This is a genomic window from Streptomyces roseolilacinus (assembly GCF_014649335.1).
GTDB classification, from domain to species: Bacteria; Actinomycetota; Actinomycetes; order Streptomycetales; family Streptomycetaceae; genus Streptomyces; species Streptomyces roseolilacinus.
Genome location: NZ_BMSV01000011.1, coordinates 1 through 226,600 on the forward strand (window position 1 = coordinate 1; position 226,600 = coordinate 226,600).

Sequence of the window (226,600 nt, forward strand, 5' to 3'; positions counted from 1 at the left end):
TTCCGTTTCCGGTGCGGATTTCGTTTCCGGTGGCCGTTGGAGGGCCTTTCGCCTTTCGGCTTCCACTACTTTAGCGGGTTCCCCGCGGTGCTCATAATCGAGCCCCTCGAAATGAATCCCGGACACGCCGAAACCCACCCCGCCAGGGGGAAGATCGCTAGATGGTGGTTTGGCCGCCCCCGGAGGCGCTGGTACAGCGTGCCCCGGCTCTTACGGCTCGGTCGACATTAGGCGGTTCGGCCTCGAGAGTCAAGCCCTCCTCCGGCGTGGTGTGTGGGCCCGGTACGGGCTCACCGTCGGGTCCCCCTCGATCCAGAAGCGCCACGGGTGCACCGCTCCCTCCCCGCCCACACCGGTGCGGGGGCCGTTCCGCACCTGACCGGCGGCGACCGGGGTCCCGGCCAGTACCGACAGGGGGGAGTCGCCGTCCGCGCAGGCGTCCGTGCCGTCCAGGGTGCGGTCGACGTCCAGGGCCGTGGCGAGACGGGCCGGGCCCTTGGCCAGTTCCTTGTCGTGCCGGGCCGAAAGGCGACGACGGCGGGCCAGCTCGTGGCCGGCGCGGATCTCGCCCGCGCGCAGCAGGACCCCGCCGGCGGTGCCCACCGGGCCACACACGAGGTTCAGGCAGTGCCACATGCCGTAGGTGAAGTACACGTACGCGTGACCGGGCGGGCCGAACATCACGGCGTTCCTCGCCGTGCGGCCGCGGTAGGCGTGCGAGCCGGGGTCGACTTCCCCGGCGTACGCCTCCACTTCCGTGAGGCGCAGTTCGATGGGTCCGTCGTCCGTCATCCGTACCAGGGTGCGGCCCAGCAGGTCCGGGGCGACCTCCAGTACGGGGCGGTCGAAGAAGTCCCGGGGCAGCGGCGTACGGTCGGGGCTCTCGATCATGTTGAACGAGCGTACTGGGACGGCGCCCGGAACCGGCTACGGTCTTCCGCGCGTACGCGTATGTGAGCTGTGGACCGAGAAGGAGTGGACATGGGCTTCAAGAAGCTGCTCGCGAGCCTGGGTGCGGGCGGGGCCAACGTCGAGACCGTGCTGACCGAGTCGAACGTGGTGCCCGGCGGTGTCGTCCAGGGCGAGGTGCGGATCGAGGGCGGCTCGGTGCCGCAGGAAATCCAGGGCCTGTCGCTCGGGCTGCAGGCGCGGGTCGAGGTCGAGGGCGGCGACCAGGAGACGAAGCAGGACGTCGAGTTCGGCAGGACGCAGATCGGTGGTTCCTTCACCGTCCAGGCCGGGGCCGTGCACGTCGTGCCCTTCGGGCTGGAGATCCCCTGGGAGACGCCCGTCACCTGCATCGCCGGGCAGCAGCTGCGCGGCATGGACATCGGGGTGACGACGGAGCTGGCGATCGCGCGGGCCGTGGACTCCGGCGACCTGGACCCGATCAACGTGCACCCGCTGCCGGCACAGCAGGCGATCCTGGACGCGTTCGTCCGGCTGGGCTTCCGGTTCAAGAACGCCGACATGGAGCGGGGGCACATCCGGGGGACGCGGCAGCGGCTGCCGTTCTACCAGGAGATCGAGTTCCTGCCGCCGCAGCAGTACCGGGGGCTGAACCAGGTCGAGCTGTCGTTCGTCGCCGACGACCGGGAGATGGACGTCGTGCTGGAGATGGACAAGAGGGGCGGGCTGTTCAGCGAGGGCAGCGACTCGTACCGCTGCTTCGTGGTCGGGCTGGACGACTACCGGAACACCGACTGGGCGGCGTACCTCAACCAGTGGCTCGCCGACGTCGGTGGGCGCCGGAACTGGCTCTAGGCTCGAGGATCGAGGATCCAGAGCGATCGGAGGTTCTGACGTGACCGAGGCGAAGAGGGCGCCGCTCCCCCACGACTTCCACCCGCCGGTGCCGTCGTTCACCGTGGTGAGCGACGACGTCGCGCCCGGGGGCGTGCTGGCGGACGCGCAGGTGTACGCGAAGGGGAACACGTCGCCGCAGCTGCGGTGGGAGGGCTTCCCGGCGGAGACGAAGAGCTTCGCCGTGACGTGCTTCGACCCGGACGCGCCGACGGGCAGCGGCTTTTGGCACTGGGTGCTGTTCGACGTCCCGGCGTCCGTGACGGAGCTGCCGGCGGGCGCGGGCGGCGGGGGGTTCGAGGGCCTGCCCGAGGGCGCGGTGCACGTCCGCAACGACTACGGGTCGAAGGACTTCGGTGGTGCCGCGCCGCCGCCCGGGGACGGTCCGCACCGGTACGTGTTCACCGTGTACGCCGTGGACACCGAGCGGTTGGGCCCGGACTCCGACGCGTCGCCGGCGGTCGTCGGCTTCAACCTGCGGTTCCACACGCTGGCGCGTGCGCAGCTGATCGGGGAGTACGAGACACCCGCGGAGAGCTGAACGTTCGCCTTCCGTTCACCCGCCCTCGGCCTGGAGAAGGCCGGGGGCGGGCATTTTCCGTCTGCGGATATTGCGTTGTCCCGTTCGGTGCCGCCCCGCCAGAGTTGGTCCAGGCGCGTCAGGGGACGGCCGGCACACGGAGGTGGGCGGAATGCGGGACACGCTGGTTCTCAACGCGAGCTTCGAGCCGTTGTCGACGGTGTCGCTGCACCGGGCGGTGGTGCTGGTGCTGCAGGACAAGGCCGTCGTCGAGCAGGCCCATCCGGGACTTCGGCTGCGGGCGGCCGAGGTGGAGCTGCCCGTGCCGCGGGTGATCAGGCTGTGCCGGTACGTACGGGTGCCGTTCCGAAGACACGCGCCGTGGTCGCGGCGCGGTGTGCTGGTGCGAGACCAGCACCGGTGCGCGTACTGCGGGCGGCGCGCGACCACGGTCGACCACGTCGTGCCGCGGTCGCAGGGGGGCGCGGACAGCTGGCTGAACACGGTCGCCTCCTGCGCGGAGGACAACCACCGCAAGGCGGACCGTACGCCGCAGGAGGCGGGGATGCCGCTGCTGCACCAGCCGTTCGTCCCGAGCCCCGCGGACGCGATGCTGCTGGCGCTGCGGGCCGGTGGGCGGTCGGAGCTGCCGGAGTGGCTGACGGCGCAGCGGCCGGAGGCGGCCGCCGCCTGAGCGTGGTCCGTCGGTGGAGCCCGTCCCCGTGTGTCGCCGGGGGCGGGCTCCTCGTCATCGGGTGACGAGTTGGAGGATCGCGGCGCTGCCGATGACGACGATCAGGGTGCGGAGGACCTTCGGGGGGAGCCGCCGGCCGACGCGGGCGCCGATCTGGCCGCCGATGGTGGAGCCGACGGCGATGAGGGCGACGGCGGTCCAGTCGAAGTGGGCGGCGAAGACGAAGAACAGCGCGGCGATGGTGTTGACGACGGCCGCGAGGATGTTCTTCGCGGCGTTGAGGCGCTGGAGGGTGTCGTCGAGCAGCATGCCCATGAGGGAGAGGTAGACGATGCCCTGGGCCGCGGTGAAGTACCCGCCGTAGACGCTGGCCAGGAGGAGGCCGGCGAACAGGAGGGGGCCGCCGTGGCGGGTGGTGTCGGTGCGGCCGTCGCGTTCGCGGCGGGCCTGGACGGCGCGGGTGATGCGGGGCTGGAGGACGACGAGGACCAGGGCCAGGGCGACGAGGACGGGGACGATCGTCTCGAAGGCCGTGGAGGGGAGGACGGTGAGGAGGACGGCGCCGCCGAGTCCGCCGAGGGCGGCGGCGACGGCGAGGCGCAGGATGCGGTCGCGCTGGCCGGTGAGTTCGGCGCGGTAGCCGATGGCCCCGCTGATGGAACCGGGGATCAGCCCGAGGGCGTTGGAGACCGTGGCGGTGACCGGGGGCAGGCCGGTGGCCAGGAGAACGGGGAACGTGATGAGCGTCCCCGATCCCACGATCGTGTTGATGGTGCCCGCGCCGACGCCGGCCGCGAGGACGGCGAGCATCTCCCAGATCGTCACTGCGCCCCCGTACGGAATCGGTGGTGGATGAACCGATCATGCACGAGGGCGCCGGAGTGAGTCGACCGGGGTCCGGTCCGTGGTCAGTCGACGGGGGGTTCCTCCCGGCGCCGCTCCTTCGCGGAGGTGTCGAAGCCGGGGGCGCCGCCGCCGAGGTTGCCGAAGGCGCCGGAGAGGCCCTTGAGGGCGTCGCCGATCTCGCTGGGCACGATCCAGAGCTTGTTGGCGTCGCCTTCGGCGATCTTCGGGAGCATCTGGAGGTACTGGTAGGAGAGCAGCTTCTGGTCGGGGTCGCCGGCGTGGATGGCCTCGAAGACCGTGCGGACCGCCTGGGCCTCGCCCTCGGCGCGCAGGGCGGCGGCCTTGGCCTCGCCCTCGGCGCGCAGGATCGCGGACTGCTTCTCGCCCTCGGCGGTGAGGATCTGGGACTGGCGGATGCCCTCGGCGGTGAGGATCGCGGCGCGCTTGTCGCGGTCGGCGCGCATCTGCTTCTCCATCGAGTCCTGGATGGAGGTGGGCGGCTCGATGGCCTTCAGCTCGACGCGGTTGACGCGGATGCCCCACTTGCCGGTGGCCTCGTCGAGGACGCCGCGGAGGGCGGCGTTGATCTCCTCGCGGGAGGTGAGGGTGCGCTCCAGGTCCATGCCGCCGATGATGTTGCGCAGGGTGGTGACGGTGAGCTGCTCGATCGCCTGGATGTAGCTGGCGACCTCGTAGGTCGCGGCGCGGGCGTCGGTCACCTGGTAGTAGATGACCGTGTCGATGTTGACGACCAGGTTGTCCTGGGTGATGACGGGTTGGGGCGGGAAGGGGACGACCTGCTCGCGCAGGTCGATGCGGTTGCGGATCGTGTCGATGAACGGGACGACGATGTTGAGGCCCGCGTTGAGGGTGCGGGTGTAGCGGCCGAAGCGTTCCACGATGGCGGCGCTGGCTTGTGGGATGACCTGGATCGTCTTGATCAGGGCGATGAAGACAAGCACCACCAGAATGACCAGAACGATGATGACTGATGGCATCGTGCTCCCCGTGCCCTTCGCTGCCGGTTGATGTCGGTGATCGATTTTCCCAGACGGCGGGCGGTCATGTGGGTGGTTCGGCCCGTTCCCCCGGCGATCGGCCTTCCCCTGACGGTATATGACGCGATGTCATAGGACGACGGCGGTCGCTCCGTCGATGTCGACCACGTCGACCTGCTGCCCCGGTTCGAAGGCCTGGCCGGGGTCGTAGGAGCGGGCGGACCAGACCTCGCCGGCGAGTTTGACGCGTCCGCCGGAGGCGTCGACCCGTTCCAGGACGACGGCTTGACGGCCCTTCAGGGCGTCGACGCCGGTCGCGTGGGCCGGTTGCCCTTCGCGGTGCCGGGCCGCGATGGGCCGTACGACGGCGAGGAGCGCGACGGAGACGGCGACGAAGACGATGACCTGGGCCACCACTCCGAAGCCGAGTCCCGCGGTGAGGGCGCCCGCGACCGCCCCGACGGAGAACATGCCGAATTCGGGCATCGCGGTGATGACGAGCGGGATGCCCAGCCCCACCGCCGCGATCAGCCACCAGACCCATGCGTCGATGTCCACGTCGTCATGGTAGGTGCGCGGGGCCGCCGGGGACAGGGCACCGAGGGGGCCCGGCGGGTGCGGGGGCCCTTCGGCTCCCGCGGCGTCCGGTGCTCCGGTGCCCCTGGGGGGTGGACGGCGGGTCAGCCGAGCGGGAGGCCCTGGGCGGTGTAGCGGTCGCCGACGCGCTCGACGACGAGGGGCAGGCCGAAGCAGTGGCTGAGGTTGCGGGAGGTGAGCTCGGTCTCGACGGGACCGGCGGCGAGCACCTTGCCCTGACGGATCATCAGGACGTGGGTGAAGCCCGGCGGGATCTCCTCGACGTGGTGCGTGACCATGATCATGGAGGGGGCGTACGGGTCGCGGGCGAGGCGGCCGAGGCGGCGGACGAGGTCCTCGCGGCCGCCGAGGTCGAGGCCGGCGGCGGGCTCGTCGAGGAGGAGCAGCTCGGGGTCGGTCATCAGGGCGCGGGCGATGAGGGTCCGCTTGCGCTCGCCCTCGGAGAGGGTGCCGAACCTGCGGTCGAGGAAGTCGGACATGCCGAGGCGGTCGAGGAAGGCGCGGGCCCGGTCCTCGTCGACGGCCTCGTAGTCCTCCCGCCAGGTGGCGGTCATGCCGTACGCCGCGGTGAGGACGGTCTGCAGGACGGTCTGCCGCTTGGGGAGCTTCTCGGCCATGGCGATGCCGGCCATGCTGACGCGGGGACGCAGGTCGAAGACGTCGACCTTGCCGAGCTCGTCGTCGAGGATGCGGACGGTGCCCCGGGTCGGGAAGAGGTAGGTGGAGGCGACGTTCAGGAGGGTGGTCTTGCCGGCGCCGTTGGGGCCGAGGATGGCCCAGCGCTCCCCCTCCTTGACCGACCAGGAGACCTCGTCCACCAGAGCGCGTCCGTCGCGGACCACGGATACGTCCACCAGCTCCAGTACATCGCCCATGAGCGCGTTGTCTCCCCTTGCGGTCGTTGCTTCGTCGTCGGTCCTCGCGCGGACCGCCGCGGGAGCGGCGGGCGCAGGTTCCCAGGGAAAACCTACGCCACCTGTGGTGGGACCCGTACCCGTGGGGCCGGAACCTAGGCTGGGGCCATGCTTTCGGAACCACGTTCAGGACGGTTGGCCGCATGGGGGAACGCCCTGCTGGCCGGGTTGGTGTCGCCGGACGAGGCGGTGGGCGCGATCGTCGGGGACGACGCGCCGCACCGCGTGGAGGGCCTGCCGGGTGAGCGGGGGCCCGTCGGGCTGACCCTGGGGCTGGGGCGGCTGCGGTCGCTGGGGGTCACCGGGTGGCGGGTGGCGCTGCCCGCGCCGGGGCACCCGCTGGGGTTGAGCGGACCGCCGGAGTTCAACGCGCGGGCGCTCGACGCGGAGGAGGCGGCGGTGGGGTACGGGGCCGGGTTCGGGCTCGTACCGGAGGTGACCGAGGCGGGGCCGGCCGGGGACCTGCACGTGGAGGTCGTGTGGCACTGCCTGCCGGTGCGGGAGGCGCCGCCGGCGGACGTGCCGTCGCTGGGTGAGGCGGAGCGGGAGCTGGCGGAGGCGCTGCGGGAGGCGACGGTGGCGCTGACGCGGCTGAACGTGGCGGCGTCGGGCCCTGCGGCGGAGGCGGCGCTGGACGCGTACCGGGCGCGGGCGCACGCCGGGGGCGAGCTGCTGGCCCCGGGGTACCCGCCGCGGGCGGCGCGGGTGCTGGAGCTGGCGCGGCGGGTGGCGCTGCTGGTCTCGCTGGCGTACGGGAACGGGCACGGCGGCGCGGTGAGCGCGTCGGAGATGGCGGCGCGGACGGAGGCGCTGCGGCCGGTGGAGCGCGTGGCGCGGCGGGCGCAGGTGGCGGCGTTCAACGCGTACGTGGAGGAGCGGGAGCGCGGTCGGCCCTGAGCCGCCCGTCCCCCGGGCGGCCCGGAGTGGCTCCGGTCGCCGCCCGGGGGACGCGGGCCGTCCGGGCCGGGTGGGGCGGGTGGACCCGGGTGGGCGGGCCCGGGTGGGACCGTGGGCCGTCCGGGTGGGGCGGGTGGGGCGGGTGGACCCGGGTGGGCGGGCCCGGGTGGGACCGTGGGCCGTCCGGGTGGGGCGGGTGGGGCCGGTCAGGTGGTGAGGCCGTGGCGCACCGCCCACAGGGCGGCCTGGGTGCGGTCGGCGAGGTCCAGCTTCATCAGGATGTTGGAGACGTGCGTCTTGACGGTCTTCTCGGAGAGGACGAGGGCGCGGGCGATCTCCCGGTTGGAGCGGCCGTCGGCGATCAGGCCGAGGACCTCGCGCTCCCGCTCGGTGAGGGTGCCGCTGCGGCCGCCGGAGCCGCCGTTCGTCTCCTCCTGGCTGAGCAGCGCCCCGGCCACCTCGGGCTGGAGCAGGACGTGCCCCGCGTGGACGGAGCGGATGGCGCCGGCCAGGGCGTCCGGGTCGACGTCCTTGTAGACGTATCCGGCGGCGCCCGCGCGCAGGGCGGGGACGACCGTGCGCTGCTCGGTGAAGCTGGTGACGATCAGCACCTTCGCCGGGTTGCCCAGCTCGCGGAGCCTGCGGAGGGCCTCGATGCCGTCCGTCCCGGGCATCTTCACGTCCATGAGGACGACGTCGGGGCGCAGCTCCTCCGTGCGGGCGACGCCCTCGGCGCCGTCCGCGGCCTCGCCGACGACCTCGATGTCGTCCTGGACCTCCAGGAACGTGCGCAGCCCGCGGCGGACGACCTGGTGGTCGTCGACGAGGAGGACGCGGATGGCGCGCCCCTCCCCCGCCCGCGCGGTGCCGTCGTTCTCCTTGTCAGCCACCGGGGACCTCCATCTCGATCGTGGTGCCCTCGCCGGGCGCCGAGTGCACGGTGAGTCTGCCGCCGACGCCGCCCGCCCGGTCCCGCATGGACACGAGGCCCAGGTGGCGGCCGGCGCGGCGGACCGCCCGCGGGTCGAAGCCCTTGCCGTCGTCGGTGACGGTGAGGCGGGCGCCCTGGCCGTGCCGGGCGAGCCGGACGGCGACCTCGCCGGCCCCGGAGTGGCGCAGCGCGTTGTGCAGGGCCTCCTGGGCGACGCGGAGCAGCGCCTCCTCCTGGGCGGCGGGCAGGGCCCGTATGCCGCCGCCGTCGAAGGTGACGCGGGCCGTGTGCGCCCGGTCGAGGACCTGGACGTGCGTACGCAGGGTGTGGACCAGGCCGTCCTCGTCGAGGGCGGCGGGGCGCAGCTCGACGACGGCGGCGCGCAGTTCGTCGGCGGCCTCGGCGGCGAGGGCGGTGACCTGCTGGAGCTCGCCCTTGGCGCGGGCGGGGTCCCGGTCGACGAGGGCGGCGGCGGCCTGGGCGGTGAGCCGCAGGGAGAACAGCTTCTGGCTGACCGCGTCGTGCAGCTCGTGGGCGAGGCGGGAGCGCTCCTCGGCGATGGTCAGCTCGCGGCTGCGCTCGTAGAGGCGGGCGTTGGTGAGGGCGATGGCGGCGTGCTGGGCGAGGATGCCGAGCAGCTCCTCGTCCTCGGCGGTGAAGCCGCAGCCGCCGTCGGGCGAGGGGCAGCGCTTGTTCGCGAGGAACAGCGCGGCGATCGTCTCCTCGCCGTCGCGGACGGGCAGGCCGAGGAAGTCCGACATGTCGGGGTGGGTGGTGGGCCAGCCCTCGAAGCGGGGGTCCTCGCGGACGTCCGCGAGGCGCTCGGGCTGCTCGCTGTGGAGCATCGCGGCGAGGATGCCGTGCTGCCGGGGCAGGGGGCCGATGGCCTTCCACTGCTCGTCGCTGACGCCGTCGACCACGAACTGGGCGAAGCCGCCGTGGTCGTCCGGGACGCCGAGCGCGGCGTACTCGGCGTCGAGCAGGTCGCGGGCGGAGGCCACGATCGTCTTGAGGACGTCGCGGACCTCCAGCTGCCTGCTCATCTCCAGCAGGGCGGTGCTCACCGCGGCGAGGCCGGAGCGTGGTCGGTCGGTCATGCGTTCACCGTACCCACGGGGGGTGACGGTCCGTATCCGCCTGTGGACGGCGATGTCTGGGTCCCAGGCCCTAGGTCCTCGCACGGATGCCGTGGAAGGGTCCGGAAAGCACCACACGCAAAGCATTGCTGCCGCAACAATCGGTGAGCTCGACGGGGGCCCGGTGTGAGGCCGCGCATAGGACCCAGGTCACGTACGAGCCTCCGTAGTGGAACCGTAATGGGACATATCAGTGCTGGTCGGGCGAGCGTCAGGGCCGAGTGGGGGCCGCGCGCCGCACCTCCTGATCCACTACCCGGGGTCGTACGTCACACCTTTGCCTCGGGTTTTTGCGGCCGCTAAGAATTGCTCCCGTCGCCCGCCAAGCCAGGCGCAACGCCGCCCGGCGTGCGACTCCCGCGATTCGAAGAGGTACGACTGTATGTCCCCGTCCAGCACCCCTGGTCTCAGCCGTCTCAAGAAGAACCACAAGCTCTCCCTCGCCGGCGTGGCAGCCGTCGGCGTCGCCGCCCTCTCCTTCTCCCTGGTCCCGGGCCCCGCCTCGGCCAAGGCGGAGGTCGCGGAGGTGGCCGCCGCTCCGGCCGCCGCCTGGAGCGGTTACCAGAGCGCGGAACTGCAGGCCGGCATCGCCGGACAGAAGTCGGCGTTCGAGGTGAAGGCCGCCGCCGAGACGAAGGCGAAGGCCGCGGCCGCCGCCAAGGTCAAGGCCGCCGCCAAGGCGAAGGCCGCGGCCGCCGCGAAGGCGGAGGCCGCAGCGGCCGCCGAGGCGAAGGCCCAGGTCGCCGCCAAGGAGCGCCTCGTCGTCAAGACCGTCGCGAGCCGTGCCGCCGCGCGCACGCCGGTGTACGCGAACAACCTCGACGGATGGATCCGCGAGGCGCTCGACATCATGAAGAAGCACGACATCCCGGGCACCTACGAGGGCATCCACCGCAACATCATGCGGGAGTCCAGCGGCAACCCGAACGCGATCAACGACTGGGACATCAACGCCCGCAACGGCGTCCCGTCCATCGGCCTGCTCCAGGTCATCAAGCCGACGTTCGACGCGTACCACATCCCCGGCACGAAGAAGAGCCAGTGGGACCCGGTCGCCAACATCGTCGCCGCGTGCAACTACGCGGCCGACCGGTACGGCTCCATGGACAACGTCGACAGCGCGTACTGACCCGCGACGACGTGGAAAGGGCGGCACCCCGGTGGGGTGCCGCCCTTCACGCGTGCGCGCCGCCGGTCACTTGCGCATGACCTCCGGCTCGTGGCGGCGCAGCAGGCGCGCCACGAGGAAGCCGAGGACGACGGCCATGGCGAGCAGCACCGACACGTTCATGCTCCACTGGCCCACGCCGTGCTCCCACAGCGGGTCCAGGTCGGTGGGGTTCTTGTGGTCCCACGGCGGCATGAGGTGCGCCAGGTCGAGGGTGGCGCCCGCGCCGGCGATGGCCCAGCGGGACGGCATGAGCCAGGCGAACTGCTCCAGGCCCGGCGAGCCGTACACCTTGAACAGGATGCCGGTGAAGACGACCTGGACGATCGCGAACATGACCAGCAGCGGCATGGTCTTCTCGGCGGTCTTCACCAGGGCCGAGATGACCAGGCCGACCATCATCGAGGTCAGGCCGAGCGCGATGACGACGACGCACAGCTCGACGGCGGGCGGCATGATCAGGCCCTCGACGGGCAGCTCGCGCGGGATGAAGCCGATGGCGCAGATGATGACGCCCTGGAAGGCCGTGATGAGGCCGAGGACGATCACCTTGGACATCAGGTACGCCGAGCGGGACAGGCCGGTGGCGCGTTCCCGTTCGTAGATCACCCGCTCCTTGATGAGCTCCCGCACGGAGTTGGCGGCGCCCGAGAAGCACATGCCGACCGCGAGGATGAGCATGATCGTGCCGGCGTCGCCGTTGAACCGGGACGGCGGCGTCGGCGGGGCCAGGCCGAAGTCGGCCGGGATGACGACGGAGACCGCGCCGAGGACCGCCGGGAGGATGACCATCAGGGCGAGGAAGCCCCGGTCGGAGGCGATCACGGAGACGTACCGGCGGATCAGGGTCCACAGCTGGGCGCCCCAGCTCTGCGGCTTGGGCGGCTTGGCGGCGGACTGCGCCGGCATCTGGACCGGCTGGGCGGCGACGGCGTCGATGTCCGCCGCGTACAGCTGGTAGTGCTGCGAGCCCTTCCAGCGGCCGGCCCAGTCGTAGTCGCGGTAGTTCTCGAAGGCGGAGAAGACGTCCGCCCACGTCTCGTACCCGAAGAAGTTCAGCGCCTCCTCCGGCGGGCCGAAGTAGGCCACCGAACCGCCGGGCGCCATCACCAGCAGCTTGTCGCAGAGCGCCAGCTCGGCGACGGAGTGGGTGACGACGAGGACCGTGCGGCCGTCGTCGGCGAGGCCGCGCAGCAGCTGCATGACGTCGCGGTCCATGCCCGGGTCGAGGCCGGAGGTCGGCTCGTCCAGGAAGATCAGGGACGGCTTGGTCAGCAGCTCCAGGGCGACGGAGACGCGCTTGCGCTGGCCACCGGAGAGGGAGGTGACCTTCTTCTCCTTGTGGATGTCGAGCTTCAGCTCGCGCAGCACCTCGTCGATGCGGGCCTCGCGCTCGGCCGTGGCGGTGTCGCCGGGGAAGCGGAGCTTCGCCGCGTACCGCAGCGCCTTCTGGACGGTCAGCTCCTTGTGGAGGATGTCGTCCTGCGGGACCAGGCCGATGCGCTGGCGCAGCTCGGCGAACTGCTTGTAGAGGCTGCGGTTGTCGTAGAGGACGTCGCCCTGGTCGGCCGGGCGGTACCCGGTGAGCGCCTTGAGGAGCGTCGACTTCCCGGAGCCGGACGGGCCGATGACGCCGATCAACGACTTCTCCGGGACGCCGAAGGAGACGTCCTTCAGGATCTGCTTGCCGCCGTCGACGGTGACCGTGAGGTGGCGGGCCGAGAAGGAGACCTCGCCGGTGTCGACGAACTCCTCCAGCCGGTCGCCGACGATCCGGAACGTCGAGTGGCCGACGCCGACGATGTCGTTCGGGCCGATGAGGACGGTGCCCGACTTGGCGATCGGCTGGCCGTTGACGTACGTGCCGTTGTGCGCGCCCAGGTCGCGCAGTTCGAAGCGGCCGTCCGGGTGCGCGGTGAACTCGGCGTGGTGGCGCGAGACCTGGAGGTCGGAGACGACCAGGTCGTTCTCGAGCGCGCGGCCGATGCGCATGACGCGGCCCAGGGCCAGCTGGTGGAAGGTGGTGGGGCTGCGGTCCCCCCCGTACGCGGGGGACGCGGGCGCCTGGTGGGCCGCCGCGCCGCCCTGCTGGTGCGGGATCTGCTGGTGCGGGATCTGCTGCTGCCAGCCGGGCTGCTCCTGGTGGTGCTGCGGCTGGTGGTGCTGCTGCTGCGGCTGGTGGTACTGGTGCTGCTGTTGCGGGGCTTGTGCCGCGTGGGCCTGCTGGCCCGGCCAGGGCTGCTGTGCCTGCGGCGCCTGGGCGTGGTACGCGGCGTCGGCCGCGGGTGCGGCGTGGGCCGCGGGTGCGGCGTGGGCGGCGGGCGCGGCGTGGGCGGCGGGCGCGGCGGCACCGGTGAAGTCCAGCCGCGGGCCGTCGGTGGCGTTGCCCAGGTGCACGACGGCACCCGGTCCGATTTCCATCTGGTGGATCCGCTGGCCCTGCACATAGGTGCCGTTGGTGGAGCCGTGGTCCTCGATGACCCAACTCCGGCCCCCCCAGCTCACCGTGGCGTGCCGCCACGAGACCCTGGCGTCGTCGATCACCACGTCGCCCTGCGGGTCGCGCCCGAGGGTGTACGACCTGGACGGATCGAGGGTCCAGGTCCTTTCGTTCAGTTCCAGTACGAGTTCCGGCACTCCATGCCCCACGTAGTTGTCCCCCGAGGTACCCCCGTCGCTGGGAGTCTAGGGATGGCGAACATCGAGGAGGAACTATTTCAGGCCCGGTCCCCGATCCGAAAGTCGGGCGGTGTGAAGACCCCGGGCGCCCCGGGGGAACGGCGGCCGGCCCGGTCGGCGAATGGGACGCCCGGGCCCCTACCCGGGCATCCCGCCGCCCCGAAGGGACGGCGGCCGGCGCGGCGGTAAGCCCCGGCACGGCCCGGCGTTCCTGACACGCGCGCGGGCCCCGCCGTGCCGCCGCCGAGGGGCGCCGGGCGGGGAACCCGAACGGCCCCCCGCCGCGTCCGGGTGGGAGAGGGGCGGGTTCCGCGCCGCCCCGGCCCCGCGCTCCGGGCGGGGTGTCCGCTGGACGGGACGGGGGCGGTGGGCATCCGACGGGCCGGATACGGTGGAGGGACCATGAGCGCATCACAGACCTCAGACGTTCCCACCCTTCTCGTGAAGATCTTCGGGAAGGACCGTCCCGGGATCACCGCCGGGCTGTTCGACACCCTTGCCGCGTTCTCCGTCGACGTCGTCGACATCGAGCAGGTCGTCACCCGCGGCCGTATCGTCCTGTGCGCGCTCGTCACCGAGCCGACCGCCGGGACGGAGGGGGAACTGCGGGCCACCGTCCACAGCTGGGCCGAGTCGCTGAAGCTCCAGGCGGAGATCATCTCCGGTACCGGCGACAACCGGCCCCGCGGGCACGGGCGTTCCCACGTGACCGTCCTCGGCAACCCGCTGACCGCGGAGAACTCGGCGGCCATAGCGGCCACGATCACCCGCACCGGCGGCAACATCGACCGCATCTTCCGGCTGGCCAAGTACCCGGTGACCGCCGTGGAGTTCGCCGTCTCCGGCGTGGAGACCGAGCCGCTGCGCACCGCGCTCGCCACCGAGGGGCACGAGCTGGGCGTGGACGTGGCCGTCGTGTCGGCCGGGCTGCACCGGCGGGCGCAGCGGCTGGTGGTGATGGACGTCGACTCGACGCTGATCCAGGACGAGGTCATCGAGCTGTTCGCCGCCCACGCGGGGTGCGAGGGGGCGGTCGCGGAGATCACCGCCGCTGCGATGCGCGGTGAGCTGGACTTCGAGCAGTCGCTGCACGCGCGCGTGGCGCTGCTGGAGGGCCTGGACGAGTCGGTCGTGGACAAGGTGCGGTCCGAGGTGCGGCTGACGCCCGGCGCCCGCACCCTGATCCGTACGCTGAAACGACTCGGCTACCAGGTCGGCGTCGTGTCCGGCGGGTTCACCCAGGTCACGGACGACCTGAAGACGCGGCTCGGCCTGGACTTCGCGTCCGCCAACACGCTGGAGATCGTCGACGGCAGGCTGACCGGCCGGGTGACCGGCGAGATCGTGGACCGGGCCGGGAAGGCGCGGCTGCTGCGCCGGTTCGCGGAGGAGGCGGGCGTGCCGCTCGCCCAGACCGTGGCGGTCGGCGACGGCGCGAACGACCTGGACATGCTGAACGCGGCCGGTCTCGGCGTGGCCTTCAACGCCAAGCCGGTGGTCCGCAGGGCCGCCGACACCGCGGTCAACGTGCCGTTCCTGGACACCGTGCTGTACCTGCTGGGCATCACCCGCGAAGAGGTGGAGACGGCGGACGCCGGGCCCGCGTGACGCGCGGCCCCGCGGGGACGACGGCGGCCCGGACACCGCGTGGGTGTCCGGGCCGCCGTCCTTCCGCCGTGCGGGCGCGCGTCACGCGTGGGGCGCCCAGAAGTCGACGAGCCTGCCGACGCCGTGCTCCACGGACTTCCACGCGCCGTCGAAGGTGAGGACGGCGAGGGCGGAGGTCGGGAACCCGCTGCGGTTCATCCTGGTCAGGATGTCGCCGTCGGCCTCGCCCGCGAGGGCGTCGGCGAGGGCGTGGACACCGGGGTTGTGCCCGACGAGGAGGAGGTCCCTCACCTCCTCGGGGGTCTCGTTGAGCACCGCGATCAGTTCGCCGAGGGACGCTTCGTAGATGCGCTCGTCGTAGAGGGTCCTGGGCCGCTGGGGCAGCTCGGAGACCACCAGCTTCCACGTCTCGCGGGTCCGCACGGCGGTCGAGCACAGGGTCAGGTCGGGGGTGATGCCGACGCCGGCGAGCCGGCGCCCGGCGAGGGGCGCCTCCTGGCGGCCGCGGTCGGCGAGCGGACGCTCGTGGTCGGAGTCCTGGGACCACTCGGCCTTCGCGTGCCGCAGTAGCACGATCCTGCGAGGTGTATCGACGCTCATGTCCCCAGCTTCGCACGAAACGGACCCTGTGGCGCAGGGCGTTGACGCGTTGGACCTGCACGGGTGAGCGGGGGTCCCTAGGGCGTGAGGGTGTGCCGGAGCTGGTCGACGATCCGGCCCACGGCGGGCTCGGCGCCCGCCCCTGGGGCCTGCCCCGGCGCCGTCAGGAGCAGGAACAGGGCGGTGAAGGCGGCGACGGGCGGGGCGACGGCCCACCAGGGCAGCCGGGCGCGCACCCCGCCGGTGCCCGCGGCCGCACCGCCGCCGGTGGCGTGGGTCCGGGTGGGTGTACGGGCCGGCATGGCCGCCTCCCTCGTCGTCGCGGGTCCGTGGTGGGCCCCACGCTACGAAGTGGTGGCGGCGCGCCCCTCCGGTGATCCACCCACGCGACCCCGACAGCCGCCCCTAGGGAGTGTCTTCGAAGTGGCGTCGTTCGCCCGTAGGGCGGGGCGGGCGGCGTCTGGTGCGTGCGATCGCAAGGCGGAGGAGGGAGCCACTGCGGAGCATTGGCGACCGACGACAACGCGGCTGGGGGTCCCCCCTGCTCGAGCGCAGCCGAGAGCTCGGGGGAGGGCGTGCCAGGCGTCGGCAGGCAGACGGGACTTTGAAGACACGACCTAGGGGACGGGGCGGCCCCGGGTCCGGACGGGTCAGGCCGGGGCCGGGAGGGAGGCGCGGGCGGTCAGGGGGAGGCGATCGAGGCGAGGATTCCGATCACCACGCCGATCGCGAGCATGGCGCCGAAGACGGCGAGCAGCTTCTTCTGGCCGTTCTGGGGGTTCGGGTCGAGCACAGGCATGGGGCCAGTCTCGCATCTCAGGCCTCGTCCTCGATCGTCCGGTCCCGTCCGGCCAGCACCCCGGCCGCCATCTGGGGGACGATCAGGGCCGCCATCAGGGCGAGGGGTGCGGTCCAGCCGCCGCTGTGCTGGTACAGGGCGCCGACGAGGATCGGCCCGGGGACCGAGAGGAGGTAGCCGGCGCACTGGGCGAAGGCGGAGAGCCGCACGACACCGGTGCCCGTCCGGGCCCGCATGCCGATCATGGTGAGGGCGAGCGGGAAGGCGCAGTTGGAGATGCCGAGCAGGACCGCCCAGAGCCAGGCGCCGGCGGCCGGCGCGGTGAGCAGCCCGGCGTACCCGGCGAGCCCGGACAGGCCGAGGGCGACCACGATCGGGCCCTGCTGCCGCATCCGGCCGGCGACGCGCGGGATGACGAAGGCGAGGGGGACGCCCATGACCATGGTGACGGCCAGCAGGACGCCCGCGGTCCCGGCGGGGACGCCCGCGTCGCGGAAGATCTGCGGGAGCCAGCCCATGGTGATGTACGCGCCGGTGGCCTGGAGGCCGAAGAAGCAGGCGAGCGCCCAGGCCGTACGGCTCCGGGCCACGCGCGGCCCGGCCGGCGGGGCGGCGTCCGCGGCGGGGGCGGGGCTCGCGGCGGGGGCGGCGGCCGCGGACGCGCGGCGGTCCCGTACCACCGGGATCCAGGGCAGGACCGCGAGGACGGCCAGGGCCGCCCACACGCCCAGGCCGGCGCGCCAGCCGCCGCCCAGGGCGGCGGTGAGCGGGACGGTGACGGCCGCCGCGAGGGAGGTGCCCAGGGCCAGGGCCATCGAGTACAGGCCGGTCATCGTGCCGACGCGGTCGGGGAAGTAGCGCTTGACGATGACGGGCATCAGCACGTTGCTGAGGGCGATGCCCATCAGGGCGAGGGCGCTCGCGGCGAGGAAGCCCGGCGTGCCGCCCGCGAAGGGGCGGACGGCCACGCCGACGGCGATCGCCACCATGCCCGCGCAGACCACCGCGGCCCCGCCGAAGCGGCGGGCGAGGCGCGGCGCGGCGACGCCGAAGACGGCGAAGCACAGCGGCGGCACCGAGGTGAGGAGGCCCGCGACGCCGCCGCTCATGTGGAGGCCGGTGCGGACCTCCTCCAGGAGCGCGCCGAGGCTGGTGATGGCCGGGCGGAGGTTGAGCGCGGCGAGGACGAGACCGACGACGAGGAGGCGGGTGAGCCAGGTGCCGGAGGACGCCGCCGCGGCGGCCGGCGCGGTCCGGGGCGGCGGGTCCGCCGGGCGGGGGGCGGTGCGTACGGGACTGCGCGTCGGGGTCTGCGGCTCGTCGGACATACGCCCATCATAGAATCATGGGATGATTGGTTGTCCAATCGTGAACGAACTTCCGTCGAACCAGTCCCGAACCCGAGACGAGGAAGAACCATGGCGCTCAGCTCGCCCCGCCGGTCCGCGCTCTCCGACCAGGTGATCGCGCAGCTGCGCAACCAGATCACCTCCGGTGAGTGGCCGGTCGGCTCGCGCATCCCCACCGAGCCGGAGCTGGTGGAGCAGCTGGGCGTCGCCCGCAACACCGTCCGCGAGGCGGTGCGGGCGCTCGCGCACAACGGCCTGCTGGACATCCGCCAGGGCTCCGGCACGTACGTCGTCGCGACGAGCGAGCTGGCCGGGGTGATGCACCGCCGCTTCGCTGACGCCGACCCCCGGCACGTCGCCGAGCTGCGCTCCACGCTGGAGTCGTCGGCGGCGCGGCTGGCCGCCGGGCGCCGCACCGAGCGGGACCTGCGGCAGCTGGAGGTGCTGCTCGCGCGGCGCGAGGAGGCGTGGGGGACGGGCGACGCCGACCTGTTCGTGGCGGCGGACGCGACGTTCCACCTCGCGGTGGTCGCGGCCTCGCACAACGACGTGCTGACCGAGCTGTACGCCGACCTCGGGCACCTGATGCGCGCCTGGCTCCGCGACGACGTGGGCCAGGAGCTGCGCCCGGAGCACCACATGGACCACGGGCGGCTGGTGGAGGCGATCCGCGCGGGCGACGCCGAGACGGCGGCGCGGGAGGCGGCGGGCTATCCGTTCATGTGCCTCAGGAGCCCGGGCCCGGAAGGGGATCGTGGCTGATCCAGGCGGCCCGGACCTCCTTCCAGCACCGCGCGGTCAGCTCGACGTAGGCGGTGGCCGGCACCTCGGCCGGCGCGCTGTCGGCGTCGACGTCCCACCAGCGGGCGCACTCGACGTGCAGCCGCACGCGATCGGTGCGGGGATAGGGGTTGTGGCAGTACGCGGTGACGCGGGAGCCCTCGACCTCGGTCCGGCACGACGCGCCCGCGCGCTCCCGCGGGCCGTCCGCCGCGGCGGGGCCCGCCGGCACGGCGAAGCCCGCGAGCAGGACGGGGGCGAGGACCGAGACGGCGGTCCGCGCCGCCGTCCGGTGGTGTCGGATCACCACGGCTACACCTCCTCCCCGGGCGCCGGGAGGCGGCGGCCACCCGGCTCGACCAGTCTGCCGCAGACACGGCGAGGCCGCGCGCCGATCGGGTGACGGTCGCGCGGCCTCGACGGCGGGACGCCGGGTCGGACGGGGTGGGTACGGGGAGTCAGGCACCCATGATGTGGACGCCGCCGTCGACGTGGACGATCTCGCCGGTGGTCTTCGGGAAGAAGTCCGACAGCAGGGCGACGACGCCGCGGCCGGCCGGCTCCGGGTCCGACATGTCCCAGGCGAGCGGGGAGCGCTCGTCCCAGACCTTGGCCAGCTCGCCGAAGCCCGGGATGGACTTGGCGGCCATCGAGCCGATCGGGCCGGCGGAGATCAGGTTGCAGCGGACGTTCTGCTTGCCGAGGTCGCGCGCCAGGTAGCGGCTGGTGGCCTCCAGGGCGGCCTTGGCGGGGCCCATCCAGTCGTACTGCGGCCAGGCGAACTGCGCGTCGAAGGTCAGGCCGACCACCGACCCGCCGTCCTCCATCAGGGGCAGGCAGGCCATGGTCAGCGACTTCAGCGAGAACGCCGAGACGTGCATCGCCGTGGATACCGACTCGAACGGCGTGTTGAGGAAGTTGCCGCCGAGCGCGTCCTGCGGGGCGAAACCGATGGAGTGCACGACGCCGTCGAGGCCGCCGAGCTCCTCGCGGACGACGCCCTCGACCCGGGCCAGGTGCTCGTCGTTGGTGACGTCGAGCTCGATGACCTTGGCCGGCTTCGGGAGCTTCTTGGCGATGCGCTCGGTCAGGGTGGGCCGCGGGAACGCGGTCAGGATGACCTCGGCGCCCTGCTCCTGGGCCACCTTCGCGGTGTGGAACGCGATGGAGGACTCCATCAGCACACCGGTGATGAGGACGCGCTTGCCGTCGAGAATTCCGCTCATGTGACTCAGTGACCCATGCCCAATCCGCCGTCAACCGGGATGACGGCTCCAGTGATGTACGAGGCGTCGTCCGACGCCAGGAAGCGCACCGCGGCCGCGATCTCCTCCGGCTGCGCGTAGCGGCCCAGCGGCACCTGCGAGACGATGCCGGCGCGCTGCTCGTCGGTGAGCACCTTGGTCATGTCGGTGTCGACGAAACCGGGTGCGACGACGTTGAAGGTGATGTTGCGGGAGCCGAGCTCCCGGGCGAGCGAGCGGGCGAAGCCGACGAGGCCGGCCTTCGAGGCGGCGTAGTTCGCCTGGCCCGCCGAGCCGAGCAGGCCGACGACGGACGAGATGAGGACGACGCGGCCCTTCTTGGCCCGCAGCATGCCCCGGTTGGCCCGCTTGACGACGCGGAACGTGCCGGTCAGGTTGGTGTCCAGGACGGAGGTGAAGTCCTCCTCGGACATCCGCATGAGCAGCTGGTCCCTGGTGACGCCGGCGTTGGCGACCAGGACCTCCACCGGGCCGTGCCTCTCCTCGATCTCCTTGTAGGCGGTCTCCACCTGCTCGGAGTCGGTGATGTCGCACCGGACGGCCAGGCAGCCGAGCTCGACCAGCTCGGCGGGCGGCTCGCCGGACCGGTACGTGAAAGCGACCTTGTCGCCGGCGTCGGCGAAAGCGCGGGCGATGGCGAGGCCGATGCCCCGGTTGCCTCCGGTGACGAGAACCGAGCGGCTCATCGGATCACCCTTTCGATAGCGGTTCTTTCCCCGCCCGAACGCCCGGATGACAGGGGCGGTGACGGGCGGCTCACCCGAAAACCTATCGGTCCGCGTCCGCGGCGGGACATCGGGGCACCGACAGTGGCTCTCGGGGCCGCCTGTCGGGTTCCTACAGTCCGGCCCCCGGGTCAGTCCGACATGCCGGGCGCGTCGGCCGGCAGTCCCTCGGCGCGGGCGGTCTCCGGCATCCTGCGGTCGTAGGTCACCAGGGCGGTCAGGTCGTCCCGCGGGGAGAGCGCGCCGGCCACGTGAATCGCGTCCAACGTCCTCAGGCGCCCGACCAGGAGGGCCGCCGCGTCGCGCACCTCCCGGGTGAGGAGGATCTCGGTGATCCGGGCGTCCAGGTCCTCCATGGCTTTCGGGAAGTGCCCCACGAGGTCCAGGGTTCGTACGGTCTCCACGAAGCCGAGCGTGCCGGTGGCGAGCGGCTCCGTGGCCCGTTCCTGGAGGAAGGCGTCCAGCGCGCCAGTGACTGCGCCGCGTCATCCACGTGACCAGCGCGGACGTGTCCATGTAGATCAACGGTCGTCCTCTTCGCGCTCGGCCAGCAGGAGCGCCACGGGGTCGACGTCTTCCGGCACCTCGTAGTGCGGCATGCTGTGGCGGTCGGCGGCGGTGACCGGCTTCAGCTTGATCTTCCCCTGCGCCACCAGGTGCGCGTACCGCTCCATGGGGCTGCCGGCCGGTGACAGTATCGCGATGACGTTGCCGTGCCGGGTGACCTGGATGGCCTCGCCCTTCTCGACGCGGGCGAAGACCGCGCTGGGGTCGTACGAGAACTCGCGGACGGAAATGGTGCTCATACCGCGCTCCCCTCACAGCAGGAAGATTGTGCGTAGACAATCCTGATAGCACCTACACCTGGCCGCCATGGGCGTTTCCACCCACCCCCGTGCCGCGCGCGGTGTCGACCGACTCGGCGAGGGCGCCGATGCCGGAGGCGGGGACCATGGCCTGGCGGAGCACACCGTCCCGTGGCGTCGGCAGGTGGTGCACCAGGTCCGGCTTGAGCGCGTGCCGGCCGACGGTGTCGAGGAAGAAGCTCCGGTGCCGGTGGCGGAGAAGCGCCGGGCGAACACACTTACGGTCACGGCCTCCCGGGCCCGGGGCGTCGGCGTGCGCCCACGCTCCGGCGCCCCTTCCGGCCCCCGACAGGGACGACACCCGTACAAGCACGGCTGTACCGGTGCACACTCTGGACCGGGTGGGTAACTCCCCGTGACCATGGGCGGGTCGGGCGGGGTTGAGCACGGCGTGAAAGCGCGGACACGGGAGGCACGCGGCGATGAGGGCGGACCACGGCGGAGGCGGCAACGGCGGCGCGAACGGCACGGGGGCGGAACTCTCCGACGGCCTGAAGACCTTCGGCGCAGTCCTCAAGGCCCTGCGCGAGGAGTCCGGCCTGACGCAGGAGGAGTTCGCGTTGCGGGTGCGGTACTCGGCCGCGTACGTCGCCAAGATCGAGCAGGGGAAGCGGTTCCCCCCGGCGGACCTGCCCGCGCGGGCGGAGGGCGTCCTGGGCCCGGCCGCGGTCAAGGTCCTCACGGCTGCGGCGAAGAGCCTGACGCGGAGGGCCGGGCTGGCGTCGTGGTTCCGTCAGTGGGCGGGGATCGAGGAGGAGGCGATCTCCCTGTACGCGTACGAGTGCCGGGCGGTCCCGGGGTTGTTGCAGCCGGAGGGTTACGCGCGGGCGGTGTTCGAGCGCAATCTGCCGCCACTCTCACAGGAGCAGATCGAGCGGCAGGTATGCGCGAGGCTGGAGCGGCAGGAGCTTCTGGCCTCGCGGCCGAACACGGCCTTCAGCTTCGTCATCGAGCAAGGCATCCTGGAGCGGTGCGTCGGGGGAGCCGGCGTCGCCAACGAAGTCATCGACCACCTTCTCCTCGTGGGACAGCGGCACAACGTGGAGATCCAGGTCATGCCGCTCCGGCAAGAAGAACACTGTGGCGTCGAGGGACAGATGTACCTGGCCGAGACGCCGACTCACCAGTGGATCGGCTACACCGAGGGGCAGCGATCAAGCAACCTGATCACCGCCCCGAACGACCTGAGTGTCCTCCTCCAGCGCTATGGGAAACTGCGTGCCCAGGCCCTGGACTGCCGGGCTACCGTGAGCCTGCTGGAACAGATGCGAGGAGCACTATGAGCACCACTGATCAGCTGCGCTGGTTCAAGAGCAGCTACAGCGGGGGCGAGGGTGACAACTGCGTCGAGGTCGCCGTGCGCCCCGAGGCGGTCCACATCCGCGACTCCAAGGACAAGCGCGTCCGCCCGCTCGTCGTCACGCCGGCTGCCTGGGCGGCGTTCGCCGCCCTCGCTGCCGGGGCGTCCCTGGACGGCTGAGTCGCGTCGCACGTGACGCCGGTGGGCGGGTACGGGAGCTGTTCCCGTACCCGCCCACCGGTCTGCGCCCGCCCGTCCCCCTCCTGCTCGTCCTCGCCGAACAGGCCGAGCACGTCGAGCCGCGCGTCGTCCCCGGCGGCCCCGGTGGGTGTGCGGCCCGTCAAGGGCGGGGAAGCGCGGGCGCCGAGCGGCATCGATCAGCTCCTGGCGCTCGTCGGGGCGGTTCCACGGGAGCCCCGCGGGCCGGACGTGGTTCACTGCCCGGGACGGTCGTCACCGACAAGCGGCAGAAGGGATTTCCACCTGTGGCCCATGACATCGATGAGGCGTTCCTCGCCCTGCCCCTGCGGGCGCTCGCGGACGCGGCGCTCGCGCGGGCCAGGGCGCTCGGCGCCGAGCACGCCGACTTCCGGTTCGAGCGGGTGCGCAGCGCCTCCTGGCGGCTGCGGGACGCGAAGCCGGCCGGGTCGTCGGACACGACGGACCTCGGGTACGCGGTGCGGGTGGTGCACGGCGGGGCGTGGGGCTTCGCCTCGGGCGTCGACCTCTCCATGGACGCCGCCGCGAAGGTCGCCTCCCAGGCGGTGGCCATGGCGAAGCTGTCGGCGCGGGTGATCGCGGCCGCCGGGAGCGAGGAGAGGGTGGAACTCGCGGACGAGCCGGTGCACGCGGAGCGGACGTGGGTCTCGTCGTACGAGGTCGACCCGTTCTCCGTGCCGGACGCCGACAAGGCCGCGCTGCTCGCGGAGTGGAGCGCGCGGCTGCTGCGCGCGAAGGGCGTGGCGCACGCGGACGCGTCGCTGCTGACCGTCCACGAGAACAAGTTCTACGCCGACACGGCGGGGACGGTCACCACGCAGCAGCGGGTGCGACTGCACCCGCAGCTGACGGCGGTCGCGGTGGACGCGACGAGCGGCGAGTTCGACTCGATGCGGACGCTGGCGCCCCCGGCCGGGCGCGGCTGGGAGTACCTGACGGGCACCGGCTGGGACTGGGACGCGGAGCTGGAGGAGATCCCGGCGCTGCTGGCCGAGAAGATGCGGGCGCCGAGCGTGGAGGCGGGGACGTACGACCTGGTCGTCGACCCGTCGAACCTGTGGCTGACGATCCACGAGTCGGTCGGGCACGCCACCGAGCTGGACCGGGCGCTGGGGTACGAGGCGGCGTACGCGGGCACCTCGTTCGCGACCTTCGACCAGTTGGGCACGCTGCGGTACGGCTCGCCGGTGATGAACGTGACGGGCGACCGCACGGCCGAGCACGGGCTGGCGACGATCGGGTACGACGACGAGGGCGTCGAGGCGCAGTCGTGGGACCTGGTCAGGGACGGGGTGCTGGTCGGCTACCAGCTGGACCGGCGGATCGCGCGGCTGACGGGCCTGGGCCGGTCCAACGGGTGCGCGTTCGCGGACTCGCCGTCGCACGTGCCGGTGCAGCGGATGGCGAACGTGTCGCTGCTGCCGGAGCCGGGCGGGCTGTCGACGGAGGACCTGATCGGCGGCGTCGAGCGGGGCGTCTACGTGGTCGGCGACCGATCGTGGTCGATCGACATGCAGCGGTACAACTTCCAGTTCACGGGCCAGCGGTTCTTCCGCATCGAGAACGGCCGGCTGGCCGGCCAGCTGCGGGACGTGGCGTACCAGGCGACGACGACGGACTTCTGGGGGTCGCTGGAGAAGGTCGGCGGGCCGCAGACGTACGTCCTGGGCGGCGCCTTCAACTGCGGCAAGGCCCAGCCGGGCCAGATCGCGGCGGTCTCGCACGGCTGCCCGTCCGCCCTGTTCCGGGGCGTGAACATCCTCAACACGGCGCAGGAGGCGGGTCGATGAACGGGCGGAACACCATCTGCCGGGGGTCCGGGGGTCGCCCCCCGGGCCAGCACAGTCTCGACACGGCGCAGGAGGCGGGCCGATGAGTCGCGTGAGCAAGCCGTACGAGATCGTCGAGCGGGCGCTGGAGCTGTCCCGTGCCGACGGGTGCGTCGTCCTCGCCGACGAGCACTCCTCCGCGAACCTGCGCTGGGCCGGGAACGCCCTGACCACCAACGGCGTCACCCGGGGCCGCACGCTCACGGTCGTCGCGACGGTCGACGGGGCGCAGGGCACGGCGTCGGGCGTGGTGTCCCGGTCGGCGGTGACCGCCGACGAGCTGGAGCCGCTGGTGCGGGCGGCGGAGGCGGCGGCGCGCGCGGCGGGCCCCGCCGAGGACGCGCAGCCGCTGGTCGCCGGGGCCCCGGAGTCGCCGGACTTCCGGGACGTGCCGGCCGAGACGTCGTCGGCGGTGTTCGGGGACTTCGCGCCGGCGCTGGGCGAGGCCTTCGGCCGGGCCCGGGCCGGGGGGCGCGAGCTGTACGGGTTCGCCAGCCACGAGCTGACCTCCACGTACCTGGGCACGTCGACGGGGCTGCGGCTGCGGCACGACCAGCCGAACGGGACGCTGGAGCTGAACGCGAAGTCGCCGGACCGGTCGCGTTCGGCGTGGGCCGGACGGGCCACGCGGGACTTCGCGGACGTGGACCCGCTGGCGATGGACGAGGACCTGGCACGGCGGCTGGACTGGGCGCGGCGCCGGGTGGAGCTGCCGGCGGGGCGGTACGAGACGCTGCTGCCGCCGACCGCGGTGGCGGACCTGCTGATCTACCAGCAGTGGTCGGCGGCGGCCCGGGACGCGGCGGAGGGCCGGACGGTGTTCTCCCGGCCGGGCGGCGGCACCCGGGTCGGGGAGCGGCTGGCGACGCTGCCGCTGACGCTGCGCAGCGACCCGGCGGAGCCGGGCCTGGAGTCGGCGCCGTTCGTGATCGCGCACGCGTCGGGCGACGACGCGTCGGTGTTCGACAACGGGCTGCCGCTGGAGCCGGTCGACTGGATCCGGGAGGGCCGGCTGGAGCGGCTGGTCACGACCCGGCACAGCGCGGCGCTGACCGGATCGCCGGTGGCGCCGGGGGCGGGCAACCTGGTCCTGGAGGGCGGGGGCGGCCGGTCGCTGGAGGAGATGGTGGCCGCGACCGGGCGGGGGCTGCTGCTGACCTGCCTGTGGTACATCCGCGAGGTCGACCCGGCGACGCTGCTGCTGACCGGTCTGACCAGGGACGGCGTGTACCTGGTCGAGGACGGGGAGGTGGTCGCCGAGGTGAACAACTTCCGGTTCAACGAGTCGCCGGTGGACCTGCTCGGGCGGGCGGCCGAGGCGGGGCGGACGGAGCGGACGCTGCCGCGGGAGTGGGGCGACTGGTTCACCCGGGCCGCGATGCCGCCGCTGCGGGTGCCGGACTTCCACATGAGTTCGGTCAGCCAGGGCGTGTGACCCCCATAGACTGGCGGGGCTGACACACACGTATCGAGGAGGCCAGGGAACCGTGACGGACATCGTCGACGAGCTCAAGTGGCGCGGGCTGTTCGCCCAGTCCACCGATGAGGCGGCACTGCGCAAGGCTCTCGCGGACGGTCCGGTCACGTTCTATTGCGGCTTCGACCCGACCGCCCCCAGCCTGCACGTGGGACACCTGGTGCAGGTGCTCACCATGCGCCGGCTCCAGCTGGCGGGCCACCGCCCGCTGGCGCTGGTGGGCGGGGCGACGGGGCAGATCGGCGACCCCAAGCCGACCGCCGAGCGCACGCTGAACTCCCCGGAGACGGTCGCGGCGTGGGTGGAGCGGGTGCGCTCGCAGATCGAGCCGTTCCTGGTCTTCGAGGGCGACAACGCGGCCGCGATGGTCAACAACCTCGACTGGACGGGCGGGATGTCCGCCATCGAGTTCCTGCGGGACATCGGCAAGCACTTCCGGGTCAACAAGATGCTGACCAAGGACTCGGTGGCCCGGCGCCTGGAGTCCGAGCAGGGCATCAGCTACACCGAGTTCTCGTACCAGCTGCTCCAGGGCATGGACTTCCTGGAGCTGTACCGGCGGTACGGCTGCGTCCTCCAGCAGGGCGGCAGCGACCAGTGGGGCAACCTCACGGCCGGGCTCGACCTGATCCACCGCCTGGAGCCGGACGCGCAGGCCCACGCGCTGGCGACGCCGCTGATGACGAAGGCGGACGGCACCAAGTTCGGCAAGACCGAGGGCGGCGCCGTCTGGCTGGACCCGGAGATGACCACGCCGTACGCGTTCTACCAGTTCTGGCTGAACGTGGACGACCGGGACATCTCGCGGTACATGCGGATCCTCAGCTTCAGGAGCCGCGCGGAGCTGGAGGAGCTGGAGAAGGTCACCGAGGAGCGTCCGCAGGCCCGTACGGCGCAGCGCGCGCTGGCCGAGGAGCTGACGACGCTGGTGCACGGCGCGGAGCAGTGCGCCGCCGTGATCGCCGCGTCGAAGGCGCTGTTCGGCCAGGGCGAGCTGGCGGAGCTGGACGAGGCGACGCTGGCGGCGGCCCTGTCGGAGCTGCCGAGGGCCGAGGTCGCGGAGCCGGGCCTGGTGGTGGACCTGCTCGCCGAGGTCGGGCTCGCGCCGAGCAAGTCGGCGGCGCGGCGCACGGTGAAGGAGGGCGGCGCCTACGTGAACAACGTGAAGGTGACCGCCGAGGACGCCGCGGTGTCCGCCGGTGACCTGCTGCACGGGCGCTGGCTCGTGCTGCGCCGGGGCAAGAAGAACCTGGCGGCGGTCGAGGTCAAGGCCGGCTGAGCCGGCCGGGAGCCGCGCCGGACGGGCGGCCCGGGAGCCTTCGGGTTCCCGGGCCGCCCCCGTTCGTTTCGGTGCCCGTCGGGCCGCCCCGGCCCCGGGGGCGGGCGCCCCGGCCGATCAGGCGCGCTGGCGACTGCCGCGCATGGCCATGTACAGCATGTCGCCGAGTCCGACGACGACCACCGCGGCGACGACCTGGAGGGCGTGCCGCCCCCAGTCGATGCCGGGGGTCGCCTCGATCCCGAACGCTCGGGCCAGGGCGTTGCCGGCGATGCCGCCGATGATGCCGAAGATGGTGATCAGCCAGAGTGGGCTGTGCTGTTTGCCCGGAATGATGGCCTTGGCCAGCAGGCCCAGCACGAATCCCACGATAATCGCCCACAACCAGCCCATGGCTGCCTCCTCGGAACGGATCGACGTGAGCAGTCCCTGACAGTTTCGGCCCACAGCGCGTACGGCGCATGTCGGAGACGCCCATACGACATCGGTATGACGAGTACGGACGGGGCCGGGGGCCGCGGCGGCAGGCGGCGGGCGTACCGTGGAAGGAGGTCCGGTCCAGGGAGCGACCGGCGCGCAGGGTCGGTGGTGGAACGCGATGCGGAAGCACGGCGGCGCCCAGGTCTTCACGATCACGGGTGCCCGGCAGGGACTGGCGGACGACGTCCGCGGCCGGCAGCGGCGGTACGTGATCTCGATGTCGGTCCGCACGCTGTCGGTGATCGCGGCGGCGTCGCTGTGGAACGTCGAGCGGCACGTGGCGATCGTGGCTCTGGTGCTCGGCGCCGTCCTGCCGTACGTCTCGGTGGTCATCGCGAACGCCGGGCGCGAGACGGCACCGAAGCTGCCGTCCACGTTCGTGTCGGCGCCCCCGGTGGCGCGCCCGGTGCTGGAGGCGGCGGAGCCCCGGACGGAACCGCAGGCGGAGGACGCCGCGGAAGCCGCGGAGGGGCGGCGGGGCGGCGGGGCGGGGCCCGGGCGGGGGTGAGCCGGCCCGGGGCCGCGGCGGCGCGGCACGGTGCGGGCGGCTCGCAAAGCTCAAGAAAAGCTCAGATCAATAGTGAAGTTCCGGTGCACCTCATTGGGTTGTGCGTGACATACTGCGTAGGCGCTCCGCATCCCCCGTCGGAGCGACGGACCGACGCCGGGCAGCTCCCCCCGTGGCTGCCCGGCGTCGCCTTTGTCCGTACGCGGTTGTTGGGACGTGTGCTGTGAGCGACGAGAACCACCCGATCTGTTCCGCCAAGGGCTGCCGGACCGCCGCCGTGTGGGTGCTGGCGTGGAACAACCCGAAGCTGCACACCCCCGAGCGCCGCAAGACGTGGCTGGCGTGCGAGGAGCACCGGGAGCACCTGTCGCAGTTCCTCGGGGTGCGCGGCTTCCTGAAGGACGTGGTGGCGCTGGCCGAGTGGGAGGCCCCGTCGGGGCCGGGGTCAGCCGCCGATCGCTGACATCGGGCGGTCGGGCTGGAGGAACTCCGGGTCGTCCAGGCCGGAACCGGCCTTCTTGCCCCACATCGCCTGCCGCCAGAGGCGGGCGATCTCGCCGTCCGGCGCCCCGGAGCGCAGCGCGGCGCGCAGGTCGGTCTCCTCGCGGGCGAAGAGGCAGGTGCGGACCTGGCCGTCGGCGGTGAGCCGGGTGCGGTCGCAGGCGCGGCAGAACGGGCGGGTGACGGAGGCGATCACGCCGACGCGGTGCGGTCCGCCGTCGACGACCCACCGCTCGGCCGGTGCGGAGCCGCGCTCCCCGTCCGCTTCCGGGGTGAGCGTGAAGCGGGTCCGCAGGGAGGCGAGGATGTCCCCGGCGGTGATCATGCCGTCGCGCTTCCAGCCGTGCTGGGCGTCGAGGGGCATCTGCTCGATGAAGCGCAGCTCGTAGTCGTGGGCGACGGCCCAGGCGAGCAGGTCGGGGGCCTCGTCGTCGTTGAGCCCCGGCATGAGCACCGTGTTGACCTTGACGGGGGTGAGGCCGGCGTCGCGGGCGGCGGCCAGGCCGTCCAAGACGTCGTGGTGGCGGTCGCGGCGGGTGAGGGCCTTGAAGACGTCGGGGCGCAGCGTGTCCAGGGAGACGTTGACGCGGTCGAGGCCGACGGCCTTGAGGGCGGCGGCGGTGCGCTTGAGGCCGATGCCGTTGGTGGTCAGCGACATCCTGGGGCGGGGCTCCAGGGCGGCGCACCGCTCGACGATGGAGACCAGGCCGGGGCGCAGCAGGGGCTCGCCGCCGGTGAAGCGGACCTCGGTGACGCCGAGTTCGGTGACGGCCACGCGGATGAGGCGGACGATCTCGTCGTCCGTGAGGAGGTCCGGCTTGGCCAGCCACTGCAGGCCCTCCTCGGGCATGCAGTACGTGCAGCGCAGGTTGCACCGGTCCGTGAGCGAGACCCGAAGGTCGGTGGCCACGCGGCCGTAGGTGTCGATGAGCACGGTGGACGCCCTCCCGGTTCGACCTGCTGTTCGTATGCGGTCTCCCTCCGAGCCTACGCGACCCCGCGCCCCGCCTCGTGGGACGTTTGCCCCAGGAAGTGGCGGGGCCGTGTCGTAGGGTCCTACGACACGGCCGCCGGCGGTGACTCCGGGTGCGCGGGTCAGTGCGCTCCGACACCGGTGAGGGACTTGACCTCCAGCTCGGCGTACTTGCCTCGGTCGGGCTGCTCCTTCGACAGGAGGGAGCCGAGCCAGCCGAGCAGGAAGCCCAGCGGGATGGAGACGAGGCCGGGGTTCTCCAGCGGGAACCAGGCGAAGTCGACGTCCGGGAACATCGAGCTGGCCTTGCCGGAGACGACCGGGGAGAACAGCACGAGGACGACGGAGGTGGCCAGGCCGCCGTAGATCGACCACAGGGCGCCCTGGGTGGTGAAGCGCTTCCAGAACAGGCTGTAGAGGATCGTCGGCAGGTTGGCCGAGGCGGCGACCGCGAACGCGAGGGCGACGAGACCGGCGACGTTGAGGTCGCGGGCGAGCGCGCCGAGCGCGATGGAGACGATGCCGATGAGGACGGTCGCCCAGCGGGCGGCGCGGACCTCCTCCTGCTCGGTCGCCTGGCCCCTGCGGATGACGTTGGCGTAGATGTCGTGCGCGAACGACGAGGACGAGGCGAGGGTGAGCCCGGCGACGACGGCGAGGATCGTCGCGAAGGCGACCGCCGAGATCACGGCGAGCAGGATCGCGCCGCCCGGGGAGTCCGCCCCGCCGATGTGCAGCGCGAGCAGCGGGGCGGCGGTGTTGCCGGCCTTGTTCGACGCGGTGATCTCGGCCGGGCCGACGATGGCGGCGGCGCCGAAGCCGAGCGCGATCGTCATCAGGTAGAAGGCGCCGATGATGCCGATGGCCCAGTTGACGGACTTCCGGGCGGCCTTGGCGGTGGGCACGGTGTAGAAGCGGATGAGGATGTGCGGCAGACCGGCGGTGCCGAGGACCAGGGCGATGCCGAGCGAGACGAAGTCCAGCTTCGAGGTGGCGGTGGCGCCGTACTTGAGGCCGGGCTCCAGGAAGGCGGCGCCCTTGCCGCTGTTCTCGGCGGCCCTGCCGAGCAGTTCGGAGACGTTGAAGCCGTACTTCAGCAGCACCAGGAAGGTGATGAGCAGGGTGCCCGCGATGAGCAGGACGGCCTTGACCATCTGCACCCAGGTGGTGCCCTTCATCCCGCCGATGGTCACGTAGACGATCATCAGCACGCCGACCAGCGCCACGATGGCGATCTTCCCGGTGTCGCTGGTGATGCCCAGCAGCAGCGAGACGAGGACGCCCGCGCCGGCCATCTGCGCCAGCAGGTAGAAGATCGACACGACGATGGTGGAGGTGCCGGCCGCGGTGCGGACGGGCCGCTGGCGCATCCGGTACGCGAGGACGTCGCCCATCGTGAAGCGGCCGGAGTTGCGCAGCGGCTCGGCGACGAGCAGCAGGGCGACCAGCCAGGCGACGAGGAAGCCGATGGAGTAGAGGAAGCCGTCGTAGCCGAAGAGGGCGATGGCGCCGGCGATGCCGAGGAACGACGCGGCGGACATGTAGTCGCCGGAGATCGCGAGGCCGTTCTGGAAGCCGGTGAACTGCCGGCCGCCGGCGTAGAAGTCGGCGGCGCTCTTGGTCTGCCGGCCGGCCCAGACGGTGATGAAGAGGGTGGCGACGACGAAGCAGCCGAAGAGGGTGATGATCAGCGGCCGGTGTTCGCTCGCGGCTCCGGCGGCGGCCAGGGTGAGGGTGCTCATGCGTCGGCCTCCGGGCGCGGTTCGTTCTCCATGCGGGTCTTGATGGCCTCGGCCCTGGGGTCGAGCTTCTCGGCGGCGTGCCGCGCGTAGAACCAGGCGATGAGGAACGTCGTCACGAACTGGGCGACGCCCAGCACGAGCGCCACGTTGATGTTCCCGACCACCCGGGTGCCCATCAGGCCGCCCGCGTAGTTGGAGAGCAGGACGTAGAGCAGGTACCAGGCGATGAAGGCGACGGTGAGCGGGAAGGCGAAGGAGCGGTGCGCCCGGCGCAGTTCGCCGAACTCCTCGCTCTGCTGGGTCCGGACGAACGCCTCCGTCGGGAGCTGGACGGGAACGGTGTCCGCGCCCCCTCGGGGCGGCGGTGCTTCGGTGGCCACGGGAACTCCTCGCTGCGCGGGTGCTGGGACAGGGGCGGGGCGCACCTCACGGGTGCCGGGGAGCCGTAGGGGCTCCCTCCCCTGACAACGTCACGGAGTGCGACACGACGCGGTTCACCACACGTCTACTTTCCGCCTGTTTTCTTGGCCGAACTCATTGCTGGCCGGGGATGATCAGCGATAGCTTCACTCGTCATGTACCCGCCCAACCTTTATGTGGGCGGACGTCACGGATGATGTGGAGAACCCATGGCTCATCTGGGAACCAGGCGCGGGCGCGTACTCGCTCTGCCCGTCGGTCTGGCGCTCACGGCCTCGCTCGGCTTCCTGCCGGTCGGCGCCGCCTCGGCCGCACCCGCCGAGGACGTTCCGGCCGCCGTCGCCTCGGACGGCCCGAACCTCTCGTACGTGGTGAACACCGAGGGCGGTCGCCACACCGCCAAGGTGCGCAAGGCGATAGCCGCGGCCGGCGGCACGGTGGTGGCCTCGTACGACGCGATAGGCGTCATCGTGGTCCACTCCAAGAACCCGGCGTTCGCGGAGACGATCCGCGCCGTCAAGGGCGTGCAGTCGGCGGGCTCGACGCGCACCGCGCCGCTGGCGCCGGTGGCCACCACGGAGGTCGACGAGGCCTCCCAGCCGCTCACCGCCGCCGAGGCCCGCGCCGCCGCCGAGGCGGCGGAGGACGGCCAGGACCCGCTGGAGCCGATGCAGTGGAGCCTGCCCGCCATCAAGGCGGACAAGGCGCACGACATCACCCTCGGCAGCAGCAAGGTCACCGTCGCGGTGATCGACACGGGTGTCGACGACACCCACCCGGACCTGGCGCCCAACTTCGACCGCGCCGCGTCCGCGAACTGCGTGACCGGCAAGGCCGACACCACCGAGGGCTCCTGGCGTCCCGCGCAGGGCGAGAGCGACCACGGCACGCACGTCGCCGGGACGATCGCCGCCGCGAAGAACGGCGTCGGCGTCACCGGTGTCGCGCCGGGCGTGAAGGTCTCCGGCATCAAGGTGTCGAACCCCGACGGGTTCTTCTACACCGAGGCCGTCGTCTGCGGCTTCATGTGGGCGGCCGACCACGGCGTCGAGGTGACCAACAACAGCTACTACGTCGACCCGTGGCTGTACAACTGCAAGAACGACCCGGACCAGGGCGCCCTCGTCGAGGCGCTGCAGCGCGCCACGCGGTACGCGGAGCGCAAGGGCACGGTCAACGTCGCCGCGGCCGGCAACTCGGCCCACGACCTGGCGGCCGACGAGATCACGGACACCACCAGCCCGAACGACACCACGCCGGTCGACCGCGTCGTCGACCCGAGCGAGTGCCCCGACATCCCGACGATGCTGCCCGGCGTCGTCACCGTCTCGTCGACCGGCGCGAAGGACCTGAAGGCGTCGTACTCGAACTACGGCCTGGGTGTCGTGGACATCGCCGCCCCGGGCGGTGACCGGACCGAGTACCAGACGCCGGAGGCTCCCGCCGTCAACGGCCGGATCCTGTCGACCACGGTCAACGGCGGCTACAACTACAAGGCCGGCACCTCCATGGCGTCCCCGCACGCGGCGGGCGTCGTGGCGCTGATCAAGTCGAAGCACCCCCACGCCACCCCGGCGATGGTGAAGGCGCTGCTGTTCGCGCAGGCCGACGACAGGGCCTGCACGAACCCGTACGACATCAACGGCGACGGCGCCGTCGACGCGGTGTGTGAGGGCGGGAAGCGCCACAACGGCTTCTACGGCACCGGACTGGTCGACGCGCTGGACGCGGTGCGCTGGTGACGCACGTCTGATCGGGGAGGGGGAGCCCGGGCGCGCGAGCCGCGCCCGGGCTCTTTCATGTCCGGAACCTTTCCCTCTTCGGCACTCAGTGCCATGATCGAGGGGTGAACAGGGCGACTTTCCAGGCATGGGCGGCACTCGGTGCCGATCAGGGGCTGCTGGAGCGGGTGTCGTACACCCGTGTGCCGGGCGTGCTGCCCGCGCGGCTGCCGGTGCCGGAGGCGGCGCGCGCCGCGGTCTCGGTGTGCGCGCTGGCCGCCGCGGAGCTCGCGGCCGCCCGCTCGGGAGGGCCGGTGCCGCGGGTGCGGGTGGATGACGGCGCGGTGGCGACGGCCTTCCACAGCGAACGGTTCACACGGCTGGACGGGCGGGCCGGGGACGGGTTCGCGCCGCTGTCCCGGTTCTGGCGCACCGCCGACGGGTGGGTGCGCACCCATGCCAACTACCCGCACCACCGGGACCGGTTGTGGGCCGCGCTGGGGCTGCCGGCCGGCGCGCGCGTCGAGGCGGTGGCGGAGGCGCTGGCGGGGCGGCGCGCGGCGGAGGTGGAGGACGCCGTGTACGAAGCCGGCGGCCTGGCCGTCGCCGTGCGGGACGCCGCCACGTGGGCCGCCGGGGAGCAGGGCGCCCTGGTGGCGCGGCGGCCCCTGGTGGCGCTGGAGCGGCAGGCCGGGGCGCCCGCCCCGGTACGGCGGCCGGCCGGCGCGGCGTCGCCGTGCGCCGGGACGCGGGTGCTGGACCTGACGCGGGTGCTGGCCGGGCCGGTGGCGACGCGGACGCTGGCGCTGCTGGGCGCGGACGTCCTGCGGGTGGACGCGCCGGGGCTGCCGGAGAGCCCGGGGACGCACCAGGACACGGGCCTGGGCAAGCGGTCGACGCTCCTGGACCTGGGGCGGGGCGCGGACCGGCGGGTCCTCGACGAACTGCTGGCGGCGGCCGACGTGGTGGTGACCGGCTACCGGCCGGGCGCGCTGGACCGGTTCGGGCTCGCCCCCGAGGCGCTGGCCGAGCGCCGCCCCGGCCTGGTGGTCGCGCGGCTGTCGGCGTGGGGCGCGTACGGGCCCTGGGGCGGGCGGCGCGGATTCGACAGCCTGGTCCAGGCGGCGACGGGCATCGCCCTGCTGGAGGGCGACGGGGAGGCGCCCGGGGCGCTGCCGGCGCAGGCCCTCGACCACGGCACGGGCTACCTGGTGGCCGCCGCGGTGCTCCGGGCCCTGACGGAGCGCCGGCGCCAGGGCGGGACCTGGCGGGTGGAGGCGTCGCTGGCGCAGACGGCGCACTGGCTGCTGCACGGCACGGACCACGAGCCCCCGGCCGGGGAGCCGGCCGGCCCCCCGTACGAGGCGGGGCCCTGGCTGCGGGAGCGGGACACCGCCCTGGGCCGGCTGCGCCACGCCCTCTCCCCCGTCAGCTACGAGGGCGGGCCCGCGGACTGGGCGCGGCCACCGGGCCGGTGGGGAGCGGACGCCCCGCGCTGGACGGCGTGAGCACCCCGGTGACCAGGAGGTACTGGGCCGCGCCGTACGTGAGCATGATCCAGAAGTCGGGTACGGGCGGCTGCGGCCACCCGGCGACGCCGGCCGCGATGAGCGTGTCGGACAGCAGGAACAGCGCGCCGCCCGCCCCCGCGACCGGGCCGAGGCCGCTCGCGCGGTACGCCGTCACGGCCAGCAGCAGCGCGTACCCGGTGACCGGGATCCGCAGGTCGGCGGGGAGGTCGGGCCACAGCAGGGCGACGACGGCGACCAGGGCCGCGGCGTAGCAGGCGCCGAGCACCGGCGACGTGCGGACGCGGCCGAACAGCAGCAGGTAGCAGACGTGCCCGGCGGCGAAGGAGCCCATGCCGACGAGGAACGCCCAGTCGGCGCCGGACAGCAGGAACACGTCGCCGCCCCAGCCGAGGAGGAGGGCGGCGACCAGGGCGCGCGGCGCGCCGCGCACGGCCGCGTACGCCGCGAGGAGCGGCATCAGCAGCGGCTTGGCCACCAGGTGCCCCGTGCCGGAGCCGGCGAGCAGGGCGAGGAGGTCGGCGGCGAGGGCCGCGGCGAACGCCGCCCCCAGGAGCCCGGCCAGGCGCTCGCGGCTCACGCGACGCGCTCCCGCGAGGCGGCGGGGCCGGCGGGCGGCGGCGGGGGCGCGGGCGCGGGCTGCCAGCCGGGACCCCGCAGGACCCGGCCCGCGCGCTCCCGCCAGGACCGGGCGCGGCGCAGGTCGCGGGCGATGGCGGCGTACTCGTGGGTGGCGACGCGCAGCGGGTTGTACGTGTCGATGTTCTTGGTCAGGCCGTAGACGGGCCGCTCGGCCTCTGCCGTGAAGGAGCCGAAGATCCGGTCCCAGAGGATGAGGATGCCGCCGAAGTTCCGGTCGAGGTAGCCGCCCTGGGAGGCGTGGTGCACCCGGTGGTGGGAGGGGGTGTTGAAGACGTACTCGACGGGCCGGGGCAGCTTGCCGATCCGCTCGGTGTGCACCCAGAACTGGTACACGAGGTTGGCGGAGTAGCAGAAGAAGACCGCGGCGGGGGGCACCCCGCAGGCGACCATCGGCAGGAAGAACGGCCAGACGGTGAGCGAGGTCCACGGCTGGCGCAGCGCGGTCGTGAGGTTGAACTTGCGGCTGGAGTGGTGCACGACGTGGCAGGCCCACAGGATGCGGACGACGTGGTGGCCGCGGTGGGACCAGTAGTAGAGGAAGTCCTGCGCGAGCAGCATCAGCGGGATCGTCCACCAGACCACCGGGACGCGGGCCGGGGTGAGCTCGTGGACGGCGGTGAACAGCGCCAGGGCCGGGATCTTCCACAGCAGGTCGAAGACGATGCTGCCGAGGCCCATGCCGATGCTGGTGGCGGAGTCCTTGACCTCGTACCCGGCGGCGCCCTCCTCGGGGTGGAGCCGGCAGCTGACCATCTCCAGGACGGTGAGCAGCACGAAGGCGGGTATCGACCACAGCACGGCGTCGGGCAGGTTCGGCGACATGCGAGCACGGTAGGGCCGGGTGTCGGGCCGGGGCTAGAGGTTGTTACCGACAAGTATGCGAGACGGTCCGTCAACGACCTTCGGCGAAACCCGCCAAGGCCGCGACCGCGCGCTCCCCCGCCGGACGGCGTCGCACGTACTAGACCCCGAACGCCCCCAGCAGCGACCCCGCCGCGTACGTCACGGCCATGGCCACCGCTCCCCCGCCCACCACGCGCACCACCGCCGGGCGGGCGGGCGCCGAGCCGAGGCGGGCGCTCCACCAGCCGGTCAGCGTGAGCGCGGCGAGGACCGACACGACCGTGACCCACAGCCGGGCCGGCGCAGGCGGGCACACGATGGCGAGCAGCGGCAGCAGCGCGCCGGCCGTGAAGGCGAGGAAGCTCGCGGCGGCGGCGTGCCACGGGTTGGTCAGCTCGTCCGGGTCGATCCCCAGCTCCACCCGCGCGTGGGCCCGCAGCGCGTCGCGCTCCGTCAACTGCTCGGCGGCCTCGCGCGCGACGTCCCAGGTCAGCCCGCGCTCGGCGAGCAGGCCGGTCAACTCGTCCAGTTCGGCCTCCGGCCGCTCCCGCAGCTCCCGCCGCTCCGCCGCCAGGGCCGCCTTCTCGGAGTCGCGCTGCGTGGACACCGACACGTACTCGCCGACCGCCATCGACATGGACCCGGCGAGCAGCCCGGCCAGTCCGGCGGTCAGGAGGGCGGAGCGCTCGGTGGTGGCGCCCGCGACGCCCACGACGAGCCCGGCGGTGGACACGATCCCGTCGTTCGCGCCGAGCACGGCGGCGCGCAGCCAGTTCAGCCGCGTCCCCAGCCCCTCCGGGTGCGTCTCCCCCGGCGTCGGTTCCGTCACGCCGCCGAGCGTCTCACCCGCGCGCGGGTCCGCCGGGAAACGGCACGCCGACCGGCGCGCGGCGCGCCCCCGCCCGCGTCCCCCGCGGCGCCGTGCGCGGGGCGGACCGCGCGGGGCGGACGGCACCGCGGTGCCCGCCGCGCGGGCCGCCGCCGGACGACGGGGATCGCTCGCACGGATGGCCGGACTCCCGCCCCCGAGGACGCTCCGGGCGCCGCGCACCGGCTGCCGCCGGGACCCGGGGACGGCCGCGACCGGCGCGGAGGGCCGCCGGGGGACCGGTCGGGCCGCTCGGCCGGCGCGCCGGCGCGGGGGCCCGGTGGTGTGCCCGGAGCCGGAGGTGTCGGTGGCGGGCTCTATTCTCGGTAACCATGCTCGACGACCGTACGACAGCAGCAGCGTGGCCGCCCGCCTACCCGCAGGGGTACGCGGTCGTCGACGTGGAGACCACCGGCCTCTCCGCGCACGACCGGATAGTGTCCGCCGCCGTCTACCGGCTCGACGCGCGCGGCGAGGTGGAGGACCACTGGTACACGCTGGTCAACCCGGAGCGCGACCCCGGGCCGGTGTGGATCCACGGGCTGACGAGCGACGTCCTGGAGGGCGCGCCGCTCTTCCCCGACGTCGCCGCCGAGTTCTCGGAGCGGCTCGACGGCCGCGTCCTGGTCGCGCACAACGCGTACTTCGACTGGACGATGATCGCCCGCGAGTACGCCCGCGCCGAGCGCACCGCGCCGGTGCGGCAGCGGCTGTGCACCATGGCGCTGGCGAAGGAGCTGGCGCTGCCGCTGCCCAACATGAAGCTGGAGTCGCTCGCCGCGCACTTCGGCGTCCGGCAGGAGCGGGCCCACCACGCGCTGGACGACGCGCGGGTGCTGGCGGAGGCGTTCCGGCCGAGCCTGCACACGGCGGCTGAGCGCGGCGTGCGGCTGCCGCTGCTGGAGTGCCTGCCGCTCGTGGAGTGGTCGGCGCCGCCCACCGCGGGGACGCCCCGGGTCGGCCGCCAGGCCGCGTACCGGTCCGGCGGCTGGCGCCCGTCCCGCAGGCGGCCGGCGTGCCCGTACCCCAACCCCGGGCGGTACGAGGCGGACAAGCCGCTCAAGCAGGGCATGCGGGTGGCGTTCTCGGGCGACACGTCCGTCGAGCGCGAGCTGCTGGAGGACCGGGCCGTCGAGGCGGGGCTGCACATCGCGGGCAGCGTCTCGCGGCTGACCAGCCTGCTGGTCACCAACGACCCGGACGCGGGCACGTCGAAGGTCGTCAAGGCGAAGTCGTTCGGCACGCCCATCGTCGACGAGGCTGCCTTCACCCATCTGCTGCGGGACGTCGCCCCGGCCGACGGCTGAGCCGCCGGGACCGTCCGGTCGAACGGGTGACGGGCGGGCGCGCCGTCCCCGTTCGGGCCGCCGCGCCCCGCACCCTGTGGCGCATGGCACGTTGTGAGGTCTGCGGAAACGAGTACGGCATGTCCTTCGAGGTGCACGCGCAGGGCGCCGTGCACGTCTTCGACTGCTTCGCCTGCGCCATCCACCGCATGGCGCCCATCTGCGAGCACTGCCGCGTCCAGATCATCGGACAGGGCGTCGACGTGGACGGCCGCTGGTTCTGCGGCGCGCACTGCGCCCGCGCGGAGGGCGCGGCGGGGATCGTCGACAAGGTGTGACCCGGGGACGGGAAGCGGGGGCGGCGGAGGTACGGTCGTGGGGTGTACCGCTTCCTGTTGTCCCGGCAGTGGGTGATCCTCACCCTCATCGCCCTCGTCCTGATCCCGGTGATGGTCGAGCTGGGCTTCTGGCAGTTCCACCGGCACGAGCGCCGGGTGTCCCAGAACGCCCTGATCGCGGACAACCTGCGGGCGGAGCCGGTCCCCGTGACCGAGCTCACGTCACCCGGGCACACCGTCCCGCGCGCCGACTACTGGCGCCGCGCGACCGCCACCGGCACCTTCGACACGGCCCACGAGGTCGTCGTCCGCCGCCGCACCAACGCCGACGACCGGGTCGGCATGCACGTCCTGACCCCGCTCGTCCTCGACGGCGGACGGGTCGTCCTCGTCAACCGCGGCTGGGTTCCCGCCGGCCCGGACCAGAAGGCGTACCCGGACGTGCCGCCCGCCCCGAAGGGCAGGGTCACGGTGGTCGGCCGGCTCATGGCCGACCAGACGACCGGCAGCAGCGGCATCAAGGACCTCCGGGGCCTGCCGCCGCGCCAGGTCATGCTCATCAACAGCGGGCAGCAGGCCGAGCGGCTGGGCCGCCCGGTCCTCGGCGGCTACCTGGAGCTGACGGAGCCCGCGCCGGCCGGGGGCTCCCCCGAGCCGATCCCGGACCCGGACCACGAGTCGATCGGCGCCCACATGGCGTACGCCGTGCAGTGGTGGCTGTTCGCGGCGGGCGTCCCCGTGGGGTGGGTCGTCCTGGTCCGCCGGGAGCGCCACGACCGGGCGGCCGCATCCGCCGCCCAGGCGGCGGACGGCCCCTCGGACGGCGGCCCCGGGGAGGCCGGCTCCGCCGAGGACGCGTCGGCCGCGCGGGCGCCCGCGGGCGCCTGAGCCCGCGCTCGTGTGACACGGCCCACACCGCGCGGTACGCCCCCGCAGGTCACGCGCCCCGCGGGGCGGTCCGACTGATTGGCCGTTCTCCCCGGTGGGAACACGCCAGGACGTGACCCAACACATCGAGGACTATGCCCTCATCGGCGATCTGCAGACCGCCGCTCTGGTGGGCAGGGACGGTTCGATCGACTGGCTCTGCCTGCCCCGCTTCGACTCCGGTGCCTGCTTCGCCGCGCTCCTGGGCGACGAGGACAACGGCCACTGGCGGATCGCGCCCGCCGGGGCGCGCACCTGCGCCCGGCGGGGCTACGTCGGTGACTCCCTGGTCCTGGAATCGGTGTGGGAGATCCGCACCGGCACCGTGCGGGTCCTCGACTTCATGCCGCACCGCGACCGCGCGCCCGACGTGATGAGGATCGTGGAGGGCGTGGCCGGCCGGGTCGAGATGTCCTCCGTGCTGCGCCTGCGCTTCGACTACGGGTCGATCGTGCCGTGGATGCGGCGCTCCGACGGCCACCGGGTCGCCGTCGCCGGCCCGGACTCCGTGTGGCTGCGCAGCGAGCCGGAGGTGAAGACGTGGGGGCAGCAGTACAGCACCTGCTCGTCGTTCGTGGTCGGCCCCGGCGAGAAGGTCGCCTTCTGCCTCACCTGGCACCCCTCCCACGAGCCGCGTCCGCCGCTCGTCGACCCGTACATGGCGCTGGAGCACACCCTGGAGGACTGGAAGTCCTGGTCGGCGCAGTGCACGTACGAGGGCCCGTACCGCGAGGCGGTGATGCGCTCGCTGATCACGCTGAAGGCGCTCACCTACGCGCCCACCGGCGGGATCGTCGCCGCCGCGACCACGTCCCTGCCGGAGGAGCTGGGCGGCGTGCGGAACTGGGACTACCGCTACTGCTGGCTGCGCGACGCGACGCTGACCCTGCGGGCGCTGCTGTCGGCCGGGTACCTGGAGGAGGCCGCCGCCTGGCGGGACTGGCTGCTGCGGGCCGTCGCGGGCGACCCGGCGGACCTCCAGATCATGTACGGCCTGGCGGGTGAGCGGCGGCTGCCGGAGTCCGAGGTGCCGTGGCTGCGCGGCTACGGCGGGGCGCGCCCGGTCCGGATCGGCAACGCCGCCGTGAAGCAGCTCCAGCTGGACGTGTACGGCGAGGTGATGGACTCGCTGGCCCTGGCGCGCGAGGTGGGGATGCCGCCGCAGCGGCAGGCCTGGGCGCTGCAGCTGAGCCTCCTGGGGTTCCTGGAGTCGACGTGGCGCCAGCCGGACGAGGGGCTGTGGGAGGTGCGCGGGCCGCGCCGGCACTTCGTCCACTCGAAGGTCATGGCGTGGGTGGCGGCCGACCGGGCGGTGCGCACGCTGGAGTCGGACCCGTCCCTGCCGGGGGACGTGGCCCGGTGGCGGGCGATGCGCGAGGAGGTGCACCGGGAGGTGTGCGAGCGGGGCTACGACCCGGTGCGCAACACCTTCACCCAGTCGTACGGGTCCGCGGAGCTGGACGCGGCGACGCTGATGATCCCCCGGGTCGGCTTCCTCCCGCCCGACGACCCCCGGGTGGTCGGCACGGTGGAGGCGGTGCGGGCGGAGCTGGGGCACCACGGTTTCGTCCGCCGGTACGGCACCGACGGGATCGCGGTGGACGGGCTGCCCGGCGGGGAGGGGACGTTCCTCGCCTGCTCGTTCTGGCTGGCGGACGCGCTGCGCATGATGGGCCGCACGGAGGAGGCGCGGGAGCTGTTCGAGCGGCTCCTGGAACTGCGCAACGACGTGGGGCTGCTGGCCGAGGAGTACGACCCGGTGGCCCGGCGGCAGCTGGGCAACTTCCCGCAGGCGTTCAGCCACGTCGGACTGGTGGCGACGGCCCTCGCGCTGACACCGGACGACCCGGCAGGATAGGCGTATGGATCTCGGACTGAAGGACCGTGTGTACGTCGTGACGGGCGCGTCCCGTGGTCTCGGGCACGCGACGGCGAAGGCCCTGGTGGCGGAGGGCGCGAAGGTCGTCCTGTCGGCGCGCGACGCGAAGGCCGTCGAGGACGCCGCCACCGAACTCGGCCCCGACACGGTCGGGGTGCCCGCGGACAACGCCGACCCGGACACGCCCGACCGGCTGATCGCCGCCGCCCGGTCGTACTTCGGCGGGTTCGACGGCGTGCTGGTCAGCGTCGGCGGGCCGGCGCCCGGCTGGGCCGCCGACAACACCGACGAGGACTGGCGGGCCGCGTTCGACTCGGTGTTCATGGGCGCCGTGCGCATGGCCCGCGCCGCGGCGGCCGCGCTGAACGAGGGCGGGGTCGTCGGTTTCGTGCTGTCCGCCTCGGTGCACGAGCCGATCCCCGGCCTGACCATCTCCAACGGCCTGCGCCCCGGCCTGGCGGGGTTCGCCAAGTCCCTCGCGGACGAGCTGGGACCGCGCGGCATCCGCGTCGTGGGCCTGCTGCCGTCCCGCATCGACACGGACCGGGTGCGGCAGCTGGACGCCCTGACCGGTGACGCCGCGGCCGCGCGGGCGGCCAACGAGGCCCGCATCCCGCTGCGCCGCTACGGCACGCCGGAGGAGTTCGGCACGACGGCGGCGTTCCTGCTCTCCCCCGCCGCCTCGTACCTGACGGGGGTGATGCTCCCGGTCGACGGGGGCGCCCGCCACGGCTTCTGACCCGCCACCGCCCCGGGCCGGGTCCCGGTCCGGGGCGGTGCGCAGGCTCAGTCGGAGAGGCCCGCGAGGTCGCGCAGGCGGCGGGCCTGGGCGGCGCGCTCGGCGGCGCGCTGCTCCTCGTACGTCCGCCCGGTCGCGCCGCGCAGCAGCGCCTTGGTCTCGACGACGGCGTCGCGCGGCGCGGCGAGCAGGGCGGCGGCCAGGTCCCGTACGGCCGCGTCCAGCTCCTCGGCGGGCACCACGAGGTTGGCCAGGCCGATGCGCTCGGCCTCGGCGGCGTGGACGAACCGGCCCGTGGCGCAGATCTCCAGCGCGCGGGCGTAGCCGACCGCGGCGACGAGGGGCTGCGTCCCGGTCAGGTCGGGCACCAGGCCGAGGCTGGTCTCGCGCATCGCGAACTGCACGTCCTGCGCGACGACCCGCAGGTCGCAGGCGAGGGCGAGCTGGAAACCGGCACCGATCGCGTGGCCCTGGACGGCCGCGATCGACACGACGTCGTTGCGGCGCCACCAGGTGAACGCCTCCTGGTACTCGGCGATGGTCGCGTCCAGCTCCTCGTCGGAGCCGCGCGCCAGGTCGAGGAACGACGGCTCCCCGTCGAACCCCTCGGGCGTGAACGCCTGCCGGTCGAGGCCGGCGGAGAACGACTTGCCCTCCGCGCGCAGCACCACGACCCGCACGTCGCCGGGGAGCGCCCGCCCGGCCTCGGTGAGGGCCCGCCACAGGGCGGGCGACTGGGCGTTGCGCTTCGCCGGGTTGGTGAGGGCCACCGTGGCGACGTCGCCCTCGACGGTGAGGCGTACGCCGTCCTTGTCGAGCACGACGGGGGCAGGGTCGAGCGAGGTCATGGGGTGCCTCCGGATCCGGTGCAGCGGTCGGTCGGCACAGCTGGTGCAGCTGCGCCGACCGACAAATTACTGCACGGTAACCACCCGGTCGACCGCCGGACCGCGGCGAACCACGGCCGGCGGCGGCCGGACGGCATGCCGGAACCGCCGGGGCGCCTCACGACCCGCGCACGGCGATCAGGCCGGCGTGGCCTTCTTGCCCCGCGTCGCTCCACCGCGTCCACGCAGCACGACTCCGGACTCGGTGAGCATCCTGTGGACGAATCCGTAGGACCGGCCGGTCTCCTCGGCCAGGGCCCGGATGCTCACGCCGGCGTCGTACTTCTTCTTCAGGTCTGCCGCGAGCTTCTCGCGCGCGGCGCCGGTCACCCGGCTGCCCTTCTTCAGAGTCTCGGCCACCCGTGCCTCCTCATGGGAAGTGCGCTCTGGACTTCTCATGATCACCCCTCCGGGGCCACATGGCCAGCCATTCGACAAGGTCGGTGGACGCGGGTTTCGCCGTCCGGCGGTCGCGGCGCGCGCCGGGATCCCGGCCGCAGCGCGCATTCTGCGGCGAAGTACCAGGTCAGCGGGGCGCCGTAAAGAAACGCGCGGCGCGGCTCCGGCGCCGGAAAATCTGCCGGATGCCACGCCGCGGTATGAGATCCCCTCACTCAGATGAAGGAGCGCGACTAGGCTGAATGATCCATACGGAGATGATCAGGCGAGGGAGACCAGGTCCGCGTAGTCCGCTCCCCAGAGGTCCTCGACCCCGTCGGGGAGGAGGATGATCCGCTCCGGCTGGAGGGCGTCGACGGCGCCCTCGTCGTGCGTGACCAGGACGACCGCGCCCTTGTAGGTGCGCAGCGCGCCGAGGATCTCCTCGCGGCTGGCCGGGTCGAGGTTGTTCGTCGGCTCGTCGAGGAGCAGCACGTTCGCCGAGGAGACGACGAGGGTGGCCAGGGCGAGACGGGTCTTCTCGCCGCCGGAGAGGACGCCGGCCGGCTTGTCGACGTCGTCGCCGGAGAACAGGAACGAGCCGAGGACCTTGCGGACCTCGACCAGGTCCAGGTCGGGCGCGGCCGAGCGCATGTTCTCCAGGACCGTGCGCTCCGGGTCGAGCGTCTCGTGCTCCTGCGCGTAGTAGCCGAGCTTCAGGCCGTGGCCCGGCGTGACCTGGCCCGTGTCGGGCTTCTCCACTCCGGCGAGCAGGCGCAGCAGGGTCGTCTTGCCGGCGCCGTTGAGGCCGAGGATGACGACGCGGGAGCCCTTGTCGATGGCCAGGTCGACGTCGGTGAAGATCTCCAGCGAGCCGTACGACTTGGACAGCCCCTCCGCCGTGAGCGGGGTCTTGCCGCAGGGCGCGGGCTCGGGGAAGCGCAGCTTGGCGACCTTGTCGGACTGGCGCAGCTCCTCCAGGCCGGACAGCAGCTTCTCGGCGCGGCGGGCCATGTTCTGCGCGGCGACCGTCTTGGTGGCCTTGGCGCGCATCTTGTCGGCCTGGGCGTTGAGCGCGGCGGCCTTCTTCTCGGCGTTCTGCCGCTCGCGGCGGCGGCGCTTCTCGTCGTCCTCGCGCTGGCGCTGGTAGAGCTTCCAGCCCATGTTGTAGACGTCGATCACGGACCGGTTGGCGTCCAGGTAGAAGACCTTGTTGACGACGGTCTCGACGAGGTCGACGTCGTGGGAGATGACGACGAAGCCGCCGCGGTACGTCTTGAGGTAGTCGCGCAGCCAGGCGATCGAGTCGGCGTCGAGGTGGTTGGTCGGCTCGTCCAGGAGCAGCGTGTCGGCGTCCGAGAAGAGGATCCGCGCCAGCTCGATGCGGCGGCGCTGACCGCCGGAGAGGGTGTGCAGCGGCTGGCCCAGCACCCGGTCGGGCAGGCCGAGGGCGGCGGCGATGGTGGACGCCTCGGCCTCGGCGGCGTACCCGCCCTTGGTCAGGAACTCGGTCTCCTGGCGCTCGTACTGCTTGAGGGCCTTCTCGCGGGTGGCGCCCTGGCCGCCCGCGATGCGCTCCTCGTTCAGGCGCATCTTGCGGATCAGCACGTCGAGGCCGCGGGCGGAGAGGATCCGGTCGCGGGCCAGCACGTCGAGGTCGCCGGTGCGCGGGTCCTGCGGGAGGTAGCCGACCTGGCCGGAGCGGGCGATGGTGCCGGCGGCGGGGACGCCCTCCCCGGCGAGGCACTTGGTGAGGGTGGTCTTGCCGGCGCCGTTGCGGCCGACGAGGCCGATGCGGTCGCCCTTGGCGATGCGGAAGGAAGCGGACTCGATGAGGACGCGTGCGCCGGCGCGCAGCTCAAGGCCGGTGGCGGTGATCACGGACAGACTCCAGGGCGGGGGGACGGGTGGACGGCGGCTGCGGTGACGTCGACACCGTCTAATGCACAGGGAGAATGGCCATACGGGCCAGTCTAACGGGCGCGTGCAACTGCTTTTCCGGGATGCGGCGGCCCGCCCCCGGGGCGTCCCGGGGGCGGGGCGGCCCCTTCCGGGCGTGGGGGCGGGGCGGGCGCCGGCACGCGGGGCGGCTCCGGACCGGGTGCCGGGCGGGCCGTCCGGCGGCGGGCGCCGGAGCGGCGCCGAGGCCCCGGGCCCCGCGCCCTCGGGCCGGTGCGCCCGGAGCGCGAGGCCCGGAGCGCAGGGCCGGGGCGCGGGAGCCGCGGCGCGGGGGCCGGGGCGTGCCGCGGGCGGGTGTGGGTCAGGCGCCGCCCGCGTGGACCTGGAACGCGGCGCGGCGGACCGCCTTGGCGAGGGCCGGGTCCGGGTGCGCCGCGGCCAGCGCGACCAGCACCTGCACCGTGCGGGGGTGGCCGACCGCGCGGACCTCGTCGAGCAGCGCGGGGACGGTGCCCTGCACGGCGGACTCCAGGTGCCGCACGAGGAGGTCGCTCTCGCCGTGGTCGACGACGGCCGCGGCGGTGTCCACCCAGAGCCAGGTGGCCTCCTGGCGGGTGAGGACGTCCGGCGCCTCGTCGGGGTCGGCGCCCTCGTGCTCGGCGAGCCAGAGCAGGGCGTACGGACGGAGTGACGGTTCGCCCGCGGCGGCGCGCACCTCGGCCTCGGCGGCGGCGCCCACCACGCGGAGGGCCTCGAAGGCCAGCCCGCGCAGGAGGGCGTCGTCGCCGCGGGCGACGGCGAGCAGCTCGGCGACGGCCTTGCCGGTGGGCCGGGCGGCGAGCCAGGCGCGGTACTCGGCGCGGGCCGGGCCGGGGGTGAGCCGGACGCAGCCGCGCAGCATGTCCTCCGCGGACTGCTCGATGTGCCCCGCGGGGCTCTGGGCGGCGACGCAGATCTGCTCCAGCTTGACCCACACCGCCCAGTTGCCGAGCGGGGTGAGCGTCGCCTGGCCGTCGCCGAGGGTCAGGGCGCCGACGGAGGCGAGCCCCTCCAGCGCCCAGTCGAGCAGGCGGGGCAGGGTCTCCGGGTCGGGGGCCGCCCGCGTGCCCTCCCGCCGCTCGCCCGGCGCCGGGGCGCCCGGCTCGGGCGGCGCTCCCGCGTCGGCGGCGTACGGCACCTCGCAGCGCTGCTCGCGCAGTTCGGCGACGCGCTGCTGGAGCAGGTCGAGCAGGGCGGGGACGGGGACGGGTCCGGCGGACAGCTGGAGGAGGGAGAGGACCTGCGGGACGGCCTCCACGACCTCGGCGACCGCGGCCGGTTCGGCGTCCTGCGGGGCCGGGTGGGCGAGCGACCAGGCGTCGAGGAGCGCGACCCAGCCGCGCAGCGCGGCGGAGTCGTCGCGGTCCCAGGCGCGCAGCCGCCAGCCGGGGCGGACGGCGTCGCCGTGGATCTCGACGAGCCCGGCGAGCCGGGCGCGGTCCCAGGCGGTACGGACCTGCTCCTGGGTCAGGCCGAGGGCGGCGGCGGCCCGTTCGCGGGCCGAACCGGGGGCGTGGGCGGTGACGAGGCCGCGGTCGACGGCGGCCCAGCGGGCGACGCGCACGGCGTCGGCCAGGACCTGCCGGGCCTGACGGGCCAGCTCCGCCCGGGGCGGCGTGCCCTCCGGCGGGCGCGGGGCCGGCCGTGTGCGCCGGTCGGCGACCGCCCGGCGGGCGGTCGCCGCCAGCGACCGGGGCCGGACGAGTCGGAGTCTGGAGTTGCGCGCCAGTTGCTCATCGGGCTTTCGAGAGGTCACGGGGGCAGTCTTCCCGCTGACGGCCCGAAAGCCCAAACGGAAGGGGACGGTCGACTCAGAGGAGCGGGGTGAGGAAGCGGCGCACGGCCTCCTCGTACCGTTCGGGGTCGGCGTTCCACATGGCGGCGTGCGGCGCGTGCCGGACGGCGCGGAGGGTGACCAGGTCGGGGCGCCGGTCGGCGAAGGCGCGGGTCGCCGCCCAGGGGGCGATGGCGTCGTCGGGGCCGTGGAGGACCAGGGCGGGCACCTTCAGGGCGCCGGGGTCGGCGGCCCGGACGGGGCCCCCGCCGCGCAGCCCGGTCCTGCCCTGCGCCGCCCGGACGGCGAGGGGCAGCAGGGCGGAGGGGACGCGGTGAGCGGCGGCCAGGGCGCGGAGGGTCGCCTCCCAGTCGAGGACCGGCGAGTCGAGGACGAGACCGACGATCCGGTCGCGCAGGCGGCTGCGGGCTGCGGTGCGCAGGGCCATGGCGGCGCCGGTCGACCAGCCGTGCAGGATCACGCCCTGGGCGCCCTGGCGGACGGCGTGGTGGACGGCCGCGTCCAGGTCGCGCCACTCGGAGTCCCCGAGGTGGCCGAGGCCGTCGGCGGGGCGGGGGGCGCCCGGGTCGCCGCGGTAGGCGAGGTCGAGCACCGGGAAGCGCAGCCTGCCGTGGAGCAGGCCCAGCAGGTTCAGCGGGTGCTCCCGGGTGGCGCCCAGGCCGTGCGCGGTGATCACCCACGTGGCGCGGGCGGCCGGGACGTACCAGGCGGGCAGGGGGCCGAGCTCGCCGGTGATCTCGACGTCCTCGTACGGGAGGCCGAGCGCGGAGGCGGGGGTGCCGGTGTGGAGCTGCGGGGTGAGGCGGACGCGGGTGCCGGCCTCCAGGGTGCCGCGGTCGACCCGTTCGAGGCGGCGCACGACGGTGTCGGGGGCGTGCGGCACCTCGTCGAGGACGGGGCCGACGACCGCGTGGACGCCGGGGCCCTCCAGGCCGTACGCGCCGGGGCGGAGGGAGGGCAGGGCGCGGGTGAGGGTGACCCGGCCGGGGCCGGTGGCGTGCACGGTGAGCCGGGGCTCGCCGGGCAGGGGCCGCCCCGGGCGCGGCCTGAGCGCCACGCCGCTGGCGTACCGGCCGGCCGCCACGGCGGCCGTCCCGGCACCGATCACTGTGGTGGCGGCCACCGCCGCGCCTGTAGCGGAACGCACCCGTCCAGTGTCCGCACGCCGGCCGGTCGGTGCCAGTGGACGGCGGCCGCCGGGTGACGGGGACGGGGGCCGTACGGGGACGGGTGACGCGGGGCCCGTACGAGGCGGGGCGGCGTGCGGGTCAGCCGGGGTGGCCGTAGCCGCGGAGCTTCTCGGCCGTCTCGGCCAGCTGGTCCGGGGTGAGGAGCGCCGGGGTGCGGGTGGGGTGGCTGTCGGCGGCGAGCCAGACCCGGCACATCCACTCCAGCTGGGCGGTGCGGTCGTACGCCTGGTCGAGCGTCGCGCCGTAGGCGATCGTGCCGTGGTTGCGCAGGAGGCAGGCGGTGCGTCCGGTCAGGGCGGTGAGCATGTGGTCGGCCAGCTCCCGCGTGCCGTACAGGGCGTAGGGGGCGACGCGCACGGGTCCGCCGAGGGCGGCGGCCATGTAGTGGACCGGCGGCAGCTCGTCGACGAGGGTCGACACGGCGGTGGCGTGCACGGCGTGGGTGTGGACGACCGCCCCGGCGTCGGTGGAGCGGTACACGGCGAGGTGCACCGGCAGTTCGCTGGTCGGCGGCAGCGTGCCGCGGACCGGCCGCCCGTCCAGGTCGACGGCGACGACGTCGTCCCCGGTCAGGCGGGAGTACGGCACGCCGCTCGGGGTGACGAGGACGAGGTCCCCGACGCGTACGGAGACGTTCCCCGAGGTGCCGACGACCAGCCCGTCGGCCACCGTCCTGCGCGCCGTGGCGACCAGGGCGTCCCACGCCTCCCCGACCGCCGTCCCGACCGCCCCGCCGGGTGCTCCCGCGTCCGTCCCGCCGTCCTGCGCCATGCGGTGATCCTGCCAGCGGACGGACCGGCCCGAAAGTGACGAGTGTCTCGGTCCGACCCGGTTTCGGATCCCGGGGGGCCGGGATTCCGGGGCCGGGGCACAAGCGGAATCCCCTCTCACAGGTCGGGACACCACGCCGCCCGGTCCAGTTCACCTTCCGTTCACCCAGGTTGCCTACGTTCGGCGAGCCACTGACGTCGAACGATTGCCTGGGTAAATGGAACACATCACGCTGCTGCTCGCCATTGTGGTCGTGACAGCTCTCGTGTTCGATTTCACAAACGGTTTCCACGACACCGCCAACGCGATGGCCACGACCATCTCGACCGGCGCGATGAAGCCCAAGGCGGCGGTGGCCATGTCGGCCGTGCTGAACCTGGTGGGCGCGTTCCTGTCCGTGGAGGTCGCCAAGACGATCTCCAAAGGGCTCGTCGACGAGACGGGCATCCAACCGGAGGTCATCCTCGCCGCCCTCGTCGGCGCGATCCTCTGGAACCTCCTGACCTGGCTGGTCGGCCTGCCCTCCAGCTCCTCCCACGCCCTCATGGGCGGCCTGATCGGCGCGACCGTCGCGTCCATCGGCGTCAGCGGCGTCAACGGCGGCGTCGTCCTCACCAAGGTCCTGATCCCGGCCGTCGCCGCCCCGGTGGTCGCCGGCGTGGCCGCGATGGTCGCCACCCGCCTCACGTACAAGGTCGGCGCGAACATCGACCAGAAGACCGGCCGCAAGGGCTACAAGGCCGGCCAGATCGCCTCCGCGGGCCTGGTCTCCCTCGCCCACGGCACCAACGACGCGCAGAAGACCATGGGCATCATCACCCTCGCCCTGGTCGCCGGCGGCGCCCTCGCCCCCGGCTCCAACCCGCCCGTGTGGGTCATCGTCTCCGCCGGCCTGGCCATCGCGCTCGGCACCTACCTGGGCGGCTGGCGCATCATCCGCACCATGGGCAAGGGCCTCACCGACCTCCAGCCGCAGCAGGGCTTCGCCGCCCAGACCGGCGCCGCGACCGTGATCCTGGCCTCCTCCCACCTGGGCTTCTCGCTCTCCACCACGCACGTCTGCTCCGGCGCCGTGATGGGCGCGGGCCTCGGCCGCAAGGGCGGCGTGGTCCGCTGGTCCACCGCCACCCGGATGTTCGTCGCCTGGGGCCTGACCCTGCCGGCCGCCGGCCTGGTCGCCGCGCTCGCCGAGCTCGTCGCCCGCCAGGGCGACTGGGGCGTCGCGGTCGTCGCCGCCTTCCTCGTCGGTTCCTCCGCCGCCATCTGGTTCGTCTCGCGCCGCCAGGTCGTCGACCACACCAACGTCAACGAGACCGGGGACGGCGCCGAGGCCGCCGGCGAGCCCGAGCCCGCCGGGGTCGTCACCACCGCCATCGCGGCCGTCACCCCGCCGCCCGCCGGCACCGTCCCCGCCGACCCCGCGGACGACGCCGCCCTCAAGACCACCATCCCGGCCCCGGCCGCCGCGTCCGGCGCGGCGCCCACGGCCACGGTGTAAGGAAAGACGCTATGGACATCGACTGGGCAGCCCTCGGCTCCGTCTTCGGCGTGGGCCTCGTCACCACCGTCGCACTCGTCGGCCTGTTCACCCTCGGCCTGGTGGGCCTCTCCCGGCAGGAGCGGGCCTCCGCCCAGGGCGGTTCCGCCGCCCTGGCCCGCACCGGCGCGTACGCCTGCTTCGCGCTGTGCGCCGCGGCCGTCGCGTACGGGATCTACCTGATCGTGGCCTGAGCAGGGCCGAAGCATCCGGCCGGGCCGGTCGTACCCCGCGGTACGGCCGGCCCGGCCGTCGTCGTACGGTCCTCCCGCGGCCGCCCTGTGGGGCGCGGCACACCGCTCCGCCGCAGGTCAAGGGTGAGTTGACGGGCCTTCGCGGGCCGTGGTGGACTGCCCAGGCCATCTACGGCGGCAGGAGAGGAAGCCCGGTGCGAATCCGGCGCGGTCCCGCCACTGTCACCGGGCTCCGCGCGACACGCCGTCGCGGGGCGCCCGGGAGCCAGGAACTCTCACCGCCGGTCACGTCGAGCCAGGGCGCGGACCCTGAGTGAGGACATTGCGCATGCCCGGCTGCGTTCCCCTCCCCCCGTCGAGAACCCCGAGCCCCGGCTCGCGGACCCGTGGCCGATCCGGCGCACCGGGCTGCTGAGCCGATGCGGGACGATCGAGTCTTCGCGTACGGCGCCACCGCCGGGCTCCTCGGCGACCTGATCTTCGCGGACCCCCGCCGCGGCCACCCCGTGGCCGCCTTCGGGCGGGCCGCGGGCGCCGTCGAACGCGCGCTGTGGCGCGACCACCGCGGCTGGGGCGCGCTCCACACCGCCGTGTGCGCCGGAGGCGCCGCCACGGCCGCCGCGCTCGCCGCACGGGCCGTCCGGGGTCGGGGCGCCGCGTCCGTCGCGCTGACCGCCGCCACGGTGTGGGCCGTCGTCGGCGGGACGTCCCTGGGCCGGGAGGCCCGGGCGATCGGCGGCGCGCTGGCCGCCGGCGACGTGGAGGCGGCCCGCGAGCGGCTGCCGCACCTGTGCGGGCGCGACCCGCAGGCCCTGGACGGGCCGGGCATCGCGCGGGCCGTGGTGGAGTCCGTCGCCGAGAACACCTCCGACGCGGTGGTCGGCGCCCTCGTGTGGGGCGCGCTCGGCGGCGTGCCGGGCCTGGTCGCCTTCCGGGCGGTCAACACGCTGGACGCGATGGTCGGCCACAGGTCCCCGCGCCACCTCCGGTTCGGCTGGGCCTCGGCGCGGCTCGACGACGTGGCCGGCGCCCCCGGGGCCCGGCTGACGGCCGCGCTCGCGGTCGTCGCGGGCGGTGACCCGCGGGGGGCCGTACGGGCCTGGCGGGCGGACGCGCGCAAGCACCCGTCGCCCAACGCGGGCCCCGTCGAGGCGGCGTTCGCGGGCGCCCTGGGCGTACGGCTCGGGGGCACCCTGTCGTACGGGGGGCGGGTCGAGCACCGGCCGGTCCTCAACGGCGGGGGGCGGGCCGTCGAGGTGGCGGACGTCGAACGGGCGGTGCGGCTGTCGCGCCGCGTCGGAGGACTGGCGCTGGCCGTCTGCGCGGGCGGGCGGCTGCTGTACGGGGCGTGGAAGCGGAGGGGCGCGTGAGCGGGGGACTGCTGGTCGCGGGGACGACGTCCGACGCGGGCAAGAGCGTGGTGACGGCCGGGATCTGCCGCTGGCTGGTCCGGCAGGGCGTGCGGGTCGCGCCGTTCAAGGGGCAGAACATGTCCCTCAACTCGTTCGTGACGCGCGAGGGCGCGGAGATCGGGCGGGCGCAGGCGATGCAGGCGCAGGCCGCCCGCGTCGAGCCGAGCGCGCTGATGAACCCGGTGCTGCTGAAGCCGGGCAGCGACCGGTCCAGCCAGGTCGTGCTGATGGGCAAGCCGGTCGGCGAGCTGAGCGCCCGCGGCTACCACGGGGGCCGGCAGCAGGCGCTGCTCGGCACGGTCGTGGAGTGCCTGGAGGAGCTGCGGGCCACGCACGACGCGGTGATCTGCGAGGGCGCCGGCAGCCCCGCCGAGATCAACCTGCGGCGCAACGACATCGTGAACATGGGCATCGCGCGGGCCGCGGGCTTCCCCGTCCTGGTGGTCGGCGACATCGACCGGGGCGGGGTGTTCGCCCAGTTCTTCGGCACGACGGCGCTGCTCTCGCCCGAGGACCAGGCGCTCGTCGCGGGGTACCTGGTGAACAAGTTCCGCGGCGACGTGACGCTGCTGGAGCCGGGCCTCGACATGCTGTACGACCTGACGGGCCGGCGGACGTTCGGCGTGCTGCCGTACGCGCACGGGCTCGGCATCGACGAGGAGGACGGGCTGCGCGTCTCGCTGCGCGGCGCCGTCCGCGAGTCGGTGGTGGCGCCGCCGGTCGGCGAGGACGTGCTGCGGGTCGCGGTGTGCGCCGTACCGCTGATGTCGAACTTCACGGACGTGGACGCGCTGGCCGCCGAACCGGGCGTCGTCGTCCGCTTCGTGGACCGGCCCGAGGAGCTGGCCGACGCGGACCTGGCGGTCGTGCCGGGCACCCGCGGCACGGTGCGGGCGCTGCAGTGGCTGCGGGAGCGGGGACTGGCCGACGCGCTGGTCCGGCGCGCCGCCGAGGGGCGGCCGGTGCTGGGCGTCTGCGGCGGCTTCCAGGCGCTCGGCGAGCACATCGAGGACGACGTGGAGTCGCGGGCCGGGGCCGTGGAGGCGCTCGGGCTGCTGCCGGTGCGGGTGCGGTTCGCCCCCGACAAGACCCTCGCGCGGCCGGTCGGCGAGGCGCTCGGCGAGCGGGTCGAGGGGTACGAGATCCACCACGGGGTCGCCGAGGTGCTGGGTGGCGAGCCCTTCCTCGACGGCTGCCGGGTGGGGGCCGTGTGGGGGACGCACTGGCACGGCTCGCTGGAGAGCGACGGTTTCCGGCGGGCGTTCCTGCGGGAGGTCGCCGCGGCGGCCGGGCGGCGCTTCGTCCCGGCGCCCGACACGTCGTTCGGCGTGCTGCGGGAGGAGCAGCTGGACCGGCTCGGGGACCTGATCGAGGAGCACGCGGACACGGACGCGCTGTGGAAGCTCATCGAGTCCGGCCCGCCGGGCGGGCTGCCGTTCGTCGCGCCGGGGGCGCCGTGAACGCCCCCTCGACCCCCGCGCGGGCGGGGAGCACGGGCACTTGCCCGTGCCGTGCCACGGCGGCACACCTGCGGTCCGGCCGGAAGCCACTCGAAGGAGCGATCAGCTGATGAGCACCCGCTACCCGTTCACCGCCGTGGTGGGGATGGACGACCTGCGCCTGGCGCTGCTCTTGAACGCCGTCAGTCCGGCGGTCGGCGGCGTCCTGGTGCGCGGCGAGAAGGGCACGGCGAAGAGCACCGCCGTGCGCGCGCTCGCCGAGCTGCTGCCGGAGGTGCCGGTCGTGCCGGGCTGCCGGTTCAGCTGCGACCCCGCCGCGCCCGACCCGGACTGCCCGGACGGACCGCACGAGGCCGGTGCCGGGGTGCCGCGGCCCGCGCGGATGGTGGAACTGCCCGTCGGCGCCTCGGAGGACCGGCTCGTCGGGTCGCTGGACATCGAACGGGCCCTCGCCGAGGGGGTGAAGGCGTTCGAGCCGGGGCTGCTCGCGCAGGCGCACCGGGGCATCCTCTACGTCGACGAGGTCAACCTGCTCGGCGACTTCCTCGTCGACCACCTGCTGGACGCCGCCGCTATGGGCGCCTCCCACGTCGAGCGCGAGGGCGTCTCGGTGCGGCACGCCGCCCGGTTCCTGCTCGTCGGGACGATGAACCCCGAGGAGGGCGAGCTGCGGCCGCAGTTGCTGGACCGCTTCGGGCTGACCGTGGAGGTCGCCGCGTCCCGGGACCCGGAGCAGCGGGTGGAGGTGGTGCGCCGGCGCCTCGCGTACGACGACGACCCGGCCGGCTTCGCGGCGCGCTGGGCCGGCGAGGAGGCCGCGCTGCGGGAGCGGATCGCGGCCGCGCGGGCGCTGCTGCCGCAGGTGCGGCTCGGGGACGACGCGCTGCGGCAGATCGCGGCGACGTGCGCGGCGTTCGAGGTGGACGGCATGCGCGCGGACATCGTGATGGCGCGGACCGCGACGGCGCTCGCCGCCTGGGCGGGGCGCACCGGGGTGACGGTCGACGACGTGCGGCAGGCCGCGCTGCTGGCGCTGCCGCACCGGCGGCGGCGGTCGCCCTTCGACGCGCCGGGCCTCGACGAGGACAAACTGGACGAGACGCTGGAGGAGTTCGGCGGGGACGACGGGCCGGACCCGGACCCGCAGGGCCCCGACGGTGACGGCGGTGACGGCGACGACGGCGGCCCGGACGGGGACGGCGGCGGTCCCGGTGGCGGCGGGGGCGTTCCGCCGCAGGCGCAGGAGCCCGGCCCACGGGCGGGCGCGCCGGAGCCGTCCGGGGAGCGGCCGGAGGCGGCCCCCTCCCCCGGCGCCGGCCCGGCCCCGGCCCGCGAGCAGTCGCCGGTCGCCGCGGCCGAGCCGTTCCGCACGAAGGTGCTGACCGTCCCCGGGGTCGGCGACGGCGCCGCCGGGCGCCGCTCCCGGGCGCGTACCGAGCACGGCCGCACCACCGGGGCGCGCCGCCCGCACGGCGCCCTGACGAAGCTGCACCTGACGGCCACCGTGCAGGCGGCCGCCCCGCACCAGCGGGCGCGCGGCCGGTCGGGCCCCGGGTTCGTCGTCCGCCCCGACGACCTGCGCCAGGCGGTGCGGGAGGGGCGCGAGGGGAACCTGGTGCTGTTCGTGGTGGACGCCTCGGGGTCGATGGCGGCCCGGCAGCGCATGGGCGCGGTGAAGGGCGCCGTGCTGTCGCTGCTCCTCGACGCGTACCAGCGGCGGGACAAGGTGGGCCTGGTGACCTTCCGGGGGCGGGACGCGGAGCTGGTGCTGCCGCCCACCTCGTCGGTGGACGCGGCGGCCACGCGGCTGGAGCGGCTGCCGACCGGGGGCCGCACGCCGCTGGCGGCGGGCCTGGTGAAGGCGCACGACGTGCTGCGGGTGGAGCGGCTGCGGGACCCGGCGCGGCGTCCGCTGCTCGTCGTGGTGACGGACGGCCGGGCGACCGGGGGCCCGCAGCCGCTGCGGCTGGTCGCGCGGGCGGCGGGGCTGCACGCGGCGGAGGGGACGGCGTCGGTCGTCGTGGACTGCGAGACCGGGCCCGTGCGGCTCGGTCTGGCCGCGGGGCTCGCACGGGATCTGGGCGGTACGGCCGTGACGCTGGACGAGTTGCGCGCGGACGCGATCGCCGGGCTGGTCAAGGATGTTCGTACTACGAGGAGGGCAGCATAGTGCCGCAGGGACAGCCGACCGTCGTTCCGGACGACGGTCTCACCACCCGCCAGCGCCGCAACCGCCCGCTGGTGATGGTCCACACGGGTGTGGGCAAGGGCAAGTCGACCGCCGCGTTCGGGATGGCGCTGCGCGCCTGGAACCAGGGCTGGCCGATCGGGGTGTTCCAGTTCGTCAAGTCGGCGAAGTGGAAGGTCGGTGAGGAGAACGCGCTCAAGGCGCTCGGCGCGACCGGCGAGGGCGGCACGGTCGCCTGGCACAAGATGGGCGAGGGCTGGTCGTGGATCCAGCGCGACCCGAAGGACGGCGAGCAGTCCAACGAGGACAAGGCGCGGGAGGGCTGGGAGCAGGTCAAGCGCGACCTGGCCGCGGAGACGTACCGGTTCTACGTGCTGGACGAGTTCGCCTACCCGCTGCACTGGGGGTGGGTGGACACCGCCGAGGTGATCGAGGTGCTGCGCAACCGGCCCGGCACGCAGCACGTGGTGGTCACCGGCCGGAACGCGCCGCAGGAACTGCTGGACTTCGCCGACCTGGTGACCGACATGTCCAAGGTGAAGCACCCGATGGACGCCGGTCAGAAGGGCCAGCGGGGCATCGAGTGGTAGCACGTCTCGTCATCGCCGCGCCGTCCTCCGGCGCGGGCAAGACCACGGTCGCGACGGGGCTGATGGCCGCGTTCGCCGGCCGTGGTCTGGCGGTGTCGCCGCACAAGGTGGGCCCCGACTACATCGATCCGGGCTACCACGCGCTGGCAACGGGCCGCCCCGGGCGGAACCTCGACGCGTTCATGTGCGGTACGAACCTGGTGGCGCCGCTGTTCGCGCACGGCGCGCGCGGCTGCGACCTGGCCGTCGTCGAGGGCGTGATGGGGTTGTACGACGGCGCCGCCGACCAGGGCGAGCTGGCGTCGACGGCGCAGGTGGCGAAGCTGCTGCGGGCGCCGGTGGTGCTGGTCGTGGACGCCTCGTCGCAGTCGCGGTCGGTGGCGGCGCTGGTGCACGGGTTCGCGTCGTGGGACCCGCAGGTGCGGATCGGCGGGGTGATCCTCAACAAGGTCGCCACCGACCGGCACGAGCACCTGCTGCGGGAGGCGCTGGGCGAGTCCGGCGTGCCCGTGCTGGGCGTGCTGCGGCGGGCGCCGGCCGTCTCGACGCCGTCGCGGCACCTGGGCCTGGTGCCGGTCGCGGAGCGGCGGGCCCAGGCCGTGGACGCCGTGCGGGCGCAGGCGGAGCAGGTGCGGCAGGGCTGCGACCTGGACGCGCTGCTGGCGCTGGCCCGTTCGGCGCCGCCGCTGCACGCGGAGCCCTGGTCGGCCGAGGCCGCCCTGCTGCGCGCGGGCGCCGCGGAGCCGGCGGCCGGGGCGCGGCCGGTGGTGGCGGTGGCCGGCGGGGCGGCGTTCACGTTCTCGTACGCGGAGCACGCCGAGTTGCTGGCGGCGGCGGGTGCCGAGGTGGTGGCGTTCGATCCGCTGCGCGACGAGAAGCTGCCGGAGGGGACGCGCGGCCTGGTGGTCGGCGGCGGTTTCCCGGAGGTGTACGCGCCGGAGCTGTCCGCGAACGCGTCCCTGCGGGACGCGGTGTCCGCGCTGGCGCGGTCGGGTGCCCCGGTCGCGGCGGAGTGCGCGGGCCTGCTGTACCTGGCGCGTTCGCTGGACGGGCGGCCGATGTGCGGGGTGCTGGACGCGGACGCGCGGATGTCGGAGCGGCTGACGCTGGGGTACCGGGACGCGGTCGCGGTGAGCGACAGCCCGGTGGCGGCGGCCGGGACGCGGCTGCGGGGCCACGAGTTCCACCGCACGGTGATCGAGCCGGGCGCCGGGGCGAACCCGGCGTGGGGGCTGCGGCAGCCGGAGCGGCGCGTGGAGGGCTTCGTCCGGGGCGGGGTGCACGCGAGTTACGTGCACACGCACTGGGCGGCCGTGCCGCAGACGGCGCGGCGGTTCGTCGGGCACTGCCGGCCGTGAGCCTGGTGGTGGGCGTGGGCGCCCGGCGCGGGGTGAGCGCGCGGGAGGTGTGCGACCTGGTCGCCGCGGTCCTGCGGGAGGCGGGCCGGGGGCCACGGGAGGTGGTGGCGCTGGCGACGGTGGCGGCGAAGGCCGGTGAGCCGGGCCTGGTGGAGGCCGCATCCCTGCTCGGCGTACCGCTGCGCGCCCACCCGGCCGACGTGCTGGCCCGCGTCGCGGTGCCCCGTCCCTCGGGGGCAGCGCTGGCGGCGGTGGGCACGCCCTCGGTGGCGGAGGCCGCGGCCCTGGTGGAGGCGGCGCGGTACGGGGGGTGCGGTCCGGCGGGGAGCGGGCTGCTCGTGCCGAAGCGGAAGTCCCCCTGCGGGGCGGCGCGTGTGACCTGCGCGGTGGCGGTGGCGTACGGGGCCGGGCGGTTGCCCGCCGGGGGGCGGGGGTACACCCGTGGGGACGCGGTGTTCGAGTTACGGACGCGGCGTTGAACCGCTGATCCCCGCGCCGGATCCCCCGTCCGGCACCGAGAGCCACCCGGTGGGCCGCCGATGCCGTCGGCCCGCCACCACCCCCCACTGTCCCCCACCCCGGCTGGCGGCCATGTATACCCACACAGACAGCGACAGACCGTTCCCCGGCCCCCGCGACGCGGACGCGTACGACCTGCGGCACCACGGCGACGTGGAGGTCCGGGACGAGAAGCTGACCGACCTCGCGGTCAACGTCCGCACGAACACCCCGCCCGCGTGGCTGCGGGAGCGGCTCATGGAGTCCCTCTCGGGGCTGGCCGCCTACCCCGACGGGCGGGCGGCACGCGCGGCGGTCGCCGAGCGGCACGGGCTGCCCGCGCGGCGGGTGCTGCTGACGGCGGGCGCGGCGGAGGCGTTCGTGCTGCTGGCACGGGCGTTGCCGGTGCGGCGGCCGGTGGTGGTGCACCCCCAGTTCACGGAGCCGGAGGCGGCGCTGCGGGACGCGGGGCACCAGGTGCGCCGGGTGGTGCTGCGCGAGGAGGACGGCTTCCGGCTGGACCCGGCGCGGGTGCCCGAGGACGCGGACCTGGTGGTGGTCGGCAACCCGACGAACCCCACGTCGGTCCTGCACCCCGGGGCGACGCTCACGGCGCTGGCGCGGCCGGGGCGGACCCTGGTCGTGGACGAGGCGTTCATGGACGCCGTGCCGGGCGAGCGGGAGGCGCTGGCCGGGCGGGCGGACGTGCCGGGGCTGGTGGTGCTGCGGAGCCTGACGAAGACGTGGGGGCTCGCGGGGCTGCGGATCGGGTACGTGCTGGCGGCGCCGGACACCGTGGCGGCGCTGGAGCGCGTGCAGCCGCTGTGGCCGGTGTCGACGCCGGCGCTGGTGGCGGCCGAGGCGTGCATGTCGCGGGAGGCGCTGGAGGAGGCGGAGGAGGCGGCGCGGCGGGTGGCCGTCGAGCGGGCCCATCTGCTGGCCGGGCTGGCGGAGTTCGACGAGGTACGGGCCGTGGAGGCCGCGGAGGGGCCGTTCGTCCTGATCCGGGTGGAGGGGGCGGACGTGGTCCGGGAGCGGCTGCGGGCGCTGGGGTTCGCGGCGCGGCGCGGTGACACCTTCCCGGGGCTGGGGCCGCAGTGGCTGCGGCTGGCGGTGCGGGACCGGGTGACGACGAATCGATTCCTCCAGGCCCTGGACCAGGCCCTGGTCATGGCCGGCTGCAGCCGGTCGTGACCGGGGGCCGGGGCCCCTCCCGCGGTGGGAGGGGCCCCGGCCCGGCGGGGCGTCAGGAACGGGCGCGGCGGGTGAGCCTCACGGTCGCCGCCCCCGCCGCCAGGAGGAGCACCGCGGCGCCGGCGACGTAGGGCGTGCGGGAGTCGCCGCCCGTCTCGGCCAGGTCGCCGCCGGACGCCCGGGGCGGCGCCGCCGCGCCGGCCGGGGACGGGTCGGGGGCCGGGGACGCCGGGGTCGGGGCGGGGGACGACGAGGCGGCTTCCGGTGCCGTGCAGCCGGCCTCGGCGAGGGTCACCGTGCCCTCGACCTTCGCGACGTTCAGGTTCAGCGGGTTCACGGCGACCCTCAGCCGGAGGGCCGTGGCCGCCGCCGTCGTGGACGTGGTCGTGCGGTGGGACAGGTCCAGGGTGACCTCGCCGACGTTCGGGACGCGGACCGTGCTGCGTTCGCCGGGCGTCACCGTGACCCGCTTGCCGAGGACGGTCACCGCGCCGAGCAGGTTCGCCTCGGCGGTGGGCCGGGCGCCCGTCTCGCAGACCGCGCGGGCGGTGACCTGTTCGAGTTCGACGAGCGACAGCAGGGGCATGCCGGGGAGGTGGACGCGGGCCCGGACGAGGTTCGCGGAGCCCTCCGCGCGCCGCCCGTCCGCGGTGGCCCCGGCCGACGCCGCGTCGGCGTGCAGCAGGCGTACGGGCCTGCCCCGGTCGACGCCGTCCAGGCGGACGGTGAGCGCGGTCCGGTCGGCCGAGGCCGGGGCCCGCACCTCGTTGAGGACGGCGTTCACGGGGACGCGGACGCCGCCGTCGAGGAGCGAGACGTCCAGGCCGGTCCGCAGGACCACGGCGTGGGCGGCCGGGGCCTGGGGGGCGGCGGGCTCGGCGCTCGCCGCCGGTGCCGTGGCGGCGGCCAGGGCGGCCGTCGCCGCGGCGGTCGCGGCCACGGCGGTCGCGCGGGCGCGGAAGGTGGTGCTGTTCACGGTGGTGGGACCCCCACGGGAAGACAGGGGTCGCCGAACACCCGCCCGTAGGGACAGGCGTGCGGTGGCGACCCGGGACACCGGAATCCTGGCGCACGGAGGGTGAACACGCCTGCACCCGAAGTGAGTTCACCCCAAAGGGGAGTTTTGGGTCACGCATTCGATTCGACCCCCGCCGGATTGCGCCTCCGGCGCCCGTAGCTTAAGTTAGGGCAGCCTTACCTAAAGAGATCAGGACAAGAGTGAGCATCGAGGTCTACCGGGACCCTTGGGGCATCCCGCATCTGCGCGCCGACGACCCGCGTGAACTCGCCTACGCGCAGGGCCGCACCACGGCCCGCGACCGGGCGTGGCAGCTGGAGGTCGAACGGCACCGCGCCCAGGGCACGACGGCCGCCTTCCTCGGCCCGGACTCCGTCGAGTGGGACGTCTTCGCCCGCCGCGTCCGGCTCGCCGACACCGCCCGGCGCTGCCTCGACCGGCTGGACGCCCCGACCCGCGCCTGGGTCACGGCGTACACGGACGGGGTGAACGCGGGCCTCGACGAAGGCGCCCGCCGCAGCCGCGAGTTCGCGGCCACCGGCCTCGAACCGGGCACCTGGGAGCCCTGGGTGCCGCTGGGCGTCTGGCTGTCGACGCACATCCTCTTCGCCGGCTTCCCGACCAAGCTGTGGCGCGAGCACGTCGCCCGCACCCTGGGCGACGAGGCGACCGAGCTGTTCGCGACGGACGGCCCCGGCACCTCCGGCAGCAACGGCTGGCTGGTCGACGCCGACCGGACCGCCACCGGCGCCGCCCTCCTGGCGGGCGACCCGCACCGGTTCATCGAGGCGCCCGGCGTCTACCAGCAGATCCGGCTCGCCTGCCCCGAGTACGACGTGGTCGGCCTCGCCGTGCCCGGCGTCCCCGGCCTCGCGCACTTCGGCCACACCGGCACGGCCGCCTGGGCCATCACCAACGCCATGGCCGACTACCAGGACCTCTACCGCGAGAAGCTGCGGCGCCGCGCCGACGGGACCCCGGAGGCGCTCGGGCCGGACGGCTGGCGGCCCGCCCGCGCCCACACCGAGACCGTCGAGGTGAAGGGCGCCGAACCGGTCACCGTCGAGGTCGTCGAGACCGACCGCGGCCCGGTCGTCGTCCCGGACGACGGCGAGGGCGGCGCGATCAGCCTGCGCCACCCGCCCCGCGTCACCGGCGAGCTGGGGTTCGCGGCGCTGCCCGCGCTGCTCGCCGCGCGGACGGCCGGCGACGTCGACCGGGCCTTCGACCGGTGGGTCGAGCCCGTGAACGTCGTGCAGGCCGCCGACACCGAGGGGGGCACGCTCCACCGGGTCGCCGGCCACGTCCCCCTGCGGCCCCGGGCCAACATGCTGCGGGTCGTACCGGCGTGGGAACCGGCGCACGAGTGGCGCGGGCACCACGAACCGCTGCCCCGCGCCCCCGTCGACGGCATCGCGGTCATGGCGAACGCGCGCGGGCTCGCGACGCCGCTGGGCGTCGAGTTCGCGCCGCCGCACCGGGCCGACCGCATCGCCCGCCTCCTGGAGGCGTCGAAGGAGTGGACGGCGTCCGGCATGGCCGCCGTCCACACCGACACCCGGCTCGCCTCGGCGCGCCCGCTGCTGGCCCTCGCCTCCCGCCTGGACGGGATCTCCCCGGCCGCGGCGGCGCTGCGCGACCGGCTGCTGTGCTGGAACCGGCGCATGGCCGCCGACAGCCTGGACGCCGCGCTGTACGCCGCCGTGCGCGGCGGTGTCGTGCGCCGGATCGCGGCGCACCCGGTGTTCGCGCCGCTGGCCGACCTCCCCGCCTACCCGGAGCTGTTCCGGCCGTGGCTGGCGCTCGTGCCGCGCGTCGCGTACGCGCTGGAGACGCTGCTGACCTCCGGACCCGTGCCCCCCGCCGACCGGGAGGCCGCCGTGCGGGACGCCCTGGAGGAGGTCGCCGCCGCGCCGCCGGACGAGCCGTGGGGCGCCACGCACCGGCTCGCGCCGTGGGCGGCGCTGCCGGACGGGGACGAGGCGCTGCGGCCGGCCCTGGACGGCGACCACGACTGCGTCCTGTCCACGTCGAGCGTGCCCGGCGTCACCGACCTCAGCGCGCGCGGCCCGGCCGCCCGCTACGTGTGGGACCTGGCCCGCCGCGAGGACAGCCGGTGGATCGTGCCGTTCGGCGCGTCGGGCGTGCCCGGCGACCCGCACGAGCGCGACCAGCTGCCGCTGTGGCTGCGCGGCGAGCTCGCCCCCGTGATCACCGACTGGAACCGGCTCAGCAAGGAGCACCCCGCATGACCACCAGCACCGACCCGCGCCCCGCCGTGTACGAGCACGTCGTCGAGGGCTTCGGCACGGTCCGCCTCGTCCCCGTCGACCCCGACCGGGACGCCCCGCTGCTGCACTCCTGGGTGAGCGAGGACCGCGCCCGGTTCTGGGGCATGCGGGACGCGGGCCCCGAGGAGGTGCGGGGGATCTACGCGCACCTGGACTCCCTCACCACCCACCACGCGTACCTGGCGTACCGCGACGGCGTGCCGGTCGCGCTGTTCCAGACGTACGACCCGGCGGCCGACCGCGTCTCCGAGTGTTACGAGGTGCGGCCCGGCGACATCGGCGTCCACCTGCTGCTCGCGCCCGCCGCCGCGCCCGAGCGCGGCTTCTCCGCGCACCTGCTGGAGGCGCTCGTCGCGTACTGCCTGAGCACCCACGAGCGGATCGTGGCGGAGCCGGACGCGGCGAACGGGAAGGCCGTGGCGCTGCTGGAGCGCAGCGGCTTCGAGCTCGGCCCCGAGGTGGTCCTCCCGGAGGTCGTGCTCCCGGAGGTCCACCTCGTGGAGAAGCGGGCGCGGCTGGCGTTCCTCGGCCGCTGAGCCGCCGCGGGCCCCCGCCGGGCGCGGCGGGCCCGCCGGGCCTCAGAGGACGACGCGGCCGTCGAGGACCACCCGCCGGGGCGCCGCCAGGACGCGGACGTCGGCGCGGGGGTCCTCGTCGTAGACGACCAGGTCCGCCGGGGCGCCCTCCTCCAGGGCGGGGCGCCCCAGCCAGGCACGGGCGCCCCAGGTCGTCGCGGACAGCGCGTCCCGTGCGGGGATGCCGGCCTTGACCAGCTCGGCCACCTCGGACGCCACCAGGCCGTGCGCGAGGGAGCCGCCCGCGTCGGTGCCGACGAAGACCGGGACGCCGGCGTCGTAGGCCGCGCGGACCGTGTCGTAGCGGCGCTCGTGCAGCCGGCGCATGTGGTCCGCCCAGCGCGGGAACTTCGCCTCCCCGCCGGCGGCGAGGTGCGGGAAGGTGGCGATGTTGACCAGCGTCGGCACGATCGCCACCCCGCGCTCCGCGAACAGCGGGATCGTGTCCTCGGTGAGGCCGGTGGCGTGCTCCACGCAGTCGATGCCCGCCTCGACCAGGTCGCGCAGGGAGTCCTCGGCGAAGCAGTGGGCGGTGACGCGGGCGCCGAGCCGATGGGCCTCCGCGATGGCCGCCTCCACCTCGGCGCGCGGCCAGCAGGCGGTGAGGTCGCCCGCGTCGCGGTCGATCCAGTCGCCGACGAGCTTCACCCAGCCGTCGCCGCGCCGGGCCTCGCGCGCCACGTACGCGACCAGGTCGGCGGGTTCGATCTCGTGGGCGTAGTTGCGGATGTAGCGGCGGGTGCGGGCGATGTGCCGGCCCGCACGGATGATCTTCGGCAGGTCCTCGCGGTCGTCGATCCACCGGGTGTCGGCGGCGGACCCGGCGTCGCGCAGCAGGAGCGCGCCCGCGTCCCGGTCGGTCAGGGCCTGCTTCTCGCTGGTCGCGGCGTCCACGGCGCCGTGCGCGTCGAGGCCGACGTGGCAGTGCGCGTCGACCAGGCCGGGCAGGGCCCAGCCGCTCACCGTGCGGACGTCGGCCGCGAGGGGTCCGGTGGGCCGGGTGTAGGTGACCCGGCCGCCCACCACCCACAGGTCGTCGCGCACGTCCTCCGGGCCGACGAGCACCCGCCCCTTCACATGCAGCACCACCGTGCGATCGCTCATGTCCCGCACTGTACGAGGGGCTGGGTACGCTCGACAGGGCGCCCCGCACCCCGGACCGAACAGACGGGCGCACGAGACGTGAAGAGAGCAGCCGACGTGACCCACTCCCATCCCTTCCTGGACCTGCCCCCGCTGACCGCGGACCGCTTCGCCGCCGTCGAGCGGCGCGTGGCCGCCCTCCTCGCCACCGAGCAGGACGTGGTGATCACCCAGGGCGAGGCGCTGCTGCCGCTGGAGGGGTGCGTCCGCAGCGGCGCGCGGCCCGGCTCCACCGCCCTGAACATCGTGACCGGCCCGTACGGGCAGACGTTCGGCGGCTGGCTGCGCGACTGCGGGGCGACGGTGGTCGACCTGGAGGTTCCGTTCCACACGGCGGTGACGGCCGAGGACGTGGAGCGGGCGCTGGCCGCCCACCCGGAGACCGACTTCGTGTCGCTGGTGCACGCGGAGGCCGCGACCGGCAACACCAACCCGGTCGCGGAGATCGGCGAGGTCGTCCGGGCGCACGGCGCGCTGTTCATGCTGGACGCGGTGGCGTCGGTGGGCGCGGAACCGCTGCTGCCCGACGCGTGGGGCGTGGACCTGTGCGTGATCGGCGCGCAGAAGGCGCTGGGCGGCCCGGCGGGCGTCTCGGCGGTGTCGGTGAGCGGCCGGGCGTGGGAGCGGTTCGCCGCCAACCCGCGGGCGCCGCGCCGCTCGTACCTGTCGCTCCTGGACTGGAAGGAGCGCTGGATCGACGGCGGGCGGCGGACGCTGCTGCACGCCCCGGCGCAGCTGGAGATGCTGGCGCTGGAGGCGTGCCTGGAGCGGGTCGACGCCCAGGGCGGCCTGCCGGTGCTGACGGCCCGCCACGCGGCGGCCGCGGCGGCGACCCGGGCCGGGGCGGTGGCGCTGGGCGGGGGCCTGGAGCCGTACGTGCACGAGGCGGCCCAGGCCGCGCCGGTGGCGACGACGCTGCGCGCCCCGGCCGGGGTGAACGCCACCGAGCTGGTGGCGAAGGCGCTGGCCGCGGACCCGTCGGCGCCGCTGGCGGCGGGCGGCGGGGCGCTGGCGGCCGAGATGGTCCGCGTGAACCACTACGGCCCCGCCGCCACCCCGGAGGCGGTACGGGCGTGCCTGACCGCCCTGGGCGCCGCCCTGGCCGACCTGGGCCGCCCGGCGGACCCGGAGGCCGCGCGGGCGGCCGTCGCGGCCTCCTGGCGCTAGACGGGCGGCGGCCGGGGCCCGCACGCGGGCCCCGGCTACCCGGAGGCGGCCCCCGCCGTGCGCGGGGCGGGCACGGGCGGCACGGCCCCGGGGTGCCCCGCCGGGCCGCGCGGGGGCTCGGCGGTGGCGGTGAGCGCCTCCAGCAGGGCCCGGACGGCCGGGGTGAGGCGGTCCGGGCGGACCGCCAGGGAGACGGGGACGCGGGGCGCCTTGAGCGGGCGCACGACCAGGCGGCGGTCGCGCGGGAGGGCGCCCGCCGGGTGGAACACCGTCCAGGACGGCTCGGCGGCCGCGGCCAGGGCGTCGAGGGTGGCTTGGAGGGTGGTGAAGGGCGGGCCGGGCGTCCAGTCGGGGACGGCGGACGTGACCAGGTCGTGGAGCGCCGGGTTCGTCTCGCGCGGGGCCAGCCGCAGCGGCAGCCGCGCCAGTTGGGCCGGGTGCGGCTCGTCCAGCGCGGCGAGCGGGTGCCCGGCCGGCAGGGCGGCCAGCAGCGGCTCGGTCCACACCGGGTACAGGGCGACGCCCTCGGCGCGGCACACCGTCCGGACGAGCGCCGCGTCGAACGTGCCGGAGCGGACGGCGGCGAGCCGCCCCTCCTGGGGGGCGCGCTCCAGCCGCACCCGCAGCCGGGGCCGCCGCTCGGCGAGGGCGCCCAGCGCGCGGTACACGCGGTCGGCGAAGGCCCGGCTGGTGCCGAGGCGGACCAGTCCCTCGGTGCCGCCGACGATGCCCGCGGCGGTCTCCCGCACCCGCTCGGCGGCGGCGAGCGCGGCCCGCGCCTCGGGCAGCAGGCGCTCGCCGGCGGCGGTGAGCCGTACGTGCCGGGGCGGCTTCCCCCGGTCGAACAGCCTCAGGCCCAACTCCCCCTCCAGGCGGTCGATCTGGCGGCCGACCGCCTCCTCGGCGGTCTCCAGCCGCTCGGCGGCCCGCCGGAGGCCGAGCTCCTCGGCCACGGCGACGAAGTACTCCAGCTGACGCAGTTCCACAGCCGCGCCCACCCGCCCCTCACTGTCCGCTGCCGACCCGTCCGATCCGGACAACGACCGGCCGGGTGCGGCTCTTCCCCAGGTGTACGGGCGATCCGCGGCGAAACGCGGGCACGACGCGCGCCGGAGGCGGGGAAACGGCCGCGCGGGTGAGCCCGCGAGGGCGTCCCCGTACGGCCGGCGGGCCGGCCGCCGAAACCGGCGGACCGCACCCCACACGAGGGCGGGACATGCTTTCCGGCACGAATACGAGGGTATTTCACGGGCGAATTCCCGTGCATTCGCGGAGCAGCTTCCCGGCTTCTCCTGCCCGGTTCCACGGATGCTAAACGCACGGATCCGAGAACGATTCCGCAACCGATCCGACACCGCGTCAAGCGGGTTGCGGTGATGTGACGCACTCAACATCACGCCCATTTTGACCGGATATGCCGAGCCAAAACGGCCGGAAACACGTCCCCTTCGTCCGCGTCCCGCGCACGCGTGATAACACACCGGCGCTTTGCCCCCAAGAGATCACCCCGATGAAATCCAGGAAATTGCTGGGTAAGTTCCCTTCGCATGACCGCCGCACAAGCAGACCTTGCACGTGCCCGATACGAATTCATCGAAAGCCCGCGGGTGGAGGACGGAGCCGCGATCTGGCGGATAGCCCGCGACTCCGAGGTGCTCGACCTGAACTCCTCCTACAGCTACCTCCTGTGGTGCCGCGACTTCGCCGCCACGTCCCTCGTCGCGCGCGGCGAGGACGGCGGGCCGGTCGCGTTCGTCACCGGCTACCTGCGCCCCGACCGCCCCGGGACCCTGGTCGTCTGGCAGGTCGCCGTCGACCGGGAGCACCGCGGCCGGGGCCTGGCCGCCACCCTGCTGGACGCGCTCACCGCGCGGCTCGCGGACCGCGGCGTCCACACGGTGGAGACGACCGTCACCCCGGACAACACCGCCTCCGACCGGCTGTTCACCTCGTTCGCCCGGCGCCGGGGCGCCTCCCTGGAGCGCGAGGTCCTCTTCGACGGCCGGCTGTTCCCCGAGGGCACCCACGAGCCCGAGATGCTGTACCGCATCCGGCCCGTCACCGGCGCCGGCCTGCCGGACTGACCCCGGCGCGGCCCGTGCCGCCCGCCCGCCGTCCCCCCTTCCCCCCCCCACCGCAGGAGCGATCAGCTGTGACCATCACCCCGCCCGCCGGGCCCTCCGCCTCCCCCACCTCCGCCGGCCCCGGTCGCGGCAGGAGCCGCGGCGGTGCCTCCGCCCTGAGCGTCTTCGAGGCCCTGGAATCGGAGGTGCGCAGCTACTGCCGCGGCTGGCCCACCGTGTTCGACCGCGCGCAGGGCGCCCGCCTCACCGACGAGGACGGCCGCACGTACCTGGACTTCTTCGCCGGCGCCGGCTCCCTCAACTACGGCCACAACAACCCCGTGCTGAAACGCGCCCTGCTCGACTACCTGGAGCGCGACGGCATCACCCACGGCCTCGACATGGCGACGACGGCCAAGCGCACCTTCCTGGAGGTGTTCCACGACCTCGTGCTGCGGCCGCGGGAGCTGCCGTACAAGGTGATGTTCCCGGGCCCGACCGGCACCAACGCCGTGGAGGCGGCGCTGAAGCTGGCCCGGAAGGTGAAGGGGCGCGAGTCGATCGTGTCGTTCACCAACGCCTTCCACGGCATGTCGCTGGGCTCCCTCGCCGTCACCGGCAACGCCTTCAAGCGGGCCGGCGCCGGGATCCCGCTGGTGCACGGCACGCCGATGCCGTTCGACAACTACCTCGACGGGCAGGTGCCGGACTTCCTGTGGTTCGAGCGGCTCCTGGAGGACAGCGGCTCCGGGCTCAACCAGCCGGCCGCCGTCATCGTCGAGACGGTGCAGGGCGAGGGCGGCGTCAACGTGGCCCGCCCCGAGTGGCTGCGGGCGCTCGCGGACCTGTGCCGCCGCCGCGACATGCTGCTGATCGTCGACGACATCCAGATGGGCTGCGGCCGCACCGGCGCCTTCTTCTCCTTCGAGGAGGCCGGCATCGTGCCGGACATCGTCACGGTCTCCAAGTCGATCAGCGGCTACGGGCTGCCGATGTCGCTGTGCCTGTTCAAGCCGGAGCTGGACGCGTGGGGGCCGGGCGAGCACAACGGCACGTTCCGCGGCAACAACCCGGCGTTCGTCACCGCGACGGCCGCCCTCGGCGCGTACTGGGCGGACAGCGCCCTGGAACGGCACACCCTCGCGCGGGGCGAGCAGGTCGAGCAGGCGCTGCTGACGATCTGCGACGAGAACTCCGCGGACGGCGCCCACTACCGCGGCCGGGGCCTGGTGTGGGGGCTGGAGTTCGCCGAGAAGGAGCGGGCCGCGCGGATCTGCCGGCGGGCGTTCGAGCTGGGGCTGCTGCTGGAGACGTCCGGCCCGCAGAGCGAGGTCGTGAAGCTCCTGCCGCCGCTGACCGTCACGTCCGGGGAGCTGGACGAGGGGCTGCGCACGCTGGCCCGCGCGGTCCGCGAGACCGCCACCGCCTGAGCGCCGGGACGGCGCCCGTACGCGCGGGGGCCCGAAGTCGCCGAAGTCATGAAACGAAAGGTGCAGTTGCCGTGATCGTCCGATCGTTGCAGGAGATCGAGAACACCGAGCGTCATGTGAGGTCCGCGTCCGGGACGTGGGAGAGCAAGCGGATCGTGCTCGCCCGCGAGAAGGTCGGCTTCTCGCTGCACGAGACGGTGCTGTACGCGGGCACGGAGACGTCCATGTGGTACGCGAACCACATCGAGGCCGTGCTGTGCGTCGAGGGCGAGGCGGAGCTGACCGACCACGAGACGGGCGAGGTGCACTGGATCCGGCCCGGCACCATGTACCTCCTCGACGGGCACGAGCGCCACACCCTGCGCCCCAAGACCGACTTCCGCTGCCTGTGCGTCTTCAACCCGCCCGTGACGGGCCGGGAGGACCACGACGAGAACGGTGTCTACCCGCTGCTGACGGAGGAGGGCTGACCGGTGGAGGACCTGTATCCCACGCGCGGCACGACCGAGGTCGTCACGCCCCGCCGCGACCCGGTCGTGTGGGGCCCCCTCGACGCGGAGCTGGAGGCGTTCGACCGGGACGGCTTCCTTCCGGTCGAGGACCTGCTGGCGGACGAGGAGGTCGCGGTCTACCGGGAGGAGCTGGACCGGCTGGTCGCCGACCCGGCCGTACGGGCCGACGAGCGGTCGATCGTCGAGCCGCGCTCGCAGGCGGTGCGGTCGGTGTTCGAGGTGCACCGGATCAGCGACGTGTTCGCGAGGCTGGTGCGGGACGAGCGGGTCGTCGGCACGGCGCGGCGGATCCTCGGCTCGGACGTGTACGTCCACCAGTCGCGGATCAACGTCAAGCCGGGGTTCGGGGCGTCCGGGTTCTACTGGCACTCGGACTTCGAGACCTGGCACGCGGAGGACGGACTGCCGCGGATGCGGACCGTGTCGGTGTCGATCGCGCTGACCCGCAACCACGACACCAACGGCGCCCTGATGATCATGCCGGGGTCGCACCGGACGTTCCTGGGGTGCGCGGGGGCCACGCCGAAGGACAACTACAGGAAGTCCCTGCGGATGCAGGACGCGGGCACCCCGTCGGACGAGGCGCTGACCCGGCTCGCGGACGCGCACGGCATCCGGCTGTTCACCGGGCGGGCCGGGTCGGCCACGTGGTTCGACTGCAACGCGATGCACGGCTCGGGCGACAACATCACGCCGTACCCGCGGAGCAACGTCTTCATCGTGTTCAACAGCGTGGAGAACACGGCGGTGGAGCCGTTCGCGGCACCGGTGCGCCGCCCCGAGTTCGTGGGGGCGCGGGACTTCACACCGGTGAGGTGAGCCGCCCCTGCCGGGGGTCCGGGTGCCCGCCGCCGTCGAACGGCGGGCACCCGGACCCCCGGCGGTGTCAGACGGCGCAGGCGCCGTCCGCGTCGCAGGCGGGCGCCGTGCCGGCGGCGGCCGCCGGCTGGAGGGCGCGGCCCTGCCACGCCTGCTGGAGCGCCTGGGTGAAGACCTCGGCGGGCTGGCCGCCGGAGACGCCGTACCGGCGGTCGAGGACGAAGAACGGCACGCCGGTCGCGCCGAGTTCGGCGGCCTCGCGCTCGTCGGCGCGCACGTCGTCCGCGTACGCGGTCGCGTCGGCGAGCACGGACCGCGCCTCGCTCTCGTCGAGCCCCGCCTCGACGGCGAGCCGGACGAGCACCTCGGAGTCGTACACGGACCGCTCCTCGGCGAAGTTGGCCCGGTAGGCCAGGTCGAGCAGGGCCTCCTGCCGGCCGCGGGCCTTGGCCAGGTGGAGGAGCCGGTGGAGGTCGAAGGTGCCGCCGTGCAGGCGCCCCTCCACCCGGTACGCCAGCCCCTGCCCGTGCGCGACGGAGGCGACGTGCTCCTCCATGGCCCGCGCCTCCTCGGGGGTGCGGCCGTACTTGGCGGCCAGCATGTCGACGACGGGCGCGACGTCCTCCCGGGCGCGGCCGGGGTCGAGTTCGAAGGACCGGTACACCACCTCGACCTGGTCCCGGTGCGCGAACGCCGCGAGCCCCTCCTCGAAGCGGGCCTTCCCTATGTAGCACCAGGGGCAGGCGATGTCGCTCCAGATCTCGACGCGCATGGTGGGTCTCTCCAGGTCTGACGGCACGGTCGGCGGATCGGTGCGGAGGGGGCCTCCGCGCCACCGCCCCCCAACGCCGCCGGGCCCCGGCGCATTCCCCGGGCCCGGCGGCGGGCGTCGGCCGCGGGTGTCAGGGGCGGGCGTGCTGGATCAGGTCCCAGCGGTTCCCGTACAGGTCGCGGAAGACGGCGACCGTGCCGTACGGCTCGCGGCGCGGGGCCTCCTCGAAGGTGACGCCGGCGGCGCGCATCCGGTCGTGGTCGCGGTCGAAGTCGTCGGTGTACAGGAACAGGCCGACCCGCCCGCCCGTCTGGTCCCCCACCCGCTCGCGCTCCCGGGGGGTGGCCGCCCTGGCGAGGAGCAGGGCGGTCTCGCGGGCGCCGGGCGGGGCGACGACCACCCAGCGCTTCCCGTCCCCCTGGGGGGTGTCCTCCCTCAGCTCGAAGCCGAGGGCGCGCGTGTAGTGGGCGATCGCTTCGTCGTAGTCGCGTACGACCACGGTGACCAGTCCGAGATGGGGCATGGACCGATCATGCCCGCTCCGGGCCGGGGGCGCGGCCCCCGGCCCGGAGGGGGTCAGGGCTCCAGGCGGCCGTCGACCCGCCGCGGCAGGCCCAGCGGGTTGTCGTCGCGGAGCTCCGGCGGGAGCAGGGAGTGCGGGGTCGACTGGTAGGCGACCGGGCGCAGCCAGCGCTCGACGGCGGTGCCGCCGACCGAGGTGGACATGGACGTGGTCGCCGGGTAGGGGCCGCCGTGCTGCTGGGCGTAGGCGACGGCGACGCCGGTGGGCCAGCCGTTGACGACGACGCGGCCCGCGAGCGGGGTGACCTCCGCGAGGAGCGCGGCGCCGGGGCCCTCGCCGGCCGCCTCCCGGGAGGAGACGTGCAGCGTCGCCGTGAGGTTGCCGGGCAGGCGGGACAGGACGCGGGTGACCTCGTCGTCCGTCTCGTACCTGGCGACGACGGTGACCGGGCCGAAGCACTCCTCCAGGAGCAGGTCGTGCGGCCCCTCCTCGGCCAGGCGGGCGGCCGGCACGGTCAGGAAGCCCGCCGCCACCTCGCGCTCGCCGGCCTCGCCGGGGGTGACCGGCGCCTCGACGTCCGGCAGGCCGGCCCGTTCGGTGACGCCCGCGACGAAGTTGTCGCGCATCCGTCCGTCGAGGAGGACGCCGCCGGGGACCTTCGCCACCGCGTCGGCCAGGGAGCCGACCAGCCGGTCGCCGGCCGCGCCCGCGGGGGTGAGCACCAGGCCGGGCTTCACGCAGAACTGGCCGGTGCCCAGGGTCATGGAGCCGGCCAGGCCCGTGCCGATCTCCTCGGCCCGCTCCGCCGCGGCGTCCGCGGTCACCACGACGGGGTTGAGGGAGCCCAGCTCGCCGTGGAACGGGATCGGCACCGGCCGGGCGGCGGCCGCGTCGAACAGCGCCCGCCCGCCCCGTACCGAACCGGTGAAGCCGGCCGCGGCGACCAGCGGGTGGCGGACCAGCTCGACGCCCGCGTCGAAGCCGTGGACCAGGCCGACGACCGTCTCGGGGACGCCGTGCTCGGCGGCGGCCTCGCGCAGCGCGGCGGCGGCCAGCTCGGAGGTGGCCGGGTGGTCGGGGTGGGCCTTGACGACGACGGGGCAGCCCGCGGCCAGGGCGCTGGCCGTGTCGCCGCCGGCCACCGAGAAGGCGAAGGGGAAGTTGGAGGCGGAGTACACGGCGACGACACCCAGCGGCACCTTGTAGCGGCGCAGGTCCGGGATCGGCGGCGTCGCCGAGTCGTCCGGGTGGTTGATGATCACGTCCAGGAACGCGCCCTCGTCCACGATGTCGGCGAAGGCGCGCAGCTGGTAGCAGCTGCGGGCGAGTTCGCCGGTGAGACGGGGCACGCCGAGGGCGGTCTCGGCGTCGGCGGCCTCGACGAGCCGGCTCCTCGCCGCTTCGAGCCGGTCGGCCGCGGTCCGCAGGAACGCGGAGCGCACGGCGCGGTCGGCCAGCGCGGCGCGGGCGTCGTGCGCGGCGCGTACCGCGCGGTCGACGTCCTGCGCCGTCGCTTCCGATGCGACCTGCTCCCGCTGCTTCCCGGTTCGGGGGTCGACACTCCAGACTTGTGCTGCAGACACCGCGGACGTCCTCTCCGACTGTGCGCGTTCCATCCGTTCGGTATTCTGAACGGCGTTCCTGATGATGAATATGCTGGAACTCTATTAACGGGCGTCTGAAGGGGTCAAGGGCGATGTCTGCTACCGAATCCGGCGGAGCACAGGTCAAGTCCGCGGTACGCACGGTGGAATTGCTCGAGTACTTCGCCGGAAGTCCCGGCATGCACTCGCTGGCGGCCGTCCAGGAAGCGGTCGGCTACCCCAAGTCGAGCCTGTACATGCTGCTGCGGACCCTCGTCGAGCTGGGCTGGGTGGAGACGGACGCGACCGGCACCCGGTACGGCATCGGCGTCCGCGCCCTGCTCGTGGGCACCTCGTACATCGACGGCGACGAGGTCGTCGCGGCCTCCCGCCCCACCCTCGACCGGCTCTCCGACGACACGACCGAGACCATCCACCTCGCCCGCCTCGACGGCACCAGCGTCGTCTACCTGGCGACCCGGCAGTCCCAGCACTACCTGCGCCCCTTCACCCGCGTCGGGCGGCGGCTGCCCGCCCACTCCACGTCCCTCGGCAAGGCGCTGCTCGCCACGTACGACGACGAGCAGGTGCGCAAGCTGCTGCCGGAGACCCTGCCGGCGCTCACCGAGCACACGATCACCGACCGCGAGAGACTCATCGAGGAGCTGCACGCCGTCCGCGAACAGGGGTACGCCGTGGACCGCGAGGAGAACACCCTCGGCCTGCGCTGCTTCGGCGTCGCCATCCCGTACCGCACCCCCGCGCGCGACGCGATCAGCTGCTCGGTGCCGGTCGCCCGGCTCACCCCCGCCCACGAGCAGACGATCAAGGACGCCCTGTTCGACGCCCGCGACCGGCTCACCCTCGCCACCCGCAGGCTCTGACGGCGGACGGGGGGCGGGGCCGGCCCTCCCGGCGTGAGCCGAACCGGCCGCCGGCCCACGCGGGCGGGCTCGGGCGGGCGCCGACCGGCACGGGCCGGGTACTCCCCCGGTGGACGCCGGGCACTCCCCCCGGTGGAGGCGGCGTCTCCGCCGCGCGGCGGAGGGGGATCGTCGGCGCGCACGAGGCGCCGGGGCCCTCCCCGGCGGGACCGTGGGGGCATGACGACGCCCCCGCTCGCCCTCCCCCGACCCGACCCCGGTGCCCACCCCGGCACCGGCCCCGACGCCGCCGCACGCGTGCTGCGCGCCGTCGCGGTCGTCGCCTGCGTGCCGTACCTGGCGCTGAAGACCGCCTGGCTGGCCGGCGGTCGCGTCGGCCTGCCCGAGGGCAGCGTGCTGCTGGAACACCCCCGGCTGGTGGCGGTCGCCAACGCCGGGACCCTCCTGATGGACCTGGCCGTGATCGCCCTGGCGCTGCTCCTCACCCAGCGGTGGGGCCTGCGCGTGCGCGCCTGGCTGCCGGCGTTCCCGCTGTGGGTGGCGACCGGTCTGCTCCTGCCCATCGTGGTCGGGTTCCCGGTGGACGCCCTCGCCGGGCTGCTGGAGGGCGGGGGGCACGCGGCCGCGGGCCCGGCGGAGCCGCTGCTCGACGCGTGGGTCTTCCCCCTCGTGTACGGCGGGTTCACCGTGCAGGGCCTCGCCCTGGGCGCGCTGTCCGTCCGGTACGCGCGCCACCGGTGGGGCCGGCTGTGGCGCGGCACGGTCCGGGACCTGCCGGCGCGCGTGTCCGGGCCCGGGACGCGGGCCGCCGCCGCGGTGGCGTCGCTGGCCCTGGTGCCCGTCGCCGCGGTCCACCTGGGGTGGGCGGCGGGGATGACGGAGGGGCTGTCCCCGTCCCGGATCGCCACCCGGACGGCGGGCTTCCACGCCCTGGAGGCGCTGCACGTGCTGTACGCGGCGGCCGCGGTGGCGGGGGTCGGGCTGCTGGTGTTCCGGCGCGGCCGGGGCCTGCCGCTGCGGTTCCCCCTGGCGCTCGGCTGGGCCGGGTCGGGGGCCGTGGGCTGCTGGGGCGGCTGGCGGTTCCTCACCGCCGTCGCCCCGGCCGCCGATCCGGCGGAGGAGCCCACGGCGCTGCTCACCCTCACCTACGCTGGCGAGATGATCACGGGGATGGTGCTGGCCGGCTGCCTGGCCGTGTTCCTGCGCGGGCGCGCCGGATGAGCGTGCGGGGCCGCCCGGCGGGCGGGCGGGTGCGGCGGACGGCGGCGGCGCTGCTGGGCGCGCGGGCGAGGCTGCGCTGGGCGCACCTCATCCTGGGCGGCGCGCTGCTCATGCCGTACTGGCTGCTGTCGACGGTCGTCCTGTCCGTGTTCTCGGACCGGGTGGGCGCGTTCTCCGGGTCGTTCCGGGCGCAGGCGGCGGCGTACCTGCTGGCGCTGCCGATGGCCGCGGTCACGGGGGCCGTGCCGCTCGCCCGGCCGATGTCGGTGGCGGTGGCGCGGGTGCTGTGCGGCGTCCCCGCGGAGCTGTTCGCGGACTCCCCGGCGCTGTCGCGGGCGGCGAAGGCCCGGACGGCCGCCTGGTTCACCCTGCACGTGGGGCTCGGCGGGCTGGTGAGCGGGGCGTCGCTGGCGCTGCCGCCGTTCGCGGCGGCGACGATGGCGCTGCCCTTCTCGCCGGGGCTGCGGGAGTCGCGGCTGGGCGACGCGTGGGGCGCGGACCACCGGTGGTGGGTGGTCCTGGGCGTCCCCGCCGGGCTGCTGATGCTGCTGGCGCTCGCCGCGGCCGCCGCCGCGGCGGGGGCGCTGCTGGCACGGCGGGCGCCGGTGCTGCTCGGGCCGACGCCCGCGGACCGGCTGGCGGCGGCCGAGCGGCGCGCCGCCGAACTCGCCGCGCGCAACCGGCTCGCCCGCGAACTGCACGACTCGGTGGGCCACGCGCTGAGCGCCGTCACCCTCCAGGCGGGGGCGGCGCGCCGGGTCGTCGACGCCCCGGAACCGGACCTGGTGTTCGTCCGGGAGGCGCTGGCCGCCATCGAGGGGACGGCGCGGCGCACGGTCGGCGAACTGGACTCCGTGCTGGGGCTGCTGCGGCAGGGCGAGGACGACGGGGAGCAGTCGGCCGGGCCGGGGCTGGAGGCGCTGGACGCGCTGCTCGCGCACAGCGGCCTGAAGGTGGCGTGCGCGCTGGAGGGGGACCCGGTGGCGTCCGTGCCGGGGCCGGTCTCCCGCGAGGCGTACCGGATCGTGCAGGAGGGGCTCAGCAACGTGCTGCGCCACGCGGGGGCCGTGCCGCTGTCGCTGCGGCTGCGCGCGGCGGACGGGGAACTGGAGGTCACGATGGAGAACCCGCTGACCGGCGGTGCGCCGGTGGTACGGCCCGGAGGCGGCCGGGGGCTGCGCGGGATCGCCGAGCGGGCGGCGCTGCTGGGCGGGCACGCGGCCGGCGGTCCCGCGCGGGACGGGGCGGTGTGGCGGCTGACCGCGCGCCTGCCGCTGGCGGGAGGCCGCCGGTGATCCGCGTCGTGCTCGCCGACGACGAGCGGATGGTCCGCACCGCCCTGCGGGTCATCCTGGCGGCCGAGCCGGACCTGGAGGTCGTCGGGGAGGCCGCGACCGGCGCGGAGGCGGTGTCGGTGGTGCGGGAGGCACGGCCCGACGTGGTGCTGATGGACGTTCGCATGCCGGAGGTCGACGGCATCCGCGCCACCGAGCAGCTGCTCGCGACGATGGCCGAGCCGCCGCGGATCGTGGTCGTCACCACCTTCGAGAACGACCAGTACGTGTACGACGCGCTGCGCGTCGGCGCAGCCGGGTTCCTGCTGAAGCGGGCGGGGGCGGAGGACCTGGTCGCGGCGGTGCGGCTGGTGGCGCGCAGCGACTCGCTGCTGTACCCGGCGGCGCTGCGCGGCCTCGCCGCCGCGCACGGGCGGCGGTGGGCCGCCGCGCCGGCCGCGCCCTGGGTGGCGCGGCTGACCGAGCGGGAGGCCGACGTGCTGCGGCTGGTCGCGGCGGGGCTGACGAACGCGGAGGTCGCCGCCCGGCTCGGGGTCGGCGCGGCGACGGTGAAGACCCACGTGGCGGCCGTCCTGGCGAAGACGGGCGCCCGGGACCGGACGCAGGCGGTGATCGCCGCCTACGAGTCGGGGTTCATCACCCCGGGGTGACCCGCGCGCCGCCCCGTGGGGGATCCGGGGCGGCGCGCGCCTCGACGGCGCCGGGGCCGGCGGGAGGACCGGCGCGGCGCGGGGTGGACGACGGCCGGGAGCCGTACGCCTGGTTCACCTCGTACGCGAAGGACGCCGGCAGCGGCGGGGAGGCGGCCGTCGCGGTGTTCGCGGAGGACTCGGACGCGGCGCGTGCGGAGGCCGGCGGCGGCCGTCGCGCGGCCGACGCGCGGCCGACGCGCGGCCGACGAGGGCGGCGGCGCCGGAGCGGGGGCCCGGCGGCGGGCGGCCGGCCGGGGCCTGCGAGCATCGACCCGCTGACCGCCGACCGTGCCTGGAGGACCCGTGCGCCGCCTGTCGTCCCGCCCCCGCTCCCTGTCCGGCTGGACCATGGCCGTCTTCGGCCTGCTGGCCGCGGCGCTCGGCGCGGTGGGCCTGGCCGCTCCGGACGCGCTGCTGGCGGTGATGGGCTTCGCGCCCGTGCCGGACGGGGCCCGGGTGGAGGGCGACCACACCCTGGTGTTCCTGACCGCGTCGTCGATGGCGGCGGTGAACATGGGCGTGTACTACGTGCTGGCGGCGCTCTCCGACTGGCGGGCGTTCTTCGGCTGGACGGTGCCGTTCCGGCTGCTGACCTGCGCGGTGTTCACCGCCGCCGTCCTCGGGGGGCGCGCCCCGGCCGGGTTCCTGGGCGTGGGCCTGTGGGAGGCGGCGGGCGCGGCGGCGACCTGGGCGGCGCTGCGCCACGAGCGCCGGACGGCCGCGCCGCCCGCGCCGGCGGGGTGAGCCGGCCGGGCGGCGCGGTACGCGGCGGGCCTACGGGAGGCGGTGCTCCGCGGCGCCCCGCGCGGCCCACGGACGCCAGTCGCCCAGGTACGCCTCGCGGGTGGCCGCCGCCGCCTCGGCCCTTGTCAGCTGGGGCCGTTCGGCGGGGTCGAGGATCCGCGCGCCGGGTCCGGAGTTGCGGTACTCGGCGAACCGCTGCGCCTGCCAGGGGTACTGCTCGCGCATGTTCGCGTACGGCGCGGCCGCGTCGATGCCCGGGCCCAGCAGGCTGTCGCGGACCACGAGCGACGGCCGGGCGGTCGGGTCGGAACTCGGCACCCACGGCCGGGCCAGCTTGTACGCGCCGTCCTCCGCGCCGCTGGTGATCCGGCACCCCACGGCGAGGTGGCCGTGCGGGTTGGCGACGGCCGTGGACGGCGCGAAAACCATGCCCTTCGGCGTGAAGTCGACGTCCCGGGCGAGGGTGTGGAACCGGCAGTGCTCGAACACGGCGGTGGCGCGCCCGAAGACGAAGTCGACGTCGCCCTCGGCGTAGCAGTGCGCGAAGTACTGCCGCGCGAACACCGGCAGGGCGGCCGTGTCGGCGTACAGGGTGTCCTGGTGGCCGAGGAACCGGCAGTGGAGGAAGGCCGACCGGTCGCCCGTCGCCTTGAGGGCGACGGCCTGGGTGGCGGTGATCCCCGGGTGGTCGGCGCGCAGGAAGTCGTTGGCGAAGGTGACGCGGTGCGCGGTGAACCCGTCCGCGAGGACGGTGGTGGTGGCGGAGCCGGAGGTGCCGTACGTGCCCGAGCCGTCGGGCTTCGGGGTGCCGGCGGCGTTGCCGTACACGATGACCGTGTCGCGGGGGTCGCCGCTCGCGCCGAGGAGGGTCAGGCCGGTGTGGCCGGCGGGGACGACGACGGTCTCGCGGTACGTGGCGGGGGCGAGGACCAGGGTGTGGCCGGGGCCGGCGGCGGTGACGGCCGCCTGGACGGTGGTGTGGTCGCCGCGGCCCGCGGGGTCGACGTACAGCGTGCGCGGGGTGAGGCGGCGGTGGGGCCCGCCGTAGCGGCCGAAGGGCGGGAGGGGCCCGGTGGCCAGGGCGTTCCCCGGGGCGGCGGCCCCGAGGAGGATCCCGAGGCCCAGGGCCCCGGTCCGCAGGAGGGTCCTGCGGCTGGGCGTCGACGGCATGCGTCTGCTCCTTGCGGTGAGGGCGGGTCGGCCGGGGCCGCGTCGCGGCCGGGGCGGCCGGAGCGCGGCGGGGCGGCGCGGGGGGCGGGGCGGCACAGGACGTGCGGCGGCACCGGGCGTGCGACGGGGCGGCATGGAGGTGCGGGAGTGCGGGGACGGGGCGGTGCGGGGAGGTGGGGGCGGGAGCGTCGACGTCCCGGTCGGGGACGCTGTGCGGGCGCTCCCGCCCTGCTCGGGGGCGGGGTCAGCGCAGGCGGCCCGCGCCGGCGCGGTGGGCGAGGAGCGCCGGCAGCACCCGCGGGTGGTCGACGCGGGTCCGCAGCGTGGGCGTCCAGCCCGCGCCGGACTGGAGGACCTCGCCGGGGACCTCCGCGTTGTGCACCGCCAGGAGGTCCACCGCGCGCCCGTTGACGTGGTTGCCGCCGACCGTGACCGGCGCCTCCTTCCACTTCTTCAGGATCTTCCCGGCTGGCACGCCCTCGGGCAGCCGGAAGGAGTTCTTCTCCGCCACCAGCTGCGACTCGGCGCCGATGCCGAAGCTGTACGCGTAGCCGTCCCCCGGCACCACGTAGTGGTTGTTGTAGGCGTCGACCTTGCCGAAGCGGACGCGCGGCGCGCGCTCGACGACGTTTTTGAAGACGTTGTGGTGGAGGGTGACGCGCAGCCTGCCGCGGTCGGTGGCGCCCGCGCTGTCGCTGTTGCCGATCATCAGGGTCTTGTCGTGGTCGGCGAAGACGTTCCAGGACGCCGTCACCAGGTCCGCGCCGCGCACGACGTCCAGCTCGCCGTCGTGCTGCTGGTACAGCTCGCCGAAGTGGCGGGGCAGGGAGCTGTCCGGGTGGCGGCCGTCGGTGAAGGTGTTGTGGTCGATCCACACGTGGGTGGAGCCGTGGACGACCATCGAGTCGTACTCGGAGTTCCAGGCGCCCGTCGCCCCGTCCGTGGGGTCCCACTGCGGGAAGCAGTCGAGGGGGCTCTCCAGGGTGAGGTTGCGGACGATGACGTTGTCGGCGTCCTTGATCTGGAGGCTGCCGCCGGTGATCCCGGCGCCGCGGCCGACGCCGACGATGGTCGTGTGGGAGGGGACGAACGCCTTGACGGCCCGGTCCTGGTTCCTGGCGGAGGCGGCGCGGAGGTCCTCCTGCGGACCGCTGACCTCCTTCTCGTAGCCCCAGACGGCCGGGTCGTAGTCGGCGAGGTACCGGTCGAAGTCGTAGCCGGGCGCCTCGAAGGTCTCGCAGCCGCCCTCGGTGGCGTCGAGCGTGCCGACCACGCGGATGATCTTCGGTGCGTCGCCGCCGGCGGCGAGCGCGTCCCGGAACCCGGCCCAGGTGGTGACGGTGTACACGTGGGCCGCGTCGGCGGCGGCGCCGCCGGTGGTGCCGCCGTCGGCGGAGGCCCAGCCGTCGCCGGCGGGCAGCGTGTGGCGGCCGAGGTCGCGGGGGCCGGTCCCGGCGGCGGCCGCGGGGGCCGTGAGGGACAGCACCAGCGCGGTGCAGCCGGCCAGCGACGCGGCCGTTCCCATGACCCGAGCATGACATCCGTGAGTGCGCATTGCGGCTCCTGAGGGGAGGGGAGGGAGGGGGTCAGGCGGTGGGCCAGGTGATCCGGCCGGCCGGGACCTCGTCGTCGAGGCGGCGCACGTCCCGGGGCCGGAGCACCCGCTCCGCGAGCAGGCCCCGGGCCACCGTGCGGGCGACCTCGATCGCCCCGAGGGGCCGGAAGTGGGTGTTGTCCCGGCGGCCGTCCGGGTAGTTGGGCGACTCCCCCGGCTCCAGCCAGTTGAAGTACGCCTTCGAGCCCTCGGGGCCCAGCCGCTGCCACGCGGCGAGCGACGCGGCCTGGACGTCGACGAGGGGCACGCCGTGCTCGGCGGCGAGGGCGCGCACGGCGGCCGGGTACTCCCCGTGGGAGGTGACGGCCCGGCCCGCCGCGTCGAACCTGCGCCGCTCCACCGAGGTGAGCAGCACCGGCCGGGCGCCGCGGCCGCGCGCCCCGGAGACGTACCGCAGGAGGTGCTCCCGGTAGGTGGTCCAGGGCTCGGTGTGACGGGCCGGGTCCTCGGACTTCTGGTCGTTGTGCCCGAACTGGACGAGGAGGAGGTCGCCCGGGCGGATCGCCGCCAGGATCGGGTCGAGCCGGCCCTCGTCGAGGAAGCTCTTGGAACTGCGGCCGTTGACCGCGTGGTTGGAGACGCCCAGGTGCGGGGTGAGGAAGAACGGCAGGGCCATGCCCCAGCCGGTCTCCGGCGCGGCGGGGGCGTACTTCTGCGCCGCCGTGGAGTCGCCCGCGATGTACAGGGTCCGGGGGGCGGTGGCCGCGCCCTGCCCGGTGGCGGCGGCGGCCGGGCGGGCCGCCGCGCCCGCCACGGGGAGGGCGGCCAGCGCCGCCACGGTCCGTCTGCGGCTCAGGGACACGTCGTCGTGCCTCGCTCTCGTGCCGGATGTCGCGCGGATGAGGGGGAGGTGCGGCCGGCGGCGGGGCGCGACCCGGACCGCCGCCGGCCGGTTCTGGGGGGGAACTAGCCCTTCTTGAGCTGCTCGTTCCACTCGGCCTGGGCCTCGTTGAGCTGCTTGGCGAGGGTGTCCAGGAACTCCTTGGGGGTCATCGCGCCGAGGAGCACCTTCTGGAAGTTCGGCTCGTTCTCCGACTTGCTGATCTTGTTCCAGTCGGGCAGGTAGTACGGCAGCTGGACGATCTTGGTGGAGCCGTCGGTGAGGGCCTGCGCGCCGAGCTTGGTGGCCTGGGCCTTGTCCAGCCACGCGTCGCCCGCGGCGTCCGTGTGGGACGGGATGGCGCCGGCCGACTCGTTCCACTTGCTGTTCGACTCGTGGGAGACGGCGAACTCGATGAACTTCCAGGCCGCGGCCTTGTTCTCGCTGGTGCGGAAGAGGCCGAGGCCGTCGACCGGGTTGGAGACCTGGACGCGGACGCCGCCCGGCCCGACCGGGTTCGGGATGCCCGCGAACTTGTCCGTGCCGAGGGCCTTCACGTGGTCCGTGTAGGAGCCCAGGTTGTGGTTCATCATGGCGATGGAGCCCGAGTCGAACTGGGCGTTCATCTTCTTGAAGTCGTTGTTGACGTCGGCCTCGGGCGTGGCCTTCTTGTACAGGCCGACGTACTTCCCCAGCGCCGCGACGTTCTTCGGGTCGTTGACGGTGGTCTTGTCACCCTTCCAGAACTCGGTGATGCCGGACTGGCCGTACATCGCGTCCAGGGCCTGGGCGATGGAGCCGGAGCCGCCGCGGATCGTGTAGCCGAACTTGTTGTTCTTGGCGTCGGTCAGCTTCGCGGCGGCCGTGTAGAAGGCGTCCCAGGTGGTGGGCGCCGGGAGGCCGGCCGCCTTGAACAGGTCGGTGCGGTAGTACACGACGCCGTTGCTGGCGGAGGTCGGCACCGAGTACATCTCGTCGCCGCGCCCGCCGGCCGACTTCACCGACTCGACCATGCCGGGGACGAGCTTGCCCTTGAGGGACGACGCCTCGATGCGCTCGCCGACCGGGTCCAGGGCGTTCTGGGCCACCATGTTGGCCAGGTAGGCCGCGCCCACGCCGCCGACGTCGGGCAGGCCGCCGCCCGCGATGGCCGTGTCGTACTTCGACTGGACGTCCTCGCTCGGGATCGGGACGTACTTGACCTTGATGTCGGGGTTCTTGGCCTCGAAGTCCTTGATGATCTCCTGCCAGACGGCGGTCCGCACACCGCCGTTGTTGTCCCAGAAGGTGATGGTGCCCTTGCCCGAGCCCTCGGTGCCGCTGCCGCCGGTGCCGTCGTCACCGCAGGCGGTGGCGGTGAGCGCGAGCGTGGCGGTCAGGGCGACGGCCGAGGCCGCGCGTCCTCTGAGGCTTCTCGAGATGGTCATGTCGGCTTCTCTCTTTCGGGTGCGGGTCGTGCGGGGGAGGGTGGGGTGCCCTTCGGTGCTGCGGGTGGTGCGGATGGTGCGGGGTCCTCCGGTGGTACGGGGTCGTGCGGGTGTCACGAGAGGTGCGGTGCCCGGTTTCCCGCCGGGGTGCCGGGGGCGTCCGGGGTGGAAGCTCCCCGCGGGGGTGTCGCCGACGATCCGGGACCGGGTGGTCAGGAAGCCGTACGGGTCGCCCTTCCAGGTGCTCGCCGCGGTGACGTGGCCGTCGTCGGTGGCGGGGCCGCGGCCGAGCGCCCCGACGAGGGAGTCCTCGACGACGGTGGCGGCCCGTCCGCGGAGGAAGTCGGCATCCCCCTCGAGGTACGAGTCGCGGATGCGGACCCGGCTGACGACGTCCGGCTCGGGGCCGTCGGTCATCAGGGTGTCCTGGTCGCCCTGGAAGGCCGTGTCCTCGAAGACGGTCCGGTCGCCGGTCGTCCTCACCGCCAGGGCCCGCTCCCCGTTCGGCCCCGCCGCCGCCTCGTCGAAGTCGTCGGCGAAGGCGAGGTCGCGGGCCGAGACGTCGGAGGAGGCGATCGGGACGGTGGCGCCGCCCGTGGACCCTCCGTACGCGGCCGGGGTGTCGTACACGATCACGGTGTCCGGCCGGTTCTGTCCAGTCCCCTGAAGCGAGATTTTCGGCTTGTCGGCGGAAATACGCGCTTTCTCACGGTACGTCCCGGGAGTGATGCGCAGCGTGACGCGGCCGCCGTTGCCGGCGGACGCGGCGGCCAGGGCCCTGCCGGGCGCGGCCCCCGACCGGGGCAAGCGCTTGCTGGGGAAGTGCGTCATTGCGGCTCCCGACGGCTCGTGGGGTGAGGGGATTGCGCGAGGTGGTGCGGCTTCGCGTCAGACGACCCGGAAGTCGGCGAACGTGGCGGTCCCGGCGCTCCCCCGCCCCGGGGGCGCGGCCGCGAACAGGCCGAGCAGCGCGCCGACCCAGCGCCACGGCGTGGCGGCGAAGACCGGCCCGGACGGCCGCGGGCCGTCCCCGGTGTCCGCCTGGAACCGGCAGCGCGCCCCGGCCGACACCTCGATCCGCAGCCGCGCGCGCCCCCGGGGCGCCGGCCGCGGCGGCGCGGCGTCCCGTTCGGCCTCCGCCACGGGCTCGGCGAACCGGTGCACCAGGCGGACGGCCCCGTCGTCGCCGCGCTCCAGGCCGATCCACGAGAACGCGTCGCCCAGGACGGCGAGCCCGGCCCGGGCACCGGGCTCGGCGCTCTCCAGGGCGAGGTCGACCTCGACGGTGAACTCCTCGGCGGGCAGCCGCTGGGTGAGGACGTGCGGCAGCAGCCGCAGGTCGTGCGCGTCGCCGGTGCGGACGCAGTTCATGCGCAGCCCGTCCCCGCCGTGCTCGACGGTCCAGCCGGGCCGGGGGTTGGCGGTCCACTGCCACTGCCGTCCGAACCGGCCGCCGGGGAACGCGTCGTCGGTGGCGGGCGCCTCGACGGGCTGCTCGGGGGCGGCCGGCTTGCGGTGCTCGGCGACCGGCTCGCCCCGGTCGCCCATGACCGGCCAGCCGTCGTCGTCCCACGTCATGGGCTGGAGGTGGACGACCCTGCCGTACGCGCCGCGCGCCTGGAAGTGCAGGAACCAGTCCTCGCCGGCCGGGGTGCGCACCCAGCCGCCCTGGTGGGGGCCGTTGACCTCGGTACGGCCCTGGGCGAGGACGATCCGCTCCTCGTACGGGCCGAGGAAGTCCCGCGACCGGAAGGCGCCCTGCCAGCCGGTCTCCACTCCCCCGGCGGGCGCGAGGATCCAGAACCAGCCGTCGTGCCGGTACAGCTTGGGCCCTTCGAGGGTGAACCAGCCGGGGATGCGGTCGCCGTCGACGATCGTGGTGCCCTCGTCGAGGAGGGTGCGGCCGTCGCGGCTCATCCGGTGGCCGGTGAGCCGGTTCTTCACCCCGGAGCGGGACTTGGCCCAGGCGTGCACGAGGTACGCCTCGCCGGTCTCCTCGTCCCACAGCGGGCAGGCGTCGATCAGCCCCTTGCCGGCCTTCAGCAGGTGCGGCGCGGTCCACGGGCCCCGGACGTGCTCGGCGCTGATCTGGTAGACGCCGTGGTCGGGGTCGCCCCAGAAGATCCAGAACCGACCGTCGGCGTGGCGCAGGCTGGGCGCCCACACCCCCTTGTCGTGGCGGGGCGCGGCGAAGTCGGCGGCGGGTTCGAGGCGTTCGAGGGCGTGGCCGACCAGGGACCAGTTGACCAGGTCGCGGGAGTGCAGCAGCGGCAGGCCGGGGGCGCGGCCGAAGCTGGACGCGGTGAGGTAGAAGTCCTCGCCGACGGCGACGACGTCGGGGTCGGACCAGTCGGCGGCGAGCACCGGGTTGCGGTAGGTGCCGTCACCGAGGTCGGCGCGGTGGACGGGTGTCATGACAGGGCCTTCCGTACCAGCGCGGCCGCCGCCGGACGGTCCAGGCGGCCGTCGGCGACGACGGTGACGAGGCGGCGGACGACGGTGCCGCCCGCCGGGACGGGCAGCCTCCGGTCCCAGGCGAGGGACGAGCCGACGCCGGGGTACTCCCCGGTGCGGACGAACCACGGGTCGCGGCGGGTGTCGTCGGTGGCTCCGGCGAAGACGAGCGTCCAGTCCGCCCCGCGCAGCGCCAGCCAGTCGGCGGTACGGCCGTGGACGGCCTCCTCGCCCTCGGCGGCGGCGGTGAACACGTCGGGGGCCGCGGCGCCGGCGGGCTCCTTGGGCGCGCGCCAGAAGAAGCCCCCGTAACCGGCGCCGGGGCGGCCGTTGGTGGCCGGGGAGCCGATGGACAGGACCTCGCCGCCGGGGTTGGTGAGCGAGAAGGTGAAGTCCAGCGCCCAGGCGTCGGCCGTGAGCCCGGTGGCGGCGACGGTCCGGCGCTCGCGCAGGAGGTCGGTGCCGCCGGAGGTCCAGACGAGGTCCTCCACGAAGCCGTCCGGGTCGCGCAGCTTCCAGTCGGCGTGGCGCTGCTCGCCGTGGTTGTCCAGCTCGGTGGGGCCCTGGTCGCGGACGAAGGTGCGGCCGCCCCAGAAGTTCCGCCCCGCCACGTCGGGGACGGCGACCGACACCCCGAGGTGGTGGAGGTGGTCGGCCGGCCGCTCCTCGGTGACCGGTGTGCCGTGGAGGGTGGTGACGGGGTGGAGGTAGGGGCGGGGGGAGAGCCGGGCCGGCAGGTCGCCCCGGTGGACGTAGTGGCCGACGGCCCGGCCCCGGCAGCGCAGGACCAGTGGGTGCGTCATGGGGCTTTCGCCTCCAGCTCGGAGAAGAGGGAGAGGGAGTCGGCGCTCGCGTGGACGAGGCTGTCGACGCCCTTCACGATCCGCCGCCGGGCCCCGTCGGCCGTCTCCTCCGCGTACCAGTCCGCGGCGGGCAGGACGCGCGGCTCGGGGGCGGTGCGGACGGCCTCGACGACGCGCATGAACGCGCCGGTCCGGTCGGGCGGGACGAGGAGTTCGGCGCCGTCGACGAGGTGGTGGACCAGGTTCTCCAGGAGGTCGGTCCGGCCGTGCACCGTCTCGACGGGGCCGTGCCCGGCGCGCTGCACCAGGACGCGGTCCTGCTTGTACCAGAAGGTGATGCGGCCGTGCCGGCCGTGGACGAGGACGTACGGTTCGCCGGGTTCCTCGGCGCAGAGGGTGACGGCGGTGGTGACGCGGGTGCCGCGCGCGGTGGTGACGCGCAGGCAGGAGGTGTCGTCGGCCTCGATGTCGTTGGCGCGGGCCAGTTCCAGCTCGATGTCGGCGACGTCCTCGGCGAACGGGCTGCCGTCGAGCGCCAGGGCGGTGGCGACGGCGTGGGCGAGCGGGTTGGTGAGCACCCCGTCGACCACGTCGGTGCCGTGCAGGCGGCGCTTGCCGGCCCAGGGGGAGCGCCGGAAGTACGCCTCGTCGCGGGCCCACGCCCCCGCGGCGCCGATGCCGGTGACCTCGCCGACGGCGCCCTCGGCGACGAGGCCGGCGATGGCGGTCAGGGCGTGCGAGCCGAGCGACTGGAAGCCGATCTGGCAGGCGGTGCCGGCCAGGCGCACCCCGTCGGCCATGCGCCGGAACTCCGCGAAGGACGGGGCGGGCGGCTTCTCCAGGAGGAGGTGGACGCCGCGCCGCGCCGCGGTGAGCGCGAGGTCGGTGTGGGTGTCGATGGGCGTGCAGACGACGGCGATCCGGGCGCCGGTCGCGTCGAGGAGGGCGCCGAAGTCGTCGGACTGCGCGGGGGCGTCGAACCCGTCGAGCTCCTGCGCGTCGAGCGGGCGCAGTTCGCACACCCCGGCGAGCCGTACGAGCCCGGCCCCGGCGAGGCGCCGGATGTTGTGCAGGTGCCAGCGGCCGTGGCCGCGGGCGCCGGCGAGGACGACGGGGAGGGGCAGCGGTCCGTGGTTCATCCGGTGTCAGCCCTTCACCGCGCCGGCGCTGAAGCCGGTGATGAGCCACTTCTGGATGAACGCGAAGACGATCACGACGGGCACGGCGGCGATGACGCCGCCCGCGGCGAGGGCGCCCAGGTCGACGCTGTCGGCGCCGATCAGGGTGTTGAGGCCGACGGGGATCGTCTGCTTGTCCTGCTCGCTGAGGAACATCAGGGCGAACAGGAAGTGGTTCCAGCTGTGCACGAAGGCGAAGGAGCCGACCGCGATGAGACCGGGGCGCAGCAGCGGCAGGACGACCGCGCGGAAGGCGCGGAAGCGGGTGCAGCCGTCGACCCAGGCGGCCTCCTCCAGGGAGACGGGGACGTTCTTGATGAAGCCGCTGATGAGGATGATCGACAGGGGCAGCTGGAAGACCGTCTCGGCGATGACGACGCTGCCCAGCGAGTTGATCATCTGGAGGTTGCGGAAGATCTCGAACAGCGGGACCAGCATGAGCGCGCCCGGGATGAACTGGGAGCACAGCAGCGCCAGCATGAAGCCGTTCTTGATGCGGAAGTCGAACCGGGCGAGCGCGTAGCCGCCGGCGAGGGCGACGACGGTGGTGGCGACCAGGGTGGCGACGCCGACGAGCATGCTGTTCTGGAAGAAGACCCCGAAGCTGCGCTCGTTCCAGACCTTCTCGAAGTGCTCGAAGGTGACGGGCCAGGGCACGAGCGAGGTGGAGCCCGCGGGCCGCACGGCGAACAGCAGCATCCAGTAGAACGGGACGAGCGTGAACAGCAGGTAGAGGGCGAGCGGCAGGTATATCTGCCAGCGCGGCACGTCGTCGAAGGCGCGTTCGCGCTTCCGGCGGCGGGGGGCGGCGGGAGGCGCCGGGGTGTCGTGGGCGGGCACGCGCGCACGGGTGCCCTTCTCCGCGAGTGCGGCGGTCATCAGCGGTCGCCTCCGAACTTGCTCAGGCGCAGATAGAGGATCGAGCAGAACAGGAGGATCACGAACGCGACGGTGGTCAGCGCCGAGGCGTAACCGAAGTCGTGGCCCTCGATGCCGGTGTTCGCGATCATGAGCGGCAGGGTGGTGGTGACCCCGGCCGGGCCGCCGCCGGTGAGGGTGTAGAGCAGGTCGACGTTGTTGAACTCCCACACGGCGCGCAGCAGCGTGGAGAGGATGATGGCGTCCTTGAGGTGCGGCAGCGTGATGTGGAAGAACTGCCGCAGCCGGCTCGCGCCGTCGACCGACGCCGCCTCGTAGAGGTCCTTGGGGATGGACTGGAGGTCGGCGAGGATGAGGATGGCGAAGAAGGGGACGCCGCGCCAGAGTTCGGCGAGGACGGCCGCCCAGAAGACGGTGCCGGTGTCGGACAGGACGGACGTGCCGTACGTGCCGATGCCGACGTCCGCGAGGTAGCGGCTCATGCCCGTGGACGGGTTGTAGAGCAGCATCCAGATGGTCGTGGTGAGCACGCCGGAGACGGCCCAGGGCGAGAAGACCAGGGCGCGGGCGATGCCGCGGCCGACGAAGGTCTGGTTGACCAGCAGGGCGAGGACGAGTCCGAGGGCGAGCTGGAGCGTGACCTCGACGACGACCCACTTGGCGCTGAAGCCGAGCGTGGACCAGAAGAGGGGGTCCTCGGTGAAGATGCGGGTGAAGTTCTCGAAGCCCGCGTAGCCGTTCTTCCACGGCTTGGTGACGTTGTAGTGCTGGAGGCTGTAGTAGAAGACGCTGAGCACGGGATAGGCGATGAAGCCGAGCATCAGCAGACCGGCGGGCGCGATCAGCAGGTACGGCAGGCGACGTGGCTCGGCTCCCGTGCGGCGCCGACCGGCCCTGGGTTGTTTCGCCACGGCTGCGGCTTGGGCCATGACATGTCTCCGTTCATCGTGCGGTGCAGTGCAGTGCAGTGCAGTGCGGTGCGGTGCGGGTCGTGCGTGAAGCGCTTTCCGGATCCCGTTCGAGATCCCGGACATGAAGACCGGTGGCGCCTCCCGACCGGGGCTCAGCCCGCGTACGGCTCCGGTACGGTCCCCGGCCTCGCCAGGAACTCGAAGTCGCAGCCGGTGTCGGCCTGGGTGATCTGCTCCTGGTACAGCGCGCCGTAGCCGCGCTCGTACGGGTGGGACGGCGGCGTCCACGCCGCCCGGCGCTCCGCCAGCTCCTCGTCGTCCACGTGGAGGTGGAGGGAGCGGGCGTCGACGTCGAGCGTGATGAGGTCGCCGGTCCGGACGAGGGCGAGCGGCCCGCCGACGTACGACTCGGGCGCGACGTGCAGCACGCACATGCCGTAGCTGGTGCCGCTCATCCGGGCGTCGGAGATCCGCACCATGTCCCGCACGCCCTGCTTCAGCAGGTAGTCGGGGATCGGCAGCATCCCGTACTCCGGCATGCCGGGTCCGCCCTTGGGGCCCGCGTTGCGCAGGACCAGGACGTGGTCGGGGGTGATGCCGAGGGCCGGGTCGTTGATGGTCCGCTGCATCGTGCGGTAGTCGTCGAAGACGACCGCGGGGCCGGTGTGCCGGCGCAGGTGCTGCTCGGCGGCGATGTGCTTGATGACGGCGCCGTCCGGGCAGAGGTTGCCGCGCAGGACGGCGAGCCCGCCCTCGTCGGCCAGCGGCTTCTCGCGGGGGCGGATGACCTCGGCGTTGTGGACCAGCGCCCCGGCGAGCTGCTCGCGCAGGGTGGCGTGGGCGACGGTCGGCCGGTCCAGGTGCAGCAGGTCCGTCAGCCGGGCGAGGAACCCGGGCAGCCCGCCGGCGAAGTGGAAGTCCTCCATGAGGTACTGCCCGCCGGGGCGCAGGTTCGCCAGGACCGGCACCGTGCGGGCGATCCGGTCGAAGTCGTCCAGGGTGAGCCGGATCCCGGAGCGGCCCGCCATGGCGATCAGGTGGATGACCGCGTTGGTGGAGCCGCCCAGGCCGAGGACGGTCGTGACGGCGTCCTCGTACGCCTCGCGGGTGAGGATCCGCGACAGCCGCAGGTCCTGCCGGACGAGTTCGACGATCCGCAGTCCGGCGGCCGCGGCCATCCGGTCGTGGCCGGAGTCGACGGCCGGGATGGAGGACGCGCCGGGCAGGGTGACGCCGAGCGCCTCGGCGGCGGCCGTCAGCGTGGACGCGGTGCCCATGGTCATGCAGTGGCCCGGCGACCGGGCGAGCCCGTTCTCCAGTTCGGTCATCTCGCAGTCGCCGATGAGCCCGGCCCGCTTGTCGTCCCAGTACTTCCACATGTCTGTGCCGGAGCCGAGGACCTCGTTGCGCCAGTGGCCCGGCAGCATGGGTCCGGCCGGGACGAACACGGTCGGCAGGTCCACCGAGGCGGCGCCCATGAGCAGCGCGGGCGTGGACTTGTCGCAGCCGCCCAGCAGCACGGCGCCGTCCACGGGGTAGGACCGCAGCAGCTCCTCCGTCTCCATCGCGAGCATGTTGCGGTAGAGCATCGGGGTGGGCTTCTGGAAGGTCTCCGACAGCGTGGAGACCGGGAACTCCAGCGGGAAGCCGCCGGCCTGCCACACCCCGCGCTTCACGGCCTGCGCGCGGTCGCGGAGGTGGACGTGGCAGGGGTTGATGTCGGACCAGGTGTTGAGGATCGCGACGACCGGCTTGCCCAGGTGCTCCTCGGGGAGGTAGCCGAGCTGCCGGGTGCGGGCGCGGTGGCTGAAGGAGCGCAGCCCGTCCGTGCCGTACCACTGGTGGCTGCGGAGGGTGCGGCCCCGCGCGGCGGCGGGGCCGCCGTCCTCGGGCGGGGTTCCGTCGGTGTTCATGCGTCCCATTCCTTGACGATCTCGGCGATCTCGGCGCGGCGCGGCTCGGGCAGCAGCCGGCTCGGCGGGCGCACGTCGCGGCGGCACAGGCCGAGGGCGGCCAGGGCCTCCTTGACGACGGTGACGTTGTTCGCCGCCTGGTCGGCCGCGCGCAGGTCCTCGAAGCGGCGGATGCGCTCCCACACCGCCAGGGCTGCCGGGTAGTCGCCGTCGCGCAGCGCCCGGAGCAGGGTGAGGGAGACCGCCGGCGAGACGTTGACCAGCCCGGAGGTGAAGCCGGTGGCGCCCATGGCCCAGTAGGAGGGGGCGTACAGCTCCGCGAGGCCGGCGATCCACACGAACCGGTCGAGGCCGGCGTCGCGGGCGACGGCGGCGAAGCGGGCCGCGTCGGGGACGGCGTACTTGACGCCGATGACGTTGGGGCACAGCTCGCCGAGGCGGGCGATGGCCGCGCCGTCCAGGAGCGGGTTGCGGACGTAGGGGACGACGCCGAGTTCGGGCACGGCGTCGGCGATCTCGCGGTGGTAGTCGATCCAGCCGTCGCGGGAGACGTACGGGTGGACCGGCTGGTGGACCATGACCATGCCGGCGCCGGCGTCGCGGGCGTGCCGGGCGGCGGCCGTGGCGGTCGGCACGTCGTGGCCGACGCCGACGAGGACGGCGGCGCGGTCGCCGGTCTCCGCCACGGTGAGCTCCGTGACCAGGCGGCGTTCGTCGGGCGTGAGCGTGTAGAACTCGCCGGTGTTGCCGTTGGGGGTCACGGCCCGTACGCCGCTGTCGAGCAGCCTGCGCAGCAGGGCGCGATACGTGTCCCGGTCGACGCCGCCGTCGGCGTCGAACGGGGTCACGGGGATCGCGACGACGTCTGCGAGCGCCGCCCTCAGCGATGAGTGGTCCATGCGTACCGGCCTTTCTCTGACTGTCACGGGTGCACGGGGGGCCGGGTTCACCGCGGTTCCCGGTGCGGGTCCCTCGCCTGGCGGCGCCCGGTCCGTGCCTGGGGGGTGGTCCTACGGGTGGTGCGGCGCCTCGGCGTCCGGGGCGTCGGGGAAGGCCCGCCGGACGAACCGGGCGATGTGCTCGCGCAGGGCGCCGGCGGCCCCCTCGGCGTCGCCGGCCCGGGCGAGGCGGAGGATCCCGCGGTGCTCGTCGGCCTCGCGCTGCCACGACGGGTCGGCGCTCCAGGCGACGGTGGACACGAGCGCGGCTTGGTCGCGGACCTCGTCGAGCATCCGCGCCAGCAGCGGGTTGCCGCAGGGCAGGTACAGCGCGCGGTGGAACTCGCGGTTGGCGAGCGAGCGTTCGGCCTGGTCGCTCGCGCCGTCCGCGCGCAGGAGGGCCTGTCCGGCGGCCTCCAGCGACGCGCGGCGGGTGATGGTGCGGCGCAGCGCCTCGGGCTCCAGCAGCAGCCGCACGTCGTAGACCTCGCGGGCCATGGCGGCGTCGACGGTGCGGACCGTGGCGCCCTTGTACTGGCTCATGACGACGAGTCCGGTGCCCGCGAGGGTCTTGAGCGCTTCCCGCACGGGCGTCTTCGACACCCCGAAGCGCGCCGCCAGTTCGGCCTCCACCAGGGCGCGGCCGGGCGGCAGCTGGCCGGTGAGGATGGCGTGCTTGATCTCCTCCAGCACGTACTGGGTGCGGGAGGGGACGGGACTGGGGGCGAAGGCCATACGGGGTCTCATATCTCGCGTATCGCGTCTCATATATGACGTACGAAGTACGACGGCGATGAACGTAAGGCGGGGTTCCCCGTTCGTCAACGCTTCTGACAAAACTCGTCGCAACGGTGGTCGGGCGCGGGCCGGGCACGTCCGGGCACGCCCGAGGGCCCCGGGTCGCGGGGACCCGGGGCGGGACGGAGGGGCCGACGGCCCGTCAGGACAGGGCGCGCAGCGCGGCGGTCACCGCCTCCAGGTCGGGGCCGGAGGCCAGGCCCGCGTGGTACAGGCGCAGTTCGGTGGCGCCGAGCGCGGCGGCGTGCGCGGCGTCCTCGACGAGCCGTCCGGGCGCGCCGCCCATGCCGGTGACGACGGTGAGGTTGGCCGCCAGGACGGTGTCCGCGCGCGCGTGCGGGGCGAACGGCGGCAGTACGGCTCCGGCGCCGCCGCCCGTGCAGGGCAGGACGACCCCGTCGGCGACGCCCAGGATGTGCGCGGGGTCCACGCCCGGGTTGGCGCCGGTGCGGTACGGGGCGGGGTCGGCGTGCAGCAGGACCCGGAAGCCCGGCGGCGCGGCCGCCCGGACCGCCGCCACCGCCTCCTCCTGGAGGGTGCGGGCGGCGCGGGTGCGCCAGGCGAGGGTGGCCGCGGCGAGGGGGGCGCCCAGCAGCCTCCCGACGGCGGGCCAGCCCGCCTCGTGCGCGTCGGCCCGGCCGGCCCAGACGGGTTCCAGCGCCCGGCGCACCGCGGCGGCGACCGCCTCGGGGTCGGCGCCCTCCCCGGCGTACCCCTGGCGGCAGGCGTCGCAGAAGCAGAGCGACATCAGGTACTGCGCGGCGTCCCCGAGGGCGACGCCGCCGATCTTGTCGTGGGCGTGCAGGTGGGCCATGCCGTACCAGCCGCACGACTCCAGTTCGGTGCCCCGGGCGCCGGGGCGCACGGCGGCCTCGGCGGCCAGGTCGACGAGGAGGGCGCGCACCTCGGGGCGGGCGATGCAGGGGGCCCACGGGTAGCGGTCGCCGTAGGCGTTGACGACGGACGTCCCGGGGTGCTCGGCGCCGAGGCGGGAGTCGTGGGCGAGGACCACCCAGCTGTGCACCTCCAGGCCGGCGGCCTCCAGCGCCCGGGCCGCCGTGCCGTACGCGTCGCCGGGGGCCCAGGCGCCGGCCTCGCGGGGGCGCAGGGCGCGCCCGGCCCAGCGGTCGGGGTCGGGCGGGTAGAGCACCGCGGCGTGCTCGGCGGTGACGAGGCGGTGGCGCGGGTGGCGGGGCGTCAGGGCGCGGGTGGAGTGGTACGCGGAGGCGAGGGTGACCTGCCGGACGCCGAGGGCGGCGACGCGCCCGGCGGCGTCGGGGTCGCCGTTGACGTCCCAGGGGTAGAGGAAGGCGGACGCTCTCACCGGCCGCCCTCCGGGCCGAGGAGGGCCAGGCCCCGGTCGATGAGGGCGGCCAGCTCCTCGACGTGGGCGGGGGCGGGCTCGGTGAGCGGCGGGCGGACCTCGCCGACATCCGCACCGCGGAGCCGCACACCGGCCTTGACCAGGGAGACCGCGTATCCGCGGCCCTTGGCGCGCAGGTCGGCGAAGGGCCGGTAGAAGCCGTCGACGAGCCGGTCGACGGCCGCGTGGTCGCCGGCGCCGAGGGCCCGGTGGAAGGCGAGGGCGATCTCCGGCGCGAAGCAGAAGACGGCCGACGAGTAGAGCGTGACGCCGATGCCGCGGTAGGCGGCGCCGGTGAGTTCGGCGGTGGGCAGGCCGTTGAAGTACAGCAGGTCCAGGCCCTCGGCGCGGACGGCGCTGACGATGCGCTGCATCAGGTCCAGGTCGCCCAGGCCGTCCTTGAGGCCGACGACCCGGTCGAGGCGGGCGAGGGCGACGGCCGTCGCGGGGGTGAAAACGGCGTTGTCGCGCTGGTAGACGACGAGGTCCAGGGAGGTGGCGGCGGCCAGCGCGGTGTAGTGGCGCAGGAGCCCGGCCTGGTCGGCGACGACGAGGTAGGGCGGCAGGGCGAGCAGCCCGTCGGCGCCGGCCTCCTCGGCGAGCCGCGCGTACCGGATGGCGAGCGCGGTGCCGTAGCCGGTGCCGGCGACGACGGGCACGCGCCCGGCGGCCTCCTCGACGGCCGCGGCGACGCACGCGCGGTACTCCTCGGGGGTGAGGGCGTGGAACTCGCCCGTGCCGCAGCACGCGAAGACGGCGGCGGCCCCCCGCTCCACACCGGCGCGCACGTGCGCGCGGAAGGCGCCGAGGTCGAGTGCGCCGTCCGGCCCGTAGGCGGTGACGGGGAAGAACAGCAGGCCGTCGAGTCGGTCGGCGAGCGGGGGTGGGGTCACGGGCGCTCCCTGGGCGAAACCGTCGGATGGTTCAGTTGGTACGCACTTCTGATCATCGTCCACATCTCTGAACTTCGGTCACGCTAGGACAGCCCGAAGGAGCGGGTCAAGGCACAAAACCGCAGAGAAAAGCGGCGCTTGACGGTACAGGGCACCCTCATTAGCGTGTCCACGCTTGTGAATGACATCCACGTATCCGCAAGGAGCTCCGCTGATGCCCGCTGCCCGCACCGTCCTGCTGACCGGCGCCGCCGGCGGCCTCGGCACCCTGATGCGCGGCCTGCTGCCCGACCACGGGTACGAGCTGCGCCTGCTCGACGTGGCCCCCGTCGAGGGCGCCCCCGACGCGATCACCGCCGACCTCGCCGACAGGGAGGCCCTGCGCGAGGCCGTCCGGGGCGTCGACGCGATCATCCACCTCGCGGGCATCTCCCTGGAAGCCCCCTTCGACAAGATCCTGCGCGCCAACGTCGAGGGCACGTACAACCTGTACGAGGCCGCGCGCGAGGAGGGCGTCCGCCGGATCGTCTTCGCCTCCAGCAACCACGCCGTCGGCTTCACCCCCCGGCCCCGTGCCGGCGACCCCCTCATCCCGGTCCACACCCCGCGCCGCCCCGACACCTTCTACGGCCTGTCGAAGTGCTTCGGCGAGGACCTGGCCCAGCTGTACTGGGACCTGCACGGCCTGGAGACCGTCTCCGTGCGGATCGGCTCCTGCTTCCCCGAGCCCACGTCCGTGCGGATGCTGTCGGTGTGGCTCAGCCCCGGCGACGCCGCCCGCCTCTTCCACGCGGCGCTCACCGCCGAGGAGGTCGGCCACACCGTGGTCTACGGCTCCTCCGCCAACACCCGGCTGTGGTGGGACCTGTCCTCGGCGCGCGCCCTGGGCTACGAACCGCGGGACGACTCGGAGCGGTACGCGGAGAAGCTCGTCGCGGAGCAGGGCGAACTGGACGACGCCAACCCGGACCACGCCCACCTGGGCGGCCACTTCTGCACCCGCCCGCCGCAGTGGCCGCACTGACCGGACACCGCCGGCCGGGGGCACCGCGCGCCCGGCACCGGGCGCGGGGGACGGACGAAAGGGCGCAGGCCCGGCCCGATCTCACGGGGGGCGACCCGGGCCGGGCCTGCGCGGGGACGCGCGCACCCACGGGGGACAGGTGCGTCCGCGTCACAAAGTGACACTAAAGGCCACCGAAACGATCAACGATCCGCCAAGCGCGGCACCCTGTCCGCCGAACGCGGCGCACCGTCGCACGGGGAAGCACGGCTCACGGCCGCTTCGCCGCGGGCGCCTGCAACGTCTGCGACGGCGCCTCGCCGAACCGCTCCCGGTACCGCGCCGCGAACCGCCCCAGGTGCGTGAAGCCCCAGCGCCAGGCCACCTCGCTGACCGTCAGCCCGGCGCCCGGCTCGGCCTCCCGCAGTTCGTCGCGGACCCGCGCCAGCCGCACGTCGCGGACGTACCCCATCGGCGTCGTCCCCACGTGGGCACGGAACGACTCCTGGAGCCGGCGGGTGCTCACCCGCGCGAGGGCGGCCAGCTCCGTCGCGGTGAACGGGTGCTCGGGCCGCTCCCGCACCGCGTCCATGACCCGCTTGACCGGCGCCGGGCGCAGGGTGCGGGCCGGCTCGGCCACCTCCGTGCGGTACGGGTGCGAGGCGGCCAGCAGCAGCCCCGTGAGCAGCGCGTCCTTCAGCGGCTCGACGACCAGCGGGTGCTGGGCGAGCCCGGCGGGATCGGCCGCCTCGCGCGCGAGGCGCCGCACCAGCGCCGCCCAGTCCCGGCCCGCCCCGCGCGTCAGGTCCAGCATCGGCGCCAGCACCAGCCCGCGCGGCGGGGTCCGGCCCAGCAGCTCCTCCAGCCTGTGCCGCAGCGCGGCCGTCTCCACCTTGACGGCGACCACCCGGCAGTCCCCCTCCCACCGGTCGACCACGACCGGCCCGGCCGGGTTCAGCACCGTGCCGCGCTCGGGCGTCCCGGTGAGGGTCCCCCCCGCCCCCTGCCGCAGCTCCAGTCGCCCGCTCAGTGGCATGTTCACGTGGTAGGCGCCCAGCTCCCCGAAGCGCAGCCGCACGTCGGCGCCGCACCGCATGTCCCCCACGACGAGCGGCCCCAGACGCACCGTCTCGAAGCGGGCGGCGAAACGGCGCCCCCGCTCCTCGACGACGTCCATGAAGGTGGCGTAGAAGCGCTCGCCGATCTCCCGGCGCGCCTCTTCCACGTCCCCCGTACGAAAAACGGTCGCTACAGTCACGTAGCGAGAGAATATGCCTCCCGCACGTGCGCTCCGCGCCCGCCGTCCCGTCACCGGGGTGGCGGGGGGTAAGGGAACGGCAAAGCGGACCCGATCGTTACGGCAGTCATGACAGCTATGACCCCCGGCTCGAACATCCCCCTGTCCGCCGCGCGCGTGGCGGTGGACGTCGCCGCCCCGGTGCGGCTCGACGTATCGGGCCTGCTGCTCACCGCCCACGGCAAGGTCCGCTCCGACGACGACTTCGTCTTCTACAACCAGCCGTCGGCCCCCGGCGTCACCTACCGGTCCGGCGGCGGCACGGCGCCCGACGCGATCACGGTCGACACGGCCGCGGTGCCCGCGGACGTCGAGCGGATCGTCGTCACGGCGAGCCCGGACGCCGCGGGCCGGACGTTCCAGGGCGTCGAGCCGACCGCGACGATCCGCGACGCCGCGACCGGCGCCGTCCTCGCGACCTTCACCCCGCCCGGACTCGGCGCGGAGACGGCGCTGGTCGTCGTCGAGGTGTACCGGCGCGGCGGCGCGTGGAAGGCCCGCGCGGTGGGGCAGGGGTACGCGAACGGGCTGGCGGGCATCGCCACCGACTTCGGCGTGACCGTCGAGGAGCCCCCCGCAGCGCCCCCGGCGGCCACACCCGCCCCGGCCGCGCCGCCGGCCGCCGCGACCGCGCCGCCCGCGCGGGCCCGGGCCGGCTCCGCGCCCGAGCCGGCCGCCGCTCCCCCGACGCCGGCGGCCGCTCCCCCGGCGGCCGGGAGGATCAACCTGGACAAGGGCCGGGTGAACCTCCAGAAGAACCAGACGGTGTCCCTGGTCAAGGGCGGCCGCCCGCTGCTGTCGCAGGTCAAGATGGGCCTCGGCTGGGAACCCGCGTTCCGCGGCAAGGACATCGACCTGGACGCGTCCGTCATCGCGTACGGCCCGCGGCGCGACCACCTGGACAGCTGCTACTTCGGCAAGCTGACCATCCTCGGCGGCGCGATCCGCCACTCCGGCGACAACCTGACGGGCGAGGGCGCCGGCGACGACGAGGTCATCACGGTCGACCTGGGCCGGCTGCCCGCCGAGGCGACGGGCCTGGTGTTCACGGTGAACTCGTTCTCCGGCCAGAAGTTCACCGAGGTCGCGAAGGCGTACTGCCGGCTGCTCGACGCGGCGACGGGCGAGGAGCTGGTCCGCTTCGACCTGACGGGCACCGAGCCGCAGACGGGCGTCCTGATGTGCAAGCTGATCCGGCAGTTCTCCGGCGAGTGGGAGATGACCGCGATGGGCACGTTCGTGAAGGCCCGCACGGTGCGCAACATGGTGCGCCCGGCGGCGGAGGCCCTCTGACGGACCGGGGCCCCGCCCGGGTCCTCCGGGCCGGGGCCCCGCCCGGGTCAGCGCCTCGGGGCGCGGTGCCAGGGGCCGGTGACGGCGAGCAGCAGACCGGGCTTCTGGATGTTGGCGTACAGCGTCCGCCCGTCCGGTGAGAAGACGACGCCGGCGAACTCGGAGTCGTTGAGGTCGTTGCGGGCGATCGGGTACGTGCGCCCGGAGTCCGTCGCGCCGAAGAGGTGCTGGACGCCCTCGCCGTCCTCCGCGATGACGAGTCCGCCGTACGGCGAGACGGTGATGTTGTCCGGCCCGTCGAGGGCGCCGTCCTCGTCCGGGGCGGCGTTGACGCCGAGCAGCACCTTCAGGGTGAGGGTGCGGCGCTTCGGGTCGTAGAACCAGACCTGCCCGTCGTGCGGGGCGCCGGGGCTCTCCTCACGGGCGTACGAGGAGACGACGTACGCGCCGCCGTCCGCCCACCACATGCCCTCCAGCTTCCGGCCGCGCGTGACGTCGCCGTCCCCGAACTGCTCGCGCACGGCGACCGTGCGGGCGTCCCGGTCGGGCACGTCCACCCAGTCGACGCCGTAGACGGTGCCGATGCGGGTGGCGCGGGACAGGTCGTCGACGAACCGGCCGCCCGCGTCGAAGCAGCGCGGCGCCTGGAGGACGCCGGCGTCGTCGGCGAGGGTGCGCAGCCTGCCGCGGCCGTGCCGGAAGCCCTCCGGCGGGACCCAGCGGTAGAGCAGCCCGTTGGGCGAGGAGTCGTCCTCCGTCAGGTAGGCGTGCCCGCGCCGCGGGTCGATGACCACCGCCTCGTGGTCGAACCGGCCGAACGCCTTGATCGGCTTCGGGTCGCGGTTGGCGCGGCGGTCGTAGGGGTCGACCTCGAAGACGTAGCCGTGGTCCTTGGTCATGCCGTTCTCGCCGGCGCGGTCGGAGTTCTCCTCGCAGGTGAGCCAGGTGCCCCAGGCGGTGGCGCCGCCCGCGCAGTTGGTGGAGGTGCCCGCGATGCCGACCCACTCGGCGGTGGTGCCGTCGCGGCGGGCCTCGACGACCGTGCAGCCGCCGGCCGCGGCGGGGTCGTAGACCAGGCCCTCGGCGAGCGGGACCGGGTGGGCCCAGCCGCCGCGCGGGCCCTTCAGCTCGTGGTTGTTGACCAGCAGGACCACCCCGCGCGGGCCGGGGAAGGCGGCCGTGCCGTCGTGCCGCTCGGGGGTGAACTCGCCGCTCTCCAGACGGGTGACACCGCTGCGGGTGAGGACCCGGTAGGTGAACCCGGCGGGCAGGGCGAGCAGTCCGGCCGGGTCGTCGAGCAGCGGGCCGTACCCGTGCCCGCCGCCCCGCTCCGGGGGTGCGGCGACGGCGCCGGGGGCGGTGGCGAGGGCACCGACGGTGCCGGTGAGGGCGAGGGCGGTGCCGGTGGCGGCGGCGAACTCTCTACGACTGAGCGGCATCTGGGCTCCTGGTCGGCCGGACGGTGACGCCCCACGCTCACCCCCGCAGCTGAACACGGGCTGAACCCCACGCGTCACGGCCGGGACGTCCGCGTGGCCGGGAACGGCCGAAAACCGCCCCCGCGCCGGCCGTACGGGGAGCCCCGGCGGCCCGCGGGCGTCAGGAACCCGCGCGGGACCTGGCCTTGAACGCCGCCTTCCGGGCGTCCTTCGCGATCCGCTTGTCGCGGTGCAGGCGCCCCATCGCCTCCAGCACCTCCGGCGTCGAGGGGTGCTCGACCCGCCACGCCTCGTCGAAGAACCCGCTGTGGCGGCCCGTCAGCCCCTCCACCAGGTCCTGGAGCTCCTCCAGGTCGCCGTCGGCGTCGAGCTGGGCGGCGATCGTGTCGACGGCCAGCCAGAAGATCATCTCCTCGGGCGGCGGCGGCACGTCCCCCGCGCCCCGCTCGGCGAGCCACACCCGGGCGAGCCCGCCCAGCTCCGGGTCGTCCAGGACCTCCCGCACGGCGGGCTCCGCCCCGGCGCCCACCAGGGCGAGCGCCTGCTGGCAGTGGAGCCGGCGCAGCGGCGACCCGGCGTCGGCGCCCCTCGCCGCGGCGAGCAGCTCACGGGCCGCCGCGACCGGTTCGCGCCCGGCGAGCCACTGCTCCGTCTCGGCCCGCGCCGCCGCCTGCGGGAAGGCGCCGACCGCGCCGAGCAGTTCGTCCGCGCCCCGCTCCGCGAGCTCCCCCACCGCCGGGGCGGCCACGCCGGCCTCCAGCAGCCGGCTGCGGACGCCGTACAGGCCGAGCGGGGTGAGCCGCACCATGCCGTACCGGGCGACGTCGTCCTCGTCGAGGTCGGCGGGCGAGGGCTCGTCGGGGGCCTCCTCCGTCATCAGCGCCTCGTCGACGGGCCGGTACTCGACGAGCCCCATCGGCTCCAGGACCCGGAACTGGTCGTCGAGCCGCATCATCGCCTGGGACACCTGCTCCAGCACCTCGTCCGTCGGCTCGCCCATGTCGTCGGGGACGATGACGGACGCGGCGAGCGCGGGCAGCGGCACCGGCCCCTCGCCGGACCCGCCCTCGGCCACGGTCAGCAGGTAGAGGTTGGCGAGCACCTCGTCCAGGAACTCCGCCTCCGCCTCCGGGTCCCAGCCCAGCGCGTCGAAGTCGATGCCGCCGTCCGCCCCGGCCAGGGCCTCCAGCGCCTCGACGTCGTCCACGACGGGCGCGGCGGCGTCCGCGAACACGGTCTCCAGGCCGTCCAGCCAGAGGGCGAGCACGTCCTGCGGGCCGCCGCCGGTCACCAGCGGCAGGGCGTCCCCGGCCGTGGCGGTGCCCGTGTCGCCGGCGCCGTCGGCGGGCTCCCGGACCTCGACGAGGCCCGTGTCGACCGCGACCCGCCACGCCTCGCTCGCGTACGCCTCGCCGTCCTCGTCGCCCGCGAGACCCAACGCCTCGGCGGCCGCTCCCAGCTGCGCCTCCGCGAGCTCGCCGCCCGCACCGACCCGGGTCTCCGGCCCCGCCCAGCGGGCGAGCCGGACGGCACGCGCCAGCACGGGCGCGGCCAGCGCGGCCCGCGCCAGTTCGGCGTCCGGTCGGAGCCGCACCGGCGGCAGGGTCGGACGGTCTGAGGGCATCGGCGGTATCTCCTCGGGACGGGCGGCGGTGCGGGTCCAAGCCGCCCCCAGCGTAGACGCATGCGGGGACGCCTCCCGCGTTCACTCACCTGACAGGCGTCGTCCACCCGGCGCCCCTTGACAAGTGGCCCGCTCACCCAAGAGATTGACGCGCGTAGAGCGGCCACCTCTCCTTTCCAGCCACTCCGCACACCCTCACCTCCCACCACCCCCTTGGAGTCCATCCATGGCTTCCTCCCTGCCGAGAACCGCTGCCGTCTCGGCCGTCGTCGCCGCCGCCCTGGCCGCCGGCCTGCTCGCCGGCGCCTCCACCTCGGTGGCGGACACGACCGACGCCGTCCGCATCCACGACATCCAGGGCTCCACGCGCATATCCCCGCTCGTCGGCCAGCGCGTCACGGACGTCCCCGGCATCGTCACCGGCGTGCGGACGTACGGCTCCCGCGGCTTCTGGTTCCAGGACCCGGAGGCGGACGGGGACGCGGCGACCAGCGAGGGCGTCTTCGTCTTCACCAGCTCGAAGCCCACCGTCTCCGTCGGCGACGCCGTGAAGGTGTCGGGCACGGTCACCGAGTACGTCCCCGGCGGCCTCGGCTCCGGCAACCAGTCGCTCACCCAGATCTCGAAGCCGGCCGTCACCGTCGTCTCCTCCGGCAACCCGGTCCCCGCCCCGGTGGCCGTCACCGCCGCGTCCGTCCCCGACGCGTACACGCCCGAAGGCGACCCGGCGCAGGAGGGCTCCGTCAACGGCCTCCCCCTCAAGCCCGGTTCCTACGCGCTGGACTACTACGAGTCGCTGGAGGGCGCGAACGTCCGCATCGGCTCCTCCCGCGTCGTGGGCCCCAGCACCGAGCACGGCGAGCTGTGGGTGACCGTCAAGCCCGGCGAGAACCCCAACCGCCGGGGCGGCACGGTCTACGGCTCGTACACCTCCCAGAACCCCGGCCGCCTCAAGGTCCAGTCGCTGGTGCCGCTCGCCGAGCAGCCCTTCCCGACCGCGAACGTCGGCGACGTGCTGACCGGCACGACCGAGGGCCCGCTCGACTTCAACCAGTACGGCGGCTACACCCTCACCGCGCGCACCCTCGGCACCGTGCAGGACCGCGGCCTGCAGCGCGAGAAGACCTGTCCGCAGCACCGCAGCGAACTCGCCGTCGCCACGTACAACGTGGAGAACCTCGACCCGACCGACCCGCAGGAGAAGTTCGACGCGCTCGCGAAGGCGGTCGTGGAGAACCTCGCCTCGCCCGACGTCATCGCCCTGGAGGAGATCCAGGACGACAACGGCGCCAAGAACGACGGCACCGTCACCGCCGGCGAGACGCTGCGGAAGTTCACGGACGCGATCGTCGCCGCGGGCGGCCCGGCGTACGCGTGGCGGTCCGTCGACCCGGAGAACAACAAGGACGGCGGCGAGCCCGGCGGCAACATCCGCCAGGTCTTCCTCTTCAACCCCGAGCGCGTGTCGTTCACCGACCGCGCGGGCGGCGACGCCACGACCGGCACCGGAGTCGTCAAGGAGCGCGGCAAGGCGGCACTGACCCTCTCCCCCGGCCGGATCGCGCCGGCGGACGCCGCCTGGGAGAACAGCCGCAAGCCGCTGGCCGGCGAGTTCGTCTTCCGCGGCCGCACCGTCATCGTCGTCGCCAACCACTTCGGCTCGAAGGGCGGCGACGAGTCCATCGTCGCGCACCGCCAGCCGCCGAACCGTTCCTCCGAGGTGAAGCGCGTCGAGCAGGCGAAGGTCGTCAACGCCTTCGTCAAGGACGTCCTCGCCGTCCAGCGCAACGCCGACGTCGTGGTCCTCGGCGACATCAACGACTTCGAGTTCTCCGCCACGACCCAGGCCCTCACCGACGGCGGCGCCCTCCACGCGGCCGTCACGAGCCTGCCGCGCAGCGAGCGCTACTCGTACGTCTTCCAGGGCAACAGCCAGGTGCTGGACCAGATCCTGACCAGCCCGGGCATCCGCCACTTCACGTACGACAGCGTCCACATCAACGCGGAGTTCGCCGACCAGAACAGCGACCACGACCCGCAGGTGCTGCGTTTCAGGCCGTAATTTTGGGCTCGTTCCGCCTCCGGGGCGCTCCCCTTTTTGGGCTCGTTCCGCCTCCGGGGCGCTTTGAGCGGGTGTCGGGAAGTCGACCGTGCTCGGCCCCTCGTTCCTCGGGGCCTGCGCGCGCTCGTCTTCCCGACACCCGCGCGCCCCTTCGGCTCCACGAGCGGCCCACGCGGGCGCCCTCCCCCTCCCCACGGCTGACCGGCCCGAGCCGAGGAACGCCCTCCCCCTCCCCGTAGCCAACCGGCCCGAGGCGGGGGGCACCCGCCCAATCTCACGGGCAACCCGCGGGGGCGTCCTCCTCGGGTGCGTGGAGTCGTGGGTGGTGTCTCACACGTCCGGGGTGAGGCTCAGGGCGGGTGTGTGGCGGCGGACCGTGCTGCGCACCAGGCCCGGGTACGACTGGACCCTGCGCCACTGCGGCGTCGGCGCCCCGACGCCGTCGCCGGGGGCCGCCACAGCCTCCTCGTGGGCGGCCGCGCTCTCCCACTCGGCGTAGTTGAGGACGCGGGTGCCGTCCAGGCCGAGGTGGAAGTGGCCGGAGATCCCGCCCGGGTGCGGCGCCGGGTCGCTGCCGAGCGCCTCGAACACCGCGTCCACCCAGCCCCGCTGCCGCGCCGGGTCCGGCCCGTCGAACTCCACCTCCACGGTGACCACGCACCCCGGCACCCGGTCGTGCGCCGCCGCGAGCATGCCGCTGCGGTACAGCTCGTACGAGTGCAGGGCGACCCGCTCGATGCCGGGCACGGCGGCGTCGATCTCCGCGTTCCGCTCGGCGCGCTCGGTGCGCACCAGCTCCTGGTAGTCCTCCTCGGCGCGCCACTGCGAGTAGTGGAACAGCGTGTCCCCGTCCGAGCCGATGTGGACGGTGTAGGAGAGCAGCCCCTCGTTCGGCCAGCGCCGCTTCCCCCAGGTGCGGGCGATGGCGTCGACGGCCGCCCGCTGCCGCTCCGGGGTGCCCACGCGCCAGGTGCTGGCCTTGACCAGGCCGACCCCCGGGCGGGTGAGGTCGGGACGGGAATGGGGCCGGACGTACACGGTCATGCGCTGCCTCCTCGACGAGCGCCCGGCCGCACCCCCGTGGCCCGGCCGGGCACCCCCCATCCTGAGAGCTCAAGCGTGCTTGAGGTCAAGAGCCGCCCGGCCACGTCCCGGTGAGCCGCCGCACCCCGATGGCGCCGCCCCGGTCCACGGCCGCCCGCACCACCGAGAAGATGGCGCCCTGGATCGCGGCCGCGATCAGGATCTCCCGCCAGGAGCGGTCCTCGTCCAGCGCGTCGGGCGCGTCGCTGCCCCGGCCGACGGCCTTCCACGCCTGGGTGAACAGCGCGCTCGCGGCGGCACCGCCCGCCAGGCCGAGGATCAGCCCGACGGGACGGTAGAGCATGCTCTGCCGGCGCTTCGTCCTCGACCTGGGCCACGGCGGCCTGCGCGCGCTCATCGCCTGCCCCCTCCGTGCCGGGACCTGCTCATCAGCACCGCGGCGAGCACGGCCAGCGCCACGGCGGCCGCGGACGCCGCCACCAGCGGCCGGCGGTCCATGCGGGCGGCACGCGCCCGCAGGTCCGTCCGCGCCACCAGCTGGTCGAGCGTCTCGGCCAGCTCCTGCCGTTTACGCGCCGCTTCGAGACGCAGTTCGTCCGGCCGTGTCATCGGTGGACCCTCCCCTTGATCTCGTCGATGTCCGCGCGCACGCCGTCGATGGCCCGTTCGGGCAGCGGCGGCCCGGCACGCCGCATCTGCGCGCGTCCGGCCAGCCCCAGGACGGCGGCGACGAGGAAGAGCACGACGGTCACGATCAGGGCGGCGGCCCACACCTCCAGGACCAGGGCGAGGAGCGCCACGAAGGTCCCGGCCAGGGCCATGAGCCCGACGTAGGCGACGGCCGTGGCACCTCCGATGAGCCCTCCGCCGACCCCGGCGCGCTTGCCCTTCTGCGCCAGTTCGGCCTGGGCGGTGCGCAGTTCGGCCCTCACCAGGTCGGAGAACTGCTCCGTCGCCCGTTTGACCAGCTCGCCGACCGACGGTTCCGCGGTTCTGATCGCCACGGCGGTCGCCTCCCTTCCTGTGCACGTACGGGAGCGACCCGAGTACCCGGACGCACCCCCGCCATGCCACGCTTAAGCACGACTTCACCATGAACCGGAGCAGAACTAAGTGGACCTACGACGTCATGCCCCGGAGACTGCGGGGATGACGTACGACGGCACCACGCCCCCTCCCTTCGGCCGCGCCCTGTGCGCCATGGTCACGCCCTTCACCCCGGACGGCGCCGCCCTCGACCCGGACCGGGCCGCGAAGCTGGCGGTGGACCTGGTCTCCGGGGGCTGCGACGGGCTCGTCCTGAACGGCACGACCGGGGAGTCCCCGACCACCTCCGACGCCGAGAAGAGCAAGCTGGTCCGCGCCGTCAGGGAAGCGGTCGGCCCGTCGGTGCCGCTCGTCGCGGGCGTCGGCACGGCGGACACGGCGCACACGGTCGAGCTGGCCCGCCAGGCGGAGGCCGCGGGCGCGGACGGCCTCCTGGTCGTCCCGCCGTACTACAGCCGCCCGCCGCAGGCCGCCGTCGAGGCGCACTTCCGCCGGGTCGCCGACGCGACGGACCTGCCCGTGGCGCTGTACGACATCCCGGGCCGTACCGGCACCCGCATCGAGCCGGACACGATGCTGCGGCTCGCGGAGCACCCCCGGATCGTGGCCGTGAAGGACTGCGCCTACGACCTGCTGGGCACGACGAAGGTGATCTCCCGTACGGCGCTGGCCGTCTACTCGGGCTGCGAGGAGCTGAACCTGCCGCTGTACGCGGTGGGCGGCGCGGGCTTCGTCAGCACGGTGGCGAACGTGGCGCCCGGCGCGGTACGGGCCGTGCTGGACGCCTTCGACGCGGGCGACACGGCGGAGGCGGCCCGGCTGAACCGGCGCCTGCTGCCGCTGACCGAGCTGATGATGGCGTCCGGGTTGCCCGGGACGGTGACGGTGAAGGCGCTGCTGGACGCGGGCCCGGTGCGCGAACCGCTGCAGCCCGCCGGCCGCGGGGCGGTCGACGGGCTGCGAAGGGCGTACGCGGAACTGGTCAGCCGCTGACGACGTTCCGCCCCAGGAGCGCGACGTGCTCCAGCACGTCCTCCATCGGGTCGTCGACCTGACCGGTGTTGATCAGGGCGATGCGGGGGCCGTTGTGCGCGTGGTCGTTGGTCTCGTCCGCGTGGGCGGCCCCCGCGCCGAACAGGCCCGCCGCGACGAGGAGCCCCGCGAGCACGATCGTCCTGCTGGTCTTCATATCCGTTCCTCGCCTTGCCGTTTCGTGTGACCCTGCGTCGACCTGTTCATCGGCCCGGCGGGTCGGAAGGTCACGCGGGGTCACCCGATCGTGCGGCGTGTCGCGGCCGCTCCGGTTGTCACGAACACGTCCGGGGGCTCTTGTCGCTCCGGCTTGGCTCCCGGCGGCCCCCCACCCCGCGCCGGGAGAGCGCACGAGCAGCGAGAGCGAGGAAGGGGCCTTCGCCCACCTGAGCAAGCTGGACGAGCCGAACACCCACCCGTCGATGCGCATGCGGATCGAGCACGGCCCGACCGACCGAGCCGAGCCCTACATCGGCTGAGGACCTCGAACCCGCTCACCTGACAGGTGCCGGCGCAGCAACCGGATCGCCGGAGCGTGGTCGTGGGGAAAGCAGGGACTCAGCGAGCTCGGCCGCCCCCTGGGGCGTGTCCGGCGCAGAAGGCATGGACGGAACGGTAACCGAGCCAAGCAGCGAGCCGACAGGCCATGAGCGAGCGGCCACACGGTCATGAGCGCGGTAAGGCCTTCCCTCCTTCAACTCCGGCCGGCCACCCAGGCGGCTGCGGGCACGAAGTACGGAGGCGCCCTCCCTCCCGGGCCGTCCTGGGGCCGGGAGGGAGGGCGCTCGGCAATGACCAACGTCGACGGCTACCGGCAGCTCGGCAGCAGGTCAGGCCATTGATCAGTACGGCGGCCGCAGGTCACGGCCGTCCGGGGTCAGTTGTGGCTGTGCAGGATGTCGTTCAGGCCGCCCCACACGGCGTTGTTCGGGCGGGCCTCGACGGTGCCGGTGACCGAGTTGCGGCGGAACAGGATGTTCGAGGCGCCGGACAGCTCGCGGGCCTTGACGATCTGCCCGTCGGGCATGGTGACGCGCGTGCCGGCGGTGATGTACAGGCCGGCCTCGACGACGCACTCGTCGCCCAGCGCGATGCCGACGCCCGCCTCGGCGCCGATCAGGCAGCGCTCGCCGACGGAGATCACGACGTTGCCGCCGCCGGACAGGGTGCCCATGGTGGAGGCGCCGCCGCCGATGTCGGAGCCGTCGCCGATGACGACGCCGGCGGAGATCCGGCCCTCGACCATGGACGTGCCGAGCGTGCCCGCGTTGAAGTTGACGAAGCCCTCGTGCATGACGGTCGTGCCGGCCGCGAGGTGCGCGCCGAGCCGGACGCGGTCGGCGTCGGCGATGCGCACGCCCTTCGGGACGACGTAGTCCGTCATCCGCGGGAACTTGTCGACGCCGGTCACCTGGAGGTGCAGGCCCTCGGCGCGGGCGTTGAGGCGGACCTTCTCGACGTCGTCGACGGCGACGGGGCCGAGGCTCGTCCAGGCCACGTTGGCGAGGAGGCCGAAGATGCCGTCGAGGTTCTGGCCGTGCGGCCTGACGAGCCGGTGGCTGAGCAGGTGCAGCCGCAGGTAGGCGTCGTGCGCGTCGAGCGGCTTCTCGTCCAGGGAGGCGATCACGGTGCGTACGGCGACGACCTCGACGCCGCGGCGGGCGTCGGCGCCGACGGCCTTGGCGGCGCCCTCACCGAGGAGGTCCACGGCCTGGTCGGGGGTGAGCCGCTCGGTCCCGGCGGGCCCGGCCTCCTCGGTGAGCTCGGGCGCGGGGAACCAGGTGTCGAGGACGGTGCCGTCACCGGCGAGGGTGGCGAGGCCGGCGGCCACGGCTCCGGTGGTACGAGGTGCAGAAGTCATGCCCCGAACCTAACCGCCCGGCCCGCCCGGGTGCTAACCGGTCTCGGGTCCCGGGCCGCCCGTACCCCCCGGACGGCCGTGCGGGAACCCGCCCTCCCCCGTGCCTGCCGGAGGACGGCGAAGGCCGGGCCCGCCGGGTCGGTCCGGCGGGCCCGGCCGTCCGGTCGCGGTCCGGGGTGACCCGGGCCGCGGCCGGACGTCTCAGACGTTGAAGCCGAGCGCGCGCAGCTGCTCGCGTCCGTCGTCCGTGATCTTGTCGGGACCCCACGGCGGCATCCAGACCCAGTTGATCTTCAGCTCGCTGACGATGCCGTCCGTCGCCGCCTTCGCCTGGTCCTCGATCACGTCCGTCAGCGGGCAGGCCGCCGACGTCAGCGTCATGTCCAGCGTCGCGACGTTGGAGTCGTCGACGTGGATGCCGTAGATCAGGCCGAGGTTGACGACGTCGATGCCCAGTTCGGGGTCGACCACGTCGTACAGCGCCTCGCGGATCTCTTCCTCGGAGGCGGGCTTCATCGTTGCCGTCTCGTTCTCACTCATGCCGTCTTCCCATCCGCCTTCGCGGGCTCCTCGCCCAGGGCCTGGGCGGTCGCGTCCTTCCACGCCATCCAGCTCAGCAGCGCGCACTTCACCCGGGCCGGGTACTTGGAGACACCGGCGAACGCGACCGCGTCCTCCAGCAGCTCCTCCATCGCGTCGTCGGGCTCGATCCGGCCCTTGGACTGCATCAGCTCCAGGAACGCGTCCTGGATCCGCCGCGCCTCCCCCAGCTCCTTGCCGACCAGGAGCTCGTTCAGCACGGAGGCGGAGGCCTGGCTGATGGAGCAGCCCTGCCCCTCGTACGACACGTCCGCGACGCGCGAACCGTCGTACCTCACGCGGAGCGTGATCTCGTCACCGCACGTCGGGTTGACGTGGTGCACCTCGGCGTCGCCCGGCCGCAAGCCCCGCCCGTGCGGGTGCTTGTAGTGGTCCAGGATGACGTCCTGGTACATCGAGTCCAGCTTCACGAGTCAGCCCCTCATCCGAAGAAGTTACGGACGTGCTCCAGGCCGTCCACCAGGGCGTCGACCTCGGCGGGCGTGGAGTACAGATAGAACGACGCTCGCGTGGTCGCGGGAATTCCGTACCGGAGGCAGACGGGCCGTGCGCAGTGGTGGCCGACCCGGACCGCGATGCCCTGCTCGTCGAGGACCTGGCCCACGTCGTGGGGGTGGATGTCGCCGAGCGTGAAGGAGATCGCGGCGCCCCGCTCCTCGGCCGTGGTGGGGCCGATGATCCGCAGGTCGGGGACGTCGTGCAGGCGCCGGATCGCGTACTCGGTGAGCGCGTGCTCATGAGCGGCGATCTTGTCCATGCCGATCGAGGAGAGGTAGTCCACGGCCGCGCCGAGGCCGACGGCCTGGGCGATCGGCGGCGTGCCCGCCTCGAACTTGTGGGGCGCGGGGGCGTACGTCGACGAGCTCATCGAGACGGTCTCGATCATCTCGCCGCCGCCGAGGAACGGCGGGAGGTCCTCCAGCAGCTCCTGGCGGCCCCACAGCACGCCGATGCCGGTCGGGCCGCACATCTTGTGGCCGGTGAAGGCCACGAAGTCGGCCTGGAGGGCCTGCACGTCCAGCGCCATGTGCGGGGCGGCCTGCGACGCGTCGACGAGGACGAGCGCGCCGACCTCCTGGGCGCGGCGCACGATGGCCTCGACCGGGTTGAACGTGCCGAGGATGTTGGAGACCAGCACGAAGGAGACGATCTTCGTCTTCGGCGTGATGACCTCGTCGATCCGGGAGAGGTCGAGCCGGCCGTCGTCGGTCAGCCCGAACCACTTCAGCTTCGCGCCGGTGCGCTGCGCGAGCAGCTGCCACGGGACGATGTTGGAGTGGTGCTCCATCTCCGTGATGACGATCTCGGTGTCGGCGTCCACGCGGTAGGGCTCGTCGGCCCAGCCCAGCATGTTGGCGACGAGGTTCAGCGACTCCGAGGCGTTCTTGGTGAAGATCACCTCGTTGCGGCTGGGCGCGTTGACGAAGGCCGCCACCTTGTCGCGGGCGCCTTCGTACAGCTCCGTGGCCTCCTCTGCGAGGACGTGCACACCACGGTGGACGTTGGCGTTGTGCTGCTCGTAGTACTCGTTGAGCACGTCGAGCACCTGGCGCGGCGTCTGGGACGTCGCCGCGTTGTCCAGGTAGACGAGCTTCTTGCCGTCGTGGAGGACGCGGTCCAGGATCGGGAAGTCCTTGCGGATCGCCTCAGTGTCGAGGAGGCCCGGAAGCTGTGTCACGCGGATACGCCGCCCTTCGTGTATGCCTCGTAGCCCTCGGCCTCCAGCTTGTCGGCCAGCTCGGGGCCGCCCGACTCGACGATGCGACCGCCGGCGAAGACGTGGACGTGGTCCGGCTTGATGTAGCGCAGGATGCGCGTGTAGTGCGTGATCAGCAGGGTGCCGACCTCGCCGGTCTCGCGGACCCGGTTGACGCCCTCGGAGACGATGCGCAGCGCGTCGACGTCGAGGCCGGAGTCGGTCTCGTCGAGGATCGCGATCTTCGGCTTGATGAGCTCCAGCTGGAGGATCTCGTGGCGCTTCTTCTCACCGCCGGAGAAGCCCTCGTTGACGTTCCGCTCGGCGAAGGAGGGGTCCATGTGGAGACGCTCCATGGCCTCCTTGACCTCCTTCACCCAGGTGCGCAGCTTCGGGGCCTCGCCGCGGACGGCGGTGGCGGAGGTGCGCAGGAAGTTGGAGACGGAGACGCCGGGGATCTCGACCGGGTACTGCATGGCGAGGAAGACGCCGGCGCGGGCGCGCTCGTCGACGGACATCTCCAGGACGTCCTCACCGTCGAGGGTGACGGTGCCGCCGGTGACCGTGTACTTCGGGTGGCCGGCGAGGGAGTAGGCGAGGGTGGACTTGCCGGAGCCGTTGGGGCCCATGATGGCGTGGGTCTCGCCCTGCTTCACGGTCAGGTCGACGCCCTTGAGGATCTCCTTCGTGGCGTTGTCGGCCTCGACGGAGACGTGCAGGTCGCGGATTTCAAGCGTTGCCATGGGTGACTCAGGACTCCTGGGTGACGGAGACGAGCACATCGTCCCCTTCGATCTTTACGGGGTATACGGGGACGGGGCGCGTCGCGGGAAGGCCGGACGGCTTGCCGGTACGGAGGTCGAAGCTGGAGCCGTGCAGCCAGCACTCGATGGCGCAGTCCTCGACCTCTCCCTCCGAGAGGGACACGTTCGCGTGCGAGCAGATGTCGTTGATCGCGAACACCTCCCCCTCGGTGAGGACCACGGAGACCGGCGTGCCGTCGATCTCCACCCGCTTCGGGGTGTCCTCCGTCAGCTCGCTCAGGCCGCAGGCGCGGACGAAGGCCATCAGACGGACGCCTCCAGCTCCGTCTCGATCCTCTCGATGAGTCGCTGCTCGACGTCGGCCAGGCCGATCTGCTGGACCAGCTCGGCGAAGAAGCCGCGGACGACGAGGCGGCGGGCCTCGACCTCCGGGATGCCGCGGGCCATCAGGTAGAACAGCTGCTCGTCGTCGAAGCGGCCGGTCGCCGAGGCGTGGCCGGCACCCGCGATCTCACCGGTCTCGATCTCCAGGTTCGGCACCGAGTCGACCCGGGCGCCGTCCGTGAGGACGAGGTTGCGGTTCATCTCGTACGTGTCGGTGCCCTCGGCGGCGGCCTGGATCAGGACGTCGCCGATCCACACGGCGTGCGCGGCCTCGCCCTGGAGGGCGCCCTTGTAGACGACGTTCGACGTGCAGTGCGGGGCGTTGTGGGTGACCAGGAGGCGGTGCTCCTGGTGCTGGCCGGCGTCGGTGAAGTACAGGCCGAGCAGCTCGGCCTCGCCGCCCGTCCCGGCGTACTCGACGCGCGGGTGGATGCGGACGAGGTCCCCGCCGAAGGTGACGACGACGGACTTGAAGGAGGCGTCGCGGCCGACGAGCGCGTTGTGCTGCGCCACGTGGACGGCCTTGCCGTCCCAGTCCTGGACGGACACGACGGTCAGCTTGGCGCCGTCGCCGAGGACGTAGTCGACGTTGGCGGCGAGGACGGCCTCGCCGGTGTGGTCGATGACCACGACGGCCTCGGCGAAGGCGCCGAGTTCGACGACGAGGTGGCCGAAGGAGGTGCCGCCCTGGCCGTGCACGGCGATGCGGACGGGCTCGGAGAGCACGGTCTCCTTGGGCACGGTCACGACCGTGGCCTTCTCGAACGAGGAGTACGCCTGGGCGGCGACCCGGTCCACCGGCGTGCCCGCCCTGCCCAGCCTCGCGTCGTCGCGGCCGACGGCCTCGACGGTGACGGCGTCGGGCGCGGTCACGTCGACGCGCACCCCTTCACCGGTGGCGGCGGCGGTGCCGTCGTGCAGTCCGCGCAGGCGCTCCAGCGGCGTGAACCGCCACTCCTCCTCGCGGCCGTGCGGGACGGGGAAGTCCGCGACGTCGAAGGACGGGGGGGCGCTCATGCGCGTGGCGACGGTCGACTCCGCCGCCACCGCGATGGAGCCGGCGGTGGTCGAACCCACCGGGATGTTCTCAGCCATGGCTGTCGTGGTTTCTCTTCCTACGTGCGTACGTCGTCAGGTCGTTCGGGCGGGCCGGGTCAGCCGACCGCGCCCTCCATCTGCAGCTCGATCAGCCGGTTGAGCTCCAGCGCGTACTCCATCGGCAGCTCCTTGGCGATCGGCTCGACGAAGCCGCGCACGATCATCGCCATGGCCTCGTCCTCGGAGAGACCGCGGCTCATCAGGTAGAAGAGCTGGTCCTCGGAGACCTTCGAGACCGTGGCCTCGTGGCCCATGGACACGTCGTCCTCGCGCACGTCGACGTACGGGTAGGTGTCGGAGCGGGAGATCGTGTCGACGAGCAGGGCGTCGCAGAGCACGTTGGACTTGGAGCCCGGGGCGCCCTCGCCGATCTCGATGAGACCGCGGTAGGAGGTGCGGCCGCCGCCTCGCGCCACCGACTTGGAGACGATGTTGGAGGAGGTGTTCGGCGCCATGTGGACCATCTTGGCGCCGGCGTCCTGGTGCTGGCCCTCGCCGGCGAAGGCGATGGACAGGGTCTCACCCTTGGCGTGCTCGCCCATCAGGTAGACGGCCGGGTACTTCATGGTGACCTTGGAGCCGATGTTGCCGTCGACCCACTCCATGGTCGCGCCCTCGTACGCCACGGCACGCTTGGTGACCAGGTTGTAGACGTTGTTCGACCAGTTCTGGATGGTCGTGTAGCGGCAGCGGCCGCCCTTCTTGACGATGATCTCGACGACGGCGCTGTGCAGCGAGTCGGACGAGTAGATCGGGGCGGTGCAGCCCTCGACGTAGTGGACGTAGGCGTCCTCGTCGACGATGATCAGCGTCCGCTCGAACTGGCCCATGTTCTCCGTGTTGATCCGGAAGTAGGCCTGGAGCGGGATGTCGACGTGCACGCCCTTCGGCACGTAGATGAAGGAGCCGCCGGACCACACGGCCGTGTTCAGCGAGGCGAACTTGTTGTCGCCGACCGGGATGACCGTGCCGAAGTACTCCTGGAAGAGCTCCGGGTGCTCCTTCAGGGCGGTGTCCGTGTCGAGGAAGATCACGCCCTGGGACTCCAGGTCCTCGCGGATCTGGTGGTAGACGACCTCGGACTCGTACTGGGCCGCGACACCGGCGACGAGGCGCTGCTTCTCCGCCTCGGGGATGCCGAGCTTGTCGTACGTGTTCTTGATGTCCTCGGGCAGGTCCTCCCAGGACGCGGCCTGCTTCTCGGTGGACCGGACGAAGTACTTGATGTTGTCGAAGTCGATGCCGGAGAGGTCGGAGCCCCAGGTCGGCATGGGCTTCTTGTCGAACAGGCGCAGACCCTTCAGCCGCAGCTTCAGCATCCACTCGGGCTCGTTCTTCTTCGCGGAGATGTCGCGGACGACGTCCTCGTTCAGACCGCGCTTGGCGACGGCACCGGCCGCGTCGGGGTCGGCCCAGCCATATTCGTACCGACCCAGGCCCTCGAGCTCGGGGTGGCTGATCTCGGTGGTCATGCGGGGTTCCTCCCGGCCGTGCTTGCGGATGGTGATGAAGGGGTCTTGGGGTGTCTCGGATCGCTGTGCGGAATGAACGTCGTGCAGACCCCGTCGCCGTGCGCGATGGTGGCCAGGCGTTGGACGTGCGTCCCCAGCAGACGGGAGAAGATCTCCGTCTCCGCCTCGCAGAGCTGCGGGTAGCGCTCCGCGACGTGGGCGACCGGGCAGTGGTGCTGGCACAGCTGCTGGCCGACCTGTCCGACCGGCGCCTCGCGTGCCGTCGCAGCGTACCCGTCGGCGCTGAGCGCCTTGGCCAGTGCCCGGGCCCGCTCGCGCGGCGGCACCGACTCGACGGCCTCGCGGTACGCCTCCGCCTGCGCCTCGATCCGGTCCCGGGCGAACGCCGCGACGGCGGCCTCCCCGCCGGCGTTCTGCTCGATCCAGCGCAGGGCGTCGACCGCGAGGCTGTCGTACGACTGGTCGAAGGCGTCACGTCCGCAGTCCGTGAGCGCGAAGACCTTGGCGGGGCGGCCCCGGGTGCGGGCGCCGTAGACGCGCTGCTCGCGCGGGGCGACCACGTCGTCCGCGACGAGGGCGTCGAGATGGCGGCGCACGGCGGCCTGGGTGAGGCCGAGCCGCTGGGCGAGTTCCGCGACGGTGGACGGACCATGGTCCAGGATGGACCGCGCGACCCGGTTGCGGGTGGACCGCTCCCCGGTCGCGAGTTCCTCCCCGGAGGTCGTGGAAGCCTCACCGACGTTTTTCACAACGCCATTGTTGCGTAATTCCGAAGAGAGTGACAAGCCGCGCCGACACGGCCCGTCGGTGCCGTGCGTCACTTAGGGAAACCTAACCTGACCTGCGGAAACGATCACCGGCGATCGCCGGTGCCGCCCGCGGGGGCCCGCCGGGGCCCCGCGGCCCGGAGGCGCCCGGCGGCTGCCTAGACTTGGCTGCCATGCGAAATGAGTCCGCCGTCCAGGTACGGGGCCTGGTCAAGCGGTACGGGAGCAAGACCGCGGTGGACGGGCTCGACCTCGACGTCCGCGCGGGCACCGTCACCGCCGTCCTCGGCCCCAACGGCGCCGGCAAGACCACCACCGTCGAGACCTGCGAGGGCTACCGCCGGCCCGACGCGGGCACCGTGCGCGTCCTCGGCCTCGACCCGGTCGCCGACGCGGCCCGGCTGCGCCCCCGCATCGGCGTGATGCTCCAGTCCGGCGGCGTCTACTCGGGCGCCCGCGCCGACGAGATGCTCCGCCACATGGCGCGGCTGCACGCCCATCCCCTCGACGTGGACGCCCTGGTCGAACGCCTGGGCCTGGGCTCGTGCGGCCGCACGACGTACCGGCGCCTGTCCGGCGGGCAGCAGCAGCGGCTCGCCCTCGCCCTGGCCGTCGTCGGCCGGCCCGAGCTGGTCTTCCTGGACGAGCCGACCGCGGGCCTCGACCCGCAGGCCCGCCGCTCCACCTGGGACCTGGTGCGCGAGCTGCGCGCGGACGGCGTGACCGTGGTCCTCACCACCCACTTCATGGACGAGGCCGAGCAGCTCGCCGACGACGTGGCGATCGTCGACGCCGGGCGGGTCGTCGCCCAGGGCAGCCCCGAGCGGCTGTGCCGCGGCGGCGCCGAGAACTCCCTGCGCTTCACCGGCCGCCCCGGCCTCGACCTGGGCTCCCTGCTGAAGGCCCTGCCCGACGGCACGGCCGCCGCCGAGACCGCCCCGGGCTCGTACCGGATCACCGGCACGATCGACCCGCAGCTCCTCGCCACGGTCACCAGCTGGTGCGCCCAGAACGGGGTGATGCCGGACGGCATCGCGGTCGAGCGCCGCACCCTCGAGGACGTCTTCCTGGAGCTGACCGGCAAGGAGCTGCGCGGATGAACAGCGGTACGTACACCCCCAGGCCGGGGGCCGCACCGGTCGGGCGGATGATCGTCGCGCAGGCCGCGCTGGAGACGCGGATGCTGCTGCGCAACGGCGAGCAGCTGCTGCTCACCGTCGTCATCCCGTCCCTGCTGCTGGTGCTGTTCTCCACCGTCGACATCGTCGACACCGGCGCGGGCGAGGCCGTGGACTTCCTCGCCCCCGGCGTCCTCGCCCTCGCGGTGATGTCCACCGCCTTCACCGGCCAGGCCATCGCCACCGGCTTCGAGCGGCGGTACGGGGTGCTCAAGCGGCTCGGCGCGTCCCCGCTCCCCCGCTGGGCGCTGATGGCGGCCAAGACGCTGTCCGTGCTGGTCACCGAGGTGCTCCAGGTCCTGCTGCTGACCGCGATCGCCCTCGGGCTCGGCTGGTCGCCGCGGGGCGGTCCCCTCGCGGTGCTCCTGCTGCTCGTCGCCGGCACCGCCGCGTTCTCCGGGCTCGGCCTGCTGATGGCCGGCACGCTGAGGGCCGAGGCGACCCTGGCGGCGGCGAACCTGGTCTTCCTGCTGCTCCTGGTGGGCGGCGGGGTGATCGTCCCGCTCGACAGGTTCCCGGACGCGGCGCGCGCGGTGCTGGAGTGGCTGCCGATCTCGGCGCTCTCCGACGGGCTGCGCGACGTGCTCCTGCACGGCGCCGGCGTGCCGTGGGACCGGCTCGGCGTCCTCGCCGCCTGGGCGGCGGCGGGGCTGGGCGCGGCGGCGCGCTTCTTCCGCTGGGAGTAGGCGCGGCCCCACCCCCTCGTGAAAGCGTGCACAAGCGCCGACTTACGATAGGTCCGTGTTGACCCCCCTCGCCTTCATCGCCCAGCGCTGGACCCCGTCCCCCCGGACGCTCCGGCGGGCCGCGTTCTCCGCGGTCGTCATGACCGTCGTCATCGTCGTCACGGGCGGCGCGGTCCGGCTGACCGGCTCCGGCCTCGGCTGCGACACCTGGCCCAAGTGCACCGACGACAGCCTGTTCGCCACGCCCGAGCAGGGCATCCACGGTGCCATCGAGTTCGGCAACCGGCTGCTGACGTACGTGCTGTCGGCGGCCGTCGGCTGGGCGATCGTCGCGGCGCGGTCCACCAAGCCGTGGCGCCGCGGGCTGTCCCGGCTGGGCTGGCTGCAGTTCTGGATCGTCGCGAGCAACGCCGTGCTCGGCGGCATCGCCGTCTGGACGGGCCTGAACCCGTGGACGGTGGCCGGTCACTTCATCGCCGCGAACGCGCTGCTGACCGTGGCGGTCGTCACCTGGGTGCGCACCGGCGAGGGCGACGCCCCGCCGCGTCCGCGCGTCCCCGGCCCGGTGCGGAAGCTGGGCTGGGCGCTGGTCCTCGTGTCGGGCGTGCTGATCGTGGCGGGCACCGGCGTGACGGGCAGCGGCAAGCACGCGGGCGACAGCAGCGACGTACCGCGCATGCCGTTCGACTACACCACGGCCGCCCAGGTGCACGCGGCGTTCGCGTGGATCGTCTGCGTGGGTGCGGTCGCCATGTTCTTCGTGCTGCGGGTGGTCGACGCCCCGGACGACACCCGGGCGCGCGCCCGGGACCTGCTGGTGGTGCTGCTGCTCCAGGGGGGCATCGGCTACGTGCAGTACTTCACCGGCGTCCCGGAGATCCTGGTGGGCGTCCACATGCTCGGCTCGGCGCTCCTGTGGATCGCCGTGCTGCGGCTGGCCCTGAGCCTGCGCGAGCGGCCCCGGGACGCGGCGCCGGATCCCACCCGGACGGACGACGCGGCGCTCGTGGCGGCGTAGCGCCGGCGGGGGTCACGGAAGACGCCCGGGGCGTCACCGGCGAGGAGGTCGTTCCTCGCCGGTGACGCCCCGGGCGTTCGTGCGCCGCGGCACGGGAGCCGTGGTGCGGGGGGGGTCGTGGTGCGGGGCCGCGGGGGGCGCCGCGTCACCCGGCGGTCTTGCCGCCGATCTGGATGCCGGCCATGCGGCTCCACTCGTACGGGCCCGTGCGGACCTTCGCGGCGAGCTCGCCGTCGAAGGACTCGTGCAGGGTCAGGCCGGCCCGCTCGGCGGCGTCCTGCGCGATCTGCCCGGTCGGCGCTACCAGGTCGCCCCAGCCGCCGTCCTCGCCGACCAGCACGATGCGCGTGCCCGCCTGCCCTAGGTAGGCGAGCTGGCCCTGGGCGCCGCCGTGCTCCGTGGCGAACGCCTGGATCTGCCGGGCGAGCTTCGCCGCCGTGCGCTCTGCCTGCTTGGTGGTGTCTGCCATGGACAGGATGCTACTGCCGGGTAGATCAACGTGCGACGGGCGGGCCACGTGGCCTTGGCCACGCGACCCGCCCGTGGGGCGGCCCGGTCGTGCGGTCAGCGCAGGAACGGGTCCACGGCGACCGCCACGAACAGCAGTGACGCGTACGTGATGGACCAGTGGAAGAGCCGCATCTCCTTCAGCTTCGCGCCGGTCTCACCGGACCGGGCGCGGTGCTGGAGGGCGTGCGCCTCCCACAGCCACCAGCCGCCGGTGACCAGCGCCACCACCGTGTAGAACCAGCCGGTGTAGCCGAGCGGCTGGAGCAGCAGCGAGACGAGGACCATCATCCAGCTGTAGAGGACGATCTGCCGGGCCACGGCCTTGTTGGAGACGAGGACCGGGAGCATCGGCACGCCGACGCGCGCGTAGTCCTCCTTCACCTTCATGGACAGCGGCCAGTAGTGCGGCGGGGTCCAGAAGAAGATGACGAGGAAGAGGATGACCGCGGCCCACGACATGGAGTTCGTGACCGACGACCAGCCGATGAGGACCGGCATGCAGCCGGCGATGCCGCCCCACACGATGTTCTGCGCCGTGCGGCGCTTGAGGATCATCGTGTAGACGACGACGTAGAAGAGGAGCGCGCCGAGGGCGAGCCACGCCGACAGCCAGTTGACGAACAGGCCGAACCAGAGCGTGGACACCACACCGAGCCCGAGACCGAACACCAGGCCCTCGCGGGGCGAGACCATGCCGGTGACGAGGGGACGCTGCGACGTGCGGTCCATGAGCGCGTCGATGTCCCGGTCGATGTACATGTTCAGCGCGTTGGCGCCGCCCGCCGAGAGGTAACCGGCGAAACACGTGTGGAGCACCAGCAGCAGATCCGGTACACCCTGTTCCGCGAGGAACATGACCGGTACCGTGGTGATCAACAGCAATTCGATGATCCGCGGCTTGGTCAGCGCCACGAACGCCTTGGCGCGGGCCCCGAATGGCCGATGGACGGGGCTCGTCCCGAGCCCACCCGCTGGACGGGATTCGACGGCCGTCACGCACACCCCTGACAGAGACATCCCTGCGAGCCCGCCCCTGGACGTGATGGGCCGGTGAAGACTCGCGCGTACCACGCCACTGTAGACGTTGCCCCTACTCCGCCCTTCGCGGGGGTGGGTCGTGTTCCCCCTCCCCGGGGCGACGGGAGGGGCGGGGCGCATACGGGCGGCTCCCCCTCTCGTACGAGCGCTCCGATGAGCGCCGTCCGGGCGGTCGGGGCACGGATGAGCGATCGGATGAGCGGGCCCGTGTACACGTGGTGCACGGGGGTGGTCGCGGGTGGCGGCACCCGGTCGAGAGCCGGAAAATCGGGCCTGGTGACGGGATAGGCTCGGCAGCGGCCGGTGCACCGACGTCATCGGCATGCGACATGTGGAGAGGAGCCCTGACCGAGGGTGAGCACCAAGCCGACCACCACAGACCTCGAGTGGACCGCATTGGACCAGCGTGCCGTAGACACCGCCCGTGTCCTGGCCGCGGACGCCGTACAGAAGGTCGGCAACGGCCATCCTGGTACGGCCATGAGCCTGGCCCCCGCGGCGTACACGCTCTTCCAGAAGGTGATGCGCCACGACCCGGCGGACCCGGACTGGGCCGGACGCGACCGCTTCGTGCTGTCCGCGGGCCACTCCTCGCTGACGCTGTACACCCAGCTCTACCTGGCCGGGTTCGGCCTGGAGCTGGACGACCTGAAGGCGTTCCGCACCTGGGGCTCGAAGACCCCGGGCCACCCGGAGTACGGCCACACCAGGGGCGTGGAGACGACGACCGGCCCGCTGGGCCAGGGTGTCGCCAACGCCGTGGGCATGGCGATGGCCGCCCGCTACGAGCGCGGCCTGTTCGATCCGGAGGCGGCGCCCGGCACCTCGCCGTTCGACCACTTCGTGTACGTCGTCGCCGGTGACGGCTGCCTCCAGGAGGGCATCTCCGCGGAGGCGTCCTCGACGGCCGGCCACCAGAGGCTCGGCAACCTGATCATGCTGTGGGACGACAACCACATCTCGATCGAGGGCGACACCGAGACCGCCGTGTCCGAGGACACCCTGAAGCGGTACGAGGCGTACGGCTGGCACGTGCAGCGCGTCGAGCAGCAGGAGAACGGCGACCTCGACCCGGCGGCCCTGTACGCGGCGATCCAGGCGGCGAAGGCGGAGACCGGCCGCCCGTCGTTCATCGCGATGCGCTCGATCATCGCCTGGCCCGCGCCGAACGCGCAGAACACCGAGGCGTCCCACGGCTCCGCGCTGGGCGACGAGGAGGTCGCGGCCACCAAGCGCGTCCTGGGCTTCGACCCGGAGAAGACGTTCGAGGTGTCCGACGAGGTCATCGCGCACACCCGCAAGGCGCTGGACCGGGGCCGCGAGGCCCGCGCCGCCTGGGAGAAGGACCTCCGGGAGTGGCGCGCCGCCAACCCGGAGCGCGCGGCCGAGTTCGACCGGATCTCCGCGGGCGAGCTGCCCAAGGGCTGGGAGGAGAAGCTCCCGGTCTTCGAGGCGGGCAAGGGCGTCGCCACGCGCGCCGCGTCCGGCAAGGTCCTCCAGGCGCTCGGCGCGGTCGTCCCCGAGCTGTGGGGCGGTTCCGCCGACCTGGCGGGCTCGAACAACACGACGATCGACAAGACGTCGTCGTTCCTGCCGGAGGGCAACCCGCTGCCGGAGGCCGACCCGTACGGCCGCACGATCCACTTCGGTATCCGCGAGCACGCGATGGCCGCCGAGATGAACGGCATCGCGCTGCACGGCAACACGCGGATCTTCGGCGGCACCTTCCTGGTGTTCTCCGACTACATGCGCAACGCGGTCCGGCTCTCGGCGCTGATGCACCTGCCGGTGACGTACGTGTGGACGCACGACTCGATCGGCCTCGGCGAGGACGGCCCGACCCACCAGCCGGTGGAGCACCTGGCGTCGCTGCGCGCCATCCCCGGCCTGAACGTGGTCCGCCCGGCCGACGCGAACGAGACGGCGATCGCCTGGCGCGAGGTCCTCAGGCGCTGGACGAAGGAGTTCGGCAAGGGCGCCCCGCACGGTCTGGCGCTGACCCGCCAGGGCGTGCCGACCTACGAGTGGAACGAGGGCGCGGCCAGGGGCGGCTACGTGCTCGTCGACGCCGAGGGCGGCGAGCCGCAGGCCGTGCTGATCGCCACGGGCTCCGAGGTGCACCTGGCCGTGGAGGCGCGCGAGCAGCTCCAGGCGGCGGGCGTGCCCACGCGTGTGGTGTCGATGCCGTGCGTCGAGTGGTTCGAGGAGCAGGACCAGGGGTACCGGGATGCGGTGCTGCCCCCGTCGGTGAAGGCGCGGGTGGCGGTGGAGGCCGGTATCGGTCTGACCTGGCACCGGTACGTCGGTGACGCGGGCCGGATCGTGTCGCTGGAGCACTTCGGTGCGTCGGCCGACGGCAAGCTGCTCTTCCGGGAGTACGGCTTCACCCCGGACGCCATCGCCGCCGCCGCGCGGGAATCGATCGCGGCCGCGACACGCTGACGCCCACACAAGCACGAGTAGGAGATGCAATCCTCATGACAGACGCACTCAAGCGCCTCTCCGACGAAGGCGTCGCGATCTGGCTCGACGACCTGTCCCGCAAGCGGATCACCTCCGGCAACCTGGCGGAGCTGATCGACGAGCAGCACGTGGTGGGTGTCACCACCAACCCGTCGATCTTCCAGAAGGCGATCTCCGAGGGCCACGGCTACGACACCCAGCTGACCGACCTCGCGGCCCGCAAGGTGACGGTCGAAGAGGCCATCCGCATGATCACGACGGCGGACGTCCGGGACGCCGCCGACATCCTGCGTCCCGTCTTCGACGCGACGCAGGGCCAGGACGGCCGGGTGTCGATCGAGGTCGACCCGCGGCTCGCGCACGACACGCGGGCGACGGTCGCCGAGGCGAAGCAGCTGGCGTGGCTGGTGGACCGGCCGAACACGCTCATCAAGATCCCCGCGACCGAGGCGGGCCTGCCCGCCATCGCGGAGGTCATCGGCCTGGGCATCAGCGTCAACGTCACGCTGATCTTCTCCCTGGAGCGCTACCGCCGGGTGATGGAGGCGTACCTCATCGGCCTGGAGAAGGCCAAAGAGCGCGGCCTGGACCTGTCGAAGATCCACTCGGTGGCGTCGTTCTTCGTGTCCCGCGTGGACACCGAGATCGACAAGCGCCTGGACGGCATCGGCACGCCCGAGGCGAAGGCGCTGCGCGGCAAGGCCGCCCTGGCCAACGCGCGCTTGGCCTACGAGGCATACGAGGAGGTGTTCTCCTCCGAGCGCTGGGCCGCCCTGGACCGGGCGCAGGCCAACAAGCAGCGTCCGCTGTGGGCGTCGACGGGCGTGAAGGACCCGGCGTACAAGGACACCTTGTACGTGGACGAGCTGGTCGCGCCAGGCACGGTGAACACGATGCCGGAGGCGACGCTGGAGGCCACCGCCGCGCGCGGTGAGATCCGCGGCGACACCGTCACCGGCACGTACGAGCAGGCCCGTGCGGACCTGGACGCGCTCGCCGAGCTGGGCATCGGCTACGACGAGGTGGTCCAGCTGCTGGAGGACGAGGGCGTCAGCAAGTTCGAGGCGGCCTGGAACGACCTGTTGGCGTCGACCGAGGCGGAGCTGAAGCGCCTCGCCCCTTCGGAGGCGTAGGACCTTGCACAGCAGCAATCCGCTGCGTGACGCCGCGGACCGACGGCTCCCGCGCATCGCGGGGCCGTCGGGCCTGGTCATCTTCGGCGTCACGGGCGATTTGTCACGCAAAAAGCTGATGCCCGCCGTCTACGATCTGGCGAACCGGGGGCTGCTGCCGCCGGGCTTCGCGCTGATCGGCTTCGCCCGCCGCGAGTGGCAGGACGAGGACTTCGCGCAGGTCGTCCACGACGCGGTGAAGCAGCACGCGCGCACCCCCTTCCGCGAGGAGGTGTGGCAGCAGCTGATCCAGGGCATGCGGTTCGTCCAGGGTGACTTCGACGACGACACGGCGTTCGAGCAGCTCAAGGCCACCATGGACGAGCTGGACAAGGCGCAGGGGACCGGCGGCAACTTCGCCTTCTACCTCTCCGTGCCGCCCAAGTTCTTCCCCGTGGTCGTCCAGCAGCTGAAGCAGCACGGGCTGGCCGAGCAGCGGCAGGGGTGCTGGCGGCGCGCGGTCATCGAGAAGCCGTTCGGGCACGACCTCGTGTCGGCCCAGGAGCTGAACGCGATCGTCCACGAGGTGTTCACCCCGGACCAGGTGTTCCGGATCGACCACTACCTGGGCAAGGAGACCGTCCAGAACATCCTGGCGCTGCGGTTCGCCAACACCCTCTTCGAGCCGATCTGGAACCGGTCGTACGTCGACCACGTGCAGATCACCATGGCCGAGGACATCGGCATCGGCGGCCGCGCCGGCTACTACGACGGCATCGGCGCCGCCCGCGACGTCATCCAGAACCACCTGCTCCAGCTGCTCGCGCTGACCGCGATGGAGGAGCCCGCCTCCTTCGGCGCGGACGCGCTCGCCGCCGAGAAGACCAAGGTGCTGGGCGCCGTGCGGCTGCCCAAGGACCTGGGCGCCTCGACGGTGCGCGGCCAGTACGCGGCCGGGTGGCAGGGCGGCGAGAAGGCCGTCGGCTACCTGGAGGAGGAGGGCATCGACCCCGCCTCCAAGACCGACACGTACGCCGCGATCAAGCTGGAGATCGACAACCGCCGCTGGGCGGGCGTCCCCTTCTACCTGCGGACCGGCAAGCGCCTGGGCCGCCGGGTGACGGAGATCGCGGTCGTCTTCCAGCGGGCCCCGCACTCCCCCTTCGACCACACGGCGACGGAGGAGCTGGGCCACAACGCCCTGGTGATCCGCGTCCAGCCGGACGAGGGCGTGACCATGCGGTTCGGCTCGAAGGTGCCGGGCACCTCGATGGAGGTGCGGGACGTCTCGATGGACTTCGCCTACGGCGAGTCGTTCACCGAGTCCAGCCCGGAGGCGTACGAGCGGCTGATCCTCGACGTCCTCCTCGGCGACGCCAACCTCTTCCCGCGCGTGGAGGAGGTCGAGCTGTCGTGGCGGATCCTCGACCCGATCGAGGAGTACTGGGACACGCACGGCAGGCCCGCGCAGTACCAGGCGGGCACGTGGGGTCCGGTGGAGGCGGACGAAATGCTCGCACGAGACGGACGGAGCTGGCGCCGGCCATGAAGATCGACCTTACGGACACCACCTCCAGCAAGATCAACAAGGCGCTGGTGCAGGGGCGGCGCGCCATCGGCACGCCGGCCGTCGGCATGGTGCTGACCCTGGTCATCGTCACCGACGAGGAGAACGCCTACGACGCGCTCCGGGCGGCCAACGAGGCCTCCCGCGAGCACCCGTCGCGCAAGCTCGTCGTGATCAAGCGGGTCTCGCGTTCGCCGCGCGACCGGGCGAAGGCCCGCCTGGACGCGGAGGTGCGGGTCGGCGCGGACGCGGGCACCGGCGAAACGGTCATCCTGCGGCTGCGGGGCGAGGTCATCGACCACGCCCAGTCGGTCGTGCTGCCGCTGCTGCTGCCCGACGCGCCCGTGGTGGTCTGGTGGCCGGTCAACGCGCCGACCGACCCGGCCAGCGACCCGCTGGGCGCGCTCGCCCAGCGCCGGGTGACCGACATGTACAACACCGAGGACCCGGTCCGCGAACTGGCCGCGCGCGCCGCCGCGTACACGCCGGGCGACACGGACCTGGCCTGGACCCGGATCACGCCGTGGCGCTCGATGCTCGCCGCGGCCCTCGACCAGATCGCCTGCCAGGTGGCCTCGGCCGAGGTGGAGGGCGAGGAGTTCAACCCGAGCGTGGAGCTGCTCGCCATGTGGCTGGCGGACCGGCTCGGGATCGCGGTGCGCCGTACGGCGTCCGCGGGCCCCGGCCTCACCGCCGTACGGCTGGAGACGGACTGCGGGCCGATCGTGCTGGACCGGCCGGACGGCTCGCTCGCCACGCTCTGCGTGCAGGGGCAGCCGGACCGGGCGGTGGCGCTGAAGCGCCGCGAGACCGCCGAGCTGATCGCGGAGGAACTGCGGCGGCTGGACCCGGACGACACGTACGCCTCGGCGCTGCGGTACGGGGTCGAGCGGCTGGGCGAGGCGGCGGACGACGCGGCCGGCGCTCCGGCTCCCGCCGCGGACCCGTCGCCGGACTCGTCCGCGGACGCGTCGGCCGCGGACGCGTCGGCCCAGGGTGACGCCGTCGGTGGCGACGGTACGGCCGCTTCCGCCCCCACGGGGAAGTCCGGCGCGAAGAAGGCGCCGGCGAAGAAGGCGGCCGCCAAGTGAACGCACCCCAGCTGGTCGTCCACCGCGACAAGGAGCTGATGGCGCAGGCCGCCGCCGCCCGGCTCATCACCCGGATCGTCGACGCGCAGGCCGCCCGCGGCTCCGCGTCGGTGGTCCTCACCGGTGGCCGCAACGGCAACGGCCTGCTCGCCGCGCTGCGTTCGGCCCCCGCGCGGGACGCGGTCGACTGGTCGCGGCTCGACCTGTGGTGGGGCGACGAGCGGTTCCTGCCGGAGGGCGACCCCGACCGGAACGACACGCAGGCGCGGGCCGCGCTGCTCGACAGCGTGCCGCTGGACCCCGCCCGGGTGCACCCGATGCCGGCGGCGGACGGCCCGTACGGCGCGGACGTCGACGCCGCCGCCGCCGCGTACGCGCGGGAGCTGGCCGCCGCGGCCCACCCGGAGAGCCGCGGGCCGGTCCCGCGGTTCGACGTGCTCATGCTGGGCGTCGGCCCGGACACCCACGTCGCGTCGCTGTTCCCGGAGCACCCGGCGGTGCGGGAGACCGAGCGGACGGTGGTGGGCGTGCACGGCGCGCCGAAGCCGCCGCCGACCCGGATCTCCCTGACGCTCCCGGCGATCCGCTCGGCGCGCGAGGTGTGGCTGCTGGCGGCGGGTGAGGACAAGGCGCAGGCCGCGGCCCTCGCCCTGTCCGGTGCCGGTGAGGTGCAGGCGCCGGCGGCCGGCGCGTACGGGCTGGCGCGGACGCTGTGGCTGCTCGACGCGGCCGCGGCGGCGCGGCTGCCGCAGCCGCCGCACCCGGCGGCGCCGGCCTGACCGGCCGTCGTCCCCCACGGGTGGAGGCCCGGTCCGCGGAGGGTTCGCGGACCGGGCCTCCGTCGTTCCCCGGGGTCAGAGGACGACCTGGTCGGGGTCCTGGTGCAGTCGGGCGATGGCGGCGCGGCAGGCGCGGACGAAGTCCCAGTACCGGGCCGTGGTGCTGCCGGCGCGTCCGGCACGGGTGTTGACGGAGAACATCGCGGCGCGCAGCTCGGTGGTGAGCTCCAGCTGGCCGCCCTTGTCGAGCATGGTGCGGTTGCAGGGGTTGTCGGGGTTGACGCCGGCGAGGTCGCGGACCTCGGGGTCGTTGCCGTCCTTCCAGGCGATGCCGGCCCTGTCGAACTCGGCCTTGAGGAGGGTCTTGAACCGCTCGTTGAGCCCGCCGACGACGACGGCCTGCGGGTTGGCGGTGTGCGCCTGGGCGGCCGTGCAGCCGTGCAGGCTCAGCACGTTGAGGCTGGAGCGGACCATCGAGAGGCAGACGTGGTCGTCGTTGTTCTTGGCGGTGACGTGCAGTTCGCGGTTGTTGGAGCTGCGCAGCCCCTCGAACATCCAGTAGTCGTGGACGCCGAGTCCGTCGTCGACGGGCTGGAGGGTGGCCGGGTGGTAGCCGGCTATGCCGAAGCACAGCTCGGACGTGCCCACCTCGATGCCGCCACCGTGCATGGCGAGGACGGTGGTGCGGTTGTAGGGGTGTCTCTCCGTGTAGCTGTGGTCGAGGAACTCGTGCCGCTTGTAGCGGCGCGCGAACTCGGTCCCCTCCTGCCCGGCCAGCTGCTTGTAGAGGTCGGTGTTGGAGGTGTAGAGGTCGAGCTCGTCGGTGGCGTGGGCCCGCGGCGCGGCCACGGTGCCCAGCAGGGGCCCGGTGACGGCGGCGGTGGCGAGCGCGGTGAGGACGGTGCGTCGGCTGGCGTGGGTCATCCGGACATGATCGCCGCAGGCGCCCGGAGGCGACCAGTCCGTCTCCGGGCCGTGCGTCACTCCGCCGGTTCGAGGAACGGCTCCAGGAGGCCGGGGACGGCGGCGGCCGCGAAGCGCAGGCCCTCGCTCTCGTCGGCGTCGTGCACGTCGTAGGCGCCGGCGCCGGCCGCCGTGGTGGCGGTGAGCGTGAGGAGCCCGGCGCGCCGCTGGACGTACGACTGCCTGAGCGTCCACCCGATGACGCCGCCGCGCTGGAGGGCGACGGTCGACCGGCGCACCGTGCCGGAGCGCGCCACCAGGTAGCCCCCGGCCAGGCCGTGCCCGAGGCCGCGGTACGCGTCGAGGGCGAGGGCCACGGCGGACGGCACCAGCACCAGGGCGGTCGCCCCGGCGGCGTACAGCAGGGCCCGGACGTCCAGGGCGGCGCCGAGCACGGCGAGCGGCACGACGGGCAGCAGCGCGGCGCCCACCGCCCAGCGCAGCCGCCGCGCGCGGGCCGCCCGGGGGTGCGGGGTGAGCGGTGCGCCCGTGGGTGAGACGGGCTCGCGCAGGACGCGGGCGGCGACCCCGTCGGCGACGGCGCGGGGCACGGCGGGCAGCAGCGACCGGTGGGTGCCGTGCCGGTCGTCGGCGCCCTGCGCGAGGCCCGTGGCGACGGCGTCCATCCGCGCGGCCCCGAACAGCCGGACGCCGAGCGGCTCGACCAGCTCGACGCCGCGCAGCCGCCGCTCCTCGACGGACAGGGAGCGGGCGGTGAGCAGACCGCGCCTCACCCGCAGCGTGCCGCCGGGTTCGCGCTCCAGCCGGAAGTTCCACCACATCTCGACCCACAGGGCGAGCGCGCCGACGACTCCGGCGAGCAGCGCGGCCGCGGTGAGCGTGAGGACGATCCACACGACCGGCGTCGTCCGGAAGAGGTCGCCCGCGCGGTCGATGACCTCGCCCTGCACCCCGAACCACTCGCTGACCTGCATCACACCGCCGATCGCCGCCCCGCCGAGGAGCGGCGCGATGAAGGAGACCGGCGCGTACCGGATCCAGGACGGGTCCAGGACGGCCAGCTCGCCGTCGTGACGGGCCGTCGCGTCCGGTCCGAGGGCGCGGTTCAGCAGCTCCCGCCGCAGCCGCTCGCCCTCGGCGCGGCTCACGGCGTGCAGTTCCAGCGTGGACTCGGCGCCGCCGGTGCTCTCCCCCGTCCCTATCCGCACCTTCACCAGGCCGAGGAGGCGCAGCAGCAGATGGGCGGTCAGGTCGACGCTGCGGATGCGGTCGCGGGGCAGGGAGCGGCGCCGTTCGAGGACGAACAGCCGCGCGTGCAGCTCGACCCGCTCGTCCCCGACGCGGTAGCGGGTCCGATGGCACCGGACCGACTCGATCGCCGCGCCGCCGACCGCGAGCAGCAGGAAACCGGCGGCGACCAGGAGCAGCGCGCCCCCCGCGCCCATCGGGCCGGTCAGGCCGAGGAAGGCCGGTACGGCGCCGCCGGCCGCGACGCCCGCCCCGGCGGCGCCGGTGACGAGGGCCGTGCGCGGTTCGAGGCGCCGCCAGTCCGCACCGCCGTCGGGGCCCCCGGTCACGTCGCGTCCCCCGGCGTGTCCCGGGTGATCAGCGTCAGCCGCTCGGCGAGGTCGGCGGCCAGCCGGTGGTCGAGTCCCGTGAGGGTGACCGCGCCCTTGGCGGACGCCGTGGTGACCGTGACCGTGGCGAGCCGGAACGCCTGCTCCAGGGGCCCGCGGACGGTGTCCACGGTCTGGATGCGGGACATCGGGGCGATCCGCCACTCCTGCCGGAAGAAGCCGGTGCGGACGTAGACCGCCTCGTCCGTCACCTCCCACCGGTGGACCCGGAACCACCAGCGGGGGAAGAACGCGGCGCACCCGAGCCCGACCGCCGCCAGCGCCCCCGCGCCGGCGAGCAGCCAGGTCCGGGCGGGCTCCAGGAGCCCGCCCAGTACGGCCAGGACGACCACCGGAACGGCCGTCACCAGCAGCCACTGCGTGCGCCACCAGGCGACCGCCCGCTCGTCCGGCGTGTTGCGCGGCGGCCTCAGCCGCACCGCGCTCTCCCCCCGCACCGCGTCACCCCGCCCGCAGCACCCGGTAGGTGGCGGCCAGGGCCGCCGTGGAGCTGTCGAGGCCCTCGCCGCCGACGCCCTGGGTCAGCACGGGCTCGATCCGCTTGGCGAGGACCTTGCCCAGCTCGACGCCCCACTGGTCGAAGGAGTCGACGTTCCAGACGGCGCCCTGGACGAAGACCTTGTGCTCGTACAGGGCGACCAGCTGGCCCAGGACGGACGGGGTCAGCTCGCGGGCGAGGATCGTGGTCGTCGGGTGGTTGCCGCGGAACGTCTTGTGCGGCACGAGCTCCTCGGGGACGCCCTCCGCCCGCACCTCGTCGGCGGTCTTGCCGAAGGCCAGGGCCTGCGTCTGGGCGAAGAAGTTGGCCATCAGCAGGTCGTGCTGGGCGGCGAGGTGGGGCGGCAGGTCGCCGACGGGCTCGGCGAAGCCGATGAAGTCGGCCGGGATCGTCTTCGTGCCCTGGTGGATCAGCTGGAAGTAGGCGTGCTGGCCGTTGGTGCCGGGCGTGCCCCAGACGACCGGGCCGGTCTGCCAGTCGACCTCCCGGCCGTCGCGGTCCACGGACTTGCCGTTCGACTCCATGTCGAGCTGCTGGAGGTACGCCGTGAACTTGGACAGGTAGTGCGAGTACGGCAGCACCGCGTGCGACTGGGCGTCGAAGAACGCGCCGTACCAGACGCCGAGGAGGCCCAGCAGCAGCGGGGCGTTCTCCTCCGGGGGGGCCGTGCGGAAGTGCTCGTCCATCAGCCGGAAGCCGTCGAGCATCTCGCGGAACCGGTCCGGGCCGATGGCGATCATCAGGGAGAGGCCGATGGCGGAGTCGTACGAGTAGCGGCCGCCCACCCAGTCCCAGAACTCGAACATGTTCGCCGTGTCGATGCCGAAGTCCTGGACCTTCTCGGCGTTGGTCGACAGGGCCACGAAGTGCCGGGCGACGGCCTCCTGGCCGGCCTTCAGCTCGTCGAGCAGCCACGCGCGGGCGGAGGTCGCGTTGGTGATGGTCTCGATGGTGGTGAACGTCTTGGACGCGATGACGAAGAGGGTCTCCTCCGCGTCCAGGTCGCGGACCGCCTCGTGCAGGTCGGCGCCGTCGACGTTCGAGACGAAGCGGAACACCAGGTCGCGGCGCGTGTAGGAGCGCAGCGCCTCGTAGGCCATGGCCGGGCCCAGGTCGGAGCCGCCGATGCCGATGTTGACGACGTTCCTGATGGGCTTTCCGGTGTGGCCCGTCCACGCGCCGGAGCGGACGCGCTCGGAGAAGGCGGCCATCCGGTCCAGGACGGCGTGCACGCCCGGCACGACGTTCTCCCCGTCGACCTCGACGACGGCGTCGCGCGGGGCGCGCAGCGCGGTGTGGAGGACGGCGCGGCGCTCCGTGGTGTTGATCTTCTCGCCGCGGAACATGGCGTCCCTGAGCTCCGCGACCCCGGTGGCCTCGGCCAGCCGGCGCAGCAGCGTCAGGGTCTCGTCCGTGACGAGCTGCTTGGAGTAGTCCAGATACAGGTCGCCGACCCGCAGGGTGTAGCCGGTGCCGCGTGCCGGGTCGGCGGCGAACAGCTCGCGCAGACGTGTCGTACCGAACCGCTCGCGGTGCTCCGCCAGGGCGGCCCACTCCGGCATCCGGGTCAGCCTCGGGCGGCTGCTTTCTGCGTTCATGTTGGACATCAGCCCACTTCTTCTCGTACCTGCCTGCTTGCCCCGCTGCCTCTCCAACCTAATTGATCTGACCCCCGCCCACCGACTTGTCCACAGGTCGGAGTTGCCCGCGGGCGCGAAAAGGGCCCTGCTCGCGGGAACCGGTGGGGTTCCGCGGGCAGGGCCCGTGCTGCGGGTGCCAGGACTCAGATCTCGCCGCGCAGTTTGGCCAGCGCCTCGGCCAGGATCGCCTCGCCGTCCGCGTCGCTGCGCCGCTCCCTGACGTACGCCAGGTGCGTCTTGTAGGGCTCGGTGCGCGGCGGGTCCGGCGGGTTGTCCCGGTCCTGGCCGGCCGGGAAGCCGCACCGGGGGCAGTCCCAGGTGTCCGGGACCTGTGCGTCGCTGGCGAAGCTCGGCTGTGTCTCGTGCCCGTTGGAGCACCAGAAGGAAATGCGGAGCCGGGGTGCGGATTCACCGCGCTCGGCCTCCCCCATCGGCCCCGCCCCGACCCGGCTTCCCCGGATCGCGTTGCCACTTGCCACGGTCGTCACTCCCTGCGTGATGGTGCTCGAGGATGCCCCAGTCTACGTAAGGCCCAACGCGCGTCCAGTGACGGGAGTTACCCCGTCCCCGGGACGCGGGGCCCGGACGGGAACGGCTCGGTCAGCCCTCCAGCTTGATGAGCAGACCCACGACGACGATGCAGGCGACCCAGAGCAGGCCGACGACGACGGTGATGCGGTCGAGGTTGCGCTCGGCGACCGAGGAACCGCCGACGGAGGACTGCATGCCGCCACCGAACATGTCGGAGAGACCGCCGCCCTTCCCCTTGTGCATCAGCACCAGCAGCATCAGCAGCAGGCTGAACACGATCAGGGCGATCGAGAACCCCATAATCACGGCTGGACCCTACTTCCTGGCAATTCTCTCGGACTGGATGGACGACGGGGGCCCAGGCTCATCGAAAGCCCCGGGCCCCCGCAAGGGTACGACGATTCGGCCCTACCGCATACTCACTGGTCGCGGAAGCGCACGATCTTGACGAACTCCTCGGGGTCCAGCGAGGCGCCGCCGACCAGCGCGCCGTCGACGTCGGGCTGCGCCATGATCGCGGCGATGTTGCCGGCCTTCACGGAGCCGCCGTACTGGATGCGGACCTTGCCGGCCACGTCCTGCCCGTACAGCTCGGCGAGGCGGCCGCGGACGGCGCCGCACACCTCCTGCGCGTCCTCGGGGGTGGCGACCTCGCCGGTGCCGATGGCCCACACCGGCTCGTAGGCGATGACGATCGTCTCGGCCTGCTCGGCGGGGATGTCCTTGAGGCCGCCGTCGAGCTGGGCGAGGGTGTGGGCGACCTGGTCGCCGGCCTTGCGGACGTCGAGGCCCTCGCCGACGCAGAGGATCGGGGTCACGCCGTGCCGGAACGCGGCCTTCACCTTCTCGTTGCAGACGGTGTCGGTCTCGCCGTGGTACTGCCGGCGCTCGGAGTGGCCCACGGTGACGTAGGAGCACTTCAGCTTGGCGAGCATGGCGCCGGAGATCTCACCGGTGTACGCCCCGGAGTCGTGCGCCGACAGGTCCTGGGCGCCGTACTTGATCTTCAGCTTGTCGCCGTCGACCAGGGTCTGCACGGAGCGCAGGTCGGTGAAGGGCGGCAGGACGGCGACCTCGACGGCGTCGTGGTCCTTGTCGGTGAGGGCGAAGGCGAGCTTCTGGACGTGGGCGATGGCCTCGAGGTGGTTGAGGTTCATCTTCCAGTTGCCCGCCATCAGCGGGGTGCGGGTGGTCACGGTGTTCAGTCCTCCAGTGCGGCGAGGCCGGGAAGCGTCTTGCCCTCGAGGTATTCGAGGCTGGCGCCGCCGCCGGTCGAGATGTGGCCGAATGCGTTCTCGTCGAAGCCCAGGATCCGGACGGCGGCGGCGGAGTCCCCGCCGCCGACGACGGTGAACGCCGGGGAGTCGACGAGCGCCTGGGCGACGGCCTTGGTGCCCTGGGCGTAGTCGGGGTGCTCGAAGACGCCCATCGGGCCGTTCCAGAAGACGGTGGCGGCGTCGGCGAGCTTCGAGGCGTACAGTTCGCGGGTCCTCGGGCCGATGTCGAGGCCCTCCTGGTCGGCGGGGATGGCGTCCGCGGCGACCGTGGCGGGGTCGGCCGGGGCCTTCGTCTTCAGGTCCGGGAACTCCGTGGAGACCAGGACGTCGACGGGCAGGACGAACTCCACGCCCCGCTTCTCGGCGCGGTCCAGGTAGTCCAGGACGGCCGGGATCTGGTCCTCCTGGAGCAGCGAGACGCCGACCTCGTGGCCCTTGGCCTTGAGGAAGGTGTACGCCATGCCGCCGCCGACCAGGATGCGGTCGGCCTTCTCCAGCAGGTGGTCGATGACGCCCAGCTTGTCGGAGACCTTCGCGCCGCCGAGGACGACCACGTACGGCCGCGCGACGTCGTCGGTGAGCTTCCGCAGGACGCCGACCTCGGTCGCGATGAGGTGGCCGGCGTAGGCGGGCAGCAGCTTCGGCAGGTCGAACACGGAGGCGTGCCGGCGGTGCACGGCGCCGAAGCCGTCCCCCACGTACACGTCGGCGAGGGCGGCGAGGCGGGAGGCGAACTCGGCGCGCTCGGCGTCGTCCTTGGAGGTCTCGCCCGCGTTGAAGCGGAGGTTCTCCAGGACGGCGACCTGGCCGGCCCGGAGGCCGCCCACCACGTCGTGGGCCTCGCTGCCGATGGTGTCGCCGGCGAACGCGACGGGCGCGCCGAGCAGCTCGGCGAGGCGGGCGGCGGCGGGGCGGAGCGAGAAGGCCGGGTCCGGGGCGCCCTTGGGGCGGCCGAGGTGGGAGGCCACGACGACCTTGGCGCCGGCCCGGGCGAGGGCCTCGATCGTGGGGAGGACCGCGCGGATGCGGCCGTCGTCGGTGATGGCGGTGCCGTCGAGCGGCACGTTGAGGTCGGCGCGGACGAAGACCCGCTTGCCGTCGACCCCCTGCTCGAGAAGTGTGTCGATCGTCTTCATCGGTTGGTGCTCCTTGGAGAACTCGTGACCGGGGCAAGCCACGGGGCCCGTACAGCGCGGCGTTGCGCTGCCCGGGCCCCGTGCTCACATCGAGGTGCCCGCCCTGCTGTTTATCAGAGCCGGCCGCCGACGAAGACGGTCAGGTCGACGAGACGGTTCGAGTAACCCCACTCGTTGTCGTACCAGCCGACGACCTTGACCTGCTTGCCCTGCACCATCGTCAGCGACGAGTCGAAGGTGCAGGAGGCCGGCCAGTTGACGATGTCGGAGGAGACGATCGGGTCCTCGGTGTATTCGAGGATGCCCTTCAGCTGGCCCTCGGCGGCCTTCTGGAAGGCGGTGTTGATCTCGTCCCTGGTGACCTCGCGGTCGAGCTCCAGGACGAGGTCGGTGACCGAGCCGGTCGGGACCGGGACGCGCATGGCGATGCCGTCCAGCTTGCCCTTGAGCTGCGGGAGGACGAGCGCGGTGGCCTTGGCGGCACCGGTGGACGTCGGGATGATGTTCTCCGCGGCGGCACGGGCGCGGCGCAGGTCCTTGTGCGGGAAGTCCAGGATGCGCTGGTCGTTGGTGTACGCGTGGACGGTGGTCATCATGCCCTTGACGATGCCGAAGTTCTCGTCGAGGACCTTGGCCATCGGCGCCACGCAGTTGGTGGTGCAGGAGGCGTTGGAGATGACGTGGTGGTTGGCCGCGTCGTACTTGTCCTGGTTGACGCCCATGACGATGGTGATGTCCTCGTCCTTGGCCGGAGCCGAGATGAGGACCTTCTTCGCGCCACCGGCGATGTGCTTCTCGGCGTCGGCCTTCTTGGTGAAGATGCCGGTCGACTCGATGACGACGTCGACGCCCAGCTCGCCCCAGGGGATGTCGGCCGGGTCGCGCTCGGAGAGCACCTTGATGGTGTGGCCGTCGACGGTGATGGTGTCGGCGGTGTGGGTGACCTCGGCCTTGAGGCGACCCAGGATGGTGTCGTACTTCAGCAGGTGAGCGGTGGTCGCGGTGTCACCCAGGTCGTTGACAGCCACGATCTCGATGTCTGCACCCTGCTCCAGCAGCGCGCGGAAGTAGTTACGACCGATGCGGCCGAAGCCGTTGATGCCTACGCGGATCGTCACGAACCGATCTCCTCGTTAGGTACGCCGGGGTTCGACGCCCGGCGAGCTTTGTTTGGGATGTCCCCGACCGCCTCCGACCCTACCTCTACCCGGCCCTCGGAGTGACATCCAGCGCACCGTGGGGACAAGGGCCGGAAAATCTACCCTCGGGTAAATCATTTGTCGGTCCACCGGCCCATATGTGCAGATGACAAACCCCGCCGGGCCTGCGAAAACAGCGGCTCGGCGGGGTCGCGCCCGGGGCGGTGGCGAGGCGGTGGAAATCAGCCGACGAGACCGTCGGCCATCTCCTCCGTCAGATTCGATTCGGTGCCCGGAATACCCAGGTCCTGGGCGCGCTTGTCGGCCATTGCGAGAAGGCGGCGGATACGGCCCGCGACGGCGTCCTTGGTGAGCGGCGGATCCGCGAGAGCACCCAGTTCCTCCAGTGACGCCTGCTTGTGCTCCATGCGCAGCCGCCCGGCCGCCGCCAGGTGCTCCGGCACCTCCTCGCCGAGGATCTCCAGGGCGCGCTGCACGCGGGCGCCGGCGGCGACGGCGGCCCGGGCCGAGCGGCGCAGGTTGGCGTCGTCGAAGTTGGCGAGCCGGTTGGCCGTGGCGCGGACCTCGCGGCGCATCCGCCGCTCCTCCCACGCCAGTACGGACTCGTGGGCGCCGAGCCGGGTCAGCAGGGCGCCGATCGCGTCGCCGTCGCGGACGACGACCCGGTCCACGCCCCGCACCTCGCGGGCCTTGGCGGCGATGGAGAGCCGGCGGGCGGCGCCGACCAGGGCGAGCGCCGCCTCCGGGCCGGGGCAGGTGACCTCCAGGGAGGAGGACCGTCCGGGCTCGGTGAGCGAGCCGTGCGCGAGGAAGGCGCCGCGCCAGGCGGCCTCGGCGTCACAGGTGGCACCGGAGACGACCTGTGGGGGCAGGCCCCGGATCGGCCGGCCGCGGCCGTCGACGAGGCCGGTCTGCCGGGCCAGCTGGTCGCCGCCCGCCACCACGCGCACCACGAAGCGGGAACCGCGCCGCAGCCCGCCCGGGGCCATGACGATCAGCTCCGAGCCGTGCCCGAAGATCTCCGCGATGTCCCGTTTCAGGCGGCGTGCCGCCATCGCCGTGTCCAGCTCCGCCTCGATCACGATCCGGCCGCTCACCAGGTGCAGGCCGCCGGCGAACCGCAGGATCGACGAGACCTCGGCTTTTCTGCAGCAGGTGCGGGTGACGGGGAGCCGGGAGATCTCGTCCTTCACCGCTGCCGTCATCGCCATGGGCCGATCCTTCCATGCATCCGAAAAATACGGTCGTACGCGGCGGCCAGCAGCTCCGGGTCGTGCTTGGGCAGGCCGTCCTTCCTGGCCACCGGGGCCAGCTCGACCGCTGCGCCGAGCCGCTTCGCGGCGTCCGCCAGCGACTCACGGTCGGGTACGGCGGCCTCGTCGGCCAGCACCACGTCCAGGGCGAGTTTAGGGGCGTGTCGGGCCAAAACCTCCAAATGACGCTGCGGGGAGAACCCGGCGGTTTCGCCGGGCTGCGGCGCGAGGTTCAGCGAGAGGACCCTGCGGGCCTTCGTCTCGACGAGCGCGTCCAGCAACTCCGGCACCAGGAGGTGCGGGATCACCGAGGAGAACCACGAGCCCGGACCGAGGACCACCCAGTCGGCGTCCAGGACCGCGGCGACGGCCTCCGGGACGGCCGGCGGGTCGTTCGGCACCAGGTGCACCGACTGGACCTCGCCGGGGGTGAGCGCCACGGTCGCCTGGCCGCGCACGGTGTCCACGTCGTCCGGCCGGGCCGGGTCGTGGCCCCTGACGAGGGCTTGGAGCTCCAGCGGCACGGCGGACATGGGCAGCACCCTGCCCTGCGCGCCGAGCAGCCTGCCGACCAGGTCCAGCGCCTGCACGTGGTCGCCGAGCTGCTCCCACAGGGCGACGATCAGCAGGTTGCCGACGGCGTGCTCGTGCAGGTCGCCCCTGGACTGGAAGCGGTGCTGGATGACCCGCGCCCAGGTCTGGCCCCAGTCGTCGTCGCCGCACAGGGCGGCGAGGGCCTTGCGCAGGTCCCCGGGGGGCAGGACGCCCAGCTCCTCGCGGAGCCGGCCGCTGGACCCGCCGTCGTCGGCGACGGTGACCACCGCGGTCAGGTCGCCGGTGATCCGGCGCAGGGCGGCGAGGGACGCGGACAGGCCCATGCCCCCGCCGAGCGCGACGACCTTCGGCTGCGCGCCGCGCCTGCGCAGCGTGCGCACGGGCAGGGTGCTCACGCGCCGCCGGTACGGGCGCCTCATTCGCGCCCCATGTCCCGGTGCACGACGACGGTCTCGACCCCTTCCGAGGCGAGCCGGGCGGCGAGCTTCTCGGTCATGGCGACGGAGCGGTGCTTGCCGCCCGTGCAGCCGACGGCGATGGTGGCGTAGCGCTTGCCCTCGCGGCGGTAGCCGGCGGCGATCAGCTGGAGCAGCTCGGCGTACCGGTCGAGGAACTCCTTGGCGCCGGGCTGGTTGAAGACGTAGCCGGACACCTCCTCGTTGAGCCCGGTGAAGGGGCGCAGCTCGGGCACCCAGTGCGGGTTGGGCAGGAAGCGGCAGTCGACGACGAGGTCGGCGTCGACGGGCAGGCCGTACTTGTAGCCGAAGGACATGACCGTGGCCCGCAGCTCGGGCTCCTCGTCGCCGGCGAACCGGGCGTCCATCTTGGCGCGCAGCTCGTGGACGTTGAGGCTGGAGGTGTCGATCACCAGGTCGGCGTCGCCGCGCAGCTCGCGCAGCAGGTCGCGCTCGGCGGCGATGCCGTCGACGATGCGGCCGTCGCCCTGGAGCGGGTGGGGGCGGCGCACGGACTCGAAGCGGCGCACGAGCGCCTCGTCGGACGACTCCAGGAAGACGATGCGGCGCGCGACCTGCTTGGCGTCGAGGTCGGCGAGGGACTCGCGGAGGTTGTCGAAGAACTGCCGCCCGCGGACGTCGACGACGACGGCGATCCGGGCGACGTTGCCCTGCGAGCGGGCGCCGAGCTCGACCATGGTGGGGATCAGGGCGGGTGGCAGGTTGTCCACGACGAACCAGCCGAGGTCCTCCAGGCACTTCGCGGCGGTGCTGCGCCCGGCGCCGGACATGCCGGAGATGATCACCAGCTCGGGGATGGCCGCCTCGGCGGCCTCGCCGGCCTCGATCGTCGTGCCCGTACTCACGTCTGCTGCTCCGTCTTCTCGGTCGTCGTGCGCGGTGTGGTCATTCATGTCCGGATGCCCGTCCCATGCGTGGTTCCCCCGTCGTCGTCTTCCATGATCTCCCCTGTCGCGGTGTTCACGGCGGGAGCGGCCGGGGCCGCCTGGGCGAGCGCGACGGCGACGGCCTCGGCGGTCTTGCGGCCGAAGCCCGGGACCTCGCAGATCTGCTCGATTGTCGCCTGCCGGAGCCGTTTCACCGAACCGAAATGCTTGATCAGCGCCCGTTTGCGCGCCTCTCCGAGGCCCGGCACGTCGTCCAGGGGACTGGTCGTCAGCCGCTTGCCCCGTTTGGCGCGCTGGTAGCGGATGGCGAAGTCGTGAGCCGTGTCACGGACCCGCTGGAGGAGGTACAGGCCCTCGCTGGTGCGGGGCAGGACGACCGGGTCGTCCTCGTCGGGCAGCCAGACCTCCTCCAGCCGCTTGGCCAGCCCGCACACGGCGACGTCGTCGATGCCCAGCTCGTCGAGGGCCCGGCGGGCGGCGGCGACCTGCGGCTTCCCGCCGTCGACGACGACGAGCTGGGGAGGGTAGGCGAACTTCGCCGGCCGGCCGTTCTCCTCGGCGGGGACGGGGCCCCCGGCGCCGGCGGGCACCTCGCCGTCCTCGGCGAGCCACTCCCCCGTGCGTTCCTTCTCCGCGAGGTAGCGCCGGAAGCGGCGGCTGATCACCTCGTGCATGGAGCGGACGTCGTCCTGCCCCTGGCCGTGCCAGACCTGTGTGTCCCCGACGCGGCCCTTGATCTGGAAGCGGCGGTACTCGCTCTTGCGGGGCAGCCCGTCCTCGAAGACGACCATGGAGGCGACGACGTCCTCGCCCTGGAGGTGGGAGACGTCGAAGCACTCGATGCGCAGCGGGGCCGCGTCCAGGCCGAGGGCGTCGGCGATCTCCTCCAGGGCGCGGGAGCGGGTGGTGAGGTCGCCGGCGCGCTTGGTCTTGTGGAGGACGAGGGCCTGCTGGGCGTTGCGCGCGACGGTCGCCATCAGGTCCTTCTTGTCGCCGCGCTGCGGGATGCGCAGGGACACCTGGGAGCCGCGGCGGTCGCCCAGCCACTGCGTGACCGCGTCGAGGTCCTCGGGCAGGGCGGGGACCAGGACCTCCTTCGGTACGGCGTCGCCGCTCTCCTCGCCGTACAGCTGCTGGAGGGCGTGCTCCACGAGGCCGGCCGTGTCGACGGCCTCGACCTTGTCGGTGACCCAGCCGCGCTGGCCGCGGACCCGGCCGCCGCGGACGTGGAAGATCTGGACGGCGGCCTCCAGCTCGTCCTCCGCGACGGCGATCAGGTCGGCGTCGGTGGCGTCGGCGAGGACGACGGCGTTCTTCTCCATGGCCCGGCGCAGGGCCTCCACGTCGTCCCGGAGGCGGGCGGCCCGCTCGTACTCCATGTCGTCGGCGGCCGCCGCCATCTCCTTCTCCAGGCGGCGGATGTACGTGCCGGTCCGGCCGGCCATGAAGTCGCAGAAGGCCTCGGCCAGTTCGCGGTGCTCCTCGGGGTCGACCCGGCCGACGCAGGGCGCCGAGCACTTGCCGATGTAGCCGAGGAGGCAGGGGCGTCCCGTGCGGTTCGCGTTCCGGAACACCCCGGAGGTGCACGTGCGGACGGGGAAGACCCGCAGGAGCAGGTCGACGGTCTCCCGGATGGCCCACGCGTGTGCGTACGGCCCGAAGTAGCGCACGCCCTTCTGCTTGTGGCCGCGCATGACCTGGACGCGGGGGAACTCCTCGCCGAGGGTGACGGCGAGGTAGGGGTAGCTCTTGTCGTCGCGGTACTTGACGTTGAAGCGGGGGTCGAACTCCTTGATCCAGGAGTACTCCAGCTGGAGCGCCTCCACCTCGGTGGAGACCACCGTCCACTCCACGGACGCGGCCGTGGTGACCATGGTCCGCGTGCGCGGGTGCAGGCCCGCCAGGTCCTGGAAGTAGCTGGCGAGGCGCTGGCGCAGGGACTTGGCCTTGCCGACGTAGATCACGCGGCCGTGCTCGTCACGGAACTTGTAGACCCCCGGCGAGTCGGGGATCTGTCCCGGCTTGGGGCGGTAGCTGGAGGGGTCTGCCATACCCCACACCCTACTGGCGCGCACCGACGGACCGGCCCGGCCGGCCGGGGCCGGGGCGGGCCGCCGGGCCGGTGCGGCCGGCCCGGCGGCTGGTGGGGGGGGTGGGGGGCGGGGTGGTCCCGGTCGGGCGGTCAGGCGGCGCCGGGGGCCCTTCGGCGGCTCCGTGCGCGGAGCGCGGTCAGGGCGGTGGCCAGCAGGGCCGTACCGGCCACGGCCCCGGCGGCGGTGGTGGCGGTGGCGCCGCCGGGGCCGGTGGCGTCGGTGAGGCTGGCGGCATCCGCGGTGCCGGCGGGCGCCGCCTGCGCCGCCGGGGCGGGGCCGGGCCCGTAGCCGCCCGCCCGGCCCCCGCGCGCGTAGGCGGAACCGGGCAGCTTGTCGCCGTAGGCGGCCTTCACCCGGTCGCGGTACGCGGCGAGCGTCGTGCCGTCCGCGCCGACCGCCCGGACCGCGTCCTCGTCGAGGGGCAGCACCGTGCGGCCCCGGACGACGTACCAGGCGTCGATCTGCGGTTCGCGGAAGACCGTACCGCCGGGCAGCCGGCGGGCGCCCTGTTCGGCGTACCGGACCTCGTCGTCGCCGGTGGCGATGTTCACCACCCGCCAGCCGCCGCCCCGCCGGGCGGTCCACACCGACGCCGTGCGCCCGTCGCCCGCGACGGCCCGGGCGGCGTGGAACTCGACGCGGGCGACGGCGGCGCCCGGCCGGCCCGCCACGAAGTCGGGCGACAGGACGCGGACGGGGACGGCCGGGCCCTCGACGCGGGGCCGGGCGGCGGCCGTCGCGGCGGCCGGGGCGGCCGGGGCGGCTCCGGGGCTCGCGAAGAACCGGGCCAGGGTGTCGAGCGTGGCGGGTGCGGCGGCCGCGTCCCGCGGGGTGGCCGCGGCGGGCAGGGGGTCGGCGGCCTCGGCGGTGGGCGCGAGGAGGGCCAGGAGGGCCGCCGCGGCGAGCGCGCCGCCGGCGGCGGTGTGCCGCCGTGCGTACGGGTGGGTCATCCGGGTCACGCCCCGATCCGGTAGAGCGAGTGGGTCCAGGAGAAGGAGCCGTTGTCGACGTACCAGGCGTGCGAGGCCCAGTTGTAGCGGTCGCTGGAGGGCCACGGGTCGCCCCAGTAGACCCAGCTCCCGGAGTCGTCGTAGCCGTGGACGACGTGCATGTGGCCGCCGCCCGAGGACCACTGGATGCGGGTCTCGACGGGCCGGTTCGCGTTGATCTCGGTCTGGACGGTGGAGTAGCGGAGCCAGCCGTCGACGTACGAGCCGGGGCTGATGCCGGCCCAGCGCAGCCCGGTCTGGACGTTGCCGAGGGTGGCCTGCCAGTTGGGGCAGTCGTAGCCCTGCTGCCGGCCGAAGGCGGCGTTGCAGAACTGGTTCTGCGTGTGGCCGCGGCCGTACCAGGTGGCGATGGTGTTGCCGGCGGCGGCCCAGCACCAGTTGGTCTTCTGCTGGGCCTGCATGGTGATGTCGAGGCGGCGGGCGGCCGACGCGTTCGGGTCGTCCTGCGGTACGGCGGTGGCCGTGGCGGTCGGCACCGTGAGGAGTGTGGCGCAGACGGCCGCGGCGAGGCCGAGGCGGTGCCTGTTCCGTGGCTTGCTGGGGTGGCGCATCGCGGTCCTCCGAGGGGGATGTGGGGAGGGAGGAACGCGTCCGGACGCTTGCCCCGAAGCATCAATCGTTGTCGCGAGCAGGTCAACGCGCTTCAATGCGGGATGACATCGCGGTGTGAGCGGAGGCCGTCGGGGTGTGAACGGCCCTGCCCGCCCGACCTGCCGCCCCGTCCGCGCCGGAGCGATGTCGTACCACCCCGTATGTGAACGTTCACTGAGGAGACCTCGTGGAACACACCGAGGCGGCGGCCGACCTGGCGCAGCTCCTGCGCGCCGGTCCGTTCCATCTGGCGCTCCGCGCGGCGCTCACCGCGCGGGGGCTGCCGTTGCAGCGGGTCCAGCACCACCTGGCGCACCGCGGGATCAGGGTCGGGGTGACGAGCCTGTGCTACTGGCAGCAGGGGGCCCGGCGGCCCCAGCGGCCCGAGTCGCTGAAGGCGGTGCGGGCGCTGGAGGAGCTGCTGGAGCTGCCCCGGGGGTCGCTGATCCGGCTGCTCGACGGCGCGGCGGACACGGGCGGGGCCGGTGAGCGGGGCGAGGCGGCACGGCCGGCGGCCCGTGCGTACCGGTCGCTGGTGGAGACGTCGGGGGTCGTGGAGCGGCTGATCGCGGACCTGGGGCTGCCGGCGGACGGCGGGCTCCACACGGTGGGGCACCACGAGCGGGTGCGGATCGGCTCGGGGCGGCAGCTGGTGGCGCGGGACTCGCTGCACGTGGTGCGGGCGCACCGCGACGGCGTCGACCGCTACGTGGCGATCCACCACGGGGATCCGGGGTGCGCGCCGGACCGGGTGGTGGTGCGGGCGGGTGACAACTGCCGCACGGGGCGGGTCCGGTGGCACCGGGAGACCGGGGTGGTGGTCGCGGAGCTGCTGTTCGACGCGCGGCTGCGGGCGGGCGACACGTACGTGTTCGGGTACGGCTTCGAGGACGGTACGGGCGGGCAGAGCGCCGAGTACGTGCGCGGGTTCAGCTTCGCGGGCGGGCAGTACGTGCTCCAGGTGGGATTCCACGAGGAGGCGCTGCCGGTGCGGTGCCGGCGGTTCGCGCAGGCGTCGGCGGGGGCCCCGCGCGGAACGCGGGGCGACCTGACGCTGAGCGGCCGGCACCGCACGGTGCACTTCGTGGAGCAGGGGGTGCGCCCGGGGCTCCTGGGGATCGACTGGGACTGGGACTAGGTCGTGTCTTCGAAGTTCCGTCTGCCTGCCGACGCCTGGCACGCCCTCCCCCGAGCTCTCGGCTGCGCTCGAGCAGGGGGGACCCCCAGCCGCGTCGTCGTCGGTCGCCGATGCTCCGCAGTGGCTCCCTCCTCCGCCTTGCGATCGCACGCACCAGACGCCGCCCGGCCCGCCCTGCGGGCGAACGACGCCCCTTCGAAGACACTCCCCAGGAGCCCGGCGGGACGGTCAGGACTGGGGGCCCGCGATGAGCCTGCCGTCCCTGACGACGACGGGCACCTCGGGCAGCGGGACGGTCGCGGGGCCCTTGAGGACCCTGCCGGTGGTGACGTCGAAGCGGCTGCGGTGGCAGGGGCAGTTGCCCTCGTTCTCCTCGATCCGGTCGAGGACGCAGCCCGCGTGGGTGCACTGGGCGCTGAACGCCTTGTACTCGCCCGGGGCGGGGCGGTGCACGAGCAGGCGCTGCTCGCGGTAGAGCCGGGCGCCGCCGACGGGCACCTCGGTGGCCGCGCCGAGGTCGACGGGTGCGGTGGGGGTGGGCGTCCGGGCGTGGCCCAGCTTGGATTCGGTGGAGCAGGCGGCGGCGCCGAGCCCGGCGGTGCCGGCGAGGGCGGCGCCTTTCAGCACGGTGCGGCGGGTGGCGGGCTGGCCGGGCATGGGGCGCTCCAGGGCGTGCGGGGGTGAGGGGTGCGTCGGCGCGACGGGTACGGACCCGACGATACCGACGCAGACCACCGCCCCCGGGCCCGGGTCCCGCCCCGTGCCCGGGGGCGGGCGGACCAGGGGCCGGACCAGGGCGGACGGACCGGGGCCGGGGCGCACGGGCGCCCTCGCGACCGGGCCCGCCGCTCGGAGGCGGCGGGCCCGGTCGTGGGGTGTCCGGGGTCCGGCCCCGGTGGGTGGCGGGGCCGGGGTGCGCTCAGCGGGTGGACGAGGCGGCCCGGCGCGCGGGGCGCTTGGTCTTCGCCTTCACCGGTGTGGCGTCGCTGATCCGGCTCGGGTCCAGGATGTCGCGGAGGAACTTGCCGGTGTGGCTCGTGGTCACGCCCGCGACCGCCTCCGGCGTGCCCTCGGCGACGACCAGGCCGCCGCCGCTGCCGCCCTCGGGGCCCATGTCGACCAGCCAGTCCGCCGTCTTGATCACGTCGAGGTTGTGCTCGATGACGATCACCGTGTTGCCCTTGTCGACCAGGTCCGACAGCACCTTGATCAGCTTGGCGATGTCCTCGAAGTGCAGACCGGTCGTCGGCTCGTCGAGGACGTAGACCGTACGGCCCGTGGAGCGCTTCTGGAGCTCGCTGGCGAGCTTGACGCGCTGCGCCTCGCCGCCCGACAGGGTCGGCGCGGACTGGCCGAGCCGCACGTACCCCAGACCGACCTCGTTGAGGGTCCTGAGGTGGCGGGAGATCGTGGGGACGGCCTCGAAGAAGTCCAGGGCCTCCTCGATGGGCATGTCCAGCACCTCGGCGATGGACTTGCCCTTGTAGTGGACCTCCAGGGTCTCCCGGTTGTAGCGCGCGCCGTGGCAGACCTCGCACGGCACGTACACGTCGGGGAGGAAGTTCATCTCGATCTTGATGGTGCCGTCGCCGGAGCAGTTCTCGCAGCGGCCGCCCTTGACGTTGAAGGAGAACCGGCCCGGCATGTAGCCGCGGACCTTGGCCTCCGTCGTCTCGGCGAACAGCTTGCGGACGTGGTCGAAGACTCCGGTGTACGTGGCCGGGTTGGACCGCGGGGTGCGGCCGATCGGCGACTGGTCGACGTGGACGACCTTGTCGACGAGGTCGTCGCCGTCCACCCGCGTGTGCCGCCCGGGCACGGACCTGGCGCCGTTCAGCTCGCGCGCCAGGTGGGTGTACAGGATGTCGTTGACCAGCGTCGACTTGCCGGAGCCGGAGACCCCGGTGACGGCCGTGAGCACGCCGAGCGGGAACGACACGTCGATGTCGCGGAGGTTGTTCTCGCGGGCGCCGTGGACGGTCAGCTGCCGGGCGGTGTCGACGGGGCGGCGGACGTCCGGGACGGGGATGGACTTCCTGCCGGACAGGTACTGCCCGGTCGTCGACTCCTCGTTGTCGAGCAGCTGCTTCAACGGCCCGGAGTGGACGACCTTCCCGCCGTGCTCGCCGGCGCCGGGGCCGATGTCGACGATCCAGTCGGCGACCTTGATGGTGTCCTCGTCGTGCTCGACGACGATGAGGGTGTTGCCCATGTCGCGGAGCCGGACGAGGGTCTCGATCAGGCGGTGGTTGTCGCGCTGGTGGAGGCCGATGGACGGCTCGTCGAGCACGTACAGCACGCCCACCAGGCCGGAGCCGATCTGGGTGGCGAGCCGGATGCGCTGGGCCTCGCCGCCGGAGAGCGTGCCGGCCGCGCGGTTGAGCGAGAGGTAGTCCAGGCCGACGTCGACCAGGAACCTCAGCCGCTCGTTGACCTCCTTCAGCACCCGCTCGGCGATCTTCTTGTCGCGGGCGCTGAGGGTGAGCCGGCCGAGGAAGTCAGCGCACTCGCTGATGGACATGGCGGAGACGTCCGCGATGGACTTCTCCATGATCGTCACGGCGAGGACGATCGGCTTCAGGCGCGTGCCCTCGCAGGTGGGGCAGGGCACCTCGCGCATGTAGCCCTCGAAGCGCTCGCGGCTGGAGTCGCTCTCGGCCTCGCTGTGGCGGCGCTTGACGAAGGGGAGGACGCCCTCGAAGGCGGTGGTGTAGGCCCGCTCCCTGCCGTACCGGTTGCGGTAGCGCACCTCGACCTGGGTCTTGTGGCCGTGCAGCAGGGCCTTCCTCGCGCGCAGGGGCAGCCCGGCCCACGGGATGTCGGTGCGGAAGCCGAGCGCCTGGGCGAGCCCGTCGATCAGGCGGCCGAAGTACTCCTTGGTGTGGCCGTGCGACCAGGGGTGGATGGCCCCCTCGTCGAGGGAGCGGTCCTCGTCGGGGACGACGAGCTCCGGGTCGACCTCCATGCGCGTGCCGATGCCGGTGCAGTCGGGGCAGGCGCCGAAGGGCGAGTTGAAGGAGAAGGAGCGGGGCTCCAGCTCCTCGAAGGACAGGTCGTCGTACGGGCAGTACAGGTGCTCGGAGTACATCCGCTCGCGCTCGGGGTCGTCCTCGGGGAGGTCGACGAAGTCGAGCACGACCATGCCGCCGGAGAGGCCGAGCGCGGTCTCCACGGAGTCGGTGAGCCGCCGCTTGGCGCTCTCCTTGACCGTGAGGCGGTCGACGACCACCTCGATCGTGTGCTTCTCCTGCTTCTTCAGCTTCGGCGGGTCGGTCAGCGGGACCGTCTGCCCGTCCACCCGGGCGCGGCTGAAGCCCTTGGTCTGGAGGTCGGCGAAGAGGTCGGCGAACTCGCCCTTGCGCTCGCGCACCAGCGGCGACAGGACCTGGAAGCGGCTGCCCTCGGGCAGCTCCAGCACCTTGTCGACGATCGCCTGCGGCGACTGGCGGGAGATCGGCCGGCGGCACTCGGGGCAGTGCGGCTTGCCGATGCGCGCGAAGAGGAGCCGGAGGTAGTCGTAGACCTCCGTGATCGTTCCGACCGTGGAGCGCGGGTTGCGCGAGGTGGACTTCTGGTCGATGGAGACCGCCGGGGAGAGCCCCTCGATGAAGTCGACGTCCGGCTTGTCCATCTGGCCGAGGAACTGCCGGGCGTACGACGAGAGGGACTCGACGTAGCGGCGCTGCCCCTCGGCGAAGATCGTGTCGAACGCGAGGGACGACTTGCCCGACCCCGAGAGCCCGGTGAAGACGATGAGCGAGTCGCGTGGCAGGTCGAGCGAGACGTTCTTCAGATTGTGCTCGCGCGCGCCACGGACGATGAGACGGTCGGCCACGCCGGGTCCGCACCTTTCTTGAGAGAAGCGGGGGGTACAGCCCCCGTCCCAGACGGCCCCACACTAGGGGGCCACCAGATGGATGACTGCCTGACTTCCAAGAATGCCTCCATCGAGCGTATAGCACGCGCATTCGATTTCGGTCCACGCTCCACCGCCTTCACCCGAACGAGTGGCGGCGCTACTGTCAGCACCATGATCGACCACGCACATGACCTGGCCTCCGTGCACGAGGCGACCGAACGGCTGCTCTCCGCGGCCTCCGCGCTCGACGACACCACCGTCGCCGAGCCGTCCCGGCTCCCCGGCTGGACCCGCGGCCACCTCCTGGCCCACCTCGCCCGCAACGCGGACGCCCTGGTGAACGTCCTGCACGGTCGGCCCATGTACACCAGCGCCGAGGACCGCGACGCCGACATCGAGCGCGACGCCCGGCGCCCGCTCGCCGCCCACCTCGACGACCTGCGGGCCTGCGCCGACCGCTTCCGGGCGGAGGGCGACGCGCCGGCGGACTGGAGCCGCACCGTGGAGCTCCGCAACGGGGTGACCGACCAGGCCGCCCGCGTCCCCTTCCGCCGGCTCATCGAGGTCGAGCTCCACCACGTCGACCTGGGCGTCGGCTACGAGCTGGAGGACCTTCCGGAGGAGTTCACCCAGCGGGAGATCGACTTCCTGACGGAGCGGTTCGCCGGCCACAGGGACGTCCCCGCCACCACGGTCGTCGCCGACGACGGCCGGACGTGGACGACGGGCGGCGGCGCGGCCGGCGGCCCGGTCGCCGTCCGGGGCACCGCGGCCGACCTGCTCGGCTGGCTCGCGGGCCGCCGCGACGGCTCCGCGCTGGACGTCTCGAACGGCCCCCTCCCGGCGCTGCCCCCGCTATAGGCTGGCCCCATGACGTACAGCGGAGCGGTGAAGGTCGGCGGACCCGCGGACGTGCACGAGCTGGCGGACCTGATCATCTCGAAGGTCGCCGTCGGGCCGATGGACAACAACGCGTACCTGCTGCGCTGCCGGACCACCGGCGAGCAGCTGCTGATCGACGCGGCGAACGAGCCGCGGACCCTGCTCCGGCTGATCGGTGACGACGGCATCACGGCCGTCGTCACCACCCACCGCCACCACGACCACTGGTACGCGCTGGGCGAGGTGGTGGCGGCCACCGGGGCCCGCACGTACGCGGGACGGTACGACGCCGAGGGCATCGACGTGCCGACGGACGTCCTCGTCGAGGACGGCGACACGATCCGGGTGGGCCGGGTGGAGCTGACGGCGCGCCACATGACCGGGCACACGCCCGGCTCGATCACGCTGGTCTACGACGACCCGCACGGCCACCCGCACGCCTTCACCGGCGACTGCCTGTTCCCCGGCGGCGTCGGGAACACCCACAAGGACCCGGAGGCGTTCGCGCGCCTGCTCCACGACGTGGAGACCAAGCTGTTCGACGCCCTGCCGGACGAGACGTGGGTCTACCCGGGCCACGGCCGGGACACGACGCTGGGCGACGAGCGCCCGCAGATCCCGGAGTGGCGCGCGCGGGGCTGGTGACGCCCCCGGCCACGCCTCCCGTGCGTCCGTGCGCCCCGTGACCGGGGCGCTCCCCGGACGGTTGGCGCGGCATGCGCCACCCTCACACGCCCCCGTCCCCCTCCGCGGAGCCGCCCCGGCGGCCACCGGAGCAGTCGCCGGAGCGGTCCTCCGACCGGCCTTCCGACCGGCCCTCGGATCAGGTCCCGGGGCGGTCCCCGGGCGGGCCGTCCATGCGGCGGCTGGCGGCGGCCTCCCTCGCCGGGACGGCCGTCGAGTTCTACGACTTCTACGTCTACGGGACCGCCGCCGCGCTGGTCCTGGGCCCCCTGTTCTTCCCGACGTTCTCCCCGCTGGCGGGGACGCTCGCCGCTTTCGGGACCTTCGCCGTGGGCTTCGTCTCGCGCCCCCTGGGAGCGGTGCTCTTCGGCCACGTCGGCGACCGGCGCGGGCGGCGGCCGGTGCTCTTCGCGTCGCTGGCGCTGACCGGCGCGGCGACGGTCGCGGTGGGCTGCGTCCCGTCGTACGCGGTGATCGGCCCGGCGGCCCCGGTGCTGCTGCTGGTGCTGCGGTTCCTCCAGGGGCTGGGCCTGGGCGGTGAGTGGGGCGGGGCGGTCCTGCTGGCCGGGGAGCACGCCCCGAAGCGGCGGCGGGCGCTGTGGGCGAGTTTCCCGCAGGTCGGCCCGTCGGTGGGGTTCCTGCTGGCGAACGGGGTGATGCTGGCGCTCTCGGCGGGGCTGAGCGACGCGGCGTTCCGGGCGTGGGGGTGGCGGGTGCCGTTCTGGGCGGCGGGCCTGCTCGCGCTGGGCGGGCTGCTGCTGCGGTCGTCCCTGGCGGAGACGCCCCAGTTCCGGGAGCTGGCACGGACGGGGCGGCGGGCGGGCGCCCCGCTCGTGGAGGTGGTGCGCGGGCACTGGCGGCTGCTCCTGCTCACGGCGGGGGCCCTGGCGGTGGGGTACGCGGTGTTCTACGCGGTGTCCACCTGGGCCCTGGCGTACGGCACGGAGCGGCTCGGCGTGAGCCGTACGGTCATGCTGGGGTGCGTGATGGCGGCGGTGGCCGTGAAGGGCGCGGTGACGCCGTTCGCGGCGATGCTGGGCGACCGGTACGGGCGGCGGCCGATGTGTCTGGCGGGGTGCGCGGCGTCCGCGCTGTGGATGTTCCCGATGGTGGGGCTGCTGCACACGGGGCGACCGATGCTGATGTTCCTGGCGATCCTGGTGGCGCTGCTGGCGTTCGTCACGATGTTCGCGGTCGTCGGCGCGTACCTGCCGGAGCTGTACGAGCCGCGGGTGCGGTGCACGGGGGCGGCGGTGGGCTACAACCTGGCGGGGGTGCTCGGCGGGGCGCTGACGCCGGTGGTGGCGACGGCCGCCGCGGACGGCTCCGGGCCGCCGTGGGGCGTGGCGGCCTATCTGGCGGGGATCGCGGTCGTGAGCCTGGGCTGCTTCGCGCTGCTCCCGGAGACCGCGCCGGCGGCGGTCCCGGCCCGGAGCGGCCGGGCGGGGGAGCCGGCGGCCGCGTGATCGGCGGGGCCGGCTCCCCCGTCCGGCTCCCCCGCCCGGGACACGGCACCGGCCGGGTCGTCGAACGACCCGGCCGGAGCCCTCTTCGTGCCCCGCGGCATCAGACCTTCGTGGACTCGGTCTCCTTCTCGCCGGCGGCGGACTGCCGGCGGGAGGCGATGAGGCTGGTGACGGTGGTGATGACCAGGACGCCGCAGATGACGGCCAGCGAGAACGGGATGGAGATCTCGGGGACGTGCACCCCCGACTCGTGCAGGGCGTGCAGCACCAGCTTCACACCGATGAAGCCGAGGATGACGGACAGGCCGTAGCTGAGGTGGACCAGCTTCTTGAGCAGGCCGCCGATGAGGAAGTACAGCTGCCGCAGGCCCATCAGCGCGAAGGCGTTCGCGGTGAAGACGATGTAGGGGTCCTGGGTCAGACCGAAGATCGCGGGGATCGAGTCCAGCGCGAACAGCACGTCCGTGGTGCCGATGGCGAGCATGACCACCATCAGCGGGGTCAGCACCCGCTTGCCGTTGACCTGGAGGAACAGCTTCGTGCCGTGGTAGCGGTCGGCCACGCCGAAGCGCTGCTCGATCGACTTGAGGAGGCGGTTCTCCTCGTACTCCTCGTCGGGCTCGTCGGACGAGGCCTCCTTGATCAACTTCCAGGCGGTGTAGATCAGGAACGCGCCGAAGATGTAGAAGACCCACGAGAAGCTGGCGATGATCGCGGCACCCGCGGCGATGAAGATGGCCCGCAGGACGAGCGCGATGAGCACACCGACGAGCAGCACCCGCTGCTGGAGGTGGGAGGGCACGGCGAACTTCGCCATGATCAGGACGAAGACGAAGAGGTTGTCGACGCTCAACGACTTCTCGGTGATGAAGCCGGCGAAGAACTCCCCGGACGCCTTGCTGTCGCCGAAGAAGAACAGACCCAGGCCGAACAGGACGGCGAGGACGATCCAGACGACCGTCCAGGTACCGGCTTCCTTGATCGACACGTCATGGGGCTTGCGCCCGATGAGGAAATCGACCGCGATCAGGGCGATGAGACCGAGAACGGTCACCACCCACAGAGTCATCGAAACGTCCACTGCGCCTCCGGCTTCGTACGGCTACTGATCAGCGTCGTCGCTGCCGGAGGTCTCTTCCACCCGGGCACCGCCCGTGGCCCGGGCGGCGCGGGGGCCGGCGCCCCGGGACCAGGTCTCCGTCCGACCGGTCCGTACTGACGGGCACGCCGCTGTGTGGGAGTACTCCCCTCCGCGTAAAGAAACCGTACATGAAACACCAAGGACAGGTAAAGCCCTTGGCAAAGAAAGCGCCAAAAGCCCTGATCGGAGGCGCTTTACGAAGTGGGGGAAGGGGCTCGGGCGGTCAGCGGCGCCAGGTGCGGCGGGCCTCCGCGACGCTCGCGAGGACCTGCTGCAGCACCTGGCTGTCCTGCGGTATCCGCGGCGGCTCGTACGTCCAGGCGTGACCCACCCACGGGTCGGCCAGGTGGTCGTCCGGCACCGGGGTGACCCGCAGCAGCGAGCGCCACAGCGGGTCCAGCACCGGCCCGTACGCGGCGGCGTCCTCGCGGTCGGCGACCATCATCAGGTGCACGCCCACGGCCGGGCCCTCGTCGGCGAGGTACCGCAGCTGGGTGACGGCCCGGTCGTCGAAGCCGTGCGGGAAGTCGTGGACGACGAGCAGCTGCCCGGCCGTGTCCAGGTCCGGCGGGAGCACCTCCGTGCCGGCGCCCCCGCGCACCGCCATCTGCACCAGGTCCACGCGCCGGGTGAGCTGCGCCAGGACCGTCGCCACTCCCCCGGGCCCCGCCGCCGGGGGCCCGGCCAGCACGCCCGAGGCGGTGAGCGGGGCGAACGCGGCGGCGCCCGAGCCGGCCGGGTCGATCACGTGGACGGTGAAGTCGCCCGGCGGGTGGACGGCGAGGAGGCGGGCGGTGTGGGCGACGGCCGTGTCGAGGGCGAGCCGGCGCAGCCGGGCCTCGTCCATGAGCAGGGCCTGCTCCGAGCCGCGGCGGCCGCTGTCCACCCACAGGCCGCGCTCCAGGGGCAGCCTGACCAGCATCGGGATGCGCAGCTCGGGCCGCTCCCGGAGGTGGAGGTCGCCCAGGCGCAGCGCCATCGGGGCCTCCGTGGGGGCGCGGTAGGCGTGCCACACCGGGTGGTCCCAGCGGGCGAAGGCCGGCGGGAGCGCGGGCTCGACGACGTCGGACTCGGCGGTGAGCTGGGCGAGGTCGCGGTCGAGGGCCTCGCGGGCCCGGTCGGTGAGCTCCCGGCACCTGGCGCGGGCCTCGGCGCGGGCCGCGTCGCCCGCGGTGCCGATGCGGCTGCGCGGGTCGGACAGGACGCCCTCCAGCTCCCGCTCCATCCGGGACTCGGCGAAGTCGACGGCGCTGCGGTAGGCGGCGGTCGTACGGGCCAGGTCCTCGAACATGCCCCAGACCTGGTTGTAGAGGCGCTCCTCCATGGACCAGCCGGCGGCGTCCCCGGCGACCGGGGTGGCGGGGGTGCCGGGCGGCGCGGGCGGGGCCGACGGGGGCGGCGGCGGAGGCGTGGCGGTCCGGCGACGGGGGTGCGTGTAGTCGACGGGGCCGCCGGACGGGGCGGGCGCGCCGACCGGGGGCGGCGGGGCCGTGGGGGCCGGGGCGGACGGGGCCGTGGGGGCCGGGGCGGGCGCCACGGCGTCCTGGACGGCCGCGGCGAGTCCGGCCGCGCCGGGCACGCCCTGGTCCCGGAACAGCGCGGCGAGACCGCCCGCGTACCCCTGGCCGACGGCGCGGACCTTCCAGGCGCCCTGCCGGCGGTACAGCTCCAGGGCGACGACGGCGGACTCGGTGTCCAGGCCGGTGAGGGTGTACGTGGCGACCGCGGCGCCGCCGGGCACGGCCACCGCGACGAAGGGCGCGGCGAGGGCGCCGAAGCGGCCGGGCCCGCCCGGGTCCGCGGGCAGGGCCAGCAGGACGGCCACGCGGTGCACGTCGGCGGCCACGGCCCCGAGGTCCACGGCGAGCCGGTGCTCGGCGGCCGCCTGCCGGGACACCTCGACGCCGGGCAGGGACGGCGCGCCGGGGTGGACGACCCGCCCGGCTCCGGCGACGGCCCCGGCGGCGTCGAAGAGGGTGGCCGCCACCGCCACCGGCGCACCGGACGACACCCGGATCTCGAGTCGGGTGTCGGGCAGCGGGTGGTTCTGCCCCCGGACCAGCTCGGCCGTCATCGCCTGTCGTCCCCTCGGTGGTTGCGGCTGGGTGGTGCGCGTCGCGGAACGCGTCGGTGGCGCACGCGTGGCAGCCCCCGGCGGTCGGACCTCCGGGAGCTGCGGTGCGTACGCCGGTTGCGGCTACAGGTGCGGCAGGATCGCCGGCATCAGGTCCTGGAACGTCCGGCCGTTGGCGGAGGCGCCGATGGCCGTCATGGTCCAGCCGCCGCCGGTGCGGTGCACCTTCGCCATGATCTGCGCGGTGTACTGGCCGCCGCCGTCCAGGGTGTAGCGGGCGAGCTCCTGGCCGTTCGTCTCGTCGACGAGGCGGCAGAAAGCGTTCTGCACCTCCTGGAACGTCTGGCCGGTGAACGAGTTCACGGTGAAGACGATCTGGTCGATGTGGACCGGGACCCGCTGGAGGTCCACGAGGACCGCCTCGTCGTCGCCGCCCTGGCCCGCGCCGCCCACCAGGTTGTCGCCGGTGTGGCGGACCGAGCCGTCGTCACTCACCAGGTGGCGGAAGAAGACGACGTCGACGGGCTGCTTGCCGGCGAACAGCACCGCCGACGCGTCGAGGTCGATCTCCCGGGTGCGCGAGCCGAACAGACCGCGGCGCGGTGCCGCCTGCCAGCCGAGCCCCATCCGCACCGCGGACAGAGTCCCCCCGTCGCTCTTCTGCAGGCTGATGGCCTGGCCCTTGGTCAAGTTGATCGACACGCGCTGTCCCCTCTCTTAGCGTTCCCCGCGGCCGCCCTGTGGTGGGGTGCGGTTGCGAGCACCCTATGCGGGGACGTGACACCGGCACGGCGGCAGGTCCCCCTTTGTATCGGTGTTGCAACACAGCGGGCGCGGCGCTCCGGGCCGCGCCCGCGGCGGCGCGCCCCGGCGGTGGGCCGGGACGCGCCGGGGCACCCCGTCAGGCGATGCCCGCCTCCTTCATCTGGCGCAGTTCCTTCTTCAGTTCGCCCACCTCGTCGCGCAGCCGGGCGGCGACCTCGAACTGGAGGTCCGCGGCGGCGGCCCGCATCCGCTCGGTCATCTCCTCGATGATCCCGGCCAGTTCGGCGGCGGGGCGGTCGCTGGTCACGGCGCCCGTACGCGCCGCCCTGCCGGCCCTGCCGCCGTCCTTGGCGGCCTTCGCCGCCGTCCCCAGGGAGGGGACGGGGGCCTTGGCGCCCTTGCCGTCCTTCGACTGGCGGTAGCCGGTGCCGAGCAGCTGCTCCGTGTCGACCTCCTCGCGCGCGATCGTGGCGACGATGTCGTTGATCTTCTTGCGGAGGGGCTGCGGGTCGATGCCGTGGGCCTCGTTGTACGCGATCTGCTTCTCGCGGCGGCGGTTGGTCTCGTCGATGGCCTGCGCCATCGCGGGCGTGATCGTGTCCGCGTACATGTGGACCTGGCCCGAGACGTTGCGCGCGGCGCGGCCGATGGTCTGGATGAGGGACGTGCCGGAGCGCAGGAAGCCCTGCTTGTCGGCGTCGAGGATGGCGACGAGGGACACCTCGGGCAGGTCGAGGCCCTCCCGGAGGAGGTTGATGCCGACCAGGACGTCGTACTCGCCGGCGCGCAGCTCGCGCAGCAGCTCGATCCGGCGCAGGGTGTCCACGTCGCTGTGCAGGTAGCGGACCTGGATGCCCAGCTCCAGGAAGTAGTCCGTGAGGTCCTCGGCCATCTTCTTGGTGAGCGTGGTGACCAGGACCCGCTCGTCGCGCTCGGTGCGGAGGCGGATCTCGTGGACCAGGTCGTCGATCTGGCCCTCGGTGGACTTGACGACGACCTCCGGGTCGACGAGGCCCGTGGGGCGGATGATCTGCTCGACGAACCCGTCGGAGCGGGACAGCTCGTACGCCCCCGGCGTCGCCGACAGGTAGACGGTCTGGCCGATGCGCTCCTGGAACTCCTCCCACTTCAGGGGCCGGTTGTCCAGCGCGGACGGCAGCCGGAAGCCGTGGTCGACGAGGGTCCGCTTGCGGGAGGCGTCGCCCTCGTACATGGCGCCGATCTGCGGCACGGTCACGTGGGACTCGTCGATGACCAGCAGGAAGTCCTCGGGGAAGTAGTCGAGGAGGGTGTTGGGCGGGGAGCCCGGCTCGCGCTGGTCGAAGTGCATCGAGTAGTTCTCGATGCCGGAGCAGGAGCCGATCTGGCGCATCATCTCGATGTCGTACGTGGTGCGCATGCGCAGCCGCTGGGCCTCCAGCAGCTTGCCCTGCTTCTCCAGCTCGGCGAGGCGCTGCTCCAGCTCGCGCTCGATGCCGTTGACCGCGCGCTCCATGCGTTCCGGGCCGGCCACGTAGTGGCTGGCGGGGAAGACGTACAGCTGCCGGTCGTCGCTGATGACCTCGCCGGTGAGCGGGTGGAGCGTGGAGAGGGCCTCGATCTCGTCGCCGAACATCTCGATGCGCACGGCGAGCTCCTCGTAGACCGGGAAGATCTCGATCGTGTCGCCGCGGACGCGGAAGGTGCCGCGGGTGAAGGCGAGGTCGTTGCGCGTGTACTGGATGTCGACGAAGCGGCGCAGCAGCTGGTCCCGGTCGATCTCGTCGCCGACCTTGAGGGAGACCATCCGGTCGACGTACTCCTGCGGCGTGCCCAGGCCGTAGATGCAGGAGACGGAGGCGACGACGATCACGTCCCGCCGGGTGAGCAGGGAGTTCGTCGCGGAGTGGCGCAGGCGCTCCACCTCCTCGTTGATCGAGGAGTCCTTCTCGATGTACGTGTCCGACTGCGGGACGTACGCCTCGGGCTGGTAGTAGTCGTAGTACGACACGAAGTACTCGACGGCGTTGTTCGGCAGCAGCTCGCGGAACTCGTTCGCCAGCTGTGCGGCCAGCGTCTTGTTCGGCGCCATGACGAGCGTGGGCCGCTGGAGCCGCTCGATCATCCAGGCCGTGGTAGCCGACTTGCCGGTGCCGGTCGCACCGAGCAGGACGACATCCTTCTCACCTGCGCGGACGCGTCGTTCGAGGTCGGCGATGGCCGTGGGCTGGTCACCGCTGGGCTGGTACGGGCTGACGACCTCGAAGGGCGCCACCGAGCGTTCGATCTGGGTTACGGGCCGCATGAGTCCACCGTACGACCCCGCACTGACAGCCGGGCGCCGGTCGCCCCGCCGGCCGGCCCCGCGGCGGCGGGCCGGTGGGGGCGCGGTCAGCGGTCAGTGGTCGGCGTCGCGGTCGCGGTGGCGCGGGGCGGGGATGCCGGGGAGGTGCGCGCGCGGGTCGGCGGGGTGCCGTCCGGGCGGGTCGCCGCCGACCAGGGCCGGGTCGAACAGCACGACGACACCCGCGAGGAGCAGGAAGGCGGCCGGTCCGACGAGAAGCGGGGCGAGCGACGCCGACGCCGTACCGCCCCCGGCGGTCACGGCCGCGTCGAGCGCGCCGTCCACGGCGTCGGCGGCTCCCGCGCCCACGGCCTCGGCGGCGCCGGCCGCGTCCACCGCTCCGACCGGGCCCGTCGGGTGGGCGGGGACGTGCGCCGTGGCGGCGCCGTGGAGGTGGACGCTGGCGGCGGCCATGCCCGTGTAGTGCATGCCGGTCACCGCGAGGCCCAGGACGAGGCTCGCGCCGACGCTCGCCGCGAACCCGCGGACGCTGACGGCGGCCCACAGCGCCGTGGTGGCCGCCACCACGGCGATCGCCACGGAGAGGGCGACGACGGGGGTGTCGTACTCGATGCGGCCGGGCAGGCGCATGCCGGCCATGCCCAGGTAGTGCATGGTGGCGATGCCGAGGCCGGTGACGGTGCCGCCGGTGACCAGGGCCATCGCGGTGCGGCCGCGCAGCGCCACGACGAAGATGCCGACGCCGACCATGAGGATCGCGACGGCGAGACTGGCGAGGGTGATCGGACGGTCGTAGACGATGGGCACCCCCTCGATGCGGAAGCCCGCCATCGCGATGAAATGCATGGTCCATATGCCGGCGCCGATGGACGTGGCGCCGAGGACGAGCCAGCCGGGGCGGGGGGCACCGGGGGTGCGCAGGGACCTGGTCGTGCAGCGCAGGCCGAGCGCGCCGCCCAGGCAGGCCATGAGGTAGGCCGCCACGGGCGTGACCAGCCCGTGGCCGAATCCGTCGACGGTGCCCTGCATGCCCGTGCCCCCCTCACCGCTCGGCGCTCCACCGTGAACCTGACCGTGGAGGGTAGTGCACCCGCCGGGCGCCCGCTCGGCCGGGCGGCAAACCCGGCCGGGCGGTGGGGCGGGCCCGGCGGCGTTGTCGGTGGCGGCGCGTACCGTGGCGGCATGGACAGCAGTGCGCGGGGCGGGAGGCGGACCGTGGAGTGGGCGGTCGTCGGCAGCGGCATCGGGCCGCTGCTGCTGGCGGCCACCGCCGACGGGCTGGCCGGTGTCTTCTTCCACGCGGGCGAGGAGGTCCGGCGCGAGGCGCCGGCCCGGCTCGCGGCGCGGCTCGGAGCGGAGCCGGAGGAGACCGCGACGGGGCGCCTCGCCGAGCCGATACGGGCGCTGGAGGCCTACTTCGCGGGCCGCCTCCGGGAGTTCCGGCTGCCCCTGGACTGGTCGCTGACCGGCGGATTCAACCGGCAGGTGCTGCGCGAGCTGGCGTCCGGGGTGCCGTACGGGACGCTCGTCGGGTACGGGGAGCTGGCCGCCCGGGTCGGGCAGCCCCGGGCGGCGCAGGCCGTGGGCGCGGCGATGGGCGCCAACCCGCTGCCGGTCGTCGTCCCCTGCCACCGCGTGGTCGAGGCGGGCGGCGGCCTCGGCGGGTTCGGCGGCGGGCTGGAGACCAAGCGGCGGCTCCTGGTGCTGGAGGGGGTGCTCCCGGAGCCGCTGTTCTGACGGCCGCCGCCCGGGCCGTTGGGCGGGCGGGGTCAGGCGCGGGCGGTCATCATCGGCTGGAAGAAGCCGGTGCTGTCCGGGGCGTGCCAGTCGGTGGAGCGGAATCCGGCCTCGGCGGCCAGGTCGGCCAGCTGCCGCCGGGTGAGCGCCCAGTAGGTGGCGCGGCGCACGGTGGTCGTCCAGCGGTCCGGGGCGGGGGCGGCGCCCTCGTCGGAGTCGGGGCGCAGCCGGAACAGCTCCAGGTCGTAGCGCTCGCCGTCGTCGTGCCAGTGCCACAGCTGGAAGCTGACGGCGCGCCCCCGCGGGCCGGTGCGGACGGAGGGCGGTGTGGCGAGGGGGCGTTCGCGGCGCAGCTCGTCGTACGGGCGGGTGGTGACGATCAGCAGTCCGCCCGGCCGCAGCACGCGGCGCATCCCGGCGAGTGCGGTGCGCACGTCGTCGGCGGTCAGCAGGTGCGGCAGCGAGTTGTCGGCGCACACGACCACGTCGAAGGCGTCGTCCCGCAGCGGCAGGGCGCGCATGTCGGCGGCCCCGACGGCGAGGGGCAGCCCCCGCGCGGCGGCCTCGCGGGCGGCGCGGGCGGCGGCGACGGGGCTGAGGTCCGTGCCGGTGACCCGGTGGCCCCGGGCGGCGAGGCCCAGGGCCTGGGTGCCGATGCCGCACGCGCAGTCCAGCACGTCGTACGTGCCGGGGCCCAGCGTCCGCGTGACGCGGTCGTCCAGGGCCGTGCCCTGCCGGGCGACGCTCACGTCCCAGTCCGCGTAGAGCAGGTCGTAGTCGGCTGCCAGGTCGTCGTAGAAGTACCGGGCCGTGGGGGTGCGCATGGGAGCAGCGTACGGGCCGCGGGCGGCGGGGCCGGAGAGGTTTGGGGGCGCGGCCGGCGCGCCAGGGATGGGACATGTCGCAGACCGCAGTGGTGCTGTCGGAAGAGGTGCGGGAGGCGCTGGCCGCGCGCCGCCCCGTGGTCGCCCTGGAGTCGACGATCATCGCGCACGGGCTGCCGCGCCCGCGCAACCTGGCCGTCGCCCGGGAGCTGGAGGCGCTCGTACGGGCCGGGGGCGCCGTCCCGGCCACGATCGCCGTGCTGGACGGGACGCCCCGGATCGGGCTGGAGGACGGCCGGTTGGAGCGGGTCGCGACGGACGGCGCGGTGCGCAAACTGGGCCACCGGGACTTGGCGCTCGCGGTGGCGACGGGCGCGAGCGGGGCGACGACGGTGTCGGCGACGGCGTTCCTGGCGGCGCGGGCGGGCCTGCGGGTCTTCGCGACGGGCGGGCTCGGCGGAGTGCACCGGGAGTGGGTGCGCACCCAGGACGAGTCGGCGGACCTGCGGCTGTTGGCCCGGACGCGGATGACGGTGGTCTGCGCGGGCGTGAAGTCGATCCTCGACGTGCCGGCGACGCTCCAGCGGCTGGAGGCGCTCGGCGTGGGCGTGGCCGGGTACGGTACGGACCGCTTCCCCGGTTTCTACCTCGCGTCGTCGGGCGAGCCGGTCGACTGGACGGTGGGGTCGCCGGAGGAGGTGGCGGCGGTGATGCGGGCGCAGGACGCGCTCGGCGGGCCCGAGGCGGCGCTGGTCGTCGCCAACCCGGTGCCGAGGGACGAGCAGCTGGACCCCCGGCTGCACGACCGGGTGCTGGCGGAGGGCCTGGCGGAGTGCCGGGAGCGGGGCGTCACCGGCCAGGTGGTGACGCCGTTCCTCCTGGAGTACCTGGTGCGGCACACGGACGGGGCGTCGCTGGAGGCGAACCTGGCGGCGGTGCGGGGCAACGTGCGGCTGGCGGCGCGCATCGCGTCGGCGTGGGCGGCCGGGGCGGGGGACGCGGCCGGGACGGAGGGGGCCACCGGGGCGGCGGAGGTGCGGTGAACGGCCTGCTGCTGGTGGGGGACGTGGTCACCGACGTGGTGGCCCGGCACGTCGAGCCCCTCTCCCCCGGCACCGACACCGCCGCCCGGATCCGGGTCCTGCCGGGCGGGGCGGCGGCGAACGCGGCGTGCTGGGCGGCCCGTTCCGGCTGCCCCGACGTACGGCTGCTGGGGCGGGTCGGGGTGGCCGAGGCGGCCTGGCACGAGGCCGCGCTGCGCCGGGCCGGGGTGCGCCCGCTGCTCGTCCGGGACGCGGAGGCGCCGACCGGGACGGTGGTGGTGCTGGTCGACGGGCGGGCCGGCGGGGAGCGGACGTTCCTCACGGACGGCGGCGCGGCGCTGCGGCTCGCGCCCGCCGACTGGTCGCCGCGGCTGCTGGACGGGGTGGCCCATCTGCACCTGTCGGGCTACCTGTTCTTCTCCGCGACGAGCCGGGACACCGCGGCGCTCGCCACGGCGGCGGCGCGGGAGCGGGGCGTCCGGGTGAGCGTGGACCCGGCGTCCACCGGGTTCGTCGGCGGGCTGGGCGTGGACCGGTTCCTCGCGGCCGTGGCCGGCGCGGACGTGCTGTTCCCGAACGCCGGCGAGGCGGCGCTGCTGACGGGCCTGTCCGCTCCGGAGGCGGCGGCCGCCGCGCTGAGCCGCCGCCACCGGCTGGTCGCGGTCACCCTGGGGCCACAGGGCGCGCTGGTGGCGGAGGCCGGCGAGGTGGTCGCGCGGGTGCCGTCGCCGCAGGTGCGGCCGGTCGACACCACGGGCGCGGGCGACGCCTTCACGGGCGGCTTCCTGGCGGCCCGGCTGGCCGGCGCGACGGCGGCGGAGGCCGCGGCGGCGGGGTGCCGGGCGGGCGCGGAGGCGGTGGCGGTGGCGGGCGGCCGCCCGGCGTAGCGGCGGGGCGGGGCCCATCCGGCGGGGGCGGCAGCCGTACGGCGGGACGGCGGCGCGGCCGGCGAGGCGGCGGCGCGGCCGGTCACGGCAGGCCGGTCCAGGCCGGGTGGCGCGGGTCGTCGGCGCGTACGACCACGTCGGCGGCGTCCACCGGGGCGACCTCCTCCTCGTACCGCTCGAAGGCCGGCAGCGTCCAGCGCTCGGGCGTGCGGCGGGCCAGCGCGGCCCGCGACAGCCGCAGGTGCACGGTCAGGTCGAAGGGGAACCAGTGCCCGAGCAGGAACGGCCCGTGCAGCAGCAGCACGCCGCCGGGCGCCAGCTCCCGGTAGGGGCTGCGCGTGGCGCGGTCGGTGGCCGGGTCCCACAGGTCGGGCAGGACGCGGCCGCTGCCGCCCGGTTCCAGCGGCCCGAACACCTCCCGCCACAGCGCGCCGGTGTCGAACCAGCCGCCGTAGTACGCGTCGGGGTCCTGCCTGCCGTACTCGAACCGCAGCGACGCCGGGCGCAGGAAGCCCGACGTCCCGACCCCGATCACGTCCCGCCCGCGCAGCCGCAGCTCCCGCGCCATCCCCTCCACCAGGTCGCCGGGCCGGGCGGCGGGGGCGCCGTCGACGGCGACCTTCAGCCAGCGGCCTCCGTCGGCGGGGCGCAGGCCGTCCAGGTGCCCGGCGAGCGCGTCGGTGAGCCGTTCCCAGGTGATCGGTTCCAGTCGCACGCCCCCATCCTGCCAAGGAGGACCGGCGTCGCGGACGGCGGACGGGGCGGTCAGAGCGGGCCGGGCCCGCCGCGGAGCGCGGCGGCCAGCGGGCCCTCCCCCGCCACCTCGACGCGCCCGGCCCGCACGCCCGCCGCCAGCGACAGTTCGCCGCCGCCCAGCGCCGCGCAGGTCGCGGCGTCCATGCGCAGCCGCGCGTCCGGCGCCTCGGCGGGCCCGTCCCCGTAGGCGGCCCCGCCGTCGCCGTCGAGGCGGACGTGGAACACGCCCTCGTCCAGGCGGACCTCCACCGTCCCCGACCCGCCGGCCGACTCCAGCGCGTCGAGCAGCGGAACGGCGAACCAGTGCGCCCGCACGGCGTCGGTGGGGCGGGGACCCTCCAGGGCGGGGGCGCCCCAGCGGGCGAGGGCGCGCAGCACGGGCAGCAGTCCGCGGCCGCGGTCGGTGAGCTCGTACACGTACGCGGGCGAGGGGGGCGGCAGGCGGCGGCGGGTGGCGAGGCCGTCGCGCTCCATGTCCCTCAGGCGCGTGGCGAGCATGTCGGTGCTGACGCCGGGCAGGTCGGCGTGGAGGTCGGTGTAGCGGCGGGGGCCGGCGAGGAGTTCGCGGACGATCAACAGGGTCCAGCGGTCGCCGACGGCGTCGAGGGCGCGGGCGGCGGCGCAGTACTGGTCGTAGCTGCGGCGGCGCTCGGCGGGACGCGTGCTCGGACGTGGCATGCGACGCAGTCTAGACGTCTTGTTGGACTTTCCAAGCTCCCACTTGGTAAAACCAAGCAACACCCTTTCCGTGGAGGTCGCCGTATGGAGTTCCGGCAGTCGAGCAAGCTGAGCGAGGTCTGCTACGAGATCCGCGGCCCGGTGATCGAGCACGCCAACGCCCTGGAGGAGGCGGGCCACAGCGTCCTGCGCCTCAACACCGGCAACCCGGCCCTGTTCGGGTTCGAGGCGCCGGAGGAGATCCTCCAGGACATGATCCGGATGCTGCCGCAGGCGCACGGCTACACCGACTCGCGCGGCATCCTCTCCGCCCGCCGCGCCGTCGCCCAGCGCTACCAGGCCATGGGGCTCACCGGGGTCGGCGTCGACGACGTCTTCCTCGGCAACGGCGTCTCCGAGCTGGTCTCCATGGCGGTCCAGGCGCTGGTCGAGGACGGCAACGAGGTCCTCGTCCCGGCGCCCGACTTCCCGCTCTGGACGGCGGCCACCACCCTCGCCGGCGGGCGGGCCGTGCACTACCTGTGCGACGAGTCCTCCGACTGGTACCCGGACCTCGACGACATGGCCGCGAAGATCACCGACCGCACCCGGGCCGTGGTCGTCATCAACCCCAACAACCCCACGGGCGCGGTCTACCCGCGCGAGGTCGTCGAGGGCATCCTCGACCTGGCCCGCCGCCACGGGCTGATGGTCTTCGCCGACGAGATCTACGACCGGATCGTCTACGACGACGCCGTCCACCACCCGGCCGGCGCCCTCGCCCCCGACCTGGTCGTCCTCACCTTCGGCGGGCTGTTCAAGACGTACCGCGTGGCCGGCTTCCGCTCCGGCTGGCTGGTCGTCAGCGGCCCCCGGCAGCACGCCCGCGACTACCTGGAGGGGCTGACGATGCTCGCCTCCATGCGGCTGTGCCCCAACGCCCCGGCGCAGTACGCGATCCAGGCGGCGCTCGGCGGACGCCAGTCCATCGAGGAGCTGACCGCGCCCGGCGGCAGGCTGTACGAGCAGCGCGACCGGGCGTGGGAGAAGCTGAACGAGATCCCGGGCGTGTCCTGCGTGAAGCCGCGCGGCGCCCTGTACGCGTTCCCGCGCCTGGACCCGAAGGTGCATCCGATCCACGACGACGAGAAGTTCGTCCTGGACCTGCTGCTGCGGGAGAAGATCCAGGTCGTGCAGGGCACCGGGTTCAACTGGCCGCGCCCGGACCACTTCCGCATCCTCACGCTGCCGCACGCCGACGACCTCGACGCGGCGATCAGCCGGATCGGACGGTTCCTCAGCGGCTACCGGCAGTAGGCCGGGCGGTTTCGGGGCGGGCGCGGCACGGGGAGAACCCCACCGACGTACGGGTGACGGGGGTGGTGAGCCGCGGTGCCGCGAGACCCGGTCGTGGTCGTCGAGCCGCTCCGGCCGCGCGCCCGCTGCGCGGAGTGCCGCCGGGGCCCGCTGCGGCGGATGGTGGCGGAGCCCTCCGCGCCTTTGTGCCTGGACTGCGCCGGCCTGGGGCACCTGGTCTACCTGCCGCGCGGCGACGCGGCGCTCACCCGGCGCGCCCGGGAGGCGAGCGGCCTGTGGGCCGTGGTCGTCCGGCACGACCGGCGCCGCACCCGGTACGAGCGCCGGGGCGTCCTCGTCGAGGAGGCGGCCCTGGCCCGGGCGGAGGCGGCGTGCCTGGCCGACGCCGGGGCGCGGGCCCGCCGCCGGGCCAGGGACGCGGAGCGCCGCGCGGCCGAGGACGTGCGGTTCACGGCCGCGCTGGAGGCGGAGATACGGCGCCTGTTCCCGGGGTGCCCGGCCGGCCGGGCCGCCGAGATCGCCGCGCACGCCTCGGTGCGCGGCAGCGGACGCGTGGGCCGTACGGCGGCCGGGCGGACCCTGGACGAGGGCGCGGTCACGGCGGCGGTACGGGCGTCGGTGCGGCACCGTGACACCCCGTACGACACGCTGTTGACGCGCGGGGTGCCGCGCCGCCAGGCACGCGTCCGGGTGGCGCCGGCCATCGAGGCCGTGCTGGCGTCCTGGCGGCGGTGACGGGCGCCCGGGGGTCCGGTCAGGCGCGCGCGGCCGACGAGCGGGAGCGGCGGTAGAGCAGCGTCCCGGCGAGGACCAGGCCGGCGGCGGGCAGCCCCATGCCGACGAGGTTGCCGGCGCCCGTGGCGGCGAGGGACGGGGCGTCCGCCGGTGCGGGCGCCTCCTCGACGGGCATCGGCGCGGCCGGCTCCTCGCCCTCGGGCGGCGCGACCGGCTTCGCCGGCTTCGCGGGCTCGGCGGGCTTCGCGGGCTTCGGCGGCGTGACGGCCTCCTCCGGCGGCTTGCCGCCGCTGTCGTGGCCCGAGGCCGGGTCGCCGATGATGACGATGCTGACCGCGTCGCCGGAGATCTTCGCCGGGGAGTCGACGGGGAGCTTGATGCCGTCACCGGGGAACGCGCCGGACGAGTCGATCACCCCGGCGATGGCGGTCGCGCCGCCGTCGCCCCCTCCGCCGGCGCGGGGGGTGCCGGACTTGTGCGAACCGCGCGCCTCGTCCTCGTCGGCACAGGTGTTGCCGGCCGCGGGGTTGAGCAGCCCCTCGGCGTTCACCGTGTCACCGCAGACGCTGACCGGGCTGTCCATCGGCAACTGCGTCTCGTCGCCGGCCACCAGACCGGCTGAGTCGAACGCCGCGGCGAACGCGTCGGCGTCGGCGTGCGCCGAGCCGGCGGCCAGCGCGAACGCGCCGCCTGTGGCCATCAGAGCGACCAGACCACTTCGGCGAATGTGCCTCATGGCTTCCTGCCTTCCGGAGATGTTCACGGGCACTCGCCCGCACTCCGGTTAACGCGCCAGTCCCGGACGGGTTATGACACATCCCTCAATCACCCCATCGAGGGAGGTTTCAATCGTTCCCTCACATCATCCGCTCCTTGGACAGTCCTTCCGGGCGGTCGCGTCATCCGGCCCGGGGGCCACCGAGGTCGACGCCGTCGACCCGGCCGATCGTGCCGATCTGGATCAGCGTGCCGTTCTGCGTCACCCCGCTCACCGTGTTGTGGATCCGGACGGCCTGCCGGGGCTCGGCCGACGGCCCCTCCAGCTCGTCGAGCAGCGCGCGCAGTTCGGTCGCGGCCGCCGGGTCGTTGCGCAGGGCGCGGCGCATGCGGCCCCTCCACTCGGCGAGCGCCTCGGTCCTGGTCTCCTCGTCACCGGACCGCTCGGCCTCGACCAATTCGGCCCTGGCCTCCTCCAGCTCCCCGTCGATCACCGCCACGTCGCGGCCCGAGCGGCGGGCGAAGAACACGGCGACCCGTCCCCGGGCCTGCTCCCACGCCTCCCCGACCATCTGCTGCACGAGGGCCGCCGCCCCCGCCGACGCCAGCGCCACCAACTCCGCTTCCACAGTGCCCCCTTGGGGTCGATCGAGACAGGACAGCAGCGTAACGCTCAGGTGCCGAGCAGTCCGGCGAGTGCGCCGACCGGGTCGGGGTCCGGGGTGCCCCGCGGCCACCAGTCCTCGTGGCCCGCGTCGGACTCGTAGCCGTACCAGAGGCCGTCGCGGCCGTAGCGGAGCTGGAGCGCGGCCGTGGAGAGGCGGTTGCGCCACGGCCGGAAGTGCGGGGAGTCGGCGGCGATCAGGGCGGGCCGGGCGCGGTCGAAGGGGCCGGCCGGCGGGTCCCAGGGCTCCTCGAGCACGGCGAGGCCGGCCGGACCGCCCTGCCGCCAGGCGGCGACGGCGCGCGCCAGGTCGGCGGGCGTGCGGTCCACGGCGGCGGCGAGGTCCCGGTACAGGGCGCGGGTGGCGGCGGTGAGGCCGGAACCGGGGTGGGCGGCGGCGAGCCGGACGGCGTCCTGCCAGGGGGTGAGACCGGCGACCGGGTCGTGGCCGGTGGTCAGGTGCGCGTGGGCGCGGGCCGCGGCCTCGGAGGCCAGGAGCTCCAGGGCGAGGGGGTCGGGCGCCCCGGGCGCCTGCGGGTACGCGGGCGGGCGGCCGGGGTGGGCCGGGGGCGGCAGCGGCGGGGGCAGGGTGGCGGCGGGCACGGCGGTGACGGCGTCGCGGGCCGGCACGGTCGGGAGGGACGGGGGCGGCGCGGCGGCGGCCTCGGCGGCCGAGCGGACGGCGCTGCGGTGGCCGAGCGCGGCGAGGATCTCCTGCTCTCCGCGGCCGCGCATCAGGAACAGCGTGAACGGGTCCTCGTCGAGGAGCCGGGCCACCTGGTAGCAGAGCGCGGCGGCGTGCTTGCAGGGGTGGCCGTCGTCGGGGCAGGAGCAGTCGGGGACCAGGTCCCCGGCGTGCGGGAGGAGGCCGGTGAGGTCGGCCGGCGCGTGCGGGACGTCCTTGTCGAGGAGGGCCGCCAGGTGGCCGGGCCGGGCCGCGGCGGTATCGAGGAACGTCTCCCAGTCGTCGTCGCCGAGGACCCGGAGCCGGATCTGCGTGCGGTAGGGGCGGGCGCGGCTGCCGTGGACGTACGCCGTGACGCGGCCGGGCATGACGGTGATCGCGTCGACCAGTCCGCGGCCCGCGTAGGCGCGGCCCCGGGCGAGGCGGGCCGGGTCGAGGGCGGTCTCCTCCAGCGCGGCCACCCAGGCCTCGCCCCACCAGGTGGCGGCGGACGCGCCGTCCCCGCCGCCGGCGGGCGGGAGCCGGGGGAACGTGCGGCGCAGGTCGTCGTGGGCGGGCGCCGGGGCGCGGGTGCCGCGGGGGGCGGGGCGGCGCGGGCCGGGCCGGGGGGTCATGACGGCCTCCTCAGGGACACCAGGTCGGCCAGTTCCCGGTCGGTCAGCTCGGTGAGGGCGGCCTCGCCGGAGCCGAGGACCGCGTCGGCGAGGGCGCGCTTGGCGGCCAGCAGTTCGGCGACGCGGTCCTCGACGGTGCCCTCGGCGATCAGCCGGTGGACCTGGACGGGCTGGGTCTGGCCGATGCGGTAGGCGCGGTCGGTGGCCTGCTCCTCGACGGCCGGGTTCCACCAGCGGTCGTAGTGGACGACGTGTCCGGCGCGGGTGAGGTTGAGGCCCGTGCCGGCGGCCTTCAGGGACAGGACGAAGACGGGGACGCCGCCGGACTGGAAGCGGTCCACCATCCGCTCGCGCTCCGCGACCGGTGTGCCGCCGTGCAGCAGCTGGGAGGGGGCGCCGCGGGCGGCCAGGTGGGCGGTGAGGAGCCTGGCCATCGCCACGTACTGGGTGAAGACGAGGACCGAGCCGCCCTCGGCGAGGATCGTGTCCAGCAGCTCGTCGAGGAGGGCCAGCTTCCCGGAGCGGCCGGCGAGCCGGTGCGTGTCCTCCTTGAGGTACTGCGCCGGGTGGTTGCAGATCTGCTTGAGGGAGGTGAGCAGCTTCATGACCAGGCCGCGGCGGGCGATGCCCTCGGCGCCCTCGATGGCGGACATGGTCTCGCGGACGACCGCCTCGTAGAGGGACGCCTGCTCGCGGGTGAGGGGCACCGGGTGGTCCGACTCGGTCTTGGGCGGCAGCTCCGGCACGATGCCGGGGTCGGACTTGCGGCGGCGCAGCAGGAAGGGGCGCACGAGGCGGGCGAGCCGCTCGACCGCTTCGTCGTTCTCGATCTCCTCGCTGTTCTCGACGGCGCGCGCGTGCCGGGCGCGGAACGCCTTGAGGGGGCCGAGGAGGCCGGGCGTGGTCCAGTCGAGGAGGGCCCACAGCTCGGAGAGGTTGTTCTCGACGGGCGTCCCGGTGAGGGCGACCCTCGCCGGGGCGGGGAGGGTGCGCAGCGCCCTGGCCGTGGCGGAGAACGGGTTCTTCACGTGCTGGGCCTCGTCCGCGACGACCATCCCCCAGGGGTGGGCGGCGAGCTGGGCGGCGCTGGTGCGCATCGTGCCGTACGTGGTGAGGACGAAGCCGCCGTCGGTGCCGTCGAGGCTGCGGTCGGCGCCGTGGAAGCGGCGTACGGGCACGCCGGGGGCGAAGCGGTGGATCTCGCGCTGCCAGTTGCCGAGGAGGGAGGCGGGGCACACGACGAGGGTGGGCTCGCGGCGGGCGCGGCGCAGGTGCAGGGCGATCAGCGTGACGGTCTTGCCGAGGCCCATGTCGTCGGCGAGGCAGCCGCCGAGGCCGAGCGAGGTCATCAGGTCGAGCCAGGCCAGGCCGCGCAGCTGGTAGTCGCGCAGGGTGGCGGCGAGACCGGGCGGCGGGGCGGTCCGGCCGGGCGCGGCGGTCAACCGGTCGCGCAGGTCGGCGAGCGCGCCGACCGGGACGGCGGGGACGGTCTCGCCGTCGACCTCGGCGGTCCCGGTGAGGGCGGCGGCGAGCGCGTCGACCGGCTCCAGCAGGCCGAGCTGCCGCTTGCGGGCCTTGCGGACGAGGGCGGGGTCGACGACGACCCAGCGGTCGCGCAGCCGTACGACGGGCCGGTGGGCCTCGGCGAGGGCGTCCATCTCCCGCTCGGTGAGGGGCTCGCCGTCGAGGGCGAGCTGCCAGTCGAAGCGGAGCAGTCCGGCGCCGTCGAAGAACGCCGTCCCGTCCGTGGCGGAGCCGGGTGCGGGCCGGACGACGGCGGTGGCGGTGAGGGAGCGGGCCAGTTCGCGGGGCCAGTGCAGCGCGACGCCCGCCGCGTCCAGGCGGGCCGCGGCGAGGCCCAGCAGCTCGTACAGCTCGTCCTCGGTGAGCGCGAGGACGTCGGGCACGGGGCGCTCCAGGAGCCGGCCGAGCGGGGGCCAGACGCGGGCGGCGCGGCGCAGGGCCAGGAGGGCGTCGACGCGGGCGCGGGGGCCCAGGTGCTCGTCGCCGGCCGCGGCCCACAGGGCCTCGGCGTCGACGACGAGGGCGGGGTCGGCGAGGCTGTGCACCTGGACGACCGCGGCGGCGGCCCGCCGCTCGCCGCCGCCTTCCGGGGCGGTGTCGAACAGCTCGTACGAGGAGAGGTCGAGGCGCAGGGAGACGCGGACGCCCGCGTCCATCCCGGCGGCGGCCTCGGCGGCCCAGGCGCGCGCGTGGGGCAGCCGCTGCGGCTCCCGGGCGGCGAACGGCGCCCCGGCGGCGAACGCGGCGGCGGGCGTGCGCGGCAGGCCGTCGGCGACGGCGTCGAGGAAGGCGCGGACGAGCGCCTCGGGCTCGGGCAGCCGGAGCGGCCGGCGGTCCGGTACGGGCACGGCGTACGCCTCGTACGGCATGGCGGCGGCGACGGCGCGCAGGTGGGTGACGTCGTCGGCGTCCAGCGGGCCGGCCCGCCAGGCGTCGAGGTCGCCGGCGGTGAGCCCGGGCAGGAGGCGCCCGCGCGCGACCAGGTGCAGCCCGTGCAGGGCGGCGGCGCCCCAGCAGGCGGCCGCGGGGTGGGCGTGCGGGTCGTGGCGGGCGGCGGCGAGCAGGGGCAGGGCGTCGGCGACGGACAGGAACAGGGCGGGCACCCGCCGGCTGCGGGCCCCGCCGCCGTGGCGCCGCACGACGGTGAGCGTGCCGGCCTCCCCCACCGTGCCGGCCTCCCCCGCCGGGCCGGCGGGCAGGGGGCCGCCGTCGGGGGACCAGAAGGCGACGCGGCCGTCGCGGGGCGGGTCGGCGGGCAGGAACACCGCGGCGGCGCCGTGCGGCGCGCGGACCCGCGGCGTCTCGTCGCTCATGAGCCGGCCACCTCCCCTGACGTGTCCCCCGGCGGTCGGGACCCTCTGCCCACCGACCTTACGGCGGGGGTCTGACAACAGGTCCCGCCGCGGGTGCCGGCCGCCGTGATCGGGGGCGGCTCGCGGGTACCCGCCCAGCGGGAGAACGATGACCATGCGCAGTGGAAACGAACCGGTCACCGCGCGCAGCCCGCTCAGGCTGCGGCTCGGGCTGGGTGTGTGGGGCCTGCTGTGGGCCCTCGGCGGCACCGTCGCGTTCGCGCTGGCGGGGCGGACGGGCTGGGCGGTCGCCTGCGGGGTGCTGCTGGTGGTGGTGGCGGCCGACGTGGTGGTGATCCTGCGCCACATGAGGCAGGGCCCCCGCTACCAGCCGGGCCGGGACGTCCCCCCGTACGAGCCGCCGTACGGGCCGGGCCGCCGGAGCCGGTGGCGCGGCGGCCCGTAGGCGGCGTGGGCCGCGGCGCCGCCGGGGGCGCCGCGTCAGTCGGTGGCGTCGAAGCGCGCCGCCTCCACGTACTCGGGCTTCGGGTCGAGGGCGGCGGCCAGCCGGAAGTGGCGCCTGGCGTGCTGCGGGCGGCCGGCGCGCTGCAGGGTGCGGGCCAGTCCGAAGTGGGCGAACGCGTTGTCCGGCTCGCGCTCCAGGACCAGCTCGAACTCGAGCTCCGCGGGACGCAGTTGGGCGGCCGCGAAGAAGGCGCGGGCGCGCAGGAGGCGCGCGGCGGTGTTCTCCGGGTGAGCGGCGATCACGGAGTCGAGCAGCTTGACGGCGCCGCGCGGGTCGCGCGCGGCGAGCAGCTGCTCGGCCGCCCGGTAGTCGATGACATGGGTTTCCGGGTTGCTGTCGGGCACGGTCGGATCCTTCCCCTCGTCGCGGCCCTTCAACATCCCCGGTGGCGGGCCTATTCCGGCCCGGTGCGGGCCGCGCGGGCCACCAGCCGCTCCCAGACCTCGCGGACCTGCGGCTCCAGGGCTTCGAGGGGGCCGTCGTTGTCGATGACGTGGTCGGCGACGGCGCGCCGCTGCTCGGAGGTGGCCTGGGCGGCCATCCGGGCGCGGGCCTCGGACTCGGTCATGCCGCGGAGCCGTACGAGGCGGTCGATCCGGGTCTCGGCGGACGCGTCGACGACCACGACGACGTCGTAGAGGGGCGCGAGGCCGTTCTCGGTGAGGAGGGGGACGTCGTGGACGACGACGGCGTCGGGCGCGGCGGCGGCCTGCAGTTCGGCCGAGCGGGCGCCGACGAGGGGGTGGACGATGCCGTTGAGGGTGGCGAGGCGCTCGGCGTCGCCGAAGACGATGGAACCCAGCTTGGGCCGGTCCAGGGTGCCCTCCCCGGTCAGGACGTCGGGGCCGAACGCCTCCACGACGGCGGCGAGCCCGGGCGTGCCGGGCTCGACGACCTCGCGGGCGATCCGGTCGGCGTCGACGAGGACGGCGCCGTACGAGACGAGGAGGCGGGAGACCTCGCTTTTGCCGGCGCCGATTCCGCCGGTGAGACCTACGGTCAACATGAGCGGAAGCCTAGGGGCAGGGGCGGGGCGGACGTCGGCCGCCCCCGTGGCGGCCGGCGTCCGCGCGCTACGGCGTGTCGCCCTCCCGCTCGGCGAGGAAGCGCTCGAACTCCCGGCCGATCTCGTCGGCGGACGGCAGCTCCACGGGCTCCGCGACGAGGCTGCCGCGGGTCTCGACGCCGGCCAGCGCGTCGTACTGGTGCTCCAGCCCCTTGACCAGGGCGACCAGTTCCTCGTCGCCCTCGCCGATCTGGCGGTCGATCTCGGTCTGCGTACGCTGCGCGGCGGCGCGCAGGTTGTGCGCCACGGTCGGCAGGACCAGGCCCGTCGCCGCCGTGATCGCCTCGACGGTGGTGAGCGCCGCGTCGGGGTAGGCGGAGCGGGCCACGTAGTGCGGGACGTGCGCGGCGATGCCGAGCACGTCGTGCCCGGCCTCGATCAGCCGGTACTCGACGAGCGCGACGGCGCTGCCGGGGACCTGCGCCTCGTCGAACGGGCTGCGGTGCCCCGGTACGAGGTCGGCGCGGCTGCCGTGCGGGGTGAGGCCGACGGGCCGGGTGTGCGGGACGCCCATCGGGATGCCGTGGAAGTTGACGGAGAGGCGCACGCCGAGCCGCTCCACGATCTGCCGCACGGCCGCGGCGAAGCGCTCCCACTCCACGTCGGGCTCGGGCCCCGACAGCAGCAGGAAGGGGGCGCCGGTGGCGTCCTGGACGATACGGAGCTCGATGGCCGGGGTGTCGTACCCGGTCCAGCGGTCGCGGCGGAAGGTGAGCAACGGGCGGCGCGCCCGGTAGTCGACCAGACGGTCGTGGTCGAAGCGGGCCACCACCTGGTGCGGGAGGGTCTCCAGCAGGCCGTCGACGATCTGCTCGCCGACCTCTCCCGCGTCGATGTATCCGTCGAAGTGACAGAGCATGATCAGGCCGGCCGACTCCTGGGCGAGCGCCATGTCGGCCACCGCCAGGCCCTTCGGCTCCCATGCGTACAAATCCTGCGGATCAAGCACGATTACCGCTCCTCCTCGTGTTCCCACGGAACAACGTCGCACGGGCCTCCGACATTCCCGGAGGCGCCCATGTCGCGGACGGGGCACGGCGTTTGGTCCAGACCTTGACATGCCCACAGCCCATCCCTACCGTCTCGGGACAGCGCGCGTTCAGCATCCCGCCCGGCGTCCACGTACGAGAACCCCACGGGAAGGCCCCCCATGCGCACCGGCACGCTGCTCCCCGCCCTGCTCCCGGCCGCCCTCGCCCTGACCGCCACCGCCACCGTGACGGCACCTCCGACCGGGGCCGCCGCCGAGCGGACCGCCGCCGTCGTCGACGTCTCGACGGCGGCCCAGCTGAAGGCGGCGCTCACGACCGTGCGGCCCGGCGACACGATCCGGCTCGCCGACGGCACCTACCCGGGCAACTTCAAGGCCAGGACTCCCGGCACCGCCTCCGCGCGCATCGTCCTGACCGGCTCGCCGCGGGCCGTCCTCACGGCGGGCGGCGGCTACGGCCTGCACCTCGACGGCGCCTCGTACTGGACCGTGCACGGCGTGACGGTCACCGGCGGGCAGAAGGGGATCATGATGGACCGCGCGAACGGCGTCGTCATCGACGCGGTCACCGTGCACGGCCTGGACATGGAGGGCGTCCACTTCCGGAACTCCAGCAGCGACGGCGTCGTCCGGAACTCCCGCATCCACGACACGGGCCTCGACGGCCGCGGGATGGGCGAGGGCGTCTACGTGGGGACGGCGAACACGCTGTCGGACCGGAGCGACGGCGTCCAGGTGCTCCACAACACCATCGGCCCCGGCGTGGGCGGCGAGGGCGTCGACGTCAAGGAGGGCACCACCGGCGCCCGGATCGTCGGGAACACCTTCGACGGGCGCGGGATGACGGGCGTCCACCACGACGACTCGTGGGTGGACGTGAAGGGCAACGACGTCCTCGTCTCGGGCAACACCGGCCGGAGCACGCTCGGCAACGGCTTCGAGGTGCACTCCCAGCAGCCCGGCTGGGGCTGCGGCACCGTCTTCCGCGGCAACCACGCGGACCTGACGGGCGCGACCGGCGCGAACCGGTACGCGGTCCACGCCCCGCACCACTCCGCCTCCTGCCGGACGACGGTGTACGCCGACAACACCCGCACCGGCGGGAGCGGCCTGGTCACGCCGGGCGTCCCCGTCGTGGACTGACGCCCCCGGCGCGGGGAGGCCGCCGCCCGCCCGGCCGGCCGGACGGGCGGGCGGGCGGGAACGCACCGAGGCCCGCCCCTCGCGGGGCGGGCCTCGGTGTCTACCGGCTAGGAGCTAGCGGGTCGGTGCGGAGCCGTTCAGCTCTGGCCGCCGGCGAGCTTCTCGCGGAGGGCGGCGAGCGCCTCGTCCGACGCCAGGGCGCCGGAGGTGTCGTCCGACTCCGAGGAGTAGGAGCCACCGGTCGGCGCGCCGGCGCCGGAGGGAGCGGCGGAGCCGCCCTCGGCAGCGGCGGCCTCGTCGGCCTCGCGGGACTTGATGACCTGGGCCTGGTGCTGCTCGAAGCGCTGCTGCGCCTCGGCGTACTGGGTCTCCCACGCCTCGCGCTGGGCCTCGTAGCCCGGCAGCCAGTCGTTGGTCTCCGGGTCGAAGCCCTCGGGGTAGATGTAGTTGCCCTGGTCGTCGTAGGACGCGGCCATGCCGTACAGGGTCGGGTCGAACTCGACCGAGGCCGGGTCGGCACCGAAGGACTCGTTGGCCTGCTTCAGCGAGAGGCTGATGCGGCGGCGCTCGAGGTCGATGTCGATGACCTTGACGAAGATCTCGTCGTTGACCTGGACGACCTGCTCCGGGATCTCCACGTGGCGCTCGGCCAGCTCGGAGATGTGGACCAGACCCTCGATGCCCTCGTCCACGCGGACGAACGCGCCGAACGGAACCAGCTTCGTGACCTTACCCGGGACGACCTGGCCGATCTGGTGGGTCCGGGCGAACTGCTGCCACGGGTCCTCCTGCGTCGCCTTCAGCGACAGGGAGACGCGCTCGCGGTCCATGTCGACGTCGAGGACCTCGACCGTGACCTCCTGGCCGACCTCGACGACCTCGGAGGGGTGGTCGATGTGCTTCCAGGACAGCTCGGAGACGTGGACCAGACCGTCGACGCCACCCAGGTCCACGAAGGCACCGAAGTTGACGATCGAGGACACGACGCCGGAGCGGACCTGACCCTTCTGGAGGGTCGTGAGGAACGTCTGGCGGACCTCGGACTGGGTCTGCTCCAGCCAGGCACGGCGGGACAGGACCACGTTGTTGCGGTTCTTGTCCAGCTCGATGATCTTGGCCTCGAGCTCCTTGCCCACGTAGGGCTGGAGGTCGCGGACACGGCGCATCTCGACGAGGGAGGCCGGCAGGAAGCCACGGAGGCCGATGTCGAGGATGAGACCACCCTTGACGACCTCGATGACGGTGCCGGTGACGATGCCGTCCTCTTCCTTGATCTTCTCGATCGTGCCCCAGGCGCGCTCGTACTGGGCGCGCTTCTTCGAGAGGATCAGGCGGCCTTCCTTGTCCTCCTTCTGGAGGACCAGGGCCTCGATCTCGTCGCCGACCTTGACGACCTCGTTCGGGTCGACGTCGTGCTTGATCGAGAGCTCGCGGCTCGGGATGACACCTTCGGTCTTGTAACCGATGTCGAGCAGGACCTCGTCCCGGTCGACCTTCACGATGACGCCGTCGACGATGTCGCCGTCGTTGAAGTACTTGATCGTCTCGTCGATCGCGGCGAGGAAGGCTTCCTCGTTACCGATGTCGTTGACCGCAACCTGCGGGGTGGTGGCGGTGGTCTCGGTGCTGCTCGTCATGTGGGAAAGGGCTCCGGTGCGGACATTGAAGTCGTAGGTACTGCTACGCCGAGAGCCCGTATCGCAGCTGCAGAAGCCGGACAGCCAAGGAAGCGCGCGGCCCAGCGGACTGGGGGCGCCTCGAAAACCGAGGGGACATACAACAGATGCGAGCGCGGCCTGCTCCGTCCGAGGCACGCAGGCCCGCAGCGCAACCTTTAGCATACGGGCGCCGCGGTACACGGTCAATGCGCGAAGGCGCCCACCCGGGGCGGAACCCCGCATACCCGGCACAACTAAGCTTGATCGAGGCCGTCCTGGCCCCGACGCGCCGGTGACACACCGGGGGCGCGCGACACCGCCGCGGGCGCCCGTCACGACCGCCCCCATGCGCGCTGTGCGCAAACTACAACGATGGACGAGATGATCCAAGACTACGAGCCCCAGGCCACGCGCCGTGACGCCGGCGACGCGGAGAGCAGCAGGGCGAGCCGCGGCTGGTGGGACCGGAACGCCGACGAGTACCAGAGCGAGCACGGCGGCTTCCTCGGGGACGACCGGTTCGTGTGGGGACCCGAGGGGCTGGACGAGGCGGAGGCGGGGCTGCTGGGGCCGGCCGGGTCGCTGAGGGGCCTGGACGTCCTGGAGATCGGCGCGGGCGCGGCGCAGTGCTCGCGCTGGCTGGCCGCCCAGGGCGCCAGGCCGGTGGCGCTGGACCTGTCCCACCGGCAGCTCCAGCACGCCCTGCGCATCGGCGCGGACGGGCTGTGGCCGGTCCAGGCCGACGCGGGGGCGCTGCCCTTCCGGGACGGCTCCTTCGACCTGGCCTGCTCGGCGTACGGGGCGGTGCCGTTCGTCGCCGACCCGGTGCGGGTCTTCCGGGAGGTGTGGCGGGTGCTGCGGCCGGGCGGCCGGTGGGTGTTCTCCGTGACGCACCCGATCCGCTGGGCGTTCCCGGACGAGCCGGGGCCCGAGGGGCTGACGGTGGCGTCCTCGTACTTCGACCGCACGCCGTACGTGGAGCAGGACGAGCAGGGCCGGGCCGTGTACGTGGAGCACCACCGGACGATCGGCGACCGGGTGCGGGAGGTGGTCGCGGGCGGTTTCCGGCTGGTGGACCTGGTGGAGCCGGAGTGGCCGGCCTGGAACGGCCAGGAGTGGGGCGGCTGGTCCCCGCTGCGGGGGAACCTCCTGCCCGGTACGGCGATCTTCGTGTGCGAGCGGGGCGAGCGGGCCGCGTGATCCGCGAGGAGGAGTGGGGGCGGCTCCCGGTACGGCACGCCCTGCCCGCGCTGGAGCAGGCGCTGGACGAGCACGGGGCCGCGGTGCTGTGCGCGCCGCCCGGGACCGGCAAGACGACGCTCGTGCCGCTGGTGCTGGCGGAGCGGGGCGCCCGGGTGGTGGTCGCCGAGCCGCGGCGGATCGCGGCGCGGGGCGCGGCCCGGCGGATGGCGTGGCTGCTCGGCGAGGAGGTCGGCGGCCGGGTCGGCTTCGCGGTGCGCGGCGAGCGGGTCGTGTCGCGGGAGACGGTCGTCGAGGTGGTGACGACCGGGGTGCTGCTCCAGCGGCTCCAGCGGGACCAGGAGCTGGCCGGGGTGGACGTGGTGGTCCTCGACGAGTGCCACGAGCGGCACCTGGACGCGGACACGGTCGCCGCCTTCCTGCTGGACGTGCGGGAGTCGCTGCGGCCGGAGCTGCGGCTGGTGGCGGCGTCGGCGACGACGGACGCCGAGGGGTGGGCGCGGCTGCTGGGCGGTGCGCCGGTCGTTCGGGCGGTGGGCACGGCCCACCCCGTGGAGGTGGTGTGGACGCCGCCGGGCGGGACGGTGCGGCCGGCGCACGGGACGTTCGTGGACCCCGCGCTGCTGGCGCACGTGGCGGGGACGGTGCGGCGGGCGCTGGCGGAGCGCGCGGGCGACGTGCTGTGCTTCCTGCCGGGGGTGGGCGAGATCGCCCGGGTGGCGGGACTGCTGTCGGACCTGCGCGGCGTCGAGGTGCTCCAGGTGCACGGCCGGGCCCCCGCCGCGGTGCAGGAGGCGGTGCTGTCGCCGGGGCGCGGACGGCGGGTGGTGCTGGCGACGTCGGTGGCGGAGTCGTCGCTGACGGTGCCGGGCGTGCGGGTCGTGGTCGACTCGGGCCTGGCGCGGGAGCCCCGGGTGGACCACGCGCGGGGGCTGGGCTCGCTGGTGACGCTGCGGGCGTCGCGGGCGTCGGCCCGGCAGCGCGCGGGCCGTGCGGGGCGCGAGGCGCCGGGCGCGGTGTACCGGTGCTGGCCGGAGGCGGAGGACGGCCGCCTGCCGGCCTTCCCCGCGCCGGAGATCCGGGTGGCGGACCTGACGGGGTTCGCGTTGCAGGCGGCGGCGTGGGGCGACCCGGACGCGTCGGGCCTGGCGCTGCTGGACGCCCCGCCGGCGGGGGCGATGGCGGCGGCGCGGTCGGTGCTGGAGGCGGTCGGCGCGGTCGACGCGCACGGCCGGGTGACGGAGCGGGGCGCCCGGATGGCGCGTCTGGGCCTGCACCCCCGGCTGGCGCGGGCGCTGCTGGACGGCGCGCCGCTGGTGGGCGCGCGCCGGGCGGCGGAGTTGGTGGCCCTGCTGGGCGAGGAGCCGCCGCGCGAGTACGGCGACGACGTGGCGGCCGCGTGGCGTGCGGCCCGCCGGGGCGGCGACGCGTACGGGGCGCGGTGGCGCCGGGAGGCCGGCCGGCTGGCCCGGCGGCTCGCCGCCCCGGGCACCGGTGGGGCGGCCGGCGGCCCGGCGGGGGCCGGTCCGGCCCGCGGGGGCTCCGGTGACGGGGTGCCGGACGACGTGGCCGCCGGGATCGTGGTCGCGCTGGCGTTCCCGGAGCGGGTGGCGCGGGCGCGCGGCGGGGGCTCCTTCCTGATGGCGGCCGGGACCGGCGCCGAGGTGGGCCGCGAGTCGGGTCTGCGGTCGGCCGGCTGGCTGGCCGTGGCCGTGGCCGACCGGCCCGCGCACCAGGCGTCGGCCCGGGTGCGGCTGGCCGCCGTGTGCGACGAGGACACCGCGCGGCTCGCGGCCGGGCACCTGCTGGTGGCGGGTGACGAGGTGCGGTGGCAGGACGGTGACGTCGTGGCGCGCCGGGTGGAGCGGCTGGGCGCGGTCGACCTGGTGGTGCGGCCGCTCGGGGACGCCGCGCCCGGGCTCGTACGGGAGGCGCTGCTGGAGGGGCTGCGGCGGGAGGGGCCCGGGCTGCTGCGCTGGTCGCGGGAGGCGGTCCGGCTGCGGGAGCGGCTGGCGTTCCTGCGCCGGGTGGTGGGGGCGCCCTGGCCGGAGGTGTCGGACGAGGCGCTGGTGGCGCGGGCCGGCGAGTGGCTGGAGCCGGAGCTGTCGGCGGCGCGCAGGCGGGCGGGGCTGGCGCGGATCGACGTCGAGGAGGCGCTGCGGCGGCTGCTGCCCTGGGCGGGCGGGGAGGCGGCGCGGCTGGACGAGCTGGCGCCGGAGCGGATCGAGGTGCCGAGCGGCTCGCGGATCCGGGTGGAGTACGGGGACGAGCAGCCGGTCCTCGCGGTGAAACTGCAGGAGATGTTCGGGCTGGCCCGGACGCCGCGGGTGGCCGGGGTGCCGGTGCTGGTGCACCTGCTGTCGCCCGCGGGGCGGCCGGTGGCGGTCACGGCCGACCTGGAGTCGTTCTGGCGGGACGGCTACCGGTCGGTGCGGGCGGAGTTGCGCGGGCGGTACCCGAAGCACCCCTGGCCGCAGGACCCCTCGGCGGCGCCGCCGACGCGGCGTACGAACCCGCGACGCTGACGGCCCGCCGCCCTCGTACCGGTGAGGGGGCGGGCCGTCGGGGCGCGGGGCGGGTCAGGCGGCGGTGACCTGGAGCTCCACCGTCAGCGTCGCGCCGCCCGGGGCGGTCAGGCGCAGCAGGAACGTGCCGGTCCGGCCGTCCGCGTACATCGGCGGGAGCTGGAGGACGCCGTCCGCGTCGGTCGTGAGACCGGTGAGCGTACGGATCGGTGCGCCCTGCGCGTCCTTGAAGTAGGGGCCGTCGGCGCTGGGCGCCTGCGTGCCGTCGGGGCCCTGCGCGACCATCGTGGCGGTCAGCGCGGCGCCGGGGACGGGGGCTCCCCCGCGGGTGGCCCTCACCGTGAGCCGCTGGGCGAACTCCCCTTCCGGGGCGGCCGTGAGCGGGGTCCCGCCGGTCCGGGCGAGGGCGTCGGCCTGGCCGGTGGTGACGGTCGCCGCGAAGACGACGGGGGCGAGGGCGGGGCGCTGGGGGACGGTGGCGCGGACGGTGAACCGCCCGGTCTTCTCGCCGGCCCGCAGGGCGGGCGCGGTGGCGGTGCCGTCGCCGCCGGTGGTGACGGTGGCGGTGGTGGCGCCGTTCGCGAAGCGCGCGTCGGTGTCGCCGGCGATCTCGAACCGGACCGGTACGAGGGCGAGGGCGTTGCCCCAGGCGTCGCGGGCGACCACGGAGGGGCGCTCGGCGAACCCGGTGCCGGCGGGGGCGGTGAGCGTGCCGGTGCCGGCGTCCGCGAGGCGGTTCACCTTGTCGGCGGGGGTCTGCGGCGTGGTCGGCTTCGGGGCCGGGCCGGTCGGCGGGGACGAGGGGTCGGGCCGGGACGGGACCGTCTCCACGGGGGCCGGGCCGGGGGCCGGGCTGGTCGTGCCGGGCGACGGTGCCGAGGTGCCGGGCGACGGGGTGGTCGAGGGCGACGGCGTCTTCGTCGGGGCCGGAGTGGGCGTCGGGGTGGGGACCGGCGTCGGGGTCGGCGTGTACGGGGTGCCGCCCGGGGTGCGGGAGTCGCTGCGCTCGCCGGGCTGCACGCCGGTGCCGTCGGGGACCTGGTGCGTGCCGCGCTGGTAGAACTCGAACCAGGACAGGACCGTGCGCAGGTAGGCGCGGGACTGGTTGTAGCTGAGGATGGCCCGGTCGAGGTCCGCCTTGACCGCGAGGTCGCGGCCGTTGGCGCACAGGTACATCCCGGCGGCCTGGGCGGCGTCGTAGATGTTGTTGGGGTCCTTGCGGCCGTCGCCGTTGGCGTCCTGACCCCAGGAGGCCCAGGTGGACGGGATGAACTGCATGGGGCCGACCGCGCGGTCGTGGCGGCTGTCGCCGTCGTACGCGCCGTCGTCGGTGTCGCTGATGTCGGCGAAGCCGTTGCCGTCGAGGACGGGGCCCAGGATGGGCGAGAAGGTGGTGCCCGCGGCGTCGACGCGGCCGCCGCGCGCCTGCCCGGACTCCACCTTGCCGATGCCCGCGAGGAGTTGCCAGGGCAGGTTGCAGCCGGGCCTGGTGGTCCTCAGGTGCTGCTCGGCCTGCTTGTACGCGGCGAGCACGGTGGCCGGGATGCCCGCTTCGGCCGGACCGGTGACCACGGGGCCGCCGTCGCCGGGCCCCACGGGGTTGGGGGACTTCAGCGGCGGCAGGTCGGTGTAGTAGGGCGAGTCACCCGTGGCGGTGGAGCCGGACGAGGTGGGTGATGTCGCGTCGCCGGCCGGCTGGCCGCCGGCGGCGACGGGAGTGGCGCCCGGCGCCTGTGATGCCGAGAGCGCGGCCACGGCCGCGGCGGCGACCGCGGTGGTCGTGGCGCCCTTGCGCAGTCGACGGCGGATGTGCGCTGCCATGCGTCTGTCCCTCCCCGGTGGCGCCCGTCGGCGCCGAAGGCCTCTGCCGCGCGCCCCAGTGCGCGGCTCAGGCGACCCTACGTCAACTCGGGTCTTCCTCACACCGAGGGGTGACCGCTTTTCACGCTTTCGTCACCGACCGTCCTTGCGACCCTCTCGGACCTGACGGTGCCACAGGTCGATCGCGCCGTGACCGATACTGACCGGGCTGGTGTTTGAGGGCCGATTACCGGGGGGACCGCCGACCATGCCGTTCACGCTCAGCCACGCCGCCGCCGTACTGCCGGGGATGCGGAGGACCGGCGTCGCCCGGGGTCCGCTGGTCGCCTCGGCCCTCGTCACGGGGTCGCTTTCGCCCGACATGACGTACTACGCGGACAGTGTCGTGCCCGGTGCCATGACGTTCGGAAACGTCACGCACGGCGTGTGGGGGGTGCTGACCGTCGACGCCCTGACGGCCGCGCTGCTGACCGGTGTGTGGCTGATGGTCCGTGAGCCGCTGGTGGCCCTGCTGCCGGGGCGGTGGCGGGGCCGGGTCCACACGGTGCTGCGCGGCCGGCCGTGGCGCGGGCGGCGTCCGGCGGCGCTCGCGGCGTGGTTCTACGTCTCGGCGGTCGTCGGGGCGGCGACCCACGTGGTGTGGGACCTGTTCACCCACGCCGACCGGTGGGGCGTGCGCGTGCTGCCCGTGCTCGGCGAGTTCGTGGCGGGCTTCCCGCTGTACCTGTACGCCCAGTACGGCGGGTCGGCCGTGGCGCTGGCCGTCCTGGTGTGGTTCGGGTACGGGGCGCTGCGCCGCGTACCCGCCGGACAGGCCGAGGCCGCGGGGGCGCTGCGGCCGGTGCCGACGCGGCGGGGCCGGTGGCTGGCGGGCGGGGTGCTCGCGGGGTGCCTGGCGGCCGGGGTCGTCCACCGGTGCCTGCGCTGGTACGCGTACTGGGGGCGGATCGAGACGCCGCTCGACATCATCCCGACCGCGTGCTTCGGCGCCGGGGCAGGGCTGGCCGTGGGGATCGTCCTGTACGGCGCGGGGATGCGGCTGCGATCCGGCGCCGCGCTCCGGCCCCGGGGCCGCACCCCGTGAGGGGGCGGCGCGACCTCGCACGGTCGCGCCGCCCTCCCGGGTTGTCCCGGCCGGTCAGTGCGCGGCCGACTCCCAGTCGTGGCCGACGCCCACCGACACGTCCAGCGGCGCCCGCAGTTCGACCGCCGAGGCCATCTCCCGGCGCACGATCTCCTCGACCCGCTCCCGCTCCCCCGGCGCGAGCTCCAGCACGATCTCGTCGTGGACCTGGAGCAGCATCCGGGAGTTCAGGCCGGCCTCGGACAGCGCCCGGCCGACGCGGAGCATGGCGACCTTCACGATGTCGGCGGCCGTGCCCTGGATCGGGGCGTTGAGCGCCATCCGCTCGGCCATCTCGCGCCGCTGCCGGTTGTCGCTGTTGAGGTCCGGCAGGTAGCGGCGGCGGCCCAGCATCGTCTCCGTGTACCCGGTCGCGCGGGCCTCGTCGACGACGCGGTGGAGGTAGTCCCGCACGCCGCCGAACCGCTCGAAGTACGTGTCCATCAGGGCGCGGGCCTCGGCGGCCTCGATGTTCAGCTGCTGGGACAGGCCGAACGCGGACAGGCCGTACGCCAGTCCGTACGACATGGCCTTGATCTTGCGGCGCATCTCGGCGTCGACCGCCGACTTGTCGACGCCGAAGACCTGGGAGGCGACCGTGGTGTGCAGGTCCTCGCCGGAGGTGAACGCCTCGATGAGGCCCTCGTCCTCCGACAGGTGCGCCATGACGCGCAGCTCGATCTGGCTGTAGTCGGCGGTCATCAGGGCCTCGAAGCCCTCGCCGACGACGAAGCCCCGGCGGATGGCGCGGCCCTCGTCCGTGCGGACCGGGATGTTCTGCAGGTTCGGGTCGGTGGAGGACAGCCGGCCGGTCGCGGCGACCGTCTGGTTGAACGTGGTGTGGATCCGGCCGTCCGTCGCGACCGTCTTGATCAGGCCCTCCACGGTGACGCGGAGCTTCGCCTGCTCCCGGTGGCGGAGCATGACGACGGGCAGTTCGTGCTCGGTCTGGGCGGCGAGCCAGGCCAGCGCGTCCGCGTCCGTGGTGTAGCCGGTCTTGGTCTTCTTGGTCTTCGGCAGGTTCAGCTCGCCGAAGAGGACCTCCTGGAGCTGCTTGGGCGATCCCAGGTTGAACTCGTGGCCGACCGAGGCGTGCGCCTCCTTCACGGCCTGCTGGACGGCGCCGGCGAACTGCTGCTCCATCGCCTCCAGGTGCGGCCGGTCGGCGGCGATGCCGTACCGCTCCATCCGGGCGAGCAGCTCGGAGGTGGGCAGCTCCACCTCGTGCAGCAGCCGCGTCGCGCCCACCTCCTCCAGGCGGGCGGTGAACGCCTCGCCCAGGTCGAGGACGGCCCGCGCCTGCGTCATCAGCGCGTCGGCCTCGGCCGTGTCGTCCGCGCCGAACGCCAGCTGGCCGTCGGCGGCGGACGGCGGGGCGAGCTCCCGCCCCAGGTACTCGACGGCGAGCGCGTCCAGGGCGAAGGAGCGGCGGCCCGGCTTCACCAGGTACGCGGCGAGCGCCGTGTCCATCGTGACGCCGGCGACGCTCCAGCCGTGCTCCGGGAAGACGCGCATGGCGGCCTTGGCGTTGTGCATGACCTTCGGCCGGGCCGGGTCCGCGATCCACGCGGCGAAGGCGCGCTCGTCGGCCTCGTCCAGCCGCGTCGGGTCGAACCAGGCCGCCGCGCCGTCCGCCGCCGCGAGGGCGACCTCGGCGACGCTGCCCACCCCGAGCGCCCAGCTGTCCACGGTCACCACGCCCAGCGGCCGGTCCCCGTGCCGCTCCAGCCACGGCGCCAGCTCGCCGGCGTCCAGCACCGAGCCGTCCAGCTCCACGCCGGCGGCCGGGGCGGGCGCCTCCTCCTCCCCGGCGCCCGGGTCCACGGCGAGCAGCCGCTCCCGCAGGCTCGGGTTGCGGATCTCCATGACCTCCAGGAAGCCGGTGAGCGCGGACCGGTCGTAGGGGGCGCGCTCCAGCTCCGCCACCGACTTCGGCAGCCGCACGTCCCGGACCAGCTCCGTCAGGTGCCGGTTCAGCTTCACGGACTCCAGGTGGTCGCGCAGGGCCTGCCCGACCTTGCCCTTCACCTCGTCGGCCCGCTCCACCAGCTCCGCGAACGACCCGAACTGGTTGATCCACTTCGTGGCCGTCTTCTCGCCGACGCCCGGGATGCCCGGCAGGTTGTCCGACGGGTCGCCGCGCAGCGCCGCGAAGTCCGGGTACTGGCTCGGCGACAGCCCGTACTTCTCCTGCACCTTCTCCGGCGTGAACCGGGTCAGCTCGGAGACGCCCTTCGTCGGGTAGAGCACCGTGACGTGGTCGGAGACCAGCTGGAAGGAGTCGCGGTCGCCGGTGACGATCAGCACCTCGAAACCGGCGGCCTCCGCCTGCGTGGCCAGCGTGGCGATGATGTCGTCCGCCTCGTAGTCCTCCACGGCGAAGCGGACCGCGTTCATCGTGTCCAGCAGCTCGCCGATCAGCTCGACCTGGCCCTTGAACTCGTCGGGCGTGGCGGAGCGGTTCGCCTTGTACTCCGGGAAGTCCCGGGAGCGCCAGGTCTTGCGGGACACGTCGAACGCCACCGCGAAGTGGGTGGGCGCCTCGTCACGCAGCGTGTTCGCCAGCATCGACGCGAAGCCGTAGATGGCGTTGGTCGTCTGCCCGCTCGACGTCGTGAAGTTCTCCGCGGGCAGCGCGAAGAACGCCCGGTACGCCAGGGAGTGCCCGTCCATGAGGAGCAGGCGCGGACGGTCTTGTGCGGTCTTCTTCGATGCTCTCTCAGCCACGGACACGATCCTGCCACGCTCCACTGACAACCTCGGACGGGCACCACACGCCGCCGTCCCCACGTGACAGGATCGGAGGCGTACCCACGTACACACGTACGGCGAAACGAGGGAGTGCGCCATGGCCAGCAAACCGCCCGCAGGGGACCCCGTCCAGGACGCTCCGCAGGTGACGGCCGTCCAGCACTCCGCCGCCGGCCTGCCCGGCGTCGTCCACGGCCTGCGCGCCTCCCAGGCGCAGATGGGTCTGACCCGCACGGCCCGCACGCTCCTCAAGGTCAACCAGAAGGACGGCTTCGACTGCCCGGGGTGCGCCTGGCCCGAGGGCGACAAGCGGCACGTCGCGGAGTTCTGCGAGAACGGCGCCAAGGCCGTCGCCGAGGAGGCCACGCTGCGCCGGGTCACCCCGGAGTTCTTCGCCGCGCACCCGCTGTCCGACCTGGCGGACCGCAGCGGCTACTGGCTGGGCCAGCAGGGCCGCATCACGCACCCGGTGTACCTGCCGGAGGGCGGCGACCGGTACGAGCCGGTCAGCTGGGAGCGGGCCTTCGCGATCATCGCGGAGGAGCTGACCGCGCTGGACTCCCCCGACGAGGCGCTGTTCTACACGTCGGGCCGGACCAGCAACGAGGCCGCGTTCCTGCTCCAGCTCTTCGCGCGCGAGTTCGGCACGAACAACCTGCCGGACTGCTCCAACATGTGCCACGAGTCGTCCGGCTCCGCGCTGACCGAGACCCTCGGCGTCGGCAAGGGCAGCGTCTCCCTCGACGACCTCCACCAGGCCGACCTGATCATCGTCGCCGGGCAGAACCCGGGCACGAACCACCCCCGGATGCTGACCGCGCTGGAGAAGGCCAAGGCGGCCGGCGCGAGGATCATCTCGGTGAACCCGCTGCCCGAGGCGGGCCTGGAGCGGTTCAAGAACCCGCAGACCGCCAAGGGCCTGCTGAAGGGCTCGGCCCTCACCGACCTGTTCCTGCAGATCCGCATCGGCGGCGACCAGGCCCTGTTCCGCCTCCTCAACAAGCTCGTCCTGGACACCGAGGGCGCCGTCGACGAGGAGTTCGTCCGCACCCACACGCACGGCTTCGAGGACTTCGCCGCCGCCGCCCGCGCCGCCGACTGGGACGAGACGCTCGCCGCGACGGGGCTGACCCGCGACGAGATCGAGAGCGCCCTGCGGATGGTCCTCGCCTCGCGCCGCACGATCGTCTGCTGGGCGATGGGCCTCACCCAGCACAAGCACTCCGTGCCCACCATCCGGGAGATCGTCAACCTCCTGCTGCTGCGCGGCGCCATCGGCCGCCCCGGCGCCGGGGTCTGCCCGGTCCGCGGTCACTCCAACGTCCAGGGCGACCGCACCATGGGCATCTTCGAACGCCCCTCGGAGGCGTTCCTCGACGCCCTCGACCAGGAGTTCGGCATCACCTCGCCCCGGCACCACGGGTACGACGTGGTCCGCTCCATCCGGGCGCTCCGCGACGGCCGCGCGAAGGTCTTCTTCGCGATGGGCGGCAACTTCGTCGGCGCGACTCCCGACACCCGCGTCACCGAGGCCGCGATGCGCCGCGCCCGGCTCACCGTGCACGTCTCCACCAAGCTCAACCGGTCCCACGCCGTCACCGGCACGCGCGCGCTGATCCTGCCCACCCTCGGCCGCACCGATCGGGACGTGCAGGCGTCCGGGCGGCAGTTCGTCACGGTGGAGGACTCGATGGGCATGGTCCACGCCTCCCGGGGCAACCTGCCGCCCGCCGGCCCCCACCTGCTGTCCGAGCCGGCCATCGTGGCCCGCATGGCCCGCGCCGTCCTCGGCGCCTCGTCGGCCACCCCGTGGGAGGAGTTCGAGGAGGACTACGCCGCCATCCGCGACCGCATCGCGCGCGTGGTGCCCGGTTTCGAGGACTTCAACGCCCGGCTCGCCGCCGCCCCGGGCGGGTTCGCCCTCCCGCACGCCCCGCGCGACGAGCGGCGCTTCCCCACCGCGACCGGCAAGGCCAACTTCACCGCCGCCCCCGTCGAGTACCCCCGGGTCCCCGAAGGCCGGCTGCTGCTGCAGACTCTGCGCTCGCACGACCAGTACAACACCACCGTCTACGGCCTCGACGACCGCTACCGCGGCATCAAGGGCGGCCGCCGCGTCGTCCTCGTCCACCCCGACGACGCGCGCGAGCGGGGCCTCGCCGACGGTTCGTACGCCGACCTGGTCGGCGAGTGGACCGACGGCGTCGAGCGCCGCGCCCCCGGCTTCCGGGTCGTCCACTACCCGACCGCGCGGGGCTGCGCCGCCGCGTACTACCCGGAGACGAACGTCCTCGTGCCGCTGGACGCCACCGCGGACGTCAGCAACACCCCCGCCAGCAAGTCCGTCGTCATCCGTCTGGAACAATCACCGGCCGACTGAGCGTTCGCTCAGCAGCGTCACCAGGACAGCCGTACGACGACGAACGGAGTTCGGGCCCCATGGGCGAGCAGACCGCAGCCAAGTTCCCGCAAGAGGTCATCGACGAGTACGCCGCGCTCGGCGTCGACCTGCCCGCCCTCTTCTCCGCGGGCCACCTCGGCAACCGCATGGGCCTGCAGATCGTCGAGGCCGCCCCCGACCGCGTCGTCGGCACCCTGCCCGTCGAGGGCAACACCCAGCCCTACGGGCTCCTCCACGGCGGGGCCTCCGCCGTGCTCGCCGAGACGCTCGGCTCCGTGGGCGCGATGCTCCACGGCGGCTCCCGGAAGATCGCCGTGGGCGTCGACCTGAACTGCACCCACCACCGGGGGGTCCGCTCCGGGCTCATCACCGGCGTCGCCACCCCGGTGCACCGCGGGCGCTCCACCGCCACGTACGAGGTCGTCATCACCGACGAGCAGGACAAGCGCGTCTGCACGGCGCGACTCACCTGCATGCTGCGCGACGCCACCCCGCAGGACGCCGAGAACATCCCGGGCACCGCCTGACGGACGCCGAGAGCGCCGGGCCCCCCGCGGGGCGCCCGGCGCTCTCGTCCCGTGGGATCAGGCCGCGCCCTCACCGAGGTACGCCGCGCGGATCCGGCTGTCGGACAGCAGCTCGCCCGCCGGACCGGACATCGCCACGGAGCCCGTCTCCAGGACGTACCCGCGGTCGGCCAGGCCCAGGGCCTGCGTGGCGTTCTGCTCCACCAGCAGCACCGTGGTGCCCTGGTCGTTGATCTCCTTGATGATCTCGAAGATCTGCTGGACGATCAGCGGCGCCAGGCCCATGGACGGCTCGTCCAGCAGCAGCAGTTCGGGCCGGCCCATCAGCGCGCGGCCGATCGCCAGCATCTGCTGCTCGCCACCGGACAGGGTGCCCGCCTGCTGCGAGCGGCGCTCGGCGAGGCGCGGGAAGAGCGTGAACACCCGGTCCAGGTCGCCGGAGTCCACCGACGAGAACTTGTAGGCGCCCATCTCCAGGTTCTCCAACACGGTCATCGTCGCGAAGACCCGCCGCCCCTCGGGGACGTGCCCGATGCCGAAGCGGACCAGCTCGTGCGACTTGATGCCGTCGATCCGCTCGCCGCGCAGCAGCACCTCGCCGTGGCGGGGCTGGAGCATGCCGGAGACCGTGCGGAGCGTGGTCGTCTTCCCGGCGCCGTTGCCGCCGAGGAGGGCGACGATCTCGCCCTTGCCGACCGTCAGGCCGATGCCCTTCAGCGCCTCGATGGCGCCGTAGAACACCCGCATCTCCTTCAGTTCGAGCAGCGGGGCGTCCGGGGTCCCGGCGTCGCCGGATTCCGTCCGCAGCTGTGCCGTCGTGCTCACTCGCCGCTCTCCTCGTCACTCCGCGCGCGGCTGCCGCCGCCCGACCCCTTGGCCGTCCCGTCCGGCGCCGCCCCGTCCGGCTCGCCCCCGGCCTCTTCCGACGCGGTCGGCTCGTCCTCGGCGCCCGTCCCCGCCGGGTCCCCGGCGTCGGCGTCGTCCCCGTCGTCCGCGCCGGTCGGCTCCCCGGCGTCGGCCGGCTCGTCCCCGGCGGCCTCCGGTACGACCGGCTCGTCCCCGGCTGACTCCGGCGCGGCCTCTTCCTCCGCCGTGTCGGACGCCGGGTCGGACGCCACGTCGACCGCCACGTCGACCGCGGCCACGGCCGCGACCGCGCCCCCGGCCGACGCGCCGTCGGAGTCCGCCGGTGTCCCGGCCGCCTCCTCGGCCACCTGCCGAACCGTTCCCGCGTCCTCGGCCGACGCACCCAGGTACGCCTCGATCACCGCCGGGTGCTGCTGGACCTCGCTCGGCGTGCCCTCGGCGATCTTCTTGCCGAAGTTGAGCACCATCACGCGGTCCGCGACCGACATCACCAGCCGCATGTCGTGCTCGATCAGCAGCACGCTCACGCCCAGCTCGGCGTTGATCCGGCGGATGAGCTGCTCCAGTTCCAGCTTCTCCGTCGGGTTCGTCCCCGCCGCCGGCTCGTCGAGGAGCAGCACCTGCGGGTCCGTCGCGAGGGCCCGGGCGATCTCCAGGCTCCGCTGGTCGCCGTAGCTCAGGCTGCCGGCGATCTCGTTGAGCTTGTCCTCCAGGCCCACGAACCGCAGCAGCCGGTGGGCCCGCTCGTCGCTCTCGCGTTCCGCGCGCCGCGCGCTCGGCAGCCCCAGCATGATCGACACGGGGCCGGCCTTCAGCCGCGTCTCCGCCGCGATCTTCACGTTCTCCAGCGCCGTCAGCGCCGAGAACAGCCGGATGTTCTGGAACGTACGCGCCACTCCCGCCCGGTTCACCAGGTGCGGCTTGCTGCCCAGCAGCGACTTCTCGCCGCCGCCCTTGGGCAGGAAGGCGATCCTCCCCTCCTGCGGCGTGTACGCACCGGTCAGCGAGTTGAAGAACGACGTCTTCCCCGCACCGTTCGGGCCGATCACCGCGAGCACCTCGCCCCGGCGCATCGACATGTCGACCTTGTCGAGGACCGTCAACCCGCCGAACCGCAGCGTCACATCCGTCACCCGGAGCACGAGCTCCTCGGTGGACGTACCCGTCACTTCAGTGCTCATCAGGCCTTGCCTCCCGCCGGCTCGGACATCGCGTCCGCGTCACCGAGGCCCTCCTCCGCCATCTTCAGCTCACGCTGACGACGGCGTGAGGGCCAGATGCCCTGTGGCCGGTAGATCATCATGATCACAAGCAGCGCGCCCAGGTACATGTACCGGTCCGACGCGTCCACGTAGTCCTTCAGCGCCTCCGGCAGCCACACCAGCGCCGCCGCTCCCATCAGCACGCCCGGGATCGATCCCATGCCGCCGAAGATCACGTACGCCAGGATCAGGATCGACTGGAGCAGCGGGAACACCTCGGGGTTGATGTAGCCGTACTTGCTGGTGAAGATCACCCCGGCCACACCCGACGTCGACGCGCCGATCGCGAACGCCATCAGCTTGAACCGCACCGTGTCCACGCCGTTCGCCGCCGCGGCGATCTCGTCCTCGCGGATCGCGGTCCACGCCCGGCCGACCCGTGAGTGTTCGAGCCGCGAGAACAGCACGATCACCAGCACGATGAAGAAGACCAGCAGGTACCAGTACGGCAGCGGCTTGATCGACCACGTGTACTCGATGCCGGCGAAGTCGAACGAGAAGTCCGGGATCAGCCGGGCGCCCTGCGGGCCGCCGGTCACCCCGTCCGCGTTCTTCGCGACCAGGTAGATGATCTCGTGGAAGCCCAGCGTCACGATCGCCAGGTAGTCACCGCGCAGCCGCAGCGTCGGCGCCCCGAGCAGCAGGCCGGTGACCAGGCACGTCACCACCGCGATGGGGATCACCCAGAACGGGTTGAGCACCATCGGCGGCTCGACGGGCAGACGTCCCGTCCAGAACGCCGTCGAGTACGCGCCCACCGCGAAGAAGGCGAAGAACCCGAGGTCCAGCAGACCCGCCCAGCCGATCACCACGTTCAGGCCGATCGCCAGCAGCGCGAAGATCGCGATCTGGTCCACCAGGACCGTCTGCCACGTCCGCGACAGCATCGACGGCACGACCAGGGCCAGCACCAGCGCCAGCCCGATCAGGCCCCACCGCAGCCGCTGGTCGCCCTGGAGCCGGTCGCGCAGCGCGCCGCCGGGACGGCCCACCGCCGCCTTCGCCTGGTCCACCGCGCCCTTGATCGGCGTCGAGGCGAACTCCCGCAGCGCCCACACCCCCACGGTCAGCGCCAGGCACACCCACAGGTTGGGGCCGGTCAGCGACCCCTCCAGGGAGAAGAAGATGTCCCGGGTGTTGCCCTGCTCGCCCGTCACCAGCGCCAGCAGCACGCCCAGCGCCACCATCGCCCACAGCCGCGTGAACCGGGGCTGCCGGTACCACGCCGTACGGCGCAGCCTGCTCGCCGCGGACGCCACGTCCTTCACGGAAGTCTCCACCGCGCTCATGCCGCCCTCCCCACTTGCTTGCCGAGGATGCCCATCGGACGGAACATCAGCACGAGAATCAGAACCACCATCGCCGACACGCTCCGCCACTCGTCACCGAGCAGCGGCACCGTCATCGTCTCCACGACACCGATCAGCACACCGCCCGCCATCGCGCCGCGGATGTTGCCGATACCGCCCACCACGGCCGCCGCGAACGCCGTGATGCCGGGGATGAACCCCATCGTGTACGACACCTGGTTGAGGTTCGCGAAGAGGAAGCCGGCCACGCCGCCGAGCACACCGCCGATCACGAACGTCCGGGAGATCACCCGGTCGATGTCGACGCCCATCAGCGACGCCACCTCGGCGTCCTGCGCGACGGCCCGGATGCCCTTGCCGAGCTTCGTCCGGTTCACCAGCAGGTCGAGGCCCACCATCATCACCACGGCGGTGAGGAACTGCAGCACCTGCGTGATGTTCACGCCCGCGCCGAAGACGCTGAACACGTCGTGGTTGTCGTACATCTCGGGCAGCGTCATCGGGTCGCGGCCGAACAGCTTGCCCGCCAGGTTGTAGAGGAAGAACGAGGCTCCGATCGCCGTGATCAGGAAGATCAGGCGCGGCGCGCCCCGGCGGCGGAGCGGCCGGTAGGCCACCTTCTCCAGGCCGTACGCGGTGACGCCGCCGAAGAGGGCCGAGCCGGCCATGGCCAGGGCCACGAAGCCGATGGACGCCAGGGCGGAGGGGTTGTCGCCCGGGTCGAGCAGTTGGAGGACGATGAGGCTGCCGTAGGCCCCCAGCATGAACACCTCGCTGTGCGCGAAGTTGATGAGCTGGAGGACGCCGTAGACGAGTGTGTAACCGATGGCGATGACGGCGTACAACGAGCCGAGCATCACACCCAGGACGAGATAGTCCCAGAATTCCTGAAGGGACATGGAAGAGACTTCCTTGTGGGAACCGGCGGGACCGGGGCGCTCATGGCGCGGCTGCGGCCCGCGGCGGAACGTGCGGATCGAACATGGCGGGGACCGTCCGAGGGGTCCCCGGTACCGGGCGGGGGCCGGAAGACCAGCGCCTCCCGACCCCCGATCACCTGGCGTTCAGCCGCTCCGGCTCAGCCGGCCAGCTGGTTGATGTTGCCCTGGTAGGCGATCTTGCCGCCCTTCACCTGGTACAGGTACACGTCCGTGCCCTTGAACTCGCCGTTCTCGTCGAAGGAGAACGTCTTCGTCAGGCCCTTGTAGGAGGCCTTCGCCAGGGCGTCGCGCAGCGGCTCGCGCTCCACCCCGCCCTTGGCCGCCCTGAGCTGCTCGATGATCATGTTGGTGATGTCGTACGACTCGGCCGAGTACGTGCCGGGCGCCCGGTTGAACGCCTTCTGGTAGTCCGCCGAGAACTTCTTCGTACCGGCCTCGACGGTGGCGTCGGTGCAGGGGCAGGTCAGGAACCAGTTCTCGGACGCGTCGCCGGCCAGCTCGACGAACTTGACGTCGTTCGTGCCGTCGCCGGAGATCGCCGCGCCCTTGTAGCCGGCCTCCTTCAGCTTCTTCGCGAACGGCGCGGCGTCCTGGTAGTACCCCGCGTAGATCAGCGCGTCGGACTTGGAGTTGACGACGTCCTTCGCGGTGGCGCTGTAGTCCGGCGTCTTCTGCGGGACGGACTTGCGGAGCACCTCTATGCCCGCCGCCTTCAGGCCCTTCTCGGCGACGCCCGCCAGGCCCGCGCCGTAGTCGGTCTTGTCGTCGATCAGGTAGACCTTCTTCGCCTTGAGCTTCTTGGCGTAGTAGGTCGCCATGCCCGCGCCCTGCTGGCTGTCGTTGGGGACGCCGCGCAGCAGGCTGGTGAAGTTGTTCTTCGGGTCGGTCAGCGTCGGGTTGGTCGCCGAGGGCGACACCGTGACCAGGCCGGCCTCCGCGTACAGCGGCGAGGCGGTGTTGGTGGCGCCGGAGAAGGCCGGGCCCACCACCGCGACGACGCTCTCGTCGTCGATGACCTTCTGCGCGGCCGCGGTCGCCTTGTCGGGCAGGCCCTGGTCGTCCGAGGCGACGTACTCCAGCTCGAAGCCGAGGTCGCCCTTGGCGTTCGCCTGGTCGATGGCCAGTTTCACGCCGTTCTGCATGTTCTCGCCCAGGGCGACGTTGTCACCCGACAGCGGCCCCTGGAAGGCGATCCTGACGGTCCCGTCACCACCGCCGGAGTCGCCGCACCCGGTCAACGCCAGAGCTCCCACGACCATCGGAACCGCAAGTCTGACAACGGTTTTGTTCAGCACAACGCACTCCCTGGAGCCGCCCGAACGGATCTTGTGTGAGCCGGAAGTTCGAACAACTTCCTCACATGACACCGCTTGTCCGTGCGGTGTGCGGGGAATGTAATCGCGCTTTCAAGCCACCGGATAGGTGGCCGAGAGATGTGTGATCGGCCTGTGACCTGCGTCATGTGCCGGAAACAGAACACTCCTTACCGGCCAGCGGACGTCACGGCGCCAGTCACACGATCTTCACAAGCCGCTGCGGCGCGGCCGAAAACCGCTCCTGAGCTGCGGCGCGATCCTCACGACGAAGGCCCCCGACCCGGCGTCCACCCCCTCACACGGGAGGGGACACCGAGTCGGGGGCCTCCCCACGACTCACATGACCCTCACGGCCCCCACGGGCCGCGCGAACCGGCCTCGCCGGCCGGGCTACTGGCCCTTCGCGGCCTTCTTCTCCTCGGCGTCCTCGATGACCGCCTCGGCGACCTGCTGCATCGACATGCGCCGGTCCATCGACGTCTTCTGGATCCACCGGAAGGCCGCCGGCTCCGTCAGGCCGTACTGCGTCTGCAGGATGCTCTTCGCCCGGTCCACCAGCTTGCGCGTCTCCAGGCGCTGCGCGAGGTCCGCGACCTCCTTCTCCAGCGCCCGCAGCTCCGCGAACCGCGACACCGCCATCTCGATCGCCGGGACGACGTCGCTCTTGCTGAACGGCTTCACCAGGTACGCCATGGCGCCCGCGTCCCGCGCCCGCTCCACCAGCTCGCGCTGCGAGAACGCGGTCAGCATCAGCACCGGGGCGAGCGATTCGCCCGCGATCCTCTCGGCGGCGGAGATGCCGTCGAGGACGGGCATCTTCACGTCCAGGATCACCAGGTCGGGGCGGTGCTCGCGGGCCAGCTCCACCGCCCGGGCCCCGTCGCCCGCCTCACCGACGACGGTGTACCCCTCCTCCTCCAGCATTTCCTTGAGGTCGAGGCGGATGAGGGCCTCGTCCTCGGCGATGACGACGCGGGTCGTCAGCGGCGGGACGTGCGACTTGTCGTCGTCGGCGACGGGCTGGGGCGACTCGGGGGCGGTCACGGAGGCTCCTCGTTGGGGACAGATACAGCTCTCCATGAGCCTACCCAGCTCCTGTAAGGTAGGAATCACAAGGGTCACTGCTGACCTTCGTTTCAAAGGATGCCCCGGTAGCCCAGCGGTAGAGGCAATGGTCTCAAACACCATCTAGCGTGGGTTCGAATCCCACCCGGGGTACTTTTCCAAAGGTTCCATGGTCACGAATTCGGGTGGCCGCGACCAGCCGGCAGCGGTGGAGGCCCCGCCTCCCGCCCCACCGGAACCCCGTGGGAATCCCCTGCGCGCCGATGCCGCCCCGCTCACACCGCCCGCGCGCGACCGGACGACGGCCGTCCCGCCCGGGAGCCGGAGCCACGCCGCCCGCCGGGTCGCCGACCGGACCGCGCACCCCGCCGGCGGCGGGCGAAGGCGCCACGAGCGCCCCCGATGCCCCTTCACCACCGGGTCCGCGCGCGTCCGGGGACCCGACGGCGAACCCGGCTCCGCGTGGCCGCGCCGCGTGTACGGCGGCGGTCCGGTACCGGCGGCCCCGCCGCCCGGAGGGCGCCCGTCGCGCCGCCGGGCGCCCGGAGAGGGCGGTGTCCTAGCGGACCGCCTCCCCGATGTGGTGGACGCGGACCATGTTGGTGGTGCCGGGCACGCCGGGCGGGGAGCCCGCGGTGATGATCACGATGTCGCCGGGCCGGCAGCGGCCGACCTTCAGCAGGTGCTCGTCGACCTGCGCCACCATCGCGTCCGTGGAGTCGACGTGCGGGCCGAGGAAGGTCTCGACGCCCCAGGTGAGGTTGAGCTGGGAGCGGGTCGCCGGGTCGGGGGTGAAGGCCAGCAGCGGGATGGGCGAGCGGTAGCGGCTGAGGCGGCGGACGGTGTCGCCGGACTGGGTGAAGGCGACGAGGAACTTGGCGCCGAGGAAGTCGCCCATCTCGGCGGCCGCGCGGGCGACGGCCCCGCCCTGGGTGCGGGGCTTGCTGCGTTCGGTGAGCGGCGGGAGGCCCTTGGCCAGGACGTCCTCTTCGGCGGCGGTGACGATGCGGCTCATGGTGCGGACCGTCTCGACGGCGTACCGGCCGACGCTGGTCTCGCCGGAGAGCATGACGGCGTCGGTGCCGTCGATGACGGCGTTGGCGACGTCGCTGGCCTCGGCGCGGGTGGGCCGGGAGTTCTCGATCATCGAGTCGAGCATCTGGGTGGCGACGATGACCGGTTTGGCGTTGCGCTTGGCGAGCTTGACGGCGCGCTTCTGGACGATCGGGACCTGTTCGAGGGGCATCTCGACGCCGAGGTCGCCGCGGGCGACCATGATCCCGTCGAAGGCGGCGACGATGTCGTCGATGCTGTCGACGGCCTGGGGCTTCTCGATCTTGGCGATGACGGGGACGCGGCGCCCCTCCTCGTCCATGACGCGGTGGACGTCCTCGGCGTCGCGGCCGCTGCGGACGAAGGAGAGGGCGACGACGTCGGCGCCCGTGCGCAGGGCCCAGCGGAGGTCGTCGACGTCCTTCCCGGAGAGGGCGGGGACGGAGACGGCGACGCCGGGGAGGTTGAGCCCCTTGTGGTCGGAGACCATGCCGCCCTCGACGACCCGGGTGTGGACGCGGGGGCCGTCGACGGCGGTGACCTGGAGGGCGACGCGGCCGTCGTCGACGAGGATGCGCTCGCCGGGGGTGACGTCGGCGGGGAGGCCGTCGTAGGTGGTGCCGCACCGCGCGCGGTCGCCTTCGACGGGTTCGGTGGTGATGGTGAAGTCGTCGCCGCGTTCAAGGAGTACGGGGCCCTCGCGGAAGCGGCCGAGGCGGATCTTCGGGCCTTGAAGGTCGGCGAGGACCCCGACGCTGCGGCCGGTCTCGTCGGCGGCTTTGCGGACGTGGGCGTAGCGTTCTTCGTGGTCGGCGTAGGTGCCGTGGCTGAGGTTGAAGCGGGCCACGTCCATTCCCGCTTCGACGAGGGCCTTGATCTGGTCGTACGTGTGGGTGGCGGGTCCCAGGGTGCAGACGATTTTGGCTCGGCGCATGGTTCGAGCCTAGGGCTTACCGGTGGGTAGAGGTTTGGCTGCGGATGACGGGTCAACCTCCTTTGGGTGACCGGCTTTTGACAAGTGTTGAAGTGGGCGGCGGACTGCTCCGATGAGCGGTTTTTCGGTGTGTCAGAGGGTCGGCGGGTGGAGGGTGAACCGGGCGGTGACGCGGGCCGTGGCGGTCTGGCGCTGCGGCTGGAGGTCGAGGGGCGGGGGGGCCTCGGCGCCTTCGGTGGCGAAGGCCATGCGGGCGGTTCCGGCGCCGAAGGGCAGGTGGTCGGGGGCGGTGTCGTCGAGTTCGAGGAGGGCGGCCACCTCCGTACCGAGGGCGTGGGCGTAGTCGCGGGCGCGGTGGACGGCGTCCTCGACGGCCTGCCGGCGGGCCTGGGTGTGGGCGGGCGAGGTGGGGCGCAGGCTCCACCAGGGGCCGTCGACGCGGGTGAGGTCGAGGTCGGCGAGGCGGGTGACGAGCTCGCCGAGTGCGGTGAAGTCGCTGAGGGCGGCGGTGAGGTGGACGGTCCCGTGGTGGGTGCGGACGTGTTCGCCCCGGCCGCGGCGGGTGAGTTCGGGGGTGAGGGTGAGGGCGCCGGTCTCCAGGCTGTCGACGGCGGCGCCGTAGCCGCGGACGAGGTCGACGGCGGCGGCGTTGCGGCGGGTGAGGTCCTCGAGGGTGGCGCGCCGGTCGGCGCCGCGGGCGGTGACGGTGACGCCGATGCGGGCGAGGTCGGGGTCGGTCTCGACGTGGGCTTCGCCGTGGACCGTGATGCGGGGGGCTTCGGGGGTGGCCATGTGGTGTCTTTCGCACGCGGTCACCGGATCGAAACCTGAGGGGGCTGTTCGAGGCCGACGCGCCTGGTCCAGAATCTACGCGCGTCGTGTCTACGCGCGTTGTGTAAAGGAACAAAGGGGAGTACGCATGCCGCTGAACCGCAGGTCGTTTCTGGGGCGGTCCGCCGCCGTGGGCGCCGGTGTGACCGTGACGGGTACGGCGGCGGCCCCCGCCGCCCAGGCGAAGCCGGTGCCCAAGCGGTACTCCTTCACCGTGATGGGCACGACGGACCTGCACGGCCACGTCTTCAACTGGGACTACTTCACGGACCGGGAGTTCGACGACAAGGCGCACAACGACGTCGGCCTGGCCAAGATCTCGACGCTGGTGGACCGGATCCGCGCGGAGAAGGGCCGCGGGAACACCCTGCTGATCGACGCGGGCGACACGATCCAGGGCACGCAGCTGTCGTACTACTACGCGAAGGTCGACCCGATCACCGCCGAGAGCGGTCCGGTGCACCCGATGGCGCAGGCGATGAACGCCATCGGGTACGACGCGGCGGCGCTCGGCAACCACGAGTTCAACTACGGCATCCCGGTGCTGCGGAAGTTCGAGGAGCAGTGCGACTTCCCGCTGCTGGGGGCCAACGCGCTGGACGCGAGGACGCTGCGCCCGGCGTTCGCGCCGTACAGCATGCACCGGCTGCGGACGCCGTGCGGACGGGACGTGCGGGTGGCGGTGCTGGGGCTGACGAACCCGGGCATCGCGATCTGGGACAAGGCGAACGTCGACGGGAAGATGGTGTTCCCGGGCCTGGAGGAGCAGGCGGCGCGCTGGGTGCCGAAGCTGCGGTCGATGGGCGCCGACGTGGTGGTCGTGTCGGCGCACTCCGGGTCGAGCGGCACGTCCTCGTACGGTGACCAGCTGCCGTACGTCGAGAACGCGGCGGCGCTGGTGGCCGAGCAGGTGCCGGGGATCGACGCGATCCTGGTGGGCCACGCGCACACGGAGATCCCCGAGTACCGGGTGGCGAACCAGGCGACTGGCAAGGAGGTCGTCCTGTCCGAGCCGCTGAAGTGGGGGCAGCGGCTGACGCTGTTCGACTTCGACCTGGTGTGGTCGAAGGGCCGCTGGGTGGTCGAGGGGGTCGGCGCGCGGGTGCTGAACTCGAACACCGTGGAGGAGGACCCGAAGGTCGTGCGGCTGCTGGCGGACGAGCACCGGAAGGTCGTGGCGTACGTCAACCAGGTGATCGGCACGTCCCCGGTGGAGATGTCGACGGCGCAGGCGCCGTGGCGGGACGAGCCGATCATCGACCTGATCAACCACGTCCAGGCGGAGACGGTGCGGGCGGCGCTGGCGGGGGGTGCCCACGCGGGGCTGCCGGTGCTGTCGCAGGCGTCGTGCTTCTCGCGTTCGGCGGCGATCCCGGCGGGCCGGATCACCATCCGGGACGCGGCGGGCCTGTACCCGTTCGAGAACACCCTGGAGGCGCGCGTCCTGACGGGTGCGCAGCTGAAGGAGTACCTGGAGTACTCGGCGAGGTACTACGTCCGGACGGCGCCGGGCGAGCCGGTGGACACCGCCAAGCTGACGAACGCGGACGGCACGCCGGACTACAACTACGACGCGGTGTACGGGCTGACGTACGACATCGACATCGCGCAGCCGGTCGGGTCGCGGATCGTGGGCCTGTCGTTCCGAGGGGCGCCGATCGACCCGGCGGCGGAGTTCGTGCTGGCGGTGAACAACTACCGGGCGAGCGGCGGCGGCGCGTTCCCGCACGTGGCGAAGGCGAAGCAGGTGTGGGCGGACTCGGACGAGATCCGCAACACGATCATCCAGTGGGTGCGGGCGAAGGGCGTGCTGGACCCGGCGGAGTTCGCCTCGGTGGGGTGGCGGCTGACGCGGGCGGGTGTGCCGCTGTTCTAGTCGCGGGACCGGGGCGCCCCCGGCGGACGGTGTCCGCCGGGGGCGCCCCGCCGTGCGGGGGCGGGTCAGCCCTCGCGGACGCGCAGGGCGCGGCGCAGGTCGTCGAGGCGGTCGACGAGCTGGCGGCGGAGGGCCGGGGTGAGGTCGGCCGTTTCGAGGTGCCCGTCGCCGAGCCGGAGGTTCTCCCGGGTGACGGCGTAGCCGGGGAAGGCGTGGCGGCCGGCGGCGGTGGCGATGGCGGGGCCCCGGCGGGCGGCCAGGGCGGTGGCCTCGGGGTAGTACCGGGGGACGTACGGGGCGAGGAGGTCGGCCTGCTCGGGCTGCCAGAAGCCTTCGGCCGTGGCGTTGAAGAGGTAGTTGGAGAGCGTGTCGTCGTGGAACATGCGCTCCCAGGCGGTGTCCTTGGCCTCGGCGGTGGGCAGGGCGGCGCGGCAGCGGGCGGCGCCCTCCTGCCCGGTGGCGCTGGGGTCGCGGTCGAGTTCGGCGTCGATGGCGGCCTCGTCGGTGGCGCCGAGGGCGGCGAGGCGCCGCAGGGCGCGCCAGCGCAGCTCGGGGTCGAGGTCGGGGCCGCCGGGGACGGCGCCGTCGCCGAGCCAGGCGTGGAGGGTGCCGGTGCGGTCGGTGCAGTCGATGAAGTGGCGCACGGCGGTGAGGCGGAGGCCGGGGTTCTCACCGTCCTCGGTGCGGCGGATGAGGTCGCGGGCGAGGTCGGTGAGGGTGGCGCGGGCGGCGGCGCGGTCGGCGGCGGGGACGTAGCGGTCGGCGATCTGGTGGAGGGCGAAGCCGAGGACGCTGTCGACGAGGGAGACGTCGGTCTCCTCCGGGAGGTGGGCGTGCGCGGTGGCGAGGTAGTCGGCGGGGGCGAGGTCGCCGTCGCGGACCATGTCGCGCAGGGTGTTCCACAGGACGGCGCGGGTGAGCGGGTCGGGCACGCCGGAGATGCCGCGCAGGGTGGTCTCCAGGGAGACGTCGTCGAGGCGGATCTTGGCGTAGGTGAGGTCGTGCTCGTTGGGGAGGACGAGCGCGGGGCGGGGGCCGGGGCGGCTCTCGGGGGCGTCCTGCGGGACGTCCGTCTCGTACCGCTCCCGCAGGACCAGGGTGCGGCTGTCGCCGAGGTCGCGGTCGTAGACGCCGACGGTGGCGCGGTGGGGGCGGCTGCCCTCGCGGCGGAGGGCGAGGTCCCAGCGGCCGGGCCCGGTGGTGACGTCCGCGGTGAGGGTGTCGATGCCGGTGGTGCGGAGCCAGGCGTCGGCCCAGGCGTGGACGTCGCGGTCGGTGGCCGAGGCGAGGTTGTCGATGAAGTCGGCGAGGGTGGCGTTGCCGAACTTGTGGCGGGCGAAGTGGTTGTTGATGCCGGCGAGGAACTCCTTCTCCCCCATCCAGGCGACGAGCTGGCGCAGGGCGGAGGCGCCCTTGGCGTAGGAGATGCCGTCGAAGTTGAGCAGGGCGGAGGCCGTGTCGGGGACGGCCTCGGGGTCGGGGGCGACGGCGTGGGTGGAGGGGCGCTGGTCGGCGTCGTACCCCCAGGACTTGCGGGCGATGCCGTAGCCGATCCACGTGTCGGGGTACCGGATGGTGGCCTCGTTGACGGTCTGGTAGCCCATGTACTCGGCGAAGGACTCGTTGAGCCAGATGTCGTCCCACCACGTGAGGGTGACGAGGTCGCCGAACCACATGTGGGCCATCTCGTGGGCGATGACCATGGCGCGGGTCTGCCGTTCGGCGACGGTGACGGCGGAGCGGAAGACGAACTCGTCGCGGAAGGTGACGAGGCCCGGGTTCTCCATGGCGCCGGCGTTGAACTCGGGGACGAACGCCTGGTCGTAGGAGTCGAAGGGGTACGGCTCGTCGAACTTCTCGTGGTACCGGTCGAAGCAGCGCCGGGTGACGTCGAGGATCTCGGCGGCGTCGGCGTCGAGGTGGGGGGCGAGGGAGCGGCGGCAGTGGATGCCGAAGGGCAGCCCGGCGTGCTCGGTGCGCACGGAGTGCCAGGGTCCGGCGGCGACCGCGACGAGGTAGGTGGAGATGCGGGGGGTGGTGGCGGCCTTCCAGCGGCCGTCCTCCTGCCGCGTGGTGGTGCCGTTGGCGAGGACCGTCCAGTGGTCGGGGGCGGTGACGGTGACGTCGAAGACGGCCTTGAGGTCGGGCTGGTCGAAGGCGGCGGCGACGCGCTGCACGTCGTCCAGGAACAGCTGCGTGTAGGTGTAGGTCTCGCCGTCGGCGGGATCGGTGAAGCGGTGCATGCCCTCGCCGGTGCGGGAGTAGCGCATGGCGGCGTCGACGCGGAGTTCGTGGCGGCCCTCGGTGAGGCCGGTGAGGGGGAGCCGGTTGTCGTCCAGGGTGGCCGGGTCGAGGGGCCGCCCGTCCAGGGTCGCGCCGCGCAGGGTGGCGGGCTTCACCTCGACGAAGGTGTCACCGGCGGTGCGGACGGTGAACTCGACGACGGTGGTCGAGTCGAAGGTGTCGTCGCCGGTGGTCAGGTCGAGGTCGATCGCGTAACGGTGGACGTCCAGGATCCGGGCTCGGGTCTGCGCCTCTTCGCGCGTCAGTACGGGCATGGGCACATGCTGCCCGATGGGGCGGCGGCGGGGGGACGGGTTCCGCTGTAAGCGTCAGTCGGGGGCGCGCGGGCTGCGGCGGGCGCCCCCGGTGCCGCCGCCGGCGCTCTCCTACCGGCGGTCCTCGGGGCCGTCCTCGGCGCTGCCGGTGGTGCCGCGGGGGTCGTCGGTGCCGGGGTCGTCCGCGGTGCGGGGTTCGACGGCGATGCGCTCGTGGTGGCGGATGACCTCGGCGATGATGAAGTTGAGGAGCTTCTCGGCGAACGCCGGGTCGAGGTTGGCGGTCTCGGCGAGCTGGCGGAGACGGGCGATCTGACGGGCCTCGCGGGCGGGGTCGGCCGGGGGCAGCTGGTGGCGGGCCTTGAGGAGGCCGACCTGCTGGGTGCACTTGAACCGCTCGGCCAGCATGTGGACGACGGCCGCGTCGATGTTGTCGATGCTCTCGCGGAGGCGGGTCAGTTCGGCGACGACGGTGTCGTCGATGTCGCGCATGTCGCTCGTGCTCATGTCGGCGAGCTTAGACGGGTCGCCGCGGGGCGGGGCGGGGGTGTTCGGGATGCGGTCATCCGCGGACGGGACGGGCCGCGGGTGGGACGGGCCACGGGGCCGGATGGTCCCGGGAGCGGGTGGTCCCGGGGGCGGGAGCGGACCGCGGGTGGGACGGGCCACGGGGCCGGGCGGTCCCCGGAGGCGGGCGGTCCCCGGAGGCGGGCGGTCCCCGGGGGCGGGCCGGAGGCGGGGGCGGGCCGGGGCCCGTGGGCCGTACGGCGGGAGGCAGGCCCGCGGTGGTGCCGGGCCTGCCTCGCGTCGGAAGCGCGTCGGGGACGCGTCAGGGGGTCACAGGGTCGCGGCCGCCGACTTGATGGCGGAGGCGAAGGTGGACACCTCGGTGTACACGCCCGGGTAGTTCGGCCGGGCGCAGCCGTAGCCCCAGCTCACGATGCCGACCTGGATCCAGGCGCCGTTGGCGTCGCGGCGGAACATGGGGCCGCCGGAGTCGCCCTGGCACGTGTCGACGCCGCCGCTGGTGTAGCCGGCGCACAGCTCCTCGGAGGGGATCAGCTCGTCGTACGCCTGCTTGCAGGTGGCGTCGGAGACGAACGGCACCTGGGCCTTGAGGAGGTAGCGCTGCTGGCTGCCGCCCTCGCGGTTGGCGCCCCAGCCGGCGACGGTGAAGGTGCCGCTGTTGTAGGCGGTGGTGGTGGCGATGTTGAGGGTGGGCAGGTTGATCGGCTGGGCGAGCTTGATCAGCGCCCAGTCCTTGCCCGAGCCGTTGTAGCCGGGGGCCTGGAGGACCTTGGTGGAGCGGACCTTGATCGCGGAGGTGCTCTGCAGGTCGACCACGCCGGCGGTGGCGGTGATGCTGGTGTTGTTCCCGGAGCCGCTGACGCAGTGGGCGGCGGTGAGGACGATCTGCGGGGTGAGCAGGGAGCCGCCGCAGCCCATGGAGAGCCGGACCATCCAGGGGAACTCGCCCTGGGCCGCGCGCGTGCCGCCGACGATGGGCGCGGGGGCGGCGGAGGCCGGCGGGGGCTGGAGGCTGACCGCGGCGAGCACGACCGCGCCGGCTGCGGCGAATCTCTTCAGGGCGCGTACCAGTGTCTTCTTCAACTGTTTGCCTTCCGTGGGGGGTTGGCGCCTTGCACACGAGGGGTCGCACGTCTGGGTGACATGAGCCCGTCAAGGCATGGACGGGATTATCCGGAGGTTCACGCACGGGGCACAAGCACGTCTTTTCGGCCATCCGCCGACCGCCGGATCCGGACAGGCGGCCGGCGCGGCCGCCGCCGTACCGTGGAGGGAGGGACGGCGTCGTGCTTGGGGGTGCGGACGTGGCGGACGACAGGGCGGGCGGGGCCGGCGGCGACGTCGTCCACGGCTTCCCGCACCTCGGCACGGTACGGGCGGCGATCACCGCGCTGTACCGGCGGATCTCACCCGAGGGCCTGCACGCGTACGCCACCAGCGTCGCCCCCGCCGACGTGGCCTTCGCCGACGCCGACGACCTGCACCTGGGCGCGCACCGGGCGGCCCGGGCGCTGGTGCGGCAGCTGCGGCTCCCGGAGGCGCGGATGGTCGTGAGCTTCCGGCCGATGGAGCACGCGGCGAGCGTCGAACTGGCGGCCGGACCCGAGTACTTCGTCGAGCTGAACGACCGGTTCCGGACGCACCGCCGGGACATCGGCGCCGCCCTCGCCCACGAGGTCGCCCACGTGCTGCTGCACCGCCTGGACCTCGCCTTCCCCGGCACCCGGGACAACGAGGTCCTCACCGACACCGCCACCGCGTACCTGGGCGCCGGATGGCTGCTGCTGGACGCCTACCGGCAGGACGCGGTGTCGAGCCAGAAGCTCGGCTACCTCACCCCGGAGGAGTTCGGCTACGTCCTGGCCAAGCGGGCGCGGGTGTTCGGCGAGGACCCGTCGCCGTGGTTCACCAGCCCGCAGGCGTACGCGGCGTACCGGCTCGGCCTGGAGGAGGCGCTGCGCGACGAGCGGCGGCCCCCGCTGGTGGCGGCCGGGTGGGCGGGACGGCACCGGTACGCGAAGGAGCGGCGCCGGTACGCGCAGGGCGACCCGGACGCCGCCGCGCCGGCCGGGGCCGGGTACGTCTTCGAGGGCGGGGGCCCGAACGCGCTGCGGGTGTCGTTCCCGTGCCCCACCTGCCGGCAGCGCGTGCGGGTGCCGGTGCGGGGCCGGGTGCGGGCGCGCTGCGGGCTGTGCCGCACGGTGCTGGAGTGCGACACGTGAGGGGTCTGTTCGGGGGTGCGCTTGCTTGCGGTCGGGCGGCGGACGGGTGAGGGTCGGGGTATGACGATGGTGCCCGCCCCTGTCCACGAGGATCTGTTCGAGGCCGTCCACGGAGGTGACGACGACGCCGTGGTGCGGCTGCTGAGGTCGGGCGCGCCCGCCGAGGCCACCGACGAGGACGGCGGCACCGCCCTGTACACCGCCGCGGTGAGCGGCCGCACCGGGATCGTGCGGCTGCTGCTGGCCGCCGGGGCCGACCCGGGACGGGGCAGCGGGGAGGGCGGCGGCGACCTGCCGCTGTGCGGCGCCGCGTGCAACGGCCACACCGAGACGGTGCGGGCGCTGCTGGCGGCGGGGGCGTGGCCGGACCAGCGCGAGGAGTTCGGGTACACGGCGCTGGCCTGGGCGGTGCGCCAGGGGTACGCCGGCACGGTGCGGGCGCTGCTGGAGTACGGCGCCGACCCGGGCGCCCCCGGACCGGACGGGGCCGTGCCGCTGGTGGCGGCGGCGCGGCGCGGGTCGGTGCCGGTGGTGCGGGCGCTGCTGGAGCGGGGCGCGCCGGGGCGGGCCGAGGCGCTGGCGGAGGCCCGCGCGTGGCTCGGCCGGGACGTGGAGCGCGTCCTGCGGGACGGGCTGGCGGAGGCGTACGGGGACGGGATCGAGACCGTGACGCGGCGCCTCCCGGAGGACGGCGGCGTGACGCTCGTCGTGGAGGTCCTGCGGGACGGGCGGCCGGTCGCGGGGCGCGAGCAGCAGACCGGGCACGCCGCGATCGCCACCCTGCTGGAGGCCGCACTGGGCGAGCGCGCGCCGTACGAGGAGCTGGCCGGGCGGGCGCTGGGCTGCGGTGACCCGTCGCTGGACGACTGGACGGAGGCCGCGGAGGCGCTGGGGCGGCGCGGGGACGAGGAGACGTTCGGGGCGGCGGTCGCGTGGTGCGCGGACGGGGACCCGCTGCGCCAGGCGTTCGGCGCGGACGTGCTGGCCCGGCTCACCGCCTCGGGCGGGCGCGCCGGGGCGTTCGCCGCACGGGCGGTGCCGGTGCTGCGGGAGCTGGCCCGTGAGGCGCGGGAGGCCGACGTGGTCCTCGCGGTGGTGCGGGCGCTCGGGGCGCAGGGCGACGCGTCGGTGCTGGACGACGTGCTGCGGCACGCCGTCCACCCGGACGCGCGCGTACGGCGCGGGGTCGCCGTGGCCGTGACCGGGCTCGTCCCGGAGGGGCACCGGGAGGGGGTGGCCGCGCTGGTGGCGCTGGCCCGCGACGGGGACGCGGCGGTGCGCGCGGCGGCGGTGCACGCCCTGGCGGTGTCCCCGGACGACTCCCCCACCGTGCGGGGCGCGCTGGCCGCCCGGCTGGACGGGGAGGAGGCGGATCCGGCCGTCTCCGCGGAGGCCGCGCGCGGCCTGGCGGCCCGCCGGGACGACCGCGCCGTGGACGCGCTGGAGGGGCTGCTGGCGACGGCGGACCCGGACGGGCGCGCGTACGCCACCGCGCTGGCGGCCCTGGAGCACGTGCGCGACGAGGCGACGCGCCGCCGCCTGGAGTCGACCCTCCCGCGCCACCGCGACTGAGCGGCCCCCGGACCGCGGCCGGCCGCGGGAGACGCGGGGGACCCCGGCGACCGCGGCGGTACCGGCGGCCGCGGTGGACACCGGCGGGCACCGGTGGGGAGGATCCGCCGCATGGACATCACCGACACCCCGGGGACCGCGCCCGCCGAGAGCACCGGCGGGGCCGCCGCCCGCCGCCTGTGGACGCTGGTCGAACCCGTCCACGCCGTCCTGTACTTCGCGCCCGAGTGCCGGGACGCCTTCGAGGCGGCCGGGCTGCGCGGCTTCTGGCGCGGCTACTTCGCCGGGCGGGCCGCGCCGCTGGGGGCGGTGGGCGCGGAGGTGGTGACGGCGGCGTTCTTCTCGTTCGCGCCCCGCACGGCGGCGCGGGCGGTCCCGGCCGTGTGGGGGACCGTCCCGCCCGGCGAGGCGCTGCGGGTCCGGCGGGAGGGGGCGCGGGCGGCGCTGGCACGGCTGCTGGCGGGCCGCGGGCGGGAGGTGGAGCGGGCCGCGGGGCTGCTGGCCGGGCGCCTGGCGGGCCTGGACTGCGCGGGCCGCCCGCTGGCCGCGGCGAACGCGGCGCTGCCCGTGCCGCAGGACGATCCGCTGGACCTGCTGTGGCACGCGGCGACGGTGCTGCGGGAGCACCGCGGGGACGGGCACGTCGCGGCCCTGGTCGCGGCGGACCTGGACGGCTGCGAGGCGCTGGCGCTGCGGGCCGGGACGGACCTGCCGCGCGCCGAGCTCCAGCCGTACCGGGGCTGGACGGACGAGGAGTGGGCGGCGGCGGTGGCCCGGCTGGCGGCGCGGGGCCTGCTGGCCCCGGACGGTACGGCGACGGAGGCGGGCCGCCGCCTCCGCACGCGCGTGGAGGCGGCCACGGACGCGGCGGCGTCCCGCCCGTGGGCCGGGGACCCGGCCGGTACGGAGGCGGTCGCCGCCGCCCTCGCGCCCCTCGCGGCCGGGTGCGCGCGGGCGCTCCGCTTCCCCAACCCGATCGGCGTCCCCGGCGGCGGGGGCCCGCGCTAGCCGCCACCGGCCCGGCCGCCGCGCGCCGCGGGATCAGGCCGCGCGCTCGGCGGCGCTGCGCTCCACGCAGAACTCGTTGCCCTCGATGTCGGCCAGGACCGCCCAGCCCGTGCCGTCCGGGCGGCGCCGGTCGGAGACGAGGGTCGCGCCGAGGGCGAGGAGGCGCTCGACCTCCTCGTCCCGGGTGCGGTCCTGCGGCTGGAGGTCGAGGTGCAGCCGGTTCTTGACGGCCTTCTCCTCCGGGACGGTCACGAAGAGCAGGCCCACGCCCGGCGCCCGCACGGTGGCCTCGGGGTCACCGGGGTGGTCGTCGTCGGCGAGGGGCGCTTCGAGGACGGCGGCCCAGAAGGAGCCCAGCCGGTACGCGTCGGAGCAGTCGATGGTCACGTGTCTCACCAGGGAACCCATGGGCCCAGACTGCCACTTCGGGCGGCTTCCCCCCACCGGGTTTCCGGGCGGGCGCCGGGACGGGGCGTCCCGGCCGCACGGCACGCCGTCGACGACGCGGTGCGGGACGCCGGACCGGCGGGCGTCCGGACCGGCGGGCGTCCGGACCGGCGGGCGTGTGCGCGGTGCCCCGCACGACGTGCTCCCGCGCCTCCGGGGCGCTGTCCCGACATGGCGCAGCGCCCGCCAGGGTCCGGTCGGGGACATGGCGGGCGCTGCTGTGTTCCGCACGCCGTTGTACGGGACGTCGTGGGCGCGGACGGTCAGACCGTGAGCGCGCGGTCGGTCGGGCGGACCGGGGCCGGCAGGTCGCTGGCACCGGTCAGGTGGAGGTCCACCCCGCGGGCCGCGGAGCGGCCCTCGGCGATGGCCCACACGATGAGCGACTGGCCGCGGCCCGCGTCACCGGCGACGAAGACGCCCGGCACGTTCGTCTGGAAGTCGGCGTCGCGGGCGATGTTGCCGCGCTCGTCGAGCTCCAGGCCGAACTGCTCGACCAGGCCGTTCCGGACGTCGGTGCCGGTGAAGCCCATCGCGAGGGTGACCAGCTGGGCGGGGATCCTCCGCTCCGTGCCGGGCTTCTGCGTCAGCCTGCCGTCGACGAACTCTACCTCGACCAGGTGCAGCCACTGGACGTTGCCGTCCTCGTCGCCCTCGAAGTGGGTGGTGGAGACGGAGTAGACCCGCTCGCCGCCCTCCTCGTGGGCCGAGGTGACCTTGTAGAGCATCGGGAAGGTCGGCCAGGGCTGGTTCGCGTTCCGCTCCTCCCCCGGCCTGGGCATGATCTCCAGCTGGGTGACGGACAGCGCGCCCTGGCGGTGGGCGGTGCCCACGCAGTCCGCGCCGGTGTCGCCGCCGCCGATGACGACGACGTGCTTGCCCTCGGCGGTGATGGGGGGCGCCACGAAGTCGCCCTCCTGCACCTTGTTGGCGAGCGGCAGGTACTCCATCGCCTGGTGGACGCCCTTGAGCTCGCGGCCCGGGACGGGCAGGTCGCGCGCGGTGGTGGCGCCCGCCGCGATGACGACCGCGTCGTACCGCTTGCGCAGGTCCGTGGCCTTCAGGTCGCGGCCGATCTCGACGCCGGTGCGGAAGCGGGTGCCCTCCGCGCGCATCTGTTCGATGCGCCGGTTGATGTGCCGCTTCTCCATCTTGAACTCGGGGATGCCGTACCGGAGCAGGCCGCCGACGCGGTCGGCGCGCTCGTACACGGCGACCGTGTGGCCGGCGCGGGTCAGCTGCTGGGCGGCGGCGAGGCCGGCCGGTCCGGAGCCGATGACGGCGACGGTCTTGCCGGAGAGCCGCTGCGGGGGCTGCGGGGTCACGTTGCCGGACTCCCACGCCTTGTCGATGATCGAGACCTCGACGTTCTTGATGGTGACGGCCGGCTGGTTGATGCCGAGCACGCACGCCGCCTCGCAGGGCGCGGGACACAGCCGCCCGGTGAACTCCGGGAAGTTGTTGGTGGCGTGCAGCCGCTCGTACGCGGCGCCCCAGTCCTCGCGGTAGGCGAAGTCGTTCCACTCGGGGATGAGGTTTCCGAGGGGGCAGCCGTTGTGGCAGAACGGGATGCCGCAGTCCATGCACCGCGACGCCTGCTTGCTGATGATCGGCAGCAGGGAGCCGGGGACGTAGACCTCGTTCCAGTCCTTGACGCGCTCGCTCACCGGGCGGCTCTGGGCACCTTCGCGCCCGGTGGTCAGGAAGCCCTTGGGGTCAGCCATTGGTCGCCGCCTCCATCATCTTCTCGGTGGTCTCGGCCTCGGAGAGACCGGCCCGCTCGGCGGCGTCCTTGGCGGCGAGCACTGCCTTGTACGTGGTCGGGATGATCTTGCTGAAGCGGTCCACGGCGGTGGGCCACTCGGCGAGGAGCCTCTCGGCGACGGTGGAGCCGGTCTCCTCGTGGTGGCGGCGCACCACGTCGTGCAGCCACGCCCGGTCGGTGTCGTCGAGGGCCTCGACGGCCTGCAGGTTGCCGGAGTTGACGTTGTCCGGGTCGAGGTCGATGACGTAGGCGACGCCGCCGGACATGCCGGCCGCGAAGTTCCGGCCCGTCTCGCCGAGGACGACGGCGTGGCCGCCGGTCATGTACTCGCAGCCGTGGTCGCCGACGCCCTCGGAGACCACCAGCGCGCCGGAGTTGCGGACGCAGAAGCGCTCGCCGGTGCGGCCGCGCAGGAAGATCTCGCCGCCGGTCGCGCCGTACGCGATGGTGTTGCCCGCGATGGTCGAGTACTCGGCCAGGTGGTCGGCGGCGCGGTCCGGGCGGACGACGAGGCGGCCGCCCGACAGGCCCTTGCCGACGTAGTCGTTGGCGTCGCCCTCCAGGCGGAGGGTCACGCCGCGCGGCACGAACGCGCCGAACGACTGGCCCGCGGAGCCGGTGAAGGTGATGTCGATCGTGTCGTCGGGCAGGCCCGCGCCGCCGAACCGCTTGGTCACCTCGTGGCCGAGCATGGTGCCGACCGTCCGGTTGATGTTGCGGATCGCCAGCTGGGCGCGGACCGGCCGGGCGTCCTCGGCGCTCGCCGCGCCGAGGGCGTCGGCGGCCAGCTCGATGAGCTGGTTGTCCAGGGCCTTCTCCAGGCCGTGGTCCTGTCCGACGACCTGGTGGCGGACGGCGCCCTCGGGCAGCTCGGGGACGTGGAACAGCGGGGCCAGGTCGAGGCCCTGGGCCTTCCAGTGGTCCACGGCCCGCGCGGTGTCGAGGAGTTCGGCGTGGCCGACCGCCTCGGCCAGCGTGCGGAAGCCCAGCTCGGCGAGGAGCTCGCGGACCTCCTCGGCGATGAACTCGAAGAAGTTCACGACGAACTCGGGCTTGCCGGAGAACCGCTCGCGCAGCACCGGGTTCTGCGTGGCGATGCCGACCGGGCAGGTGTCCAGGTGGCAGACGCGCATCATGACGCAGCCGGAGACGACGAGCGGCGCGGTGGCGAAGCCGAACTCCTCGGCGCCGAGGAGCGCGGCGATGACCACGTCGCGGCCGGTCTTCAGCTGGCCGTCGGTCTGGACGACGATCCGGTCGCGCAGCCCGTTGAGCAGCAGGGTCTGCTGGGTCTCGGCGAGGCCGAGCTCCCAGGGGCCGCCCGCGTGCTTCAGCGAGGTGAGCGGGGAGGCGCCCGTGCCGCCGTCGTGGCCGGAGATGAGCACCACGTCCGCGTGGGCCTTGGACACGCCGGCCGCGACCGTGCCGACGCCGACCTCGGACACCAGCTTCACGTGGATGCGGGCGGCCGGGTTGGCGTTCTTGAGGTCGTGGATCAGCTGGGCCAGGTCCTCGATGGAGTAGATGTCGTGGTGCGGCGGCGGGGAGATCAGGCCGACGCCGGGCGTGGAGTGCCGGGTCCTGGCCACCCACGGGTACACCTTGTGGCCGGGCAGCTGGCCGCCCTCGCCGGGCTTGGCGCCCTGGGCCATCTTGATCTGGATGTCGTCGGCGTTGACCAGGTACTCGCTGGTGACGCCGAAGCGGCCGGAGGCGACCTGCTTGATGGCCGACCGGCGGGCCGGGTCGTACAGCCGGTCCGGGTCCTCGCCGCCCTCACCGGTGTTGGACTTGGCGCCCAGCTGGTTCATGGCGACGGCGAGGGTCTCGTGCGCCTCCTTGGAGATGGAGCCGTACGACATGGCGCCGGTGGAGAACCGCTTGACGATCTCGCTGACCGGCTCGACCTCCTCGATCGGGATCGAGGGGCGGTCGGAGGTGAAGCCGAACAGGCCGCGCAGCGTCATCAGCCGCTCGGACTGCTCGTTCACCCGCTCCGTGTACTTCTTGAAGATGTCGTACCGCTTGGAGCGCGTGGCGTGCTGGAGGCGGAAGACCGTCTCGGGGTCGAACAGGTGCGGCTCGCCCTCGCGGCGCCACTGGTACTCGCCGCCGATGTCCAGGGCGCGGTGGGCCGGCGCGATGCCGCTGGCCGGGTACGCCTTGGCGTGGCGGGCGGCGACCTCCTTGGCGACGACGTCGAGGCCGGCGCCGCCGATCTTGCTGGAGGTGCCGTTGAAGTACGTGTCGACGAAGGTCTGGTCGAGGCCGACGGCCTCGAAGACCTGGGCGCCGCGGTAGGAGGCGACGGTCGAGATGCCCATCTTCGACATGACCTTCAGCACGCCCTTGCCGAGGGCGTGGATGAGGTTGCGGATGGCCTGCTCGGGCTCGACGCCCTCGATGAACGTGCCGGCGCGGGCGAGGTCCTCGACGGACTCCATGGCGAGGTACGGGTTCACGGCGGCGGCGCCGTAGCCGATGAGCAGCGCGACGTGGTGGACCTCGCGGACGTCGCCGGCCTCGACCAGCAGGCCCACCTGGGTGCGCTGCTTGGTGCGGATGAGGTGGTGGTGGACGGCCGCGGTGAGCAGCAGCGAGGGGATCGGCGCGTGCTCGGCGTCGGAGTGCCGGTCGGACAGGACGATGAGGCGGGCGCCGTCCTCGATCGCGGCGTCGGCCTCGGCGCAGATCTCCTCGATCCGGGCGGCGAGGGCGTCGCCGCCGCCGGAGACCCGGTACAGGCCGGAGAGGGTGACCGCGGTCATGCCGGGCATGTCGCCGTCGGCGTTGACGTGGATGAGCTTGGCCAGCTCGTCGTTGTCGATGACCGGGAACGGCAGGGTGACGCTGCGGCAGGACGCGGCGGTCGGCTCCAGCAGGTTGCCCTGCGGGCCGAGCGAGGAGATCAGCGAGGTGACGAGCTCCTCGCGGATGGCGTCCAGCGGCGGGTTGGTGACCTGCGCGAACAGCTGGGTGAAGTAGTCGAACAGGAGGCGCGGGCGGTCGGAGAGCGCGGCGATGGGCGAGTCGGTGCCCATGGAGCCGATCGGTTCGGCGCCGGCGCGGGCCATCGGCGCGAGGATGACGCGCAGCTCCTCCTCGGTGTAGCCGAAGGTCTGCTGGCGGCGGGTGACCGAGGCGTGGGTGTGGACGATGTGCTCGCGCTCGGGCAGGTCGCCCAGCTCGATGATCCCGGTCTCCAGCCACTCCTGGTACGGGTGTTCGGCGGCGAGCTTCGCCTTGATCTCGTCGTCCTCGATGATGCGGTGCTCCGCGGTGTCGACGAGGAACATCTTGCCGGGCTGGAGGCGGCCCTTGCGGACGACCTTGCCGGGCGCGACGTCGAGGACGCCGACCTCGGAGGAGAGGACGACGAGGCCGTCCTCGGTGACCCAGTAGCGGCCGGGGCGCAGGCCGTTGCGGTCCAGGACGGCGCCGATCTGGGTGCCGTCGGTGAAGGTGACGCAGGCGGGGCCGTCCCAGGGCTCCATCATCGTGGAGTGGTACTGGTAGAAGGCGCGCCGGGCCGGGTCCATGGAGTCGTGGTTCTCCCACGCCTCGGGGACCATCATCAGCACCGCGTGGGGCAGGGAGCGGCCGCCGAGGTGCAGCAGTTCCAGGACCTCGTCGAAGGAGGCGGAGTCGGACGCGTCCGGGGAGCAGATCGGGAAGATCCGCTCCAGGTCCCCGTCGCCGAAGAGGTCGGAGACGAGCTGGGACTCGCGGGCGCGCATCCAGTTGCGGTTGCCCTTGACCGTGTTGATCTCGCCGTTGTGGGCGACGAAGCGGTACGGGTGGGCGAGCGGCCAGCTCGGGAAGGTGTTGGTGGAGAACCGCGAGTGGACCAGGGCGAGCGCGCTGGCGACGCGGCGGTCGGACAGGTCCGGGAAGAACGGCTCCAGCTGGCCGGTGGTGAGCATGCCCTTGTAGACCAGGGTCCGGGCGGACAGCGAGGCGAAGTAGACGCCCAGCTCCAGCTCGGCGCGCTTGCGCAGCACGAACGCCCTGCGGTCCAGTTCGAGGCCGGAGCGGGCGCCGCCGTCGGTGACGAACAGCTGGCGGAAGGCGGGCATGGTGGAGCGGGCGGTGGCGCCGAGGAGGCCCGGGGTGACGGGGACCTCGCGCCAGCCGAGGACGGTGAGGCCCTCCTCGCGGGCGAGCGTCTCGATGTGTGAGACGGCTTCGTCCGCGGTGTCCTCGGGGAGGAAGGCGGCGCCGACGGCGTACGTGCCGGCCTCGGGCAGCGGGAACCCGGCGACCTCGCGCAGGAACGCGTCCGGGACCTGGATGAGGATGCCGGCGCCGTCACCGGAGTCGGGTTCGGAGCCGGTCGCGCCGCGGTGCTCCAGGTTGCGCAGTACGGTCAGCGCCTGCTCGACCAGCTCGTGGCTGGGGACACCGGTGAGGGTGGCCACCAACCCGACGCCGCACGCGTCGTGTTCGTTGCGGGGGTCGTACATCCCCTGCGGAGCGGGGCGACTGTCCATGGGCGACCAGGCGTCGGAACGCATCGGCTCTCCCGTCGTCGTCGTGGCATATGCGAGTGCCGAAGGGACGACGTTGGCCCTCCGCTGAAATTTCGTGCAGGTTACATGATGGAATGCTTCTCGAAAACCGGATAGTTCATTCCAGCATGCGGACACCACAGGGGGTGGTGTCGCTGTGGTCTCACGTCGGGTGGACAGAGCGGAAGGGACACGGGTGGCGTCCTGCGGCCTGTCGGGGGGAAGCGGGCCTCGTTGCCCGCGGCGCTCACGACTCATCCCCTCGGACGAGGGAGTCGAAACCGCCGGGTATCGGCTACCTATGTGGTGCCTTGCATAGTGTCCCACCTGCCGACCGATCCGGCTATTGGACGTTCGTCACAACGCCCCGGCAACACGACGGTAACCCGGCCGCCCGCGGACCGCACCGCGGGCGGCCGGCCGCCGGGACCCTCCCGCCTCAGAGCACCGCGCCGAAGGCACTGCCCAGCGCGTACGTCACGGCCGCCGCCGCGCCGCCGAGGGCCAGCTGCCGCAGGCCGCTGTACCACCAGCCGCGCGCCGTCACCCGCGCGACGAGCGCCCCGCAGGCGAACAGCCCGGCGAGCGCCAGCAGCACCGCGGGCCACAGCGCGGTCGCGCCCAGCAGGTACGGCAGGACGGGCAGCAGCGCGCCCAGCGCGAACGAGCCGAACGACGAGGCGGCGGCGACCAGCGGCGACGGCAGGTCGTCCGGGTCGATGCCCAGCTCCTCGCGGGCGTGGATCTCCAGCGCCTGCTCCGGGTCGCGCGACAGCTGCATGGCCACCTCGCGGGCGAGCGGGGGCTCGACACCGCGCGCCACGTACAGCGCGGCCAGCTCCTCCATCTCGTCCACCGGGTGCTTGCGCAGCTCCCGCCGTTCGACGTCCAGCTCCGCCTCGACCAGCTCCCGCTGGGAGGCGACGGAGGTGTACTCGCCGGCCGCCATGGAGAACGCGCCGGCGGCGAGGCCGGCCAGGCCGGTGACGACGACGGCCTGCTGCGAGACCGAACTGCCCGCCACACCCGTCATCAGCGCCAGGTTGGAGACCAGCCCGTCCATCGCGCCGAACACCGCCGGGCGCAGCCAGCCGCCGTTCACGTCGCGGTGGGTGTGGTTGTCGCGGTGGGCGACGTGCAGCGCGGCCTCGGTCTCGATGATGGACACAGCTCTCCCCTTGCTCCGCGCGGGCCGACCCGCGCCTCTCCCTGATCAACATCGAAAATACGCTCGATGTAAGGGGCGCGCCAGCAAGGCAGGCTTTACTTAGTAAGGGTCACCACACCAGCGGGCGGGGTGCCCGCCGGGGACGGGAGGCCCCTCGCGGGGGAGAATCCCGGCATGACGCGCACCTGGCCCCCGCCCCGCATCGCGGTGCTGGGCAGCACCAACATGGACCTCGTCGCCTACGTGGCCCGGGCGCCCGGGCTCGGGGAGACCGTGGCGGGACGGGAGTTCCGCACGGTCCCCGGCGGCAAGGGCGCCAACCAGGCCGTCGCGGCGGCCCGGGCGGGCGCCGAGGTGTCGATGATCGGCGCGGTGGGCTCCGACGACTTCGGCGTCCGGCTGCGGACGGCCCTCGCGGAGTCCGGCGTCGACACCGGCCTGCTGCGCACGGTCGACGGCCCGTCCGGCACCGCCCACATCGTGGTCGACGACGACGGCGGCAACGCCATCGTCGTCGTCCCCGGCGCCAACGCCTCCGTCACCGGCCTCACCCCGGCGGACGAGGCCCGCATCGCGGCGGCGGACGCTCTGCTGCTCCAGCTGGAGCTCCCGTTGGAGGCGGTCGTCGCCGGTGCGCGGGCCGCCCGCCGCCACGGCGTCCGCACCGTCCTCACGCCCTCCCCCGCCCGGCCGCTGCCGCACGACCTGCTGGAGCTGATCGACCTGCTGGTGCCCAACGAGCACGAGGCGAGCGGGCTGGCCGGCGTCGCCGACCCGCGCGCGGCCGCCGAGGAGCTGCTGCGGGTCGTCCCGGAGGTGGTCGTGACGCTCGGCGCGGCCGGCTCCCTGTACGCGGCCCGGGGCGCCCGGCCGGTGACCGTGCCCGCCCGGCGGGTGCGGGCCGTGGACACGACCGCGGCCGGGGACACGTTCACCGGGGCGCTCGCGGTGGCCCTCGGGGAGGGCAGGGCCGTGCCGGACGCCCTGGCGTGGGCGTCGGCGGCGGCGTCGCTGTCGGTGCAGCGGGCCGGGGCGTCGTCCTCCATGCCGTACCGCTCGGAGATCGAGGCGCTCTGAGACGGCGGAGCGGCCGCCCGGGCCCCCTCGGGTCCGGACGGCCGCTCCTCGCGCGCGGGCGCGGTTACGACTTCTGCGGCGCCTTGGCCCCCGCGCCGGCCTCGCCGGCGGCGGGCTCGTCGGCGGCGGGCTCGTCGGCGGCGGGCTCGCCGGTGTCGGTCTTGGCGAGATCGGTCTTGGCGGTCTCGGTCTTGGCGAGATCGGTCTTGGCGGTCTCGGTCTTGGCGCCGGTGTCCGCGGTGGCCGTCCCCGCGCCGGCCCTGGCGGCCGCCGGGGGCTCCACGACCTCCTCCCGGCCCGGACGCTTCCGCGCCGACAGCACGATGTACGTGACGGCCAGCAGGAAGACCACGATCGCCGTCCACACGTTGAGGCGCAGCCCCAGGATGTGGTGGGCGTCGTCGACGCGCATGTACTCGATCCAGCCGCGGCCCGCGCAGTACGCGGCGACGTACAGGGCGAAGGCCCGGCCGTGGCCCAGCGTGAACCGGCGGTCGGCCCAGATCACCAGGAGGGCGACGCCGACGCACCACAGCGACTCGTACAGGAAGGTCGGGTGGTAGAGCCCGGCCTCGCGGTTCACGCCCTCGCCGATCTCCAGCGCCCACGGCAGGTCGGTGGGCCGGCCGTACAGCTCCTGGTTGAACCAGTTGCCCCAGCGGCCGATCGCCTGGGCGAAGGCGATGCCCGGCGCGATCGCGTCGGCGTACGCGGGCAGCGGGATCCCCCGGCGGCGGCAGCCGATCCAGGCGCCCACCGCGCCGAGCGCGATCGCGCCCCAGATGCCGAGGCCGCCTTCCCAGATCTTGAACGCGTCGACCCAGTTCCGGCCCTCGCTGAAGTACAGCTGGTAGTCCGTGACGACGTGGTAGAGCCGGCCGCCGACCAGTCCGAAGGGAACCGCCCAGACGGCGATGTCGGCCACGGTGCCGGCGGTGCCGCCCCGGGCGACCCAGCGCCTGTTGCCGTACCAGACGGCGACGAAGACACCGATGATGATGCAGAAGGCGTAGCCGCGCAGCGGGACCGGTCCGAGGTGGATCACGCCGGTCGACGGGCTGGGAATGTAGGCAAGGTCCATGGCACCACCGACGCTACCCTGCCGGGCCGGTGACCGGGTCACCCGCCCGGCAAAGACTGCATAACACCCGGCCGGTTCCGCCCGGTCGGACGGTGGCCGGGGCCGCGGCGCGGGCCCCGGCCACCGTCGGTACGGCGTCGGTACGGCATCGATACGCGGGGTCGGTACGGCGTCAGTACGCGGGGTCCGCGCCGAAGCCCGGCCCGGAGCCGGTGTCCGAGCCGCCGTCGGCTTCGCCCGCCGAGGGCGACGCGGACTGCGAGGCGGCCCCCGGCGCGGACGCGGACGCCCCGGCGGACGGGGTCGCCGTGCCCGGCTTCTTGCCCTTGTTGGCCTGCGCGACCCACTTCCTCAGGTTCGCCGGGGAGATCTGCTCGTTCCCCTTCGCCGGGAAGATCGGCTCGCCGTTGAGCAGGACGGTCGGCGTGCCCCGGAAGTCACCGGCGCGGAACGCCTCGTTCGACGCGTTCACCCAGCCGTCGTGCGTGCCGCCGGTGACGCAGGAGCGGAAGGCGGGGGTGTCGAGGCCCGGCACCTTCGCCGCCAGCTCGAAGAGCTTCGCGTCCTTGGCGAAGGCGTCGTCGGCCTCCTCCGGCTGGTTCGCGAAGAGCACGTCGTGGTACGCGCTGAACTTCCCGGCGTCCTGCGCGCACGCCGCGGCGTTCGCCGCGTTGAGCGAGCCGCCGCCGCCCATGTTGCCGTCGATGAGCGTGGCGAGCCGGTACTCGGTCCGGAGCTGCCCGGCGGCCTCCAGCTCGTGGATCGTGTCCCGGAAGGTGTTCTCGAACATGGCGCAGGCCGGGCAGCGGAAGTCCTCCCACACGGTCAGCGTGGCGGGGGCGTCCGGCGCGCCGACCGGGACGACCAGCTGGTCCTCGCCGGTGGCGCCGGACGGGGCGGTCACCGGGCCCTTGCCGGCCGTGTCGCCCTTGCCGCCGGTGTTCGCCGCGATGACGCCGACGACGGCGGCGAGGCCGAGCACACCGGCGACGGCCGCCGACACGAGCACCAGGCGGCGGCGCTTCTCGCGGGCCCGCTCGCGCTCGCGTTCGATCTGGAGCCGCTGGCGCGCGCTCTGCTTCCCTGCCCTGTTCTTCTCGTTCACGCCCAAGCAACGAACCGGGGAGGCACGTCCGCGCCTCCCCGGTTCCACAACCACCCGTACGAGCTACGAAACCCGCTTCACGCCCCGGGCCAGTTCGCCCGCCAGTTCCCGTACGGCCGCCACTCCGGCCGCCTGGTCGTCGGCGTCGAGGAGTCGCTTGACGAAGGCGGAGCCGACGATGACGCCGTCCGCGAAGGAGGCCACCTCCGCGGCCTGCTCGGCGTTGGACACGCCGAGCCCGACGCAGACCGGCAGGTCCGTGGTGGCGCGGGTGCGGCGCACGAGGTCGGCGGCCTGCTCGCCGACGGACTCGCGGGTCCCGGTGACGCCCATGAGGGACGCCGCGTAGACGAAGCCGGAGCCGGCGGCGGTGATCGTGGCGAGCCGCTCGTCCCTGCTGCTCGGCGCGACGACGAACACGGTGGCCAGTCCGTGCTTCTCGGCGTGCTCCCGCCACAGCCCGGACTCCTGGACCGGCAGGTCGGGCAGGATGCACCCGGCGCCGCCGGCCTCGGCCAGCTCCGCGGTGAACCGCTCGACGCCGTACCGGTCGACGGGGTTCCAGTACGTCATGACGAGGACCGGCTTGCCGGTGGCCTCGAACGCCTCGCGGACCGTGCGCATCACGTCGGCGATCCGCAGGCCGCCGCGCAGGGCGATGTCGTCGGCGGTCTGGATGACGGGGCCGTCCAGGACCGGGTCGCTGTGCGGCAGCCCGACCTCGACGACGTCGGCGCCGCCGTCCAGGACGGCCTTGACCGCCTCGATCCCGCCGTCCACGGTCGGGAAGCCGGCCGGGAGGTACGCGATGAGCGCGGCCCGGTCCTCGGCCCTGGCCGCGGCCAGGGTGTCGCTCAGCAGCCGGACGTTGCCGCTCACTTGGCGTCCCCCTCGATCTCGGCGGTGTCGCCGGCCTCGTCGGAGGCGACCTCGGCGTCGGTGTCGTACAGCCCGAAGTAGCGGGCGGCGGTGTCCATGTCCTTGTCGCCGCGGCCGGACAGGTTCACCAGGACCAGCCCGTCCGGGCCCAGCTCCCGGCCGATCTCCAGGGCGCCGGCGAGGGCGTGGGCGGACTCGATGGCCGGGATGATGCCCTCGGTGCGGGAGAGCAGGCGCAGGGCCTGCATGGCCGCGTCGTCGGTCACGGCGCGGTACTCGCCGCGGCCGCTGTCCTTGAGGTAGGCGTGCTCGGGGCCGATGCCCGGGTAGTCCAGGCCGGCGGAGATCGAGTACGGCTCGGTGATCTGGCCCTCGTCGTCCTGGAGGACGTACGAGCGGGAACCGTGCAGGATGCCCGGCTCGCCGGCGGTCAGGGTCGCCGCGTGCTCGCCGGTCTCCACGCCGTGGCCGGCCGGCTCGCAGCCGACGAGGCGGACGCCCTCGTCGGGGATGAACGCGTGGAACAGGCCGATGGCGTTGGAGCCGCCGCCGACGCAGGCGACGGCGGCGTCGGGCAGCCGCCCGGCGCGCTCCAGGATCTGGCGGCGCGCCTCGACGCCGATGACCCGGTGGAAGTCGCGGACCATGGCGGGGAACGGGTGGGGGCCGGCGACGGTCCCGAAGAGGTAGTGGGTGTGGTCGACGTTGGCGACCCAGTCGCGGAACGCCTCGTTGATGGCGTCCTTCAGCGTGCGGCTGCCGGACTTCACGGCGATGACCTCGGCGCCGAGCATCCGCATGCGGGCGACGTTGAGGGCCTGGCGCCGCGTGTCGATCTCGCCCATGTAGATGGTGCAGTCGAGGCCGAACAGCGCGCACGCGGTCGCGGTGGCGACGCCGTGCTGTCCGGCGCCCGTCTCGGCGATGACGCGGGTCTTGCCCATCCGCCGGGTGAGCAGGGCCTGGCCCAGCACGTTGTTGATCTTGTGGGAGCCGGTGTGGTTCAGGTCCTCGCGCTTGAGGAAGACCCGGGCGCCGCCGGCGTGCTCGGCGAACCGGGGCACCTCGGTGAGGGCGCTGGGCCGGCCGGTGTAGTGGACGAGGAGGTCGTCGAGCTCGGCGGCGAACGCCGGGTCGGTCTTGGCCTTGTCGTACTCGACGGCGACCTCGTCCACGGCGGCGACGAGCGCCTCCGGGATGAACTTGCCGCCGAAGGCGCCGAAGTAGCCCCCGGCGTCCGGGACACGACCCTCCGGGTCGGGGACGAAGAACTCGCTGGACATGCGGAAACCTCACGGTGAGTGTGGGTGGACACCGAACGCCGTGGGGGCGGGGGCCGTCAGCCGGCCGCGGGCCGGACATGACGTGTCACGCGGTCGCGTTCCCCGCGCCCCGCGGGGGGCGCCATCGCATGCCGTTGACCTGGCCGGGCTCGGAGCCGATGACGTACCGCACGCGCCGTCCGTGCACCCGCCGCGCGGGCGCGCGGCAGCCCCGGGGGCGGCAGCCGCGGGCGAGCCGGGCGTACGCCTCCGGGGGCGTGGCCAGGACCGCGCGGGGCCGGGCCACGACCGGGGTGAGGGGGACGGCGGGTACGGACACGGCGGGCGCTCAGTCCCGCCCGTGCCGCAGGGCCGGGTGCGCCCCGGCGGCGACGAGGTCGGCCACGGCGGCCTTCGGGTCGCGGCCGGTCACCAGCGACTCGCCGACGAGCACCGCGTCGGCGCCCGCGTTGGCGTACGCGATCAGGTCGTGCGGGCCGCGGATGCCGGACTCGGCGACCTTGACGACGTGGGACGGGATCTCGGGGGCGACCCGCTCGAAGGTGGAGCGGTCCACCTTGAGGGTCTTCAGGTCGCGGGCGTTGACGCCGATGATCCGGGCTCCGGCGTCGACGGCGCGGGCGACCTCCTCCTCGTCGTGGACCTCGACGAGCGGGGTGAGCCCGATGGACTCGGCGCGCTCGATCAGCGAGACCAGCGCGGGCTGGTCCAGGGCGGCGACGATCAGCAGGGCGACGTCCGCGCCGTACGCGCGGGCCTCCCACAGCTGGTAGGCGGTGACGATGAAGTCCTTGCGCAGGACCGGCACGTCGACGCGCGCGCGGACGGCCTCCAGGTCGGCGAGGGAGCCGCCGAAGCGGCGCTGCTCGGTGAGGACGGAGATCACGGCCGCACCGCCCGCCTCGTAGTCCGCGGCGAGTCCCGCCGGGTCCGCGATGGCGGCCAGGGCGCCCTTGGAGGGGCTGGAACGCTTGACTTCGCAGATCACCTTGACGCCCTCGCCACGCAGCGCGGCCACGCCGTCGCGGGCTTGGGGGGCCTTGGCGGCCCGCTCCTTGAGCTCGTCGAGGGAGACCCGCGCCTGTCGCTCTGCGAGGTCGGCGCGCACGCCTTCGATGATCTCGTCGAGCACACTCACGCGAGAGGCCCCCTTTCGGGAGGGTGATGTTTGATCAAGCCAGACACCCTCGATGGTATCCGGAGGTGGGGCCGTAGTCCGCATCCGGTTGACGTCTCGGCGGTGACCTGGGCCTTCACGGGGCGAGCGCGGAGCCGAAGGGCAGGTTCCGCACGACGGTGAAGACCGCCCAGGTCCCACCGAGCAGCCAGAGGAGCCGCGGCCCCGGATCGAGCCGCACCGGGAGGCCGCGGACCGCCCTGGCCAGCCAGACGACCATGAACACGGCGAAGGCCACGTATCCGGCGACGGCCATGGCGTTGGCGCCGAGGGCGGTCGCGAGGTCCCCGTGGACGAAGGCGTGGGCGCTGCGCAGCCCGCCGCAGCCGGGGCAGTACAGGCCCGTGTACCGCAGCAGGGGGCAGGCGGGGTAGTGGCCGGGCTCGTTGGGGTCGACGGCGCCGACGTACGCGAAGGCCGCCGCGACGCCCGCCAGGGTGCCCAGCGGCGCCAGGAGCCGCCGGTGCGGCGGGACCGGGGGCGGGGGCGACGGCGCGTAGGGGGCGCGGGCCGGGTCGGGGGGCGGGCCGGCGGGGTGCGGGCCGGGTCCGGGGGGCGGGGGCTGCGGTGTCGTGGCGTCCACCCGCCGATTGTCGCCGCCCGTACGGAAAGGCGCAGCCCGGCAGGGCCGGACCGCGCCTCGTGCCCGACCGGGGGTCAGGGGTGTGCGGGGGTCAGGAGGCGGCCTGCGCGTGGCCGGCGGTGCTGCGCGCCTCGGCCTGCTCCCGCGACTCCTTGGGCTGGCCGAGTCCGGCGGCCTTCATCGCGGCACCGACGACACCGCCGAGCAGGACGACGGCGATTCCGGCCCAGAAGCCGAGCGGGTTGGCCGCCACCATGAAGACGCCGGCGATGCAGAAGCCGATGAAGGAGATGGTGACACCGGTCCAGGCGGCCGGGGTGTGTCCGTGGGCGCTGCCCGCCATGAGTTGCTCCTCGCTGAGTGTTGCTCTGTGGTGAGGCCCCGCCGAGTGCGGACGCTCGGGTCCATTCTTCCGCACGCACGCGTGCCGGGTGATCCGGGGGTGCGCCGCGCGCGTCGGAAGGCCCCGGTCAGGCGCCGTCCGTGGGGTCCTCGCCCCGGTCCAGGGCCTTCCACAGGTCCTCGGGCCGGTCGGGGTCGTCGGTGCGCCGGGCGGTGCGCGCGCGGGGGGCGCCGTCGCGCTCGTACCGGCCGGACATGGCGGGCCAGGTCCGGCCGTAGCGCAGGGCGATCAGCCCGGCGGCGAGGATCAGCAGGGCGGCGGCGGCCGTCACGTACGGCCAGGCCGTCTGGGTCAGGTCGGCGGCCCGCGCGGCGGTGTCGCCGGTGGCGCGGGCGGCCCGCTCGTCGAGGGCGGCGCTGTCGTTCGCGCCGAGGAGGGCGGCCGCGGCCGCTCCGGCGCCGCTCAGCGCGAGGAGCAGCGCGACGACGCGGCGCCCCGCGCCGCGCGCGGCGAGGACGGCGACGAGGGCGGCGAGCCCGACGACGGCCAGGGCCGTGGGCACGCCGGTGACGTCACCCCCGGCGGCCTCCAGGGCGACGCTGCCGCCGACGCCGGTGGCGCGCCCCTCGGTCCAGGTGCGGCCGGAGGCGAGCAGCACGACGGCGGAGCCGAGGGCGCCGAGGAGCAGGGCCACGGCGAGGCTGCGGCGGCCGCTTCCTGCGGTCACCGCCTCGCCCTGGCCGGTGGCACGGGGCTGGGGTACGGATGCGGCACTCACGCACCCCACTATCCCCCATGCGCTCGGACGCGGTTCATCCGGTTGGCCGTGTGGACGGCGCGGAGCACCGCGGCGGCCTTGTTGCGGCACTCGGTGTCCTCGGCGACCGGGTCGGAGTCCGCGACCACCCCGGCGCCCGCCTGGACGTACGCCGTGCCGTCGCGCAGCAGGGCCGTGCGGATGGCGATGGCCGTGTCCGAGTCGCCCGCGAAGTCCAGGTAGCCGACGGCGCCGCCGTACAGGCCGCGGCGGCTGGGCTCCAGCTCCTCGATGATCTGCATGGCGCGCGGCTTGGGCGCCCCGGAGAGCGTCCCGGCGGGGAAGCAGGCGGTCAGCACGTCGAAGGCGGTGCGGCCCTCCGCGACGCGGCCGGTCACCGTGGAGACGATGTGCATGACGTGGGAGTAGCGCTCGATCGACATGAAGTCGACGACCTCGACGGAACCGGGCTCGCAGACCCGGCCCAGGTCGTTGCGGCCGAGGTCGACGAGCATGAGGTGCTCGGCGCGCTCCTTGGGGTCGGCGATCAGCTCGTCGGCGAGGGCCTGGTCCTCCTGCGGGGTGGCGCCGCGCGGCCGGGTGCCGGCGATCGGGTGGACCATCGCGTGCCCGGCCTCGACCTTGACCAGTGCCTCCGGGCTGGAGCCGACGACGTCGAACCCGTCGAGGCGCAGGAGGTACATGTACGGGGAGGGGTTGGTGGCGCGCAGGACCCGGTAGACGTCCAGGGCGCTCGCCGTGCAGGGCGTCCGGAAGCGCTGCGACGGGACGACCTGGAAGGCCTCGCCGGCGCGGATGCGCTCCTTGATGTCCTCGACGGCCTCCTGGTACGCCTCGCCGCCCCAGCGGGTGGTGTACTCGGGCAGCTCGGACGGCGGCAGGACCGCGGGCCCGGAGTCGGCGGGCCGGGTGAGGTCGGCCTGCATGGCGTCGAGCCGGGCGACGGCGTCCGCGTAGGCCTCGTCGACGCCGGTGTCGAGGTCGTTGTGGTTGATCGCGTTGGCGATCAGCAGGACCGTGCCGTCCCAGTGGTCGAGGACGGCCAGGTCGGAGGTGAGCAGCATGGTCAGCTCGGGCAGGCCCAGCTCGTCCGCGCCGTGGTCGCCGATGCGCTCCAGGCGCCGCACGACGTCGTAGCCGAGGTAGCCGACCATGCCGCCGGTGAAGGGCGGCATCCCGGAGGCGAGGTCGCGCGGGGTGTGCAGGGCCTCCACGGTGGCGCGCAGCGCCGCCAGCGGGTCGCCGTCCACGGGGACGCCGACGGGCGGGGTGCCCAGCCAGTGCGCCTGCCCGTCGCGCACGGTCAGGGTGGCGGCGCTGCGGACGCCGACGAAGGAGTACCGGGACCAGGAGCGGCCGTTCTCGGCGGACTCCAGGAGGAACGTTCCGGGGCGTTCCGCGGCCAGCTTGCGGTAGAGGCCGACCGGGGTGTCGCCGTCCGCGAGGAGGCGGCGGCTGACGGGGATCACTCGGCGGTCGCCCGCCAGCTTGCGGAAGGTCTCGAGGTCCATGCCGCCCGACCCTACTCGCCCAGCGGGAGCACGTCGGCGTCGAAGCACGTCCTGGCGCCGGTGTGGCAGGCGGCGCCCACCTGGTCGACCTTGACGAGGATCGTGTCGGCGTCGCAGTCGAGGGCGACGGACCTGACGTGCTGGACGTGGCCGGACGTGTCGCCCTTGACCCAGTACTCCCGGCGGCTGCGCGACCAGTAGGTGCAGCGGCCGGTGGTGAGGGTGCGGTGCAGGGCCTCGTCGTCCATCCAGCCGAGCATCAGCACCTCGCCGGTGTCGTACTGCTGGGCGATGGCCGGGACCAGCCCGTCGGGGCTGCGCTTGAGACGGGCGGCGATGGCCGGGTCAAGGTTGCTCGTCATGCCGCCATTGTGCCGCGCGGCGCGGGGCGCTCCGGGCCGTGTCCACTGGGCGGACCGGGGCGCGCCCCCGTACGCTGGCGGTCATGTCCACCCATGCCAAGCGTGAACGACTGCTCCTGGCCGACCTGTTGGAGGCGGCGGGCCCCGACGCCCCGACCCT

The 226,600-nt window shown here is 74.0% G+C and carries 207 protein-coding genes, 1 tRNA gene, 1 pseudogene and 1 riboswitch (1 of these 210 cut by a window edge); of the genes and pseudogenes, 77 read left to right on the top strand and 132 right to left on the bottom strand.

Translation table 11 applies throughout. From position 1 onward, the window contains the following. Positions 1-249 precede the first annotated feature (249 nt). Positions 250-891: a DNA-3-methyladenine glycosylase gene (locus tag IE106_RS23950; protein ID WP_189537268.1), complete on the bottom strand. Its 642-nt coding sequence runs from the start codon at positions 889-891 to the stop codon at positions 250-252. 90 nt (positions 892-981) lie between these two features. Between IE106_RS23950 and IE106_RS23955 the strand changes: the two genes are divergently transcribed. The 3 genes from IE106_RS23955 to IE106_RS23965 all read left to right on the top strand — a co-directional run bounded on the left by IE106_RS23955 (position 982) and on the right by IE106_RS23965 (position 3,017). Next, a complete protein-coding gene (locus IE106_RS23955) occupies positions 982-1,764 on the top strand; it encodes a sporulation protein (RefSeq protein WP_189537269.1) in 783 nt (260 codons plus the stop codon). Positions 1,765-1,804: 40 nt separating this feature from the next. Next, positions 1,805-2,344, top strand: a complete 540-nt coding sequence (locus IE106_RS23960; protein ID WP_189537270.1) for a YbhB/YbcL family Raf kinase inhibitor-like protein — start codon at positions 1,805-1,807, stop codon at positions 2,342-2,344. 151 nt (positions 2,345-2,495) lie between these two features. Beyond that, a complete protein-coding gene (locus IE106_RS23965; protein WP_189537271.1) occupies positions 2,496-3,017 on the top strand; it encodes an HNH endonuclease in 522 nt (173 codons plus the stop codon). 54 nt (positions 3,018-3,071) lie between these two features. On the opposite strand, the gene IE106_RS23970 is transcribed toward IE106_RS23965, so the two are convergent. The 4 genes from IE106_RS23970 to IE106_RS23985 form a co-directional block, all read right to left on the bottom strand. Next, the gene (locus IE106_RS23970) at positions 3,072-3,842 is read right to left on the bottom strand and encodes a sulfite exporter TauE/SafE family protein (protein ID WP_189537272.1); all 771 of its coding nucleotides are present in this window, start codon (positions 3,840-3,842) and stop codon (positions 3,072-3,074) included. 83 nt (positions 3,843-3,925) lie between these two features. Next, positions 3,926-4,861, bottom strand: a complete 936-nt coding sequence (locus tag IE106_RS23975) for an SPFH domain-containing protein (RefSeq protein WP_189537273.1) — start codon at positions 4,859-4,861, stop codon at positions 3,926-3,928. A 129-nt stretch (positions 4,862-4,990) separates the two neighbouring features. Continuing rightward, complete coding sequence (locus IE106_RS23980) at positions 4,991-5,419, bottom strand: NfeD family protein (protein ID WP_189537274.1); 429 nt, start codon at positions 5,417-5,419, stop codon at positions 4,991-4,993. A 122-nt stretch (positions 5,420-5,541) separates the two neighbouring features. After that, the gene (locus IE106_RS23985; RefSeq protein WP_189537275.1) at positions 5,542-6,333 is read right to left on the bottom strand and encodes an ABC transporter ATP-binding protein; all 792 of its coding nucleotides are present in this window, start codon (positions 6,331-6,333) and stop codon (positions 5,542-5,544) included. 147 nt (positions 6,334-6,480) lie between these two features. Between IE106_RS23985 and IE106_RS23990 the strand changes: the two genes are divergently transcribed. Continuing rightward, positions 6,481-7,269, top strand: coding sequence for an Rv1486c family protein (locus IE106_RS23990; protein ID WP_189537276.1), 789 nt, complete (start codon positions 6,481-6,483; stop codon positions 7,267-7,269). Between the two features lie 206 nt (positions 7,270-7,475). On the opposite strand, the gene IE106_RS23995 is transcribed toward IE106_RS23990, so the two are convergent. Beyond that, positions 7,476-8,159: a response regulator gene (locus IE106_RS23995; protein WP_189537277.1), complete on the bottom strand. Its 684-nt coding sequence runs from the start codon at positions 8,157-8,159 to the stop codon at positions 7,476-7,478. Beyond that, a complete protein-coding gene (locus tag IE106_RS24000) occupies positions 8,152-9,297 on the bottom strand; it encodes a GAF domain-containing sensor histidine kinase (protein ID WP_189537278.1) in 1,146 nt (381 codons plus the stop codon). The genes IE106_RS23995 and IE106_RS24000 overlap by 8 nt, the downstream gene beginning before the upstream one ends. A 421-nt stretch (positions 9,298-9,718) precedes the next feature. Between IE106_RS24000 and IE106_RS24005 the strand changes: the two genes are divergently transcribed. Further along, on the top strand, positions 9,719-10,465 hold the full coding sequence (locus IE106_RS24005) for a transglycosylase SLT domain-containing protein (RefSeq protein ID WP_189537279.1): 747 nt from the start codon (positions 9,719-9,721) through the stop codon (positions 10,463-10,465). 66 nt (positions 10,466-10,531) lie between these two features. Here the strand turns inward: IE106_RS24005 and IE106_RS24010 are convergent, their stop codons facing one another. After that, the gene (locus IE106_RS24010; protein ID WP_189537280.1) at positions 10,532-13,141 is read right to left on the bottom strand and encodes an ABC transporter ATP-binding protein/permease; all 2,610 of its coding nucleotides are present in this window, start codon (positions 13,139-13,141) and stop codon (positions 10,532-10,534) included. A 444-nt stretch (positions 13,142-13,585) separates the two neighbouring features. Here IE106_RS24010 and serB point away from each other — a divergent pair, with 444 nt between their 5' ends. Then, a complete protein-coding gene (gene serB, locus IE106_RS24015) occupies positions 13,586-14,791 on the top strand; it encodes a phosphoserine phosphatase SerB (RefSeq protein WP_189537281.1) in 1,206 nt (401 codons plus the stop codon). Between the two features lie 81 nt (positions 14,792-14,872). On the opposite strand, the gene IE106_RS24020 is transcribed toward serB, so the two are convergent. The 4 genes from IE106_RS24020 to IE106_RS24030 form a co-directional block, all read right to left on the bottom strand. Then, entirely contained in the window at positions 14,873-15,391 is a 519-nt protein-coding gene (locus IE106_RS24020; RefSeq protein WP_189537282.1) for a SixA phosphatase family protein, read from the bottom strand. A 77-nt stretch (positions 15,392-15,468) separates the two neighbouring features. Continuing rightward, positions 15,469-15,693, bottom strand: a complete 225-nt coding sequence (locus IE106_RS24025) for a hypothetical protein (RefSeq protein WP_189537497.1) — start codon at positions 15,691-15,693, stop codon at positions 15,469-15,471. Positions 15,694-16,073: 380 nt separating this feature from the next. Then, positions 16,074-16,190, bottom strand: coding sequence for an SGM_5486 family transporter-associated protein (locus IE106_RS30760; protein WP_268255324.1), 117 nt, complete (start codon positions 16,188-16,190; stop codon positions 16,074-16,076). 17 nt (positions 16,191-16,207) lie between these two features. Next, positions 16,208-17,518, bottom strand: a complete 1,311-nt coding sequence (locus IE106_RS24030) for a CynX/NimT family MFS transporter (RefSeq protein ID WP_189537283.1) — start codon at positions 17,516-17,518, stop codon at positions 16,208-16,210. Between the two features lie 90 nt (positions 17,519-17,608). Here IE106_RS24030 and IE106_RS24035 point away from each other — a divergent pair, with 90 nt between their 5' ends. Then, complete coding sequence (locus tag IE106_RS24035) at positions 17,609-18,301, top strand: FadR/GntR family transcriptional regulator (RefSeq protein WP_189537284.1); 693 nt, start codon at positions 17,609-17,611, stop codon at positions 18,299-18,301. On the opposite strand, the gene IE106_RS24040 is transcribed toward IE106_RS24035, so the two are convergent. The 6 genes from IE106_RS24040 to IE106_RS24065 form a co-directional block, all read right to left on the bottom strand. After that, entirely contained in the window at positions 18,267-18,629 is a 363-nt protein-coding gene (locus tag IE106_RS24040) for a hypothetical protein (RefSeq protein WP_189537285.1), read from the bottom strand. The genes IE106_RS24035 and IE106_RS24040 overlap by 35 nt on opposite strands. Before the next feature lie 148 nt (positions 18,630-18,777). Beyond that, positions 18,778-19,545, bottom strand: a complete 768-nt coding sequence (fabI, locus tag IE106_RS24045; protein WP_189537286.1) for an enoyl-ACP reductase FabI — start codon at positions 19,543-19,545, stop codon at positions 18,778-18,780. A 5-nt stretch (positions 19,546-19,550) separates the two neighbouring features. Further along, the gene (fabG, locus tag IE106_RS24050) at positions 19,551-20,270 is read right to left on the bottom strand and encodes a 3-oxoacyl-[acyl-carrier-protein] reductase (RefSeq protein WP_189537287.1); all 720 of its coding nucleotides are present in this window, start codon (positions 20,268-20,270) and stop codon (positions 19,551-19,553) included. Positions 20,271-20,440: 170 nt separating this feature from the next. Then, entirely contained in the window at positions 20,441-20,713 is a 273-nt protein-coding gene (locus tag IE106_RS24055; RefSeq protein WP_229840731.1) for a PIN domain-containing protein, read from the bottom strand. A 117-nt stretch (positions 20,714-20,830) separates the two neighbouring features. Then, the gene (locus IE106_RS24060) at positions 20,831-21,115 is read right to left on the bottom strand and encodes a type II toxin-antitoxin system Phd/YefM family antitoxin (protein WP_189537288.1); all 285 of its coding nucleotides are present in this window, start codon (positions 21,113-21,115) and stop codon (positions 20,831-20,833) included. Between the two features lie 52 nt (positions 21,116-21,167). Further along, positions 21,168-21,308, bottom strand: a complete 141-nt coding sequence (locus IE106_RS24065; RefSeq protein ID WP_189537289.1) for a hypothetical protein — start codon at positions 21,306-21,308, stop codon at positions 21,168-21,170. Positions 21,309-21,597: 289 nt separating this feature from the next. Here IE106_RS24065 and IE106_RS24070 point away from each other — a divergent pair, with 289 nt between their 5' ends. The 5 genes from IE106_RS24070 (at position 21,598) to tyrS (ending at position 27,279) form a co-directional block, all read left to right on the top strand. Beyond that, a complete protein-coding gene (locus IE106_RS24070) occupies positions 21,598-22,458 on the top strand; it encodes a helix-turn-helix domain-containing protein (RefSeq protein WP_189537290.1) in 861 nt (286 codons plus the stop codon). Further along, positions 22,455-22,655, top strand: coding sequence for a DUF397 domain-containing protein (locus tag IE106_RS24075; RefSeq protein ID WP_189537291.1), 201 nt, complete (start codon positions 22,455-22,457; stop codon positions 22,653-22,655). Before IE106_RS24070 ends, IE106_RS24075 begins: the two co-directional genes overlap by 4 nt. Positions 22,656-22,960: 305 nt before the next feature. Continuing rightward, the gene (locus IE106_RS24080) at positions 22,961-24,484 is read left to right on the top strand and encodes a TldD/PmbA family protein (protein WP_189537292.1); all 1,524 of its coding nucleotides are present in this window, start codon (positions 22,961-22,963) and stop codon (positions 24,482-24,484) included. Between the two features lie 82 nt (positions 24,485-24,566). Continuing rightward, complete coding sequence (locus IE106_RS24085) at positions 24,567-25,958, top strand: metallopeptidase TldD-related protein (protein ID WP_189537293.1); 1,392 nt, start codon at positions 24,567-24,569, stop codon at positions 25,956-25,958. Positions 25,959-26,010: 52 nt separating this feature from the next. Beyond that, the gene (gene tyrS, locus IE106_RS24090; protein ID WP_189537294.1) at positions 26,011-27,279 is read left to right on the top strand and encodes a tyrosine--tRNA ligase; all 1,269 of its coding nucleotides are present in this window, start codon (positions 26,011-26,013) and stop codon (positions 27,277-27,279) included. Positions 27,280-27,396: 117 nt separating this feature from the next. Here the strand turns inward: tyrS and IE106_RS24095 are convergent, their stop codons facing one another. Further along, positions 27,397-27,672 (bottom strand): GlsB/YeaQ/YmgE family stress response membrane protein, encoded by a 276-nt coding sequence (locus IE106_RS24095; protein ID WP_189537295.1) that lies wholly within the window; start codon positions 27,670-27,672, stop codon positions 27,397-27,399. Between the two features lie 205 nt (positions 27,673-27,877). Between IE106_RS24095 and IE106_RS24100 the strand changes: the two genes are divergently transcribed. Next, entirely contained in the window at positions 27,878-28,267 is a 390-nt protein-coding gene (locus IE106_RS24100; protein ID WP_189537296.1) for a DUF3099 domain-containing protein, read from the top strand. Positions 28,268-28,490: 223 nt separating this feature from the next. Then, the gene (locus IE106_RS24105; protein WP_189537297.1) at positions 28,491-28,730 is read left to right on the top strand and encodes a hypothetical protein; all 240 of its coding nucleotides are present in this window, start codon (positions 28,491-28,493) and stop codon (positions 28,728-28,730) included. Here the strand turns inward: IE106_RS24105 and moaA are convergent. The 3 genes from moaA to IE106_RS24120 form a co-directional block, all read right to left on the bottom strand. Continuing rightward, positions 28,713-29,702: a GTP 3',8-cyclase MoaA gene (moaA, locus tag IE106_RS24110; RefSeq protein ID WP_229840732.1), complete on the bottom strand. Its 990-nt coding sequence runs from the start codon at positions 29,700-29,702 to the stop codon at positions 28,713-28,715. The two genes, IE106_RS24105 and moaA, sit on opposite strands and share 18 nt — an antisense overlap. 161 nt (positions 29,703-29,863) lie before the next feature. Next, positions 29,864-31,483: a monocarboxylic acid transporter gene (locus IE106_RS24115; protein WP_189537298.1), complete on the bottom strand. Its 1,620-nt coding sequence runs from the start codon at positions 31,481-31,483 to the stop codon at positions 29,864-29,866. After that, a complete protein-coding gene (locus tag IE106_RS24120; protein WP_189537299.1) occupies positions 31,480-31,863 on the bottom strand; it encodes a DUF485 domain-containing protein in 384 nt (127 codons plus the stop codon). The genes IE106_RS24115 and IE106_RS24120 overlap by 4 nt, the downstream gene beginning before the upstream one ends. A 249-nt stretch (positions 31,864-32,112) precedes the next feature. Between IE106_RS24120 and IE106_RS24125 the strand changes: the two genes are divergently transcribed. Next, entirely contained in the window at positions 32,113-33,645 is a 1,533-nt protein-coding gene (locus IE106_RS24125; protein ID WP_189537300.1) for a S8 family peptidase, read from the top strand. Between the two features lie 104 nt (positions 33,646-33,749). Then, positions 33,750-35,132: a CoA transferase gene (locus IE106_RS24130; RefSeq protein ID WP_229840733.1), complete on the top strand. Its 1,383-nt coding sequence runs from the start codon at positions 33,750-33,752 to the stop codon at positions 35,130-35,132. Here IE106_RS24130 and IE106_RS24135 read toward each other — a convergent pair. The 3 genes from IE106_RS24135 to IE106_RS24145 form a co-directional block, all read right to left on the bottom strand. Then, the gene (locus IE106_RS24135; protein WP_229840735.1) at positions 35,053-35,733 is read right to left on the bottom strand and encodes a lysoplasmalogenase; all 681 of its coding nucleotides are present in this window, start codon (positions 35,731-35,733) and stop codon (positions 35,053-35,055) included. The genes IE106_RS24130 and IE106_RS24135 overlap by 80 nt on opposite strands. Beyond that, positions 35,730-36,617, bottom strand: coding sequence for a sterol desaturase family protein (locus IE106_RS24140; RefSeq protein WP_189537301.1), 888 nt, complete (start codon positions 36,615-36,617; stop codon positions 35,730-35,732). Before IE106_RS24140 ends, IE106_RS24135 begins: the two co-directional genes overlap by 4 nt. Before the next feature lie 139 nt (positions 36,618-36,756). Beyond that, positions 36,757-37,467 carry a VIT1/CCC1 transporter family protein gene (locus tag IE106_RS24145; protein ID WP_189537302.1) on the bottom strand — a complete coding sequence of 237 codons (711 nt, stop codon included), beginning with the start codon at positions 37,465-37,467 and terminating at the stop codon, positions 36,757-36,759. Positions 37,468-37,838: 371 nt separating this feature from the next. On the opposite strand from IE106_RS24145, the gene IE106_RS24150 reads away from it, so the two are divergent. From IE106_RS24150 to IE106_RS24170, 5 genes are all read left to right on the top strand, one after another. Continuing rightward, entirely contained in the window at positions 37,839-38,813 is a 975-nt protein-coding gene (locus tag IE106_RS24150) for a DEDDh family exonuclease (protein WP_189537303.1), read from the top strand. Between the two features lie 83 nt (positions 38,814-38,896). Continuing rightward, complete coding sequence (locus IE106_RS24155) at positions 38,897-39,130, top strand: metallothionein (RefSeq protein ID WP_189537304.1); 234 nt, start codon at positions 38,897-38,899, stop codon at positions 39,128-39,130. A 42-nt stretch (positions 39,131-39,172) separates the two neighbouring features. Beyond that, on the top strand, positions 39,173-40,018 hold the full coding sequence (locus tag IE106_RS24160) for an SURF1 family cytochrome oxidase biogenesis protein (RefSeq protein WP_189537305.1): 846 nt from the start codon (positions 39,173-39,175) through the stop codon (positions 40,016-40,018). 112 nt (positions 40,019-40,130) lie between these two features. After that, positions 40,131-41,915: a glycoside hydrolase family 15 protein gene (locus IE106_RS24165; RefSeq protein ID WP_189537306.1), complete on the top strand. Its 1,785-nt coding sequence runs from the start codon at positions 40,131-40,133 to the stop codon at positions 41,913-41,915. 4 nt (positions 41,916-41,919) lie between these two features. Next, complete coding sequence (locus IE106_RS24170; RefSeq protein ID WP_189537307.1) at positions 41,920-42,675, top strand: SDR family oxidoreductase; 756 nt, start codon at positions 41,920-41,922, stop codon at positions 42,673-42,675. A 47-nt stretch (positions 42,676-42,722) separates the two neighbouring features. Here IE106_RS24170 and IE106_RS24175 read toward each other — a convergent pair whose 3' ends face one another. The 6 genes from IE106_RS24175 to IE106_RS24200 form a co-directional block, all read right to left on the bottom strand. Further along, positions 42,723-43,523: an enoyl-CoA hydratase/isomerase family protein gene (locus IE106_RS24175; RefSeq protein WP_189537308.1), complete on the bottom strand. Its 801-nt coding sequence runs from the start codon at positions 43,521-43,523 to the stop codon at positions 42,723-42,725. 177 nt (positions 43,524-43,700) lie between these two features. Further along, positions 43,701-43,922: a helix-turn-helix domain-containing protein gene (locus IE106_RS24180; RefSeq protein WP_058943570.1), complete on the bottom strand. Its 222-nt coding sequence runs from the start codon at positions 43,920-43,922 to the stop codon at positions 43,701-43,703. A 300-nt stretch (positions 43,923-44,222) separates the two neighbouring features. Further along, entirely contained in the window at positions 44,223-45,821 is a 1,599-nt protein-coding gene (abc-f, locus tag IE106_RS24185) for a ribosomal protection-like ABC-F family protein (RefSeq protein WP_189537309.1), read from the bottom strand. Positions 45,822-46,200: 379 nt separating this feature from the next. Then, the gene (locus IE106_RS24190) at positions 46,201-47,634 is read right to left on the bottom strand and encodes a hypothetical protein (RefSeq protein ID WP_373295977.1); all 1,434 of its coding nucleotides are present in this window, start codon (positions 47,632-47,634) and stop codon (positions 46,201-46,203) included. Between the two features lie 55 nt (positions 47,635-47,689). Next, the gene (locus tag IE106_RS24195; RefSeq protein WP_189537310.1) at positions 47,690-48,820 is read right to left on the bottom strand and encodes an alpha/beta hydrolase; all 1,131 of its coding nucleotides are present in this window, start codon (positions 48,818-48,820) and stop codon (positions 47,690-47,692) included. 121 nt (positions 48,821-48,941) lie between these two features. Beyond that, on the bottom strand, positions 48,942-49,634 hold the full coding sequence (locus IE106_RS24200) for a class II aldolase/adducin family protein (protein WP_189537311.1): 693 nt from the start codon (positions 49,632-49,634) through the stop codon (positions 48,942-48,944). Positions 49,635-49,851: 217 nt separating this feature from the next. Between IE106_RS24200 and IE106_RS24205 the strand changes: the two genes are divergently transcribed. From IE106_RS24205 to cobC, 9 genes are all read left to right on the top strand, one after another. After that, positions 49,852-51,132, top strand: coding sequence for an inorganic phosphate transporter (locus IE106_RS24205; protein WP_189537312.1), 1,281 nt, complete (start codon positions 49,852-49,854; stop codon positions 51,130-51,132). Positions 51,133-51,143: 11 nt separating this feature from the next. After that, entirely contained in the window at positions 51,144-51,365 is a 222-nt protein-coding gene (locus IE106_RS24210) for a hypothetical protein (protein WP_189537313.1), read from the top strand. 184 nt (positions 51,366-51,549) lie between these two features. Further along, positions 51,550-51,639, top strand: a riboswitch (cobalamin riboswitch). 145 nt (positions 51,640-51,784) lie between these two features. Continuing rightward, entirely contained in the window at positions 51,785-52,735 is a 951-nt protein-coding gene (locus tag IE106_RS24215; protein WP_189537314.1) for a cobalamin biosynthesis protein, read from the top strand. Further along, on the top strand, positions 52,732-54,237 hold the full coding sequence (locus IE106_RS24220) for a cobyric acid synthase (RefSeq protein ID WP_189537315.1): 1,506 nt from the start codon (positions 52,732-52,734) through the stop codon (positions 54,235-54,237). The genes IE106_RS24215 and IE106_RS24220 overlap by 4 nt, the downstream gene beginning before the upstream one ends. Positions 54,238-54,346: 109 nt before the next feature. After that, positions 54,347-56,407, top strand: coding sequence for a putative cobaltochelatase (locus IE106_RS24225; protein ID WP_189537316.1), 2,061 nt, complete (start codon positions 54,347-54,349; stop codon positions 56,405-56,407). Next, a complete protein-coding gene (gene cobO / locus IE106_RS24230) occupies positions 56,407-57,015 on the top strand; it encodes a cob(I)yrinic acid a,c-diamide adenosyltransferase (RefSeq protein ID WP_189537317.1) in 609 nt (202 codons plus the stop codon). The genes IE106_RS24225 and cobO overlap by 1 nt, the downstream gene beginning before the upstream one ends. Next, complete coding sequence (locus tag IE106_RS24235; RefSeq protein ID WP_189537318.1) at positions 57,009-58,373, top strand: cobyrinic acid a,c-diamide synthase CobB; 1,365 nt, start codon at positions 57,009-57,011, stop codon at positions 58,371-58,373. The genes cobO and IE106_RS24235 overlap by 7 nt, the downstream gene beginning before the upstream one ends. Further along, entirely contained in the window at positions 58,370-58,852 is a 483-nt protein-coding gene (locus tag IE106_RS31035; protein WP_189537319.1) for a cobalamin biosynthesis protein, read from the top strand. Before IE106_RS24235 ends, IE106_RS31035 begins: the two co-directional genes overlap by 4 nt. Positions 58,853-58,964: 112 nt before the next feature. Continuing rightward, positions 58,965-60,065, top strand: coding sequence for an Rv2231c family histidinol phosphate aminotransferase CobC (cobC, locus tag IE106_RS31040; RefSeq protein WP_189537320.1), 1,101 nt, complete (start codon positions 58,965-58,967; stop codon positions 60,063-60,065). A 52-nt stretch (positions 60,066-60,117) separates the two neighbouring features. Here cobC and IE106_RS24250 read toward each other — a convergent pair whose 3' ends face one another. After that, positions 60,118-61,041, bottom strand: a complete 924-nt coding sequence (locus IE106_RS24250; RefSeq protein WP_189537321.1) for an SCO1860 family LAETG-anchored protein — start codon at positions 61,039-61,041, stop codon at positions 60,118-60,120. A 242-nt stretch (positions 61,042-61,283) separates the two neighbouring features. On the opposite strand from IE106_RS24250, the gene IE106_RS24255 reads away from it, so the two are divergent. Both IE106_RS24255 and IE106_RS24260 read left to right on the top strand, forming a co-directional pair. Further along, positions 61,284-63,335, top strand: a complete 2,052-nt coding sequence (locus IE106_RS24255; RefSeq protein ID WP_189537322.1) for a penicillin acylase family protein — start codon at positions 61,284-61,286, stop codon at positions 63,333-63,335. Beyond that, positions 63,332-63,910, top strand: coding sequence for a GNAT family N-acetyltransferase (locus IE106_RS24260; protein WP_189537323.1), 579 nt, complete (start codon positions 63,332-63,334; stop codon positions 63,908-63,910). The genes IE106_RS24255 and IE106_RS24260 overlap by 4 nt, the downstream gene beginning before the upstream one ends. A gap of 42 nt (positions 63,911-63,952) precedes the next feature. Here IE106_RS24260 and IE106_RS24265 read toward each other — a convergent pair whose 3' ends face one another. Beyond that, the gene (locus IE106_RS24265) at positions 63,953-65,053 is read right to left on the bottom strand and encodes an amidohydrolase family protein (RefSeq protein WP_189537324.1); all 1,101 of its coding nucleotides are present in this window, start codon (positions 65,051-65,053) and stop codon (positions 63,953-63,955) included. A 96-nt stretch (positions 65,054-65,149) separates the two neighbouring features. Here IE106_RS24265 and IE106_RS24270 point away from each other — a divergent pair, with 96 nt between their 5' ends. Further along, positions 65,150-66,259 (top strand): pyridoxal-phosphate-dependent aminotransferase family protein, encoded by a 1,110-nt coding sequence (locus tag IE106_RS24270; protein ID WP_189537325.1) that lies wholly within the window; start codon positions 65,150-65,152, stop codon positions 66,257-66,259. Positions 66,260-66,294: 35 nt separating this feature from the next. On the opposite strand, the gene IE106_RS24275 is transcribed toward IE106_RS24270, so the two are convergent. Continuing rightward, positions 66,295-67,245 (bottom strand): LysR family transcriptional regulator, encoded by a 951-nt coding sequence (locus IE106_RS24275; RefSeq protein WP_189537326.1) that lies wholly within the window; start codon positions 67,243-67,245, stop codon positions 66,295-66,297. A gap of 561 nt (positions 67,246-67,806) precedes the next feature. Between IE106_RS24275 and ectA the strand changes: the two genes are divergently transcribed. The 4 genes from ectA to thpD all read left to right on the top strand — a co-directional run bounded on the left by ectA (position 67,807) and on the right by thpD (position 71,083). Further along, positions 67,807-68,343: a diaminobutyrate acetyltransferase gene (gene ectA / locus IE106_RS24280; RefSeq protein WP_189537327.1), complete on the top strand. Its 537-nt coding sequence runs from the start codon at positions 67,807-67,809 to the stop codon at positions 68,341-68,343. A 155-nt stretch (positions 68,344-68,498) separates the two neighbouring features. Beyond that, the gene (gene ectB, locus IE106_RS24285) at positions 68,499-69,752 is read left to right on the top strand and encodes a diaminobutyrate--2-oxoglutarate transaminase (protein WP_189537480.1); all 1,254 of its coding nucleotides are present in this window, start codon (positions 68,499-68,501) and stop codon (positions 69,750-69,752) included. 71 nt (positions 69,753-69,823) lie between these two features. Further along, positions 69,824-70,222, top strand: coding sequence for an ectoine synthase (locus IE106_RS24290; protein ID WP_189537328.1), 399 nt, complete (start codon positions 69,824-69,826; stop codon positions 70,220-70,222). Between the two features lie 3 nt (positions 70,223-70,225). Continuing rightward, positions 70,226-71,083 (top strand): ectoine hydroxylase, encoded by an 858-nt coding sequence (thpD, locus tag IE106_RS24295; RefSeq protein ID WP_189537329.1) that lies wholly within the window; start codon positions 70,226-70,228, stop codon positions 71,081-71,083. 67 nt (positions 71,084-71,150) lie between these two features. Here the strand turns inward: thpD and IE106_RS24300 are convergent, their stop codons facing one another. The 3 genes from IE106_RS24300 to IE106_RS24310 form a co-directional block, all read right to left on the bottom strand. Further along, a complete protein-coding gene (locus IE106_RS24300) occupies positions 71,151-71,855 on the bottom strand; it encodes a DsbA family oxidoreductase (protein ID WP_189537330.1) in 705 nt (234 codons plus the stop codon). Between the two features lie 130 nt (positions 71,856-71,985). Next, positions 71,986-72,378, bottom strand: coding sequence for a VOC family protein (locus IE106_RS24305; protein ID WP_189537331.1), 393 nt, complete (start codon positions 72,376-72,378; stop codon positions 71,986-71,988). 53 nt (positions 72,379-72,431) lie between these two features. Continuing rightward, positions 72,432-73,961 carry an aldehyde dehydrogenase (NADP(+)) gene (locus tag IE106_RS24310; protein WP_189537332.1) on the bottom strand — a complete coding sequence of 510 codons (1,530 nt, stop codon included), beginning with the start codon at positions 73,959-73,961 and terminating at the stop codon, positions 72,432-72,434. A gap of 113 nt (positions 73,962-74,074) precedes the next feature. Here IE106_RS24310 and IE106_RS24315 point away from each other — a divergent pair, with 113 nt between their 5' ends. The 5 genes from IE106_RS24315 to IE106_RS24335 all read left to right on the top strand — a co-directional run bounded on the left by IE106_RS24315 (position 74,075) and on the right by IE106_RS24335 (position 78,797). Next, entirely contained in the window at positions 74,075-74,845 is a 771-nt protein-coding gene (locus tag IE106_RS24315) for an IclR family transcriptional regulator (protein WP_189537333.1), read from the top strand. A gap of 219 nt (positions 74,846-75,064) precedes the next feature. Beyond that, positions 75,065-76,066, top strand: a complete 1,002-nt coding sequence (locus IE106_RS24320; RefSeq protein ID WP_229840736.1) for a hypothetical protein — start codon at positions 75,065-75,067, stop codon at positions 76,064-76,066. Further along, positions 76,063-77,361, top strand: coding sequence for a sensor histidine kinase (locus IE106_RS24325; protein WP_189537334.1), 1,299 nt, complete (start codon positions 76,063-76,065; stop codon positions 77,359-77,361). The genes IE106_RS24320 and IE106_RS24325 overlap by 4 nt, the downstream gene beginning before the upstream one ends. Before the next feature lie 29 nt (positions 77,362-77,390). Further along, positions 77,391-78,011 (top strand): response regulator, encoded by a 621-nt coding sequence (locus IE106_RS24330; protein WP_229840751.1) that lies wholly within the window; start codon positions 77,391-77,393, stop codon positions 78,009-78,011. 390 nt (positions 78,012-78,401) lie between these two features. Then, positions 78,402-78,797 (top strand): hypothetical protein, encoded by a 396-nt coding sequence (locus IE106_RS24335; RefSeq protein ID WP_189537483.1) that lies wholly within the window; start codon positions 78,402-78,404, stop codon positions 78,795-78,797. Between the two features lie 30 nt (positions 78,798-78,827). Here IE106_RS24335 and IE106_RS24340 read toward each other — a convergent pair whose 3' ends face one another. From IE106_RS24340 to IE106_RS24410, 15 genes and pseudogenes are all read right to left on the bottom strand, one after another. Next, positions 78,828-79,967, bottom strand: a complete 1,140-nt coding sequence (locus IE106_RS24340) for a pectinesterase family protein (RefSeq protein WP_189537335.1) — start codon at positions 79,965-79,967, stop codon at positions 78,828-78,830. 244 nt (positions 79,968-80,211) lie between these two features. After that, a complete protein-coding gene (locus IE106_RS24345; RefSeq protein WP_189537336.1) occupies positions 80,212-81,522 on the bottom strand; it encodes a pectate lyase family protein in 1,311 nt (436 codons plus the stop codon). Between the two features lie 31 nt (positions 81,523-81,553). Then, positions 81,554-82,384: a rhamnogalacturonan acetylesterase gene (locus IE106_RS24350; RefSeq protein ID WP_189537337.1), complete on the bottom strand. Its 831-nt coding sequence runs from the start codon at positions 82,382-82,384 to the stop codon at positions 81,554-81,556. 104 nt (positions 82,385-82,488) lie between these two features. Continuing rightward, on the bottom strand, positions 82,489-83,829 hold the full coding sequence (locus tag IE106_RS24355; RefSeq protein ID WP_189537484.1) for an ABC transporter substrate-binding protein: 1,341 nt from the start codon (positions 83,827-83,829) through the stop codon (positions 82,489-82,491). A gap of 249 nt (positions 83,830-84,078) precedes the next feature. Beyond that, positions 84,079-84,660: pseudogene (locus IE106_RS24360) on the bottom strand (pectinesterase family protein); the annotation flags it as partial. A gap of 57 nt (positions 84,661-84,717) precedes the next feature. Next, on the bottom strand, positions 84,718-86,244 hold the full coding sequence (locus tag IE106_RS24365; protein ID WP_189537338.1) for a glycoside hydrolase family 43 protein: 1,527 nt from the start codon (positions 86,242-86,244) through the stop codon (positions 84,718-84,720). Further along, a complete protein-coding gene (locus IE106_RS24370) occupies positions 86,241-87,086 on the bottom strand; it encodes a DUF6807 domain-containing protein (protein ID WP_189537339.1) in 846 nt (281 codons plus the stop codon). Before IE106_RS24370 ends, IE106_RS24365 begins: the two co-directional genes overlap by 4 nt. After that, positions 87,083-88,225: a Gfo/Idh/MocA family protein gene (locus tag IE106_RS24375; RefSeq protein WP_189537340.1), complete on the bottom strand. Its 1,143-nt coding sequence runs from the start codon at positions 88,223-88,225 to the stop codon at positions 87,083-87,085. The genes IE106_RS24370 and IE106_RS24375 overlap by 4 nt, the downstream gene beginning before the upstream one ends. 6 nt (positions 88,226-88,231) lie before the next feature. Beyond that, on the bottom strand, positions 88,232-89,143 hold the full coding sequence (locus tag IE106_RS24380) for a carbohydrate ABC transporter permease (protein ID WP_189537341.1): 912 nt from the start codon (positions 89,141-89,143) through the stop codon (positions 88,232-88,234). Next, positions 89,143-90,072 (bottom strand): carbohydrate ABC transporter permease, encoded by a 930-nt coding sequence (locus IE106_RS24385; protein ID WP_189537342.1) that lies wholly within the window; start codon positions 90,070-90,072, stop codon positions 89,143-89,145. The genes IE106_RS24380 and IE106_RS24385 overlap by 1 nt, the downstream gene beginning before the upstream one ends. A 134-nt stretch (positions 90,073-90,206) precedes the next feature. Then, positions 90,207-91,967 carry an L-arabinonate dehydratase gene (araD, locus tag IE106_RS24390; protein ID WP_189537343.1) on the bottom strand — a complete coding sequence of 587 codons (1,761 nt, stop codon included), beginning with the start codon at positions 91,965-91,967 and terminating at the stop codon, positions 90,207-90,209. Then, positions 91,964-92,866, bottom strand: a complete 903-nt coding sequence (locus IE106_RS24395) for a dihydrodipicolinate synthase family protein (RefSeq protein ID WP_189537344.1) — start codon at positions 92,864-92,866, stop codon at positions 91,964-91,966. The genes araD and IE106_RS24395 overlap by 4 nt, the downstream gene beginning before the upstream one ends. 111 nt (positions 92,867-92,977) lie before the next feature. Next, the gene (locus IE106_RS24400) at positions 92,978-93,640 is read right to left on the bottom strand and encodes a GntR family transcriptional regulator (RefSeq protein WP_189537345.1); all 663 of its coding nucleotides are present in this window, start codon (positions 93,638-93,640) and stop codon (positions 92,978-92,980) included. A 205-nt stretch (positions 93,641-93,845) separates the two neighbouring features. Further along, positions 93,846-95,027 carry a hypothetical protein gene (locus IE106_RS24405; protein WP_189537346.1) on the bottom strand — a complete coding sequence of 394 codons (1,182 nt, stop codon included), beginning with the start codon at positions 95,025-95,027 and terminating at the stop codon, positions 93,846-93,848. After that, a complete protein-coding gene (locus tag IE106_RS24410; RefSeq protein ID WP_189537347.1) occupies positions 95,024-95,959 on the bottom strand; it encodes a 5-dehydro-4-deoxyglucarate dehydratase in 936 nt (311 codons plus the stop codon). Before IE106_RS24410 ends, IE106_RS24405 begins: the two co-directional genes overlap by 4 nt. 214 nt (positions 95,960-96,173) lie before the next feature. Here IE106_RS24410 and IE106_RS24415 point away from each other — a divergent pair, with 214 nt between their 5' ends. After that, positions 96,174-96,983 carry an NAD-dependent epimerase/dehydratase family protein gene (locus tag IE106_RS24415; protein ID WP_189537348.1) on the top strand — a complete coding sequence of 270 codons (810 nt, stop codon included), beginning with the start codon at positions 96,174-96,176 and terminating at the stop codon, positions 96,981-96,983. 250 nt (positions 96,984-97,233) lie between these two features. On the opposite strand, the gene IE106_RS24420 is transcribed toward IE106_RS24415, so the two are convergent. After that, positions 97,234-98,220, bottom strand: coding sequence for an AraC family transcriptional regulator (locus tag IE106_RS24420; protein WP_229840738.1), 987 nt, complete (start codon positions 98,218-98,220; stop codon positions 97,234-97,236). Positions 98,221-98,337: 117 nt separating this feature from the next. Here IE106_RS24420 and IE106_RS24425 point away from each other — a divergent pair, with 117 nt between their 5' ends. After that, positions 98,338-99,552: a TerD family protein gene (locus IE106_RS24425; RefSeq protein WP_189537486.1), complete on the top strand. Its 1,215-nt coding sequence runs from the start codon at positions 98,338-98,340 to the stop codon at positions 99,550-99,552. Between the two features lie 47 nt (positions 99,553-99,599). Here the strand turns inward: IE106_RS24425 and IE106_RS24430 are convergent, their stop codons facing one another. Both IE106_RS24430 and IE106_RS24435 read right to left on the bottom strand, forming a co-directional pair. After that, positions 99,600-100,991 carry an alkaline phosphatase PhoX gene (locus IE106_RS24430; RefSeq protein ID WP_189537349.1) on the bottom strand — a complete coding sequence of 464 codons (1,392 nt, stop codon included), beginning with the start codon at positions 100,989-100,991 and terminating at the stop codon, positions 99,600-99,602. Between the two features lie 160 nt (positions 100,992-101,151). Beyond that, positions 101,152-102,615, bottom strand: coding sequence for a hypothetical protein (locus tag IE106_RS24435; RefSeq protein ID WP_189537350.1), 1,464 nt, complete (start codon positions 102,613-102,615; stop codon positions 101,152-101,154). 226 nt (positions 102,616-102,841) lie between these two features. Between IE106_RS24435 and IE106_RS24440 the strand changes: the two genes are divergently transcribed. After that, positions 102,842-104,677 (top strand): DUF8508 domain-containing protein, encoded by a 1,836-nt coding sequence (locus tag IE106_RS24440; RefSeq protein ID WP_189537351.1) that lies wholly within the window; start codon positions 102,842-102,844, stop codon positions 104,675-104,677. Between the two features lie 330 nt (positions 104,678-105,007). Here IE106_RS24440 and IE106_RS24445 read toward each other — a convergent pair whose 3' ends face one another. The 4 genes from IE106_RS24445 to IE106_RS24460 form a co-directional block, all read right to left on the bottom strand. Next, complete coding sequence (locus IE106_RS24445; protein WP_189537352.1) at positions 105,008-105,721, bottom strand: antibiotic biosynthesis monooxygenase; 714 nt, start codon at positions 105,719-105,721, stop codon at positions 105,008-105,010. An 85-nt stretch (positions 105,722-105,806) separates the two neighbouring features. Further along, positions 105,807-106,118 carry a DUF4235 domain-containing protein gene (locus tag IE106_RS24450; protein WP_189537353.1) on the bottom strand — a complete coding sequence of 104 codons (312 nt, stop codon included), beginning with the start codon at positions 106,116-106,118 and terminating at the stop codon, positions 105,807-105,809. Beyond that, entirely contained in the window at positions 106,115-106,330 is a 216-nt protein-coding gene (locus tag IE106_RS24455) for a DUF3618 domain-containing protein (protein ID WP_189537354.1), read from the bottom strand. Before IE106_RS24455 ends, IE106_RS24450 begins: the two co-directional genes overlap by 4 nt. Then, entirely contained in the window at positions 106,327-106,725 is a 399-nt protein-coding gene (locus IE106_RS24460) for a phage holin family protein (protein ID WP_189537355.1), read from the bottom strand. The genes IE106_RS24455 and IE106_RS24460 overlap by 4 nt, the downstream gene beginning before the upstream one ends. A gap of 145 nt (positions 106,726-106,870) precedes the next feature. On the opposite strand from IE106_RS24460, the gene dapA reads away from it, so the two are divergent. Then, complete coding sequence (gene dapA, locus IE106_RS24465; protein WP_189537356.1) at positions 106,871-107,761, top strand: 4-hydroxy-tetrahydrodipicolinate synthase; 891 nt, start codon at positions 106,871-106,873, stop codon at positions 107,759-107,761. Here the strand turns inward: dapA and IE106_RS24470 are convergent. The 10 genes from IE106_RS24470 to IE106_RS24515 all read right to left on the bottom strand — a co-directional run bounded on the left by IE106_RS24470 (position 107,751) and on the right by IE106_RS24515 (position 116,424). Beyond that, on the bottom strand, positions 107,751-107,957 hold the full coding sequence (locus IE106_RS24470; protein WP_189537357.1) for a hypothetical protein: 207 nt from the start codon (positions 107,955-107,957) through the stop codon (positions 107,751-107,753). The two genes, dapA and IE106_RS24470, sit on opposite strands and share 11 nt — an antisense overlap. Before the next feature lie 720 nt (positions 107,958-108,677). Beyond that, a complete protein-coding gene (gene dapD, locus IE106_RS24475; RefSeq protein WP_189537358.1) occupies positions 108,678-109,661 on the bottom strand; it encodes a 2,3,4,5-tetrahydropyridine-2,6-dicarboxylate N-succinyltransferase in 984 nt (327 codons plus the stop codon). 201 nt (positions 109,662-109,862) lie between these two features. Continuing rightward, positions 109,863-110,201: a metal-sulfur cluster assembly factor gene (locus IE106_RS24480; RefSeq protein ID WP_189537359.1), complete on the bottom strand. Its 339-nt coding sequence runs from the start codon at positions 110,199-110,201 to the stop codon at positions 109,863-109,865. Next, entirely contained in the window at positions 110,198-110,671 is a 474-nt protein-coding gene (sufU, locus tag IE106_RS24485) for a Fe-S cluster assembly sulfur transfer protein SufU (RefSeq protein ID WP_189537360.1), read from the bottom strand. Before sufU ends, IE106_RS24480 begins: the two co-directional genes overlap by 4 nt. A gap of 11 nt (positions 110,672-110,682) precedes the next feature. Next, entirely contained in the window at positions 110,683-111,939 is a 1,257-nt protein-coding gene (locus IE106_RS24490) for a cysteine desulfurase (protein WP_189537361.1), read from the bottom strand. Then, positions 111,936-112,700 carry a Fe-S cluster assembly ATPase SufC gene (gene sufC, locus IE106_RS24495; protein ID WP_189537362.1) on the bottom strand — a complete coding sequence of 255 codons (765 nt, stop codon included), beginning with the start codon at positions 112,698-112,700 and terminating at the stop codon, positions 111,936-111,938. The genes IE106_RS24490 and sufC overlap by 4 nt, the downstream gene beginning before the upstream one ends. A gap of 7 nt (positions 112,701-112,707) precedes the next feature. After that, a complete protein-coding gene (locus tag IE106_RS24500; RefSeq protein WP_189537363.1) occupies positions 112,708-113,025 on the bottom strand; it encodes a bifunctional 3-phenylpropionate/cinnamic acid dioxygenase ferredoxin subunit in 318 nt (105 codons plus the stop codon). After that, on the bottom strand, positions 113,025-114,200 hold the full coding sequence (sufD, locus tag IE106_RS24505) for a Fe-S cluster assembly protein SufD (RefSeq protein WP_189537364.1): 1,176 nt from the start codon (positions 114,198-114,200) through the stop codon (positions 113,025-113,027). The genes IE106_RS24500 and sufD overlap by 1 nt, the downstream gene beginning before the upstream one ends. 59 nt (positions 114,201-114,259) lie before the next feature. Further along, positions 114,260-115,675 carry a Fe-S cluster assembly protein SufB gene (sufB, locus tag IE106_RS24510; RefSeq protein ID WP_189537365.1) on the bottom strand — a complete coding sequence of 472 codons (1,416 nt, stop codon included), beginning with the start codon at positions 115,673-115,675 and terminating at the stop codon, positions 114,260-114,262. Further along, positions 115,672-116,424: a helix-turn-helix transcriptional regulator gene (locus tag IE106_RS24515; protein ID WP_189537366.1), complete on the bottom strand. Its 753-nt coding sequence runs from the start codon at positions 116,422-116,424 to the stop codon at positions 115,672-115,674. Before IE106_RS24515 ends, sufB begins: the two co-directional genes overlap by 4 nt. A 191-nt stretch (positions 116,425-116,615) precedes the next feature. Between IE106_RS24515 and IE106_RS24520 the strand changes: the two genes are divergently transcribed. From IE106_RS24520 to IE106_RS24530, 3 genes are read left to right on the top strand one after another with little or no spacing between them, the layout of a single operon-like run. Next, on the top strand, positions 116,616-117,542 hold the full coding sequence (locus IE106_RS24520) for an ABC transporter ATP-binding protein (RefSeq protein WP_189537367.1): 927 nt from the start codon (positions 116,616-116,618) through the stop codon (positions 117,540-117,542). After that, positions 117,539-118,306: an ABC transporter permease gene (locus tag IE106_RS24525; RefSeq protein ID WP_189537368.1), complete on the top strand. Its 768-nt coding sequence runs from the start codon at positions 117,539-117,541 to the stop codon at positions 118,304-118,306. The genes IE106_RS24520 and IE106_RS24525 overlap by 4 nt, the downstream gene beginning before the upstream one ends. Positions 118,307-118,361: 55 nt before the next feature. Next, positions 118,362-119,324, top strand: a complete 963-nt coding sequence (locus IE106_RS24530; RefSeq protein ID WP_189537369.1) for a COX15/CtaA family protein — start codon at positions 118,362-118,364, stop codon at positions 119,322-119,324. Positions 119,325-119,469: 145 nt separating this feature from the next. Here the strand turns inward: IE106_RS24530 and IE106_RS24535 are convergent, their stop codons facing one another. Together IE106_RS24535 and IE106_RS24540 are read right to left on the bottom strand one after the other, a co-directional pair. Continuing rightward, on the bottom strand, positions 119,470-119,793 hold the full coding sequence (locus IE106_RS24535; RefSeq protein WP_189537370.1) for a hypothetical protein: 324 nt from the start codon (positions 119,791-119,793) through the stop codon (positions 119,470-119,472). 95 nt (positions 119,794-119,888) lie between these two features. After that, on the bottom strand, positions 119,889-120,851 hold the full coding sequence (locus tag IE106_RS24540; protein ID WP_189537371.1) for a heme o synthase: 963 nt from the start codon (positions 120,849-120,851) through the stop codon (positions 119,889-119,891). Positions 120,852-121,226: 375 nt separating this feature from the next. Between IE106_RS24540 and tkt the strand changes: the two genes are divergently transcribed. The 5 genes from tkt to pgl are packed head-to-tail and all read left to right on the top strand — an operon-like array spanning position 121,227 to position 127,884. Beyond that, positions 121,227-123,314 (top strand): transketolase, encoded by a 2,088-nt coding sequence (gene tkt, locus IE106_RS24545; protein ID WP_189537372.1) that lies wholly within the window; start codon positions 121,227-121,229, stop codon positions 123,312-123,314. A gap of 35 nt (positions 123,315-123,349) precedes the next feature. Further along, complete coding sequence (gene tal / locus IE106_RS24550; protein WP_189537373.1) at positions 123,350-124,468, top strand: transaldolase; 1,119 nt, start codon at positions 123,350-123,352, stop codon at positions 124,466-124,468. A 4-nt stretch (positions 124,469-124,472) separates the two neighbouring features. After that, positions 124,473-125,996 (top strand): glucose-6-phosphate dehydrogenase, encoded by a 1,524-nt coding sequence (gene zwf / locus IE106_RS24555; RefSeq protein ID WP_189537374.1) that lies wholly within the window; start codon positions 124,473-124,475, stop codon positions 125,994-125,996. Beyond that, positions 125,993-127,105: a glucose-6-phosphate dehydrogenase assembly protein OpcA gene (gene opcA / locus IE106_RS24560; RefSeq protein ID WP_189537375.1), complete on the top strand. Its 1,113-nt coding sequence runs from the start codon at positions 125,993-125,995 to the stop codon at positions 127,103-127,105. The genes zwf and opcA overlap by 4 nt, the downstream gene beginning before the upstream one ends. Further along, complete coding sequence (gene pgl / locus IE106_RS24565; RefSeq protein WP_189537376.1) at positions 127,102-127,884, top strand: 6-phosphogluconolactonase; 783 nt, start codon at positions 127,102-127,104, stop codon at positions 127,882-127,884. Before opcA ends, pgl begins: the two co-directional genes overlap by 4 nt. Positions 127,885-127,959: 75 nt before the next feature. Here the strand turns inward: pgl and IE106_RS24570 are convergent, their stop codons facing one another. From IE106_RS24570 to IE106_RS24640, 15 genes are all read right to left on the bottom strand, one after another. Then, entirely contained in the window at positions 127,960-128,808 is an 849-nt protein-coding gene (locus tag IE106_RS24570) for a poly-gamma-glutamate hydrolase family protein (protein WP_189537377.1), read from the bottom strand. A gap of 56 nt (positions 128,809-128,864) precedes the next feature. Continuing rightward, entirely contained in the window at positions 128,865-130,385 is a 1,521-nt protein-coding gene (locus tag IE106_RS24575; protein ID WP_189537378.1) for a PH domain-containing protein, read from the bottom strand. After that, complete coding sequence (locus IE106_RS24580) at positions 130,382-130,864, bottom strand: PH domain-containing protein (RefSeq protein WP_229840739.1); 483 nt, start codon at positions 130,862-130,864, stop codon at positions 130,382-130,384. Before IE106_RS24580 ends, IE106_RS24575 begins: the two co-directional genes overlap by 4 nt. Before the next feature lie 22 nt (positions 130,865-130,886). Then, the gene (pgi, locus tag IE106_RS24585; protein WP_189537487.1) at positions 130,887-132,542 is read right to left on the bottom strand and encodes a glucose-6-phosphate isomerase; all 1,656 of its coding nucleotides are present in this window, start codon (positions 132,540-132,542) and stop codon (positions 130,887-130,889) included. Positions 132,543-132,727: 185 nt separating this feature from the next. After that, positions 132,728-133,063: an RNA polymerase-binding protein RbpA gene (locus IE106_RS24590; protein WP_003957010.1), complete on the bottom strand. Its 336-nt coding sequence runs from the start codon at positions 133,061-133,063 to the stop codon at positions 132,728-132,730. A 121-nt stretch (positions 133,064-133,184) separates the two neighbouring features. Further along, entirely contained in the window at positions 133,185-133,415 is a 231-nt protein-coding gene (gene secG / locus IE106_RS24595) for a preprotein translocase subunit SecG (RefSeq protein WP_189537488.1), read from the bottom strand. Positions 133,416-133,534: 119 nt separating this feature from the next. Then, positions 133,535-134,311, bottom strand: a complete 777-nt coding sequence (tpiA, locus tag IE106_RS24600; protein ID WP_189537380.1) for a triose-phosphate isomerase — start codon at positions 134,309-134,311, stop codon at positions 133,535-133,537. A 5-nt stretch (positions 134,312-134,316) separates the two neighbouring features. Beyond that, complete coding sequence (locus IE106_RS24605) at positions 134,317-135,528, bottom strand: phosphoglycerate kinase (RefSeq protein ID WP_189537381.1); 1,212 nt, start codon at positions 135,526-135,528, stop codon at positions 134,317-134,319. 113 nt (positions 135,529-135,641) lie between these two features. Then, the gene (gene gap / locus IE106_RS24610) at positions 135,642-136,646 is read right to left on the bottom strand and encodes a type I glyceraldehyde-3-phosphate dehydrogenase (protein WP_189537382.1); all 1,005 of its coding nucleotides are present in this window, start codon (positions 136,644-136,646) and stop codon (positions 135,642-135,644) included. 263 nt (positions 136,647-136,909) lie between these two features. Continuing rightward, positions 136,910-137,899 carry a DNA-binding protein WhiA gene (gene whiA, locus IE106_RS24615; protein WP_064073084.1) on the bottom strand — a complete coding sequence of 330 codons (990 nt, stop codon included), beginning with the start codon at positions 137,897-137,899 and terminating at the stop codon, positions 136,910-136,912. Beyond that, entirely contained in the window at positions 137,890-138,915 is a 1,026-nt protein-coding gene (locus IE106_RS24620; RefSeq protein ID WP_189537383.1) for a gluconeogenesis factor YvcK family protein, read from the bottom strand. Before IE106_RS24620 ends, whiA begins: the two co-directional genes overlap by 10 nt. Next, complete coding sequence (gene rapZ, locus IE106_RS24625) at positions 138,912-139,865, bottom strand: RNase adapter RapZ (RefSeq protein ID WP_189537384.1); 954 nt, start codon at positions 139,863-139,865, stop codon at positions 138,912-138,914. Before rapZ ends, IE106_RS24620 begins: the two co-directional genes overlap by 4 nt. Beyond that, the gene (gene uvrC / locus IE106_RS24630) at positions 139,862-141,910 is read right to left on the bottom strand and encodes an excinuclease ABC subunit UvrC (protein ID WP_189537385.1); all 2,049 of its coding nucleotides are present in this window, start codon (positions 141,908-141,910) and stop codon (positions 139,862-139,864) included. Before uvrC ends, rapZ begins: the two co-directional genes overlap by 4 nt. A gap of 131 nt (positions 141,911-142,041) precedes the next feature. Next, positions 142,042-142,902: a hypothetical protein gene (locus tag IE106_RS24635; RefSeq protein ID WP_189537489.1), complete on the bottom strand. Its 861-nt coding sequence runs from the start codon at positions 142,900-142,902 to the stop codon at positions 142,042-142,044. A gap of 5 nt (positions 142,903-142,907) precedes the next feature. After that, positions 142,908-143,513, bottom strand: coding sequence for a papain-like cysteine protease family protein (locus IE106_RS24640; protein WP_189537386.1), 606 nt, complete (start codon positions 143,511-143,513; stop codon positions 142,908-142,910). Between the two features lie 227 nt (positions 143,514-143,740). Between IE106_RS24640 and IE106_RS24645 the strand changes: the two genes are divergently transcribed. Then, positions 143,741-144,691, top strand: coding sequence for a hypothetical protein (locus tag IE106_RS24645; protein WP_189537387.1), 951 nt, complete (start codon positions 143,741-143,743; stop codon positions 144,689-144,691). A 228-nt stretch (positions 144,692-144,919) separates the two neighbouring features. Here IE106_RS24645 and IE106_RS24650 read toward each other — a convergent pair whose 3' ends face one another. Beyond that, positions 144,920-145,348, bottom strand: coding sequence for a Rieske (2Fe-2S) protein (locus IE106_RS24650; RefSeq protein WP_189537388.1), 429 nt, complete (start codon positions 145,346-145,348; stop codon positions 144,920-144,922). 262 nt (positions 145,349-145,610) lie between these two features. Next, on the bottom strand, positions 145,611-148,526 hold the full coding sequence (gene uvrA, locus IE106_RS24655) for an excinuclease ABC subunit UvrA (protein ID WP_189537389.1): 2,916 nt from the start codon (positions 148,524-148,526) through the stop codon (positions 145,611-145,613). A gap of 195 nt (positions 148,527-148,721) precedes the next feature. On the opposite strand from uvrA, the gene IE106_RS24660 reads away from it, so the two are divergent. From IE106_RS24660 to IE106_RS24670, 3 genes are all read left to right on the top strand, one after another. Beyond that, entirely contained in the window at positions 148,722-149,411 is a 690-nt protein-coding gene (locus IE106_RS24660) for a maleylpyruvate isomerase family mycothiol-dependent enzyme (protein ID WP_189537390.1), read from the top strand. A 9-nt stretch (positions 149,412-149,420) separates the two neighbouring features. Then, entirely contained in the window at positions 149,421-150,077 is a 657-nt protein-coding gene (locus tag IE106_RS24665) for an MBL fold metallo-hydrolase (RefSeq protein ID WP_189537391.1), read from the top strand. Between the two features lie 212 nt (positions 150,078-150,289). Further along, the gene (locus IE106_RS24670; RefSeq protein ID WP_189537392.1) at positions 150,290-151,582 is read left to right on the top strand and encodes an MFS transporter; all 1,293 of its coding nucleotides are present in this window, start codon (positions 150,290-150,292) and stop codon (positions 151,580-151,582) included. Positions 151,583-151,682: 100 nt separating this feature from the next. Here IE106_RS24670 and IE106_RS24675 read toward each other — a convergent pair whose 3' ends face one another. The 5 genes from IE106_RS24675 to IE106_RS24695 form a co-directional block, all read right to left on the bottom strand. Next, positions 151,683-152,663, bottom strand: a complete 981-nt coding sequence (locus IE106_RS24675; protein ID WP_189537393.1) for a TerC family protein — start codon at positions 152,661-152,663, stop codon at positions 151,683-151,685. A gap of 283 nt (positions 152,664-152,946) precedes the next feature. After that, complete coding sequence (locus tag IE106_RS24680; protein ID WP_189537394.1) at positions 152,947-154,797, bottom strand: TerD family protein; 1,851 nt, start codon at positions 154,795-154,797, stop codon at positions 152,947-152,949. Between the two features lie 123 nt (positions 154,798-154,920). After that, positions 154,921-155,499: a TerD family protein gene (locus tag IE106_RS24685; protein ID WP_189537395.1), complete on the bottom strand. Its 579-nt coding sequence runs from the start codon at positions 155,497-155,499 to the stop codon at positions 154,921-154,923. A 199-nt stretch (positions 155,500-155,698) separates the two neighbouring features. Continuing rightward, positions 155,699-157,846: an excinuclease ABC subunit UvrB gene (gene uvrB / locus IE106_RS24690; RefSeq protein WP_189537396.1), complete on the bottom strand. Its 2,148-nt coding sequence runs from the start codon at positions 157,844-157,846 to the stop codon at positions 155,699-155,701. 93 nt (positions 157,847-157,939) lie between these two features. Then, entirely contained in the window at positions 157,940-158,875 is a 936-nt protein-coding gene (locus IE106_RS24695; protein WP_189537397.1) for an MHYT domain-containing protein, read from the bottom strand. A gap of 153 nt (positions 158,876-159,028) precedes the next feature. Here IE106_RS24695 and IE106_RS24700 point away from each other — a divergent pair, with 153 nt between their 5' ends. Then, positions 159,029-159,583: a methylated-DNA--[protein]-cysteine S-methyltransferase gene (locus IE106_RS24700; protein WP_189537398.1), complete on the top strand. Its 555-nt coding sequence runs from the start codon at positions 159,029-159,031 to the stop codon at positions 159,581-159,583. A 32-nt stretch (positions 159,584-159,615) separates the two neighbouring features. On the opposite strand, the gene IE106_RS24705 is transcribed toward IE106_RS24700, so the two are convergent. Beyond that, entirely contained in the window at positions 159,616-160,407 is a 792-nt protein-coding gene (locus IE106_RS24705) for a class I SAM-dependent methyltransferase (protein WP_189537399.1), read from the bottom strand. A gap of 74 nt (positions 160,408-160,481) precedes the next feature. On the opposite strand from IE106_RS24705, the gene IE106_RS24710 reads away from it, so the two are divergent. Both IE106_RS24710 and IE106_RS24715 read left to right on the top strand, forming a co-directional pair. Then, positions 160,482-161,450 (top strand): pseudouridine-5'-phosphate glycosidase, encoded by a 969-nt coding sequence (locus IE106_RS24710; RefSeq protein WP_189537400.1) that lies wholly within the window; start codon positions 160,482-160,484, stop codon positions 161,448-161,450. Further along, positions 161,447-162,337 (top strand): carbohydrate kinase family protein, encoded by an 891-nt coding sequence (locus IE106_RS24715; protein ID WP_189537401.1) that lies wholly within the window; start codon positions 161,447-161,449, stop codon positions 162,335-162,337. The genes IE106_RS24710 and IE106_RS24715 overlap by 4 nt, the downstream gene beginning before the upstream one ends. A gap of 82 nt (positions 162,338-162,419) precedes the next feature. Here the strand turns inward: IE106_RS24715 and IE106_RS24720 are convergent, their stop codons facing one another. Then, entirely contained in the window at positions 162,420-163,052 is a 633-nt protein-coding gene (locus tag IE106_RS24720; protein ID WP_189537402.1) for a nucleoside/nucleotide kinase family protein, read from the bottom strand. Positions 163,053-163,102: 50 nt separating this feature from the next. Further along, positions 163,103-163,771, bottom strand: a complete 669-nt coding sequence (locus IE106_RS24725) for a winged helix-turn-helix transcriptional regulator (RefSeq protein WP_189537403.1) — start codon at positions 163,769-163,771, stop codon at positions 163,103-163,105. A gap of 84 nt (positions 163,772-163,855) precedes the next feature. Between IE106_RS24725 and IE106_RS24730 the strand changes: the two genes are divergently transcribed. Next, a complete protein-coding gene (locus IE106_RS24730; RefSeq protein ID WP_189537404.1) occupies positions 163,856-165,067 on the top strand; it encodes a pyridoxal phosphate-dependent aminotransferase in 1,212 nt (403 codons plus the stop codon). Between the two features lie 75 nt (positions 165,068-165,142). Then, positions 165,143-165,802: a DUF2293 domain-containing protein gene (locus IE106_RS24735; RefSeq protein ID WP_189537405.1), complete on the top strand. Its 660-nt coding sequence runs from the start codon at positions 165,143-165,145 to the stop codon at positions 165,800-165,802. Positions 165,803-165,821: 19 nt separating this feature from the next. On the opposite strand, the gene IE106_RS24740 is transcribed toward IE106_RS24735, so the two are convergent. The 4 genes from IE106_RS24740 to IE106_RS24755 form a co-directional block, all read right to left on the bottom strand. Next, positions 165,822-166,502, bottom strand: a complete 681-nt coding sequence (locus IE106_RS24740; protein ID WP_229840740.1) for a chaplin family protein — start codon at positions 166,500-166,502, stop codon at positions 165,822-165,824. A gap of 199 nt (positions 166,503-166,701) precedes the next feature. After that, positions 166,702-167,148 (bottom strand): hypothetical protein, encoded by a 447-nt coding sequence (locus tag IE106_RS24745; RefSeq protein ID WP_189537407.1) that lies wholly within the window; start codon positions 167,146-167,148, stop codon positions 166,702-166,704. Between the two features lie 44 nt (positions 167,149-167,192). Continuing rightward, positions 167,193-168,482 (bottom strand): SWIM zinc finger family protein, encoded by a 1,290-nt coding sequence (locus IE106_RS24750; protein ID WP_189537408.1) that lies wholly within the window; start codon positions 168,480-168,482, stop codon positions 167,193-167,195. Beyond that, positions 168,479-171,319 (bottom strand): SCO1167/SCO6262 family helicase, encoded by a 2,841-nt coding sequence (locus tag IE106_RS24755; RefSeq protein ID WP_189537409.1) that lies wholly within the window; start codon positions 171,317-171,319, stop codon positions 168,479-168,481. Before IE106_RS24755 ends, IE106_RS24750 begins: the two co-directional genes overlap by 4 nt. A gap of 154 nt (positions 171,320-171,473) precedes the next feature. On the opposite strand from IE106_RS24755, the gene IE106_RS24760 reads away from it, so the two are divergent. Further along, positions 171,474-171,764 (top strand): DUF6343 family protein, encoded by a 291-nt coding sequence (locus tag IE106_RS24760; RefSeq protein ID WP_189537410.1) that lies wholly within the window; start codon positions 171,474-171,476, stop codon positions 171,762-171,764. Between the two features lie 35 nt (positions 171,765-171,799). Here IE106_RS24760 and IE106_RS24765 read toward each other — a convergent pair whose 3' ends face one another. From IE106_RS24765 to IE106_RS24775, 3 genes are all read right to left on the bottom strand, one after another. Then, positions 171,800-172,168 carry a tetratricopeptide repeat protein gene (locus tag IE106_RS24765; RefSeq protein ID WP_189537411.1) on the bottom strand — a complete coding sequence of 123 codons (369 nt, stop codon included), beginning with the start codon at positions 172,166-172,168 and terminating at the stop codon, positions 171,800-171,802. A 50-nt stretch (positions 172,169-172,218) separates the two neighbouring features. Continuing rightward, positions 172,219-172,830 carry a dephospho-CoA kinase gene (gene coaE / locus IE106_RS24770; protein ID WP_189537412.1) on the bottom strand — a complete coding sequence of 204 codons (612 nt, stop codon included), beginning with the start codon at positions 172,828-172,830 and terminating at the stop codon, positions 172,219-172,221. Between the two features lie 67 nt (positions 172,831-172,897). After that, positions 172,898-173,839, bottom strand: coding sequence for a PAC2 family protein (locus tag IE106_RS24775; protein ID WP_189537413.1), 942 nt, complete (start codon positions 173,837-173,839; stop codon positions 172,898-172,900). Between the two features lie 201 nt (positions 173,840-174,040). On the opposite strand from IE106_RS24775, the gene IE106_RS24780 reads away from it, so the two are divergent. After that, the gene (locus tag IE106_RS24780) at positions 174,041-175,024 is read left to right on the top strand and encodes a right-handed parallel beta-helix repeat-containing protein (RefSeq protein WP_189537414.1); all 984 of its coding nucleotides are present in this window, start codon (positions 174,041-174,043) and stop codon (positions 175,022-175,024) included. 137 nt (positions 175,025-175,161) lie between these two features. Here IE106_RS24780 and rpsA read toward each other — a convergent pair whose 3' ends face one another. After that, positions 175,162-176,661, bottom strand: coding sequence for a 30S ribosomal protein S1 (rpsA, locus tag IE106_RS24785; protein ID WP_189537415.1), 1,500 nt, complete (start codon positions 176,659-176,661; stop codon positions 175,162-175,164). A gap of 402 nt (positions 176,662-177,063) precedes the next feature. On the opposite strand from rpsA, the gene IE106_RS24790 reads away from it, so the two are divergent. Both IE106_RS24790 and hrpB read left to right on the top strand, forming a co-directional pair. After that, complete coding sequence (locus IE106_RS24790) at positions 177,064-177,882, top strand: class I SAM-dependent methyltransferase (RefSeq protein ID WP_189537490.1); 819 nt, start codon at positions 177,064-177,066, stop codon at positions 177,880-177,882. Then, positions 177,879-180,407, top strand: coding sequence for an ATP-dependent helicase HrpB (gene hrpB, locus IE106_RS24795; protein WP_189537416.1), 2,529 nt, complete (start codon positions 177,879-177,881; stop codon positions 180,405-180,407). The genes IE106_RS24790 and hrpB overlap by 4 nt, the downstream gene beginning before the upstream one ends. Positions 180,408-180,461: 54 nt before the next feature. Here the strand turns inward: hrpB and IE106_RS24800 are convergent, their stop codons facing one another. Beyond that, positions 180,462-182,228 (bottom strand): lytic transglycosylase domain-containing protein, encoded by a 1,767-nt coding sequence (locus IE106_RS24800; RefSeq protein ID WP_189537417.1) that lies wholly within the window; start codon positions 182,226-182,228, stop codon positions 180,462-180,464. A gap of 247 nt (positions 182,229-182,475) precedes the next feature. Between IE106_RS24800 and IE106_RS24805 the strand changes: the two genes are divergently transcribed. After that, the gene (locus IE106_RS24805; protein WP_189537418.1) at positions 182,476-183,312 is read left to right on the top strand and encodes a DUF4184 family protein; all 837 of its coding nucleotides are present in this window, start codon (positions 182,476-182,478) and stop codon (positions 183,310-183,312) included. A gap of 54 nt (positions 183,313-183,366) precedes the next feature. Here IE106_RS24805 and polA read toward each other — a convergent pair whose 3' ends face one another. After that, positions 183,367-186,078 (bottom strand): DNA polymerase I, encoded by a 2,712-nt coding sequence (gene polA / locus IE106_RS24810; RefSeq protein ID WP_189537419.1) that lies wholly within the window; start codon positions 186,076-186,078, stop codon positions 183,367-183,369. Positions 186,079-186,199: 121 nt separating this feature from the next. On the opposite strand from polA, the gene IE106_RS24815 reads away from it, so the two are divergent. Together IE106_RS24815 and IE106_RS24820 are read left to right on the top strand one after the other, a co-directional pair. Further along, positions 186,200-188,482, top strand: a complete 2,283-nt coding sequence (locus IE106_RS24815) for an FdhF/YdeP family oxidoreductase (protein ID WP_189537420.1) — start codon at positions 186,200-186,202, stop codon at positions 188,480-188,482. 59 nt (positions 188,483-188,541) lie between these two features. Next, on the top strand, positions 188,542-189,030 hold the full coding sequence (locus IE106_RS24820; protein ID WP_189537421.1) for a PaaI family thioesterase: 489 nt from the start codon (positions 188,542-188,544) through the stop codon (positions 189,028-189,030). A 57-nt stretch (positions 189,031-189,087) separates the two neighbouring features. Here the strand turns inward: IE106_RS24820 and IE106_RS24825 are convergent, their stop codons facing one another. The 6 genes from IE106_RS24825 to IE106_RS24850 form a co-directional block, all read right to left on the bottom strand. Next, positions 189,088-189,777 (bottom strand): ABC transporter ATP-binding protein, encoded by a 690-nt coding sequence (locus IE106_RS24825; RefSeq protein WP_189537491.1) that lies wholly within the window; start codon positions 189,775-189,777, stop codon positions 189,088-189,090. A 74-nt stretch (positions 189,778-189,851) separates the two neighbouring features. Further along, a complete protein-coding gene (locus IE106_RS24830) occupies positions 189,852-191,078 on the bottom strand; it encodes an ABC transporter ATP-binding protein (RefSeq protein ID WP_189537422.1) in 1,227 nt (408 codons plus the stop codon). Beyond that, on the bottom strand, positions 191,078-192,448 hold the full coding sequence (locus tag IE106_RS24835; RefSeq protein WP_189537423.1) for a branched-chain amino acid ABC transporter permease: 1,371 nt from the start codon (positions 192,446-192,448) through the stop codon (positions 191,078-191,080). Before IE106_RS24835 ends, IE106_RS24830 begins: the two co-directional genes overlap by 1 nt. Beyond that, positions 192,445-193,368, bottom strand: a complete 924-nt coding sequence (locus IE106_RS24840; RefSeq protein WP_189537424.1) for a branched-chain amino acid ABC transporter permease — start codon at positions 193,366-193,368, stop codon at positions 192,445-192,447. Before IE106_RS24840 ends, IE106_RS24835 begins: the two co-directional genes overlap by 4 nt. A 179-nt stretch (positions 193,369-193,547) precedes the next feature. After that, a complete protein-coding gene (locus IE106_RS24845) occupies positions 193,548-194,669 on the bottom strand; it encodes a branched-chain amino acid ABC transporter substrate-binding protein (RefSeq protein ID WP_308427898.1) in 1,122 nt (373 codons plus the stop codon). 447 nt (positions 194,670-195,116) lie between these two features. Further along, positions 195,117-195,770, bottom strand: coding sequence for an ANTAR domain-containing response regulator (locus IE106_RS24850; RefSeq protein ID WP_189537426.1), 654 nt, complete (start codon positions 195,768-195,770; stop codon positions 195,117-195,119). A 101-nt stretch (positions 195,771-195,871) separates the two neighbouring features. Between IE106_RS24850 and IE106_RS24855 the strand changes: the two genes are divergently transcribed. Further along, positions 195,872-195,944: transfer RNA gene (locus IE106_RS24855), tRNA-Leu, on the top strand. 406 nt (positions 195,945-196,350) lie between these two features. Here IE106_RS24855 and pyk read toward each other — a convergent pair. Beyond that, the gene (pyk, locus tag IE106_RS24860; RefSeq protein ID WP_189537427.1) at positions 196,351-197,778 is read right to left on the bottom strand and encodes a pyruvate kinase; all 1,428 of its coding nucleotides are present in this window, start codon (positions 197,776-197,778) and stop codon (positions 196,351-196,353) included. Positions 197,779-197,910: 132 nt separating this feature from the next. Next, positions 197,911-198,570, bottom strand: a complete 660-nt coding sequence (locus IE106_RS24865) for an SIMPL domain-containing protein (RefSeq protein ID WP_189537428.1) — start codon at positions 198,568-198,570, stop codon at positions 197,911-197,913. A gap of 127 nt (positions 198,571-198,697) precedes the next feature. On the opposite strand from IE106_RS24865, the gene IE106_RS24870 reads away from it, so the two are divergent. Continuing rightward, a complete protein-coding gene (locus IE106_RS24870; protein ID WP_189537429.1) occupies positions 198,698-200,485 on the top strand; it encodes a bifunctional metallophosphatase/5'-nucleotidase in 1,788 nt (595 codons plus the stop codon). A gap of 65 nt (positions 200,486-200,550) precedes the next feature. Here the strand turns inward: IE106_RS24870 and pepN are convergent, their stop codons facing one another. The 3 genes from pepN to IE106_RS24885 all read right to left on the bottom strand — a co-directional run bounded on the left by pepN (position 200,551) and on the right by IE106_RS24885 (position 204,654). Continuing rightward, the gene (pepN, locus tag IE106_RS24875) at positions 200,551-203,043 is read right to left on the bottom strand and encodes an aminopeptidase N (RefSeq protein WP_189537430.1); all 2,493 of its coding nucleotides are present in this window, start codon (positions 203,041-203,043) and stop codon (positions 200,551-200,553) included. Positions 203,044-203,154: 111 nt separating this feature from the next. After that, positions 203,155-203,550: a chorismate mutase gene (locus tag IE106_RS24880; protein WP_189537431.1), complete on the bottom strand. Its 396-nt coding sequence runs from the start codon at positions 203,548-203,550 to the stop codon at positions 203,155-203,157. 330 nt (positions 203,551-203,880) lie between these two features. Further along, on the bottom strand, positions 203,881-204,654 hold the full coding sequence (locus tag IE106_RS24885; protein WP_189537432.1) for a S1 family peptidase: 774 nt from the start codon (positions 204,652-204,654) through the stop codon (positions 203,881-203,883). 221 nt (positions 204,655-204,875) lie between these two features. Here IE106_RS24885 and IE106_RS24890 point away from each other — a divergent pair, with 221 nt between their 5' ends. The 3 genes from IE106_RS24890 to IE106_RS24900 all read left to right on the top strand — a co-directional run bounded on the left by IE106_RS24890 (position 204,876) and on the right by IE106_RS24900 (position 208,373). Continuing rightward, positions 204,876-205,793 carry a hypothetical protein gene (locus IE106_RS24890; RefSeq protein ID WP_189537433.1) on the top strand — a complete coding sequence of 306 codons (918 nt, stop codon included), beginning with the start codon at positions 204,876-204,878 and terminating at the stop codon, positions 205,791-205,793. A gap of 60 nt (positions 205,794-205,853) precedes the next feature. Further along, positions 205,854-207,365 (top strand): ankyrin repeat domain-containing protein, encoded by a 1,512-nt coding sequence (locus tag IE106_RS24895; RefSeq protein WP_189537434.1) that lies wholly within the window; start codon positions 205,854-205,856, stop codon positions 207,363-207,365. Between the two features lie 111 nt (positions 207,366-207,476). After that, on the top strand, positions 207,477-208,373 hold the full coding sequence (locus tag IE106_RS24900) for an SCO6745 family protein (protein ID WP_189537435.1): 897 nt from the start codon (positions 207,477-207,479) through the stop codon (positions 208,371-208,373). Between the two features lie 33 nt (positions 208,374-208,406). Here the strand turns inward: IE106_RS24900 and IE106_RS24905 are convergent, their stop codons facing one another. The 4 genes from IE106_RS24905 to IE106_RS24920 form a co-directional block, all read right to left on the bottom strand. Then, positions 208,407-208,769 (bottom strand): VOC family protein, encoded by a 363-nt coding sequence (locus tag IE106_RS24905; protein ID WP_229840741.1) that lies wholly within the window; start codon positions 208,767-208,769, stop codon positions 208,407-208,409. Between the two features lie 314 nt (positions 208,770-209,083). After that, complete coding sequence (locus IE106_RS24910; protein ID WP_189537437.1) at positions 209,084-210,544, bottom strand: glutamate synthase subunit beta; 1,461 nt, start codon at positions 210,542-210,544, stop codon at positions 209,084-209,086. Beyond that, positions 210,537-215,099: a glutamate synthase large subunit gene (gltB, locus tag IE106_RS24915; RefSeq protein ID WP_189537438.1), complete on the bottom strand. Its 4,563-nt coding sequence runs from the start codon at positions 215,097-215,099 to the stop codon at positions 210,537-210,539. Before gltB ends, IE106_RS24910 begins: the two co-directional genes overlap by 8 nt. Before the next feature lie 433 nt (positions 215,100-215,532). After that, on the bottom strand, positions 215,533-216,261 hold the full coding sequence (locus tag IE106_RS24920) for a VIT1/CCC1 transporter family protein (RefSeq protein WP_189537439.1): 729 nt from the start codon (positions 216,259-216,261) through the stop codon (positions 215,533-215,535). A gap of 174 nt (positions 216,262-216,435) precedes the next feature. Here IE106_RS24920 and rbsK point away from each other — a divergent pair, with 174 nt between their 5' ends. Next, positions 216,436-217,338, top strand: coding sequence for a ribokinase (rbsK, locus tag IE106_RS24925; RefSeq protein WP_189537440.1), 903 nt, complete (start codon positions 216,436-216,438; stop codon positions 217,336-217,338). A 64-nt stretch (positions 217,339-217,402) separates the two neighbouring features. Here rbsK and lgt read toward each other — a convergent pair whose 3' ends face one another. The 11 genes from lgt to hisI all read right to left on the bottom strand — a co-directional run bounded on the left by lgt (position 217,403) and on the right by hisI (position 226,440). Further along, positions 217,403-218,419: a prolipoprotein diacylglyceryl transferase gene (gene lgt, locus IE106_RS24930; protein WP_189537441.1), complete on the bottom strand. Its 1,017-nt coding sequence runs from the start codon at positions 218,417-218,419 to the stop codon at positions 217,403-217,405. A 172-nt stretch (positions 218,420-218,591) separates the two neighbouring features. Continuing rightward, positions 218,592-219,524, bottom strand: a complete 933-nt coding sequence (locus IE106_RS24935) for a DsbA family protein (protein WP_189537442.1) — start codon at positions 219,522-219,524, stop codon at positions 218,592-218,594. 63 nt (positions 219,525-219,587) lie between these two features. Further along, on the bottom strand, positions 219,588-220,403 hold the full coding sequence (gene trpA, locus IE106_RS24940; RefSeq protein ID WP_189537443.1) for a tryptophan synthase subunit alpha: 816 nt from the start codon (positions 220,401-220,403) through the stop codon (positions 219,588-219,590). Beyond that, positions 220,400-221,686, bottom strand: a complete 1,287-nt coding sequence (gene trpB, locus IE106_RS24945) for a tryptophan synthase subunit beta (RefSeq protein WP_189537444.1) — start codon at positions 221,684-221,686, stop codon at positions 220,400-220,402. The genes trpA and trpB overlap by 4 nt, the downstream gene beginning before the upstream one ends. Before the next feature lie 85 nt (positions 221,687-221,771). Further along, positions 221,772-222,005 carry a tryptophan biosynthesis modulator TrpM gene (trpM, locus tag IE106_RS24950; RefSeq protein WP_229840742.1) on the bottom strand — a complete coding sequence of 78 codons (234 nt, stop codon included), beginning with the start codon at positions 222,003-222,005 and terminating at the stop codon, positions 221,772-221,774. A gap of 9 nt (positions 222,006-222,014) precedes the next feature. After that, positions 222,015-222,824, bottom strand: coding sequence for an indole-3-glycerol phosphate synthase TrpC (trpC, locus tag IE106_RS24955; RefSeq protein WP_189537445.1), 810 nt, complete (start codon positions 222,822-222,824; stop codon positions 222,015-222,017). A gap of 115 nt (positions 222,825-222,939) precedes the next feature. Continuing rightward, positions 222,940-223,446, bottom strand: coding sequence for a DUF2752 domain-containing protein (locus IE106_RS24960; RefSeq protein ID WP_189537446.1), 507 nt, complete (start codon positions 223,444-223,446; stop codon positions 222,940-222,942). A gap of 91 nt (positions 223,447-223,537) precedes the next feature. Next, positions 223,538-223,789, bottom strand: a complete 252-nt coding sequence (locus IE106_RS24965; protein WP_189537447.1) for an HGxxPAAW family protein — start codon at positions 223,787-223,789, stop codon at positions 223,538-223,540. Positions 223,790-223,916: 127 nt separating this feature from the next. After that, positions 223,917-224,576 carry a TIGR02234 family membrane protein gene (locus IE106_RS24970; protein WP_189537448.1) on the bottom strand — a complete coding sequence of 220 codons (660 nt, stop codon included), beginning with the start codon at positions 224,574-224,576 and terminating at the stop codon, positions 223,917-223,919. After that, positions 224,576-226,078, bottom strand: coding sequence for an anthranilate synthase component I (locus IE106_RS24975; protein WP_189537449.1), 1,503 nt, complete (start codon positions 226,076-226,078; stop codon positions 224,576-224,578). Before IE106_RS24975 ends, IE106_RS24970 begins: the two co-directional genes overlap by 1 nt. Positions 226,079-226,089: 11 nt before the next feature. Further along, positions 226,090-226,440 (bottom strand): phosphoribosyl-AMP cyclohydrolase, encoded by a 351-nt coding sequence (gene hisI, locus IE106_RS24980; protein ID WP_189537450.1) that lies wholly within the window; start codon positions 226,438-226,440, stop codon positions 226,090-226,092. Between the two features lie 83 nt (positions 226,441-226,523). Between hisI and IE106_RS24985 the strand changes: the two genes are divergently transcribed. Continuing rightward, positions 226,524-226,600 carry the start of a TIGR03085 family metal-binding protein gene (locus tag IE106_RS24985; RefSeq protein ID WP_189537451.1) on the top strand. It continues 556 nt past the right edge of the window, so the window shows 77 of its 633 coding nt (coding positions 1-77); the start codon lies at positions 226,524-226,526; its stop codon lies off the right edge, out of view.

Excerpts from the sequence above, each read along its gene's own strand:
- IE106_RS24535 (WP_189537370.1), bottom strand. The coding sequence starts at position 119,793 with ATGGCAGACACCACCAAGCAGGCAGAGCGCACGGCGGCGAAGCTCGCC.
- IE106_RS24125 (WP_189537300.1), top strand. The coding sequence starts at position 32,113 with ATGGCTCATCTGGGAACCAGGCGCGGGCGCGTACTCGCTCTGCCCGTC.
- IE106_RS23975 (WP_189537273.1), bottom strand. The coding sequence starts at position 4,861 with ATGCCATCAGTCATCATCGTTCTGGTCATTCTGGTGGTGCTTGTCTTC.
- IE106_RS24100 (WP_189537296.1), top strand. The coding sequence starts at position 27,878 with ATGCGGAAGCACGGCGGCGCCCAGGTCTTCACGATCACGGGTGCCCGG.
- IE106_RS24820 (WP_189537421.1), top strand. The coding sequence starts at position 188,542 with ATGGGCGAGCAGACCGCAGCCAAGTTCCCGCAAGAGGTCATCGACGAG.
- IE106_RS24075 (WP_189537291.1), top strand. The coding sequence starts at position 22,455 with ATGAGCACCACTGATCAGCTGCGCTGGTTCAAGAGCAGCTACAGCGGG.
- fabG (WP_189537287.1), bottom strand. The coding sequence starts at position 20,270 with ATGAGCCGCTCGGTTCTCGTCACCGGAGGCAACCGGGGCATCGGCCTC.
- coaE (WP_189537412.1), bottom strand. The coding sequence starts at position 172,830 with ATGTTGACCGTAGGTCTCACCGGCGGAATCGGCGCCGGCAAAAGCGAG.
- lgt (WP_189537441.1), bottom strand. The coding sequence starts at position 218,419 with ATGGACCTTGCCTACATTCCCAGCCCGTCGACCGGCGTGATCCACCTC.
- pgi (WP_189537487.1), bottom strand. The coding sequence starts at position 132,542 with ATGAACGCAGAAAGCAGCCGCCCGAGGCTGACCCGGATGCCGGAGTGG.
- IE106_RS24440 (WP_189537351.1), top strand. The coding sequence starts at position 102,842 with ATGGCTTCCTCCCTGCCGAGAACCGCTGCCGTCTCGGCCGTCGTCGCC.
- IE106_RS24025 (WP_189537497.1), bottom strand. The coding sequence starts at position 15,693 with ATGCCGGCCCGTACACCCACCCGGACCCACGCCACCGGCGGCGGTGCG.
- IE106_RS23965 (WP_189537271.1), top strand. The coding sequence starts at position 2,496 with ATGCGGGACACGCTGGTTCTCAACGCGAGCTTCGAGCCGTTGTCGACG.
- IE106_RS24910 (WP_189537437.1), bottom strand. The coding sequence starts at position 210,544 with ATGGCTGACCCCAAGGGCTTCCTGACCACCGGGCGCGAAGGTGCCCAG.
- IE106_RS24705 (WP_189537399.1), bottom strand. The coding sequence starts at position 160,407 with ATGCGCACCCCCACGGCCCGGTACTTCTACGACGACCTGGCAGCCGAC.
- IE106_RS24315 (WP_189537333.1), top strand. The coding sequence starts at position 74,075 with ATGTCTGCTACCGAATCCGGCGGAGCACAGGTCAAGTCCGCGGTACGC.
- sufB (WP_189537365.1), bottom strand. The coding sequence starts at position 115,675 with ATGACCACCGAGATCAGCCACCCCGAGCTCGAGGGCCTGGGTCGGTAC.
- IE106_RS24395 (WP_189537344.1), bottom strand. The coding sequence starts at position 92,866 with ATGGACCACTCATCGCTGAGGGCGGCGCTCGCAGACGTCGTCGCGATC.
- ectA (WP_189537327.1), top strand. The coding sequence starts at position 67,807 with ATGACCGCCGCACAAGCAGACCTTGCACGTGCCCGATACGAATTCATC.
- IE106_RS24900 (WP_189537435.1), top strand. The coding sequence starts at position 207,477 with ATGGACATCACCGACACCCCGGGGACCGCGCCCGCCGAGAGCACCGGC.
- araD (WP_189537343.1), bottom strand. The coding sequence starts at position 91,967 with ATGAACACCGACGGAACCCCGCCCGAGGACGGCGGCCCCGCCGCCGCG.
- gltB (WP_189537438.1), bottom strand. The coding sequence starts at position 215,099 with ATGCGTTCCGACGCCTGGTCGCCCATGGACAGTCGCCCCGCTCCGCAG.
- IE106_RS24700 (WP_189537398.1), top strand. The coding sequence starts at position 159,029 with ATGGACAGCAGTGCGCGGGGCGGGAGGCGGACCGTGGAGTGGGCGGTC.
- IE106_RS24325 (WP_189537334.1), top strand. The coding sequence starts at position 76,063 with ATGAGCGTGCGGGGCCGCCCGGCGGGCGGGCGGGTGCGGCGGACGGCG.
- fabI (WP_189537286.1), bottom strand. The coding sequence starts at position 19,545 with ATGAGCGGAATTCTCGACGGCAAGCGCGTCCTCATCACCGGTGTGCTG.
- IE106_RS24085 (WP_189537293.1), top strand. The coding sequence starts at position 24,567 with ATGAGTCGCGTGAGCAAGCCGTACGAGATCGTCGAGCGGGCGCTGGAG.
- IE106_RS30760 (WP_268255324.1), bottom strand. The coding sequence starts at position 16,190 with ATGCCTGTGCTCGACCCGAACCCCCAGAACGGCCAGAAGAAGCTGCTC.
- IE106_RS24805 (WP_189537418.1), top strand. The coding sequence starts at position 182,476 with ATGCCGTTCACGCTCAGCCACGCCGCCGCCGTACTGCCGGGGATGCGG.
- IE106_RS24670 (WP_189537392.1), top strand. The coding sequence starts at position 150,290 with ATGCGGCGGCTGGCGGCGGCCTCCCTCGCCGGGACGGCCGTCGAGTTC.
- IE106_RS24760 (WP_189537410.1), top strand. The coding sequence starts at position 171,474 with ATGCGCAGTGGAAACGAACCGGTCACCGCGCGCAGCCCGCTCAGGCTG.
- pyk (WP_189537427.1), bottom strand. The coding sequence starts at position 197,778 with ATGCGCCGAGCCAAAATCGTCTGCACCCTGGGACCCGCCACCCACACG.
- rapZ (WP_189537384.1), bottom strand. The coding sequence starts at position 139,865 with ATGAATGACCACACCGCGCACGACGACCGAGAAGACGGAGCAGCAGAC.
- IE106_RS24330 (WP_229840751.1), top strand. The coding sequence starts at position 77,391 with ATGGTCCGCACCGCCCTGCGGGTCATCCTGGCGGCCGAGCCGGACCTG.
- IE106_RS24415 (WP_189537348.1), top strand. The coding sequence starts at position 96,174 with ATGCCCGCTGCCCGCACCGTCCTGCTGACCGGCGCCGCCGGCGGCCTC.
- uvrC (WP_189537385.1), bottom strand. The coding sequence starts at position 141,910 with ATGGCAGACCCCTCCAGCTACCGCCCCAAGCCGGGACAGATCCCCGAC.
- IE106_RS24895 (WP_189537434.1), top strand. The coding sequence starts at position 205,854 with ATGACGATGGTGCCCGCCCCTGTCCACGAGGATCTGTTCGAGGCCGTC.
- IE106_RS24665 (WP_189537391.1), top strand. The coding sequence starts at position 149,421 with ATGACGTACAGCGGAGCGGTGAAGGTCGGCGGACCCGCGGACGTGCAC.
- sufD (WP_189537364.1), bottom strand. The coding sequence starts at position 114,200 with ATGGCTGAGAACATCCCGGTGGGTTCGACCACCGCCGGCTCCATCGCG.
- IE106_RS24005 (WP_189537279.1), top strand. The coding sequence starts at position 9,719 with ATGTCCCCGTCCAGCACCCCTGGTCTCAGCCGTCTCAAGAAGAACCAC.
- IE106_RS24845 (WP_308427898.1), bottom strand. The coding sequence starts at position 194,669 with ATGGTCGTGGGAGCTCTGGCGTTGACCGGGTGCGGCGACTCCGGCGGT.
- IE106_RS24870 (WP_189537429.1), top strand. The coding sequence starts at position 198,698 with ATGCCGCTGAACCGCAGGTCGTTTCTGGGGCGGTCCGCCGCCGTGGGC.
- IE106_RS24450 (WP_189537353.1), bottom strand. The coding sequence starts at position 106,118 with ATGAGCGCGCGCAGGCCGCCGTGGCCCAGGTCGAGGACGAAGCGCCGG.
- IE106_RS24650 (WP_189537388.1), bottom strand. The coding sequence starts at position 145,348 with ATGCCCGGCCAGCCCGCCACCCGCCGCACCGTGCTGAAAGGCGCCGCC.
- IE106_RS24205 (WP_189537312.1), top strand. The coding sequence starts at position 49,852 with ATGGAACACATCACGCTGCTGCTCGCCATTGTGGTCGTGACAGCTCTC.
- IE106_RS24115 (WP_189537298.1), bottom strand. The coding sequence starts at position 31,483 with ATGAGCACCCTCACCCTGGCCGCCGCCGGAGCCGCGAGCGAACACCGG.
- IE106_RS24880 (WP_189537431.1), bottom strand. The coding sequence starts at position 203,550 with ATGAGCACGAGCGACATGCGCGACATCGACGACACCGTCGTCGCCGAA.
- IE106_RS24840 (WP_189537424.1), bottom strand. The coding sequence starts at position 193,368 with ATGTCCCTTCAGGAATTCTGGGACTATCTCGTCCTGGGTGTGATGCTC.
- IE106_RS24755 (WP_189537409.1), bottom strand. The coding sequence starts at position 171,319 with ATGAGCGACGAGACGCCGCGGGTCCGCGCGCCGCACGGCGCCGCCGCG.
- IE106_RS24140 (WP_189537301.1), bottom strand. The coding sequence starts at position 36,617 with ATGTCGCCGAACCTGCCCGACGCCGTGCTGTGGTCGATACCCGCCTTC.
- IE106_RS24225 (WP_189537316.1), top strand. The coding sequence starts at position 54,347 with ATGAGCACCCGCTACCCGTTCACCGCCGTGGTGGGGATGGACGACCTG.
- IE106_RS24365 (WP_189537338.1), bottom strand. The coding sequence starts at position 86,244 with ATGACACCCGTCCACCGCGCCGACCTCGGTGACGGCACCTACCGCAAC.
- IE106_RS24750 (WP_189537408.1), bottom strand. The coding sequence starts at position 168,482 with ATGACCCCCCGGCCCGGCCCGCGCCGCCCCGCCCCCCGCGGCACCCGC.
- pepN (WP_189537430.1), bottom strand. The coding sequence starts at position 203,043 with ATGCCCGTACTGACGCGCGAAGAGGCGCAGACCCGAGCCCGGATCCTG.
- IE106_RS24800 (WP_189537417.1), bottom strand. The coding sequence starts at position 182,228 with ATGGCAGCGCACATCCGCCGTCGACTGCGCAAGGGCGCCACGACCACC.
- IE106_RS24620 (WP_189537383.1), bottom strand. The coding sequence starts at position 138,915 with ATGAGGCGCCCGTACCGGCGGCGCGTGAGCACCCTGCCCGTGCGCACG.
- IE106_RS24965 (WP_189537447.1), bottom strand. The coding sequence starts at position 223,789 with ATGGCGGGCAGCGCCCACGGACACACCCCGGCCGCCTGGACCGGTGTC.
- trpB (WP_189537444.1), bottom strand. The coding sequence starts at position 221,686 with ATGTCCAGCGAGTTCTTCGTCCCCGACCCGGAGGGTCGTGTCCCGGAC.
- IE106_RS23950 (WP_189537268.1), bottom strand. The coding sequence starts at position 891 with ATGATCGAGAGCCCCGACCGTACGCCGCTGCCCCGGGACTTCTTCGAC.
- dapA (WP_189537356.1), top strand. The coding sequence starts at position 106,871 with ATGACGTACGACGGCACCACGCCCCCTCCCTTCGGCCGCGCCCTGTGC.
- IE106_RS24170 (WP_189537307.1), top strand. The coding sequence starts at position 41,920 with ATGGATCTCGGACTGAAGGACCGTGTGTACGTCGTGACGGGCGCGTCC.
- IE106_RS24445 (WP_189537352.1), bottom strand. The coding sequence starts at position 105,721 with ATGACCGTGTACGTCCGGCCCCATTCCCGTCCCGACCTCACCCGCCCG.
- IE106_RS24300 (WP_189537330.1), bottom strand. The coding sequence starts at position 71,855 with ATGCGCGTCGAGATCTGGAGCGACATCGCCTGCCCCTGGTGCTACATA.
- IE106_RS24435 (WP_189537350.1), bottom strand. The coding sequence starts at position 102,615 with ATGCCCTCAGACCGTCCGACCCTGCCGCCGGTGCGGCTCCGACCGGAC.
- IE106_RS24150 (WP_189537303.1), top strand. The coding sequence starts at position 37,839 with ATGCTCGACGACCGTACGACAGCAGCAGCGTGGCCGCCCGCCTACCCG.
- IE106_RS24305 (WP_189537331.1), bottom strand. The coding sequence starts at position 72,378 with ATGCCCCATCTCGGACTGGTCACCGTGGTCGTACGCGACTACGACGAA.
- IE106_RS24030 (WP_189537283.1), bottom strand. The coding sequence starts at position 17,518 with ATGTCCGACGAGCCGCAGACCCCGACGCGCAGTCCCGTACGCACCGCC.
- IE106_RS24640 (WP_189537386.1), bottom strand. The coding sequence starts at position 143,513 with ATGCGCCACCCCAGCAAGCCACGGAACAGGCACCGCCTCGGCCTCGCC.
- IE106_RS24210 (WP_189537313.1), top strand. The coding sequence starts at position 51,144 with ATGGACATCGACTGGGCAGCCCTCGGCTCCGTCTTCGGCGTGGGCCTC.
- IE106_RS24835 (WP_189537423.1), bottom strand. The coding sequence starts at position 192,448 with ATGAGCGCGGTGGAGACTTCCGTGAAGGACGTGGCGTCCGCGGCGAGC.
- IE106_RS24780 (WP_189537414.1), top strand. The coding sequence starts at position 174,041 with ATGCGCACCGGCACGCTGCTCCCCGCCCTGCTCCCGGCCGCCCTCGCC.
- IE106_RS24070 (WP_189537290.1), top strand. The coding sequence starts at position 21,598 with ATGAGGGCGGACCACGGCGGAGGCGGCAACGGCGGCGCGAACGGCACG.
- IE106_RS24035 (WP_189537284.1), top strand. The coding sequence starts at position 17,609 with ATGGCGCTCAGCTCGCCCCGCCGGTCCGCGCTCTCCGACCAGGTGATC.
- IE106_RS24175 (WP_189537308.1), bottom strand. The coding sequence starts at position 43,523 with ATGACCTCGCTCGACCCTGCCCCCGTCGTGCTCGACAAGGACGGCGTA.
- IE106_RS24340 (WP_189537335.1), bottom strand. The coding sequence starts at position 79,967 with ATGCCGTCGACGCCCAGCCGCAGGACCCTCCTGCGGACCGGGGCCCTG.
- IE106_RS24380 (WP_189537341.1), bottom strand. The coding sequence starts at position 89,143 with ATGACCGCCGCACTCGCGGAGAAGGGCACCCGTGCGCGCGTGCCCGCC.
- secG (WP_189537488.1), bottom strand. The coding sequence starts at position 133,415 with ATGGGGTTCTCGATCGCCCTGATCGTGTTCAGCCTGCTGCTGATGCTG.
- whiA (WP_064073084.1), bottom strand. The coding sequence starts at position 137,899 with ATGGCGATGACGGCAGCGGTGAAGGACGAGATCTCCCGGCTCCCCGTC.
- IE106_RS24570 (WP_189537377.1), bottom strand. The coding sequence starts at position 128,808 with ATGACCCACGCCAGCCGACGCACCGTCCTCACCGCGCTCGCCACCGCC.
- IE106_RS24825 (WP_189537491.1), bottom strand. The coding sequence starts at position 189,777 with ATGCGGGTGTTCTACGGCGCCATCGAGGCGCTGAAGGGCATCGGCCTG.
- IE106_RS24385 (WP_189537342.1), bottom strand. The coding sequence starts at position 90,072 with ATGGCCCAAGCCGCAGCCGTGGCGAAACAACCCAGGGCCGGTCGGCGC.
- IE106_RS24215 (WP_189537314.1), top strand. The coding sequence starts at position 51,785 with ATGCGGGACGATCGAGTCTTCGCGTACGGCGCCACCGCCGGGCTCCTC.
- IE106_RS24790 (WP_189537490.1), top strand. The coding sequence starts at position 177,064 with ATGATCCAAGACTACGAGCCCCAGGCCACGCGCCGTGACGCCGGCGAC.
- rbsK (WP_189537440.1), top strand. The coding sequence starts at position 216,436 with ATGACGCGCACCTGGCCCCCGCCCCGCATCGCGGTGCTGGGCAGCACC.
- IE106_RS24830 (WP_189537422.1), bottom strand. The coding sequence starts at position 191,078 with ATGAGCACTGAAGTGACGGGTACGTCCACCGAGGAGCTCGTGCTCCGG.
- IE106_RS24425 (WP_189537486.1), top strand. The coding sequence starts at position 98,338 with ATGACCCCCGGCTCGAACATCCCCCTGTCCGCCGCGCGCGTGGCGGTG.
- IE106_RS24335 (WP_189537483.1), top strand. The coding sequence starts at position 78,402 with ATGGCCGTCTTCGGCCTGCTGGCCGCGGCGCTCGGCGCGGTGGGCCTG.
- IE106_RS24060 (WP_189537288.1), bottom strand. The coding sequence starts at position 21,115 with ATGAGCACCATTTCCGTCCGCGAGTTCTCGTACGACCCCAGCGCGGTC.
- IE106_RS24320 (WP_229840736.1), top strand. The coding sequence starts at position 75,065 with ATGACGACGCCCCCGCTCGCCCTCCCCCGACCCGACCCCGGTGCCCAC.
- IE106_RS24725 (WP_189537403.1), bottom strand. The coding sequence starts at position 163,771 with ATGCCACGTCCGAGCACGCGTCCCGCCGAGCGCCGCCGCAGCTACGAC.
- IE106_RS24500 (WP_189537363.1), bottom strand. The coding sequence starts at position 113,025 with ATGGCCTTCGTCCGCGCCTGCGGCCTGAGCGAGCTGACGGAGGACACC.
- IE106_RS24370 (WP_189537339.1), bottom strand. The coding sequence starts at position 87,086 with ATGACGCACCCACTGGTCCTGCGCTGCCGGGGCCGGGCCGTCGGCCAC.
- sufC (WP_189537362.1), bottom strand. The coding sequence starts at position 112,700 with ATGGCAACGCTTGAAATCCGCGACCTGCACGTCTCCGTCGAGGCCGAC.
- IE106_RS24635 (WP_189537489.1), bottom strand. The coding sequence starts at position 142,902 with ATGACCCACCCGTACGCACGGCGGCACACCGCCGCCGGCGGCGCGCTC.
- IE106_RS24265 (WP_189537324.1), bottom strand. The coding sequence starts at position 65,053 with ATGAGCGATCGCACGGTGGTGCTGCATGTGAAGGGGCGGGTGCTCGTC.
- IE106_RS24695 (WP_189537397.1), bottom strand. The coding sequence starts at position 158,875 with ATGCAGGGCACCGTCGACGGATTCGGCCACGGGCTGGTCACGCCCGTG.
- IE106_RS24470 (WP_189537357.1), bottom strand. The coding sequence starts at position 107,957 with ATGAAGACCAGCAGGACGATCGTGCTCGCGGGGCTCCTCGTCGCGGCG.
- IE106_RS24740 (WP_229840740.1), bottom strand. The coding sequence starts at position 166,502 with ATGGCCACAGGCGGCGCGTTCGCGCTGGCCGCCGGCTCGGCGCACGCC.
- IE106_RS24400 (WP_189537345.1), bottom strand. The coding sequence starts at position 93,640 with ATGGCCTTCGCCCCCAGTCCCGTCCCCTCCCGCACCCAGTACGTGCTG.
- IE106_RS24815 (WP_189537420.1), top strand. The coding sequence starts at position 186,200 with ATGGCCAGCAAACCGCCCGCAGGGGACCCCGTCCAGGACGCTCCGCAG.
- IE106_RS24095 (WP_189537295.1), bottom strand. The coding sequence starts at position 27,672 with ATGGGCTGGTTGTGGGCGATTATCGTGGGATTCGTGCTGGGCCTGCTG.
- IE106_RS24660 (WP_189537390.1), top strand. The coding sequence starts at position 148,722 with ATGATCGACCACGCACATGACCTGGCCTCCGTGCACGAGGCGACCGAA.
- IE106_RS24455 (WP_189537354.1), bottom strand. The coding sequence starts at position 106,330 with ATGACACGGCCGGACGAACTGCGTCTCGAAGCGGCGCGTAAACGGCAG.
- IE106_RS24975 (WP_189537449.1), bottom strand. The coding sequence starts at position 226,078 with ATGGACCTCGAGACCTTCCGCAAGCTGGCGGGCGACCGCCGAGTGATC.
- IE106_RS24605 (WP_189537381.1), bottom strand. The coding sequence starts at position 135,528 with ATGAAGACGATCGACACACTTCTCGAGCAGGGGGTCGACGGCAAGCGG.
- IE106_RS23955 (WP_189537269.1), top strand. The coding sequence starts at position 982 with ATGGGCTTCAAGAAGCTGCTCGCGAGCCTGGGTGCGGGCGGGGCCAAC.
- IE106_RS24375 (WP_189537340.1), bottom strand. The coding sequence starts at position 88,225 with ATGAACCACGGACCGCTGCCCCTCCCCGTCGTCCTCGCCGGCGCCCGC.
- rpsA (WP_189537415.1), bottom strand. The coding sequence starts at position 176,661 with ATGACGAGCAGCACCGAGACCACCGCCACCACCCCGCAGGTTGCGGTC.
- IE106_RS24865 (WP_189537428.1), bottom strand. The coding sequence starts at position 198,570 with ATGGCCACCCCCGAAGCCCCCCGCATCACGGTCCACGGCGAAGCCCAC.
- IE106_RS24260 (WP_189537323.1), top strand. The coding sequence starts at position 63,332 with ATGACCACCAGCACCGACCCGCGCCCCGCCGTGTACGAGCACGTCGTC.
- IE106_RS23990 (WP_189537276.1), top strand. The coding sequence starts at position 6,481 with ATGCTTTCGGAACCACGTTCAGGACGGTTGGCCGCATGGGGGAACGCC.
- IE106_RS24540 (WP_189537371.1), bottom strand. The coding sequence starts at position 120,851 with ATGTCTCTGTCAGGGGTGTGCGTGACGGCCGTCGAATCCCGTCCAGCG.
- dapD (WP_189537358.1), bottom strand. The coding sequence starts at position 109,661 with ATGACTTCTGCACCTCGTACCACCGGAGCCGTGGCCGCCGGCCTCGCC.
- IE106_RS24480 (WP_189537359.1), bottom strand. The coding sequence starts at position 110,201 with ATGAGTGAGAACGAGACGGCAACGATGAAGCCCGCCTCCGAGGAAGAG.
- IE106_RS23985 (WP_189537275.1), bottom strand. The coding sequence starts at position 6,333 with ATGGGCGATGTACTGGAGCTGGTGGACGTATCCGTGGTCCGCGACGGA.
- cobC (WP_189537320.1), top strand. The coding sequence starts at position 58,965 with ATGTATACCCACACAGACAGCGACAGACCGTTCCCCGGCCCCCGCGAC.
- hisI (WP_189537450.1), bottom strand. The coding sequence starts at position 226,440 with ATGACGAGCAACCTTGACCCGGCCATCGCCGCCCGTCTCAAGCGCAGC.
- IE106_RS24520 (WP_189537367.1), top strand. The coding sequence starts at position 116,616 with ATGCGAAATGAGTCCGCCGTCCAGGTACGGGGCCTGGTCAAGCGGTAC.
- IE106_RS24430 (WP_189537349.1), bottom strand. The coding sequence starts at position 100,991 with ATGCCGCTCAGTCGTAGAGAGTTCGCCGCCGCCACCGGCACCGCCCTC.
- IE106_RS24000 (WP_189537278.1), bottom strand. The coding sequence starts at position 9,297 with ATGACCGACCGACCACGCTCCGGCCTCGCCGCGGTGAGCACCGCCCTG.
- IE106_RS24525 (WP_189537368.1), top strand. The coding sequence starts at position 117,539 with ATGAACAGCGGTACGTACACCCCCAGGCCGGGGGCCGCACCGGTCGGG.
- IE106_RS24345 (WP_189537336.1), bottom strand. The coding sequence starts at position 81,522 with ATGCGCACTCACGGATGTCATGCTCGGGTCATGGGAACGGCCGCGTCG.
- IE106_RS24710 (WP_189537400.1), top strand. The coding sequence starts at position 160,482 with ATGTCGCAGACCGCAGTGGTGCTGTCGGAAGAGGTGCGGGAGGCGCTG.
- IE106_RS24200 (WP_189537311.1), bottom strand. The coding sequence starts at position 49,634 with ATGGCGCAGGACGGCGGGACGGACGCGGGAGCACCCGGCGGGGCGGTC.
- IE106_RS24355 (WP_189537484.1), bottom strand. The coding sequence starts at position 83,829 with ATGACCATCTCGAGAAGCCTCAGAGGACGCGCGGCCTCGGCCGTCGCC.
- opcA (WP_189537375.1), top strand. The coding sequence starts at position 125,993 with ATGAAGATCGACCTTACGGACACCACCTCCAGCAAGATCAACAAGGCG.
- serB (WP_189537281.1), top strand. The coding sequence starts at position 13,586 with ATGAGCGCATCACAGACCTCAGACGTTCCCACCCTTCTCGTGAAGATC.
- IE106_RS24155 (WP_189537304.1), top strand. The coding sequence starts at position 38,897 with ATGGCACGTTGTGAGGTCTGCGGAAACGAGTACGGCATGTCCTTCGAG.
- IE106_RS24680 (WP_189537394.1), bottom strand. The coding sequence starts at position 154,797 with ATGACGGCCGAGCTGGTCCGGGGGCAGAACCACCCGCTGCCCGACACC.
- uvrB (WP_189537396.1), bottom strand. The coding sequence starts at position 157,846 with ATGCGGCCCGTAACCCAGATCGAACGCTCGGTGGCGCCCTTCGAGGTC.
- tal (WP_189537373.1), top strand. The coding sequence starts at position 123,350 with ATGACAGACGCACTCAAGCGCCTCTCCGACGAAGGCGTCGCGATCTGG.
- IE106_RS24730 (WP_189537404.1), top strand. The coding sequence starts at position 163,856 with ATGGAGTTCCGGCAGTCGAGCAAGCTGAGCGAGGTCTGCTACGAGATC.
- IE106_RS24020 (WP_189537282.1), bottom strand. The coding sequence starts at position 15,391 with ATGAGCGTCGATACACCTCGCAGGATCGTGCTACTGCGGCACGCGAAG.